General features: G+C 62.1%; 197 protein-coding genes, 11 tRNA genes and 7 pseudogenes (2 of these 215 cut by a window edge). 107 read left to right on the top strand and 108 right to left on the bottom strand.

What is annotated here, in order from left to right:
* From AC1Z3V_RS26170 to AC1Z3V_RS26160, 3 genes are all read right to left on the bottom strand, one after another.
* Positions 1–21, bottom strand: a tRNA-Cys gene (locus AC1Z3V_RS26170); it reaches 53 nt to the left of the window's first position.
* A 153-nt stretch (positions 22–174) separates the two neighbouring features.
* On the bottom strand, positions 175–831 hold the full coding sequence (locus AC1Z3V_RS26165) for a thermonuclease family protein (RefSeq protein ID WP_483502548.1): 657 nt from the start codon (positions 829–831) through the stop codon (positions 175–177).
* Positions 832–1,094: 263 nt separating this feature from the next.
* The gene (locus tag AC1Z3V_RS26160) at positions 1,095–1,388 is read right to left on the bottom strand and encodes a hypothetical protein (RefSeq protein ID WP_429820254.1); all 294 of its coding nucleotides are present in this window, start codon (positions 1,386–1,388) and stop codon (positions 1,095–1,097) included.
* Between the two features lie 159 nt (positions 1,389–1,547).
* Between AC1Z3V_RS26160 and AC1Z3V_RS26155 the strand changes: the two genes are divergently transcribed.
* The 5 genes from AC1Z3V_RS26155 to AC1Z3V_RS26135 all read left to right on the top strand — a co-directional run bounded on the left by AC1Z3V_RS26155 (position 1,548) and on the right by AC1Z3V_RS26135 (position 5,277).
* Positions 1,548–1,622 (top strand) — tRNA-Asn (locus AC1Z3V_RS26155).
* 94 nt (positions 1,623–1,716) lie between these two features.
* Complete coding sequence (locus AC1Z3V_RS26150) at positions 1,717–3,165, top strand: cryptochrome/photolyase family protein (protein ID WP_483502546.1); 1,449 nt, start codon at positions 1,717–1,719, stop codon at positions 3,163–3,165.
* Between the two features lie 93 nt (positions 3,166–3,258).
* Positions 3,259–4,512: a class I SAM-dependent methyltransferase gene (locus AC1Z3V_RS26145; RefSeq protein WP_483502544.1), complete on the top strand. Its 1,254-nt coding sequence runs from the start codon at positions 3,259–3,261 to the stop codon at positions 4,510–4,512.
* An 80-nt stretch (positions 4,513–4,592) separates the two neighbouring features.
* Positions 4,593–4,964, top strand: coding sequence for an SMR family transporter (locus AC1Z3V_RS26140; protein WP_483502543.1), 372 nt, complete (start codon positions 4,593–4,595; stop codon positions 4,962–4,964).
* Positions 4,965–4,983: 19 nt separating this feature from the next.
* Positions 4,984–5,277: an SMR family transporter gene (locus tag AC1Z3V_RS26135; RefSeq protein WP_483504154.1), complete on the top strand. Its 294-nt coding sequence runs from the start codon at positions 4,984–4,986 to the stop codon at positions 5,275–5,277.
* Here the strand turns inward: AC1Z3V_RS26135 and AC1Z3V_RS26130 are convergent.
* On the bottom strand, positions 5,265–6,104 hold the full coding sequence (locus AC1Z3V_RS26130) for an SDR family NAD(P)-dependent oxidoreductase (protein WP_483502541.1): 840 nt from the start codon (positions 6,102–6,104) through the stop codon (positions 5,265–5,267). The two genes, AC1Z3V_RS26135 and AC1Z3V_RS26130, sit on opposite strands and share 13 nt — an antisense overlap.
* A 303-nt stretch (positions 6,105–6,407) precedes the next feature.
* Here AC1Z3V_RS26130 and AC1Z3V_RS26125 point away from each other — a divergent pair, with 303 nt between their 5' ends.
* The 5 genes from AC1Z3V_RS26125 to AC1Z3V_RS26105 all read left to right on the top strand — a co-directional run bounded on the left by AC1Z3V_RS26125 (position 6,408) and on the right by AC1Z3V_RS26105 (position 10,205).
* Positions 6,408–7,448 carry a cysteine synthase A gene (locus AC1Z3V_RS26125; RefSeq protein ID WP_483502540.1) on the top strand — a complete coding sequence of 347 codons (1,041 nt, stop codon included), beginning with the start codon at positions 6,408–6,410 and terminating at the stop codon, positions 7,446–7,448.
* A 7-nt stretch (positions 7,449–7,455) separates the two neighbouring features.
* Positions 7,456–8,205 carry an alanyl-tRNA editing protein gene (locus AC1Z3V_RS26120; RefSeq protein WP_483502539.1) on the top strand — a complete coding sequence of 250 codons (750 nt, stop codon included), beginning with the start codon at positions 7,456–7,458 and terminating at the stop codon, positions 8,203–8,205.
* 16 nt (positions 8,206–8,221) lie between these two features.
* Positions 8,222–9,076 carry a 3-mercaptopyruvate sulfurtransferase gene (gene sseA / locus AC1Z3V_RS26115; protein ID WP_483502537.1) on the top strand — a complete coding sequence of 285 codons (855 nt, stop codon included), beginning with the start codon at positions 8,222–8,224 and terminating at the stop codon, positions 9,074–9,076.
* 4 nt (positions 9,077–9,080) lie between these two features.
* Positions 9,081–9,644: a GNAT family N-acetyltransferase gene (locus AC1Z3V_RS26110; protein ID WP_429820238.1), complete on the top strand. Its 564-nt coding sequence runs from the start codon at positions 9,081–9,083 to the stop codon at positions 9,642–9,644.
* Between the two features lie 93 nt (positions 9,645–9,737).
* Entirely contained in the window at positions 9,738–10,205 is a 468-nt protein-coding gene (locus AC1Z3V_RS26105) for a DUF1203 domain-containing protein (protein ID WP_483502536.1), read from the top strand.
* A gap of 47 nt (positions 10,206–10,252) precedes the next feature.
* Here the strand turns inward: AC1Z3V_RS26105 and ald are convergent, their stop codons facing one another.
* Positions 10,253–11,371: an alanine dehydrogenase gene (ald, locus tag AC1Z3V_RS26100; protein ID WP_483502535.1), complete on the bottom strand. Its 1,119-nt coding sequence runs from the start codon at positions 11,369–11,371 to the stop codon at positions 10,253–10,255.
* A gap of 157 nt (positions 11,372–11,528) precedes the next feature.
* On the opposite strand from ald, the gene AC1Z3V_RS26095 reads away from it, so the two are divergent.
* Positions 11,529–11,990 carry an Lrp/AsnC family transcriptional regulator gene (locus AC1Z3V_RS26095; RefSeq protein ID WP_057255972.1) on the top strand — a complete coding sequence of 154 codons (462 nt, stop codon included), beginning with the start codon at positions 11,529–11,531 and terminating at the stop codon, positions 11,988–11,990.
* Positions 11,991–11,999: 9 nt separating this feature from the next.
* On the opposite strand, the gene AC1Z3V_RS26090 is transcribed toward AC1Z3V_RS26095, so the two are convergent.
* Positions 12,000–13,247, bottom strand: a complete 1,248-nt coding sequence (locus AC1Z3V_RS26090) for a GGDEF domain-containing protein (RefSeq protein WP_483504153.1) — start codon at positions 13,245–13,247, stop codon at positions 12,000–12,002.
* Between the two features lie 230 nt (positions 13,248–13,477).
* Here AC1Z3V_RS26090 and AC1Z3V_RS26085 point away from each other — a divergent pair.
* Positions 13,478–15,461 (top strand): annotated as a pseudogene (locus AC1Z3V_RS26085) (bifunctional 2',3'-cyclic-nucleotide 2'-phosphodiesterase/3'-nucleotidase).
* Positions 15,462–15,635: 174 nt separating this feature from the next.
* Here the strand turns inward: AC1Z3V_RS26085 and AC1Z3V_RS26080 are convergent.
* Together AC1Z3V_RS26080 and ilvA are read right to left on the bottom strand one after the other, a co-directional pair.
* Positions 15,636–15,956 carry an HlyU family transcriptional regulator gene (locus AC1Z3V_RS26080; RefSeq protein ID WP_429820231.1) on the bottom strand — a complete coding sequence of 107 codons (321 nt, stop codon included), beginning with the start codon at positions 15,954–15,956 and terminating at the stop codon, positions 15,636–15,638.
* A 77-nt stretch (positions 15,957–16,033) separates the two neighbouring features.
* Positions 16,034–17,281 (bottom strand): threonine ammonia-lyase, encoded by a 1,248-nt coding sequence (gene ilvA, locus AC1Z3V_RS26075; RefSeq protein ID WP_429820229.1) that lies wholly within the window; start codon positions 17,279–17,281, stop codon positions 16,034–16,036.
* 156 nt (positions 17,282–17,437) lie between these two features.
* On the opposite strand from ilvA, the gene AC1Z3V_RS26070 reads away from it, so the two are divergent.
* From AC1Z3V_RS26070 to AC1Z3V_RS26055, 4 genes are all read left to right on the top strand, one after another.
* On the top strand, positions 17,438–18,892 hold the full coding sequence (locus AC1Z3V_RS26070; RefSeq protein WP_483502532.1) for a TrkH family potassium uptake protein: 1,455 nt from the start codon (positions 17,438–17,440) through the stop codon (positions 18,890–18,892).
* A gap of 82 nt (positions 18,893–18,974) precedes the next feature.
* Entirely contained in the window at positions 18,975–19,565 is a 591-nt protein-coding gene (locus tag AC1Z3V_RS26065; RefSeq protein WP_483502530.1) for a hypothetical protein, read from the top strand.
* A 4-nt stretch (positions 19,566–19,569) separates the two neighbouring features.
* Positions 19,570–20,274: an HAD family hydrolase gene (locus tag AC1Z3V_RS26060; RefSeq protein ID WP_483502528.1), complete on the top strand. Its 705-nt coding sequence runs from the start codon at positions 19,570–19,572 to the stop codon at positions 20,272–20,274.
* Between the two features lie 257 nt (positions 20,275–20,531).
* Positions 20,532–20,616, top strand: a tRNA-Leu gene (locus tag AC1Z3V_RS26055).
* 84 nt (positions 20,617–20,700) lie between these two features.
* Here AC1Z3V_RS26055 and AC1Z3V_RS26050 read toward each other — a convergent pair.
* From AC1Z3V_RS26050 to wrbA, 3 genes are all read right to left on the bottom strand, one after another.
* The gene (locus AC1Z3V_RS26050) at positions 20,701–20,919 is read right to left on the bottom strand and encodes a hypothetical protein (RefSeq protein ID WP_429820221.1); all 219 of its coding nucleotides are present in this window, start codon (positions 20,917–20,919) and stop codon (positions 20,701–20,703) included.
* A gap of 184 nt (positions 20,920–21,103) precedes the next feature.
* A complete protein-coding gene (locus AC1Z3V_RS26045; RefSeq protein WP_429820218.1) occupies positions 21,104–21,346 on the bottom strand; it encodes a DUF2188 domain-containing protein in 243 nt (80 codons plus the stop codon).
* Positions 21,347–21,575: 229 nt separating this feature from the next.
* Positions 21,576–22,175 carry an NAD(P)H:quinone oxidoreductase gene (wrbA, locus tag AC1Z3V_RS26040; RefSeq protein ID WP_483502526.1) on the bottom strand — a complete coding sequence of 200 codons (600 nt, stop codon included), beginning with the start codon at positions 22,173–22,175 and terminating at the stop codon, positions 21,576–21,578.
* Positions 22,176–22,341: 166 nt separating this feature from the next.
* Between wrbA and AC1Z3V_RS26035 the strand changes: the two genes are divergently transcribed.
* Positions 22,342–23,094, top strand: a complete 753-nt coding sequence (locus tag AC1Z3V_RS26035) for a competence/damage-inducible protein A (protein ID WP_483502524.1) — start codon at positions 22,342–22,344, stop codon at positions 23,092–23,094.
* A 232-nt stretch (positions 23,095–23,326) separates the two neighbouring features.
* The gene (gene gpt / locus AC1Z3V_RS26030) at positions 23,327–23,824 is read left to right on the top strand and encodes a xanthine phosphoribosyltransferase (RefSeq protein WP_057255950.1); all 498 of its coding nucleotides are present in this window, start codon (positions 23,327–23,329) and stop codon (positions 23,822–23,824) included.
* A gap of 78 nt (positions 23,825–23,902) precedes the next feature.
* Here gpt and AC1Z3V_RS26025 read toward each other — a convergent pair whose 3' ends face one another.
* Entirely contained in the window at positions 23,903–25,378 is a 1,476-nt protein-coding gene (locus AC1Z3V_RS26025) for an NAD(P)H-hydrate dehydratase (protein ID WP_483502522.1), read from the bottom strand.
* Between the two features lie 344 nt (positions 25,379–25,722).
* Between AC1Z3V_RS26025 and AC1Z3V_RS26020 the strand changes: the two genes are divergently transcribed.
* The 3 genes from AC1Z3V_RS26020 (at position 25,723) to hspQ (ending at position 28,160) form a co-directional block, all read left to right on the top strand.
* Complete coding sequence (locus AC1Z3V_RS26020) at positions 25,723–26,061, top strand: P-II family nitrogen regulator (protein WP_003528058.1); 339 nt, start codon at positions 25,723–25,725, stop codon at positions 26,059–26,061.
* Positions 26,062–26,127: 66 nt separating this feature from the next.
* Positions 26,128–27,537, top strand: coding sequence for a type I glutamate--ammonia ligase (glnA, locus tag AC1Z3V_RS26015; protein ID WP_429820209.1), 1,410 nt, complete (start codon positions 26,128–26,130; stop codon positions 27,535–27,537).
* A 293-nt stretch (positions 27,538–27,830) separates the two neighbouring features.
* Positions 27,831–28,160 (top strand): heat shock protein HspQ, encoded by a 330-nt coding sequence (hspQ, locus tag AC1Z3V_RS26010; protein WP_429820207.1) that lies wholly within the window; start codon positions 27,831–27,833, stop codon positions 28,158–28,160.
* Between the two features lie 169 nt (positions 28,161–28,329).
* Here the strand turns inward: hspQ and AC1Z3V_RS26005 are convergent, their stop codons facing one another.
* On the bottom strand, positions 28,330–28,959 hold the full coding sequence (locus AC1Z3V_RS26005) for an invasion associated locus B family protein (RefSeq protein WP_483502517.1): 630 nt from the start codon (positions 28,957–28,959) through the stop codon (positions 28,330–28,332).
* Positions 28,960–29,266: 307 nt separating this feature from the next.
* On the opposite strand from AC1Z3V_RS26005, the gene AC1Z3V_RS26000 reads away from it, so the two are divergent.
* Positions 29,267–31,048, top strand: coding sequence for an extracellular solute-binding protein (locus tag AC1Z3V_RS26000; RefSeq protein WP_483504152.1), 1,782 nt, complete (start codon positions 29,267–29,269; stop codon positions 31,046–31,048).
* Between the two features lie 89 nt (positions 31,049–31,137).
* Positions 31,138–31,800 (top strand): DsbA family oxidoreductase, encoded by a 663-nt coding sequence (locus AC1Z3V_RS25995; protein WP_483502515.1) that lies wholly within the window; start codon positions 31,138–31,140, stop codon positions 31,798–31,800.
* A 150-nt stretch (positions 31,801–31,950) separates the two neighbouring features.
* Here AC1Z3V_RS25995 and mfd read toward each other — a convergent pair whose 3' ends face one another.
* Both mfd and AC1Z3V_RS25985 read right to left on the bottom strand, forming a co-directional pair.
* The gene (gene mfd / locus AC1Z3V_RS25990) at positions 31,951–35,454 is read right to left on the bottom strand and encodes a transcription-repair coupling factor (protein ID WP_483504151.1); all 3,504 of its coding nucleotides are present in this window, start codon (positions 35,452–35,454) and stop codon (positions 31,951–31,953) included.
* 7 nt (positions 35,455–35,461) lie between these two features.
* Positions 35,462–35,767, bottom strand: coding sequence for an FAD assembly factor SdhE (locus AC1Z3V_RS25985; RefSeq protein ID WP_173516491.1), 306 nt, complete (start codon positions 35,765–35,767; stop codon positions 35,462–35,464).
* A 329-nt stretch (positions 35,768–36,096) separates the two neighbouring features.
* Between AC1Z3V_RS25985 and recG the strand changes: the two genes are divergently transcribed.
* A complete protein-coding gene (gene recG / locus AC1Z3V_RS25980) occupies positions 36,097–38,202 on the top strand; it encodes an ATP-dependent DNA helicase RecG (RefSeq protein WP_483502514.1) in 2,106 nt (701 codons plus the stop codon).
* Between the two features lie 48 nt (positions 38,203–38,250).
* On the opposite strand, the gene AC1Z3V_RS25975 is transcribed toward recG, so the two are convergent.
* The 4 genes from AC1Z3V_RS25975 to glmU all read right to left on the bottom strand — a co-directional run bounded on the left by AC1Z3V_RS25975 (position 38,251) and on the right by glmU (position 42,969).
* A complete protein-coding gene (locus tag AC1Z3V_RS25975) occupies positions 38,251–38,934 on the bottom strand; it encodes a DUF502 domain-containing protein (RefSeq protein WP_483502512.1) in 684 nt (227 codons plus the stop codon).
* Between the two features lie 113 nt (positions 38,935–39,047).
* Positions 39,048–39,545: a GNAT family N-acetyltransferase gene (locus tag AC1Z3V_RS25970; protein ID WP_483504150.1), complete on the bottom strand. Its 498-nt coding sequence runs from the start codon at positions 39,543–39,545 to the stop codon at positions 39,048–39,050.
* Positions 39,545–41,371: a glutamine--fructose-6-phosphate transaminase (isomerizing) gene (glmS, locus tag AC1Z3V_RS25965; protein ID WP_483502511.1), complete on the bottom strand. Its 1,827-nt coding sequence runs from the start codon at positions 41,369–41,371 to the stop codon at positions 39,545–39,547. The genes AC1Z3V_RS25970 and glmS overlap by 1 nt, the downstream gene beginning before the upstream one ends.
* 227 nt (positions 41,372–41,598) lie before the next feature.
* Positions 41,599–42,969 carry a bifunctional UDP-N-acetylglucosamine diphosphorylase/glucosamine-1-phosphate N-acetyltransferase GlmU gene (glmU, locus tag AC1Z3V_RS25960; protein ID WP_483502509.1) on the bottom strand — a complete coding sequence of 457 codons (1,371 nt, stop codon included), beginning with the start codon at positions 42,967–42,969 and terminating at the stop codon, positions 41,599–41,601.
* Between the two features lie 245 nt (positions 42,970–43,214).
* Between glmU and AC1Z3V_RS25955 the strand changes: the two genes are divergently transcribed.
* Positions 43,215–44,981: a hypothetical protein gene (locus AC1Z3V_RS25955; protein ID WP_483502508.1), complete on the top strand. Its 1,767-nt coding sequence runs from the start codon at positions 43,215–43,217 to the stop codon at positions 44,979–44,981.
* A 210-nt stretch (positions 44,982–45,191) separates the two neighbouring features.
* Here the strand turns inward: AC1Z3V_RS25955 and AC1Z3V_RS25950 are convergent, their stop codons facing one another.
* Both AC1Z3V_RS25950 and AC1Z3V_RS25945 read right to left on the bottom strand, forming a co-directional pair.
* Positions 45,192–45,506 carry an EthD family reductase gene (locus AC1Z3V_RS25950; RefSeq protein WP_483502506.1) on the bottom strand — a complete coding sequence of 105 codons (315 nt, stop codon included), beginning with the start codon at positions 45,504–45,506 and terminating at the stop codon, positions 45,192–45,194.
* Positions 45,507–45,634: 128 nt separating this feature from the next.
* Positions 45,635–47,281 carry a Na/Pi cotransporter family protein gene (locus AC1Z3V_RS25945; protein WP_483502504.1) on the bottom strand — a complete coding sequence of 549 codons (1,647 nt, stop codon included), beginning with the start codon at positions 47,279–47,281 and terminating at the stop codon, positions 45,635–45,637.
* A gap of 351 nt (positions 47,282–47,632) precedes the next feature.
* Here AC1Z3V_RS25945 and AC1Z3V_RS25940 point away from each other — a divergent pair, with 351 nt between their 5' ends.
* The 5 genes from AC1Z3V_RS25940 to AC1Z3V_RS25920 are packed head-to-tail and all read left to right on the top strand — an operon-like array spanning position 47,633 to position 53,093.
* On the top strand, positions 47,633–49,525 hold the full coding sequence (locus AC1Z3V_RS25940) for a peptidylprolyl isomerase (protein ID WP_483502503.1): 1,893 nt from the start codon (positions 47,633–47,635) through the stop codon (positions 49,523–49,525).
* A gap of 18 nt (positions 49,526–49,543) precedes the next feature.
* The gene (gene trpD, locus AC1Z3V_RS25935; protein WP_429820805.1) at positions 49,544–50,557 is read left to right on the top strand and encodes an anthranilate phosphoribosyltransferase; all 1,014 of its coding nucleotides are present in this window, start codon (positions 49,544–49,546) and stop codon (positions 50,555–50,557) included.
* Positions 50,558–50,573: 16 nt separating this feature from the next.
* Positions 50,574–51,389, top strand: coding sequence for an indole-3-glycerol phosphate synthase TrpC (trpC, locus tag AC1Z3V_RS25930; protein ID WP_483502501.1), 816 nt, complete (start codon positions 50,574–50,576; stop codon positions 51,387–51,389).
* Positions 51,389–51,877: a cyclic pyranopterin monophosphate synthase MoaC gene (moaC, locus tag AC1Z3V_RS25925; protein ID WP_429820801.1), complete on the top strand. Its 489-nt coding sequence runs from the start codon at positions 51,389–51,391 to the stop codon at positions 51,875–51,877. Before trpC ends, moaC begins: the two co-directional genes overlap by 1 nt.
* A 4-nt stretch (positions 51,878–51,881) precedes the next feature.
* The gene (locus AC1Z3V_RS25920; protein WP_429820799.1) at positions 51,882–53,093 is read left to right on the top strand and encodes a molybdopterin molybdotransferase MoeA; all 1,212 of its coding nucleotides are present in this window, start codon (positions 51,882–51,884) and stop codon (positions 53,091–53,093) included.
* Between the two features lie 316 nt (positions 53,094–53,409).
* On the opposite strand, the gene AC1Z3V_RS25915 is transcribed toward AC1Z3V_RS25920, so the two are convergent.
* The 8 genes from AC1Z3V_RS25915 to pcsA all read right to left on the bottom strand — a co-directional run bounded on the left by AC1Z3V_RS25915 (position 53,410) and on the right by pcsA (position 62,328).
* Positions 53,410–54,702 (bottom strand): hemolysin family protein, encoded by a 1,293-nt coding sequence (locus AC1Z3V_RS25915; RefSeq protein WP_483502499.1) that lies wholly within the window; start codon positions 54,700–54,702, stop codon positions 53,410–53,412.
* Between the two features lie 166 nt (positions 54,703–54,868).
* The gene (locus AC1Z3V_RS25910; protein ID WP_429817185.1) at positions 54,869–55,612 is read right to left on the bottom strand and encodes a FadR/GntR family transcriptional regulator; all 744 of its coding nucleotides are present in this window, start codon (positions 55,610–55,612) and stop codon (positions 54,869–54,871) included.
* Between the two features lie 256 nt (positions 55,613–55,868).
* The gene (locus AC1Z3V_RS25905; protein WP_429817182.1) at positions 55,869–56,939 is read right to left on the bottom strand and encodes a BMP family ABC transporter substrate-binding protein; all 1,071 of its coding nucleotides are present in this window, start codon (positions 56,937–56,939) and stop codon (positions 55,869–55,871) included.
* A 49-nt stretch (positions 56,940–56,988) separates the two neighbouring features.
* Positions 56,989–57,909, bottom strand: a complete 921-nt coding sequence (locus AC1Z3V_RS25900) for an ABC transporter permease (protein WP_429817179.1) — start codon at positions 57,907–57,909, stop codon at positions 56,989–56,991.
* Positions 57,909–59,003: an ABC transporter permease gene (locus AC1Z3V_RS25895; protein ID WP_429817176.1), complete on the bottom strand. Its 1,095-nt coding sequence runs from the start codon at positions 59,001–59,003 to the stop codon at positions 57,909–57,911. Before AC1Z3V_RS25895 ends, AC1Z3V_RS25900 begins: the two co-directional genes overlap by 1 nt.
* Positions 58,993–60,567: an ABC transporter ATP-binding protein gene (locus AC1Z3V_RS25890; RefSeq protein ID WP_483502497.1), complete on the bottom strand. Its 1,575-nt coding sequence runs from the start codon at positions 60,565–60,567 to the stop codon at positions 58,993–58,995. Before AC1Z3V_RS25890 ends, AC1Z3V_RS25895 begins: the two co-directional genes overlap by 11 nt.
* Positions 60,568–60,615: 48 nt before the next feature.
* Positions 60,616–61,593, bottom strand: coding sequence for a quinone oxidoreductase family protein (locus tag AC1Z3V_RS25885; RefSeq protein WP_429817172.1), 978 nt, complete (start codon positions 61,591–61,593; stop codon positions 60,616–60,618).
* A gap of 9 nt (positions 61,594–61,602) precedes the next feature.
* Positions 61,603–62,328, bottom strand: a complete 726-nt coding sequence (gene pcsA / locus AC1Z3V_RS25880) for a phosphatidylcholine synthase (RefSeq protein WP_429817169.1) — start codon at positions 62,326–62,328, stop codon at positions 61,603–61,605.
* A gap of 276 nt (positions 62,329–62,604) precedes the next feature.
* On the opposite strand from pcsA, the gene AC1Z3V_RS25875 reads away from it, so the two are divergent.
* Positions 62,605–63,816 carry a UbiH/UbiF family hydroxylase gene (locus AC1Z3V_RS25875; RefSeq protein WP_483502495.1) on the top strand — a complete coding sequence of 404 codons (1,212 nt, stop codon included), beginning with the start codon at positions 62,605–62,607 and terminating at the stop codon, positions 63,814–63,816.
* Here the strand turns inward: AC1Z3V_RS25875 and AC1Z3V_RS25870 are convergent.
* Both AC1Z3V_RS25870 and AC1Z3V_RS25865 read right to left on the bottom strand, forming a co-directional pair.
* Positions 63,784–64,746, bottom strand: coding sequence for an AEC family transporter (locus AC1Z3V_RS25870; RefSeq protein WP_483502494.1), 963 nt, complete (start codon positions 64,744–64,746; stop codon positions 63,784–63,786). The genes AC1Z3V_RS25875 and AC1Z3V_RS25870 overlap by 33 nt on opposite strands.
* A 214-nt stretch (positions 64,747–64,960) precedes the next feature.
* Entirely contained in the window at positions 64,961–65,707 is a 747-nt protein-coding gene (locus tag AC1Z3V_RS25865) for a cytochrome c biogenesis CcdA family protein (RefSeq protein WP_483504149.1), read from the bottom strand.
* Between the two features lie 191 nt (positions 65,708–65,898).
* On the opposite strand from AC1Z3V_RS25865, the gene AC1Z3V_RS25860 reads away from it, so the two are divergent.
* A tRNA-Lys gene (locus AC1Z3V_RS25860) sits at positions 65,899–65,974 on the top strand.
* A gap of 43 nt (positions 65,975–66,017) precedes the next feature.
* Here AC1Z3V_RS25860 and AC1Z3V_RS25855 read toward each other — a convergent pair.
* Together AC1Z3V_RS25855 and AC1Z3V_RS25850 are read right to left on the bottom strand one after the other, a co-directional pair.
* Positions 66,018–67,203: pseudogene (locus tag AC1Z3V_RS25855) on the bottom strand (helix-turn-helix domain-containing protein).
* Positions 67,204–67,470: 267 nt separating this feature from the next.
* A complete protein-coding gene (locus AC1Z3V_RS25850) occupies positions 67,471–67,806 on the bottom strand; it encodes a hypothetical protein (RefSeq protein WP_483502493.1) in 336 nt (111 codons plus the stop codon).
* Positions 67,807–68,420: 614 nt separating this feature from the next.
* On the opposite strand from AC1Z3V_RS25850, the gene AC1Z3V_RS25845 reads away from it, so the two are divergent.
* Complete coding sequence (locus AC1Z3V_RS25845) at positions 68,421–68,675, top strand: YMGG-like glycine zipper-containing protein (RefSeq protein WP_429817154.1); 255 nt, start codon at positions 68,421–68,423, stop codon at positions 68,673–68,675.
* Positions 68,676–69,089: 414 nt separating this feature from the next.
* Positions 69,090–69,353 (top strand): hypothetical protein, encoded by a 264-nt coding sequence (locus tag AC1Z3V_RS25840; protein WP_483502491.1) that lies wholly within the window; start codon positions 69,090–69,092, stop codon positions 69,351–69,353.
* A 140-nt stretch (positions 69,354–69,493) separates the two neighbouring features.
* Here the strand turns inward: AC1Z3V_RS25840 and AC1Z3V_RS25835 are convergent, their stop codons facing one another.
* On the bottom strand, positions 69,494–70,474 hold the full coding sequence (locus AC1Z3V_RS25835) for a GlxA family transcriptional regulator (RefSeq protein ID WP_483502489.1): 981 nt from the start codon (positions 70,472–70,474) through the stop codon (positions 69,494–69,496).
* Between the two features lie 418 nt (positions 70,475–70,892).
* Here AC1Z3V_RS25835 and AC1Z3V_RS25830 point away from each other — a divergent pair, with 418 nt between their 5' ends.
* On the top strand, positions 70,893–71,705 hold the full coding sequence (locus AC1Z3V_RS25830) for an alpha/beta hydrolase (protein ID WP_483502487.1): 813 nt from the start codon (positions 70,893–70,895) through the stop codon (positions 71,703–71,705).
* 66 nt (positions 71,706–71,771) lie between these two features.
* Here AC1Z3V_RS25830 and AC1Z3V_RS25825 read toward each other — a convergent pair.
* From AC1Z3V_RS25825 to AC1Z3V_RS25810, 4 genes are all read right to left on the bottom strand, one after another.
* Positions 71,772–71,848: transfer RNA gene (locus tag AC1Z3V_RS25825), tRNA-Arg, on the bottom strand.
* A 36-nt stretch (positions 71,849–71,884) separates the two neighbouring features.
* Complete coding sequence (locus AC1Z3V_RS25820) at positions 71,885–72,190, bottom strand: ETC complex I subunit (protein ID WP_429817215.1); 306 nt, start codon at positions 72,188–72,190, stop codon at positions 71,885–71,887.
* A gap of 397 nt (positions 72,191–72,587) precedes the next feature.
* Positions 72,588–72,869, bottom strand: coding sequence for a hypothetical protein (locus AC1Z3V_RS25815; RefSeq protein WP_429817138.1), 282 nt, complete (start codon positions 72,867–72,869; stop codon positions 72,588–72,590).
* A gap of 354 nt (positions 72,870–73,223) precedes the next feature.
* Positions 73,224–73,300, bottom strand: a tRNA-Pro gene (locus AC1Z3V_RS25810).
* Positions 73,301–73,546: 246 nt separating this feature from the next.
* On the opposite strand from AC1Z3V_RS25810, the gene AC1Z3V_RS25805 reads away from it, so the two are divergent.
* Together AC1Z3V_RS25805 and AC1Z3V_RS25800 are read left to right on the top strand one after the other, a co-directional pair.
* Positions 73,547–74,734 (top strand): GGDEF domain-containing protein, encoded by a 1,188-nt coding sequence (locus tag AC1Z3V_RS25805; RefSeq protein ID WP_483502486.1) that lies wholly within the window; start codon positions 73,547–73,549, stop codon positions 74,732–74,734.
* A 496-nt stretch (positions 74,735–75,230) separates the two neighbouring features.
* Complete coding sequence (locus AC1Z3V_RS25800) at positions 75,231–75,872, top strand: DUF1062 domain-containing protein (RefSeq protein ID WP_483502485.1); 642 nt, start codon at positions 75,231–75,233, stop codon at positions 75,870–75,872.
* A 46-nt stretch (positions 75,873–75,918) separates the two neighbouring features.
* Here the strand turns inward: AC1Z3V_RS25800 and AC1Z3V_RS25795 are convergent, their stop codons facing one another.
* From AC1Z3V_RS25795 to AC1Z3V_RS25785, 3 genes are all read right to left on the bottom strand, one after another.
* Complete coding sequence (locus AC1Z3V_RS25795) at positions 75,919–76,566, bottom strand: outer membrane protein (protein ID WP_429817129.1); 648 nt, start codon at positions 76,564–76,566, stop codon at positions 75,919–75,921.
* Between the two features lie 289 nt (positions 76,567–76,855).
* Entirely contained in the window at positions 76,856–77,335 is a 480-nt protein-coding gene (locus tag AC1Z3V_RS25790) for a DUF192 domain-containing protein (RefSeq protein WP_483502484.1), read from the bottom strand.
* Positions 77,335–77,913: a cold-shock protein gene (locus AC1Z3V_RS25785; protein WP_043623636.1), complete on the bottom strand. Its 579-nt coding sequence runs from the start codon at positions 77,911–77,913 to the stop codon at positions 77,335–77,337. The genes AC1Z3V_RS25790 and AC1Z3V_RS25785 overlap by 1 nt, the downstream gene beginning before the upstream one ends.
* 196 nt (positions 77,914–78,109) lie before the next feature.
* On the opposite strand from AC1Z3V_RS25785, the gene AC1Z3V_RS25780 reads away from it, so the two are divergent.
* The 6 genes from AC1Z3V_RS25780 (at position 78,110) to AC1Z3V_RS25755 (ending at position 81,318) form a co-directional block, all read left to right on the top strand.
* Positions 78,110–78,550: a VOC family protein gene (locus AC1Z3V_RS25780; RefSeq protein ID WP_483502482.1), complete on the top strand. Its 441-nt coding sequence runs from the start codon at positions 78,110–78,112 to the stop codon at positions 78,548–78,550.
* Positions 78,551–78,946: 396 nt separating this feature from the next.
* A complete protein-coding gene (locus AC1Z3V_RS25775; protein WP_483502480.1) occupies positions 78,947–80,281 on the top strand; it encodes a D-Ala-D-Ala carboxypeptidase family metallohydrolase in 1,335 nt (444 codons plus the stop codon).
* Between the two features lie 136 nt (positions 80,282–80,417).
* Positions 80,418–80,492: transfer RNA gene (locus AC1Z3V_RS25770), tRNA-Glu, on the top strand.
* A gap of 200 nt (positions 80,493–80,692) precedes the next feature.
* Positions 80,693–80,767, top strand: a tRNA-Glu gene (locus tag AC1Z3V_RS25765).
* 199 nt (positions 80,768–80,966) lie between these two features.
* Positions 80,967–81,041 (top strand) — tRNA-Glu (locus AC1Z3V_RS25760).
* Positions 81,042–81,243: 202 nt separating this feature from the next.
* A tRNA-Glu gene (locus tag AC1Z3V_RS25755) sits at positions 81,244–81,318 on the top strand.
* Between the two features lie 74 nt (positions 81,319–81,392).
* Here AC1Z3V_RS25755 and recJ read toward each other — a convergent pair.
* The 4 genes from recJ to AC1Z3V_RS25735 all read right to left on the bottom strand — a co-directional run bounded on the left by recJ (position 81,393) and on the right by AC1Z3V_RS25735 (position 86,497).
* A complete protein-coding gene (gene recJ / locus AC1Z3V_RS25750) occupies positions 81,393–83,195 on the bottom strand; it encodes a single-stranded-DNA-specific exonuclease RecJ (protein ID WP_483502479.1) in 1,803 nt (600 codons plus the stop codon).
* Between the two features lie 236 nt (positions 83,196–83,431).
* Positions 83,432–84,754 (bottom strand): homoserine dehydrogenase, encoded by a 1,323-nt coding sequence (locus AC1Z3V_RS25745; protein WP_483502477.1) that lies wholly within the window; start codon positions 84,752–84,754, stop codon positions 83,432–83,434.
* A 90-nt stretch (positions 84,755–84,844) separates the two neighbouring features.
* Positions 84,845–86,062 carry an LL-diaminopimelate aminotransferase gene (locus tag AC1Z3V_RS25740; RefSeq protein WP_429817114.1) on the bottom strand — a complete coding sequence of 406 codons (1,218 nt, stop codon included), beginning with the start codon at positions 86,060–86,062 and terminating at the stop codon, positions 84,845–84,847.
* Between the two features lie 126 nt (positions 86,063–86,188).
* The gene (locus tag AC1Z3V_RS25735; RefSeq protein WP_429817111.1) at positions 86,189–86,497 is read right to left on the bottom strand and encodes an SHOCT domain-containing protein; all 309 of its coding nucleotides are present in this window, start codon (positions 86,495–86,497) and stop codon (positions 86,189–86,191) included.
* Positions 86,498–86,607: 110 nt separating this feature from the next.
* Between AC1Z3V_RS25735 and phaC the strand changes: the two genes are divergently transcribed.
* From phaC to AC1Z3V_RS25710, 5 genes and pseudogenes are all read left to right on the top strand, one after another.
* Positions 86,608–88,458 (top strand): poly(3-hydroxyalkanoate) polymerase subunit PhaC, encoded by a 1,851-nt coding sequence (phaC, locus tag AC1Z3V_RS25730; RefSeq protein WP_483502476.1) that lies wholly within the window; start codon positions 86,608–86,610, stop codon positions 88,456–88,458.
* A gap of 19 nt (positions 88,459–88,477) precedes the next feature.
* On the top strand, positions 88,478–89,197 hold the full coding sequence (gene sfsA / locus AC1Z3V_RS25725) for a DNA/RNA nuclease SfsA (protein ID WP_483502474.1): 720 nt from the start codon (positions 88,478–88,480) through the stop codon (positions 89,195–89,197).
* A 31-nt stretch (positions 89,198–89,228) separates the two neighbouring features.
* Positions 89,229–90,068 (top strand): type I methionyl aminopeptidase, encoded by an 840-nt coding sequence (gene map / locus AC1Z3V_RS25720; protein WP_483502473.1) that lies wholly within the window; start codon positions 89,229–89,231, stop codon positions 90,066–90,068.
* A pseudogene (locus AC1Z3V_RS25715) lies at positions 90,065–90,733 on the top strand (JAB domain-containing protein); the annotation flags it as partial. The gene map and the pseudogene AC1Z3V_RS25715, both read left to right, overlap by 4 nt.
* A gap of 165 nt (positions 90,734–90,898) precedes the next feature.
* Positions 90,899–92,152 carry a tyrosine-type recombinase/integrase gene (locus AC1Z3V_RS25710; protein WP_483502471.1) on the top strand — a complete coding sequence of 418 codons (1,254 nt, stop codon included), beginning with the start codon at positions 90,899–90,901 and terminating at the stop codon, positions 92,150–92,152.
* Between the two features lie 339 nt (positions 92,153–92,491).
* Here the strand turns inward: AC1Z3V_RS25710 and tnpC are convergent, their stop codons facing one another.
* From tnpC to tnpA, 3 genes are read right to left on the bottom strand one after another with little or no spacing between them, the layout of a single operon-like run.
* Entirely contained in the window at positions 92,492–94,054 is a 1,563-nt protein-coding gene (tnpC, locus tag AC1Z3V_RS25705) for an IS66 family transposase (RefSeq protein ID WP_483502470.1), read from the bottom strand.
* A gap of 51 nt (positions 94,055–94,105) precedes the next feature.
* Positions 94,106–94,453, bottom strand: coding sequence for an IS66 family insertion sequence element accessory protein TnpB (gene tnpB, locus AC1Z3V_RS25700; RefSeq protein ID WP_006957496.1), 348 nt, complete (start codon positions 94,451–94,453; stop codon positions 94,106–94,108).
* A complete protein-coding gene (gene tnpA, locus AC1Z3V_RS25695) occupies positions 94,450–94,893 on the bottom strand; it encodes an IS66-like element accessory protein TnpA (RefSeq protein ID WP_483502469.1) in 444 nt (147 codons plus the stop codon). Before tnpA ends, tnpB begins: the two co-directional genes overlap by 4 nt.
* 245 nt (positions 94,894–95,138) lie before the next feature.
* Between tnpA and istA (AC1Z3V_RS25690) the strand changes: the two genes are divergently transcribed.
* On the top strand, positions 95,139–96,692 hold the full coding sequence (gene istA / locus AC1Z3V_RS25690) for an IS21 family transposase (RefSeq protein WP_483497769.1): 1,554 nt from the start codon (positions 95,139–95,141) through the stop codon (positions 96,690–96,692).
* Positions 96,693–96,709: 17 nt separating this feature from the next.
* Positions 96,710–97,486 carry an IS21-like element helper ATPase IstB gene (istB, locus tag AC1Z3V_RS25685; RefSeq protein WP_483497768.1) on the top strand — a complete coding sequence of 259 codons (777 nt, stop codon included), beginning with the start codon at positions 96,710–96,712 and terminating at the stop codon, positions 97,484–97,486.
* A 392-nt stretch (positions 97,487–97,878) separates the two neighbouring features.
* Here the strand turns inward: istB (AC1Z3V_RS25685) and AC1Z3V_RS25680 are convergent, their stop codons facing one another.
* The 5 genes from AC1Z3V_RS25680 to AC1Z3V_RS25660 are packed head-to-tail and all read right to left on the bottom strand — an operon-like array spanning position 97,879 to position 110,056.
* A complete protein-coding gene (locus tag AC1Z3V_RS25680; RefSeq protein ID WP_483502468.1) occupies positions 97,879–101,175 on the bottom strand; it encodes a DUF499 domain-containing protein in 3,297 nt (1,098 codons plus the stop codon).
* Positions 101,176–101,188: 13 nt separating this feature from the next.
* The gene (locus AC1Z3V_RS25675; protein ID WP_483502467.1) at positions 101,189–103,984 is read right to left on the bottom strand and encodes a DUF1156 domain-containing protein; all 2,796 of its coding nucleotides are present in this window, start codon (positions 103,982–103,984) and stop codon (positions 101,189–101,191) included.
* Between the two features lie 7 nt (positions 103,985–103,991).
* The gene (locus AC1Z3V_RS25670) at positions 103,992–105,623 is read right to left on the bottom strand and encodes a hypothetical protein (protein ID WP_483502466.1); all 1,632 of its coding nucleotides are present in this window, start codon (positions 105,621–105,623) and stop codon (positions 103,992–103,994) included.
* Positions 105,624–105,633: 10 nt separating this feature from the next.
* Entirely contained in the window at positions 105,634–109,149 is a 3,516-nt protein-coding gene (locus AC1Z3V_RS25665) for a protein NO VEIN domain-containing protein (protein WP_483502465.1), read from the bottom strand.
* Positions 109,150–109,171: 22 nt separating this feature from the next.
* On the bottom strand, positions 109,172–110,056 hold the full coding sequence (locus tag AC1Z3V_RS25660; protein WP_483502463.1) for a BrxR family helix-turn-helix transcriptional regulator: 885 nt from the start codon (positions 110,054–110,056) through the stop codon (positions 109,172–109,174).
* Positions 110,057–110,185: 129 nt separating this feature from the next.
* Here AC1Z3V_RS25660 and AC1Z3V_RS25655 point away from each other — a divergent pair, with 129 nt between their 5' ends.
* Genes AC1Z3V_RS25655 through AC1Z3V_RS25640 form a run of 4 tightly spaced genes read left to right on the top strand, consistent with a single transcriptional unit; the run spans position 110,186 to position 119,756 of the window.
* Complete coding sequence (locus AC1Z3V_RS25655; protein WP_004434301.1) at positions 110,186–110,329, top strand: hypothetical protein; 144 nt, start codon at positions 110,186–110,188, stop codon at positions 110,327–110,329.
* A gap of 21 nt (positions 110,330–110,350) precedes the next feature.
* Entirely contained in the window at positions 110,351–113,005 is a 2,655-nt protein-coding gene (locus AC1Z3V_RS25650) for a PD-(D/E)XK nuclease family protein (RefSeq protein WP_483504148.1), read from the top strand.
* Complete coding sequence (locus tag AC1Z3V_RS25645) at positions 113,005–116,400, top strand: UvrD-helicase domain-containing protein (protein WP_483504147.1); 3,396 nt, start codon at positions 113,005–113,007, stop codon at positions 116,398–116,400. The genes AC1Z3V_RS25650 and AC1Z3V_RS25645 overlap by 1 nt, the downstream gene beginning before the upstream one ends.
* A gap of 14 nt (positions 116,401–116,414) precedes the next feature.
* The gene (locus tag AC1Z3V_RS25640; protein WP_483502462.1) at positions 116,415–119,756 is read left to right on the top strand and encodes a DEAD/DEAH box helicase; all 3,342 of its coding nucleotides are present in this window, start codon (positions 116,415–116,417) and stop codon (positions 119,754–119,756) included.
* Positions 119,757–119,825: 69 nt separating this feature from the next.
* Here the strand turns inward: AC1Z3V_RS25640 and AC1Z3V_RS25635 are convergent, their stop codons facing one another.
* The 5 genes from AC1Z3V_RS25635 to AC1Z3V_RS25615 form a co-directional block, all read right to left on the bottom strand.
* Positions 119,826–123,011 (bottom strand): helicase-related protein, encoded by a 3,186-nt coding sequence (locus AC1Z3V_RS25635; RefSeq protein WP_483502461.1) that lies wholly within the window; start codon positions 123,009–123,011, stop codon positions 119,826–119,828.
* Positions 123,008–124,861 (bottom strand): hypothetical protein, encoded by a 1,854-nt coding sequence (locus AC1Z3V_RS25630; protein WP_483502460.1) that lies wholly within the window; start codon positions 124,859–124,861, stop codon positions 123,008–123,010. The genes AC1Z3V_RS25635 and AC1Z3V_RS25630 overlap by 4 nt, the downstream gene beginning before the upstream one ends.
* Positions 124,858–126,087 carry a DUF6361 family protein gene (locus AC1Z3V_RS25625; RefSeq protein WP_483502459.1) on the bottom strand — a complete coding sequence of 410 codons (1,230 nt, stop codon included), beginning with the start codon at positions 126,085–126,087 and terminating at the stop codon, positions 124,858–124,860. The genes AC1Z3V_RS25630 and AC1Z3V_RS25625 overlap by 4 nt, the downstream gene beginning before the upstream one ends.
* 5 nt (positions 126,088–126,092) lie before the next feature.
* Positions 126,093–127,313 carry an ATP-binding protein gene (locus AC1Z3V_RS25620; protein ID WP_483502458.1) on the bottom strand — a complete coding sequence of 407 codons (1,221 nt, stop codon included), beginning with the start codon at positions 127,311–127,313 and terminating at the stop codon, positions 126,093–126,095.
* 286 nt (positions 127,314–127,599) lie between these two features.
* On the bottom strand, positions 127,600–128,586 hold the full coding sequence (locus AC1Z3V_RS25615) for a transposase (protein ID WP_483497889.1): 987 nt from the start codon (positions 128,584–128,586) through the stop codon (positions 127,600–127,602).
* A gap of 386 nt (positions 128,587–128,972) precedes the next feature.
* On the opposite strand from AC1Z3V_RS25615, the gene AC1Z3V_RS25610 reads away from it, so the two are divergent.
* From AC1Z3V_RS25610 to AC1Z3V_RS25580, 7 genes and pseudogenes are all read left to right on the top strand, one after another.
* The gene (locus AC1Z3V_RS25610) at positions 128,973–130,166 is read left to right on the top strand and encodes a DUF932 domain-containing protein (protein WP_483502456.1); all 1,194 of its coding nucleotides are present in this window, start codon (positions 128,973–128,975) and stop codon (positions 130,164–130,166) included.
* 173 nt (positions 130,167–130,339) lie between these two features.
* Positions 130,340–132,448 (top strand): ParB/RepB/Spo0J family partition protein, encoded by a 2,109-nt coding sequence (locus tag AC1Z3V_RS25605; protein WP_483502454.1) that lies wholly within the window; start codon positions 130,340–130,342, stop codon positions 132,446–132,448.
* 112 nt (positions 132,449–132,560) lie between these two features.
* Positions 132,561–132,671, top strand: a pseudogene (locus AC1Z3V_RS25600) (DUF6117 family protein); the annotation flags it as partial.
* Entirely contained in the window at positions 132,671–132,967 is a 297-nt protein-coding gene (locus AC1Z3V_RS25595) for a hypothetical protein (protein ID WP_483502453.1), read from the top strand. The pseudogene AC1Z3V_RS25600 and the gene AC1Z3V_RS25595, both read left to right, overlap by 1 nt.
* 154 nt (positions 132,968–133,121) lie before the next feature.
* Positions 133,122–137,420 (top strand): strawberry notch-like NTP hydrolase domain-containing protein, encoded by a 4,299-nt coding sequence (locus AC1Z3V_RS25590; protein WP_483502452.1) that lies wholly within the window; start codon positions 133,122–133,124, stop codon positions 137,418–137,420.
* Positions 137,420–138,460, top strand: a complete 1,041-nt coding sequence (locus AC1Z3V_RS25585; RefSeq protein ID WP_483502451.1) for a DUF7146 domain-containing protein — start codon at positions 137,420–137,422, stop codon at positions 138,458–138,460. Before AC1Z3V_RS25590 ends, AC1Z3V_RS25585 begins: the two co-directional genes overlap by 1 nt.
* Before the next feature lie 317 nt (positions 138,461–138,777).
* Positions 138,778–139,704, top strand: a complete 927-nt coding sequence (locus tag AC1Z3V_RS25580; protein WP_483502449.1) for a DUF2493 domain-containing protein — start codon at positions 138,778–138,780, stop codon at positions 139,702–139,704.
* 37 nt (positions 139,705–139,741) lie between these two features.
* On the opposite strand, the gene AC1Z3V_RS25575 is transcribed toward AC1Z3V_RS25580, so the two are convergent.
* On the bottom strand, positions 139,742–140,203 hold the full coding sequence (locus AC1Z3V_RS25575; protein ID WP_483502448.1) for a HEPN domain-containing protein: 462 nt from the start codon (positions 140,201–140,203) through the stop codon (positions 139,742–139,744).
* A gap of 368 nt (positions 140,204–140,571) precedes the next feature.
* On the opposite strand from AC1Z3V_RS25575, the gene AC1Z3V_RS25570 reads away from it, so the two are divergent.
* From AC1Z3V_RS25570 to AC1Z3V_RS25485, 18 genes are all read left to right on the top strand, one after another.
* Positions 140,572–140,739: a hypothetical protein gene (locus AC1Z3V_RS25570; protein ID WP_483502446.1), complete on the top strand. Its 168-nt coding sequence runs from the start codon at positions 140,572–140,574 to the stop codon at positions 140,737–140,739.
* A 141-nt stretch (positions 140,740–140,880) separates the two neighbouring features.
* Positions 140,881–141,321, top strand: a complete 441-nt coding sequence (locus tag AC1Z3V_RS25565; RefSeq protein ID WP_483502445.1) for a hypothetical protein — start codon at positions 140,881–140,883, stop codon at positions 141,319–141,321.
* 589 nt (positions 141,322–141,910) lie between these two features.
* Positions 141,911–142,237 (top strand): DUF736 domain-containing protein, encoded by a 327-nt coding sequence (locus AC1Z3V_RS25560; RefSeq protein WP_483502443.1) that lies wholly within the window; start codon positions 141,911–141,913, stop codon positions 142,235–142,237.
* Positions 142,238–142,426: 189 nt separating this feature from the next.
* Positions 142,427–142,681 carry a helix-turn-helix domain-containing protein gene (locus AC1Z3V_RS25555; protein ID WP_483502442.1) on the top strand — a complete coding sequence of 85 codons (255 nt, stop codon included), beginning with the start codon at positions 142,427–142,429 and terminating at the stop codon, positions 142,679–142,681.
* Positions 142,682–142,813: 132 nt separating this feature from the next.
* Entirely contained in the window at positions 142,814–143,080 is a 267-nt protein-coding gene (locus tag AC1Z3V_RS25550; protein ID WP_483502440.1) for a DNA -binding domain-containing protein, read from the top strand.
* 119 nt (positions 143,081–143,199) lie between these two features.
* On the top strand, positions 143,200–143,448 hold the full coding sequence (locus AC1Z3V_RS25545) for a transcriptional regulator domain-containing protein (protein ID WP_483502439.1): 249 nt from the start codon (positions 143,200–143,202) through the stop codon (positions 143,446–143,448).
* A gap of 79 nt (positions 143,449–143,527) precedes the next feature.
* Positions 143,528–143,974 carry a DUF2285 domain-containing protein gene (locus AC1Z3V_RS25540; protein ID WP_483502437.1) on the top strand — a complete coding sequence of 149 codons (447 nt, stop codon included), beginning with the start codon at positions 143,528–143,530 and terminating at the stop codon, positions 143,972–143,974.
* 140 nt (positions 143,975–144,114) lie between these two features.
* Positions 144,115–144,396 (top strand): helix-turn-helix transcriptional regulator, encoded by a 282-nt coding sequence (locus AC1Z3V_RS25535; protein WP_483502436.1) that lies wholly within the window; start codon positions 144,115–144,117, stop codon positions 144,394–144,396.
* Between the two features lie 10 nt (positions 144,397–144,406).
* Positions 144,407–145,294, top strand: coding sequence for a replication initiator protein A (locus tag AC1Z3V_RS25530; RefSeq protein ID WP_483502434.1), 888 nt, complete (start codon positions 144,407–144,409; stop codon positions 145,292–145,294).
* 211 nt (positions 145,295–145,505) lie between these two features.
* Positions 145,506–146,159 carry a ParA family partition ATPase gene (gene parA, locus AC1Z3V_RS25525; protein ID WP_483502432.1) on the top strand — a complete coding sequence of 218 codons (654 nt, stop codon included), beginning with the start codon at positions 145,506–145,508 and terminating at the stop codon, positions 146,157–146,159.
* Positions 146,156–146,407, top strand: coding sequence for a ribbon-helix-helix protein (locus AC1Z3V_RS25520; protein ID WP_483502431.1), 252 nt, complete (start codon positions 146,156–146,158; stop codon positions 146,405–146,407). The genes parA and AC1Z3V_RS25520 overlap by 4 nt, the downstream gene beginning before the upstream one ends.
* Positions 146,404–146,925 carry a DUF2840 domain-containing protein gene (locus AC1Z3V_RS25515; protein WP_483502429.1) on the top strand — a complete coding sequence of 174 codons (522 nt, stop codon included), beginning with the start codon at positions 146,404–146,406 and terminating at the stop codon, positions 146,923–146,925. Before AC1Z3V_RS25520 ends, AC1Z3V_RS25515 begins: the two co-directional genes overlap by 4 nt.
* Positions 146,922–147,467, top strand: a complete 546-nt coding sequence (locus AC1Z3V_RS25510; protein WP_483502427.1) for a S26 family signal peptidase — start codon at positions 146,922–146,924, stop codon at positions 147,465–147,467. The genes AC1Z3V_RS25515 and AC1Z3V_RS25510 overlap by 4 nt, the downstream gene beginning before the upstream one ends.
* Before the next feature lie 68 nt (positions 147,468–147,535).
* Positions 147,536–147,883 (top strand): DUF736 domain-containing protein, encoded by a 348-nt coding sequence (locus AC1Z3V_RS25505; RefSeq protein WP_483504146.1) that lies wholly within the window; start codon positions 147,536–147,538, stop codon positions 147,881–147,883.
* A 4-nt stretch (positions 147,884–147,887) separates the two neighbouring features.
* A complete protein-coding gene (locus AC1Z3V_RS25500) occupies positions 147,888–148,604 on the top strand; it encodes a lytic transglycosylase domain-containing protein (RefSeq protein ID WP_483502426.1) in 717 nt (238 codons plus the stop codon).
* A gap of 244 nt (positions 148,605–148,848) precedes the next feature.
* Positions 148,849–150,588, top strand: coding sequence for a relaxase/mobilization nuclease domain-containing protein (locus tag AC1Z3V_RS25495; protein WP_483502424.1), 1,740 nt, complete (start codon positions 148,849–148,851; stop codon positions 150,586–150,588).
* A gap of 28 nt (positions 150,589–150,616) precedes the next feature.
* The gene (locus AC1Z3V_RS25490) at positions 150,617–152,605 is read left to right on the top strand and encodes a conjugal transfer protein TraG (protein WP_483502423.1); all 1,989 of its coding nucleotides are present in this window, start codon (positions 150,617–150,619) and stop codon (positions 152,603–152,605) included.
* Positions 152,606–152,612: 7 nt separating this feature from the next.
* On the top strand, positions 152,613–153,047 hold the full coding sequence (locus AC1Z3V_RS25485; RefSeq protein WP_483502422.1) for a ribbon-helix-helix protein, CopG family: 435 nt from the start codon (positions 152,613–152,615) through the stop codon (positions 153,045–153,047).
* Here the strand turns inward: AC1Z3V_RS25485 and AC1Z3V_RS25480 are convergent.
* Positions 153,044–154,306 (bottom strand): DUF6035 family protein, encoded by a 1,263-nt coding sequence (locus AC1Z3V_RS25480; RefSeq protein ID WP_483502421.1) that lies wholly within the window; start codon positions 154,304–154,306, stop codon positions 153,044–153,046. The genes AC1Z3V_RS25485 and AC1Z3V_RS25480 overlap by 4 nt on opposite strands.
* Before the next feature lie 203 nt (positions 154,307–154,509).
* On the opposite strand from AC1Z3V_RS25480, the gene trbB reads away from it, so the two are divergent.
* Genes trbB through AC1Z3V_RS25425 form a run of 11 tightly spaced genes read left to right on the top strand, consistent with a single transcriptional unit; the run spans position 154,510 to position 164,386 of the window.
* Complete coding sequence (trbB, locus tag AC1Z3V_RS25475; protein ID WP_483502419.1) at positions 154,510–155,526, top strand: P-type conjugative transfer ATPase TrbB; 1,017 nt, start codon at positions 154,510–154,512, stop codon at positions 155,524–155,526.
* The gene (locus tag AC1Z3V_RS25470; protein ID WP_483502418.1) at positions 155,523–155,855 is read left to right on the top strand and encodes a TrbC/VirB2 family type IV secretion system protein; all 333 of its coding nucleotides are present in this window, start codon (positions 155,523–155,525) and stop codon (positions 155,853–155,855) included. The genes trbB and AC1Z3V_RS25470 overlap by 4 nt, the downstream gene beginning before the upstream one ends.
* Positions 155,855–156,136 (top strand): VirB3 family type IV secretion system protein, encoded by a 282-nt coding sequence (locus tag AC1Z3V_RS25465; protein ID WP_483502416.1) that lies wholly within the window; start codon positions 155,855–155,857, stop codon positions 156,134–156,136. The genes AC1Z3V_RS25470 and AC1Z3V_RS25465 overlap by 1 nt, the downstream gene beginning before the upstream one ends.
* Before the next feature lie 11 nt (positions 156,137–156,147).
* On the top strand, positions 156,148–158,586 hold the full coding sequence (trbE, locus tag AC1Z3V_RS25460; RefSeq protein WP_483502414.1) for a conjugal transfer protein TrbE: 2,439 nt from the start codon (positions 156,148–156,150) through the stop codon (positions 158,584–158,586).
* Positions 158,583–159,350, top strand: a complete 768-nt coding sequence (gene trbJ / locus AC1Z3V_RS25455) for a P-type conjugative transfer protein TrbJ (RefSeq protein WP_483502412.1) — start codon at positions 158,583–158,585, stop codon at positions 159,348–159,350. Before trbE ends, trbJ begins: the two co-directional genes overlap by 4 nt.
* Before the next feature lie 12 nt (positions 159,351–159,362).
* A complete protein-coding gene (gene trbK-alt / locus AC1Z3V_RS25450; protein ID WP_483502410.1) occupies positions 159,363–159,785 on the top strand; it encodes a putative entry exclusion protein TrbK-alt in 423 nt (140 codons plus the stop codon).
* 1 nt (position 159,786) lies between these two features.
* Entirely contained in the window at positions 159,787–161,157 is a 1,371-nt protein-coding gene (gene trbL / locus AC1Z3V_RS25445; RefSeq protein ID WP_483502408.1) for a P-type conjugative transfer protein TrbL, read from the top strand.
* Positions 161,158–161,159: 2 nt separating this feature from the next.
* The gene (gene trbF / locus AC1Z3V_RS25440) at positions 161,160–161,843 is read left to right on the top strand and encodes a conjugal transfer protein TrbF (RefSeq protein ID WP_483502406.1); all 684 of its coding nucleotides are present in this window, start codon (positions 161,160–161,162) and stop codon (positions 161,841–161,843) included.
* On the top strand, positions 161,840–162,907 hold the full coding sequence (gene trbG, locus AC1Z3V_RS25435) for a P-type conjugative transfer protein TrbG (protein WP_483502404.1): 1,068 nt from the start codon (positions 161,840–161,842) through the stop codon (positions 162,905–162,907). Before trbF ends, trbG begins: the two co-directional genes overlap by 4 nt.
* The gene (locus AC1Z3V_RS25430) at positions 162,904–164,166 is read left to right on the top strand and encodes a TraB/TrbI/VirB10 family type IV secretion system protein (protein ID WP_483502402.1); all 1,263 of its coding nucleotides are present in this window, start codon (positions 162,904–162,906) and stop codon (positions 164,164–164,166) included. The genes trbG and AC1Z3V_RS25430 overlap by 4 nt, the downstream gene beginning before the upstream one ends.
* 1 nt (position 164,167) lies before the next feature.
* The gene (locus AC1Z3V_RS25425) at positions 164,168–164,386 is read left to right on the top strand and encodes a DUF2274 domain-containing protein (RefSeq protein WP_097543861.1); all 219 of its coding nucleotides are present in this window, start codon (positions 164,168–164,170) and stop codon (positions 164,384–164,386) included.
* Here AC1Z3V_RS25425 and AC1Z3V_RS25420 read toward each other — a convergent pair.
* From AC1Z3V_RS25420 to AC1Z3V_RS25410, 3 genes are all read right to left on the bottom strand, one after another.
* Complete coding sequence (locus tag AC1Z3V_RS25420; protein WP_483504145.1) at positions 164,383–165,273, bottom strand: LysR family transcriptional regulator; 891 nt, start codon at positions 165,271–165,273, stop codon at positions 164,383–164,385. The genes AC1Z3V_RS25425 and AC1Z3V_RS25420 overlap by 4 nt on opposite strands.
* Positions 165,274–165,558: 285 nt before the next feature.
* Positions 165,559–166,221 carry an FMN-dependent NADH-azoreductase gene (locus AC1Z3V_RS25415; RefSeq protein ID WP_483502400.1) on the bottom strand — a complete coding sequence of 221 codons (663 nt, stop codon included), beginning with the start codon at positions 166,219–166,221 and terminating at the stop codon, positions 165,559–165,561.
* A 41-nt stretch (positions 166,222–166,262) separates the two neighbouring features.
* Positions 166,263–166,745 (bottom strand): DMT family transporter, encoded by a 483-nt coding sequence (locus AC1Z3V_RS25410; RefSeq protein WP_483502399.1) that lies wholly within the window; start codon positions 166,743–166,745, stop codon positions 166,263–166,265.
* 68 nt (positions 166,746–166,813) lie between these two features.
* On the opposite strand from AC1Z3V_RS25410, the gene AC1Z3V_RS25405 reads away from it, so the two are divergent.
* Positions 166,814–167,707 (top strand): LysR family transcriptional regulator, encoded by an 894-nt coding sequence (locus tag AC1Z3V_RS25405; protein WP_483502398.1) that lies wholly within the window; start codon positions 166,814–166,816, stop codon positions 167,705–167,707.
* A gap of 89 nt (positions 167,708–167,796) precedes the next feature.
* On the opposite strand, the gene istB (AC1Z3V_RS25400) is transcribed toward AC1Z3V_RS25405, so the two are convergent.
* From istB (AC1Z3V_RS25400) to AC1Z3V_RS25365, 8 genes and pseudogenes are all read right to left on the bottom strand, one after another.
* Complete coding sequence (istB, locus tag AC1Z3V_RS25400; RefSeq protein WP_483497768.1) at positions 167,797–168,573, bottom strand: IS21-like element helper ATPase IstB; 777 nt, start codon at positions 168,571–168,573, stop codon at positions 167,797–167,799.
* Between the two features lie 17 nt (positions 168,574–168,590).
* Positions 168,591–170,144, bottom strand: coding sequence for an IS21 family transposase (gene istA / locus AC1Z3V_RS25395; protein WP_483497769.1), 1,554 nt, complete (start codon positions 170,142–170,144; stop codon positions 168,591–168,593).
* A gap of 481 nt (positions 170,145–170,625) precedes the next feature.
* Positions 170,626–171,288, bottom strand: coding sequence for a LysE family translocator (locus AC1Z3V_RS25390; protein ID WP_483502397.1), 663 nt, complete (start codon positions 171,286–171,288; stop codon positions 170,626–170,628).
* Positions 171,289–171,398: 110 nt separating this feature from the next.
* The gene (locus AC1Z3V_RS25385; protein ID WP_483502396.1) at positions 171,399–172,229 is read right to left on the bottom strand and encodes an AraC family transcriptional regulator; all 831 of its coding nucleotides are present in this window, start codon (positions 172,227–172,229) and stop codon (positions 171,399–171,401) included.
* A 524-nt stretch (positions 172,230–172,753) separates the two neighbouring features.
* Positions 172,754–173,260, bottom strand: a complete 507-nt coding sequence (locus tag AC1Z3V_RS25380; protein ID WP_483502395.1) for a GNAT family N-acetyltransferase — start codon at positions 173,258–173,260, stop codon at positions 172,754–172,756.
* Positions 173,261–173,268: 8 nt separating this feature from the next.
* Positions 173,269–173,526, bottom strand: a pseudogene (locus tag AC1Z3V_RS25375) (YjhX family toxin).
* A gap of 556 nt (positions 173,527–174,082) precedes the next feature.
* Positions 174,083–174,559 (bottom strand): MarR family winged helix-turn-helix transcriptional regulator, encoded by a 477-nt coding sequence (locus AC1Z3V_RS25370; protein ID WP_483502394.1) that lies wholly within the window; start codon positions 174,557–174,559, stop codon positions 174,083–174,085.
* Positions 174,556–175,749: an FAD-dependent monooxygenase gene (locus tag AC1Z3V_RS25365; protein WP_483502392.1), complete on the bottom strand. Its 1,194-nt coding sequence runs from the start codon at positions 175,747–175,749 to the stop codon at positions 174,556–174,558. The genes AC1Z3V_RS25370 and AC1Z3V_RS25365 overlap by 4 nt, the downstream gene beginning before the upstream one ends.
* A gap of 381 nt (positions 175,750–176,130) precedes the next feature.
* Here AC1Z3V_RS25365 and AC1Z3V_RS25360 point away from each other — a divergent pair.
* From AC1Z3V_RS25360 to AC1Z3V_RS25350, 3 genes and pseudogenes are all read left to right on the top strand, one after another.
* Positions 176,131–176,295, top strand: a pseudogene (locus tag AC1Z3V_RS25360) (helix-turn-helix transcriptional regulator); the annotation flags it as partial.
* Complete coding sequence (locus AC1Z3V_RS25355) at positions 176,244–176,510, top strand: DUF4189 domain-containing protein (protein WP_483502391.1); 267 nt, start codon at positions 176,244–176,246, stop codon at positions 176,508–176,510. The pseudogene AC1Z3V_RS25360 and the gene AC1Z3V_RS25355, both read left to right, overlap by 52 nt.
* A gap of 256 nt (positions 176,511–176,766) precedes the next feature.
* Entirely contained in the window at positions 176,767–176,997 is a 231-nt protein-coding gene (locus AC1Z3V_RS25350; protein ID WP_483502390.1) for a helix-turn-helix transcriptional regulator, read from the top strand.
* Positions 176,998–177,542: 545 nt separating this feature from the next.
* On the opposite strand, the gene AC1Z3V_RS25345 is transcribed toward AC1Z3V_RS25350, so the two are convergent.
* From AC1Z3V_RS25345 to AC1Z3V_RS25315, 7 genes are all read right to left on the bottom strand, one after another.
* Complete coding sequence (locus AC1Z3V_RS25345) at positions 177,543–178,907, bottom strand: hypothetical protein (RefSeq protein WP_483502389.1); 1,365 nt, start codon at positions 178,905–178,907, stop codon at positions 177,543–177,545.
* Between the two features lie 9 nt (positions 178,908–178,916).
* On the bottom strand, positions 178,917–179,435 hold the full coding sequence (locus AC1Z3V_RS25340; RefSeq protein ID WP_483502388.1) for a hypothetical protein: 519 nt from the start codon (positions 179,433–179,435) through the stop codon (positions 178,917–178,919).
* Positions 179,383–179,856: a DUF7665 family protein gene (locus tag AC1Z3V_RS25335; protein ID WP_483502387.1), complete on the bottom strand. Its 474-nt coding sequence runs from the start codon at positions 179,854–179,856 to the stop codon at positions 179,383–179,385. Before AC1Z3V_RS25335 ends, AC1Z3V_RS25340 begins: the two co-directional genes overlap by 53 nt.
* Complete coding sequence (locus tag AC1Z3V_RS25330; RefSeq protein WP_483502386.1) at positions 179,853–180,362, bottom strand: hypothetical protein; 510 nt, start codon at positions 180,360–180,362, stop codon at positions 179,853–179,855. Before AC1Z3V_RS25330 ends, AC1Z3V_RS25335 begins: the two co-directional genes overlap by 4 nt.
* A 107-nt stretch (positions 180,363–180,469) precedes the next feature.
* Positions 180,470–183,898, bottom strand: a complete 3,429-nt coding sequence (locus AC1Z3V_RS25325; RefSeq protein WP_483502385.1) for a UvrD-helicase domain-containing protein — start codon at positions 183,896–183,898, stop codon at positions 180,470–180,472.
* A 3-nt stretch (positions 183,899–183,901) separates the two neighbouring features.
* Positions 183,902–184,477, bottom strand: a complete 576-nt coding sequence (locus AC1Z3V_RS25320; RefSeq protein ID WP_483502384.1) for a hypothetical protein — start codon at positions 184,475–184,477, stop codon at positions 183,902–183,904.
* A gap of 83 nt (positions 184,478–184,560) precedes the next feature.
* Positions 184,561–185,340, bottom strand: a complete 780-nt coding sequence (locus AC1Z3V_RS25315; RefSeq protein ID WP_483502383.1) for an RNA polymerase sigma factor — start codon at positions 185,338–185,340, stop codon at positions 184,561–184,563.
* 367 nt (positions 185,341–185,707) lie between these two features.
* On the opposite strand from AC1Z3V_RS25315, the gene AC1Z3V_RS25310 reads away from it, so the two are divergent.
* Together AC1Z3V_RS25310 and AC1Z3V_RS25305 are read left to right on the top strand one after the other, a co-directional pair.
* A complete protein-coding gene (locus AC1Z3V_RS25310) occupies positions 185,708–186,070 on the top strand; it encodes a helix-turn-helix domain-containing protein (protein ID WP_483502381.1) in 363 nt (120 codons plus the stop codon).
* Positions 186,067–187,377: a type II toxin-antitoxin system HipA family toxin gene (locus AC1Z3V_RS25305; RefSeq protein ID WP_483502380.1), complete on the top strand. Its 1,311-nt coding sequence runs from the start codon at positions 186,067–186,069 to the stop codon at positions 187,375–187,377. Before AC1Z3V_RS25310 ends, AC1Z3V_RS25305 begins: the two co-directional genes overlap by 4 nt.
* 283 nt (positions 187,378–187,660) lie before the next feature.
* Here AC1Z3V_RS25305 and AC1Z3V_RS25300 read toward each other — a convergent pair whose 3' ends face one another.
* From AC1Z3V_RS25300 to AC1Z3V_RS25290, 3 genes are read right to left on the bottom strand one after another with little or no spacing between them, the layout of a single operon-like run.
* Positions 187,661–188,596 carry a plasmid partitioning protein RepB C-terminal domain-containing protein gene (locus AC1Z3V_RS25300; protein WP_483502378.1) on the bottom strand — a complete coding sequence of 312 codons (936 nt, stop codon included), beginning with the start codon at positions 188,594–188,596 and terminating at the stop codon, positions 187,661–187,663.
* Positions 188,589–189,491 carry a plasmid partitioning protein RepB C-terminal domain-containing protein gene (locus AC1Z3V_RS25295; protein ID WP_483502377.1) on the bottom strand — a complete coding sequence of 301 codons (903 nt, stop codon included), beginning with the start codon at positions 189,489–189,491 and terminating at the stop codon, positions 188,589–188,591. The genes AC1Z3V_RS25300 and AC1Z3V_RS25295 overlap by 8 nt, the downstream gene beginning before the upstream one ends.
* Positions 189,491–191,137 (bottom strand): recombinase family protein, encoded by a 1,647-nt coding sequence (locus AC1Z3V_RS25290; protein WP_483502376.1) that lies wholly within the window; start codon positions 191,135–191,137, stop codon positions 189,491–189,493. The genes AC1Z3V_RS25295 and AC1Z3V_RS25290 overlap by 1 nt, the downstream gene beginning before the upstream one ends.
* Before the next feature lie 42 nt (positions 191,138–191,179).
* Here AC1Z3V_RS25290 and AC1Z3V_RS25285 point away from each other — a divergent pair, with 42 nt between their 5' ends.
* The 3 genes and pseudogenes from AC1Z3V_RS25285 to AC1Z3V_RS25275 form a co-directional block, all read left to right on the top strand.
* Positions 191,180–191,809 (top strand): hypothetical protein, encoded by a 630-nt coding sequence (locus AC1Z3V_RS25285; protein ID WP_483502375.1) that lies wholly within the window; start codon positions 191,180–191,182, stop codon positions 191,807–191,809.
* 162 nt (positions 191,810–191,971) lie between these two features.
* A complete protein-coding gene (locus AC1Z3V_RS25280; protein ID WP_483502374.1) occupies positions 191,972–192,226 on the top strand; it encodes a helix-turn-helix domain-containing protein in 255 nt (84 codons plus the stop codon).
* A gap of 280 nt (positions 192,227–192,506) precedes the next feature.
* Positions 192,507–192,668: pseudogene (locus AC1Z3V_RS25275) on the top strand (JAB domain-containing protein); the annotation flags it as partial.
* Between the two features lie 50 nt (positions 192,669–192,718).
* Here AC1Z3V_RS25275 and AC1Z3V_RS25270 read toward each other — a convergent pair.
* The gene (locus AC1Z3V_RS25270) at positions 192,719–193,762 is read right to left on the bottom strand and encodes a magnesium and cobalt transport protein CorA (RefSeq protein WP_483502373.1); all 1,044 of its coding nucleotides are present in this window, start codon (positions 193,760–193,762) and stop codon (positions 192,719–192,721) included.
* Between the two features lie 203 nt (positions 193,763–193,965).
* Between AC1Z3V_RS25270 and sthA the strand changes: the two genes are divergently transcribed.
* On the top strand, positions 193,966–195,381 hold the full coding sequence (sthA, locus tag AC1Z3V_RS25265; RefSeq protein WP_483502372.1) for a Si-specific NAD(P)(+) transhydrogenase: 1,416 nt from the start codon (positions 193,966–193,968) through the stop codon (positions 195,379–195,381).
* A gap of 170 nt (positions 195,382–195,551) precedes the next feature.
* The gene (locus AC1Z3V_RS25260) at positions 195,552–196,355 is read left to right on the top strand and encodes an endonuclease/exonuclease/phosphatase family protein (protein WP_483504144.1); all 804 of its coding nucleotides are present in this window, start codon (positions 195,552–195,554) and stop codon (positions 196,353–196,355) included.
* A 101-nt stretch (positions 196,356–196,456) separates the two neighbouring features.
* On the opposite strand, the gene tig is transcribed toward AC1Z3V_RS25260, so the two are convergent.
* The 4 genes from tig to AC1Z3V_RS25240 all read right to left on the bottom strand — a co-directional run bounded on the left by tig (position 196,457) and on the right by AC1Z3V_RS25240 (position 200,071).
* Positions 196,457–197,935: a trigger factor gene (tig, locus tag AC1Z3V_RS25255; protein ID WP_483502370.1), complete on the bottom strand. Its 1,479-nt coding sequence runs from the start codon at positions 197,933–197,935 to the stop codon at positions 196,457–196,459.
* Between the two features lie 178 nt (positions 197,936–198,113).
* Positions 198,114–198,198: transfer RNA gene (locus tag AC1Z3V_RS25250), tRNA-Leu, on the bottom strand.
* Between the two features lie 182 nt (positions 198,199–198,380).
* Entirely contained in the window at positions 198,381–198,965 is a 585-nt protein-coding gene (locus AC1Z3V_RS25245; protein WP_483502369.1) for a GDYXXLXY domain-containing protein, read from the bottom strand.
* On the bottom strand, positions 198,962–200,071 hold the full coding sequence (locus AC1Z3V_RS25240; RefSeq protein ID WP_483502367.1) for a DUF2157 domain-containing protein: 1,110 nt from the start codon (positions 200,069–200,071) through the stop codon (positions 198,962–198,964). The genes AC1Z3V_RS25245 and AC1Z3V_RS25240 overlap by 4 nt, the downstream gene beginning before the upstream one ends.
* A 938-nt stretch (positions 200,072–201,009) precedes the next feature.
* Here AC1Z3V_RS25240 and AC1Z3V_RS25235 point away from each other — a divergent pair.
* The 3 genes from AC1Z3V_RS25235 to trmFO all read left to right on the top strand — a co-directional run bounded on the left by AC1Z3V_RS25235 (position 201,010) and on the right by trmFO (position 203,249).
* Complete coding sequence (locus tag AC1Z3V_RS25235; RefSeq protein WP_064816990.1) at positions 201,010–201,153, top strand: DUF1127 domain-containing protein; 144 nt, start codon at positions 201,010–201,012, stop codon at positions 201,151–201,153.
* A gap of 432 nt (positions 201,154–201,585) precedes the next feature.
* A complete protein-coding gene (locus AC1Z3V_RS25230) occupies positions 201,586–201,729 on the top strand; it encodes a DUF1127 domain-containing protein (protein ID WP_429817085.1) in 144 nt (47 codons plus the stop codon).
* 101 nt (positions 201,730–201,830) lie between these two features.
* Positions 201,831–203,249, top strand: a complete 1,419-nt coding sequence (gene trmFO, locus AC1Z3V_RS25225; RefSeq protein WP_483502365.1) for a methylenetetrahydrofolate--tRNA-(uracil(54)-C(5))-methyltransferase (FADH(2)-oxidizing) TrmFO — start codon at positions 201,831–201,833, stop codon at positions 203,247–203,249.
* An 84-nt stretch (positions 203,250–203,333) separates the two neighbouring features.
* Here trmFO and AC1Z3V_RS25220 read toward each other — a convergent pair whose 3' ends face one another.
* From AC1Z3V_RS25220 to yajC, 5 genes are all read right to left on the bottom strand, one after another.
* A complete protein-coding gene (locus AC1Z3V_RS25220) occupies positions 203,334–203,801 on the bottom strand; it encodes a hypothetical protein (protein WP_483502364.1) in 468 nt (155 codons plus the stop codon).
* A 154-nt stretch (positions 203,802–203,955) separates the two neighbouring features.
* Positions 203,956–204,798, bottom strand: coding sequence for a phytoene/squalene synthase family protein (locus AC1Z3V_RS25215; RefSeq protein ID WP_483502363.1), 843 nt, complete (start codon positions 204,796–204,798; stop codon positions 203,956–203,958).
* Positions 204,799–204,819: 21 nt separating this feature from the next.
* Positions 204,820–205,206 (bottom strand): Mth938-like domain-containing protein, encoded by a 387-nt coding sequence (locus tag AC1Z3V_RS25210; protein ID WP_483502362.1) that lies wholly within the window; start codon positions 205,204–205,206, stop codon positions 204,820–204,822.
* A gap of 1 nt (position 205,207) precedes the next feature.
* Positions 205,208–207,778, bottom strand: a complete 2,571-nt coding sequence (gene secDF, locus AC1Z3V_RS25205; protein WP_483502360.1) for a protein translocase subunit SecDF — start codon at positions 207,776–207,778, stop codon at positions 205,208–205,210.
* A gap of 47 nt (positions 207,779–207,825) precedes the next feature.
* On the bottom strand, positions 207,826–208,161 hold the full coding sequence (yajC, locus tag AC1Z3V_RS25200; protein ID WP_057255835.1) for a preprotein translocase subunit YajC: 336 nt from the start codon (positions 208,159–208,161) through the stop codon (positions 207,826–207,828).
* A 291-nt stretch (positions 208,162–208,452) separates the two neighbouring features.
* Here yajC and AC1Z3V_RS25195 point away from each other — a divergent pair, with 291 nt between their 5' ends.
* Entirely contained in the window at positions 208,453–209,322 is an 870-nt protein-coding gene (locus AC1Z3V_RS25195; protein WP_483502359.1) for an ATP-binding protein, read from the top strand.
* A 122-nt stretch (positions 209,323–209,444) separates the two neighbouring features.
* Here the strand turns inward: AC1Z3V_RS25195 and AC1Z3V_RS25190 are convergent, their stop codons facing one another.
* The 15 genes from AC1Z3V_RS25190 to AC1Z3V_RS25120 form a co-directional block, all read right to left on the bottom strand.
* On the bottom strand, positions 209,445–210,998 hold the full coding sequence (locus AC1Z3V_RS25190) for a peptidoglycan DD-metalloendopeptidase family protein (RefSeq protein ID WP_483502357.1): 1,554 nt from the start codon (positions 210,996–210,998) through the stop codon (positions 209,445–209,447).
* 321 nt (positions 210,999–211,319) lie between these two features.
* Positions 211,320–211,964 (bottom strand): biotin biosynthesis protein BioC, encoded by a 645-nt coding sequence (locus tag AC1Z3V_RS25185; RefSeq protein WP_483502356.1) that lies wholly within the window; start codon positions 211,962–211,964, stop codon positions 211,320–211,322.
* 173 nt (positions 211,965–212,137) lie between these two features.
* The gene (locus AC1Z3V_RS25180) at positions 212,138–212,791 is read right to left on the bottom strand and encodes a protein-L-isoaspartate(D-aspartate) O-methyltransferase (RefSeq protein WP_483502355.1); all 654 of its coding nucleotides are present in this window, start codon (positions 212,789–212,791) and stop codon (positions 212,138–212,140) included.
* The gene (surE, locus tag AC1Z3V_RS25175; protein ID WP_483502353.1) at positions 212,792–213,559 is read right to left on the bottom strand and encodes a 5'/3'-nucleotidase SurE; all 768 of its coding nucleotides are present in this window, start codon (positions 213,557–213,559) and stop codon (positions 212,792–212,794) included.
* Between the two features lie 27 nt (positions 213,560–213,586).
* The gene (gene serS, locus AC1Z3V_RS25170) at positions 213,587–214,870 is read right to left on the bottom strand and encodes a serine--tRNA ligase (protein ID WP_429817057.1); all 1,284 of its coding nucleotides are present in this window, start codon (positions 214,868–214,870) and stop codon (positions 213,587–213,589) included.
* Positions 214,871–214,916: 46 nt separating this feature from the next.
* Positions 214,917–215,759, bottom strand: a complete 843-nt coding sequence (tatC, locus tag AC1Z3V_RS25165; RefSeq protein WP_483502351.1) for a twin-arginine translocase subunit TatC — start codon at positions 215,757–215,759, stop codon at positions 214,917–214,919.
* Entirely contained in the window at positions 215,756–216,433 is a 678-nt protein-coding gene (gene tatB, locus AC1Z3V_RS25160; protein ID WP_483502349.1) for a Sec-independent protein translocase protein TatB, read from the bottom strand. The genes tatC and tatB overlap by 4 nt, the downstream gene beginning before the upstream one ends.
* A 75-nt stretch (positions 216,434–216,508) precedes the next feature.
* On the bottom strand, positions 216,509–216,715 hold the full coding sequence (locus AC1Z3V_RS25155) for a twin-arginine translocase TatA/TatE family subunit (RefSeq protein WP_113537623.1): 207 nt from the start codon (positions 216,713–216,715) through the stop codon (positions 216,509–216,511).
* Between the two features lie 91 nt (positions 216,716–216,806).
* Positions 216,807–217,916 (bottom strand): ABC transporter ATP-binding protein, encoded by a 1,110-nt coding sequence (locus AC1Z3V_RS25150; protein ID WP_483502348.1) that lies wholly within the window; start codon positions 217,914–217,916, stop codon positions 216,807–216,809.
* A 76-nt stretch (positions 217,917–217,992) separates the two neighbouring features.
* Complete coding sequence (gene scpB, locus AC1Z3V_RS25145; RefSeq protein WP_429817047.1) at positions 217,993–218,724, bottom strand: SMC-Scp complex subunit ScpB; 732 nt, start codon at positions 218,722–218,724, stop codon at positions 217,993–217,995.
* Positions 218,717–219,583 (bottom strand): segregation and condensation protein A, encoded by an 867-nt coding sequence (locus AC1Z3V_RS25140; protein WP_483502346.1) that lies wholly within the window; start codon positions 219,581–219,583, stop codon positions 218,717–218,719. The genes scpB and AC1Z3V_RS25140 overlap by 8 nt, the downstream gene beginning before the upstream one ends.
* Positions 219,584–219,619: 36 nt before the next feature.
* Positions 219,620–220,636: a beta-N-acetylhexosaminidase gene (nagZ, locus tag AC1Z3V_RS25135; protein WP_483502345.1), complete on the bottom strand. Its 1,017-nt coding sequence runs from the start codon at positions 220,634–220,636 to the stop codon at positions 219,620–219,622.
* Between the two features lie 153 nt (positions 220,637–220,789).
* Positions 220,790–223,696: an SPOR domain-containing protein gene (locus tag AC1Z3V_RS25130; protein ID WP_483502343.1), complete on the bottom strand. Its 2,907-nt coding sequence runs from the start codon at positions 223,694–223,696 to the stop codon at positions 220,790–220,792.
* A 63-nt stretch (positions 223,697–223,759) separates the two neighbouring features.
* Positions 223,760–225,520, bottom strand: coding sequence for an arginine--tRNA ligase (gene argS / locus AC1Z3V_RS25125; RefSeq protein WP_429817037.1), 1,761 nt, complete (start codon positions 225,518–225,520; stop codon positions 223,760–223,762).
* Positions 225,521–225,616: 96 nt separating this feature from the next.
* Positions 225,617–226,834, bottom strand: coding sequence for a deoxyguanosinetriphosphate triphosphohydrolase (locus AC1Z3V_RS25120; RefSeq protein WP_429817035.1), 1,218 nt, complete (start codon positions 226,832–226,834; stop codon positions 225,617–225,619).
* 212 nt (positions 226,835–227,046) lie between these two features.
* On the opposite strand from AC1Z3V_RS25120, the gene erpA reads away from it, so the two are divergent.
* Complete coding sequence (gene erpA, locus AC1Z3V_RS25115) at positions 227,047–227,379, top strand: iron-sulfur cluster insertion protein ErpA (protein WP_057255803.1); 333 nt, start codon at positions 227,047–227,049, stop codon at positions 227,377–227,379.
* A gap of 30 nt (positions 227,380–227,409) precedes the next feature.
* Here the strand turns inward: erpA and AC1Z3V_RS25110 are convergent, their stop codons facing one another.
* Positions 227,410–228,873 (bottom strand): phospholipase D-like domain-containing protein, encoded by a 1,464-nt coding sequence (locus AC1Z3V_RS25110; protein ID WP_483502341.1) that lies wholly within the window; start codon positions 228,871–228,873, stop codon positions 227,410–227,412.
* 206 nt (positions 228,874–229,079) lie between these two features.
* Here AC1Z3V_RS25110 and xth point away from each other — a divergent pair, with 206 nt between their 5' ends.
* Positions 229,080–229,871 carry an exodeoxyribonuclease III gene (gene xth / locus AC1Z3V_RS25105; RefSeq protein WP_483502340.1) on the top strand — a complete coding sequence of 264 codons (792 nt, stop codon included), beginning with the start codon at positions 229,080–229,082 and terminating at the stop codon, positions 229,869–229,871.
* A gap of 67 nt (positions 229,872–229,938) precedes the next feature.
* Here xth and exoR read toward each other — a convergent pair whose 3' ends face one another.
* Positions 229,939–230,686, bottom strand: the 3' portion of a protein-coding gene (gene exoR, locus AC1Z3V_RS25100) for an exopolysaccharide production regulator ExoR (protein ID WP_429817027.1). Its footprint extends 59 nt past the window's final position; the window shows 748 of its 807 coding nt (coding positions 60–807); its start codon lies off the right edge, out of view — the gene reads right to left on this strand; its stop codon occupies positions 229,939–229,941.

Here is a 230,686-nt window from a genome sequence, read left to right as displayed (position 1 = left end):
TCACCACTCCGCCACGAGGCCTCACAGCTCGGATAACCGAGCGTTGGCGCGGATTTAGAATGATTGCAGAAAAACCGCAAGAGGCATTTTCCGAAAAACGCGCCGTCGATTTGCAAGATAGATACTTTCCACAGAGCGATCGCGAAGCTCCGCCGATCGCATCCCGGATTGGCTTCAGCACCAGGGCGTCGCGTGCCCCGTCCATGGCCGCACCAGCCCTTCGTTGACGAGCACGCGCCCGATGGACTGGTCGCCGCGGGTGATCAGCCGCAGCTTTTCACCGGACTTGGCATCCGGACGGCCGCTCGCCGCTTCCAGCTTGAAGTCACCCGCATTCAGCAGTTCGCGCAGGCGCTGCTTGGCGTAAAAGCCGCGCGAACGCTCCTTGTCGCAGCTCGCCTGGCGGATGCGCGGTGCGTCGACGTCTGCCACGCGGATCGTTTCGCCACGGTACAGGAAGGTGGCACCGTCGATCACGCAATTGTCGTTGCGAATCCCGCAGAAATAAAACTGATCCGTGCGGATTGATGCCGTCTTCACTTCCTCGTTCGGCCGCATTTCAGGTGTCGGCGCCTTTGCACCGACGTCAACGGACGGCACCGGCGTGGCAAGCGCGACTCTCGTCACCGGATTCGGTTTCTGCCTCTCGACTTGCTGGGCGGGACGCTCGTCCGTTTTCTGAGCGGCGCGAACGGGCTTCGGCTTCGATTCGTGGCGCGATGTGAAGGCCAGCACGTCCGATGCCACCGGCCAGTGTTTCAATTCGGCGCGGTGATCATAGGCGACCACGCCGCCAATGGTCAGCGCCGCAGCCAGATACCACGGTGCCATTCCACCTTGTTTACCCCTGCTCCGACCGGAATTCCGGCTTCGACGTTTCGTAGTGGCTTTGGCCATGCGTCCCCATCCTGATTCGCGACCGCATTATGCGTTTGATGGGTTGCCGAAAAGTTTTCGGCGCCCTCCCTCAACAAGGGGCTCGCTGGTTCGGTGGGAATCAAATGGTGGAGAAGCGGGAAGCGCTCAGGCTGGTTGCGATCCAGATCGATCAAATGTTTCGCGATCTATCGAAAAAGTGGGCGGCAGCTCTTGGGTCACGAGCCGTTGGAGGAATTCGCGCGTCCGCGCCAGCGTGCCCACCAGACAGCCAAGCGACGGCGGCGGCGGCGAACGGACGGGATATCGTGCGAAAGAACGATGAGGCCCAGCGGTATCATCCAGAAGCCGAGCACCGGCAGAAAGCCGAGAAAGCCGCAGAACACCAGCAGCGAGCCCAGCAGGATACGCAGCAGCGGCGATTGCGGCAGCGTGATGCGCCATTTGCCGAGCACGATCTGGCGCGTCTGCGGATCAATCCCGAAGTGCGTCTGCTTCCTGTTTTTATTCATCATTCGCTATCCGGCGTCTTTTCCCACAATTGGGGGCTTCTCCACAGCCTCGCAACCGAACTTGTCATTTTTTTTGAAAAAACCGCTTGGCAAATCAGAAAAGCATGCGTATTAGCAGCCTCACTTCTGAAGCGCACAGCGAAACAGCGGCGCGGATGATCCCTGGTAGCTCAGCGGTAGAGCACTCGACTGTTAATCGATAGGTCGCCGGTTCGAATCCGGCCCGGGGAGCCAGTTTCAAAGAGAGCCATTTGCAGAAATGCGAATGGCTCTTTTTCATTTTGCACCTATGTTCCCCGGGTGATCAATCCCATTCTAGACGGTACCTATGACAAAGGCGGCGCCGATCATCGTGTGGTTCCGCAAGGATCCGCGCCTTGCCGATAACAGGGCCCTTGCGGCCGCGGCGGCTGAGGCCCCCGTCATTCCGCTCTATATCCGGGAGCCGGATGAAAGCGGCAACGGCCCACTGGGTGCGGCGCAGCGATGGTGGCTGCACCATTCGCTGGAGGCCTTAGCTGCCCGCCTCGGCCGCCACGGCTCGCAACTCATCTTCCGCTCCGGCGCCCCGCTGGATGTCATCAGCGATGTGGCGCAGACCACGGGCGCCAGTCGCGTCAATTGGAACCGGCGCTATGATCCGAATGGCATCACGGTCGATACGTCCCTGAAAAAAGCACTCGCCGCCAGGGGAATCATCGCGGAGAGCTTTCCCGGGCAACTGCTGCACGAGCCTATGCGCCTGCTGACGACGACAGGCGGCCCTTACCGCGTCTTCACGCCATTTTGGCGTGCGCTCGAATCCAAAATCGTCCCCTCGCCGCCCGTCGATGAACCACGACATGTCGCGAAACCGGGGATCTGGCCGGAATCGGAAACACTCAGTGACTGGGCGCTGCTACCGAAGAAGCCCAACTGGGCAGCCACATTCAGCGAGATATGGACGCCGGGCGAGCAGGGTGCCGTTGCGCGCCTCCACGAATTTATCGACGAGAAGCTGGCAGACTATAAGGTTCGCCGCGACTTCCCGGGCACCGACGGCACATCCCTGCTCTCGCCTCACCTCGCTTTCGGAGAGATCTCGCCGGCGCAGGTCTGGCACGCGACGCAGGGAATGCAGATCGCGGACGGTGAAGGCGTTGCCACGTTTCGTAAGGAAATCGGCTGGCGCGAGTTCTCCTACCATCTGTTGTTTCACTATCCGGAACTCCCGCACCGCAACCTCGATCGCCGGTTCGACCATTTCCGCTGGCTCGACCGTGAGGACGATTTCACCCGCTGGACGAAGGGTTTGACCGGCTTCCCGATCGTCGATGCCGGCATGCGCCAGCTCTGGCAACATGGCTACATGCACAATCGCGTGCGCATGATCGCCGCCTCGTTCCTGATCAAGGACCTGCTGATCGACTGGCGGAAAGGCGAGCAATGGTTTCGCGACACACTGGTCGATGCCGATCCGGCCAACAACGCGGCAAGCTGGCAATGGGTCGCGGGATCGGGCGCCGACGCGGCGCCGTTCTTCCGGATCTTCAATCCTGTTCTCCAAGGCGAAAAGTTCGACCCGGACGGAGCCTATGTGAGGCGCTTCGTGCCGGAACTCGGGCGGCTCGATCGGCGCTATCTCCATCGCCCCTTTTCCGCTCCTGCCGCCGTCCTGGCAGCGGCTGGCATCGAACTCGGCACGACCTATCCAAATCCGATCGTCGACCACGCCAGTGCGCGGGAACGGGCGCTCGCAGCCTTCGGCGAGATCGCAAGCGCGCCGAGAGAACCGTGACGGATACAAGCCCCCGGTAGAATTCCACAGTTGGCGTCTCGGCCGATTGCCGCTAGGCTCTCCTTACGGATGCAACCGCTGAGGGGATGGTGTATGCGTGGTCCGGAAGCCGACTTTGCCGCATTCGACGGCGCGGAAGAGCTTTCCTCCGGCAATCTGGCAACGGTGTTGCGTGATTTTCCGCTGAAGGCACGGATGGTGTTGAACGCACTGGTGCATCTTCGGATCGGGACGCTGATGCTCTCCGCCCCCGATGGCCGCAAGCTGGTGATCAGAGGCAAGAGAGCGGGCCCAAGCGCGATCCTCACCTTGAACAACTGGAACCTGCCGAAACGGGCAGTAACAGGCGGCACGATCGGCGCGGCGGAAAGCTACATCGACGGCGATTGGGACAGCCCCGATGTAGGAGCCTTTCTCGAGCTCTTCCTCGTAAACGCCGAGATCGGAGCGCATTTCCCGAACCGGGCGCGCGGCCTGCTACAGCTTGTCGAAAACTTCCTGCATTGGCGCAATGCGAATACGAAGTCCGGCGCGCGCCGCAACATTTCCGCTCACTACGACCTCGGCAATGCCTTCTACAGCGAATGGCTGGATCCGAGCATGACCTATTCGTCGGCGCTCTATGCCGCCGGTGCCAACGATCTCCGCTCCGCGCAGGCCGCCAAGTATCGCGCCCTTGCCGAAGCGACCAATCTTCGGGCGGGTGATCATGTGCTGGAGATCGGCTGTGGCTGGGGTGGCTTTGCAGAATTCGCGGCAACCGAGATCGGTTGCAAGGTGACGGGGCTGACGATCAGCCGCGAGCAACTGGCCTTCGCCCGCGAACGCATCCACCGGGCCGGGCTTGCCGATCGGGTCGAACTGAAATTCCAGGACTACCGCGAGGAAAAAGGCATCTATGACCGCATCGTCTCGATCGAGATGTTCGAGGCGGTCGGCGAAAAATTCTGGGCGACCTATTTCTCGCAGCTCAAGAGATGCCTGAAGCCCGGCGGCAGGGCCGGTCTGCAGATCATCACCATCAAGTCCGAAGCCTACGAGGAATACCGATCCAATCCGGATTTCATTCAGAAATACGTCTTCCCGGGTGGCATGCTGCCGACGCGCGAACATCTCATCGACCTTGGCCGCCATGTCGGCCTACGCATGATCAACGACTTCGGCTTCGGTATCGATTACGCCCGGACACTCGGCGAATGGCGCGAGCGTTTCTGGTCGGTCTGGAACCGGATCGAACCGTTGGGCTTCGACTTGCGTTTCAAGCGGCTATGGGAGTTCTATTTCTACTATTGCGAAGCCGGCTTCCGCGCCCGCAACATCGATGTTCGGCAGATCGTCTTCGAATAGGAACGCATATGGCGCATCTTTACCGCGTCACACGTAGCGCTTAAGAGGCGGTCGATCCAATTCTCTATTGAAGGTTCCGCATGCGTCTTGCATGGTTTTTCCTCGCGCTCGCCATCGCGACCGAAGTGGTGGGCCTGACGGTGATGAAGGCCGCCTCATCGAACGGCTCTTATCTCGGCCACATCGTCATGTATGTCTCGATCGCGCTCTCCTACGTCTTCCTGGCCAAGGCAGTGAAGACGATCTCCGTCGGCGTCGCCTACGCGATCTGGGAAGGTTCGGGTGTCGCGATCATCACGCTGGTGTCCGTATTCGTCTTCGGCCATGTGCTGACCGGCCGCGAGATGCTGGGGCTTTCGATGGCGATCGTCGGCATACTGCTCGTCAATGCCGGCGAGCGTCACGACGAGGACGAAGCCACGACGGAAGGAGCAGCCAGTGAGCGCGCCTAGCATCTACTTCGCGCTGGCGATGATGGCAGGCATTCTCGATGTCGCCGCCAACCTCGCCTCGACCAAATCGGAAGGCTTTGCCCGCCGCGGATGGGGTGCCCTCTCCATTCTGCTGGTGCTTGCCGCCTTCGCGCTCCTTGCCGAAGCGGTCAAAGGCATGGAGCTTGCGATCGCCTACGCCGTCCTCGGCGCGACCGGAATCTTCGGCACGGCCATCTGCGGAAGGCTGCTCTTCGGACAGAAGTTGAAGCCGATCGGCTGGGTCGGGCTTGCGCTTATCTTTGGCGCCGTGCTGGTGCTTCACACGGCCTGACGCCGGCTCTCGCCAGAGCCGGCATGTTTTTTCGCCTCTCTTGCCTCGGCAACGACACCCGTCAGCCGCCTGATAAGAGCGAAATAGAGACTATAGGGCAGCAGACGCATGAGCTTCACCGCGTAGGTGAAATGCCGCGGGAAGGTGATTTCGAAGCGTCGGGACTTCAGGCCCGCAACGATGCGATCCGCCGCCTGCTCGGCACTGACGAGGCCCGGACGCGGGAAGCGTATCCTCGCGGTACCCGGCGTATCGACAAAGCCGGGGCAGATGATCTGCAGACGGATGCCGATCCGGTCGAGATCAAACTTCAGGCTCTCGGCCATGTTGATCAGCGCGGCCTTGGACGCGCCGTAGGCGGCGCTGGTGGGTAACCCGCCGTAGCCGGCCACGGAAGACACGATGGCGATGTGGCCATGTCCCTGCGCCTTCATATGCTCGACGGCCGGCAGCAGGCAGTTGACCACGCCATTGAGATTGACCGCAAAACTCTTCTCGAAGGCTTCGCGGTGGAGGTCGTCTCCCCGCACGGGGACCGCAACCCCCGCATTGAGGATCACCAGCGACAGGTGGCCATGATCGTACTCGATCGCCGCCAGCACGCGCTCCATGTCCTTAGGGTCGGTGACGTCGCCGTCGAGAACGGTGATCCTTCCGTCACCCGCCGCCTCGTGCTGCAGGTCCACCAGTTTCTCGTGGCTTCTGGCGGTGACGACCACCGAATAGCCTTCACGCACCAGCTTGAGCGCCAGCGCCCGCCCGATACCCGCGCTCGCGCCGGTGACCCAAGCCAGTTTATGTTCGGATTTCACAGACTGAATACTCATCACTCACTCCTCGGCACGCGCCGGGAAAAACGCACGCATCTCCTTCTGGTGAAAAAGACGAGCCCGGCCCTTCATCGCGGCAGCGATCCTTGCCGCGGAGCCCCAGATGCCTTGGAGACGATTTTTGTTCGGGACAGAGCGGCGGCGAAACGCTATTTCTTGCCTGAAGTGCAGGCTGAGCCGAAAACACGCCAACATTTCGGCGGTCCGCGATCGTTGTCGATTTTCGTCAGCCGCCGTTCGTATTTCCCTGGCACGTGTCGCCCTGCTCCGGCGCCTGTCCTCAAACACGAGGTTCTGAAAATGGCCATTCTACCGTCCGTCCTCGAAGCGATCGGCAACACACCCTTGATTCGGTTGAAGGGCGTGTCGGAAGCGACGGGCTGCGACATCCTCGGCAAGGCCGAGTTCCTCAATCCGGGACAATCGGTCAAGGACCGTGCCGCGCTCTCGATCATCCGTCAGGCGGAGCGGAGCGGGCAGCTTCGCCCCGGCGGCGTCATCGTCGAGGGCACGGCCGGCAACACGGGCATCGGGCTTGCGCTCGTCGGCCAGGCGCTTGGTTATCGCACCGTGATCGTCATTCCCGAAACCCAGAGCCAGGAGAAAAAGGACGCCTTGCGGCTGCTCGGCGCCCAACTCGTCGAAGTGCCGACGGTTCCCTACAAGAATCCCAACAACTACGTGAAGATCTCCGGCCGGCTCGCCGAGCAACTGGCGAAAAGCGAACCGAACGGCGCCATCTGGGCGAATCAGTTCGACAACGTCGCCAACCGCGACGCGCATGTGGAAACCACGGCGCCCGAGATCTGGCGCGACACGGACGGCAAGGTCGATGGCTTCATCTGCGCTGTCGGCTCCGGCGGAACGCTGGCGGGCGTCGCTCAGGGGCTGAAGGCGAAGAACCCGGCAATCAAGATCGGCCTTGCGGATCCGCAGGGCGCAGCACTTTACAGCTACTACACCAACGGCGAACTGAAGGCCGAGGGCAGCTCGATCACCGAGGGCATCGGCCAGGGCCGCATCACCGCCAATCTCGAGGGTTTCACACCGGACTTCTCCTACCAGATTCCGGATTCGGAAGCCGTTCCCTACGTCTTCGACCTGATCGAGCGGGAAGGCATCTGCGTCGGCGGCTCGACCGGCATCAACATTGCCGGTGCCGTGCGGCTCGCCAAGGAGCTCGGTCCAGGACATACGATCGTGACGATCCTCTGCGACTATGGTAACCGCTATCAGTCGAAGCTCTTCAATCCGGACTTCCTGGCCTCCAAGGGACTGCCGGTGCCGGCCTGGTTGAAGACGTCGTCCCACATTGCGGTGCCATACGAATCAGTTGGATAGGAATGCCATGACCAGGACCGTGACCGCCCTTTTCCGAGACGATTTCTACCTCTCGACCTGCGAAGCAAGCGTCACCGGAATTCTGGAAGATGGCGGGATCGAACTGGATCAGACCTGCTTCTACGCGACATCGGGCGGACAGCCCGGCGACACCGGCTTTCTGGAGCGCGCGGACGGCAGCCGGATCGACATTGCGGTCGCGCGTCACGGCGATACCAAGGACATCATCATCCATGTGCCGGCTGAGGGACAGCCGGCACCGAATGTCGGTGAAAAGCTCGTCCTGCATATCGACTGGCCGCGTCGCTACCGGCTGATGCGCATGCACACCGCCTGCCACCTGCTCTCGGTCGTCTGCCCCTTCCCGATCACCGGAGCCTCGGTCGGCGAAGACGAGAGCCGTGTCGATTTCGACATGAGCGAGACGATCGACAGGGACAAAGTCACGACGGCTCTGATGAAGCTCGTCGAGGAAAATCACCCGGTTTACGTCCGGTGGATCACCGACGAGGAACTGGCCGCCAATCCCGGCATCGTCAAATCGAAGAACGTGCGCCCGCCGATCGGCCTTGGGCGCGTCAGCCTTGTCTGCATCGGCGAAAATTCGGCCATCGACAGCCAACCCTGCGGCGGCACGCATGTGTCGGAAACGCAGGAAGTCGGCGCCATCCACATCGCCAAGATCGAGAAAAAGGGCAAGGAAAACCGTAGGTTCCGCATCCGCTTCGGTACGCCCGAAGATCGCGCATCAGTTTGAGTAGGGAGTTGCGACCGTGACCAACAACAAGAGCGCCTTTGTCGTTTCCGCCGATTGGCTGCAGGAGCGCCTCGGCGACCCGACGATCCGGATCCTCGACGCCGCCTGGTACCTGCCCGCACAGAACCGCAACCCGAAGGCGGAATACGACGCCGGACACATCCCCGGTGCCGTATTCTTCGACCAGGATGCCATTGCCGACCACACGAGCGGCCTGCCCCACACCTTGCCCTCACCGGAAGTCTTCGCCTCGTCGGTCGGCGCGCTCGGTGTCAGCGAGAAGGACACGATCGTCGTCTACGACGGCCCCGGCATCATGACCGCGCCGCGCGTCTGGTGGATGTTGCGCATCATGGGCGCCAAGAACGTTTACGTGCTCGATGGCGGCATGGACGGCTGGAACAGGGAAGGACGCCCTGTCACCACCGAAGTGCCCTCGCCCAGGCCGGCGACGTTCAATGCGAGCTTCACGCCTTCGGCAGTCACCTCCTTCGAGCGGATGAAAGAGATCGTCGCCGACGGCAGTATCCAGATCGCCGATGCCCGCGGGGCCGGACGTTTCTATGGCGAAGAACCGGAGCCGCGCGCTGGCATGCGTTCGGGCCATATGCCTGGCGCGCACAGCCTTCCCTCCGGTATTTTCTCGGAAAACGGAAAGTTTAAGGATCTCGCGACGTTGCGCCAAACCTTCGCCGACGCTGGCGTCGATCTCTCCAAACCCGTGGTCACGACCTGCGGGTCGGGCGTCACCGCCGCCATCATCACCCTGGCGCTGCAATCGCTCGGCCACACGGATAATACCCTTTATGATGGCTCCTGGTCGGAATGGGGCGGCCGCGCTGACACGACGATCGTCACCGGTCGAGAGTGATATCATGCGATCGCCGAAGCTCGCCTCCCTGACAGCGCACGTAACCGAACTCGAGATGACGGCGCCGCCGAAGCAAAGCCTGCCGATGCCGGTCAACATCCAGACCGCCATCCTGCGCGTCTCCGACATCCCGCTCAGCTATTACCGCTTTTTGTACCTGCGTGTCGGTCGCCGCTGGCACTGGACCGAGCGGCTGCGGATGAGCGACGAGGAACTTTCAGCGGTGCTCGGCGACAAACGGACGAGCGTCACGGTCCTCTATGTCAATGGCGCGCCGGCCGGCTTTTTCGAGTTGCACCAGGGCGACGACGACGTCGTCGAACTCGTCCATTTCGGCCTGATGGAACATGCGCTTGGCCTCGGCCTCGGCAAGTGGTTCCTGCTCCAGACGCTCTTTGCCGCCTGGGCGCTCAATCCGAGCAAGCTGACGGTAACGACCAACAATCTGGATCACCCCCGAGCGCTCCAGCTTTACCAGCAGTTCGGCTTCTCGCCGGTCGCCACCCGCGAGGCAACGGTCGAGCCTCTGACCGACGCAGAACTGCTGACCCTGGCGAAAAATCTCTGAGGCATGTCGCCCCGGCAAGTTCCGGGTGTCGAAAGGGTCGCGCCAGGCGCATCCTCCTGATCGAACATATCGAACCGATCAAGGAGATGCGCCATGACTTTGCGCTACATTCCGATGTCCGACGACGAAGCGCGGCGGATCCGAGAGGGCGGGCCGGACGCCTATGGCAATCCGCCGGAGCGAGAGATTTCCGATGGTGACGGCGTGCCCTGCCGGCACTGCCTGCGCAATGTCGGCGCCGGAGAGCCCTACCTGATCTTTGCGCTGCGGCCGTTTTCCTCGTTGCAGCCCTATGCGGAGACCGGCCCGGTGTTCATGCATGCCGAGGAATGTCCGGCGCATAGCGGCAACGCGCTTCCGCCGATCCTGGCTTCGAGCGTGAGCTATCTGTTGCGCGGCTATGGCGAGAACGAACGGATTGTCTATGGGACCGGCGGTGTCGTTTCGTCGGAACAACTGCAGGCGCGGGCGGAAGATTTGCTGGCACGACCGGACGTTTCGTCCGTGCACGTGCGTTCAGCCAGGAACAATTGCTACCAGTGCCGGATAGAACTGGCCTGAACACGAATTCGGCCCGGCATCACTGCCGGGCCGAAAGGATCTATCCCTCAGGCGACGTTCAGGACGGCCTCCGGCGCATAGGCATCGTAGCCCAGCGCTTCGGCGACCGGCGCGTTGGTGACGCGGCCGCGATGGACGTTGAGGCCGGCACGCAGATGCCGATCCTCGGCAATTGCCTTCAGGCCCCTGTCCGCGAGCTGCAGGCCGTAGTGGAGCGTCGCGTTGTTCAGCGCATGCGCCGAAGTCACCGGCACCGCACCCGGCATGTTCGCCACGCAGTAGTGCACGATGCCGTCGACCTCGTAGGTCGGGTCGGAATGGGTGGTGGCATGCGAGGTCTCGAAGCAGCCGCCCTGGTCGATGGCGACGTCGACGATGACAGCCCCCTTCTTCATGCCGGTCAGCATTTCGCGGGTCACGAGCTTCGGCGCCGCAGCGCCCGGAATGAGAACCGCTCCGATCACCAGATCGGCGGAGAACACTTCCTCCTCGAGCGCGTCGATGGTCGAATAGCGCGTGTGGACGCGGCCGGCGAAGAGATCGTCGAGCTGGCGCAGACGTGGTATCGAGCGATCGATAATGGAGACATCGGCACCGAGACCCGCCGCCATCCGTGCCGCATGCAGGCCGACGACGCCGCCGCCGATGACGGTGACCTTCGCCGGTAACACGCCCGGCACGCCGCCGAGCAGGATGCCGCGGCCGCCATTGGCCTTCTGCAGCGAGGTCGCACCCGCCTGGATCGCCAGCCGCCCGGCAACTTCGGACATCGGCGCAAGCAACGGCAGGCCACCGCGATCGTCGGTGACGGTTTCATAGGCGATCGCCGTGACGCCGGAATTGAGGAGACCCTTGGTCTGTTCCGGATCGGGCGCAAGATGGAGATAGGTGTAGAGAATTTGGCCTTCGCGGAGCTGCGCCCATTCTGAGGGTTGTGGCTCCTTGACCTTGACGATCATGTCCGACTTTTCGAACACTTCCTTTGCCGTCGCGACAATCTTCGCGCCAGCGGCACGGTAAGCATCGTCATCCGCGCCGATCCCTGCCCCGGCCTTGGTTTCCACGATCACCTCATGTCCATGGGCAACATATTCACGCACCGAGCCGGGCGTCAGGCCGACTCGATATTCATGGTTTTTGATTTCCTTCGGGCAACCGACACGCATCCTCGCGTTCCTCTCCTGTTATGGGCTTTTCGCCGCTTTTGACGAGGCATTCAGCAAAACACGGGCTAAATCGAATGTCCTTGCAAAGACGGAATCCCGGGCGCATTGATTTCGAATAATATTGCGTGAACTGAAGCATTATTGAGGAAAATCACGAATGAGTGAACTCGATGCCATTGATCATGCGATTCTGCGCATCCTCCAGCAGAATGGCCGGATTTCGAATGCAGACCTCGCGGCGAAGGTTGGGCTCTCTCCGTCCGCCTGCTCCCGCCGGGTCGACATCCTCGAAAAGTCAGGAACGATCGCCGGCTATCATGCACGCATCGCGCACAAGGCGCTCGACTACCAAATCATGGTGATCGTGCATATTTCGCTGTCGGGTCAGTTCGCCAAGACGCTCGCCGAGTTCGAGGCGGCAGTGAAGCTCTGTCCAAACGTGCTCGTCTGCTACCTGATGTCGGGAGAATACGACTATATTCTGAGGGTCGCGGCCAAGGACCTGCAGGACTACGAGCGCATCCACCGCGATTGGCTCTCGGCCCTGCCCCATGTGGTCAAGATCAATTCGAGCTTCTCGCTGCGGGAAGTGATCGACCGGCCGAATGTCGGCATCTGAGCGAGCAGCCTATCGGCCGACGACACAATTGCGGCCACGCCCCTTGGCGGCGTAGAGACGAAGGTCGGCCTCAGACAGCAGGTTCTCGATCGCCGCCCCATCGTCCGGCGTCGACGACAGACCGATGCTTGCGGTTACCGGCCGCCCGTCCGGCGTTGCGACGAGGTCCGACACGGCTACCCTAATCTCGTCCGCCCGGCGCAAGGCATCCCCATGGGTCATTGCCGGGCACAGGATCACGAACTCCTCGCCGCCATAACGAAACAGCCGATCGACCGGGCGCAGTTTCGATTTTACCGTCTCGACCAGCCGCTGCAGGACACGGTCGCCTTCCTGGTGGCCGAAGCGGTCGTTGACGCCCTTGAAATGGTCGACGTCGATAATCATCAGCGTGACCGCGGCGTTGTCGGCGCTCGTCGCGCGGAGCATTTCCGGCCCTTCGATTTCAAACCGGCTGCGGTCGAGCGAACCGGTCAGGGTGTCCTGCCCCGACCGCGAAAGCAGGTCTTCGTAGCGTTCTCGGAACGTCAAGGTGTTGAAGATATCGCCAAGCGGCCGATCCGACATAGCCAGGAACGGATGGCGCGAGGCATTGAGATACATGCCTGTCGCAATCGCAAAAAAAGGCGCTGCCAGCATCTTCGCCATCCAGCCGCCCCAGAAAACCTCGAGGGGCGCACCGTTCCACCAGCGCAGTGCCGCATAGAAAGCAGCCTGGTCGAATGTCAGCACGACGACGCCGCAGATCAGGAATCGGACAGTCACGAAACGCCGGAACCACCTACCCAGCCGCTCGTAAAGCAGGATGATCATCAGCGAATCGAAATAGAGGATAGTCGTCCCCCAGACCATCAGCCAACCCATCTCGTCGATGAAAGCGAGGTCGGCGGATCGCTGCGCCACGATGGAGACGGTATCATGCTGGCGCAGCAAGAGGCTCAGCGCCACCGTCAGGAAATTGCCGGCGAGCAGGCCGTAGATCGGCTGGCGTACGGTTGCCGCGTCCTCCTTCACGTAGAGCAGCAGGATCATCATCAGCTTGCCGGAGAAAAGCACGGCCGAGCCGGGCGAGATCACGCCGAACGGCAATTGCACGTAAAAGACGGCAGCGAGATAGGTCTCGATGAAATGCATCACGCCGAGCGCGGCGACGAAGACGCCAAGTCCCAGCCGGGCCCGTAGATGCAGCAGCCCGATCATCGCCGTGACGTAGACCAGTGCCTCGCCGACGAAGAGAAGAAGGTTGGCGTTTGGCATGCGCTTCAAAAAGATCCGTTTCCTGAAAACCGGTTAACCGGGAAGTTTGAAGAAAACTTTAGCGGGATTCGCGGTTGCCCGGCCTCAGAATGCAAAAATCTGCCGCTTTCGGAAATGTCGCCTTTCCGGCATAGTCACCGCCAACCCACCGTGGTTCGCGTGTCTGCGAACAAAACTCCGGATTGCACTCGTCTCGGAAAGACCGGGATTCTTGATAAATGGAGGACCGCATGCCAACGACGACATCCCCGCTCCACCTCACGCGCCGCTCGCTTCTCGCCGGGGCCGCGGCTTCCTCGGCGCTCGTCATGCTGCATCCGTTTTCCGTCCGCGCCGCCGCCAACCAGGCGCACCTCAGAATCATGGAAACGACGGACCTGCACGTCCACGTCTTTCCCTACGACTATTATGGCGACAAGCCCAACGATACGGTCGGACTTGCGCGCACCGCCTCGATCATCGACGCCATTCGAGCGGAAGCGACAAATTCCATCCTCGTCGACAATGGCGACTTCCTCCAGGGCAACCCGATGGGCGACTACATCGCCTATCAGCGCGGCATGAAGGATGGCGATCTCCACCCTGTCATCGCCGCCATGAACGTGCTCGGCTATGATTGCGGCACGCTTGGCAACCACGAATTCAACTATGGCCTGGACTTCATGTTCAAGGTCCTGAACGGGGCGAACTTCCCGCTCGTCTGCGCCAACCTGACGAAGGGCGCGCTTGCCGCCAACGGGCGTCAGGACGAGCTTTTTCTCAAGCCTTACGTCATTCTCGACCGAAAGGTGAAGGACGGCTCCGGCACGGAGCATCAGGTCCGCATCGGTCTCATCGGCTTCGTTCCGCCGCAGATCATGACCTGGGATGCCAAGAACCTCGAAGGCAAGGCCAATGCCCGCGATATCGTCAAGGCGGCCGAAGCCTGGGTGCCGCAGATGCGCGAGGAAGGCGCCGATATCGTCGTCGCGCTCTCGCATTCGGGCATCGGCCAGCAGTCCTATGCGGAGAACCTCGAAGAACGCCTCCGTGCCGCTCGCCGCGATCGCAGGCATCGATGCGATCGTCACCGGCCATAGCCACCTGGATTTCCCCGGCCCGAAATTCGACGGCATCGCGGGAGTCGACAACACGAAGGGCCTGATCTCCGGCAAACCCGGCGTCATGGGCGGCTTCTGGGGCTCGCATCTCGGCCTCATCGACCTGCTGATCGAACGCGAGGGCGGTGCCTGGCGTGTCGTCAGTTCGACGAGCGAGGCACGGCCGATCTACCGTCGTGAAGGGAAGAAGGTGATCGCCGAAGTCGCCGACAAGCCGGAGGTGCTGGCCGCCGCAAAGAAGGACCACGAGGCGACGCTCACCTATGTGCGCACGCCCGTCGGTAAGACCAGCGCACCGCTCTATTCCTACTTCGCTCTGGTCGCGGACGACCCGTCCGTGCAGATCGTCAGCCAGGCGCAGACCTGGTACATCAAGGACATGCTGAAGGAGACCGAGTACCGCGACCTGCCGGTCCTTTCGGCTGCTGCCCCCTTCAAGGCCGGCGGCCGCGGCGGCGCGGACTACTATACCGACGTCCCGGCCGGCGACATCGCGATCAAAAACGTCGCCGACCTCTATCTCTACCCGAACACGGTGCAGGCCGTTGTCATCACCGGCGACCAGGTGCGCAACTGGCTGGAAATGTCCGCCGGCATCTTCAACGAGGTCAAGCCGGGCGCAACCGATGCACCGCTGATCAACGGCAGTTTCCCGTCCTACAATTTCGACGTCATCGACGGGGTCACCTACCAGATCGACCTTTCCGAACCGCCGAAGTTCGACAAGGACGGAAACGTCATCAACCCTTCCTCGAATCGCATCAAGAATCTGCAGTTCAACGGGAAAGCGATTGATCCGACACAGAGATTCGTGGTCGCCACCAACAATTACCGGGCTGGCGGCGGCGGCAATTTCCCCGACATCGCCGCCGACAAGGTGGTGTTCGCAGCCCCCGACACGAACCGCGATGTCGTTGTGCGCTACATCATCGATCAGGGCACCATCAACCCGTCGGCCGACGGCAACTGGACCTTCGTGCCGCTCGCCAATACGAGCGTGACCTTCGACAGCGGGCCGAAAGCCCGGCAGTTCCTGGCGCAGGTGAAGGGTGCAACGATCGAGGATGCCGGTGATGCCGCCGAAGGCTTTGCCCGCTTCCGGATCAAGCTCTGAGCTTCCGTCAAACGAGGATCGGGCCGCACCCGTGGCGGCCCACCACATGTGGCGGGTGACGAAGGTTCAGCCAAACCAGCGATGCCTCTGCAGGCTGCCGAAAGCCAATGCGAGACATTAAAAACGTCCGCTAACTATCTGAGAAAATTTTGATATGCCGCAGGCGGCGACCGATCAAACCTGGCGCGACTGGGCGTCGTCGGAAAACAGCGACGGGCCGGTCTGGTCGATGATCTGGCGTCCCTTGCGCAGCGCGGCGTCAATAGCGTCCTGCTCGGAAGCGAAGAGATCGGCACGAATGAAGCTGCGGATCTTGGCACTGCCATCGGCCGAGGGCTTCTCGATACTGCCTGCCAGGCGAAACTGCGAGCCCTCGCGCATGGGCGTCGCGCGGATGGTGCATTCGGCATAGGCCTCGGTCTTGCCGGGGGCAGCCTGCGCCTGGTTTTCAGAGGAGCCCGAACGGCCGAACAATTTCGAGAAAAACGATGCCATGACCAAGACTTAGACGCCGCGACCGACACTGTCAAAGCTTAAGTGCCGATTTTCGACCGCGGCGCCGTCATCCCGGCCTAGATGATGAGATTGGAGAGGATCTCGTTTTCCGTGATGTCCTGGTAACGCAATCCCGCGGCGTCGAAGCGGGCCTTCAACACCGGGAAATTCTCGGCGTGCTTGGTCTCGATGCCGATCAGGATGGAGCCGAAATTGCGCGCAGACTTCTTCAGATATTCGAAGCGCGAAATATCGTCCTCGTCGCCGAGCAGATTGAGGAAATCGCGAAGCGCGCCCGGCCGCTGCGCCATGCGCAGGATGAAATATTTCTTGAGCCCCGCATGGCGCATCGCCCGCTCCTTGACATCAGGCAGGCGCTCGAAGTCGAAATTGCCGCCGGAGACGACGGCAACCACCGTCTTGCCGGCAAGCGCTTCAGGGCCGAGCGCTTCAAGGGCCGCAACCGAAAGGGCGCCTGCCGGCTCCAGCACAACGCCTTCGACGTTCAGCATATCGACGATCGTCAGGCAGATCGCATTCTCCGCCAGGAGCATCACCTGATCGGCGGAAAAGCGGCGGAGGGCCGCAAAATTGAGGTCGCCAATGCGTCCGACTGCGGCACCGTCGACGAAATTGTCGACCTGATCGAGGGTGACGACGCTGCCGGTTTCGAGGCTCTCGCGCAGGCTGGGCGCGCCGGCGGGTTCGCAAAAGATGAAGTGATCCGCGGCGATCACGTCCTTGAGATACCCCGTCACGCCGGCAGCAAGGCCACCACCGCCGACAGGCAGGACGACGAGATCGGGTGTCACGCCGTCAGGCAGTTGCCAGGCAATTTCAGCAGCGACGCTTGCCTGGCCTTCGATGATATCGGCATGATCGAAAGGCGGCACCATGACGCCGCCGATCGCTTCGACGTGATCGCGCGCCGCCTTGTAGCACTGGTCGAAGATATCGCCGACGAGGCGGATGGTGATGAATTCGCCGCCGAACATGCGGGTCTTGTCGATCTTTTGCTGCGGCGTCGTCACCGGCATGAAAACGACGCCCGGCACGCCGAAATGGCGGCAGACAAAGGCAAAGCCCTGGGCGTGGTTGCCGGCCGAGGCGCAGACGAAGGTCTTGCCGGATGCGTCGGCGCCGAGTGCCTTGCGGAAGAAATTGAACGCGCCGCGGATCTTGTAGGAGCGCACGGGCGACAGGTCTTCGCGCTTGAGGTAGATGTTGGCACCGTAGCGTGCGCTCAAGTGCTCGTTGAGCTGCAGCGGCGTCGGCGGGAAGATCTCCCGCAAGGCTTCGGTTGCGGCTTCGACATCCTGCTTCATCGCGTGCGGTCTTCCGTTGAGTTGGTCGCTGGCTGTGGCTATTGCACATTGCAACGCCCGAAGCCATCGCTTTGACTCGAATCGGACCGCCGTGAACAATGCAGCCGCATCCCCTTCGGCCGGGACCTCCGCAACACTTTCCGGGAAATTGAACGCTTGAACGCAACGTTGATCCGGCATGCTGTGCACATCGCGGCAATCCTCGGCATATACCTCGCGGGCGCCATGCTCGTGCCGGCGATGGTCGATCTCTATTACGGCCACCCGGACTGGCAGATCTTCGCCGCTTCGGCCTTCATGGTCGGCGGCCTGTCGCTTGCGACCTTCATGGCAACCCGCATGGGACCGCCGCCGTTTTCCAAGAAATTCGGCTTCGTCCTGGTCAATCTTTTGTGGGCGGTCTTTTCCGTGGTCGGAGCGATCCCGCTCTGGCTGTCGTCGCTGGATCTTGATTTTGCCCAGGCGCTTTTCGAGTCCGTCTCGGCAATTACCACGACCGGCGGCACCGTCATCGTCGGTCTTGACGACGCGCCGCCCGGGCTTCTGGTCTGGCGTTCGCTACTCTGCTGGCTCGGCGGCATCGGCATCGTCGTGCTCGGCCTGTTCATCATCCCCTATCTCAGGGTCGGCGGCATGTCCTTCTTCAAGATGGAATCCTCCGACACCAGCGACAAACCGTTCGCGCGCCTCGCGAGCTTCAGCCGGGCCTTCCTGATCGTCTATGTCGTCATCACGCTTCTCTGCACGATCGGCTACTTCCTGGCCGGCATGAACCGCTTCGACGCCATCAACCATGCGATGTCGACGGTCGCGACCGGCGGCTTTTCCACCCATGATGCGTCCTTCGCCTATTTCGGCAGCATCCCGCTGCTCTGGACGGCGACCTTCTTCATGGCGCTTTGCAGCCTGCCCTTCTCGATCCTGATCGTGCTGGTGGCGCGCGGCCGGCTCGATGCGCTGCGCGATCCACAGATCATCGTCTTTCTCGGCTATCTCTCTGCCTTCTCAATCGCGGTCGCTGTCTATCACCGCCTGGTCAATGGCGTCGAAGTTCACCTGGCGCTGGCGCATTCCTTCTTCAACATCACCTCGATCCTTTCGACCAGCGGCTATGCCAGCCAGGACTACAGTCTCTGGGGGCCCTTCGTCGTCATGGCCGCCTTCATCGCCACCTTCATGGGCGGTTGTTCCGGATCGACGGCAGGCGGCATCAAGGCCTATCGCTTCATCGTACTCTTCAACGCGATCCGGTCGGGGCTCAACAAACTCGTCTACCCCAACGCGATCTACGCCGTACGCTACGGCAAAAATGCCGTCGATGCCGACACGCAACGCGCGATCTTCCTGTTCTTCATCACCTATATCCTGCTCTGGGTCTTCGGAAGCCTCGCCATGGGTGCGCTCGGCTACGATCTGATCACTGCGACATCGGCGGTCATCACCTGCCTTTCAAATGTCGGCCCCGGGCTTGGCCCCATCATCGGACCAGCAGGCAACTTCTCGACGCTTGGCGATCCCGAACTCTATCTGCTGTCGCTAATGATGCTGCTCGGCCGTCTGGAGGTCCTGACCGTGCTCGTGATCCTGACGCCGGTGTTCTGGAAGCATTGACCATCGGCCCGCCGGCCCTATCGTCTTGACTCAATGCGGCAGATGCCGAAAGTCGGTGTCATCCGGCGATGGGGAAAACGTCATGGTGAAACATATGCTTCTTCTGGCGACGCTGACCGCCGCCACGACACTATCCGGAAATCTGATCGCACATGCCGGACCACTCGCCGATGCAGCGGCGCAGGCGGAGAAGCTTGCCGCTTCGGGTGATGCGGCAAAAGCCCGCGACCTCCTTCGCCAGGCGATCAGCGATTTTTCGCAAAAGCTACCCTTCGCGATCGGCAAGGCGATCTTCGTTTCCAAGCAGCCGACTGGCTATGCGATGTACCAGCCGAGGGACGGCTCGGTCTTCAAGGAGGGCGAGTCGCTGATCTCCTATATCGAGCCGATCGGCCTCTCCTGGAAGGATGCCGCAGAGAAAGGCAAGCTCGAGAGCCATTTCACCGTCGATTTCGACATCCTCAACCCGAAAGGCGACGTGCTCGCCGGGCAGAAGGCCTTCGGCGATTTCACCTTCACCGGTTACCTCAGAAACCAGGAAATCTATGCGACGCTGACCATCGATGTTTCCGGCGCGCCGGCGGGAGACTATGTGCTGCGCTTCCACTTCAACGACGTCAACAGCGGCAAGAGCGCCAGCGTCGACCAGCCCTTCAAGATTGCCGGACCGTAAGACCATGCCTGATGCCATAACGACCGTTGGTTTCGATGCCGACGATACCCTCTGGCAGAACGAACAGTTTTTTCGCCTGACCGAGGCTCGCTTCGCCGAACTTCTCAGTCCCCACACCGACACCGAGCATCTGTCCGAACGGCTGCTTGCCGCAGAAAAACGCAATCTCCGTCTCTACGGTTTCGGCATAAAGGGCTTTGTCCTCTCGATGGTCGAAACCGCGGTGGACGTGACGGAGGGGAAAGTGCCCTCTTCCGTCATCGCCGAAATCCTGGCAGCCGGCCGCGACATGCTCGTGCACCCGGTCGAGCCGCTCCCGCATGCCAAGGAAACACTTGACGCCCTTCATGGCCGGGTCCGGCTCGTCCTGATCACCAAGGGAGATCTCTTCGACCAGGAGCGCAAGCTTGCCGCCTCCGGCCTTGGCGACTATTTCGACGCGGTCGAAATCGTCAGCGACAAGAATGCCGGCACCTACGAGCGCATCTTCAAGCGCCATGGCGACGGCCCGCTGAAGAGCCTGATGGTCGGCAATTCGCTGAAGTCCGATATCGTCCCCGCGCTCGATGCGGGAAGCTGGGGCGTCTATGTCCCGCACGCGCTCACCTGGTCATTCGAGCACCATGACAAGCCGGAGCACCATCCGCGTTTCCGCGAGATCGAGCATCTCGGCGGACTGGCCGCGCTCGTTCGCGGTTTGGGCGACTGACCTGCCCCTTCTCATCCGCACGACTGATCTTGCGGAGAGGGACGACGACGGGGGACGACCCCGTACGGTTTCCCGAGGGATTTTAAGTCCCTTGCGCACATCCAGTCTTTCGCCAGATCGGCGCTCCGAGCCCCGCCAAATCGATGCAGGACGAAGCGGCAGACAGCGGCGTGCGGACGATTTCCAGGGAACGCGCGGGAAAAGCGAAAGCGCATCCCCTTGACGCAGCGGCGCAAGTGCTTGATCTAGGAGGTCATGCGGGCGTGGCGAAACTGGTAGACGCAAGGGACTTAAAATCCCTCGGCCTTGGCTGTACGGGTTCGACCCCCGTCGCCCGCACCAGACAGACGGCTTTCAGGATCATTGGGCGGCCGGCGTCCAACTCTCGCTCGGCAGCGACAGGTTTGCGCCGGAAAAGGTGACCGCTCAGTTGTTGTAGTAGTAGCAATCGCATTCCGCCTGGTAGGCATCGTCGTGCCATACCCGGACGGCGAGTTTCGAAGCGCATCCCTCGTCTTCCAGCCTGAGGCCGAGAAGCGAGACCGCTGCCGCCTTGGAATTGGGGGCGTCCACCTCGATTGCCGATCCGACCTGGTGGACTCCCTGCCGCGGGGTCCAGGTGAAGATCTGAACGCTGTAGTGCATCGAATATCCTCCGTGGAGAGATGGTGTGCACGCAATACTGTTGCAGAACGCTGGAGCGGAATAAGGAAGCGTGGACGTTTCCGCCCGCATCTTACTCTGATTTATTGTAATCGATCACGTTTGCGATTTTATCTCGAATCATCGTGATCCGGTGTTCGGATTGAGCCGGTTGCCTTGAAGCGAACTAACCGTCGTCTACGGTCGCCTCCGGTCGATCGCCGCCGTCAGTATGTTCGAAGTGCCAGTGACCCTGCTCGTCCTGGAAACTGATATCTTCGTCCTCGCCGCCAACCTGCTGTTCAGCGGCGGCAGCCTTGGCGGCGGCAAGCGCCATTTCGCGGCTGGGGAAGGGTTCCGAAAATGCGTCGGCAGCCTTGTAGGCCCAGCCTCCGTCATGAGGAACGATGGTGTAAGTTATCCGCGCCATACTTCCCTCCAACAGTCCGAAAGACGCTTCGGTCCTCGGGCGGGCCGTTGCCGCACGGCCCTTCTTTCCTCCTCGTCAAAGGCATGCTCATGCCGAACGCCGCGGATATTACCACAGGTACGGTGCGAATTGCCACCTTCGCGAATCACCCGTGAACGGCGCGCGGCGAATCAAAAGAGCGGCCCCTGTCGGAGCCGCCCTTGATCAAGAAATCCAATATCTTGAGCGATCAGGCCGCAAGCTTCGCGGCGATCTTGGCGACATGTGCGCCCTGGAACCGAGCGGCCTCGAGTTCGACCTCGGAAGGCTGACGCGAACCGTCGCCACCGGTGATCGTCGAGGCGCCGTAGGGCGAGCCGCCCTTGATCTCGTCGAGGCCCATCTGCCCCTGGAAGGCATAGGGAAGGCCGACGACGACCATGCCGTGGTGCATCAGGGTCGGAATGAAGCCAAGGATCGTCGACTCCTGGCCGCCGTGCTGCGTCGCCGAGGATGTGAAGACAGAGCCGACCTTGCCGACCAGCTTGCCCTTGGCCCACAGGCTGCCGGTCTGGTCGATAAAGTTGCGCATCTGCGAGGCAACCGTGCCGTAGCGCGTGCCCGCGCCGAAGACGATCGCGTCATACTGCGCAAGCTCCTCGACATTGGCGATCGGCGCTGCCTGGTCCAGCTTGTAGTACGAAGCCTTGGCAACTTCCTCCGACACGAGCTCGGGAACGCGCTTCACGTCGACCTCGGCGCCCGCCGATTTCGCGCCTTCGGCCACCGCATAGGCCATCGTTTCGACGTGTCCGTATGCGGAATAATAGAGAACAAGAACCTTGGCCATAAAATGCTCCTTTGGATTCAAGCGATCCCACTTGATCACCGCTGCCGGGAAGATTTATCAAAATGCGGCCGCTTGCCAGGAGTTGTCCGGGAAACAGACTGTTCTTGTTCGTCGAACAATGAACAGTCACTGTTAAACGATTGTCTTATATAAATAGGAATTACCGATGAGCCCAAAAATCGTCACTGCCGCGATGGTCGCCATCGGCGACGAACTTCTGTCGGGTCGCACCAAGGACAAGAACATCGGCCATCTCGCCGACATGATGACCATGGTTGGCATCGATTTGCGCGAAGTGCGTATCGTCGCCGATGACGAGGCTGCGATCGTCGAGGCCATCAACACCGTGCGCGGCCGGTACGACTACGTCTTTACGTCAGGCGGCATCGGCCCGACGCACGACGACATTACCGCCGACGCGGTGTCGCGCGCCTTCGGCGTCGAATGCGTCTACGACCCGGAGGCGATGGCCCTGCTCGCTGCAATGTACGAGCGCCGCGGCATGGAATTCACCGACGCGCGCAAGCGCATGGCACGCATGCCGCTAGGTGCACGCCATATTCCAAACCCCGTCTCCACTGCACCGGGATTCGCCATCGGCAACGTGCATGTCATGGCCGGCGTGCCGCAGGTATTCCAGGCCATGCTCGACGCCTTGTTGCCCGGCCTTCAGGTCGGTTCGCCGCTGCTCTCCCGGACCGTGCGCTCGCCTTTCGGGGAGGGCGATATCGGCAGCCCGCTGACGGAGGTGCAGAAGAACCATCCGGAGACGAGCATCGGCTCCTATCCCAAATTCGACGGCAAGAACTTCTCGACCGATATTGTCGTGCGTGCCCGCGATCCACAGGCGCTGGCTGCAGCCGAAGCCGACGTGCAGGCAATGATCCAGGCAATCACCGAAGCGCGCGCGAAGACCTGATTGCGACTGCATAATTCCTGGGATTGGATCGATCGAAGGACGAATTGTGCGGCAGCCCTGATGCGTTGCAGCGGGCTTGGCGCGTCTTAAAGGATGCGCGGCGCTGTAGAGCCTTGCGCTTTGACCGCCATTGCCGTTATTGCATGTCGGCAAATCAGGATGACGCGTTCCCGCCTGCCCGATCTGCCGGACGCTTCGCCTTTACTTCGTACAGACAAGCCGGAGCCCACCCATGTCGCTGCCCGATAAAGCCTTTCCCGTCTCCTGGGACCAGTTCCACCGCGATGCCCGCGCCCTCGCATGGCGCCTTGCCGACAACGGCCAGGAATGGCGCGCCATGGTCTGCATCACGCGCGGCGGTCTGGTTCCTGCGGCGATCATCTGCCGCGAGCTCAATATCCGCATGATCGAGACCGTCTGCATCGCGTCCTACCACGACTATGACACGCAGGGTCAGATGAAGGTGCTGAAGGGCATCGCGCCTGAAATCGCCGAAAATGGCGGCGAAGGCGTGTTGATCGTCGACGATCTGACCGACACCGGCAAGACCGCCGCGGAAGTGCGCGCCATGCTGCCGAAGGCGCATTTCGCCGCCGTCTACGCCAAGCCGAAGGGCCGGCCGATGGTTGACACCTTCGTTACCGAAGTGAGCCAGGACACCTGGATCTACTTCCCCTGGGACATGGGCTTCACCTATCAGGAGCCGATCGCCAAGGGTACGCGCGGCTAACAGCCGGGCATTCGACCCACGCGCCTCAAGCGATCCCTTCGTCGGGGGCCAGTTGCTTGAGGCGCTGCTTTGCCGGCCTCACGCCATTGGCGGTATGGTGCCAATCAATGTCTCGGCAGTCAGTCCCCGCCCGGCTTGACCACCGGCCGCACCATGTCGCCAGACGGCGGCGGCCGCTGCCTCGAAGGCCGGCATCCCCCGAGCAAGATGTGCGCCGGTGATGCCGGCGAGAACGTCTCCCGAACCGGCGGTTGCCAGCCACGGCGGCGCATTGTTGTTGATCACGGCCCGGCCGTCGGGTGCGGCGATCACCGTATCCGCTCCCTTATAGACGATGACAGCGTGGCTGACGCGCGCCGCCGCCTGCGCCTTCTCGACCTTGGAGAGGGTGTCGTCGCCGGCAATATCGGGAAATAGGCGGGCGAATTCCCCTTCATGCGGCGTCATGACCATCTGGCCGCCGGCTCTTACGAGCGCGGAGAAGAGCTCTTCGCGGTTCGCCTGGAACGATGTGATGCCGTCGGCGTCGAGCACGAACGACCGGTCGCAGAGTGCCAACACAAAGTCCCTCGCCTTCTTGCCGACGCCGAAACCGGGCCCTAGGACGAAGCTGCCCAGGCGGCGATCCTGCAGCCATTTCGTCAGGTCTCGCTTACCCTCCACTTCCCTCACCATGATGGCGGTCAACTGCGAGGCGTTGATGCCGAGCGCGGCCTTTCCGGTGGCCACCGTGACCAATCCGGCGCCGGCCGCAAGGCCGGCCGTTGCCGCCAACCGCGCGGCGCCCGTCGCTTGCCGATCCCCGGAGAAGACGACGAGATGACCACGCTTGAACTTGTGCGTCGATGGGGCGAGATCGCCATCCCAGTCTGACCAGACCACCGGCGAATTCAGACGCAACGGCCCGGCTCCGGCCAGCACGATGCGCGGCGGGATCCCAATATCGAAGACCTCGAGCGTTCCGCACAGGGATCGGCCAGGCAAAAGCCAGTGGCCCGGTTTCGGCGCCATGAAGGTTACCGTGTGGCGGGCTGCGAAAGCTGCGCCACGGATTTCACCGGTTCGTCCATCAATGCCGCTTGGCAGATCGATGGCAAGGACCGGGAGCTTGCTCGCGTTGACACGCTCGATCAGTTGAACGATCTCATCCGAAAGATCGCGCGAGAGCCCTGCCCCGAACAGCGCATCGATGATGACATCGCCGACCCGCGGTTCGAACTCCGTAAGCGACGCCACCGCTCCGTGCCATTCCGACCGCGCCCGTGCGGCATCGCCTTGAAGGGCTCCGGGGTTGCCGAGCGCAAAGACTGCGACGTCCGCGCCACTCTCCGCGAGACCGCAGGCGGCGACGTAACCATCGCCGCCGTTATTGCCCGGCCCGCAGAGCACGACGAAACGGAGAGCGTCCGGGCAGCATCGCAGCGCCGCAGCGGTCACGGCCAACCCGGCGTTGCGCATCAATGTGAAGCTGTCGATGCCGGATTGGGCGGCCGCCTGATCGATTGCCGTCATTTCCGAGGGCGTGATCAACAAGTGCTGAAGTTCGGAGCGCATGGCCCAGACTTATCCATGCCCGGCGGCGCGAAGCAAGGCCTAGCGTCGCGGCACACGATATGCCCTCTATTTATGCATCTGCACATATTTGTTGCTCAAATAACGTGCTCCACCATGTCAATGACCAAAAGCAGCGGCCAAGACCGGGCAACTTTCGATCGAAAATCATAAAAATTAGGCAGATCACCGCCTGGAATGGCATGGAAACCCAACGATCCGGGTCTCGGCAGCAGATTTTTTGTCATTCCGACAGATTTTCGCAGAAAAACTGGCATGCAACGTGCATATTCAGGGCGAGCGGGCATGATCCTGCTTTAAAGGGAGAAGCGGAGAGACATTTTCTCATGAAAAAGATCGAAGCGATCATTAAGCCCTTCAAGCTCGACGAAGTGAAGGAAGCCCTTCAGGAAGTCGGCCTGCAGGGCATTACCGTCACGGAAGCCAAGGGCTTCGGGCGACAGAAGGGCCACACGGAGCTTTATCGCGGTGCCGAATACGTGGTGGACTTCCTGCCGAAGGTAAAGGTCGAAGTCGTGCTGGCGGATGAAAACGCGGAGGCCGTCATCGAGGCGATCCGCAATGCCGCGCAGACCGGCCGCATTGGTGACGGAAAGATTTTCGTTTCCAATGTGGAAGAAGTCATCCGAATTCGCACGGGCGAAACCGGCCTCGACGCCATCTGATATCTCACGGGCCGTCCGGCCCGTTCCTTTTCAAACCTCGTCATCTCACACAGGGAATTACGGCAAATGACGACTGCAAGCGATATTCTGAAGCAAATCAAGGACAACGACGTCAAGTTCGTCGACCTGCGCTTTACCGACCCCAAGGGCAAGCTGCAGCACGTGACGATGGACGTCGTCTGCGTCGATGAAGACATGTTCGCCGACGGCGTCATGTTCGACGGCTCCTCGATTGGCGGCTGGAAGGCGATCAACGAGTCCGACATGGTGCTGATGCCCGATCCGGAAACAGCGCACATGGACCCGTTCTTCGCGCAGTCGACGATGGTCATCATCTGCGACATTCTGGATCCGGTTTCCGGCGAAGCCTACAACCGTGACCCGCGCGGCACGGCGAAGAAGGCGGAAGCCTACCTCAAGGCCTCCGGCATCGGCGACACTGTCTTCGTCGGCCCGGAAGCCGAGTTCTTCGTTTTCGACGACGTCAAGTACAAGGCGGATCCGTACAACACCGGCTTCAAGCTCGACTCCTCGGAACTGCCGTCGAACGACGACACCGACTACGAGACCGGCAACCTCGGCCACCGTCCGCGCGTCAAGGGCGGCTATTTCCCGGTTCCGCCGATCGACAGCTGCCAGGACATGCGTTCGGAAATGCTGACGGTTCTCGCCGAGATGGGCGTGACGGTCGAAAAGCATCACCACGAAGTGGCTGCCGCCCAGCATGAGCTCGGCGTCAAGTTCGACGCGCTGGTTCGCAACGCCGACAAGATGCAGATCTACAAGTACGTCGTGCACCAGGTTGCCAATGCCTACGGCAAGACCGCAACCTTCATGCCGAAGCCGATCTTCGGCGACAACGGCTCGGGCATGCACGTGCATCTGTCGATCTGGAAGGACGGCAAGCCGACCTTCGCCGGCGACGAATATGCCGGCCTGTCGGAAACCTGCCTCTATTTCATCGGCGGCATCATCAAGCATGCCAAGTCGCTGAATGCCTTCACCAACCCCTCGACGAACTCCTACAAGCGTCTCGTCCCGGGCTATGAAGCGCCGGTTCTGCTCGCCTATTCGGCCCGTAACCGTTCGGCCTCCTGCCGCATTCCGTTCGGCACCAACCCGAAGGCCAAGCGCGTCGAAGTCCGCTTCCCGGATCCGACCGCCAACCCCTACCTCGCCTTCGCAGCCATGCTGATGGCCGGCCTCGACGGCATCAAGAACAAGCTGCACCCGGGCAAGGCCATGGACAAGGACCTCTATGACCTGCCGCCGAAGGAACTGAAGAAGATCCCGACCGTCTGCGGCTCGCTGCGCGAAGCACTCGAAAGCCTCGACAAGGACCGCAAATACCTGACCGCCGGCGGCGTGTTCGACGACGACCAGATCGATTCCTTCATCGAACTGAAGATGCAGGAAGTGATGCGCTTCGAAATGACCCCGCATCCGGTCGAGTACGACATGTACTACTCGGTCTAAGACCATGCCCACCGGCGGCATCGACTTTGCTGCCGGCACGGTAAGAGCATGAAGAGCCGGTGGTTCCTAAAGCGGGGCCGCCGGCTTTTCTTTCGGCTTTCGCTTTCGTCCGTGGAGGCGCCCCTTGCGCAGGCGGCACGGTTTGCGGAATTGTGTGATATTATGGTGGCGGCAACCTTTGCGCGTCCAGCCGGGTGCACGACGCCGAAGGTCAACGCAGGGCGGAAAGGAGATCCCTATTGATGTTTTGGGTTCGCCAACCCAGATAATCTCCTGAAAGGATGTGTTGCGTCATGAAACAAAGAAACGCCAAATTCGAGATCGGACAGGTGGTTCGCCATCGGATTTTCCCGTTCCGCGGCGTCATTTTCGACGTCGATCCGGAATACGCCAACACCGAAGAGTGGTGGAACGCTATTCCGCAGGAGATCCGCCCGAGCAAGGATCAACCCTTCTACCATCTGTTCGCCGAAAACGATGACAGCGAATATGTCGCCTACGTATCCGAGCAGAACCTGGAGTTCGACGACAGCGACCGGCCGATGCGCCACGCCCAAGTCGATGCCCTGTTCGATAAGGATGGCGTCGGCCACTACAGGCCCAAGGCGACTTTCCGTCACTGAAGCATGCCACAAAGCTGCGTAGCAGTTTTGTGATGAAATACCGAAAGCTCAAAGCGCAAGGAGCGAACCGGAAAGATCGCGACACGCTTCAGGGCCTTTGCCCCGGATAAAATGAAAACGCCCGGACGCTAGGTCCGGGCGTTTCTTTTTGGGGATCGCGAGGGATCGCTCAGTTCTGCTTGGCAGCCTTCTGGGCTTCCTCGAGCTTCTTGCGGGCGTCCTCGGCCTTCTTCTGCATTTCTTCCTGCAGGAGGCGTTGACGCTCCTCGAGCTGCGACTGTTCGATCGGCTCGCCGTCGAACACACCGGTGAAGCCCGTGAGGGCCATCTTGATCGGATTCGGCGCACGCTGGAAGTTGACCGACGTGAAGACGACTTCGTTGCCCTTCTTCAGGCTTGCGATCAGCTGGTCGGAGAGCGGCGCTTCGGCAACGCACTTGTCCGGCATGCAGATGGCGTAGTCGAGCTTCACCGGCTTGCCGCCGTCGATCTGCATCTGGACACCGGTCGGGATGAGGCGTGCGGACGGTACGGAAACCTGCAGGACCTTGCGATTGACCTTGCCGCTTACGGTGATGAGGCCGACAGCGGTCACGAGCTGGCCGTTGTTGGCGGTCAGCAAGTTCTGAACGATGCAGACGTCATTGTCTTCCTGCTTGGTGCAGACCTTGAACCAGCCCTGCGGCGGCTTGCCACCCGCCTGCTGGGCGGATGCAACACCCGGTACGCCCGCAGCAGCTACAGAGAGCGCCAGCGCTGCCATACCCGAGCGTTTGGTAAATTTCGACTTGAAGATCATTGTGATTCCGTCTCCTGAAATCCGGTAACGGAACAATTCGTTCCGCAGGTGAGTATCGTCAGCCGCCGTTGTCCTGTTGGCCAAATAAGGCAAATGCATGACCCCGTTTCCGGAAACACCTGTTACATTGGCTCGCTTCGATTATCCAGTGTTTCCTGTCATTTTTTGACTTGCGACTGGGTGGAATTTGGGTGGCGGATCGGTTGGATTCATCGGTCACCGTTGGTAACGTTTAGGGAATCGGCCTGTTGATACCCCTTCACGGGAGGTGACTTTGCGTTCAATTCTTTCCGGTCTGGCACTGCTCATGACCGTCACTTCGTTCGTCAACGGCGCGGCAGCCGCTCCTGTCCATGCCATTGCCATGCACGGCGAGCCGGCGCTGCCAGCCGATTTCAAGAACTTTCCCTACGTCAATCCGAACGTGAAGAAGGGCGGGAAGATCTCTTACGGCGTCGTCGGCAGCTTCGACAGCCTCAATCCCTTCATCCTGAAAAGCATGCGCACGACGGCGCGCGGCATGTGGGACCCGGAATACGGCAACCTCGTCTACGAATCGCTGATGCAGCGCTCGCGCGACGAGGCCTTCACCATGTACGGCCTGCTCGCCGAATCGGTCGAATGGGATGACGACCGGACCTTCATCCAGTTCAATCTCAACCCCAATGCCCGCTGGGCCGACGGGCAGCCGGTCACCGCTGAAGACGTCATCTTCAGCTTCGAACTGCTGCGCGACAAGGGACGGGTTCCCTTCAGCAACCGCCTGGCCAAGGTGGCAAAGATGGAGAAGGTGGGCGATCGCAGCGTCCGCTTCACCTTCACCGAAGAAGCCGACCGCGAACTTCCACTGCTGCTCGGGCTCTCGCCGGTGCTGCCGAAGCATGCGATCGACGTTGCGACCTTCGATCAGACGAGCTTGAAACCGCCGCTCGGCTCCGGTCCCTATCGCGTCGCCGAAGTGAAGCCCGGCGAGCGCATCGTCTACAAGAGAAACCCGGACTATTGGGCGAAGGACCTGCCGTCGAAAGTCGGCCAGGACAATTACGACGAAATCTCCGTCGAGTATTTCCTCCAGGAAAATTCGCTGTTTGAGGCGTTCAAGAAGGGCGAAATCGACATCTATCCGGAAGGCAGCGCCACCAAGTGGGCACGCGGCTATGATTTCCCGGCTGTCCGTACCGGCGAGGTCGTCAAGGAAACCTTCAAGCCGAAGACGCCCTCGGGCATGCTCGGCATCGTATTCAACACCCGCAGGCCGATGTTCGACAACCTCAAGCTTCGGCAGGGCCTAGCGCTGGTGTTCGACTTCGAGTGGGTCAATAAGAACCTCTTCGACGGCGCCTATACGCGCACCCAGAGCTACTGGCAGAATTCGACGTTGAGCTTCCTCGGCGCGCCGGCCGACGACCGTGAACTCGGCCTCATCGGCGATGCGCGCGACCGGATCAATCCGGCGATTCTCGATGGCACATACCGGCTGCCGGTGACCGACGCCTCCGGTCGCGATCGCAACGTGCTGCGCGTCGCCGTTTCGCTGATGCGGGAGGCCGGCTTCCAGATAAAGGACGGCAAGATGGTGGACGCCAACGGCGTGCCGCTCGCCTTCGAGATCATGAGCCAGAATGCGGGCCAGGAAAAGATTGCGCTTGCCTACCAGCGCTTTCTCGCCCCGCTCGGTATTCAGGCTTCCGTACGCACCGTCGACGATTCGCAGTACCAGCAGCGCAGCCAATCCTTCGACTACGACGTGATCATCAAGTCCTTCCCGTCGACTTTGTCACCCGGGATCGAACAGGTCGGGCGCTGGTCCTCCCAGTCGCGGGACCGGCAGGGAAGCGACAACTTTGCCGGCGTTGCCGACAAGGATGTGGACCGTATGATCAACAATATTCTCCAGGCCCGAACGACCGAGGATTTCACGGCCGCCGTGCGTGCGCATGACCGGTTGCTGATCAACAATTTCTACCTGGTTCCGCTCTATCACCTCGACGCGCAGTGGGTGGCCAGGCACAAGCATATCGGCCGCCCCGATGTGTTGCCGCTTTACGGCTATCAACTTCCGACCTGGTGGGATCAAAACGCGCAGTAGAAGGTTGGTTCCCTTTTGGTAACGCATTGAAAGCCGGGTGAAACCGGCTTATCTCGGCGACATACCAAACAAGGAAAGGCACCCGCACCATGGAAACCGTCAGCATCGATATCGTCTCGGACGTCGTCTGCCCCTGGTGCTATCTCGGCAAGGCAAGACTCGATCAGGCGATTGCCAATGTCCCGGACGTGCTCGTCACGGTCAATTGGCGTCCCTATCAGCTCAATCCCGACCTGCCGCCCGAAGGCGTCGACCACAAGCAGCACCTGGCCGCAAAGCTCGGCGGTCAGGCAGCCGTCGATCGCGCGCATGACATGCTGCGCGAACTCGGTAACGCCGACGGCATTGCCTTCGACTTCGATGCCGTGACGATCAGCCCGAACACGCTCGATGCCCATCGGCTCGTGCGCTGGGCTGCAACCAACGGCGAACCGGCGCAATCGGCCGTCGTCGGCATGCTCTTCAAGGCCAATTTCGAAGAAGGTCGCAACGTCGGCGATCACGCCGTGCTGCTGGATATCGCCGAGAAGGCCGGTCTCGATCGGCCCGTCATCGCCGCATTGCTGAGCTCCGACGCCGACAAGGACGCCGTCAAGGAAGAGGTCGGCATGGCGCGCGAGATGGGCGTGACCGGTGTGCCCTGCTTCATTCTCGACGGACAATATGCCGTGATGGGAGCGCAAACCGTCGACGTATTGACGAACGCGCTGCGCGAAATCGCGCAAATGAAGGCGAGCGGCAAGCCCAACTGAGCAGCCCCTACTGCACGTCTCAAGTCGAGCTAGACTTAAGGAGACATCCAGCAAATCTAAAGTGCTACAGCGACCTCTGCGCGCCTGACAAGACGCGCGGCGCTGTAGTCTGACGCTGCCGCAGCTCGCGGCTGCGCGCATCCAACGTGGCTATTTCGCCAGCCCCGCGAGCTGCGTCATCACCATCGCAGCGCCTGAAAGGCGCTTCTCCGGCGTTGCCAGCTCCCTCTGGAAGAAGATGCTGTGATCCGGCCGGATCTTCGCCAGCGTGCCCTGCTTGGCGATGTGACCGACGAGTGCGGCCGGGTTCGGGAATTCCCTATTGCGGAACTGGACGACGACCCCCTTCGGCCCGGCATCGAGCTTCTCGACATTCGCTATGCGGCAGAGCGACTTGATGTAGACGATCTTCAGGAGGTGCTGGACCTCGATCGGCAGCGGCCCGAAGCGGTCGATCATCTCGGCGCCGAAGCCGTCGATTTCCTTGAGATCCGTCAGTTCGCCGAGGCGGCGATAGAGTCCAAGCCTCAGATGCAGGTCCGGCACGTAGTGTTCGGGGATCATGACCGGAGTTCCGACCGAGATCTGCGGCGACCAGCCGGTATCGTGGATTTCCTCCTCGCCCTTCAGCTCGGCGACTGCCTCCTCGAGCATCTGCTGGTAGAGTTCGAAACCGACCTCCTTGATATGGCCCGACTGCTCCTCGCCGAGCAGGTTGCCGGCGCCGCGGATATCGAGGTCGTGGCTGGCAAGCTGGAAGCCGGCCCCGAGCGTGTCGAGCGACTGCAGCACCTTCAGCCGGCGCTCGGCCGTTCCCGTCAGCGTCTTGTTGACCGGCAGGGTGAAGAGCGCGAAGGCACGCACCTTCGAGCGGCCGACGCGGCCGCGAAGCTGGTAGAGCTGGGCGAGGCCGAACATGTCGGCACGGTGCACGATCAGCGTATTGGCCGTCGGGACATCGAGACCGGATTCGACGATCGTCGTCGACAGCAGCACATCGTAACGCCCGTCGTAGAAGGCGTTCATGATGTCTTCGAGCTCGGTCGCCGGCATCTGGCCGTGGGCGACCGCCACCTTCAACTCCGGAACGTCGGATTTCAGGAAGTCATGGATCTCCGAGAGATCGCTCAAGCGCGGGCAGACATAGAAACTCTGGCCGCCGCGATAGTGCTCGCGCATCAGCGTTTCGCGGATCACCAGCGCATCGAAGGGCGAGATGAAGGTACGCACCGCCATGCGGTCGACCGGCGGCGTGGTGATCAGCGACAGTTCGCGAACACCGGTCAGGGCGAGCTGCAGCGTGCGCGGGATCGGGGTTGCCGACAGCGTCAGCACGTGCACGTCGGACTTCAGTTCCTTCAGCCGCTCCTTGTGCTTGACGCCGAAGTGCTGCTCCTCGTCGATGATCAGCAGGCCGAGATTGGCGAAATTGACCGAAGTGCCGAGCAGCGCATGGGTGCCGACGACGACGTCGGTCTTGCCATCGGCCACCTCCTTCTTCGTCAGCGCCAGTTCCTTCGATCCGACGAGACGGGATGCCTGCTGGATGCGGATCGGCAGACCGCGGAACCGTTCGGAAAAGGTCTTGAAATGCTGGCGCGCGAGCAGCGTCGTCGGCACGACGACGGCAACCTGCACGCCGTTCATCGCTGCGATGTAGGCGGCACGCAGTGCCACTTCCGTCTTGCCGAAGCCGACATCGCCGCAGACGAGACGGTCCATCGGGCGGCCGCTGCCGAGATCGTCGCGCACCGCCTCGATCGAGTTTAGCTGATCCTCGGTCTCGTCATAGGGGAAGCGGGCGGCGAACTCGTCATAGACGCCATCCTGAGCGACGAGAACCGGGGCCCGGCGCGTGTGGCGTTCGGCGGCGATGCGGATGAGACCGCCCGCCATGTCGAGCAGCCGCTTCTTGAGCTTGGCCTTGCGCGCCTGCCAGGCGACGCCACCGAGCTTGTCGAGGATTGCATCGGTCCCCTCCGCACCATAGCGCGACAGAAGCTCGATGTTTTCGACCGGTAGGAACAGCTTGGCATTGTCGGCATAGACAAGCTCGAGGCAATCGTGCGGCGCACCGACGGCCTCGATGGTGCGCAGCCCGACGAAACGGCCGATGCCGTGCTCGGCGTGCACCACATAACTGCCCTCGTCGAGGCCTGCGACTTCGGCGATGAAGTCGGCCCCGCGCTTGCGACGCTTTGAGCGCCGCACCATGCGGTCGCCCAGGATATCCTGTTCGCCGATGATCACGAGATCGCCGGTCTCGAAGCCGGCCTCGATGCTGAGCACGGTCGATCCCGCCTCACCCGGCTTCAGGCTCTTGACCTCGGCCAGCGCCTTGATCGGCTTGATGTTGCCGAGCCCATGTTCGACGAGCACCTGCAACAGGCGGTCGAGCGATCCCTCGCTCCAGCCCGAGATGACCACCTTGGCGCCCTTCGAACGGCGCTCGGCAATGTACTTGACCGCCTGGTCGAAGACGTTGACGCGCTCGCCATCGGTCTCGCCCTCGCCCGCCGACTTCGCCCAGCGCATGCCTTGCCGCGCGTCGACCGATATCACCTGTCGGGCTTCGCCTTCATGCTCGTTGAACGGCGACAGACGAATGGCGTCGCGCGAGGCGAGCGCAGCGTTGAAGCCCTGCGAATTCAGATAGAGCAGTTCCGGCGGAACCGGCTTATAGGGCGTGCCCTGGGTGGCTTGTGCCTTGCCCGGAGAGGCCGATGCCAGACGGGCATCGTAATAATCGAGAATGAGCTTCGAGCGTTCGGCGGCGGCTTCGCGCGCCAGATGATCGGTGACGATGCGGAAACCGTCGAGATATTCGAAGACCGTCTCCAGCCTGTCGTAGAAAAGCGGCAGCCAGTGCTCCATGCCGGCGTAGCGCCGCCCTTCGGAGACCGCCTGATAGAGTGCATCGTCGCGGGTCGTCGCACCGAAGAGCGAAAGATACTGCTTGCGGAAGTGGCTGATCGTCTCCGGCGTCAGCGACACCTCGCTCATCGGGTTGAGATCGAGGGAGCGGACCTGGCCGATCGTGCGCTGGCTTGCGGGATCGAAGGAGCGGATGGTCTCGAGCGTGTCGCCGAAGAAATCGAGACGCAGCGGCTCGCCGCTGCCGGGCACGAAAACATCGAGAATGCCGCCGCGCACCGCGTATTCGCCGACTTCGCGCACCGTCGCGACCCGCTCGAAACCGTTGCGCTCGAGGCGAGTGGCGATGTCATCCATGCGCACCTGATTGCCCGGGCGGGCCGAAAACGCCAGGCTCTCGATCACATCCTGCGGCGAGATCTTCTGCAGGGCGGCATTGACCGTCACCAGCACGATCGCCGCATGCGGCTTCTTCTTGTGCGCAATCAGGGCGCTGAGTGCCGCCAGACGCCGTGCCGACGTGTCGGCACTCGGCGACACGCGGTCATAGGGAAGGCAGTCCCAGCCCGGCAGCGTCAAGACCGGAATATCGGGCGCCACGAAGCCGAGAACCTGCTCGAGATCCGCGATCCGCTGGCCGTCAGACATAATATAGGCGACCGGCTGGCCTGCCCGCGCAAGTTCGGCCAGAACCAGTGCCTCGGCACCGGCGGGAACCGGGCCGATCGTGATCTCCCGCTGCGCTTCGACGATCTTCTTCGGATCAAGGCCAACCAGCATCATCGGTCTATTTCATTCCTTCGGGAAGCTTATCGAAATCGGGACGATAGGCGGCAATGCGTTCGAACATCGGCGTCTGATAGCGAACGGGCACAGGCTGTTCACCGGTGATCCACCTGACGAGATCATTGTCCTCTTCGCGCATGATCGTCTCGAGTTCATCGAGCTCCACCTCGGAAAGCGCCGAAAGCTCAGCCTCTGCAAACTGCCCAAGGATCAGATCCATCTCGCGAATGCCGCGATGCCAGGCGCGGAACAGGATCCGCCGTCGCCGCGGATCGAGATCGGCGCTGGTGCGTGAGATGCCAGTCATGGAAATTCCTTCCTGCCGCCCGCTACCGCGCCGCGCGCCTTCCAGGGCGCACGAAAGTCGCTGTAGCGCTTGAGATTGCTGCATGTTCTTGCCCCTGATCCCGGCTGGGTTCAGCGAGAAAGAAGACATGCAGGAGAACGCCGCGCATTCGGACGAACACGCGAAACACGCTCCAGCGCTTTGATTCCAGAGCACCTTGTCGCCTTCAGTGATACCACTTGAAAGCGGGACGCTCCAGGCTACGGTTTGTCGTCACTGGGCTCTATAAACTCTGAATAGGTGATTGTCAGCCTTGCCAAAGCCCGATTTATCATCGCAATTTCATCGCCATGCGCCCCGCCCTGCTCGATCCGCTCTTCTCACCGCTCGACACGCTTCCAGGCATCGGCCCGAAGATCGGCGAGCTCTATGCCAAGCTGCTCGGTCGTGAAACGATCGAGGATTGCCGTGTCGTCGATCTTGTCTTCCACGCGCCGCATTCGCTGATCGACCGCCGGCAGCAGCCGGGCATTGCCCATGCGCCGCAAGGGGTCATCGTCACCATTACCGGCCGGGTCGACCGCCATCAGCCGCCGCCGCGCGGCAAACCCAACCTACCCTATCGCGTCTTCCTGCATGACGAGACCGGCGAACTGGCGCTCACCTATTTTCGGGTCAAGGGCAATTGGCTGGAAAAATCGCTGCCGGTGGATGAGACGGTTATCGTCAGCGGCAAGGTCGACTGGTTCAACGGACGGCCTTCCATGGTGCATCCGGACTACGCGGTTCGGGCAAGCGAGGCGGAAAACCTGCCGCTGGTGGAGCCGGTATATGGCCTGACCGCCGGGCTTTCGCCGCGGATATTGCGCAAGTCGATCGAGGCGGCCGTTGCCCGCGTGCCGGAAATGCCGGAATGGGTGGATGATGCGCTGCTCACCAGGCAGGGTTTCGCCAGTGCGGCCGAGAGTTTCCGGGCGCTGCATGATCCACGGGATGCAACGGATATCGATCCACAGGCACGCGCGCGCCGCCGGCTTGCCTATGACGAATTTCTCGCTGGACAGTTGTCGCTCGCGCTCGTCCGCCAGCGCCTTCGCAAGATCGCGGGTACGCCGGTCCACGCCACCGGCGCGCTCTCCCGGCCCGTCATTAATTCGCTTCCGTTTTCGCTGACGGCGAGCCAATCCACGGCCATTGCCGACATCCTCAAGGACATGGCCGGGACCGAGCGCATGCTGCGGCTGCTGCAGGGCGACGTCGGCTCCGGCAAGACGATGGTGGCGTTGATGGCGATGCTGGCCGCGGTCGAATCCGGCGGCCAGGCCGTGCTGATGGCGCCGACCGAAATTCTGGCGCGGCAGCATCATGCGACCCTTGCGCGGATGGCCGCGCCGGCCGGCATCACCATTGACGTCCTGACCGGCCGCACCAAGGGCAAGGAACGCGATGCCATCTTGAACCGTATCGCGTCCGGCGAGACGCGGATGGTGATCGGCACGCACACGCTCTTCCAGGATACGGTGAACTACAAGGAACTGACGCTGGCGGTGGTGGACGAGCAGCACCGCTTCGGCGTTCATCAGCGCCTGCGCCTGACTGCCAAGGGGATCTCTCCGCATATGCTCGTGATGACGGCGACGCCGATCCCGCGGACGCTGGTGCTCGCAGCCTTCGGCGACATGGATGTCTCGAAGCTGACGGAGAAGCCTGCCGGGCGTAAGCCGATCCAGACCGTGACGATCCCGACCGAGCGTACCGGCGATATCGTCGATCGTCTGGACGCAGCCCTTCGCGAGGGCAAGAAGGCCTACTGGATCTGTCCGCTCGTCGAGGAGTCGGAAGCCGTCGACGTCATGTCTGCCGAAGAACGATATGAAGGCCTCGCGAAGCGCTTTGGCAACAATGTCGGTCTCGTACATGGCCGCATGAATGGCGCCGAGAAGGACGCCGTCATGCTCGCCTTCAAGAATGGCGAGATCCGGTTGCTGGTCGCCACCACCGTCGTCGAGGTCGGCGTCGACGTGCCCGATGCGACGATCATGGTGATCGAACATGCGGAACGTTTCGGCCTTGCCCAGCTTCATCAGTTGCGCGGCCGCGTCGGGCGCGGCGACGAGGCTTCGACCTGCATCCTGCTCTACAAGGGTCCGCTCAGTGAGAATGGCCGATCACGGCTCTCGATCCTGCGTGACAGCGAAGACGGCTTCCTGATTGCGGAGGAGGACCTGAAGCTGCGTGGTGAAGGCGAGTTGCTCGGCACGCGCCAGTCGGGCACGCCGGGCTTCCGCATCGCCAGCCTGGAAGCCCATGGCGATCTCCTGGAAATCGCCCGCAAGGACGCCGCCTATGTGATCGAGCGCGATCCGGACCTTACGTCGGAACGCGGCGAAGCGCTGCGGACACTGCTCTATCTCTACCGGCGCGACGAGGCGATCCGCTTCCTGCGCGCCGGCTAGATGCTAACCGGGGTGTGACCCGGTTTCGACCGGATGGACACCTGGTCGTCAGGCAGTCTTCTGCTGGCCGATCTTCAACGGCGCATTGGTAAGCGGCTTGTGGTCAGGCACCACAAGGCCACCGGAGATCAACAGCTTGGCGGCATCCTCCGCACTCATGTCGAGCGGAATGATCTTGTCGCGCGGTACGAACAGCAGGAAGCCAGCCGTTGGGATGGGAGTCGGCGGCAGAAACACCGTAACCATGTCCATGCCGCGGTCGTCGAACTTGGCGGCGATTTCCCCTTTGACATCCGTTGCGATGAAGACAAGCGCCCAGAGGCCCGGGCTCGGATATTCGATGAGCCCTGCCTTTTTGAAGGAGGACGACTGCTCCTGAAGCACCGTCTGGAAGATCTGCTTGGTCGACTTGTAGATCGTGCGCACCAGGGGCGTGCGGTTGACCAGGGACTCGCCGAAATTCACGATCGACCGGCCAACGAGGTTTGCGGTCAGGAAGCCGACGAGCGTGATCACAACGATGGCAACGAGCAGTCCGAAGCCGGGGATGGCAACGGGAGAATAGGTGTCCGGATTATAGAAATTCGGCAGATACGGTTTCACCCACCCATCCGCCCATTCGATGAAGGAGCGGACGAGCCAGGCCGTGATCGCTATCGGTGCACAAATGATCAGACCAGTCAGGAAATAGTTTCGTAACCGGGTTGCGATGAAGCTCTTCTTCGTCGTCATGCGTCTTTCGCCTTAGATCACGCTTATGATTTCGGGTCGGATCGACCGAAAATCATAAACCTGATCGCTTCTCCAGTTAGCGCGGGATTCGGGCGGAAGACCCCGCTCCAGCCTCACGCGACCCCGAAGGCCGGATGATAGGCGACAGTGCCCGCCGCCATCGCGCCGGAGAGTGCCACCGCCATGAAATATTGCGGCGCACAACCGGGGAATACAAGAGCCGATTCGTTGCGGAAACCGAACTTTTGATAATAGGCGGGATCGCCGACGACGACGCAGCCGGCAGCCCCTTCCGCCCGCAGCCATTCAAGACCCTCGAGGATTAACTGCCGACCGATACCCTGCGCCTGAATCTCCGGCTTGACCGAGACCGGCCCAAGCCCGAACCAGCCGGATTCTGCCGGCGTCAGAGTGACGGGCGAAAAAGCGATGTGCCCGACAACCTCATCGTTCATCTCGGCAACCAGCGAGACGCTGAGCGCACCGGCTTCGCGCAGGCGTTCGATGATGAGGGGCTCGCTCTGATCACTGTGCGGATGCCCTTCGAACGCGGCGACGGTCACGTCGCGGATCGCCTTCTCATCTCCTTGACGCTCATGCCGGACATAGATCATTCGACGGTCACCGATTTGGCGAGGTTGCGGGGCTGGTCGACGTCGGTGCCCATGAACACCGCCGTGTGATAGGCAAGAAGCTGGATCGGCAGCGAGAAGATCATCGGTGCGATGACCTCATCGACGTCAGGCAGCACAAGCGTCGCCATGGTTTCGAGCTTCGAGGCGGCAGCCCCCTTCTCGTCGGTGATCAGGATGATCCGGCCGCCGCGGGCGGCCACTTCCTGCATGTTGGAAACCGTCTTCTCATAGAAGCGGTCATGCGGCGCGATGACGATAACCGGCATGTTCTCGTCGATCAGCGCGATCGGCCCATGCTTCAGCTCGCCGGCGGCATAGCCTTCGGCGTGAATATAGGAGATTTCCTTGAGCTTCAGCGCACCTTCCATCGCCAGCGGGAAGCTGGTGCCGCGGCCGAGATAGAGCACGTCGTCGTACTTGGCGAGCTGGTGCGACAGTTGCTCGATCTTCGGCTGGATGGCGTTCAGCACCTGGCCCATGATGCGCGGCATCTCGGCGAGGCAGCGAACCAGCGTCTGCTCCTCCTCTGTGCTGACCATGCCGCGGGCGCGGCCGGCGCCGATCGCCAGCGACGCCAGCACCGCGAGTTGGCAGGTGAAGGCCTTGGTCGAGGCGACGCCGATCTCCGGACCGGCAAGGATCGGGAACACCGCATCGGATTCGCGCGCAATGGTCGATTCGCGCGCATTGACGACGGCGCCGATCTTCAGGCCGAGCTCCTTGCAGTAGCGCAACGAGGCGAGCGTGTCGGCGGTTTCGCCCGACTGCGAGATGAACAGTGCCGCCGACTGCGCCGACAGCGGGATTTCGCGATAGCGGAACTCGGAAGCGACGTCGATTTCCACCGGCAGGCGGGCATAGCGCTCGAACCAGTATTTGCCGACCAAACCAGCGAGATAGGCCGTGCCGCAGGCGGAGATCGCCAGACTCGGAACCTTGGCAAAATCGATCGTGCCGGCGAGCGGCTTGATGCGGTTGCCGGCGAAGTCGATGTAGTGGCTCAGCGCGTGCGCGATCACCTCCGGCTGCTCATAGATCTCCTTCTCCATGAAGTGCCGGTGGTTGCCCTTGTCGATCATATAGGCGGCAGCCGACGAGACTTGGCGCGGTCGATCGACGGCATTGCCGGCGAGATCGAAGATGTGCACGCCGTTCGCACCGATCACCGCCCAGTCGCCGTCGATCAGATAGGTGATCTCATTGGTGAAGGGCGCAAGCGCGATCGCGTCGGAGCCGAGGAACGTTTCGCCCCTGCCGTGGCCGATCGCCAGCGGCGGGCCATTGCGCGCCGCCATGATCGTCGACGGGTCGTCTTGATAGAGCACGGCGAGCGCATAGGCGCCGGTGACCCGCTTCAGCATCGCATGCATCGCCTCGCGCCGGCCAAGGCCTTCGCGGCGGAACTTGGAGAGCAGATGCGCCACGACCTCGGTGTCGGTGTCGGTCTCGAACCTGGCGCCATCGGCGATCAGTTCGTCCTTCAATTCGGCAAAGTTCTCGATGATGCCGTTATGGACGACGGCGACGCCGTCGGTGAAGTGCGGATGGGCATTGCGCTCGGTCGGCGCACCATGGGTCGCCCAGCGCGTGTGCGCAATGCCGATCGTGCCGGCGAGCGGCTGTTCGCGAAGCCGGATCTCGAGATTGACGAGCTTGCCCTCGGCGCGCCGGCGCTCCAGCGTTCCGCCATTGATGGTCGCCACACCGGCGGAATCATAGCCGCGGTATTCGAGGCGCTTCAGCGCATCGACCAGTCGCTCCGATACCGGCTGGTTGCCAACGATGCCCACAATACCGCACATAGTCGTCTCCGATTTGTCCCCGCGCCCGTCGCGGCGCCTCAGTCAATGAGGGCAGATGTCCCGCCCGACGCGCTGCCTTGGTAAAGCATTTGCCGGGTGAGGCAATCCGCCCCGATTTCACTTTCGGTTTCAGTATTTAACGCTCCGCATGTTTCCCTGAATCACAGCCGATTCAAGCAAGCTGCAGCGGACCTTTACGCGTCTGATGGGGCCACGGCGTCGTCGGCTTAGCCGGCGGCTTTTGCGGCCTTCTTGGCTGCCTTCACCGCCTGGTAGCGCTCGCGCAGCAGTCGCGCCCGACCCGGCTTGATCTCCTGGCGCGCGCGGCCGAAGGCGACGGCGTCGGCCGGCACGTCCTCGGTAATCACGCTGCCCGAGGCAACCAACGCTCCCTCTCCGATCGTCACCGGCGCGACCAGCGACGAATTCGACCCGATGAAGGCATTTTCGCCGATTCGGGTCTCGTGTTTGTTCACGCCATCATAGTTGCAGGTGATCGTACCGGCACCGATGTTCGAACCGGCGCCGACGAAGGCGTCGCCGATATAGGTCAGGTGGTTGACCTTGGCGCCTGCGCCGATCTCCGCCTTCTTGACCTCGCAGAAGTTGCCGACCTTCGACTTTTCGCCGAGATCGGCGCCCGGGCGCAGCCGGGCAAAGGGACCGACCGTCGCCCCGGCCCGGACCGTTGCGCCCTCGACATGCGAGAAAGCGTGGATGACGGCACCGCTCTCGACGCGCACGCCGGGGCCGAAGACGACGTTCGGCTCGATCAGCACATCCTGCTCGAGCACCGTATCCCAGGCGAGAAACACCGTTTCCGGCGCGATCATCGACACGCCCGACAACATGAGTTCGTGGCGGCGGCGCTGCTGCCAGAGCCGTTCGATAAAGGCGAGCTCGGCGCGCGTGTTGCAGCCGGTCAACTCCTCTTCCGGCGCCTCGACGGCAATCGCCCGTCCACCGATCTCGCGGACGATCTCCACGAGGTCCGTCAGGTAATATTCGCCCTTGACGTTGGCGTTGCCGATGCGGCCGAGAAGATCGAGCGCCTTGCGACCGTCGATCGCCATCAGTCCGCCGTTGCAATAGGTGATGCGGCGCTCTTCTTCGGTCGCATCCTTGTGCTCGCGGATGGCAAGCAACACACCGTCCTTGACGATCAGGCGTCCATAACCACTCGGATCGGCGGCCTCGAAGCCGATAACCACCACGTCGTTGCCGGCGGCAAGACCGTCGCGCGCGGCCTTCAGCGGTTCCGGCGTGATCAGCGGCGTATCGCCGAAGACGACGAGAACGTCGTCATAACCTTTTGCCAGCGCTTCACGGGCAGCCAGCACCGCGTGGCCGGTCCCCAGCCGCTCCATCTGCAGATAGGAAGAGACCGATACGCCGCCGATATCGGCAGCCGCCGAAACCGAATCTGCGTCGCGGCCGACCACCAGGGCGATATCGGAGATCGAGGCACTCGCCAGCGCCTGAACGACATGGGCGATCATCGGCCGGCCAGCGACGGGATGCAGCACCTTCGACATGGACGATTTCATCCGCGTGCTTTCACCCGCAGCCAGAATGATGGCCAGGCACGTCCGTTCCATACAATGCTCTCCTTGGTCTTTCCGAGGCTGATGCCTCCCGCACAATTTCTTAAATCGAAACCGGCTCAAGTACAAAATCACGCACGATTCGGCGCTGTGGTACCGTCAAGATATTGCGAGAAGCATAATTCTCGCAATCACGTCGCATTAACCGGCTTAAAACCGGATGATGGCATAAGAAGGCGCGGAGCGTGTACCAGCATGCAGCGCGTGTGCATCGCTCCCCAGGGGGAGACGAGACCGCAATGCATAGCCGCACCGAACTCGATCTAGAGGCGCAACAGCCAAGTGCGGCACTCACCTTCGTCCGCTCACCGCTTTTCCCGCTCGCCCTCACCTTTGGCGTGCTCGCGCTGCTGCTTTGTGTGACGATCCCGCAGCCGATCGGCCCGATGTTCTGGGACCATTATCTCTATCTCGATGCTGCAAACCGAATTCGTGACGGACAAATCCCTTCGGTCGATTTCTTCACCCCCGTCGGCGCACTCGGCTATTACCTTTTCGCTGGCCTGCAGGCCATCTTCCCCAACGGCCATCCATTGCTGCTCGCGAGCTGGTGTCTGCTACTCGTCACCGGACCGGTGATGGCGCTCGTCGTCTTCGACGTGCAAAAGCGCTCGGCGCTGCTTGCCTATGCGATCCTGCTGCCGTTCCTGTGGTTCTCGGTATTGCCGTTCAACACCGGGGATTTCTACCCCTATCCCGGCTCGGACGGCTTCGGAATCTACAATCGCCAGGCCTGCCAGCTTCTTTATGTGCTCGCTGCAGCGTTGGTTCATGTTCGCGACCGTCGTATCCTTGCATTCGTCGTTGCCGCGGCGATGGTCGCTCTCTTCTTCGTGAAGATCACCGGCGCTGTCGCCGGCACTGTTCTTTGCCTGATGGCTTTTGCCGCAGGCCGCATCCCCTTCAAGTCGGCGCTGGCCGCAGCATCGCTGTTCTTCGCCGTGCTCGCCGTGGCCGAGATTTCCGTGAGCGCCGTATCGGCCTATCTCAACGACATCCTTGCACTGCTGGCCGTCAATGACGACAGCTTATTGCCACGCCTTCTGCAGGCGGCGTCGCTCAATGCCGGTCTGCTGATTCCGGCCGGGTTGCTCGGCCTGGCGCTTTTCGCGGCGCACCTTTCATCCTTTGCACAATCCCTGCGACAGCTTGGCGGGCACCCCTCCCTATCGGCACTCGCGAAGGTCTTCGACCAACCGTTCGTCTGGCTGGCCGCCTTCGTCCTTGCCGGCATTCTCTTCGAGAGCCAGAACACCGGCAGCCAGGCCTTCATCTTTCTGCTGCCTTTGCTGCTGAAGATCGTTGCCGACGAGGTCACCGGTGCCGTGCCTCAGCCGCGTGCGATCGCAATAGCGATACTCGCCCTGGCGGCCACCCTCCCACCAGCCACGGCCGTCCTGCAAAAAAGCGCTCGCGCGTGGATCGGGGCCATCAACAATGTGCCGCTCGAAAGCCGGAACCTCAAAACAATGGGCGCCGTCAATCTCCGGCCCATTCTGGCGCTGCGCGCCGAACGCCTGCGCGATATCTATGCGGCCCATCGCCCCGCCTTCGATGCCTTTGCAAATGCCGGCGAGCTACCGTCGTTCCTGCTCTATAGCGATTTCGACTTCCAGGCCGGCTGGCTGACAAATGTCGATGAAGCCATCGATGCAATGCGCGCCTATGAGGCGGCAAATGGCGTGCGCTTCGAAACGATCCTCAACATCGATTTCACCAATCCGTTCCCGTGGCTGATGGATCGCAGCGCCCCGAAACACGTCGCGACCGGTGCAGATCCGTTCCGCGCCGTCCCTCCGCCGGATGAGAATGTCCGCGCCGCCCTCCGTTCGGTCGACGTCGCGCTCGTACCGACCTGTCCGGTCACCAACGTCAATCGGATGCTGCTTTCGCTCTATCAGCCGAGCCTCGAGCTCGGCCATGAGCGCGTGACGCTGACAAGATGCTTTGACGCCTTTATCCGCAAAGAGCTAAAGGCCACAGCATCAGCCGCGAGCAGCTCTTGATAACCGACGACTAGGTCACAAACTCACAAAGCGCATCCAGATTTTGGCTGAAGCGAGTTTGACGAGAGCAAGGTAGTTTTCGCTTCAACGGCAACCACATGTTCCCGATCGTCGACCGGTTCGGCACCGGTTACGTCACCATGGATCAGGTGCGCCAGCGCGACGCCGATCCTGGAAAGTTCAACGGCTACGCCTGACGCGTCGAAGCCCCTACCCTCCAACGATTTCGCTGAACTGCACGACAGGCGCGATGTCCGTATAGTTGGCGACGTCCGCGACGATCTCCGCGCGGTGGGGACCGAACGCCTCCTGGAATGTCCCCAGGGAGGGCGAGTAGATGTGGCACGCCGCGACGAACTCCGGCGCGCTTCCAGGTTCACGACCCGCAAGGCCCTTATCGATCTCGTAGCGCAGGCAGGCATCGCCGAGCCGTTCCTGGATCAGTGGCATGTGGCGGGTGCGGTAGTAGTCGTGATCGAACTTCGAACCGCCCTCGGCGGGATAGTAGACGCTCATCTTGATCATGGTCGGGCTCCTGCCTGAACGCCTCTCCGTGCGTCCGAGGGGCCTTTATAGCTCACCGACTGGTAAAGCACATCCAGACCTTAGCTGAAGCGAGCGACGCTAGTGCGTTCAGATGAACGCGCAGCGCTCTAGGCCTCGGGACGCAGCCGGCTCTCGGTCAGAAGCCCGCTCTCCTCCAGGATCGGATAGGCGACGGACGCAATATGCGCGTTGACGCGCTTGAGATCGCGCAGCATGTCGAGATGCAGCGAGCTCGTCTGAAGGCTCTGGACCAGCCCGTCTCGCAAACGCTCGATATGCCGCTCGGCCGAACGCTTCTCCATGTGGCGAACGCTCACCTTCACCTCGATGAGCTGCCGGGCGAGATCGGCATTGCGGCTGACGAAGATGGATTGGGCAACGCGAAGATTGTCGATCGTAAGATTGAACAGGCTTTTCAGCTCCTGGTAGCCCTCCTCCGAGAACTTCAGACCGTTGTCGACCTTTTTGACGATCTCCTCGCAAAGCCCCTTCTCGATGATGTCGCCCATATGCTCGAGGTTGATGGCGTAGTCGATGATGACGATCGAGCGCCGACCGTCCTCCTGGCTCAAGCCATCACGTCCCAAGCGTGACAGAAAGATCTTCACTTCCTGTTGCAGCTGGTCCACCTGCTTCTCGAACTTCCCGATGTCGCGAATTTCGGAGAGATCGTTGTTTTCGAAGGCGGTGGCTGCACGCATCAACATTATCTCGACCAGATCGCCCACGCGCAGAACCTCGCGGGTCGCTCCGGAGAGCGCCATGACCGGCGTATGCAAGGCACTTTCATCGAGATAGCGCGGTCCGCTCTCTTCCGTTTCCGCATCGGGAATGAAACGGACCATCAGTTGCGACAGCAGGCCGGAAAAAGGCCAGGCGAGGATCGCGACAGCGAGATTGAAGGCAAGGTGGATATCGACAGGCAGGTTCTGTCGCGGCAGCGGCAGGCTCTGCAGGAATTCTACACTCAAGCTCGTCAGCGGCAGTGCGATCAAACAGCCGGCTGCGCGAATGACGAGATTGCCGAGGGTGACTCGGCGCGCCGATGGCGCGGAGGCCAAGGTCGCCATGACCGGCGGGATCGCGCCCCCGAGATTCGCGCCAAGCACGAGCGCCACCGTCAATCCCACGGTCAGAATGCCCGCGGACGAGAGCGACAGGACCAGCATGACGACCGCCAGACTGGAGGACGAAGCGAAAGCCAGCCCGGCGGATATGAGGAGGGCGACAGGCCAGGCGCTGTCGAGCATGCCAAGGAACGCCGCCAGCGCCGGAGAATCGCGCATTGGCTCGGTCGCGGAGCCCAGCAGGTGCAACGACAGGAGCATGAGGCCGATGCCGACGAACGCGGCCCCGAGACCCTGGCGGGCGTTCGAGCGGCTGGCACGGTGCAGAACGACACCCAAGAGGATCACGAGGGGCGACAGCCACTCGATGCCGGTCGCGACGATCCAGGCGGTCATGGCCGTGCCGACATTGGCGCCGAGGAGCACGATCTGGGCCATGCGCGAGCGCACCAATCCCTTCTCCACGAAGGAAGCGGTCATCAAGGCAGTGGCCGTCGAACTCTGCAAGGCAAGCGTCGCGACCAGTCCCGTCGCGAAAGAGCGGACGGACCCATTGGTCCCCTGCGCGAGACCGGCGCGCAATCGCGCACCGAAGGCGCGCGTCACGCCATCCTTGACGAGCGACAGGCCGAAGAGGAGCAGTGCGACCGCCCCGAAAAGATTGACCATCACGATTGTCGACTGCATTGCATGCCTTCCCGCGGGGACTTCAGAATCGCCCCTTACCCTTGCAACAGAACCACAGTTCCACTGCGTATTCGACTCAATCTGACATATAATTTTCGATTGCCGGCTAATGAATCCGACATGGGTTGTGCCGCGCGCGCCCGATAGGTTTGCAGGTCCTTCGCGGGACCTTCCGCGCCCGCGACAACGCGGCGGTGGCAAGCATTGAAACTCGGGCGATCGCGATTGGCCAACGATCCCGTGAGTGCGCGCAATTTGCGGTAAACGACCCTTCATTTCCTGTTTCGTTTGTTTTAAGGAACGAATTCGTTTGGCCCATGGCCGCCGCATTGCAACGAGGTTTCTGCCCCCATGCTCGAATCCCTGAGAACTGCCGCCCAGACCTGGGTAGTCAAAGGCCTGCTAGTCATTCTCGTTCTGTCGTTCATGGTGTGGGGCGGCTCATCTCTGACGATGACGAGCCAGTCGGACGCGGTGGTGGTTGTCGGCGACGTCAAGGTCAAGGCGCCGGAGTTCCGGCTCGCCTATGAGACCATGCTGGCTCAGGCCTCCCGCCAGCTCGGCACCCGCTTGACGCCGCAACAGGCACGCGCCTTCGGCATCGAACAGCGGGTCTATTCGCAAGTCGTTGCCGGTGCGGCTCTCGACCAGCTTGCAGACGACATGAACCTCGGCCTGTCGCAGGACCGGCTGGCAAAGCTGATCGCCGACGATCCGGCGTTCCACAGCGTCAATGGCCAGTTCGACCGGCTGACGTTCTCGAGCGTCCTGCGCAATGCGGGCCTGCGCGAACAGGATTACATCAACAGCCAGAGCCAGACCGCGATCCGTTCGCAGATCGTCGATGCGCTCTCGGACGGTTATGCCGCTCCCAAGGTTCTCACGGATGCGATCGGCGCCTACCGCCACGAAAAGCGGACCGTCGACTATCTGCTGCTCTCGAACGCCAATATCGACCCGGTGAAGGTGCCGGGCGACGACGTGCTGGCGCCCTGGTACGATACCCGCAAGGCAAACTACCGCGCCCCCGAATACCGCAAGTTCAGCTATGTAAAGCTCGAGCCGGTCGACGTCGCAGACACGGCAGCCGTGACGGATGAAGAGATGCGAACCGAATATGACCGGCGCAAGGAGAGCTTCCGCACCGCTGCGACGCGGACCATCGAGCAGCTCACCTTCCCGTCACGTGAAGCAGCTGACGCTGCAGCGGCCAAGCTCTCCTCCGGCACGAGCTTCGATGATCTGGTGAAGGCTGAAGGCAAGACCTCGGCGGACGTGCTTCTCGGCGAATTCACCAAAGATCGCGTGCCTGACGCCAAGATCGCCGAAGCGGCCTTCGCGGTTGCTGCCGACGGTGGCGTATCTCCGGTTGTCGACGGCGCCTTCGGCCCGGTCATTCTGCGCGTGACGAATATCCGTCCGGAAGCGGTACGCAGCTTCGACGACGTCAAGGAAGAACTGCGCAAGGACATCGCCCTTTCGGCAGCGAGCGAAGAGGTCATGCGCCTCCACGACAAGATCGAGGACGAGCGCGCTTCCGGCGCTCCGATCAAGGAGGTCGCCGACCAGCTCAAGCTGAAACTGGTGACCGTCGATGCCATCGATGCAACCGGCAAGGACAAGAACGGCGACGCCGTTGCCGGCCTACCGGAGCAGGCTGCCCTTCTTCAGGAAGTCTTCAAGGCGGATGTCGGAGGGGAAACTCTGCCGGTCAATGTCGGCCGCGACGGCTATGTCTGGTTCGATCTCGATGAAGTTACCCCCGCGCGCGATCGCACGCTGGACGAGGCTCGCGATGAGATCGGCGCCGATTGGATGGCGGAACAGCAGCGTGCGGCCCTTGCCAAGAAGGCTGGTGAGTTGAAGCAGCGTGTCGAGCAGGGTGCAAAGCTCGCCGACATCGCCAATGAACTCGGTCTCGCCGTCGAAACGAAGTCCGGGCTGACGCGCGCCACTTCGGACGCGGCCCTGAGCCCGGCGGCTGTCGCAGCCGCGTTCTCGGGTCCGAACGGCTTTGTAACCAACGCTGCCGGCATCGGTGGCGAGGGACAGGTGCTCATGCAGGTGACGGCAGTCGAGAACGGTGGCCCCACCGACGCTCTGCAGGACGATAGCCGCCAGATCGAGGCCATGGCCCGCGTCAGCGGCGAAGATATTCTGGATCAGATGGTCGCCACGCTGCAGGCCGCCTACGGCGTTTCGATCAACCAGACGCTCGGCGAAACCGCAGTTACTCAACGATAGGCTTCGAGGAAACAACCGATGAGTGATCTCAAGCCATTCGTCGCCAAGGTCGCCGCCCGCGAGGCGCTGAACCGTGAAGACGCCCGTGCCGCCTTCGAAATCATCATGTCGGGGGCCGCAACGCCATCGCAGATCGGTGGCTTCCTGATGGCGCTGCGTGTGCGGGGCGAAACGGTCGATGAGATCGTCGGCGCGGTCGGCGCCATGCGGGCCCGCATGCTGCCGGTCGATGCCCCGGCCAATGCCGTCGATATCGTCGGAACCGGCGGTGACGGCGCCGGCACCTACAATATCTCGACGCTCGCTTCGCTCATCGTGGCAGGCGCAGGCGTCCCGGTCGCCAAGCACGGCAACCGCGCACTGAGCTCGAAGTCGGGCACAGCGGATGCGCTCTCGTGCCTCGGCGTCAAGCTCGACATCGGCCCCGCAGCCATCTCGCAATGCATCCGGGAGGCGGGCGTCGGCTTCATGTTCGCGCAGCAACATCATTCGGCGATGCGTCATGTCGGCCCGACGCGGGTGGAGCTCGGAACGCGGACGATCTTCAACCTGCTCGGTCCGCTCTCCAATCCGGCCGGCGTCAAGCGGCAGCTCGTCGGCGTCTACGCGCCGCAGTGGGTGCAGCCGCTTGCTGAGGTGCTGCGCGATCTCGGCTCAGAAAATGTCTGGGTCGTTCATGGGGAAGGCCTCGACGAGATCACCACGACCGGCACGACTGAGGTCGCGGCTCTCGAGAACGGCAAGATTTCGACCTTTACGCTGACGCCGGCCGATTTCGGCCTTCAGACGGTGACGCTCGATGCGTTGAAGGGCGGCGACGGAGCGTATAATGCGGTGGCACTCCAGGCGGTGCTCGATGGTGCCGAGAACCCCTACCGGGACATTTCCCTTGCCAATGCGGCAGCATCGCTGATGATAGCCGGACGAGCGAAGGACCTCGGCGAAGGCATGGCGCTCGCCCGCCAGTCGCTTTCGAGCGGCGGTGCCAAGATGGCGCTGCAGCGCCTGATCAGCGTTTCGAACGCGGCCTGAGAAAGGATCGGCAACGATGACGGATATCCTGCGCAAGATCGAAGCCTACAAGCGCGACGAGATCGCGGCCGCGAAATCGCAGACGCCGCTTTCCGAGCTCAAGGCGCGTATCACCGAGCAGTCCGCGCCGCGCGGCTTTCGAGCCGCGCTCGCCGCGCGCAAGGCCGCCGGCACATTCGGGCTGATCGCGGAGATCAAGAAGGCAAGCCCGTCGAAGGGGCTCATTCGCCCGGACTTCGACCCGCCAGCCCTTGCCAGGGCTTACGAAGCTGGCGGTGCCGCCTGCCTCTCGGTACTCACGGATGCACCGAGCTTTCAAGGCGCGCCCGCTTTCCTTGAAGCGGCACGCGCGGCCTGCGCCCTGCCCGCACTGCGCAAGGACTTCATGTTCGACACCTACCAGGTGTTCGAGGCGCGGGCTTGGGGCGCCGACTGCATCCTGCTGATCATGGCTTCGCTCAGCGACGACGACGCTCGCCGCCTCGAAGAAGCGGCGTTCGAACTCGGCATGGACGTGCTCATCGAGGTGCATGACGCCGAAGAAATGGAACGTGCTCTCAAGCTCGCCTCCCCGCTCGTCGGCATCAACAACCGCAATTTGAGGACGTTCGAAGTCGATCTCGCCGTTTCAGAGCAGCTTGCAGGCATGGTGCCTTCCGACCGTCTGCTGGTCGGCGAAAGCGGCATCTTCACCCACGAGGATTGCCAGCGGCTGGAAAAAAGCGGCATCACCACCTTCCTCGTCGGCGAAAGCCTGATGCGCAAGAGTGACGTCGAAGCGGCGACACGCAGCCTGCTGACCGGTACCGCAAACACACTGGCGGCCGAGTAATGGGTAAGCCGACGCTCACGCATCTTAGTGGCAGCGGCGAAGCGAACATGGTGGATGTCGGCGACAAGGCCGAGACGGTGCGCGTTGCGGTCGCCGAAGGCCACGTCCGGATGAAGCCGGAAACGCTGACGCTCATCCTCGAAGGAGACGCCAAGAAGGGCGACGTCATCGGCACGGCGCGGCTTGCGGGCATCATGGCCGCCAAGCAGACCGCTACTCTCATCCCGCTATGCCATCCGTTGATGCTGACGAAGGTAGCCGTCGACATCACACCCGACCCAGCGCTTCCCGGCCTGCGGGTCGAGGCGCTTGCCAAGCTCACCGGCCGCACGGGCGTCGAGATGGAGGCACTGACGGCCGTGAGCGTTGCGTGCCTCACCATCTACGACATGGCGAAGGCCGCCGACCGCGAGATGGAAATCGGCGGGATCCAGGTCGTCAGCAAATCTGGCGGCCGGTCCGGCGACTTTCGACGCGAAGGGAAATGAGATCATGTCGCTGCTATCCGTCGAAGATGCGCTCGACCGTATTCTGGGCAGCGCCACCCTGAGACCACGGACCGAACATGTCGGTCTTCACGACGCTGTCGGCCGCGTCCTTGCCGAGGATGTCCCGGCGCTCGTCACGCATCCGGCCTTCGACAATTCGGCGATGGACGGCTATGCCGTCCGCCACCAGGACATCGAGACCGTTGGCGCCGAGCTTGCCGTGATCGGCCAATCGGCTGCCGGCCATGGCTTCAAGGGAGAGGTGGGGCCTGGACAGGCCGTGCGCATCTTCACCGGAGCGCCCCTGCCCGCCGGCGCGGATACGGTGATCATCCAGGAGGATACCGAGCGGCTGCCGGAAGACCGGATCCGAACCAAGTTCGTTCCCGGTAAAGGGCGCCATATCCGCTTGTCCGGGCAGGATTTCGCCTTTGGCGAAGCCGCGCTCTCAGCGGGCGAATTGCTCGATGCCGGACGATTGACGCTCGCCGCCGGCATGAATCACGCGCGACTGCCCGTTTTCAAGCGCCCGAAAATCGCGATCCTCGCCACCGGCGACGAACTGCTGCCTCCCAGCAGCAAGCCGGGCGCCGACCAGATCATCGCCTCCAACAGCTTCGGTGTCGGCGCCATCGCGCGCGACAACGGCGCGGAGGTCATCGATCTCGGTATCGTCGCCGACGACCAAAAGGCGATCGCGGACCAGGTCGCGCGGGCCCAGGCGGCCGATGTCGATGTGCTTGTCACGCTTGGCGGCGCCTCGGTCGGCGACCATGACCTGGTTCAGGCAACTTTGCTTTCCTGCGGCATGACGCTCGACTTCTGGCGCATAGCCATGCGCCCGGGAAAGCCGCTGATGGTGGGCAAGCTCGGCGATACGACCGTGCTCGGCCTCCCCGGCAACCCGGTCTCGAGCCTCGTTTGCGCGCTGCTGTTCCTGGAGCCGCTGACACGCAAGCTCGCGCGACTGCCCGCCCGCGAGCGTATGACGACCGCACGACTCGCGAGCCCGCTGCCAGCCAACGACGTCAGACAGGACTACGTGCGTGCGCGTCTTACCAGAGACGCAGACGGGAGCCTCGTCGCGCATCCGTTCTCGCGGCAGGACTCGTCGATGATGAAGGTCTTCGCGCAGTCCGACTGCCTGATCGTGCGCCGGCCGCACGCTGCGGAAGCGCCGCTCGGCGCATCCTGCGACATTCTCAGGCTGCGCTGAAACACTCGCGTCAATTCTGCTGGTATTCCCGGATTGGCGAGCGAACATCGCTGGCCCGGGAAGGTCTCATTTCTGCTTTCAAGCCCGGATCATGTCATGGCGCCGACATGATAGCGCTGTACAAAGGGAGCTACTTGATCGCCGCCGAGGACGTCCGACTACGGATGTACTAGCGGATCCGCGGTGATCTGGAAAAAGGTCGGGTTCAGCCCGGCCTTTTGCTTTTGCGCGGCAGGTCCGGGTCGTCCAGACAACGCTGCCGCCTCGAGCCGAAGCAGACGTGTCTCCGGCTCCCTCGACAACGTCATGGCATGGCTCAGCTGGCCGCCTCGTCGCTGCGGCTGACGAGGATCTTGTCGATCCGCCGTGCGTCCATGTCGACCACTTCGAAACGGTAACCGTGGGCGATGGCAATGTCGCCCTCCTCCGGCGTCTTGCGCAGTTGCTGCACCAGGAAGCCGGCGATCGTCTCGAAGTTGCCGTCGGCGTCGATACCTTCGATTCCGATCGTCAGATGGATTTCGTCGATCGGTGTCCGGCCATCGACGAGATAGCTGCCATCTTCACGCTGGCGGATCAGCGCGTGTTCGATGTCGTCGTAGTTCGACGGCAGAACGCCGACGATTGCCTCCAGAATATCGGCAATGGTGATGATGCCTTCGGTGCTTCCGTACTCGTCGACGATCATCGCCATGTTGATGCTCGACGACTTGAAGGCGTCGAGCGCCTTGAGGCAGGACGCGGTTTCCGGCAGCGTGTGGATCTCCCGGATGTATTTGCGCACGTCGAACGGTGCGGAGGCCGGGGCGTTCAGGACTTCCTTCGCCAGGACCGCGCCGAGCACGTCACCGCTCGGTCCATCGACCACTGGATAGCGGGAATGGCCAAACTGGTCGATCTTGCGGCCGACGGTCTCCAGGCTGTCGTTGACGTCGATGAAGCTCACCTCCGTCCGGTGCGTCATGATCGACTTCACGTTGCGGTCACCGAGCCGGATGATTCGTCTGAGCATCTCATGTTCCGACTTCTCGATGGCGCCGCTTTCGACGCCCTCGGCCATGATCGCCTGGACCTCTTCTTCCGTCACATGGTCCGGGTCGTCCGCGCGCATGCCGAGCAGACGCATGGCGACCGATGCGGCCGTTTCGAAGAGATAGACGATCGGTGCGGCGATCCGCGACAGGAGCAGCATCGGCCTTGCAACGAACATCGCCAGCGCTTCGGAATTCTTCAGCGCCAGTTGCTTCGGGATCAGCTCACCGATGACAACGGACAGGAAGGTGATCAGGGTGACGACGAGCGCGACGGCGACCGTGTTGCCGTAGGGATGGATCCAGGCGATCTCATCGAGGATCGGCGCGATCCTGGCAGCGATGGTCGCGCCGCCATAGGCGCCGGCGAGCGTACCGACCAGCGTGATGCCGACCTGAACCGTGGACAGGAATTTGCCCGGATCTTCCGCCAGCCTCAGCGCAACCTCGGCGCGGCGATTTCCCTGTTTTGCCATCTGGCGAAGCATGGGCTTGCTTGCCGAGACGATTGCCATTTCCGAGAGAGCAAAAAATGCGTTGATCAAAAGCAGGACGAAAATGACAAAAAACTCGGACATGGTCTCCAGGTCACCGTTGACGAAAGCCGCTCCGCTGGGGAACGACCAATCACCAGATAAGGCCAGCGGACGATCTGAGCAAGCGCAAGCATTGAAATCGATGCGATCTAGCGAACATTGAAGCTGGCCGACGACGGAATTTTGAACAATCCCGGAGAGGCCGAGGTCAGGCGCTGTTATGCAAGGCGCTGCGCACCCGCTCGCGACCGATCTTGATGACATTCTCCATGGCGAGCCGGGCGCCGACCTCATCACGCCGGCCGATCTCCTCAACGATGCGGATATGGTTGCGGGCGACCTCGTCTATGCCGCCCCTTTCAGCGGTCGGCGAACTCAGCTTGAAGACGCCAACCAGCGCCGCCTCGATCAGCCCGCCGACCGTTCGCATGAACGGGTTTCCGGAGGCCTCGGCGACCGCGAGGTGAAACTTCAGATCCGCGACGGCAAGGCTCTCTGCCGTATGCCCTTCCTCGCCCATGGCAACGGCGAGACGCATCATGCGGCTGATTTCCGCTTCCGAAGCGTTTCGCGCGGCGAGTGCTGCCGCGTGCGGCTCGAATGCGAGACGCACTTCGCTAAGGTGATAGAGGAAATCCTCGTCGACCCCGCACTCGAAATGCCAGGTCAGGATATCGCTGTCGAACAGGTTCCAGTCGTTGCGCGGCGTCACACGCGTGCCGATGCGGGCGCGGGGCACGACCAGTCCCTTGGCGGCCAGCGTCTTCATCGCCTCGCGAAGAACCGTCCGCGACACCTTGAAGCGCGCCGCGAGCTCCGGATCTCCTGGAAGAATCGAGCCCACGGGGAACTCGCCGGATATGATCGCCTTTCCAAGTTGATCGACGACATGCGCGTGGCTCGTGCGTTTGCGCGAGCCGGACACAACAGTTTCCAGCAAACTCCTGTTCAACCCATCTCCTCCAGGCACTCCCCTGCCTGATTCCTGCCGACACGCGGATATCGGTGTGCCAAAGCACCGCCGGCCGCTTGCCTCAAACTTGCGCAAACGAGTGTAGTTTGATCCACCGATTCCGGAAAGCCCCCGGAAAGACAGGCAGAATCAGCGTTTGCGACATTCTCCAATCGTCGCTACGCCTGCTTGCCCATCCTCAAAAGACAAACCCCGCCAGAGGGCGGGGTTTGCTTAACGTCACTGGTGTGAGCCCTTACTTCGGCAATTGGTCGTCGACGCCTTCGACGTAGAAGTTCATGCCGAGCAGCGTGCCGTCGTCAGACGTTGCACCGGCTGCGAGCCATTCGCTGCCGTCCTGCTTCTTCAGCGGGCCGGTGAAGGGTTTCAGCTCGCCCGACTTGATCTTGGCTTCGGTTTCCTCGGCCATCTTCTTCACGTCGTCAGGCATGTTGGTATAGGGCGCCATCGTCAGGATGCCGTCCTTCAGGCCGTCCCAGCTCGAGGTCGATTCCCACTTGCCGTCGAGGAAGGCCTGCGTGCGCTTGATGTAGTAGGCGCCCCAGGTGTCGACGATTGCCGTCAGCTGCGTGTTCGGGCCGGCGGCGATCATGTCGGAGGCCTGGCCGAAAGCCTTGATGCCACGTTCGGCAGCAACCTGCATCGGAGCCGTCGTATCGGTGTGCTGCGTCAGGATATCGACGCCCTGGTCAACCAGTGCCTTGGCGGCGTCAGCTTCCTTGCCAGGGTCGAACCAGGTGTTTGCCCAGACGACCTTAATCTTGAAGTCCGGATTGACCGAGCGCGCACCGATGATGAAAGAGTTGATGCCCATCACCACTTCCGGGATCGGGAAGGAGGCGATGTAACCGGCGACGCCCTTCTGCGACATCTTCGCGGCGATTTGGCCCTGGATGTAGCGGCCTTCATAGAAGCGGCTGTTGTACGTCGCGACGTTCGGCGCGGTCTTGTAGCCGGTGGCGTGCTCGAACTTCACGTCCGGGAACTTCTGCGCAATCTTGATCGTCGCATCCATGAAGCCGAAGGACGTCGTGAAGATCAGGCCGCAGCCCGAGCGCGCCAGACGCTCGATCGCACGTTCCGCATCCGGACCTTCCGGCACGCTTTCGAGATACTGGGTCTCGATCTTGTCGCCGAGCTGCTTTTCCAGCGCCTGGCGGCCGAGATCGTGCGCCTGGGTCCAGCCGCCATCGGTCTTGGAGCCGACGTAAACGAAGCAGATCTTGGCCTTCTCCTGGGCGCTCGCAGCCGGGGCGAAGCCGATAACGGCCGCGGTGCTTGCGAGGACGAGCAGTAGTTTTTTCATTTTCTTGACCTCTGTCGGTTTGAGAAACGTCCGTCTGAAAGGCTTGAAATCACCGGTCCGGCACAAACGGTTTGCCGAGCGATGCCGGCGTATTGATCAAGGTCATGCGCCGGTTGTGCGAGATGAGGATGAGCACGACGATCGTCGCGAGATAGGGAAGCGACGACAGGAACTGCGAGGGAATGCCGATGCCGAAGGCCTGCGCATGCAACTGGCTGATCGAAACGGCACCGAAAAGGTAGCCGCCCGCCACCAGCCGCCAGGGTCGCCACGAGGAAAAAACCACCAGCGCCAGCGCGATCCACCCGCGCCCGGCCGACATGTTCTCCACCCATTGCGGCGTGTAGACGAGCGACAACTGCGCACCGGCGAGGCCGGCACAGGCGCCACCAAACATCACCGCAAGATAGCGTGTGCGGATAACGTTGACGCCGAGTGCATGCGCGGAGGCGTGGCTGTCACCGACGGCGCGCAGCTTCAGGCCGGCGCGGCTGCTGAACAGGAACCAGTTTACGGCCGCGACAATCGCAATCGATAGGTAGAAGATGATGTCCTGCCGGAACAGCAGCGGACCAATCACCGGAATATCCGCCAGAAGCGGTATCGTAATCGGCTGCAGCTTGATGCCCTGCATGCCGAGGAAGGTCTCGCCCATCATGCCGGAGACGCCGATCCCGAGCAGGGTCAACGCCAGGCCCGTTGCCACCTGGTTGGCGACGAGCGTCAAGGTCAGGAAGGCAAAAAGCTGCGAGAACAGCGCGCCGCAGGCGACGCCCGCGAGCATGCCGAGATAGGGCGAACCGGTGATCTGGGTGATCGCGAAGGCGGAGACCGCCCCCATGATCATCATGCCCTCGACGCCGAGATTGAGCACGCCGGACCGTTCCGTCACCAGTTCGCCGATTGCGGCCAGCACCAGCGGGGTCGCGGCGGTGATGACACTCAGCAGGATCGCTTCGACGATACCCATCAGCGGCTCCCCTCGGTGGTTGTCGCGGTCAGCCGGTCGAAGACCAGCTTGATGCGATAGTGGATCAGCGTGTCGCAGGAGAGCACGAAGAAAAGCAACAGGCCCTGGAAGACGCGCGTGACCTTCTCGGAAACGCCGATCGAAAGCTGCGCCGCCTCGCCGCCGAGATAGGTCAAGGCGAGCACGAGACCGGCGGCGACGATGCCAAGCGGATTGAGGCGACCGAGAAAGGCGACGATGATGGCGGTGAAACCGTAACCGGGCGAGATGACCGGGCGCAATTGCTGGATCGCGCCGCTGACTTCCGAAATGCCGGCGAGCCCGGCAAAGGCGCCCGACAGCAGCATCGAGAACCAGATCATGCGGCGCGACGAGAAACCGGCAAAGCGTCCTGCCCGCTCCGACTGGCCGAGAACCGAAATCTCGAAGCCCTTCAGCGTATAGCGCATCATGAACCAGACGAGGACAGCCGCGATGATGGCAAAAGCGAAGCCCCAGTGCGTGCGTCCAGAAGCGATCATTTCCGGCAGGATCGCATCGACGGCGAAAGTACGCGTCTCCGGAAAGTTCATGCCGCCGGGGTTGCGCCAGGGACCGCGCACCAGCCAGTCGAGAAAGAGCTGAGCGACATAGACCAGCATCAGGCTCGTCAGGATCTCGTTGGTGTTCATATGCGCCTTGAGGAAGGCGGGGATCGCGGCAAAGAGCGCACCGCCGAGCATGCCCATGAGCATCATCAGCGGCAGCACCAGCGGTGACTGCCAATCGTAGAAGACCACCGGCAGGATCGAGCCGGCGATGGCGCCCATGATGAACTGGCCCTCGGCGCCGATATTCCAGTTGTTGGAGCGGAAGCAGACCGAAAGCCCGACGCCGATCAGGATCAAGGGCGCGGCCTTGATCGCCAGTTCGTGCAGCGACCAGACCTCACTCAGGGGTTCGACGAAGAAGCTGTAGAGCGCCATCACCGGGTTCTTGCCGAGCAGCGCGAACATGATGCCGCCGAAGACGATCGTCAGCAGGAAGGCGATGAACGGCGACAGGATCGAAAAAAGCGTCGAGACCTTGGCGCGCTTTTCCAGTTCAATGCGCATGTGCGGCCTCCGTGCCTTCCGTCTTGCCGTACATCCCCCCCATCAGAAGGCCGATCTTTTCACGCGAGAGCTCTTTCGCCGGATAGGGATCGGAGAGCCTGCCGTCGCTGATGACGGCGATCTCCGTCGCGACTTCAAAGATCTCATCGAGATCCTGGCTGATGACGAGGACCGCGGATCCCGCCTTGGCAAGGTCGACGAGTGCCTGGCGGATGCGGCTTGCAGCCCCGGCATCGACCCCCCAGGTCGGCTGATTGACGACCAATACGCTCGGCTGGCGGTCGAGCTCACGGCCGACGATGAACTTCTGCAGGTTGCCGCCCGACAGCGACCCCGCCGGCGGGTCTTCGCCACTCTTGCGCACGTCCATCGCCTCGGAAATGCGCTTCGTGGCGCTCGCCACCGCATCCCGCCGGATGATGTTGAGGAAACCTCCGCCGAGAAAGGCCTTGGCGTCCGAGCGGCTGCGGGCAAGCACGAGATTGTCCGAGAGCGGCAGCGCCGACACGGCGGCATGGCCGTGCCGCTCTTCCGGAACAAACCCTGCGCCCATCAGGCGGCGGGCATTGATGTTTCTGCTGCCGACGGGTCGTTGGCGGATCTGCACGGCATTTTGATCAGCGACGGGATACTCGCCCGACAGCGCATCGAAGAGTTCGCCTTGGCCGTTGCCGGCTACACCGGCAATCGCCAGCACCTCGCCGGCATGAACCTTGAGACAGATGTTCTTCAGCGATACCGCGAAGGGTGTGCGCGCGGGAACCGTCAGGTGACGCGCCTCCAGTTGCACCTGGCCCTTGGCGCTCGTGCCTTCGGCCGTCACGACGGCGACATCGCTTCCGACCATCATGCGCGCCAGCGATGACGGCGTCTCCGTCTTCGGATCGCAGGCGCCGGTGACCTTGCCGTGACGCAGCACCGTCGCGCGGTCGCAGATGCGCTGAACCTCTTCGAGCCGGTGGCTGATGTAGAGGACCGAGCGTCCCTCCGCCTTCAGCTTGTAGAGCGTTTCGAACAGACGATCGGCCTCCTGCGGGGTCAAGACCGAGGTCGGCTCGTCCAGAATGATGAGGCGCGGGTTCTGCAGCAGCGCGCGCACGATCTCGATGCGCTGGCGCTCACCCACGGAAAGGTCGGCCACATGCGCCTTCGGATCGAGCGGCAGGCCGTAGGCATGCGACAGGCGTGAAGCTTCCTCCGCCACCTTCGCCAGCGAGATGTTCGCGTCCATCGAAAGTGCAATGTTCTCGGCGACGGTCAGCGCCTCGAACAGCGAAAAATGCTGGAAAACCATGCCGATGCCGAGCTTGCGCGCGGCGGCGGGATTGGCGATGCGCACGCTCTGGCCCTGCCAGAGGATCTCGCCGGCCGTCGGCGCCAATACGCCGAACAGCATCTTCACCAGGGTCGATTTTCCGGCACCGTTTTCGCCGAGAAGGGCGTGGATCTCGCCCTGTTCGATCTGCAGATCGATCCCATTGCAGGCCGCGAAGCTGCCAAACAATTTCGTCAAGTTGCTCACAGCCAAGAGATGACCGTTCGCCGCTACTCCCTCAACAGGCACGCTGCCCTCTTTCCCCTCTGCTGATCCGCGTCCGCCTTAAGGCTTCGATCACGGAATCAGCAGTGTTGTTCCACTTGTTTTTCTTGTCTCGAGATCCGTATGCGCCCGCCCTGCATCAGCGAGCGGATAAGTCTGATTTATATTGATACGCACTTTGTTGCTTTGCACAATATCAAACAGGGAATTTGCACACGCTTCCAGCGCAGGCCGCGTGGCAACGTAACCGAAGAGTGTCGGACGCGTCGCAAAGAGAGAGCCCTTCTGCGCCAGGATACCGATGCTGAAAGCCTCCACCGGGCCGGACGAATTGCCGAAGCTCACCCACAAGCCGCGCGGCTTCAGGCAATCCAGCGACGCCGGATAGGTGTCGCGCCCGACGGAATCGTAGACGACGTCGACGCCCCGGCCATCGGTCAGCTCCTTCACCCGCGCGACGAAGTTGTCCGTGCGGTAGTTGATCACGTGGTCGTAGCCATGCGCGAGGGCCAGATCGATCTTGTCCTGCGAACCCGCGGTGCCGATCACGGTGGCGCCAAGCGCCTTTGCCCATTGGCCGGCGATCAAACCGACGCCGCCGGCGGCGGCATGGAAGAGGATCGTCGTGCCGGGGCCAACCTGATAGGTCTGGTTGAGCAGGTATTGCGCCGTCATGCCTTTCAGCATCATCGCCGCCGCGGTCTCAAGCGTGATGCCGTCCGGCACCTTCACCAGTTGCGAGGCATCGACATTGCGTTCGCTGGCATAGGCTCCGTCGGCCGAGGCATAGGCGACACGATCACCGATGGAGAAGAGATGGACGCCGTCGCCGACCGCCGTGACGATGCCAGCCCCTTCCTTGCCCGGCACGAAAGGCAGACCCGAGGCGGACTTGTAGAGGCCGGTGCGGAAATAGACGTCGATGAAGTTCAGGCCAACGGCCACCTGGCGGATCTGCACCTCGCCCGGGCCTGGCGGCGAGAGCGTGACGCCTTCGAGTTTCAGGACCTCCGGTCCACCGAGTTCGCGTACCACAATCGCCTGTGCCATTGCCTGCTCCTATTTCCGGCCGAGACTTGGAAAAATCTGCAGCACGAAGCCAATCACGTAGAGATAGATGCCTGCCACGACGAAGCCGGTCACGACCCAGGCCGGCGTCGCAAAGTGCAAGAGCAATGCGTAAACGCCGAGTGCCGACCAGATCAAGAAGACGCCGAGGTTCAGCGGCCGCAAACGCTGCACGCGAACCGGGTGGAGGAAATTGATCGGCAGGAAAGTCAGGACCACCGAGACGAAGACCACGATCGACGCCGTCACTTCGCTTGCCTGAATGACGAACAGCGTGAACACGATCATGTTCCAGACGACGGGGAAGCCCGAAAAGAAATATTCGTCCGTCTTCATGCCCATGTCGGCATAGTAGATCGCGCTCGAAACGACGATCGCGCCTGCCGCGACGAAGGACCAGGGTTCGCCGATCATGCCGCTCTGATAGAGCGCAAAGGCCGGCAGCAGCACATAGGTCACGTAGTCGATGACGTTGTCGAGCGTGTCGCCCGACCAGTTGGGCAGCACTTCCTTGACGCGAACCTTGCGGGCGATCGGGCCATCGATGCCATCGACGAGCAGCGCGAGACCCAGCCACCAGAACATGTCGACGAAGCGATGCTCGGCGGCGGCGACGACGCCGAGGAAGGCGAGAAACGACCCCGAGGCAGTCAAGATATGCACGGAAAAGGCGCGGATCTCGGCGTAGGGAACTCGTCTGTAGTTAAAAAACTTCATCTGCGGACGCCGCCCACCCCTACTGTTTTCCCCGTGCGGGCCTCACACCCGCCTCAACCGCTTTGCGGCGCATTGCCGGTAATATGCACCCTTTGCAACGCATCGCCACTAAAATTCAAGGTTCTCAGCTTCCGCTTGCCACATTGTTCTGTGGACACTTGCAAATTGCTTCTGCGCTGATTCTACCCATTTATTTCGCGCTCGCCCGCGACTAGAGGTATGATTGAGGCTGGACCAGGACGCCTCACAGCGTGTGCGAAAGGGTTTGGTTGCATCATGGATCACTATGACATCGCCATCATCGGTGCAGGCCTCGCGGGATCCCTCGCGGCCATCGCACTCTCCGACGCCGGTTACCGCGTCGCCCTGGTCGGCCCCGAGCCGGCGGTCGCCGACGGTCGCACCACCGCGCTGATGGACCAATCGATCGAGTATCTCAAGAAGCTCAGCCTATGGGAAAAGGTCGAGCCGCTGACCGCGCCGCTCGCGACCATGCGCATTCTCGACGGAACCAACCGGCTGCTGCGGGCGCCGCCGGTCAATTTCCGCGCCTCGGAAGTCGGGCTCGACGCCTTCGGCTACAACATCCCGAACGCGCCGTTCATCGACATTCTCCGCCAGCGGGCCGAAGAGAGCCCGACGCTGACGCGCATCACCGCCTCCGCAATCGGCTTCGACCTTTCGGACACCGTCGCGACCATCGACCTGGCGAACGGCAGCCAATGCAGCGCCCATCTCCTCGTCGGTGCCGATGGTCGTCGCTCACCGGTGCGCGAAGCGGCGAAGATCTCCGTCAGCACCTGGTCCTATCCGCAGACAGCGGTCGTTTTGAACTTCGCGCACGAACTGCCACACCAGAACATCTCGACCGAGTTCCACACCGAAAGCGGCCCCTTCACCCAGGTTCCCCTGCCCGGCAATCGCTCCAGCCTCGTGTGGGTGCGCAAGCCCGACGATGCTGCGCAGACGCTGACGCTCGACCTTCCCGCACTCTCCCGCGCGGTCGAGGACCGGATGCAATCGATTCTCGGCAAGGTAACGGTGGAGGGCGCGCCACAATCCTTCCCCCTTTCCGGCATGACGGCACAACGCTTCGGCAAAGGCCGCGTCGTCCTTCTCGGCGAAGCGGCGCACGCCTTTCCGCCGATCGGGGCCCAGGGGCTCAATCTCAGCCTGCGGGACGTGATGACGCTCGTCGATCTCATCGGTGCATCGAAGGGAGAGACGCTTGCCGACGATATCGGCGACCGCTTCGACAGTCGCCGCCGTCTGGATATTGTCAGCCGCACTGCGAGCGTCGATCTTCTCAATCGCTCGCTGCTTTCCGGCTTCCTGCCGGTGCAGGCGCTGCGCGCGCTCGGACTGCATGTGCTTTCCGCCGTCGGGCCGCTTCGCAGCCTCCTGATGCGCGAAGGCGTTCACCCCGGCAGCGCGCTTCACGCCTTCAAGGATAGCTTACGGGAAAAGATCGGGCGGAAGAGCGCCTGAGCGGATGAGATAAAGCAGGCCGGTGACGGTCGCGACCGAAAGCGTCGTGGTGATGAGGATCGTCGCCGAGGCCCGCTCCTGCCACACACCGTACTGGTGGCCGATGACGAAGACGTTCGTTGCCGTCGGCAGCGCGGCAAGCAACACTGCCGTCTGCACCCAGATCGGGTCGTAGTTCCCCGTCAGGCTCATGGCCGTGAACATGACCAGCGGGTGCAACAGCAGCTTCGCCGGAACGATGTAGCCGATCTCGACGGGAATGCGCTTGATCGGGCGCAGCGCCAGCGTCACGCCCATGGCAAAGAGCGCGCACGGTGCCGCGCACTGGGCGAGATAATCGATGAGCCGCTGAACCGGCACCGGCGGCTGCACCGCGAAGAAGGCGGCGACGACGCCTGCGAGCGTCGCAAGGATGAACGGATGCAGGATGATCTTGCGTGCGACGCTTGCGGCGAGCGCCAGCGGCTTTTCCTGCCGGCCTCCTGATATCGCCATCATCGCCGGCGCGACGGCAAAATGCGCCGCATTCTCGAAACTGAAGATCAGCGCCACCGGCACCGCGGCCGCATCACCGAGAGCAAGAAGCGCCAGTCCAGGCCCCATATAGCCGATATTGCCGTAGGCCGCGCCAAAGCCCTGGATCGTCGCCTCGGCAATAGAGTTGCGCCGCACGTGGACGCCGATGAGGAAAATCAGCGAAAAGACGATGTAGGTCGCGCCGACGGTCGTCAGGATGAAATCGGCGCGGGCCAACTGTTCGATCGGCGTGCGCGACACCAGCTTGAAGAACAGCGCCGGCAGAGCGAGGTAAATGATGAAGGTGTTGAGCCAACCCATCGCTTCGCCCGGATGATGGACGAAGCATGCCGTCAGATAGCCGAGAAAGATCAGGCCGAAGAACGGCAGCACCAGCCCCGCGATTTCCGTCATCTTTCCCCCCGCATCTTTCACTTCCGCGCGCCGGCGCCAGGCCTTCGCGCGCCTTCATTCAAATGGACGCGCAAGGTCGCTCTAGCACTTTGTTTCCAGAGCATCTTTCCGCTGCAAGTGGTTCCACTTGAAAACGGGATGCTCTAGCCCGGAAATTGACCTGGCGATTAGGCCGGCCCCAGCGAAAAGTGATTCCGAAATACGAGGGAATGCCCTAGCCGATTTTCATCAGGATCGGGAAGGTCTGCTGGAACCAGATGGCCATCGAACTGATGAATCCGAAGAGAAATGCAAGGCCGGCAAGCACGAGGAGCCCGCCCATCAACTTCTCGACCAGGCCGAGATGGCGGCGGAAGCGGAACAGGAAGCGCATGAAGGCGCCGGAGAACCCGGCTGCGATCCAGAACGGAACGGCAAGCCCGAGCGAATAGACGGCAAGCAGCATGGCGCCGTCGGACACGGTGTCGCGTGCAGCGGCGACGCCGAGGATCGTGCCGAGCACAGGACCAATGCACGGCGTCCAGCCGAAGGCGAAGGCAAGCCCCATGATATAGGCGCCAGAAAGTGTCGCTGGCTTGCCGCCACCCTGGAAGCGCGCCTCGCGCGCAAGCAAACCGATCTTGAACACGCCGAGGAAATGCAAGCCCATAATGATGATGATCACGCCGCCGATGCGCGACAGCAGATCCATGTGCTGCCGGAGCAGCATGCCGATCGACGAGGCCCCTGCCCCGAGCGCGACGAAGACTGTTGCGAAGCCGAGCGTGAACAAGAGCGCCGCCGGCAGGACCGCGCGCCGGGTGCTGCCGATCGTTGCCGCATCACCGCCTCGGAATTGATCTACCGAGACACCGGCCATGTAACAAAGATAGGGCGGCACCAGTGGCAGAACGCAGGGGGAAAGGAACGACAGGGCGCCGGCAAGAATGGCGGTCCAGATGGAAATATCGGCGATCGACAACGGCAAGAACTCCGGCATGCGGCATTTGGGCCATTCCTTAGCCGCAGGATTACCATGATACCAATCACCTTTTGGCGATCATTGCGCCATGCACGGTTTCTTCGCAAAACCCGCAATTTTTAGGTTGACCGACAGGAGACACGCGTGCATATGTCCGCCCACTTCCGCCGGGCTTCACGGCCGCGGCCAGGGAGCGCGTAGCTCAGCCGGTAGAGCAACTGACTTTTAATCAGTAGGTCCAGGGTTCGAATCCCTGCGCGCTCACCACGGATTTTCTTGTCCGACCGGAGACATAGGTGACAGTTTGTCCCTAAGAGATGGGTGACAATCTCGTGCCGAACGGATTGTCGATGGTTTGCAATGTCCTCTGCTCCAAGTCGATATATCCCAGATCATAGTGCATGAAGCTGACGAGCCAAATGCCGTCGTCGACTTCCTTGATTCCGAGTTTCTGTCCTGCCAGCACGGTCGAGATGTTGATCTTCTTGCGATAGATGCAGATGCGGCCGCAATTGGTGACGAGCGCGTCTCGATCGTGGAAGGGATGGTCGATCTCCGGCAGGCCCCGGTAGGGTCTTGCGGATGCGACATAGAGACTGGCGGGCAGCTTCATTTCCAGCGCTTCGTGCGGCCGCTCCTGATTGAATTCGTTGACGAAAGCATCGAAGCGGGCCTGCTGCTGGAGGATGTTTTGGCCGGGTGGTCGGGTGGCCTCTTTCTTCAACGTCAGGTGCATGCGCATGCCGGCCGTTCTGTTGGGGACGGCCGGGCCTGATGCGCTCGAGCGCGATGCCGAGCCTGAGCCACCAGACCGACAGCTTCGAGAGATTGTAGAGCCCGTTCGGCGAGGCAAAGGGCAAGCCGTTGTCGCTTCTGATCGCGAGCGGAAGGCCGCATTCGGCAAACAGCCGCTGGAAAGCGTCGAAGACGCCCTGTTCGCGGGTCAATTCGAAGGCTTCGCAGCAAAGAAGGTAGCGCGATGCCTGGTCGGTGATTGTGAGCGGGTAACAGTATCGGCCATTGCCGAGCTTGAACTCGCCCTTGAAGTCGGCACACCACAGATCGTTTGGCATGAATGCCTGCGACAGCGGCGTTCCTTCGGCGCGAAAGCGCTGTCGCTTGCGGGCATGGGTGACGAGCCCGTGCCGGTCGAGCACGGCATGCACGGTGCTCTTGGACGGCACGCGCGCATCGCCGGCGAGCCGCTTCACCAGCAGTTCGCGGATCTTCCTGGCCCCCCAGTGCGGCTTCTCCTTCTTGCAGGAGGCGATCATCGCCTCGACCGCCCCGGGCAACTGGTTGGCGTAGCGCACCGGCCGGCGCGACCGATCCGTCAGCGCCTCCAGACCGTCGTCCTTATAGCGATTGAAGATCTTGTAGCCGGTCTTGCGCGAGATGCCGAAGGCCCGGCACACATCGCTCATGCCTTCGCCCTCAAGCAGCCGGGCGACAAATCGCAGACGTTCCTCCATCACCGAAGTCTCACTCCACGGCATCAACACCTCCCGCAAAAAGCGAAAAGTGTTACCCATGTCTCCGGTACGAAACGTCACCTATCTCTCAGGTCGGGCATTCAATAGCCAGCAATAAACCAAGCGTCTGTCCTAGTTTGGCGGGTCGCCACGGTCGGCATCCGCCAAAGACAAAGCGGTGCTTCCCGATCTGCAAAAATCGAGCGGTTGGACATTACCGCTAACGCTCGAGCAAGCCGGAGAAGTCTGCCGGGGACTCAAGCAGCCCGCTGATTCAGGCGCCAATCGCCGCTAAAAATCGAAATAGACGGAGACGCCAGATCGACGGTAGCGGTACGGATCATAGTAGCCATAGTACCCGCGGTCACGATAGCCGTTGTAGTACCCGTAATGCCGCGGATAGCACCTGCCGTAATAGTGACAAGAACGCCAAGCGTATCGCCTATCCCAACGATGATGCCACCGGTGTTCCGCGCGCCAATGATGGTGACTCCGGTGACTGACCTGTTCGACAGTCCCAGCCTGTACTTGCGCGGGTTTTGGCACGAAAATCGGAGCGGCGCTCAGCGGCACGGCGAAAGACGCAGCCAAACCAATCGCTGCGAAGGCGGATAAGAGCTTTTTCATCGTAATTCCTCCTATCTTGTAATTATTTTGGGCTACTCAGCCTGAACCTCCGATGAATACGGGAGCCGCACGGCCGGTAGCCTGGCACCGCTGGCGCCGCCCCTATGGGCGGTGCCGTGCGATGCCGGCTTACTCTTCCGGAACGTTCCCATCGGGCCGACGGTTCCCTTCTTGGCCCCCCTAGGGACGATGACGTGGGAAAAGATCTGAAGCGGGCCTTGCCGGAAAATCGACCGAACCGGCTCGGGTGCCGTGGGCGGTAAGGCAGGCGCTGGCCGCGCTCGGCGCCGCCGATCACCCACGCACCGCAACCGGGCTAACGCTCACTGTCAGCTTCCGCGCGCTTATGATCGGCTATGTTATCGGCCGTTCGTCGGCCGTCACCGGGCAAAGCTGCTGGCTATGACCGCCCCCCGCGCCGCAAGGTCTGCAGCCAGTTGACGAGATCGACGGCCGGAGGCTGCGGTTGCCCGATTGCGTGAATGCCGGCGATCCCCTTGCGCCCCTGGCATCACCCCTATCGACAATTGCGTGCGTTGCGTAGATGCTGCACCTCACGCTAGGGGTGCAGAGCGGTGAACTCCCGGGTTGATTTGTAGCAAAGGGTGAAAAGCATGAAAAAGCTTATCATTGCGATTGGAATGGTTGGTACGCTTGCTTCCTGCACGCAGACCGAAAAAGGAACCGCCATCGGCGCCGGCACGGGCGCCATCATCGGAGGCGTCGTGAGTGACAGTTGGGGCGGCGCGGCGATCGGCGCCGTGGCCGGTGGCATCATGGGCAACCTCATCGGTCGTTCCCGCGAGCGCGAAGGCTATTGCATCTATCGCGATCGCTACGGCCGCCGATACGAAGCGCGCTGCCGATAACAGCCGCCTTCCCGAAGCGAACGGCGTCTTTCCTGCAAGGCGCGTGACTTCGAACCTGCAAGAAATCCTTGCGATGGCAAACAACCTGGCCGCCACGCGTCGCTCGCCTGGCGGTCGGCGTCCGGTTTATGGACGGTGGTGCCCAGCCATTCCGACACCAGCATCTCGGCAGCCTTTCGTCGTCGACAAGCCGTTATCCAGGCGGAACATGCCGCTACTGCATGTTTCCTTTAATCGTAGCCGATTAAAGGATCCAAAGTGCTACAGCGACCTTTGCGCGGCTGATCACACGCGCGGCGTCGTAGAAGGACGAGAGCAAGAGTGCCAGCAACGGAGCGCATCGTTGCACGCCGGTACAGCGATAACGGCCGAACAGCATGAGACGTCCTCTATCAAGCGTGTTACACTGCTGACATGACTGACGAAGAGCAGACGTACGAATACTCGGATTTTTCCGGCCAATTCAGTGACGATGGCATCATCGTCGAATTGCGGATTTATCGGCCGGCGGGCACGAATCTCGATTGGGTACTCGAGGTGATCGATGAGGAAGGTTTCTCCACCACGTGGGAGGAGCCCTTCCCCACCGATCGAGAAGCCTTTGAGGAATTCATTGCGACCGTCCAGCGAGATGGTATCCAGGCATTTACCGACGAGCCGCCACAGACCGTTCACTAGCTCCAATCCTGACCTGTAGATTGATTGCCGCGGCCGCATCTCTCCTCTGATCGCAGCCGGCTAAAGGGAATGCTCCAGCGACCTTTGCACGCCTGAAACGCACAGCGCTGCAGGCGGCATTCACCCGCTCAGCAAATCCGCTACGCCGCAGCCGCCCTCCGCGCCGCACGCATCTTCAGTGGGCTCATGCCATATTCGCGGCTGTAGGCGCGGGAAAAGGCGGACAGGCTATCGAAGCCGCAACGAATCGCGATCTCGCGGATAGGGCTGCCGGAATCGCGCACCAGACGGTGCGCGACCTGGAGGCGGAGCCGAAGATAGTAGGCGCCGGGGCTGGTCGACAGCCCGCGCGCAAAAAGCAACTCCAGCTTGCGCTGCGAAATCGACAGCCGCTTCGTCAAAGCTGCGATCGTCAACGGGCGCTCGAGCGTGCGCTCCATCAGCCGAATCGCGTCTGCGAGTTCCGGATCGCGCGTTTCGATCCGCCCGAGCGAAACGAATGGCTGGACATCGGTGGCGCTGTGCGTCTGGTCATAGACGAAAATGCTGGCGACATCGAGGGCCAGCGCCGAACCCAGCCTTTGCGTGATCCAGTGCAGCATCATGTCGAAGGTCGGCGAGGCACCGCCCGACGTCCAGAACTTTCCATCGGCGACGAAGCGATCACCAAGCACGGTCAAGGCCGGAAAGGCCTGGCTGAAATCCTCGAGTTCTTCCCAATGGGCGGTCGCCCTGCGGCCATTGAGCAGGCCGGTTCGCCCAAGTAGCCAGCAGCCTGATTCGATGCCGGCGATGATATCGAAATGCCGGGAGGACTCCTGCAGGATTCCGATGAATTTCTTGCCGACATGCCGATCGAGGTTGAAGCCCCCGATCACCAGCAGTGCATCGCCGGCAAGTGGCTGGGCGAACTTGCCGTTGACCACGATCGGCACCCCGCAGGTCAATGTCACCGGTTTCCCGTCAGCCGAAAGCAGCCGCCAGCGAAACACGTCGCGTCCAGAGATGCGGTTGGCGGCCCGCATCGGATCCAGCACCGAGGCAAGCGACATGATCGACGACTCCGGCAGGATGACGACGGAAACTTCGATCACAGATTGTGGACGTCCATCGGATGGCATGCGAGAAATGTCAAATTTTGAGCGATAAATGTCAATTCTGGAAATGACGTTCGGGCATTATCAGACCGTATCGATCTCCCTACGCGCGGCGCTGCAGCCCCGCGCAGAGACGTTCCCCTTTCCGCCTTTGCCGGAACGGGCCGGTCGGAGCCATCCACCGGCCCGTTTTTTTATGCGGAAGAGCAAACGCTGTAGGTGAACGCCGAGTCCGTCCTGGCCGCATTCAACATCGGAGACCTCGATCCAGCTTGTTTGAGATCGACGATCGGTAAGTCATCGGACAAGGCGTCGGTCCCTTACAATTTCGGCCGGACTTTAGTGAGAATTTCCGCACGTTTTTCCAGTCGGTTCGCAATCCCGCTGAAATCGCAGTACATTTGCCGTCGCCCTTCCTCTCTCTACGGCCGGACACGACGTCATGAACATCCCAAGACTTCTGCTGATCTTGCCGCTGTCTGCGGTCCTGATCTATCTTCTTCTTCTGGGCTTCATTTATCTATCTCAACGCACGCTTCTCTATCCCGGGGCCGAAGACATTGCCGCGCCGGAGCAAGCGAGTTGGGGCGAGAATGTCTCCGTCAAAACGCCGGATGGCGAGACGCTGCACGGGCTTTACAGCCAAGGCAAACCCGACAAGCCCGGTGTGCTGCTCTTTTTCGGGAATGGCGATCGGGTCGACAACTACGGCTTTCTCGCACAAGCCTTGGCCGCGCGTGGCATCGGACTGCTCGCGATATCCTATCGCGGCTATCCGGGATCGACCGGTTCACCAAGCGAGGACGGGCTGCTGACGGACGGCATCGCGGCTTTCGACTGGCTGGCGCCCCGCATTAAAGGGGGCATCGTCGTACTCGGCCGCTCGCTTGGCTCCGGCGTCGCCGTGAACACGGCGACACAAAGACCAGCAACCGGCATGATCCTTGTCTCTCCATATCTGTCGGTTCAGTCGGTCGCCCAGGCGCGCTACTCATTCCTTCCTGTCTCGCTTCTCATCAAGGATTCCTTCCGCTCCGACCTCAAAATAGCGGCGGTGAAACAGCCAAAGCTTTTCATTCACGGACGGTTGGACGACAGCATTCCCCTGTCCTCGGGCGAGGCGCTCTATCGGATCGCTGCTGAACCCAAGCAGATGCTGGTCGACGAGCGCTCGGGTCACAATGACATCTGGAACGACAAGACGGTGAGCGAGGTGATCCGCTTCGTGGAGGCGCTGAAACCGGATGCGACCTAGGCTATCTCCGCTCAACCAGAAGGCTGGACTCTCGGATTTGCATTGAAGAAACGGACGATTAGGAGATGGCGACCCCTGCAGGATTCGAACCTGCGACAACCTGCTTAGAAGGCAGGTGCTCTATCCAACTGAGCTAAGGGGCCGTCCCGGGCCAGGCCCGCCGAATGCGGCCGGAGGACTTAGTGGGTCCAGGGCTGCATCCGGTTGAAACGGAAGTTGTCCGGATAGGACACGTTCTTGCGCGTTGATTCCTTCGGTGCGATCACGCGGTATTCGATGCCGTTGCGCTCCGCATAGGCGATGGCTTGCTCGGCATTTTCGAAGGTCAGTCGCAGCTGCTGCTTCATGTCGCCGGAGCTGGTGTAACCCATGATCGGGTCGATGGTGCGCGGCTTTTCCTGATCAAACTCCAGCACCCACAGATTCGTCTTGGCCTTGCCAGACTGCATGGCGGTCTTTGCTGGACGATAGATCTTTGCGGACATGGTTTCGAACGGCTCCATACTTTCGCCGGCAACATTCACGGCCGCCAGCATTCCGTCTTCCCATAACGCAGAATGATTTAAAACGGAATGACTTTCAGCCGGATAAATTTGGCTTTTCAGCGGGAGATCCGGCCTGGCCAAACGTTCGGCGGGCAGACCGGGCGATCAGGTACCGCGGTGATCGCGCAACGCAGCCGGCGGGAAACGGCAAGTGACGGATATCGCGCTGAACGATGGGTGGCCTCAGAGAATCGACCGTGCGCCTCCGGCCCCAAAAGCCGGAAATGTTGAAACAGGCGAGCACCCTATGTCCTCGCCTGCTCATCTTCACTTTGCGAAACGGTCTAAAACTGGCCCGTCCCGGCACTGACCAATGGGTCTCACGCCCCCTTCTGGTTTACGGAACGCGTATCTTTACGTTGGCGTGCTCATTGGCGGACTCGGTATCGGTGGCCGGCGTCTGGGTGTCATGGCCGGTGAAGGGACTTCCCTGCCCAGGAGCCAGGGTGCCACTGTGACCGGCTTTGTTGGTCGTAAAGGCGTGCGTCATAGAAGACGCCCTACTGCCGGGCGCCAGTCCATTCTGCTGCGCTTGGAAAAGATGATCGTCCGCGTGTGCAACGACGCCGGAAACGATCAGCAAGGCCGCAACTGCGGCAACTCGGGTGTGCATCATCATGGTAAGCTCCACTTTTGCTGCCCCCGATCGAGCGACACGCCGCCCAACGTTTCTATTCCGCAGTTCATGATCACGACTACGTGAACCGCCCTCTTCGAGATCGGCAATCCGTCTATCGCGCTTGATCCTGGCCGCCCCTACCTAGGCATGAGGCCTTCCTCCCTGCCCGGGAACGGAGCACGCCGAATACGGCCGGTGAGTGCGCCGGTTTGAGCAAAAGCGTCGTGCGCCGGACGGGCCACGTGGAGAGGTAAGATCAGTTACGGGACGAGAGCGCACAGCCCTCTTCCGCCCACAATGCATTGCGTGCGTTGTGAAACGACCGATAAATATGAGTGATTTCAAATAGTTATATGGTCGGAGTGGAGAGATTCGAACTCCCGACCCTCTGGTCCCAAACCAGATGCGCTACCAGACTGCGCTACACTCCGTACCAACGGCGCCGGAGATACACGGTTCGCCCTTGGGCTGCAACATGAAATTTCGTTGATGCCTGCACTAAAGGAAAACCGGATTTCGGCCCAGCGACGGTCCGCGGCCGACAGAAATGTCCCGAATCGGGACAAAAATGCGGGTTTGTCATTCGAACTTAGTAATCACTAAATCCATTGCAGCTAGAGCCAGGCAGTGCACTACCGCGCCGTGCCAGCGTTCCAAGCCCGCCCGAGCATCATCCCATGAACACCCAACTCGATCTCGCCACCGTCCTGCTGCTTCACAAATCATCGTTCCTTGTCGGTGCGTTCTGCTTCCTCTACGCCCGTTGGCAATCACCGCGCGATGAAGGTCTTGGAATTCTTGCGAGCGGTTTCCTCTTCCTGGCTCTCGCTTCGACGCTTGCCGGCTACGGCGAACAGAAGCTGCTGCCGGGCTATCTGTGGACGCTTTCAAGCTTCACGCTCGGGATTGGCGGTTATGCGTTGTTCTGGATCGGCGTGCGCCGCCTGAGCGCCGGCCGTCGACGCAAGACGGACTGGCTGGCGCTTTCAATACCGATCGCGGGCGCAGCAATCGGCCTTGCCACGCATTTCCATGTGGTCAACTACATCCGCGCCAGCGTGTTCAACGCCACCGCCTTTGTCTTCCTGGCCGCCTCCGCCCTTGCCGTCATATCTGATCGCCACAGGGAACCGCTGCCGGTACGCGCCCTGTTTGCGGCGGCCATGGCCGTTGGCGCCAACCTTTGCCTTGGGGTGGTCATCGGGCTCATGAAGCCCGGCATCATACCGATTACCACCACCTACGCCTTTTTCCTCTCGATCATCTGCCACTTCGCTATCGCCCTTTTCGCTCTGGTCCTCGTCAAGGAGAGAGCTGAAGCCGAGCTCCGGTATTCGGCCGATACCGACGCCCTGACCGGCGCCTGCAACCGACGCTGGTTTCTCGCGCAACTGCCCAGATCGAACTGGCACGGCGACTGCCTCGTCGTCATGGATCTGGATTTCTTCAAGCGCATCAACGATCGCTACGGCCACCAGGCCGGCGATCAGGCTTTGATCGCCTTTGCCGATCTCATCAAGAAGAATCTCAGAAAGGGTGATTGCTTTGCCCGGCTCGGCGGAGAGGAGTTCGGCCTCTACCTCCCGCAGACGAGCGAAGCACAGGCGCTGGCGATCGCCGAGCGGCTCCGTCGTGCGGTCGAAGAGCTCGTGGTGACAAGGAACGACCAGTGCATATCGCTCAGTGTCAGCATGGGACTGGCCTTTGCCGGCGGTGACGAGGGTACGTGGGAAGATTTGTTCAACAGGGCGGATGCAGCGCTCTACGAAGCCAAGCGCAGCGGCCGCAACCGCGTCACGTCATTTTCTTCAGCGGCCGCAAGCGGCTCGAAGCCAATGAAACGTAGCCTCAGTCGCACCGGGTGAGGCAGAGGCGGACGGGCGAGCCCCAAAAAGGAAGCGGCCATCCTATACGGAGGGAGGCCGCCCAGGCTGGAGGTGTAGTAATGCCTCATTTTACTCCTATTGAGAGAAATTGCCTGTGGCCAATTTTCACCTATGCCGAGCAAAATCCACCATCGCGCGAGCGCATGGCGACGCCACACTTTGCGCTGCAAGCACGGTCGTATAGAACGGATACGCAGCTGCCATCGTGCTGTCTCTCCTGGAGTTTGGCTTTGCCTTTGTAAAATCCGGTCTCGCTAGTTTCACCCCGCACGCCCGATAGCGCCCGCCGCTATCGGCTTGATTTTTATGCGTTCGTTGAGGTGACGGTTCGAGACCGGAATGGCATGGCCGATCTCGAGCCAGGCGAAAACATCGCCAGGCGGAACCGTCACTTAAAACGCTGCCAGACCGTGTCCCCGGAACGGGTAATCAAACCGTCGTCTCGATGGACTTCCATTTGGAAGAACCAGACGACATGTCTCACACACTGACGGTCCTGTGGACCATTGAACCACAAACCCCTCCGCGCCCTTGGCTCGCTTGCAGCCGCTGCCGCGGCGCACGCCCCTTCGAATGCAGCGGCAAGACACGGCTGAACGCCAACGGGCGACGGCTGGATGCCTGGCTGATCTATCGCTGCGCCGACTGCGACGACACCTGGAATCGCCCGATCTTCGAGCGTCAGTCTGTCCGTGACATTGCGCCCGAAACGCTCGACGCACTTCAGAACGACGACTCGAACTGGATCCGCCAGGTCTCGTTCGATGTCGAGGGGCTTCGCCGAAACACGGATAGGATCGAAGAGTTCGCCGAATGCCGCGTGACCAGGCGCGTCATCGCCCACCCGCTTGAGGTCTGCATCCAGCTTGAGATCGTCCTCGCGGTGCCGCTGCCGAGCAGCATGCGCGCCGATCGCCTGCTGTCGGCGGAACTCGGACTGTCGCGCAGCCACCTCGTGCGGCTTGCGGAAGCCGGTCGGATCAAGCTTCTAGCCGGAGCACGCAAGGCGCTGCAACGGCCCATCAGGGACGGGATGCGTGTGGTTCTCGATCTCTCGGAGGCACGCGATCAAGGCGCGATCGCCGATCGCGCACGCGGCTTGTTCCAACCTGCATGAACGGCTCAAGGAGGCGTCGGCCATGCCGGCGCTTCCTGCTTATAGGTCAGAATTTCACGCCGACGCCGACGGTGAACTGGTGCTGATCGAGATCGACATTGATACCGCCGATGTCCTTGTCGCCATAGTCGTTGTAGCGATACTCGGCGCGTCCGAAGATGTTGTCGGTGAACGAGTAGTCGACGCCGGCGCCGATCGTCCAACCGTTGAAGGTCTCTTTTTCCTTCGACGCGCCGGGAACGTCGACAAAGCCCCGGGTCACCGTCCAGCCACCTGCCCCGTAGAGCAACGCCTTGTCGTTCAGCACATAACCGACCCGCCCGCGTATCGCGCCGGAGACATCGGTGCCGACTTCGGCCGAGGTTCCACCGATATCGACGGTCTTGTCGTTCCAGTTGTAGTTGACGTCACCCTCGATGCCGTAGACCCAATCACCCTGCTGATAGTTGAAACCGGCAAAGGCACCGAGAAGGCCGCCGTTGAAATCTTCAGAGGCACTGCCGCCGGGGGCGCTGAAATCACCGTTCAGCCAGCCGCCGCCCCCCTGGAGACCGACATATCCGCCGGTCCATACGAAAACGGGCGGTGTTTCGACCACTGGCGGCGGCTCAGCCGGCTGCGTAAGGTCTGCCGCCATTGCGGTTTGGGTAAATGCCGAGGCCGCCACGATGGCAACAAGTACATTCCGGATTATCACAGATGCCTCCCGTCGTCTTCGGCAGAACATTAGCAACTTATTAAGCTGAAGTCTGCCCAAAAGGCTTTGCAGTCGTCATCGATAGGATCGATTCGTCTCGATACGGGTGATTTAGGGGCTGATCCTCAAACTACAAGGCGGCGACGGAAGCCATCTGACGATTTGCGGTCACTACAGCGCCGCGCGCCTTATCAGACGCGCAAAGGTCGCTGTAGCACTTTGAATTGCTGCATGCCTTTGTCCTTTAACCGGCTACGATTAAGGAACCATGCAGTGGGCGCCCGGGTCAGCGGTGCGGGATTCGAGCGCCTTCGAGGCGATCTCCGGCCCGAATGGCAAGCCGTTTGACGGCGCCGGCATTGAGTTCGAGAACGAAGGCGACAGGTTCGCCGGAATCGATGATCGCCTCGGATAATGGTACGGCATCTTCGCGGATCGCGCGCACCGTGCCCTTGTTGTCGATGAACAGCATGTCGAGCGGAAGGTATGTGTTCTTCATCCACATCATCACGCGACGGGTTTCGCCGAAATCGAACAACATGCCATGATCAGGCGCCATCGACCGGCGGAACATCAGCCCCTGCTCGCGCTGATCGGGATCGACGGCCAGTTCGACGGTCAGTTCATGGACTTTCCCGTTCGCAGTCACAAGGCGCATCTTGTCCTTCGTGAAGGCGACATCGGCGAGCGCCGCAGCAGCCAAGGCGAACAACAAAAAAAGCGCCGACAGGGCGCTTTTTCCGGCAAGGTTTCGGACCGTGAGCATCAGTGCGACCGGCTGGTCGGCGACGGGCCGTCCGGATGAATCTCCGCGGCCATCAGGCCCTTTTCACCATCGCCGAAGCGCACCAGGACAACCTGTCCAGGACGAAGCTCGGTGAGGCCGAAGCGCCGCAGGGTCTCCATGTGAACGAAAATGTCCTCGGTGCCCTCGCCACGCGTCAGGAAACCGAAGCCCTTAGTGCGGTTGAACCACTTGACGAGCACCCGTTCGAGGCCGCTGGTCGGCGTCACCTGGACATGCGTGCGCACTGGTGGAAGCTGAGACGGATGCACCGCCGTCGACTGATCCATGGACAGGATACGGAACGCCTGGTAGCCGCGATCGCGCTTCTGGATGAGAGCCACGACCCGCGCGCCCTCGAGAACCGTCTGATAGCCGTCGCGCCTCAGGCAGGTCACGTGGACCAGTACGTCCTGCATGCCGTTATCAGGCACGATGAACCCGAAGCCCTTGGCAACATCGAACCATTTGATCACGCCCGTGATTTCGATGAGGTCGAGAGCGTCACTGCCAAAGTCGTCACCATGCATGACGTCTTTTGAAGATGTCCTATCCGCCATTCTCTCCCAGCCCCTCGTTTACGCGCGACTACCGATACGGTTAACTGATTCTTATTGACCAGAATAACATCGTCCTGCCGCGGATACGCAAGACCCTCGGCATATTTTGGCCGAGATCTAATATGCGGACGCAGCCTTGCCTCTGGCTTGCTGGCAGCTCAGTATACGCCATCTTCTGCAAAACAGGGACATTGCAATGCGCTATCTGCACACGATGGTTCGCGTCAAGAATCTGGACGAGGCCTTGAACTTCTACTGCACCCTTTTCGGCCTGACCGAGATCCGCCGGTACGAGAACGAGAAGGGCCGCTTCACGCTGGTTTTCCTCGCCGCCCCCGGGGACATCGACCGCGCACGCGGCGAGCTCTCCCCGTGCCTCGAACTCACCTACAACTGGGATCCGGAAGACTACACCGGCGGGCGCAACTTCGGCCACCTCGCCTATGAGGTCGACGATATCTACGGCTTCTGCCAGCACCTGATGGACAATGGCGTGACCATCAACCGTCCGCCGCGCGATGGTCACATGGCCTTCGTGCGCTCGCCGGACGGTATTTCGATCGAGATCCTGCAGAAGGGTGAAAACCGTCCGCCGCAAGAGCCCTGGGTTTCGATGGGCAATACCGGCGCATGGTAAGCCCCGCGCAATTCTGACCGGCAAAGATGACCCTATGCGGCCGGTAATTCCGGTCGGCATGGCCGAGTCGCCGATCAGCAGCAGCTATGAATGATCTGAGGCCCGGTCGATCCGGGCCTTTGCATGTTTGAAACATGCGGGCTCAAGGTTAGCGCCGGTTTACAAATCACGTGTCGTTGAGTATTTTTTCGCGCGGGACGTTGATGCCGGGTCTTTCCGCGATGTCTCGTGGCGGCGACCCCCTTTGTACTTGGCCTGATCTTTTCCCGTGGCGTTCTTTTGGACCGCCGCGAGAAGCTTGAGTTTGTTTGTTCTGAGCGATGTTTCGGAACTGAGACTTAATGCACGACAAGGCGAAGATTTCGCCGGTCATGCACGGAGAGCGGGGATAGGACGTTGCAACATCCGGACACCAAAGGCGCAGTGCTCGCGGCCATCGCGCGGGCGGCAGCTTTATCCGTTTCGCTGCTGGCGCTCAGCGGCTGCGTGTCGGCCGTCGCCGACGGTGACGTCACCGCCGGACTGACCCCCGAAGAGCAGACGGCGTCGCAACAAGCGGCCGAACCGGCCGGGCAAGGCACGGTCCGGGATGCGCAGGTGGCCGCGCTCGGCAGCGATCCGCAAGCGCAACAGGCCGCCACTGCGCAGGATTCCGGGCAAGCGCAATCCCTGACCATGCAAAACACGGGCCTGCGCGCCGCTTCTTCCAGCATCTACGGGCAGGCTGCGGCGCCTCAAGGCATGCCGACCACTCAGCCGCAGGCCAATGGAACCGTGCCGCTACCGGCCGGCCAACCCGCCATGAACGCGACCACGAACAGCCTGTTCAGCGGCACCCAGCGACAGCCTCAAGCCATCATGACGCCCCAACAAGGTGCCGCGAACGAGGCCAGCGCCGCGGCGGCAGACACGGCGGTCGCCGCTTACGCTCCGACGGCGCAGGACGCTCTTCCCGCAGCGGTTCCCGTGCCGCTCACCGCCGAGGCTGCCGCCGGCGGCGAGAAATCGGCTGCACTTCAGGCCGTGGCCAATGCGGAGGTTGCGCCGGCCGCGACCGACATCGCGATGGCAGAGCCAACGCAGGTGTCCGCCGAGGCCAAGGACAGCGACGGCGACAAGCAAGCGCCGAAGGCCTGGACGCTCGCAGCGCTCTTTGCCGGAAAGCGCAAGGAAAAGCAGCAGGAAGCAGAGCGCGCCGCCCAGCCGGCGGAAAAGAAGACGATTACCACCAGTAATGCGAGCCAGCCGCAGACGGCCTCCCTCGCCTACACGCTTCCGGGTGTCAAACTGAATTCGCTCTACAATTTCGAGCACGAAGAGCATCTCGGCGACGATGACGACGGCGCGCCGGTTCAGGTCGCCTCCCTTTCGGGCCTGGCGCGACTGGCGCCAAGCGGGCTGATTCTACAGACGGAAAAGGTCGAGGCCGGCTGCTTCAAGCCCGAACTCATGCAGATGCTGAAGAAGGTGGAAGCGCACTATGGCAAGCAGGTCATGGTGACTTCAGGCCTCAGGCCGATCAAGGTCAACCGCGCGAAGCAGTCGCTGCATACGCGCTGCGAGGCAGCGGACATCCAGGTCCAGGGCGTCAGCAAGTGGGATCTGGCTGAGTTTCTGCGCAGCATTCCTGGCCGCGGCGGCGTCGGTACCTATTGCCATACGGAGTCGGTCCATATCGATATCGGCGCACAACGAGACTGGAACTGGCGCTGCCAGCGCGGCAAGGGCTGAAGCCAACCGCTTGTTTCCATGGGCTATTCCGCAGATTCAGCCCGCCGACTCCCGCCTGTGGAATTTTTACAGAAATATGAAGTTTGCCGCTTGCGGTTCTCAAATCCTCTGGCTATAAGGCGCCCACACAGCGAGTGCGCCCTTCGTCTATCGGTTAGGACACCAGATTTTCATTCTGGGAAGAGGGGTTCGACTCCCCTAGGGCGTGCCACTGTGTTGATCTCCTCCCCATACACAAATCGCGATTTTCCTCGCCTGAAGCAGTGACTTTCTGGCTTCGCGGCGCATCCGATTCCGCCCGCTGGACCGTCGGATTTTTCTCGCTGTTTTTAACAGGAAAAGCACAAAAATCCTGCGATTGGCGCTTGCGGTCTCCAGAGTCGCTGGATATAAGGCGCCCACACAGCGAGTGCGCCCTTCGTCTATCGGTTAGGACACCAGATTTTCATTCTGGGAAGAGGGGTTCGACTCCCCTAGGGCGTGCCACTGTGTTGATCTCCTTTCCATGAAATTCGACATTTTTCTCATCTGAAACAGCAACTTGCTGTGTCGGACGCGTCTCTGATTCCAGCTCTTCAGGCGCTGAATTTTTTCCTGCTGTTTTTAACAGGAAAAGCACAAAAATCCTGCGATTGGCGCTTGCGGTCTCCAGAGTCGCTGGATATAAGGCGCCCACACAGCGAGTGCGCCCTTCGTCTATCGGTTAGGACACCAGATTTTCATTCTGGGAAGAGGGGTTCGACTCCCCTAGGGCGTGCCACTGTGTTGACCTTTTCCCCCACATTTCCAATATTAGGGCCGCAGTATCCGCGCGATTGCAACTCATGCTCGATCGCGTCTCGGCACCCTGGAAGCGATGCCTCTGAATTGATGTCGAGGTTTGAGCTGAAAGAGGATAATATGCGCCGGTGAATTGCTCACGGTCGCCAGACTGCGTTGCAAGTCATCAGCGAGAAGCATGGGCGCCCATCGTCTAGCGGTCAGGACGCCGCCCTCTCACGGCGGTAACACGGGTTCGAGTCCCGTTGGGCGTGCCAATCCCTGCTCGTAAGAGCACCAGCCGGTACTCAATCATCGATGGGTGAACCCGAGCGGTTCTCGGGCAGCGATTTTACAGCGCCTTCGCGGCATCCGTGACGCGCAATTGCACACGACGCTGGCCTTGCCACAGATCCGCCGACACCGAGCCGGCGACATGAATCGACGCGCCGCGGCTTGCGAGCAGGAAATCGCCGAGCGGCGTCTCCGTTGCCCGGAACGCAATCCCGTCGAGCCGGCTGCCGTCCTGGCCTTCCAACGTCACCTTGATGTGGTTGGCACCCACCTGTCGGCTGTCGCGCAGCCGGTGCTGCGGAAAGGCGAAGACCGGTTGCGGATGCGCCGAGCCATAGGGGCCTGCCTGTTCCAGGAGATCTATGAGCTCCAATGTCGCGCCGGAGGCAGCGAGCGCACCGTCGACCTTGAGTGTCTGGATGGCGACGAGGTCGCGTACTGCCGCCTCCGCCCGCTCCTCGAAGAACTGCCTGAGCTTGCCGAGCTTCGCGCGCTCCACCGTAAGGCCGGCAGCCATCGCATGGCCGCCGCCTTTGATCAGCAGGCCGCCGTCAACCGCCGCCCGGACCATCTTGCCCATGTCGAACCCGTTGATCGAGCGGCCGGAGCCGGTGCCGCGGCCGTTCGGGTCGAAGGCGATGGCAAAGGTCGGCCGGCGGAATTTTTCCTTGATGCGGGCGGCGAGCAGTCCGACGATGCCAGGGTGCCAGTTTTCCCGCGCCGTGACGATCACCGACGCGCCCTCGCCCGTGCCGTACTCCGCGAGAACCTCGGCCTCGGCTTCGGCCAGCATGACGGCTTCCATGGCCTGCCGCTCGCGGTTGAGTTCATCAAGCTGCGCGGCGATCTTTTCCGCCGCACCGGCATCGTCCATCGCCAGCAGACGGCTACCGAGCGCCGCATCGCCGATGCGGCCGCCGGCATTGATTCGCGGTCCCACGAGAAAGCCCAAGTGATAGGGCGTAACCGGGCCACCGATCGCCGCCTTGCGCAGCAGCGCCGCAAGCCCGACATTGCCCATATGCCGCGCCGCGATCAGTCCCTTGACGACATAGGCGCGGTTGAGCCCCTTGAGCGGCACGACGTCACAGACGGTCGCGAGCGCCACCAGGTCGAGCTGCGCGAGCAGATCGAAGGATGCGGTGCGGCCATCGCCGGCACTGCGCAACACGCGCAAGGTGTTGACGAGAACCAGATAGACGACGCCGGCGGCACAGAGATGCCCCTGCCCGGAAAGATCGTCTTCCCGATTGGGATTGACCAGCGCGTGACAGGCTGGCAGGGCCGACCCCACTTGGTGGTGGTCGATGACGACGACGTCGACGCCACGCCTCTCCGCAACGGCAAGTGCTTCATGGCTTGTCGAGCCGCAGTCAACAGTGACGATAAGTTCGGCGCCTTTGTCGATCAGTTGTTCGATCGCTGCCGGGTTCGGCCCGTAGCCCTCAAAAATCCGATCGGGAATGTAAATCTCCGCATCGATGCCAAAGTGACGGAGGAATCGGGTCATGAGCGCCGACGAAGCGGCACCGTCGACGTCGTAGTCGCCGAATACCACGACCTTCTCACGCCGCTTGATGGCCATCGCGAGGCGATCGGCCGCCTTGCGGCAATCGGTGAGCGTATCCGGATCCGGCATCAGCGATCGAAGCGTCGGATCGAGGAAGCTCGCGGCATCGTCGAGCACGACGCCACGGCCGGCAAGCACGCGACCAAGGAGATCGGAATAGCCGTGGACCTGGCTGATGGCGAGCGCCCGGTTCTGACCCGCCTGATCAAGCCGTGACACCCAGCGCTGACCGCTGACCGACTGCTCGACGCCGAGAAAGGCCCGCTGTACCGGATCCACCAATTCTTCCATGTTCGTCCACCCGCCTGCGCTTAACTTTTCTTAGCGCATAACCCCGACAATCGTGACCGTTTTTGGAACGGCATACACAGAGATCCACGGTCCGAGCTCCGTTTTCGGCGCCGCTCGGCTGACATGCCCATACGAGAAAGCCTCGCCGGCTTACTTGCGCGGCGAGGCTTCCAATTTATCGGCGGCAAGCCGGCGCCATGCGCCGCCATGCCTTGCGGTTGAGGTCTGTGCCGCCCTCAGTTCGCCTTCGGACGCTCGATGCGGATGACCTGCGGCTCGCCGACGAGATAGCCCTCGCTCTTGATCGCCTTGATGGCATCGCGAACGGAGTGCTCCGACGTCGCATGTGTAACCAGGATGATCGTCTGCGGTTCGCCGCTCTCCATCACGTGCTTGGAGTGCTGCATGATCGATTCCAGCGAGATGCCGTTATCCGCCATGCGCGTGGCGATGCTGGCGAAAACGCCGGTGCGGTCGACGACCTTCAGGCGGATGAAATAGCCGCCCTCATGGCTCTGGATCTGCGCGCGCTTGTAGGGAAGCAGCGCATTGGTCGGGCGGCCGAAGGCCGGAACGTGCTGAGCACCGGGACGGCTCTTGGCAATATCGGCGATATCGCCGAGAACGGCCGAGGCGGTCGCGTTGCCGCCGGCACCGGGGCCGACCATCAGCAATTCGCCGAGAATGTCGGATTCGATCGCGACCGCATTGGTCACGCCGTCGACCTGGGCGATGACGGAATCATAGGGCACCATCGTCGGGTGGACGCGCTGCTCGATGCCGCTGTCGGTACGCTGCGCGACCCCCAGGAGCTTGATCCGGTAACCGAGATCGGCCGCCGCATGGATGTCGTCGATCGAGATGTTGGTGATGCCTTCGAGATAGATGTCGTCGGCAGCGATCGCCGTACCGAAGGCGAGGCTCGTCAGGATCGACAGCTTGTGCGCCGTGTCGTTGCCTTCGATGTCGAAGGCCGGATCGGCTTCCGCGTAACCGAGACGCTGCGCATCCTTGAGGCAGGCTTCGAAGGAAAGCTCTTCCTTCTCCATCTTCGTCAGGATGTAGTTGCAGGTGCCGTTCATGATCCCGTAGACGCGCGAGATCGTATTGCCGGTCATGGACTCGCGCAGAGCCTTGATCACCGGGATACCGCCGGCGACGGCCGCCTCGTAGTTCAGAAGTGCGCCCTTTTCCTCGGCGATCTTGGCGAGCTCGATGCCATGGGCCGCGAGCAGCGCCTTGTTGGCGGTGACCACATGAACGCCACGCTGCAAGGCAGCCTTGACGGCGGAATAGGCTGGATCGCCCGAGCCGCCCATCAATTCGACGAAGACGTCGATATCGGCGTCACGCGCAAGCGAGACGGCATCGTCGAACCATTTGATTTGCGAAAGGTCAACGCCGCGATCCCTGTTGCGGTCGCGCGCCGTTACGGCCGTGGTCTCGATTGCCCGCCCGCACGTTGTCGCAAGCATCTCGTGACGATCCTGGAGGATTCGCACGAGCGAGGCACCGACGGTACCCAAGCCCGCAATGCCGATTTTGAGGGCATCTGCCATAGCCATTTCCTAACATGTAAGGGGCGAGCCGCGAGAACCGCGGGGCCGGTGTGGAAGGAGGCGCACCCAAAAGCGCGCCTCCCGTCTTATTTACCTGTGCGCGTTGAGCGAGATGACGTTGTGCATCGTCTCGTCGGCAGTCGACAGGAATTTCTTGATATTGCGCGCCGCCTGGCGAATGCGGTGCTCGTTTTCGACGAGGGCCAGACGCACGTAGTCGTCGCCCTGCTCGCCGAAGCCGATGCCCGGAGCAACCGCGACATCAGCCTTCTCGACCAGGAGCTTCGAGAACTCGAGCGAACCGAGATGGCGGAACTTCTCCGGGATCTTCGCCCAGGCAAACATCGTCGCCGCCGGCGGCGGCACGTCGAAGCCCGCCTTGCCGAAGCTCTCGACCATCACGTCGCGGCGGCGCTTGTAGACGTTGCGGACTTCGGCGATGTCGCTGCCATCACCGTTCAGCGCCTGGGTTGCCGCCACCTGGATCGGCGTGAAGGCGCCGTAGTCGAGGTACGACTTCACGCGGGTCAGCGCCGCGATCAGCCGCTCATTGCCGACGGCAAAGCCCATGCGCCAGCCCGGCATCGAGAAGGTCTTCGACATCGAGGTGAACTCGACCGTGCAGTCGATCGCGCCCGGAACCTCCAGCACGGACGGCGGCGGTGCGTCGTTGAAGTAGATTTCCGAATAGGCGAGATCCGAAAGCACGATGATGTCGTGCTTCTTCGCAAAGGCGATTACGTCCTTGTAGAAGTCGAGGGTCGCGACCTGCGCCGTCGGGTTCGACGGATAGTTGAGGATCAGCGCCAGCGGCTTCGGGATCGAGTGGCGCACGGCGCGCTCGAGCGGCGGGAAAAAGGTCTCATCAGGCTCGACCGAGATCGAGCGGATGACCCCACCGGCCATCAGGAAGCCAAAGGCGTGGATCGGATAGGTCGGGTTCGGGCACAGGACCACATCGCCCGGCGCGGTGATCGCCTGGGCCATGTTGGCGAAGCCTTCCTTGGATCCAAGGGTGGCGACGACCTGCGTTTCCGGATTGAGTTTGACGCCGAAGCGACGGGCGTAGTAGGCGGCCTGGGCACGACGCAGCCCGGGAATGCCCTTCGACGACGAATAACGATGCGTGCGCGGGTCCTGAACGACCTCGCAGAGCTTGTCGACAATCGACTGTGGTGTGGGAAGATCCGGATTGCCCATGCCGAGGTCGATGATGTCAGCACCGGCCGCTCGCGCGCTTGCTTTCAAACGGTTGACCTGTTCGAAAACATAGGGCGGCAAACGCCGGACTTTGTGAAACTCTTCCATCTCCAAACCTCGTTTGGCGCACGCTCCCGCCAGCGGCTCAAGCCTTCGCGAAACCGTGCGCTGTGGTGAACGGCCGTCCTTGCGGCCATTGAACGCTTTGCGTCCAAATCACCGGAAAGGCAAGCGCTAATTCTGGATCTCTTTCAGGGTGTCGGCACCGTGCTGTTCGGCGAGCGCACGCATTTCCTTCAGACGACGCTGATATTCCGCTTCCGAGATCGCGCCGGACTTGCGCGCAGCGCCAAGCGATGTCAGGCGCGCCTGCATGTCGGCCGCCTCCTCGTTCGTCATCTGCGTCGTCGCGGCCGGCTTTTGGCCGTAGACCGAGGGATAGTTCTCGAAGTTCGTCGTCTGGCTGTTGCAGCCTGCAAGCGTACCTAGCAGAACGATCCCGGCAAGCCAGGTGATGGAACGCTGTTTTCCGACGGCAAGCATACTGAAGAGAACCTCTGATCTGACGGCGCGACGATGCGCCTAGCCCTTGTAATCATTTTCGGGCAGAATGTAAAAATACAAAACAAACAAGATGCTGTGGAGGAAGCCGAGTGACAGCAGAGAGGAAAACGGAAGGCACCAATGGCAAGGACGGCTTCACGGGTTTCGACCCAAAATCCGTCGAGCCCTACATCGTCAAAGACCCGGAAAGCCTCGCCGTCAACCTCGCCCGCGCCATGGAGCAACTCGGCAAGGCGGCCTCCGCCTGGCTGGCGCCGCGTGAATCGGGGCAGAAATCGGACGTCTTCGCCGAGCCGGTCACCGACATGGTGAAAACGCTGTCCAAGGTCTCCGAATACTGGCTTTCCGATCCGCGCCGCACGCTTGAAGCACAGACGCATCTGATGGGGAGCTTCTTCGAGATCTGGTCGCGGACGCTCCATCGCATGTCCGGCGACGTCGGGACGGCGCAGCCGGTCGCGCTCCCGCGTAACGACAAACGCTTCACCGACGAGGATTGGGTGAAGAACCCGTTCTTCGATTTCATCCGGCAGGCCTATTTCGTCACATCGGATTGGGCCGAGCGCATGGTCGAGGATGCCGAAGGGCTCGACGATCACACCAAGCACAAGGCGGCCTTCTACGTCCGGCAGGTTTCGAGCGCGCTCTCCCCCACGAATTTCGTCACCACCAATCCGCAACTCTATCGCGAAACCGTCGCGTCGAACGGCGCCAATCTCGTCAAAGGCATGCAGATGTTCGCCGAGGACGTCGCCGCCGGCCGTGGCGACCTCAAGCTGCGGCAGACGGACACCAGCAAGTTCGCGATCGGCGAGAATATCGCGATCACGCCCGGCAAGGTCATCGCCCAGAGCGACGTCTGCCAGGTCCTGCAGTATGAAGCAACGACGGAGACGGTGCTGAAGCGACCGTTGCTGATCTGCCCGCCGTGGATCAACAAATTCTACGTCCTCGACCTCAACCCGCAGAAATCCTTCATCAAATGGGCCGTTGACCAGGGGCATACGGTGTTCGTGATCTCCTGGGTGAACCCGGACGAACGGCATGCGACCAAGGACTGGGAAGCTTATGCCCGCGAAGGCATCGGCTTTGCCCTCGACACCGTCGAGCAGGCGACCGGCGAGCGCGAAGTCAACGCCATCGGCTATTGCGTCGGCGGCACCTTGCTGGCGGCGACCCTTGCGCTGCACGCTGCCGAAGGCGACGACCGCATCCGCTCGGCGACCCTCTTCACGACCCAGGTCGATTTCACCCATGCGGGCGACCTCAAGGTCTTCGTCGACGAAGACCAGATTCGCCAGATCGAACAGAACATGAGCGTGACCGGCTATCTCGACGGCTCGAAGATGGCGACCGCCTTCAACATGCTGCGCGCCTCTGAGCTCATCTGGCCCTACTTCGTCAACAACTACCTCAAGGGGCAGGATCCCCTGCCCTTCGACCTGCTCTACTGGAATTCCGATTCGACGCGGATGCCGGCAGCCAACCACTCCTTCTATCTGCGCAATTGCTACCTCGAGAACAAACTGTCGAAGGGTGAGATGGTGCTTGCGGGCCGGCAGGTGTCGCTCGGCGACGTGAAGATCCCGATCTACAATCTCGCCACCAAGGAAGATCACATCGCTCCGCCGCGCTCGGTTTTCCTCGGCAGCTCTTCCTTCGGCGGCAAGGTTACCTACGTGCTCTCCGGCTCGGGCCACATCGCCGGCGTCGTCAATCCGCCGGACAAGGGAAAATACCAGTTCTGGACCGGAGGCGCGCCCAAGGGCGAGTTCGACGACTGGTTCAAGGCCGCGAAGGAAACGCCGGGATCCTGGTGGCCGCATTGGCACCAATGGATCGAGAAGCTCGACAAGAGACGTGTTCCGGCCCGCAAGCCCGGTGGTCCACTGAATTCGCTCGAAGAAGCCCCGGGCTCCTACGTTCGCGCCCGGGCATGATACAGTTGCAGGAAATGTCTTGATCTTCGATCCGCCGCTCGCACAGGCAACCCTCGTACAGCGCTACAAGCGCTTTCTCTTCGATGCGGTCCAGCCGGACGGCACAGCCTTGACCGGATCCTGCCCGAACACCGGCTCGATGCGCGGTCTGACGACGCCGGGCTCACGCATATGGATGTCGGAACACGACAGCCCGACGCGGAAATACCGTCACATGCTCGAAATCGTCGAAGCCGACGGCACGCTCGTCGGGATCAATACCGGCTTGCCGAACCGGCTCGCCGAAGAAGCCATTCGGCTGGGCCTCGTTTCCGACCTGCACCTGTACCAAGACTTAGCGCGGGAACAGAAATACGGCCGCAATTCGCGGATCGATATCTTGCTCACCGACCCCGTTCGCGGCCTTGCCTATGTCGAGGTGAAGAACGTGCATTTCAGCCGCAGGCCCGGTCTCGCCGAGTTTCCGGATAGCCCGACGGCACGCGGCGCCAAGCATCTCGACGAGCTCGGCGACATGGTCGAAGGCGGCCATCGCGCCGTCATGATCTATCTCGTGCAGCGCGGCGACTGCGACCGCTTGCGAATCTGCCGCGACTTCGACCCGGCCTATGCGCAAGCCTTTGACCGCGCCATGGCACGCGGGGTCGAGGCCTATGCGATCAAATGTCAGGTTTCGCCGACCCAAATCCGTCCGACCGGGTTGATGACAGTGGACGAAGCGGCCCTCGCTGCTCTATGAAATCCGACTTGGAACAAACGAAAGCTTTGGAATGGTGACGTACATCGAGGCAGGGTCTGCCCCCTATAAAAACACCGGCGTTATCCGGCTCTACGGACCGGAAGGTTTCGAGGGCATGCGCACGGCCTGCCAGCTAACGGCACGCTGCCTCGACGAACTCGTCTCGCGCGTTCAACCGGGTGTCACGACCGATGAGATCGACCGCTTCGTCTTCGAGTTCGGCATGGACAATGGCGCCCTGCCCGCGACGCTGAACTACCGTGGCTACACGAAGTCCTCCTGCACCTCGATCAATCACGTCGTCTGTCACGGGATTCCCAACGACAAGCCGCTGCGCGAAGGCGACATCGTCAATATCGACGTCACCTATGTCGTCGATGGCTGGCATGGCGACTCGAGCCGCATGTATCCGGTCGGCGAGATCAAGCGCGCGGCCGAGCGGCTGCTCGACGTCACCCATGAAAGCCTGATGCGCGGCATTGCCGCCGTACGCCCGGGCGCACGCACCGGCGCCATCGGCGAGGCGATCCAGACCTATGCCGAAGCGGAGCGCTGCTCGGTGGTGCGCGATTTCTGCGGCCACGGTGTTGGCAAGCTCTTTCACGATGCGCCGAACATCCTGCACTACGGCCGCGCCAATGAAGGCCCTGAATTGCGTGAGGGCATGATCTTCACCATCGAGCCGATGATCAATCTCGGCCGTCCGCATGTGAAAGTGCTTTCGGATGGCTGGACCGCCGTTACCCGCGACCGGTCGCTTTCGGCGCAATACGAGCACACGGTCGGCGTGACCGCCGAGGGATGCGAAATCTTCACGCTGTCGCCCGCCGGCCTGTTCAAGCCGGGCCTCAACAACGTCGGCGCCGCATGACGAAGCGTCCGATCTCCCCTGAGGGCGATGAAGCGCTGTCGGCGGACGAAAGGACGTTTTTTCCGCAATTGCAATTGGACAGAGAATCTGCGCCCAAGAAGGCGCCGGCACCCGAAGCGCATTATCACGGCCATCGCGATCGGTTGCGGGCGCGCTATCGCCAGCACGGCGACGCGGCGCTTGCCGACTACGAAATCCTGGAAATGCTGTTGTTTCGGCTGATCCCGCGCAAGGATACCAAACCGATCGCCAAGGCCCTCATCAGCCGTTTCGGAACGCTTGCCGGCGTCTTCGGCGCACCGATCGGGCTGTTGCAGGAGGTGGACGGTATCGGCGAGACCGTTGCTCTCGATCTCAAGCTGATCTCCACCATCGGTCACCGCACCCTGAAGAGCGAGCTTCGGCAAAAGCACCTTCTCTCCTCCTGGAGCGCCGTCATTGATTATTGCCATGCGGCAATGGCCTACGAGACCAAGGAACAGTTCCGCATCCTCTTTCTCGACAAGCGCAACGCGTTGATCGCCGACGAGGTGCAGCAGACGGGCACGATCGACCATACGCCGGTCTATCCGCGTGAAGTGGTCAAGCGCGCACTCGAACTCTCCGCGACCGCGATTATTCTCGTCCATAACCATCCCACTACCCCCATTTCGATCACGCTGGATCACGCTCAACACCATTGAAACACAATGATTTTCTGTCTTGTCGTGCCCCCGGATATCATGGCATATTGGGGTCGGTTTTAAGGGGATCGAAGCCCTTTTTGACCCCAGTCGCCGACCCCACAAAACCGTCTGGCGACCCCACTTGGAAGCCGACGGGAGACCCCAGTGCCAAGCCTTACAGATGGAGAAATTCGCCGCGCCCTTAAACAGGTAGAGCAGACTGGCAAACAACTTAGCCTCGTCGATGGCGAGGGACACGGAACCGGTCGCCTGGTTCTGGTCATGAAGCCGATGCCAACCCGCGTGACGGCGGACTGGATGGCTCAGCAGTGGCGTGACCAAAAGCGGATCAAGAAGAAGCTTGGGTCATATCCCGCGATGCCCCTCTCGAAGGCGCGAGAGGTATTTCAGCGCGATTTTGCCGACGTGATCCAGAAAGGTCGCAGTATCAAGATCGCCGGAGACACGCGGCCAGGCACAGTCGCAGACCTTTTCGAAGCCTATGTCGCCCATCTCAAGGAAGCGGGAAAGCCTTCCTGGAAGGAAGCCGAAAAAGGGTTGAACAAAGTCGCGGATATACTCGGACGCAACCGTCCCGCGCGCGATATCGATCCTGAGGAAATTACCGACGTAATCCGCCCCATTTACGAACGTGGAAAGCGATCGATGGCTGATCACGTCCGTAGTTATATCCGATCCGCCTATAGCTGGGGCCTGAAATCAGAGCACGACTATCGATCGTCCTCTTCTCGACGCTTTCGCCTCGTCTACAACCCTGCGGCGGGCATCCCGACGGAGCCTAAGAAGGTCGGGACGCGCTGGTTGGATGAGGAGGAATTCCTGCGTCTCTATCGGTGGCTCGAGTGCCCCGACACTCCTGTCCATCCGCCCTACACCAGAGCTGTCCGCATTCTCATGTTGACCGGCCAGCGCGTGGAGGAGATTGCTCGGCTGCATATCGATCAGTGGGATGCCAAAGAACGTATAATCGACTGGTCCAAGACAAAGAATGGTAAGCCCCATGCCATCCCTGTGCCCAGCGCCGCTGCCGACCTAATCGAGTCCATCACACCCAACGCTCACGGCTGGTTCTTCCCTTCGGCGAAGGATCCATCGAAGCCCGTCAGCCATGGCACGCTCTATTCCTTCATGTGGCGTCAGCGTGACCGTGAGGTGATCCCATATGTCACCAACCGGGACTTACGTAGAACCTGGAAGACGCTGGCTGGCAAAGCGGGACTTTCTAAGGAAATCCGTGATCGCCTCCAAAATCACACTCTTCAGGACGTCAGCTCAAAGAGCTACGACCGCTGGAACTATATGCCCGAGAAGCGAGCCGCCATGGTCAAGTGGGATAAATTCGTCCGCGCACTTTTGGCCCAAAAGCGGGGTAGCCGCGCCCTAAGGAAGGCAGCATGAACAAGTGCTTACTCCTTGCCGCCGCGATTTTCGCGTCACTTGGTTTCGCCACCTCAGCCGCGGCCGATCCCTGTGAAGGCCCTCTCCCGAAGCAACCCGACGCGACCTTCACCGGCACGATACGGTACGTGGGGGATGGCGATAGCCTGTGCGTTGGGCAAACCAATAGGCCTGGAGAGTGGGTCGAGGTTCGTCTCGCTGACTTCAACGCACCGGAATTGCACGATCCCGCGGGTGAAGCGGCGAAACAAGCGCTCATCCGAATCGCTTTCGGTCGATCCGTACTGTGCAGAACCGAGCGCGGACGCAGCGGGGTAAGCGGGGCCTGGAGACCGCAGATCAGGCGGCTGCGGCGATCGGTTGCTGATCGGTCCGCCAGTTCCACGGCATGAGCTCATCCCAGCGGGTAGCAGGCCAGTTGCCAGCGATCCTGGCGATGACGTCGGCGATATAGGCCTGTGGTTCGAGGCCATTGAGTTTGGCGCTCTCGATGACGGAATAGATGGCAGCTGCGCGATCACCGCCTGCTTTTGAACCTGCAAACAACCAGTTTTTGCGACCCAGGGCCACGCAGCGCATGGCGCGCTCGGCTATGTTGTTATCGATTTCCAGACGTCCATCATCGAGAAAGCGCGTCAGAGCGACCCAGCGCTTGCGACCATAGGCAATGGCCTTGGCCATCTCGGATTTGGGCGAAAGGCGGCGCAGGGCATCGTCGAGCGCCTGGCGCAGTTCGTCGATCAGCGGCTTGGTGCGGTCCTGTCGGCTTCGTCGTCGGATATCGGGCTGGTGGCCGCGAACCTCCGCCTCGATCTCATAGAGCTGACCGATGCGTTCAAGCAGATCAGTGGTGAGCGGTGTCGGCTTGGTCGCATGAATGTCGAATATCTTGCGCCGGAAATGCGCCCAGCAGGCGACCTCGGTGACGCGGTTGGTGTCGTAGAGCTTGTCGTATCCGGCATAGCCGTCCGCCTGAAGATAGCCGGTGAAACTGGCCAGCTGCCGTTGGGGATGTGCGCCTGTCCGGTCGGTGGTGAACTCATACCAGACCAGCGGCGGGGTCATGGCACCGCAGCCCCGATCGTCGACGGCATAGGCCCAGAGCCTGCCGGTTGCCGTCTTGCCACGTCCCGGATCGAGCATGGGGACCGGTGTATCGTCGGTGTGGATCTTTGAAGCGGTCAGTCCGACCTCGCGGATGCGGTTGATGATCGGATCGAGCAGGACAGATGCCTGGCCGACCCAGCCTGCCAGCGTCGAGCGGTCGATCTCGATGCCCTGCGCGGCCATGATTTCGGCCTGGCGGTATAACGGAAGGTGATGGTCGAACTTGGAGACGACGACATGGGCCAGGGTGCCGAAGGTCGCCTTGCCCCGCGCTATCGCCTTCACCGGCGCGGGCGCCTGCACGATCTTCTCGCACGCCCGGCAGCTATATTTGGGGCGGATGGTCCGAACGACGCGCCACTGCACCGGCACGGCATCGAGCATCTCGTCGCTATCCTGCCCCAGCGGCCGCAGCGCGCCGCCGCAGTCGGGACAGGTGCAGTTACCCTGCTCGGGCTCGATCCGCTGCTCCTCGCGCGGCAGATGAGCTGGCAGCGTCCGAACCGGTGATGGCCGATCGACGGCTACTGGATCGCCTCGACGCGCGGCGGCGACGATGGCCTCGCCTTCGAGTTCTTCGAGCGCCAGCTCAAGCTGAGCGATCTGGGTATCGAGCTTCTCGGACGACTTGCCGAACTGCATCCGCTTGAGGCGCGCAATCTGCACGCGCAGCGTATCGATCAGGATGTCGCGGGCGGAAATATCGGCGTGGGCAGCTGCCAATGCAGCTTCAAGCTCGGCGATCCGAGCGTCTTTATCAGGGGTGGAAAGGCCTGCGTCCGACACCACGATCATATAGCAGATCGATGGTCGAAACGCTAATAAAAGCACCAGAAAATGGGCGTTTTACCCCGCCAATGAAGGAGTGAAAGTGCGTTCAGGTCGCCGCCAGTCGATGCCTTCCAAGAGCATCGAAAGCTGCGCCGCCGTCATCACCACCGACCCCGTCTTGGTCGACGGCCACACGAAGCGCCCCCGGTCCATCCGCTTGGAAAACAGACACATGCCCTGGCCGTCGTACCAAAGCAGCTTCACCAGATCGCCGCGCTTGCCCCGGAAAGCGAACAGCGCACCGGAATGGGGGCTCTGCTCCAGAACCTGCTGCGTCATCACCGCCAGGCCGTCGAAACCCTTACGCATGTCGGTCGCACCGCAGGCCAGGAAGATCCGCGTCGATGGCGGCAGCGGGATCATCGCGTCAGGATACCGATCACCCGTGACAGGGCATCGGCATCGACCGTGGCATCCACGCTCACCCTGATACCAGACGGCAGTTCGATGCCAATCACGCCGCCGCTGCTCGCTGCAACTGTCGGGGCAGGCAAGGCTGGCTGCTCGCTGATCTGCACCTCCGCAAATGCCGGCTCGGCCAACTTGCGAACCCCGGCAAGCTCACCGGACATCGCCTGGCGCCGCCAAGTGTAGATCGAGCCGCTGCCGACATCATGGCGTTCACAGGCCGTACGCACGCAGCCCTCCGGGCCGAATGCATCCCGCAGCACGGATAGCTTCTGCTTTACCGTCCACCGCCGCCGACCCGACACCCGGCTAACGACCTCCATCCGACTACTCATACGATTACTCATATGACTACTCGCCCGTTCGCTTGCTGAAACCTCGATCTCGTCCGACACCCGCCACCTCCCTAAAAGAGCGGCAATCATCCCGGCGAATGGGCACCGTGCGGGTTTCGGTAATTCGCGGACAGCGATTCCATTAAATCGCGGACAGCGTTTTCGCTAAATCCGGGACAGGGATTTCGCTAATTCCCGGACAGCGATTTCGGTAAATCCCGGACAGTTTTCTCGGCGACAAAAGATCGACTTTCGCCCGCGCCGTCTTTGTCATTCTGCACCTCGATTTGAGCGAGGTGGGGTGAATGGCGAGACGGAAGCAGGCGAGACTTACGAGTGTGAAGGACATTCGATCGATTTTGAGACTGGCGCACGAACAAGGGCTTTCTGTTCGGGCGATATCGGAACGGCTGAAGATCAGCAAAACGACCGTGTCGACCTACCTTCTGCGGGCTCGGGAAGAGGGTCTGTCATGCTGGCCCCTGCCGCCCGGCCTTGATGACGACGCCGTTTTGCAGCGTCGCCTGTTCCACCGCCGCGGGCGGCCGCCGCAGGATCTGGACGAGCCCAGTTGGGCGAACATCGCCAGCGAGCTGAAGCGCAAAGGGGTGACGCTGACACTGCTATGGCAGGAATATCGCGAGCGGCACCCGAATGGCTATGGATACACATGGTTCTGCGAGCGGTTTGCCGCTTTCGAACAGCGAGCCAATGCGACTTTCCGCAATCGCCACACCGCCGGCGCGGCGATACAGACGGATTATGCCGGACAGACCGTGGCCATCATCGATCCTCTAAGCGGCGAGATCCGGCCGGCGCAGATCTTCGTCGCGGTGCTGCCGGCGTCGCTCTTGACCTTTGCCTATGCGAGCTTCAGCCAGAGGCTGCCGGACTGGATCGAGGGCCAGCAACGGGCGCTGAGCTTCTTCGGCGGCGTGCCGAAAGCCATCGTCTGCGACAATCTGAAGGCGGGCGTTGCCAAGCCCTTGTGGTTCGAGCCGACGATCAACGCGACGTTTGCGGCCTTCGCCGAGCATTACGACACGACGGTCCTGCCTGCTCGTCCAAAACGGCCAAAGGACAAGGCGAAGGTGGAAGGCAGCGTCCTCATCGTCGAGCGCTGGATCCTGGCGCGGCTGCGCAACGAGCACTTCTTCAGCCTTGCCGACCTCAACATCCGGATCAGCCAGCTTCTCGACGATCTCAACAATCGGCCGATGCGCCGCATCGGCAAGTCCCGGCGTCGGCTCTTCGAGGAGATCGAACGCGCGGCACTTGCGCCGCTTCCGGCAACCGCCTTCGAATATGCCGAATGGAAATCGGCGAAGGTCCATCCCGACTACCATGTCGAGGTCGATAAGGCCTTCTACTCTGTGCCGCATCGCCTGATCGGCCGGCAGGTCGAGGTTCGCTTGACCTCCCGGATCGTCGAAGTCTTCCACGATCACAAGCGTGTCGCCAGCCACCGCCGCACCTCGCAGCGCGCCGGGCACGTCACCGTCAGCGAGCACATGCCGAAGACGCATCAGCACTACGCCAACACCACGCCGGCGAGCCTGATCAAGCAGGCCGCGAAGGTCGGCGGCAATACGGCGATTCTGGTCGAGCGGCTGATGCGCGACAGGCCGCATCCGCAGCAGGGATACCGCGCCGCGCAGGGCGTTCTGTCACTCTCGCGTCGCTACGGCCCCGAGCGTCTCGAGGCGGCATGCGAACGGGCGCTGACGATCAATGCGCTCAGCTATTCGTCCGTCAGCACCATCCTCAAATCCGGTCTCGATCAGGCTCCGCCCGCCGCCGAGCCGGTTAAGCCCGCTCCTCCACACAACAACATCCGCGGCAGCTCCTATTACCAGTGAAGAAAGGAAGCCTCTCAATGCTCACTCATCCAACCCTCGACCAGATGATCGCGCTCGGCCTGTCCGGCATGGCGACAGCTTATCGCGAACTGAGCGACCAGCCGCAGGGCAACGATCTCAGCCGCGATGAATGGCTCGGCCTGATGCTCGACCGGGAGATCGCCGTTCGTGCCGACAAGCGCCTGACCAATCGGCTGGTAACCGCCAAACTGCGCTTCCCCGACGCCTGTATCGAGAACATCGACTTCGCCGCAACACGGGGGCTCGACCGTCGGCAAATCCTCTCGCTCGCGCAAGGAGCCTGGCTCAAAGCCCATGAACATCTGATCCTCACCGGACAAACGGGAACAGGCAAAACCTGGCTCGCCTGCGCCATCGGACGACAGGCCGCGCGGCTCGACTATTCCGTTCTCTATGTCCGCATGCCCAGGCTCTTCGAAGATCTGGCGCTCGCCCGTCTCGACGGCCGCTTCCCACGACTGGTCGACAAGCTCGCCCGCGTCCAACTGCTGATCCTCGACGATTGGGGCACGCATGCCCTCACCGATCAGCAGAGGCGCGATCTCCTGGAAATCTTCGAAGAGCGCTATCGCAGGAAATCGACCCTCATCACCGCGCAACTGCCGGTCGCCCAATGGCATGAGATGATCGGCGAGCCGACGATCGCCGACGCTATTCTCGATCGTATCGTTCACAACGCCCATCGAATTGCCCTCGAAGGCGACAGCATGCGAAAACCAAAATCACGGCTGCTCTTGACCACAACGCAAAACGACGAAATCAATAGCCGCTGACATCAACCAGGCGGACGAAAGTCGATCCCGTGAAACTGTCCGGGAATTAATGAAACGACTGTCCGCGATTTACCGGAATCGGTGTCCCGTTAATCCGAAATCCGCAGGCACCGCGCAAGGCGGCCCTCAGGCCCCGCTTACGCAGCGGGCGTGTCACATCCTTTGATCGCGTGATCGCCCGCTGCCAGATCGACGGTCATTCCTTGGGTGATGCCATGCGGGCCGCCGGCGTTGCCGAAGGAGGTCATTGATACGTTCTCACCAACAACTCCAAAAGGAAACGACTATCAGGCCACCGACAGCCATCAAGCCGCTCGAAATGCCCGAGCAGCTTGCAATCTTGGAGCGACGATAGTGAATTGCCTCAGATCTCAGAGAACGTCGTTCGCTTCTTATTCCACAGACTTTTCCGTAAATCCGAGGGTGTTTGCGTTCTCGATAAGGGTGCGCACCTTCGCACGATCGAGACCCGAGGGGACCTCCGCATCGATTTCCAGTCGAAGTTTCACCTCGCTGCCGGGTAGCGTTGTCAACTGTTCGACGATGGCTTCAACAATCTGATGGATGTCCCTCGCAGGTCTTTCCGGCGAGATCATCACCGCACCGGTGAACCGCGTTGGCTTTCTTTCTACCGGCGGCGCAGCCGGTCCATCGCTCTCTGGCGAACTGCCGATGGGTTGCGCGCCGCCACCAGGCCCCGTGGGCGTGTCGCCCGAAACGAACGGGGTGGGCACAGGACGATGGGCCTCCGCCACAGCGGGTTTCACAATGACGCTGTCGCTGTCGATCACGACTACAGCGTTTACCACGCGTTCGATCGCCAGTCCCAGATAGGTGTCCGACTTCTCGTCCCATCGCTCAGCATAAGCGAACGGACCGGGCAACATGCCGCTGACAGCCGACTGGACCGCCTTGACGAGGACATCCTGGCCCCGCAGGCGAGGCAGATAGATGTACCGATTGAGATATTCCCGCAGATCCTTCAGCGACAGGTGAGGCTTGTCGTTCCAGATGTATTTCTGCAGATCGCGATCGAGGCGCGACGGCCCCAGTTCGCCGAGTAAACCTTCTTCAGCCGCCAGCTTCTTGCTCGCCCGCGCCAGCAGCCCGTCTTGAGCGGGGATCTTGCCAGACTGCCACTCCCAATCGGCCTGGGCGCTCTCCTGAACCGGATAGTGCAGATAGCACCACGCCTCTTTCAAGCGCGTCTTCATTGTTTCGTTCGCCTCGGCAAGCTTGGCTTTGGCAAGCGCGCTGTCGCTCTGGGTGAGGTTGAGCCGCTCCGTATCGCGGACGATCTCGCCCCAAGCCAGAGAAGCGCGAACGGCGTCTTTCAGATGATCTAGCTGGCGGGTTTCCGCGGCGATGAACACCAGCATGTTACGATAGACACGTGGCGTGCTTCCGCGTTGCATGAGGATGTCTTTCGCCTCGACCAGCGCATCCGAGCCATCGCGCCCGTTATGCGAATGCTTGACGCCCAGCACGACGGCGCGCACACCGCCCGCCTCATCGGGGACTTCGGCCGATGAGGCCGGCGCCACCTGCACGGCATCGAAATGCCCGCGATCCGCAAGACCGTTCACATATTTTCCGAGTTCGGCGTCAATCGTCACGTCGACCAAGGCCGCCTCGATCTGCGCAGCCTTGTCCGCCGCGATGCGATTGAGGCTCGCCGACATCGAATACCAGTACCGGCCAAGATCGGCATGCATGAACTTGGCCTGGTTGGTCAGCCGGCGCAGCGCATCTCCGAAGATCGCCGGGCGCTCGCCGGGCTGCACGACACCGAGGTTGATCTGCTTGTCGTCGAGGCCAGTGTTCTGCTGCTGCGCAGTGGGCGCGGTTCCCATGAAGATCGCGCGGGCGACCCGACGAGTCGCCGAATAGCGGTTCAGGTTCGGCGCCGACTGATCGACCTTGTAAGGCGTGGACGCAGTGCCATCGACGTCACCGGCGATGATCGACTGCCAGCTCACGTCGAGATAGTGGAGCAATTCCGGCTCCACGCGCGGTGAACTCACGGCCACGCTTCCCGGCATGATCATCACCGACGGGTCGGCGTTCATCCAAAGCTCGTGAATGGCCTGCGCCATCAAGCGCAGTACGCCGCGCGTGCGCTGGAATTTTTCGAGCGACCCCCAGCTCGTATAGAGCTGGTCGAACAGTTCGGGATGGATCGGATAGGCTTTTTCCAGCTTGCGGCGATAGTCCTCATCCGCACAGCCCTGTGGGAAATCGTTGGCGTTCTCCCGATAGAGCTTGGCGAACTGCTTCAGCGTGTTGTCACGGTGATGGAATTTGTCGCCGGGGATGTCCTTGAACAGCCGCCGCCGGACGATCTCATAGCTCTCTTCCTGGCTCGCCGGCCTCCACGATGATTCCACGCGGCTGAACGTCTGCTTGAGACGAGCCAGCGCCTCCTGACCACCTTCGCCGCCCACCTCGATCTGCGAGGCTGGCAGGGAGGCGACCAGCAGCGTGCCGGGACTGGCCTTGACCGCCTCGGTCAGCGACTGGACAAAGGACAGGTTCGCGTCGAACGATCCCGAAGGCAGCCCCTCGACCTTGTAGATCTGCCGCAGGTACGCGACCCATTCGTCGATCAGGATCAGGCACGGCGCGTACTTCTTGAACAGCGCCTCCAGCAGGTTCGAGCCTGGCGCAATGCCGCTGGCGTCATTCTCGGCCACCATGGCGAAGGCGTCGGCGCCACCGAGCTGCCAGGCCAGTTCGCCCCAGGTCGTGCGGACTTTCTGGCCTCCGTCGGCGTTCAACACGTCCTGTGGCCCCCGCGACGTGCCAACGAGCACCGCTCGATTGATGCTCTTCGGCACGCTTAGGCCGAGCTTGTCGAGCAACTGATCCAGGCCTGACAGGTCCTGCACCGGCGTCGGCCCCGCCATGTGGTACAGGGCGAGCATCGAGTGCGTCTTGCCGCCACCGAAATTGGTTTGCAGTTCGACGACGGGATCTCCGCCGCTGCCGGACAGCCGCTTCGCGGCGCCGATCAGCAGCGCGCTCAAGCCCTCGGTCAGATAGGTGCGGCTGAAAAACTGGCGCGGATCACGATATTCCGGCGGCGCGCTGCCGGAATGAACCTTGGCGAGGTCGGCCGCGAACTCCGCCTGCTGGAACTCGCCGGTGGCGACATCCTGGTGGGGCTCGACCACCTCCCGCCACGGCAACAGGCCGGCCACGGTCTCGACCGAGATTTCGAGTCGCTGGGTTTTCCGTCGCTCTTCATTACGCGCCAACTCGGTGAACTTCGTGCGCAGGATGGTGTCGCGCATCTTGCCGAGTTGCTCGGCCGTCTCGCCGGCGCTGATCGCCTCCATCAACCGACGCATGGAATCGAGCGCCCGCTCGGCGTCGTCATAGGTGAACGTCTCGTTGTGTGAGAGCTTGTTGCGGACGTCTCCCAACTCGTTGACCAGCGACCGCTCGGCACGGCCGAGAACGGCCTTGAACGCTTCGGTCCAGAAGCGATCCATCGCGTTGAACAGCGCGGCCTGATCCCAACCAACTTCGCCATTGCTGTTGGGGCGTAGGCTCGGCAGCTTCTCCAGAACCTGGACTTGCCAGTGTCCCTTGAGGGAGGTTTCCAGTCTCTTTTCTACGAAGGGGATCAGCGCCGACGGCAGCAGTTCCATACCCTCAAACACATATTGGCGCGTACTTTTGGCCACGTCCCGTTCCCCCTCAAATATCCATGCGGGTTTGACGATTCCCGCGCGTGTCGTGGATAGCTGCCGCAGCCTTCGTCAGCTCCGTCCAGTCGGCGATCAGGGCATTGTAAGCCGTGGCCTCCTTCGCATCCTTCCGCTTGTTGGCGCTGATGTCGTAGAGGCAGTAGGCAAGATCTTTCACTGCCTCGGCCTGGGTGTTGATCTTCTTCAGCAGGACGGCGGTGTCATGGGAAATGCCTTCCTTCTCGTGCTGCCGGACTAGGTGCTGGAGGCACTCCCACACTGTCAGGTGGCGGTCCTCTTCCGGGTCCCAATCGTGATCGAGTTCATCACGTGCGAGGATGCGGACCTTGCCGGCAGCGCTGTCTACGATCCCGGCATGTTTGACGCTATCGACCGAGATGCCGCGCGCACGGGCGAGATTGTCAGCAACGCCGTAGTCGCCCTTGCCGATGCCGTTCTGCTCGAACCAGGTGATAGCGAACCGCGTGTCCGCGTCAAACTCGCCCTGAATGCCACCCAGATATTCGTCGAGTTCCCGATTGATGAGCTGAAGCGCAGTCTTCACGCTCATCGGGCTATCGTCGGATTCGAGAACAGCTTTGTACCGCGAGAACACGCCCATGCCGGGGCCGATGGCCGATTGCGGCATGTCGGCGGGAGCAATATTTGCTGCCTGAAGCTCGGAGATTGCGGGTGGCAATTCACGCTTCAGTGAGCGAACGAACTCGGCGCGGGTGATTACCTCGGCGGTAGCTTCCTTCTTACGGCAAGAGAGAACGACAGAATTTGCTAGTGCGTTCGTTCCCACTGAGATCATTCGGCCCGGCTTCTCGGTTCGCATTGGCCATGTCGCATTGATCTCAAAACCGGAATCGATAACCGCCTGAATGAAGGTTGCCCAACCTGTTGAAACAACGCCCTGGTCTTCGACCTCACTTTGCTTGAAGGCGTAGTAGATGGCGGTTGGGAAATATACTGAGCTTTGCTCTGCCATATTACTTACGGCCAGCTTCATACCTTCTAGAAAGAATTGCTCAGCGCTCTCTCGCCCACCATGGCGATACGGGGTCGCTACAAGTTCTTCGGATTTCGGAACAGCAATCGTGGCCATCAACTCCGGATAAACGTCCCTAAGATGACGGCGCAACCACGCAAAGAAATAGTCAGATAAATCAGCATAGCCAATGTTGTCATAATATGGTGGATCTGTCGAAATAACCGATGGCCCAGGATAGCGAACAGTTTGAGCATCTCCCTGAGACAGGAATCCAAAAGATGCGGGCGAGAATGCACTCAGCGCTTTGTAAACCCACTCTACAGAAGCATCTATCCAGTTTCCGTTACTCGAACTGAAGGGATTCAGCTCCACGTAGTCCCAAACCATCGGCAAGGATTGGCGGGCAAAGGTGCTGCGCGATGCCTCAACGGAATTCCTCCAGCTTACCTGCGCGCTCCACGCATCAGCAGCACGGTCTGCCGCAAATGCCAGATAAACACTCACGGCTTCAGCATAAGCCTTAGCGCCCTGACCACCATTGCGAAGCGGCGTGTCATCCGACGACAAGCCAAGAGCCAAGGCATCAGCGGCGATTTGCAATCTTGCTTGGTGAACCAAGTCGCTAAATGTATTTAGGGCCAGCAATTGCCGGCTGGTGAACAAATCTCCAAACGTCGTCAGCCCATAATCTACAGTCCAAAAATTACGAGGATCATTCGGCAGGCTGGTTTCTGGCTTCCAATCGAACTTCGCTGACAAGGCGAGTTTCTCGTGCGCTTCTGTCGGCGAAGCATATGCTCTGCCGCGATTGCCTTCTGCAACAATAGCAATCAGCGTTTGGCCCATTTTGCCAGCGCGTCCGTTGCTCTTCACATAGTCAGGGGTAATTGCCGTATCAGACATAAGGCAACGGAAATTCGCGCCACGGCCTGCCTTGGTCCCTTCCTTGGCTACCGCGATTTCGACCTTGGTGCCGCCATGCCTAATACGGTAGGATATGGTCTTGGCCTGTTTATCAACGATAGGCTCGACCCAAGCCTCCTTTCCCGTCTTCGTGCTCAGCAGGAAGCTTGATGCGATCGGCACCTGGACGTTGGCAAACGCGGGATCGGGGCTGGGCACCGTTCGCGCCCAGATCCAAGCGATCACTGTCGCGTTGCCACCGCCATACACCTTCGGCAGTTCCACTTGCGGATAGAGGTGCCCAATGCGCTCCCACGCCTTTTCGCGCATCCATTCACCATAGTATTTGACGTCCTCGGCAAGACCCTCGGCATTGCGGTAGAAATGCCGGTCCTTCGCGCCGGGGTGGATGGGTTCCTTGTCTTTGAACTTGGGCGGGATCTCGATCATCGCCTTGCCGATCATCACCGCGACCGGGTTCAGGTCTGAGCCATAGGCGGGCAGTCCGAGGCGCTGCGCCTCCAGCGGGATCGACCCGCCGCCCGAGAATGGATCATAGACCGGCGGCAGCTCGCCGCCGCAGCTCTTGCGAATTTCAGCGCGGGCGCGTTCCAGTACCTCCTCATTGGTCGAGTTCTCCCACTGAACCAGATCTTCAATGATACCGAACAGCCGCTTGCGCTCGGCCTCCTGCGCTTCATGCGTAGGGAATTTTTTGAGGTCGCTCGACGGATCATCAACAAGCTGGGCGAACAGCACCGCGCGGCAAGCAGCCAACGGCCGCCGCGCCCACCACAGATGCAACGTGGACGGATGTCCATGCCGGATCGACTTTTCCCGTGCAGAGGCTGCATTGATCGCCTCAAGCGGGATCGCGACTTCGATGAGTTTCTTTTTATAAGTCATGTTGCCTCTACGTAATGTCGTTGCTCAGGTGCCCAGGCAGATACCCGACGACAACACGGGCAGTCTCAGCATCCCAAAAATAATAAAGCCGAAAGCCCAGCCTTCCGTCGCGACTATCGCTTCCCTTCAAATGCCAATCCAGCTCCCTCTTGGATTCTTGGTATCGGACAAAATACTCGCCACCGAACTGCTTAGCCTTATTCTGCTGCGAAAAGCATGGAGTATTTTCCAATCCTAACTCGGCCAACTTCTGATCGAAGGTGTTTTTGTATTCGATTCCTCCTATGCGCCGCATTGGAACGTAATAGTCGCGCATCATAAGAAGCACTTTGTAGACAAACGCTGCATCTTTGAAATTCGATTCGCGTAGGGCCTTCATTGCTCGTGGATGCAATTCTATTTGGCCGCTCAGATGGGTTCGCGACCAGTTTTCGACTACGTCAAGGGTATCTGGGATCTCGAAGACATTGTTCGCTTTACCCTCAGCAAGAAGAGCATCCAGACGCTGCTGCAGCGCCATGTAGCTTGCTTTGATCTGTCGAAGCTCCGAGGTCGCCTGCTGGCGCTCGGCGTCGGCATTGAGAGCCAATTCGAGACTGGCTTCCACTTCCTGCTTTGCGGCCTTCAGTTCCTCATCGACCAACCGCAGAATTTCCGCTTCACTTTGTCCCGCTGCCGATGCGCTCTCGCGCGCCTGCTGTGCAGCAATCCGTTTGATGTGCTGGAACGACGGCTGCTCGCGTTCCAACACATCTCGTGGCCGCGTGATGCGGAGCGTCTGCTCGACCAGAAAATCTGTGAAAGTGAAGTCGTCGCTTTCGCCCCAATCGGCTATGCGCGACGCTGAGGCAAGCGGATGATCGCTTGGGAGATCAGATGAGGGATCGAAGCCGGGATTATAGGTTCTAACTGCCTGACGATACACGGAAAACTCACGCCCAAGGCGGTCCGTAAGGGCAAATGCCGCGTCAGAGGTAAGAATCACTGCATGTGCAAAACCAACCACCTTACGAATGAAAGGACGGACTGGGATTGCAGTTTCATCCGGGTTTTCGCCACCCTCGGGCGTAGCGAAGACGACAACCGGATGATGTCGGTTAGGCGCTTCCAAGAATGCGATCAACTCGTCGACGCCCTGATCTGTGTCCACGACCCAAGGGTCAGCGGATGTGTGACGCCCATCAAGGAAGGCATTTTGCGTGAAGGCTATACCACGTACAAAACTAGGTATTGACCTTGGAATAGGTTCCGCGTTTCCGCGCTGGGCACAGATAAGTCGCACACCAATCACTGCCTCGGTCGGGCCACGTTCAGCGATACCAACTTCGGTCGTCCAGATACGTGATGTATCCTTCAAACGTTCTCGCAGTCGAAAAGCCCAATACCGAGGCTGGTCCAGCTTGACAGCCTCAGCTTGTTCGGAATTGTCCTGATCGATTTCGAACGTCTCGCCTTCCCAAGCGCCCGCGGGAATGTTCCTGAGGTTCCTACCGGGGTCAAACCCCCACTTCAGGACCCTCTCTTGTAGCGTTCGAAAAACATTATTGCCCCTAACAACAAGTCCGACCTGAGAAGATATCTGAACGAAAATACGTCGTTCAGCATCCTCGCCGGAAATATGCTCTACAGCCTGCTTCATCGTGTCCCCTTCATGTCGGCTCAGAGGTCCGCTCCAGCAAGCGGCGCAAATCGAATTGTATTGCGGTTTCCAAGAATGACGGTTCACGCTCAACAAGCGGGCCGCGTACATAACGCGGCGCATGGGCGAGACCGCCGGTGACCGAAACGATGGCGAGAATGAACTTCTCCGGCTCATGCAGGGAGGTGATGACCTCCTGCCGCGTGACCATCACGCTGTCTGCGCCGTCGATGCGCCCCTTGACCTCTATGAAGCGCAGATGCCCCGATTTCCGATCGTGGGAAGCGATGTCGTAACCGATTTTCTGGGCAGAGACGTCGGCCGGCTCATTCCCGAGCGCCCGCTCGGCCGCCATGACGGCTTCCATCGCCGCAAGCTCGATCCGACGGCGTGCTTCTGGATCTTCGGAGAAGTGGCTCGGAACCCCCACCGCCGTGTCCGGTACTTGGCGTGCCTCGAGCAGGCCCCGCGGGATGACGACCATACCGCCCCGCACTCGCGGCGGCTGCGATGAGATGAACCGCTCTCGCTCGAGTTGGTCCATGCGGCGCTTCTGCCGGTCCGCCAAGTCTTCTGCCCGGCGCTGGGCGTTCTGCCAGTTCACCCGCGTCTTCTTGCCGGCCCGCTCCTCTTCCTTCAGCTCGAAGGCGCGCGAGTCCCAGTAGTTGATCTCCTTTTTGAGCCGCGCGCGAACCTCCTGCTCGACCTTCTCGATCTCGGGCAGGCGCCGCGCCTTGACCTCGGCGACATGGCCCTGGGCCAACTCGACCGTCGCAAAACGGATCGCGGCCTTCTCCAGATCTGTGGTCAGCCAGCTCTCGTCCAGCAGGTCACGCACGCTGGCGACCTCCTCCGGCTTAGCGGGTCGCAGATTCAAATGCGGCGCGATGCCGGCGTTGACGGTGTTCCCGGCCTTATCGATTGCGGCGAACTGGAGCCGTTGCGAAATCACATGCGGCTTGCCCACGCTGGTGACGCGGCCGTCTTGGACGGTGTGCTCCAGCAGAAAGATCGCCGACAGCGCGTCGCCGGCGTCGGTATCGTCCACCAGGATCGCGCCCTGCCGCATGATCTGCTCATACTGCTCGCGGATCAGGCTGATCACAGCTTCGAGCAGCGGATGGCCGGGGCAGACGAAGGCCGCGACCGGCTGCTGGTTGATCTTGTCCTTCTCGAAGCAGATGCGCTCATATTGCGTCTGGAGCGGCGCGCCGGTCCCGATCTGACGATCCCGCTCGCGAATACGCGCGGGCACATGGGTGACCTCCCAGCGCCCTTCCTCGCGGCGCTTGATCCGGCCGCCCAGATGCAGGAACGCCTCGACGAAGAAGCTCTGGATGTGGTGCGGCTGAAGACGCAGCGCCTCGGCGCGCTCCATTTCAAGCCGCAGTTCCTCGACCCTGGCTTCCGGCATGGTGTCATTGGTCAGTGCACGGCGGCGCAGCAACTCAAGCAGGTTCGCCTGATCGACGGCGCCATCGACCTGTTGGAACAAGCGCGCTTTGACCTCTTCCTTCTCGCCATACTGGATCGCTTCGAACAGCAAATCCTTGAGCGCCACACCGTCGAACAACTCGCCGAGCACGTCATAGACCCGGCCGCCCAACGCCTCGCGCGCCGCTTCCAGCTTTTCGAGAAGCCGGGCATAAACCTCGCCCTCGCGCGTATCGGCCGCGACGAGATTCCAGAGATGGCAAACCTCGGTCTGGCCGATACGGTGGATGCGGCCGAATCGCTGCTCAATCTTGTTCGGGTTCCATGGCAGATCGTAATTGACCATGAGGTGGCCACGCTGAAGGTTCACGCCTTCGCCGGCCGCGTCGTTGGCAATCAGGACCAGCATGTCCTTGTCCTGCATGAAGCGTTCAACGACCTTGCGACGCTCTTCGCGCGACACGCCGCCGTGGATCACTTCAACGGCTTCGGGATTGCCGAGCCGCGCCCGCACCTTGTCGAGGAGGTAGTGGAGCGTATCCTTGGGCTCCGTGAAGATGATCAGCTTGCGGCGATTGCCAGCGGCATCGATCATGAGATCGTCGTCGAGGATGCGATTGAGCTGGCTCCACTTCGTATCCACGCCCGAGCGCAGCACACCGAGCGCCATCGTTTCCAGGCCCTTCAGCGTCTCCACCTCCAGGGCCAGTTGCTCAACGGTCTCGGCCGTCGTCGCGCCTGTCGAGATCAGATCCTCAAGTTCGTCGATCTCCTCCTGACCATATTCCTCGATGTTGCGCAGCATGTCGGCGTTGACCGCCGGTTCACCCATGCCGGCCCTGCGACCTTTGGCGGCAAGGCGCGCCTCGCCCAGTTCGCCCTCCAGCCGCTCGCGGCGACGCTTGAGGGACTGGTAGATGGCGGCCGGCGAAGACGCGAGACGTCGCTGGAGTATCTGCAAGGCGAAGCCGACATTGTTGCGCTTCTTCCCATCACCCTCCGCGAACCGCTGCACGCGGTTCATTTCGGTGCGCACATACTCGGTGACGGCGGTGTAGAGCGCAGCCTCCCCTTCCGAGAGCTGATATTTGACGGTGCGTGCCCGCCGTTCGGGGAAGAGCGGCCGGCCATCGAACTTCAGCAATTCCTCCTTGGTCAGCCGCCGCATCATATCTTCGGTGTCTGCATAGTGGACGCCATCTCGGAAGCGACCTTCGAACCGATCGCCATCGAGCAGCGCCATGAAAAGCTGGAAATCCTCCTCCTTGCCGTTGTGTGGCGTCGCCGACATGAGCAGCAGGTGTCGGCAGACCTGGCCGAGCTTCTGACCGACCTGATAGCGGCGGGTATATTTGACCTCGCCGCCGAAATAGGTGGCCGACATGCGATGCGCTTCGTCGCAGATGATCAGATCCCACTCGCGCGCGCTCATGAGCTTCTCCTGAAGCTCCTCGTTGCGCGCAAGCACATCAAGACGGACGATCAACCGATCCCGATCGCTGAACGGGTTGCCCGAACGCGAATTCTCAATCATGTCGCGGGAGAGGATGTCGAATTCGAGATTGAACTTCTGGCCGAGTTCGTCCTGCCATTGTTCGACCAGGCTGCCCGGAGCGACGACGAGGCAGCGTTCAAGATCGCTGCGAGCGATCAGTTCCTTCATCAGCAGCCCGGCCATGATCGTCTTGCCGGCGCCGGGATCGTCGGCAAGGAGGAAGCGAAGCGGCTGACGCGGCAGCATTTCGCCATAGACGGCCGAAATCTGGTGCGGCAGCGGATCGACCAAGCTCGTATGGATCGCCAGATACGGGTCGAAATAATGCGCCAGCTTGATGCGGTTGGCCTCCGTCACCAGGCGCAACAGCGCGCCATCGGCGTCAAACGACCAGGGCCGTCCGTTCTGCTCGACTTCAAGACGATGTTCGTCGTCCCGGTAAAGAATAGCCTCGGCTATTGCGCCATTGTGATCGCGGTAAACGACGCTGATCGCTTGATCGCCGATCCAGTCGACCGAAACGACATGCACGGCCTGCGCCGAGGCCACGCCCCGCACGGATGCGCCGTTCTTTACCTCCTCAAGCCGTGCCGCCATCAGTCGGCGCTCCCCCGTTCATTCATAGCTGAAACTCCGCCTTCTCAAGCGCGGCTTCAGTCTCTTTGCGGTTTATTGTCACGATATGCTGAGTATGGGCACTCTGTTTTGCCGCGTCACCAAGCAACCCCAGACGCTTCAGAACATAGAAGAGCATCGCGTACCGGACTGTGAGTACGCCATTGCCGTGATCGAGCCCGTAATCCTTGGCCACGACCTTCTTCTGACTAGCCGTGAGCGCGGGATGCGGCCCGATAATGACATCGAAATAGTTGTTCCAGAGCCAGTCCTGCTCACCAGCCACGCCCGACTCGCCCTTCGCACCAGCCTCCAGAACACGCGGCAACAGGAAATCCTTGAACTTGTGCTCAAGGTGGCAATAGGCCCGGGCGTGCCAGCGGAAGCCATCATAGCCGAAAGCGTGAGGCGTGATCCGGCGCCAGATCGGGTCCGGCCGCGCCTGGTTCATCGACTGATAGAAAATGTCTAGGGAGACGCCCTCGCGGCTGGCATCGAGGATCTTGCGCAGAACCTTGATGTCAATGTCCCGCCGAGGGGTCAGTGCGACATCTGCCCTCGGAAGCTCCGAAATCCACGAATCGTGCGCGGGCACAGCGCCTTCGGCAACCGAGCGAAGTTGCGAGAGATAGACGTAGGGGTCTGGCTCCACAAAACGCAGAACGAACTGCTCGGCGGCGACATAGCGCTTGGCGCGAGTGTCATATTCCATGTTTCCAGGCGCCCGCTCCTGATAGAGCGTCAAGTCCTTCGATGCCTGCGGAACCGACACACCGAATACCTCTACGAGGTCGGCACGATTGATCGAGCCCTCCCAGAACAGCCGGAACTCGATGAATTCGAGCCGGCGCTCCACACCCCATTTCAACGCCGTGGCGCCTTCGACCATTACACTTCGCCTCCAAATCGCACATGCGGATAAAAAGTATATGGACAAGCCGCCGCGATCCGTATAACTATTATTCGCATCAGGCCCGCTCGTCAATGGTGGCGAGCGCGAAATTCGTGAGGAACGGCAATGCCCAAGCGTAGTCCAAACCGCGAAGTGACCAGCAAGAAAGCGGCAAGCGCCGCATCGAAGGTTCTGCGGGATCCCAAGAGCAGCAAGGCGGCCAAAAGCGCGGCAGCCTCGGCGCTGACGCAGCGCCCGAACAAGAAGTAGTCCGGAAAGGGGGGAATGGCGATGACAGCCGCGAGTCGATCCACTCTTGTCATTCATGGTCGCCTCGCGATGCGGGAGGCCCGTCTCGCGGCCGCCCGCAGCGGTCGCCACGGCCTCCAAATCATGTCCTTCGAGCAAGCCGCCGTGCGACTCGCGGGTGGATTCGCCCGACCGATCGATGAGGAAAGCCTGCGCGCGGCGATCCAGGCGGTCCTTCCCGCCACGCCGATGGGTGAGCTGGAAAGCATCAAGATGCTGCCGGGCATGATCGGCGCGGCCGCAGACACGCTGCATAAGGCCTGGCGCTCCGGCATTGATTTGGCTGCGCGGTCGACCGGTCACCCGCGTCTCGACGCCATCGCCCGCCTGGAGGCATCCGTTCTCGTTCAGCTTCCCGACGGCATGATGCGTCCGGTCGATATTGTCGCCGCAGCCAGCAGCCGTATCGCCCATGCGCCGGCTATTATCGGCTCGATGGAAATCGTCGGGCTGACCGAGCTGTCTCCGTGCTGGCGTCCCCTGGTGAAGGAACTCGCTGCGCTGATTCCGGTGCAATGGACGGCAGGTCCACGTTCCGTCCCGGACTGGCTCGGCGATAGCGGCGTCATTGTCGTGCAGACCAAGGCCAAAGGGCCGACGGTGAGTTCCGTCAGCGCCGCGACCGCCTATCATGAAGCCATTGAGGCCATGCGCTGGGCGCGCGCGTTGCTTACGTCGGGCGTCTCGCCTTCCGACATCGCGATCGCCACGGCGTCGCCAGCCGACTATGACGACCATTTCCTGGCGCTGCGCGCCGACGCCAATATCGACCTGCATTTCGTTCACGGCGTCCGGACCGCCACGACCCGCGAAGGACAAGCAGCCGCAGCGCTTGCCGACATCGTCGTGCGCGGTCTCTCGCAATCGCGCCTGCGCCGCCTTGCGGCCCTGTGCCGGGATTCGGCGCCATTGGCCTCGCTTCCTGATGGTTGGTTGCGCGTCCTCCCGAGCGATGCGCCGTTGTCCACGTCTACGGCCTGGAACCGCCTGCTGACTCGCCTCAAGCCGGACAATTGGCCCGATAGCGTGAACCATGTCCCCGAGTTGCGCACGGCGGTCGACCTGCTGGCGAAGGGACCGGACGCGGCGCAGGAGATCGGTGAAGCCTTCCTCAAGGGCCGAGCCCTGTCGATCTGGCGCAAGGCGCTGCTCGCCGGGCCGGCCGCCTCGATCGATGTCACGCTCGAAACGCTGAAACAGGATGACGGGCTGGAAGCATGTGTCTCGGTCGCCTGGATGCCGGCCAGTGCGCTCGCGGCATCGCCTCGCCGTTTCGTCCGCCTGATCGGCCTCAACTCCTCGCGCTGGCCACGCGGGATTTCCGAGGACCGGCTGATCCCGGACCACATTATCCCGACCATCGAGCTCGACCCGCTTCCCGTCAGCCTGGCCGACCGTCGCGACTTCGAGACGATCCTCGCGACCACCTCCGGCGAGGTGCTCCTGTCACGCGCGCGGCGCGATAGCGACGGCCGGTTGCTCGGCCGGAGCCCGTTGCTCGCCGGCCATGGCAACGAAACTTATCTGCGCCGCAACGCGATCCCCACGCGTGCCTTCAGCGAAACCGATCGGCTTATGGCCCGGCCGCGGGAGTTCGCCGCTGATCCCCAGGCGGCCAGCGCACGCACTTGCTGGAGCGACTGGCGCCGAGCCGACGTCACGCCCCACGATGGCCTCGTGCGGCCCGATCATCCGCTTATTCTCGCGATCCTCGCGCGGACCCAGTCGGCCAGCTCGCTCAAGACATTGCTCCGCAGCCCGCTCGGCTTCCTCTGGCGCTACGCTTTCGGTTGGAAGACCCCGCAAAGCAGCGCCGAGCCCCTTGTGCTCGACGCACTTGCGGCAGGTGATCTCATCCATCTGGTGCTTGATCGCGCCTTGCGGAATCTGGAATCGACCGGAGGACTCGCTTCCGCCAATGCGGCGGCCATCGACGCAGCCGTGGCCGAAGCTGCGGACGCAGTAGCTGCCGAATGGGAAAGCGAGCGGCCAGTTCCGCCCAATGTCATTTGGGGCCGGACGCTTGGCGACGCACGCCTTCTCTCCAGTCAGGCTCTCACCTCCGGCGACGACCATCTGCCCGGCAGCCGCTCCTATGGCGAAGTACCCTTCGGCGGGTCCGAACCCAAGTCGCACGCGGAACTTCCCTGGGATGCGAGCCTGCCCGTGACGATCCCGGACACGGGCTTCCAGATTGCGGGCTACATCGACCGGCTCGACATTGCCGGTGACGGTAGCCGGGCACTCGTTCGCGACTACAAGACCGGCCGGCCGCCAAAGAGCGACATCCGCCTGAACGGCGGGCGCGAACTTCAGCGCTGTCTTTATGCCTTCGCTGTCAAGGCACTCTTGGGCGATCACGTCGCGATCAGCGCCTCGCTGCTCTACCCGCGCGAACCACTGGACCTTCAGCTCGATGATCCCGCAGCCGTGCTGGCCGAGATCACGGGTTATCTGAAGGCGGCGCGAATTGCATTGTCGAGCGGCGCCGCGCTGCCGGGTCCGGATACGGGCGGCGACTATGACGATCTCGCCTTTGCCCTGCCGGCGAATGCCAGCGCCACATATTGCAAACGTAAACAAACCGCCGCGACCGAGCGGCTCGGCGATGTCGCTCAGGTCTGGGAGGCGGAATGATGAACATGATGTCGATGACTCTCAAGGATGATGGCGCCCGCCGCGACGCAATCAGCCATCACCATCGTTCCATCCTCGTCGAGGCCGGTGCAGGGTCCGGCAAGACCGCTGTCATGGCCGGGCGCATAGCCGTCATGCTGGCGCAGGGCGTTGCACCACGCGCAATCGCCGCAGTCACCTTCACCGAACTGGCGGCGAGTGAGCTCCTCGCGCGCGTCCGGGATTTCGTCGCCGACCTCGCCGCGGGCCACATCGCGCCCGAGCTTGCAGTGGGTCTGCCCGACGGGCTTTCGCAGGCGCAGCGCGATAATCTGATCGCGGCGACCGCCGCGCTTGACGAGATCACCTGTTCAACCATCCACGGTTTCTGTCAGCGCCTGATCAAGCCCTATCCCGCCGAGGCCGATATCGATCCGGGTGCGGCCGTCATGGACCGCAACCAAGCCGATCTCGCCTTTCTCGAAATCGTCGATGGTTGGCTACGCGAGCGCCTGTCCGGTGGGCATGGCGGCATCCTGGCCGAGATGGTGCTGCACAGCCCCGGCGAGACTGTGGCGCTGATGCACAAGATCGCAGAAGCGCTCCGCCGCCGCAGGGGCCTCGCGGCGCCAGCAGTGACACCGCTGGCCGATCATCTGCAGGCATTCCGGCAGGTGGCAGACGACCTTGCCGCCTTCATGCGTGCCGCAGGTGCCAGCGAACCGGAAACGGAAGTCTTCGCGGTACGGTTCTCCGAAATGGCAACGGCGCTGCCGACCGCCGCAGAAGCCGCCACACCCGCAGGCCTGGTTGGATTGCTGGTCTCGCGTCCCCATCCTGATCTCTGCACCAAGGCCGGAACCTTTTCCTCCTACCGGAAGAAGGGCAAGTGGGCGACTGCCGCCAAGCAGGCGGGTCTGTCCAAAGCTGACGGCGAGCGACTGAACGATACCGCTCAAGCTCTTTTCGAAGCGTGCTGCTCGGCCTGGGACGCCCTCCTTCAGGCAGCTTCCGGTCGGGTTCTCGCGGCGCTGATCGATGAGGCTCGGCCGATCCTGGACCGCTATCACGAGCACAAGCGCGCCAGCGCCCAGCTTGACTTCGACGACCTCATCTATGCCGCTCGCGATCTGCTGCGCGATCATGAGGCTGTGCGGCAGGCTCTTGGCCAGCGGTACGCGAAGGTGCTCGTCGACGAGTTTCAGGACACCGATCCGCTGCAGGCTGAGATCTTCTGGCGCCTGTGCGGCGAACCCGGAGACGATCCGCAGGATTGGACCAGCTTCCGGATTCGACCGGGCGCGCTCTTCCTCGTGGGCGACCCCAAGCAAGCCGTGTACCGATTCCGCGGCGCCGATGTCGGCGCCTATGTCCAGGCTCGCACTGCCTTCGAGGCGCAGGATGCCGATGGCTTCATGTCGATCTCGACCAATTTCCGCTCCTGCGCCTCGATCCTCACCTTCGTCAACGAGCGTTTCGAGGCGATCCTGTCGGCGGATGGCCAGCCCGGATTCACGGCGCTCGATCCCTTCCACGACGATCGCGGTGAAGGCGTCTGCGTAGCCGCGATCGACATCGCCGTCGCCGATGAGAACGGCAAGGCCAGCGCCGAGCGGCAGCGTGACGCCGAAGCCGATGCCGTGGCTGACCTGTGCGCCCGGCTGATCGGCAGCCATCCGGTTCTGGATCGCAAAGCCGGTGCGGAACGCCCCTGCCAGCCGGGCGACATTGCCCTCCTTGCGCCCACCGGCGCGGACCTGTGGCGCTATGAGGAAGCCCTTGAACGGCGCGGCATTCCGGTGGCGACACAGGCCGGCAAGGGCCTGTTCCGCCGGCAGGAGGTTCAAGACCTTATTGCGCTGACCCGGGTGCTGGCCGACCGCCGTGACACCCTGGCGCTCGGCGCGCTTCTTCGCGGCCCACTGGTTGGGCTCAGCGAGGAGGAACTGCTGGACATCGTCTGGGCGCTTCCCCGGTCCGAGGACGAGCCCGACCGAATTCCTCGCCTCGACCTTGGCGTCGACCTGGCGGCAATCGGCCATCCGCTTGCGCGCGATGTCGTCGAGAAGCTGCAGGCGCTCTATCGACGCGGCAACAGCACGACTCCGCACGAACTGCTTTCGCAAGCCGTGGATGTCCTGCGGTTGCGTCCCATTCTGCTCGACCGCCATCGCGGTCAGTCCGAGCGCGCGCTCGCCAATGTCGATCTCTATCTCAGCCTCTCGACCAGCTATTCGGTGCGTGGCCTGCGGGCCTTCTCGGAGGCGATGACGGCGGCCTGGACCGATGAGGCGCGCGCAGTTGAGGGCCGGCCGGACGCGCAGGAAGAAGCCGTCGCGCTCTTCACAATGCACGCCGCCAAAGGTCTCGAATGGCCGGTGGTCATTCCCATTAACACCATGACCGGCGTGATGGCGCCCGACAACGCGGTGATCGATCGCCAGACCGACACCTTCTATTGCCCGGTCCTCGGCGTCGTGCCGTCCGGCTATGACGTTGTGCGTGAGGCCGAAAAGGATGAACTGGACCGCGAACGCGTCCGCCTCTGGTATGTCGCGGCGACACGCGCCCGGGAACTGCTGATTCTGCCGCGGCTCGATGTTGCGCCCTCCAAGTCGGCCTGGATCGGTCTTGTCGATCTCTCCCTCACCGAGCTTCCCGCTTTCGATGCGTCGCACTTGCCACTCGATCCGATCGTCGCGGCCGGGAGCGCCAGCAACGATCAGACACGGGACAGTTTCGCCGCCGAGGCCAGCGCAATCGCCGATCGGCAGGTGCATTTGACCTGGCTGGCCCCTAGCCGCGACGAGAATGCGACCGGTACGGTGTTGATGGAGGAGGAAGCCGGCATCTGGGCCAGCTCGGACGACGAACCGCCCGCCGAGATCGAAACTCCCACCCCCGTGCAAGGGGGCCGCGAACGCGGACTCATCCTGCACAAGCTGATGGAAGAGGTCCTGACCGGCGAGACCGGTGACGACCTTACCGCGCTCGTTAGGCGCGCCGAGACTCTGATCCGCGCGCTCGGCAAAATCTCCGTCGCCGATCCGGCGGCAGGGCTCGCCCCGGAAGAACTCGCCGGCTGCGTCACGCGGACGCTGGCGCTACCGGAGATCGCGGCCCTGCGGCCCGCGCTGCTCGCCGAATTTCCGGTCTACGCTCTTCGCGGCGAAGACACCGAACTTGTCGCGACGGCGGGCATCGCCGATGCGCTGACGGTCAACCCCGATGGCCAGCCGGTCGTGGTCATCGACTGGAAGAGCGACGTGAACCCAGATCCGCGAACGCTCGATCACTATCGGGCGCAGGTGCGCGCCTATCTCGACATGACCGGCGCCGAACAGGGCCTGATCGTCCTGATGACGAGCGCAACGGTAATCATCGTCGCGCCCTCGCCGCAGACGATGGCCGCCTGACAGAGGACGCCCCGATGGCCACCCGCAAGCGCACCGCCAGTTCCAGCCAGGACGATCTCTTCAATCCCGAGGTCGAGCTCCTGCTGCCCCCTCGCCTTGCCATAGACGGCAAGGTGCTGGGGAGCCCCGTGCGCCAGTTGGCGGTTCCGGCGCTGCGCGTGCGCTGCAAACTGCGCCCTTTCGCGATCCGCCGCGTCACTGGCCATGAGGCCACCCTCAAATCGGGCGAAACGCTGAAGATTATCAGTACGAAAACGGCAACGCCGCTGGACGCCGATCTCATTCTCCTTGTGCCTGGCGCAACCGACGCTGCACGAATCGCAGAGGCGCTCGAACTGGGCGAAGGCCGCTGGATGAACGTGCAGCCGGCCAACATCGCCACGCTCGACAACGCCGCGCGGGCCGATCGGCTGGCCGCTGTCTCCGCCTCCTGGCGGGATGCGGTTTACTTGCGCGAAGGACGAGTCGCTGAGGCCGGCCAGCCGGCACGGCTCGGGCTGCGGCGTCCTCAGGTCGGGGCGCTTCACGCGGCACTCGCTCATGCGACGCGATCGACCGATCCGGCCACCATTGTCATGCCGACCGGCACTGGCAAGACCGAAACCATGCTCGCACTCAATGCCCACCAGAACTTCGAACGGCTGCTGGTGGTGGTGCCCACCGACGCCTTGCGCGAGCAGATCGCCGGCAAATTTGAGACCTTCGGCGTTCTCAGGCAACAGCAATGTCTCGCCGACGCAGCAGCCTTTCCGCTTGTCATGCGGCTGTCCCATATTCCGACGAGCCCGGCGGAGGTCGATGAAATCTTCGACAGCGCCAATGTCGTCGTCACCACCATGCAGATCGCCGGGCGCGCCGACGCACCCGTTCAGGAGCAGATGGCAGCACGCGCTTCGGCGCTCTTCATCGATGAGGCGCATCATATCGGCGCCCCAACCTGGGCTCGCTTCCGAGGCCTCTTTGTCGATCGGGAACCGCCCCTGCCCATCGTTCAGTTCACGGCCACCCCCTTCCGTGAGGACGGCAGGCGCGTCGACGGTGAGTTCATCTACACATATCCGCTCAAGAAGGCGCAGACCGAGGGCTATTTTAAGCCGATCCGTTTCGAGGCGGTGTTCGGGCTGGACCAGGCCGATGCCGATCTTGCGATTGCCGAGAAGCTCGGCGAAGTCCTGCAGGGCGATCTGGATGCGGATCTCAATCACCTTGCCATGGCACGCTGCCAGACGATCGACCGCGCCAAAGATCTCCACCAGCTCTATAGCGCGATGTTCCCCGAGTTCCGGCCGGTCATCGTTCACAGCCAGCAGTCGATCCGCGAGCGCCGCGCGAACCTCGCGGCGCTCAAGCGCTTCGACAGCCGGGTCATCATCTGCGTCGACATGCTGGGCGAAGGCTTCGATCTCCCGGAGCTGAAGATCGCTGCGCTGCACGATCCACACAAGAGCATCGCTGTCACCATCCAGTTCGTCGGCCGGTTCACCCGCCAGGACCCGCGCCTGGGCGATGCTACTGTCATCGCCAATACTGGCGTGGACGATATCGACCGGTCGCTCGCCAAGCTCTACGCGGAGGACGCCGATTGGAACGCGCTGGTCGAAGCGCTCAGCACCGCAAAAATCGATCGGCAGGTTCGGCGCGCCGAGATGTTCAAGGGCTTCGTCGGCGACCTCAGCGATATTCCGCTCCAGACGCTCGAACCGAAAATGAACGCGGTCGTCTACCGGACGTCTTGCGACGCCTGGGAACCGCTGCGCGCCGAAGACCTGTATAATCCCGGCGTCTATCTCGGCATGAAGGTCAATCCGCACCAGCGCGTCGCTATCTTCGTCACCCGCTCGGAGGAGCAGGCGGGCTGGACGACCACTCAGCACGCCATCAACGTCATCTGGGATCTGCACATGATACACTGGGATCCCGACCGGCAGCTCCTCTATATCAGCAGTTCTGCCAAAGGCCCCTATGACCGGCTGGCCAAAGCTATATGTGGTGACACGGCGCGCCGCGTCGAGGGCGAGGAAGTCTTCCGCAGCCTGCACGGGTTCAACCGCCTCATCCTGCGCAATCTTGGTCTGACCCATCATCAGGGCCGCGGCGTTCGCTACTCCATGTACATGGGCGTTGATGTCGCCGATGGTCTCGATACCGCCAAGTCGCAGTCCCGCATCAAGAATAATGTCTTTGCGACCGGTTTTCTTGATGGCGTGCCCGCCTCGCGCGGCTGCTCGGCCAAGGGCAAATTCTGGTCGATCTCTCCGGTGCGCGATCTCACCGACTGGGTCGAATGGTGTGCGGATATCGGCAAGGCTGTGAACGATCCAGGGATCACCACCGATGGTGTTTTCAAGAGCGCCATGCGTCCCCGACAGATCAGCGATCGGCCCGCCGTGCCGCCGGTCGCGATCCATTGGCCGGAGTCGCTGCTGACGCAGATCGAGGACCGTGTAGAGATCAGCTTCGGCGACCGGGCTGTGCCATTCGCCGAATGCGATATCGAACTGCTCGATCATGAACGCACTGGACCGCTGCGTTTCTCGGTGCGGAGCGATGTTGATGTCGCCGAGTTCGAGATTGTTTTCGCGGAGGGCGGCGCCCGCTACCCGCAGCGCTCGGGACCAAAAGCGACTATCAAGGTCGGCGGCAAGGTGAAGACCCTGTCGGAATCCTTCGGCGACGATTCACCGCAGATCGATTTCGGGGACGGATCGCTTCTGATCTACAGCCACCTCTACGCCTTGCCCGATGGTGTTGCCATCGAACCCTACCCCTCGGATCAGATCGAGGTCTGGGACTGGTCCAAGACAAACATCCGTGCCGAGGCGCAAGGAACTGAAAAGCGCGCCGACTCGGTGCAGCGGCGTGTGATCGACGCGTTGTTGGCCGATGATCAAGCCTATGATCTCGTCTTCGACGACGACGGCGCCGGCGAAATCGCCGACGTGGTCACCCTTCGCGTGATGGAAGGCCTTGTGCAGGTGACCCTGCATCACTGCAAATATTCCAGCGCGGACACACCGGGAGCCCGCGTGAAGGATCTCTATGAGGTTTGCGGTCAGGCACAGAAATCCGCCCGATGGCGTGATCGCCCCCATCGCATGTTCACGCACATGCTGAAGCGGGAAAAGCTGCGTCTCGACAAGGGTCAGAGCTCGCGTTTCGAGCAAGGAACAGCCGCCTTTCTCAAGAAGCTGAAGGCAAGCTGGCAGGACTATCGCTACGAGTTCGACGTCAGGATCGTGCAGCCGGGCCTCTCCCGCACAGCCATCACCGAAGAAGGTCTGCACCTCTTGGCCGGTGTCGAAACCTATTTGATGGAGACACGCGCGATGAAGCTGCGGATCATCGGCAGCGCGTGATTGTCCATACGCGCCCTTGAGTCCAAGGCCTCCCCGTCAGGAGAGGCACACCCCTCACATTACTCCTGATCATCCCGGATCAGCGCTTGGAAGGATCGGCTCGGATGGTCTCGGATTAATCGCCATCGCTTCGGTCTCTGCCGCGAACACGTCCCCGCCGTTTAGAATTGATGCGTCAACGGTCGACCTCAGTCCGTTGCCGTTAGCCGGTACTGCGGCGGCCGCCCTCATCTGCTGACGCAAGCCCATCGCGGAAAGATCGAGGACAAGCGGTTGCAGCAGCTCGCGGGTCGCCTCGCCGCCCCGCGACAACACGTCAATGAAATCCTCCTGATTGGGCTGTCCAAGAGCGAGGCGATAGATCATACGCTGCTCTCGAAGCTGGGCGAAACGCACGACATCGCGTCCAAAGGGGCGCTCGAAGACATGGCGGCTGATTTCGGCGCCATCAAGCACCCACCAGGGACGAAGGCCGCTTGCATCGACGGAGCTCTCCGCATGCCCCTGTAAACACAGCCAGGGTGAACCGTCGCCCAGTGCGGAATCTCTCAGCACCTCGTCACGCAATGTTGCTGCGAGCCGCCGTCTGACCGCCAAGCCCGCATAACGCTGTATGCGCCCTTCCCGTTGCTCGAGATCAAGCGGGTTAGACGAAAGATCCCAGTGAACCACATGCGAACACCAGGGGTGAAAATCCAGTCCCTCCTGCCCCACGGACGTCGTCGCCAGAACGTGCGGCCAGAATGGCGTGTTGAAACTCCGGCGAACTTCATCGGGTCGGGCTGGAGCAGCTTGCGCCACGCCGCCCTCCACCTTGACGACGGGCTCGGTCTCAGCGTCACCGAACGGCACCGCGACGTGACAGCGCACCGGAATCTTTTGCGGCGGCCCGCCAATGCCATGAAAGCTGAAGCTGCCTGCCCGTAGGCCGAGCGACGATTGCAGATCCTTGACGAGGCCAGCAGCGCCTTCATGGAGATTTTGGGCGCGCAGCCAGCAATGCTCATCGAGAACACTCTCGAAGCCGCCATCCACCACCGCGCCCATGACTTGCTCAACCGCGCTTTTCCCCGCCAACGATGACAGGATCACTGGATTGTCGAGGTAGGCGCGCAGTCCCTGCCAACTGAGTTGAACCAGCTCCGGATAGCGTGTTGGGTCAAGAACTGTCGGGTCATGCCGCAACAACGCCCGACCGAGCGCGACGCCTGGCGCCCCGATCGCATAGTCCACGAGGTCCGAAAGCTCGATGGGAGAGAGCCGGTCGATCGGCTGCGCCTGGCGCCACTTTTGAACAGCCGACTGCGCGGCACGATCGTCACCGATCGCGCTGCGCCAGCCTGCGGCGGACAGTTCGGCGACACCGGCCATCCGTTCGATCGCCGCCAGCGTCATCGCAATCGATCTGTGCCGGCGTCTGGCCTTCACAGTATCCCGCTCAATGATGCCTCTGGGCAAGGCGGCGAGAATCTGCCGCCGGACCTCCTTGCGAACGACGCCGAGCGCCGCGCCGGCTTTCGCCAGCGGGTCCGTATTCCGGATCAGCCATGGCGATGGATGGAACGCCGCCATCACGGGTCCGGGAACGGCCGCCAACTTGAAGCGCCGCCGCCTATAGGCCTTCTCATAGCCGCCATGTTTCTTGGGGAGGCAGTGCGCTTCCACACCAAAGCTCAGAAGTGCAGCCACGCTGGGCGGAGTCGCTCGAAAGCGGCTGAACATCAGCAGCTTGGGGTCGGCCGCCGTGCTCTTCCAACCTCCGCCGAGTGGCCACCAAGGAAGCGACGGGGCGACCCAGGGGAGCGACAGCAGCTTCGGCGGGGCAACATTGCTAAGCGCGCGGAGCTTCGCGTCGGGCCATGCGGTTGGAGCATCGAGTTTGTTACGGCGATCGCGCGTCATCCGCGTGAGCTTCGGCGCTGCCTTGATCTTGGCGCGCTTCCAGGCCGCATAGCGAGGGCCAAGGGCCTGAGCCGGCAACGGAACCGAGGACCAATATGGCAACGCCTCATAGCGCATCGGCTCGGCGAAACTCTCCACGAGATGCCGGTAGACCTGAAAATCCTCGGGCGATGGGTCGGCATCAAGGAATTGCGTTGCGGCGAGCGGGTCGGCCGACGCCACACTATCCCGCTCCGTCCGCGACATCACGGGCGTCAGCAGTCCGCGAAGCTCATCCCTCAGCCTAGACGCTTCAGCAACCTCGCGCCCCAACTCTGGATGGTTCACATCGGAATGCGCCGCAATGTCACGCAACTTGTCGCCGAAATCGGCAAACAGCGTCTTGGCGCGCTCTCGAACATCGAGGCCGGCCAGGAACTCGATCAGGTCCAGAAGTTCCGTATGGGCGAGCGCACCGCGCGCCTCCTCCCATCTTGTGCTTAGGAGCCGATACGGCGTCGCACTGAGCAACAGGATCGCAGGTGGAACAAGCGAGCCCTCGGGTTCCAAAAGCGCTTGCAGAAGCGGATCGGCGTCCTTCTCGTCGAGAATTTGCCGGTAACGCTGAAACTCGTCGAGAACGACCAGATCAGGAGGCTGATGGCGCAGCGTTGCCAGCGCCAGAGCGCGTCGGAGGCGGCCAACAAAGGTGGTCGGTTTGAGCGCATTGACCTTTCTCTTCGTATCGCCCCGAACCGCCAGATCGAGCATCGCGCGTACCGGCTCACCGAATTCGGCCGCCAGGGCTTCGCGAAACCGTTGGCGAAGATGGGGCGGCGAAGCCGCGAATTTGCTCTCCGCATCCCTGACGGCCCAGTCCCACGAACCTCGCGCGCTGAGCCGCAATATGTCCGGGTCAAGATCGCGGGCAAACGCAGGATAGGTCTGCTCAAGCAACACCTTGAGGAACGCTCGCTCTTCCTTGCGTCCTCCCGTGAGACGCGCGCGCGCTCCCGGAAAGGACGTCGCGGGGGTCAAGGCGTAGATGAGAACGGGATTGTCCGGCTGCTTGGCGATCGCAATCAGCGAAAGTCGATCCGGAGTTGCAATTGCGGCCTTACGTTGGGAATCGCTCAGGAAGCCAACAACCCGGCCCTTGTTCTGATGCGAGACCGCGTGCCCATTGGCGATGTAGTAGATCACCAAAGGTCGATGGCCGTCCTCGGACATGCGGCGAGCCAGTTCCTTCGCCACGACCGTCTTTCCAAGGCCGACCTCATCGGCCACCAGAAAACGGCGGCGCCCGGTCAGATCCTCGAAGGCTGCGAGCGCCGCATTGACAGCAGCTTCCTGGAATGGCTTGGGCGCGCTCATCGGCGTCTGCCCTTGATCTCGGAAGCGCCAAGCCCACTTCGAACCTTGCCCCACAACGCTTCAAAGCGTCTCAACATCTCCGCGGTTTGCGGGTCTTCCTGTCCGGCCTGCTCAAGCACGGCAGGCAGATATTGAGAGACTCGCCGCTCGATCTCGCGGAACTTGTCTGGATCGCGCGCCCATGCAGCCAACATCTCTTCCAAGGTCGGCAGCGATGCGTCCAGCGCCGGGTTCGCTAGCAAACCGGCGCGTTCCTGCGGCTCGTCATTCGTCCAGTCACCCTCGCCCTGCCGATCGTCCTCGGCAAGCAATCCGGCCACCCAGAGAAGAAACCCTCTGGCTCCGAGAAAACGCACGAATGCGGCGCGGTCGCGATCCTCCCCGAAAGGCGGCTCGGCCGGCGCGCGTTGCAGCCACGAAAGCCCCTTGTCACCACGGCTGACCCGCAACCGCACGAACTCGCTTCGTTCCGCGGGAGCGACAGGCCCCAGAAGCATGTCAGGTTGCTGTGCCGGCCAGACCAGAAGATCGCCGTGAAGCGCGCCGACTTCCAGCAGGATGTCAGCGTCATTGGGATGCGGTCCACCAGGATGAAGATCGGAACGATGAGTGAGGCGCATCCCTTCGTTGTCGATGCTGAGTTCTGCCGCCCAGCGCGCCGCCACTTGGGCGCGCGCGCGTTCGAGCGCCTCCTCTTCCAGCGTCGCCGCATCGGGCGAATGCTCCACGCCAGGTGCTTCAACAGGACGCGCTGAGCCGAGAAGCGCCTTCAGACCTTTCTCGACGGACTCGGAAACCTCCAGCTCGGCCGTCACCTCGGCGTTGCGTCCGGTCCAGGCGCGCAGCGTCGCGTTCGCGCTTCCGAGCCATAGTGTCCGCTTGCGCCCAGAACGCATGAACAACAGCTTGGCATGAAGGCCGCGGCCGACTTCCTCTTCCTCATCGCCGGCCGCGCCGGCATCAACCGGCAACGCGGCGAGCTGTGATGCGGGTTCGGGATCGCCAATGGGATAGTCGGGCGCATCGAGCGCGCGCAGATCGTCAAACGCCGCCAGCGAGGGGCCGATCCGCTCGATCTCCCGCATTGTCGTCAGCAGCACGCTTCGCGCCGGCCTCGCTCCCTTCGGTATCTGCCGGGCGAGGAAATTCTTGTCGATGAAGGGGCTCACCACCACGACCTCGTCCGTCCCCGCCGGCGGAACAGGAACCGCCTGGTCTCCCGTTCCGGCCGACCAGCGAATCCGTTCGACGCGCACGCCTGCTGGCGCCCGCCAGGCCACCTTCGCAATCGTCGCTGCAAGGGAAGCGGAACGCACCCCTTTGAGCGTGGCCCTGTCAGCCAGCCCGCGCGCCAGCTCTTCCGCGCCGGGAATCGGGGCGCCACCCCTGGCAGCGGAAACAAGCAGCAGCCCGATGTCGCGGTTCACGCATTCGGTGAGATTTCGGCTCCCGATCCAGAGCCGCCAGCCGATCTCGCCGTCCATGCTGCGCGTTTGCACCAGGGCGGCCTTGGGGTGCCAGCTATGGGTCGCCTCATCGAAATCGACTTCGCGCACGAACTGATCCAGCACGGCCGCGATGCGCGGGGTCCGGCGCATTTTCGCAAGCCGTCCGCGCTGAATGACAATGCGCACTTTGCCGCGCAGCCGCTCGACCGCATCGGCGAAATCAGACGGGCTGCCTCGGCCCGCATCTGTGTCCTTGCCTGCCAGAGCGAGCAAGGTCGCACCGATCGATCCGAGATCCGCCGAATAGGACGCCAGCAGGGCCAGCTCGACGCTCTCATCCGGACCGGGACGCAACCCCTCAAGGAACGAGAGCGCCGGCCAGCTATCGACCGCCCCGCTCATTCGGCGTCCGCCAGATCGTCAAGGAGCGTGCTGACTTGCCCCCATCTATAGTGGAGCGGCCCGGCGAGACCATGTTCGTCTGTCAACCATTCGAAGCGTCGATCCCGTCCATTGACAGTCAAAGCAAGCCGCGCGCGCGGCCCCTTGCGGGCTTCAGCAGCCGCATAGACGTCGAAAAGCGGAGCGGGATTCTGCGATTTCGACGCTATCCAGTCCTTCGTGGCTCTCAGTACGGCACGCAATTTGGACGGCAGCGCACCGATGTCCGTCTCAAGCGCATCGACATCGAGCTTGGCCGCGATGGAACCGTGCTCTTCGATGATCGCGGCGAGATGGTCACGATGCCGGGTCGATATCTCCCGCTTGTCTTCTGTCTCGACGACACGTTCCAGAAGCCCGTCATAGATGGCACGCCCTACGCCCGCGAGACTTGCAGCCTGCCGTGCCCTTGCAAGCGCGGCCTGATCGGGACCAGCGACCGCGCGAACCTCGTCACCCCACATCTCTGATGGCGCCGCAGCCTCGGTCCGGACCAGTCTCGCAAGTAGGGACAGCTCATGGCTACCATTGTGGCGCAACTGAATGAGCCGCTCACGCAGGAATGCCGCTTCCGCGGCCGCCATCCGAAGCGTGATGTGGCCGCCACTCCAATTGTCCGGTCGATCGGGAAGCGGCACGAACGGCGGGTCGAAACTGACAAGCGGATGACCATCGTCGTCGCTAGCCGAACCCGCGCTCTTCAGCAGCCTGTGTGCCTGCGCACGCGAGATGGTCCGTCCATCCAGGCGTGGTCGCAATATTCCCCAAACGGCGAGTGCATTCCAATACACGGTCGATGGTGGCTGGCTCGACGGCTTGGGAAACACGCGCCCCCCGATCACCTGGGATTCGCCCGCGTCCCTGAGCCGGCCGGCAAGCTCTCTTTGGCGTTCGCGCAAAGCGCGCTCGGCAGCCGGTCCGGTCAGGCCCGCCAGATCCTCGAACAGCCAGGGCACGAAGAGCGCGTAGCGGGCGCGTGTGTGCAGCACCGATGTGCCCGGAAAGAAGCGGTCGGCATAACGCTGGTGGATCGTCAGAAAGCCGATCTCGTCGCGCACGCCCATGGACTCTTCGTCCATCTGCGCCTTGGCTCGCGCCAGCGCCTCGCGCGACAGATAGGTCCATCCCAAAGCCGGCTCGATCGGCGGGCTGCGCCTTGTACGGAGCGATTTTGCCGATTGATGCACCGCCCTCACCCCCACAAAGCGGACAATGGCGCTGCGGCCAACCTGTCGCCGAAGGGCACGAGATCGGTGCTGTCGTAGAGCACGACGCCGTAGGCGAACCGGTCCTTGCATGCTTCGGCCAATGTCCGCAGTCCGGCAAAATCGCTGGACTTCACCGTCGCTGACGCCTTGACCTCGATCCCCACGATCATGCCGTCGTCGCGTTCCAGGACGATATCCACCTCATGCATCTGCTGGTCGCGAAAATGATATGGCGTCAGTCGCAGGTCGGACGCGCTCATGAGCTTCAGGACTTCGGCGAACACGAAGCTTTCAAGAAGCGCGCCAAATACACCACGATCCGTCTTCACCCGATCGAAGGTCAACCCGCGCGCCGTGGCGAGGAGGCCGGAGTCGAGGAAATGCAGCTTTGGCGTCTTGGCGATCCGCTTCAGTGCGTTCGTGTACCAAGGCTGCAATGTCGAGACGAGAAAAACCTGCTCCAGCAGCGCGACATAGCGCTGTCCTGTCTTGTGGCTGACATTGATGCTGGACCCGAACTGCGAGTAGTTGACCAACTGCCCTGAATGCTCCGCGAGCAGTCGAACGAATTTCGGCAGCTCGGTCAGCTTCTCGATCTCGGCAATGTCCCTAAGGTCGCGTGTGAGAACCGAGGTTAGATAGGATCTCGCCCAATCCTGCCGCCGCCGTTCGCTCTCACGACCGATCGCCTCGGGAAAGCCTCCGAACAGGGCGAGCTGGATGAGGTCGTCACCAACAATCGCCTCACGGTCCCCCTGGAGTTTCCCCGCGAACAGACGCTCCAGAAAGGTCGGCGTCTGGCCTGTTATTTCCGCCCGAGCCAGCGGGAGCATTCGAATGGTTTCCATCCGGCCCGCCAGGCTGTCGGCAACCCGCGGCAAGGTCAGCACATTGGCCGAGCCGGTCAGGAGGAAGCGGCCGGGGCGATAGTCCTCGTCCACTGTCTTTTTGATCGCCAGCAGCAGATCGGGCGCGCGCTGGATCTCGTCGATGATCGCGAGATCCAGACCGCGAATGAAGCCGGCCGGATCGGACTGCGCAGCGTCGAGCACCGTCTGGTCGTCGAGCGTGATATAGCTCCGGCCCGTTTCACCCATCTTCCGGACAAGCGTGGTCTTGCCCGCCCGGCGTGGTCCCACGATCAGGACCACCGGAGTGTCTGAAAGGGCTTCAACCACCCGATGCTCGACGAGCCGTTCGTACATGCCTGTTTCCGATTCTCTGACGACTGGAACTATGAGGCATGATAATTGGAAGTCAATGACCCGTAGATTGGAAATGGCAGAGCCGTGATCCGGGAATGGGTGAAGGGGAAGGCCTTCCCATATGCGCTAACTTAAGGGTTGTCTGACTGGGATGGCCGCAGCGAACTGGCTTTTTCGCTTTCGTGGCGGATCGCAAAGATGACGAATTATATCAGGCAAGAGCACGGAGATTTTCCTGCGCCGCAAGGGGCGTAAAATGGCTGCGAGGATTGTGCACTTCAGCAGCTTAAACAATCTCCAGAGCGAAGGTACTCTGGTTTTTTCCTGTGTCTTCCTCACAGGGGGGAGAGTCGAGAACCTCGTTCATGGTCTCGTCAATCATCAGCGCCAGGATCAGGTGAGCCATCAGCCAACTTCGGCCGAGGCGTTGATCGCGGGCTGGAAGCCTGTGTATGCCCAATCCGCTCTTGAGCCGCTTGAATGCAAGCTCGACCTGCCATCGGATCCGATAGGTTTGAAGGATATGTTCAGCACCCATTTCCTTCACAGGGATAGACGTCAGCAACATGACGAAGCCGGCCGCTGTCATGGTCATCGGTTGCATTTCTCCGTTGTTTCGGCGTCGCTGAAACCCCTTTCTGGCGACCCTCTGGGCCTTCTCGGTCGCCCCCGCGTTCTTACGCATGACAATGAGCCGAGCTTGGAAGATCGGCTTACCCCAACCTTTGCTTTTGCGCCCTGCATGCTCGACGAGAACGTCGATGTCGCAAGCCTCTCCGGGCTGCATCGGCTTGTAAATAGCGTCCCAATCCACCAGTTGACCATCCAGTGTTGTCAACCGTACGTTCGCCCAACCCGTGCGGACGATGAAGTCGCCTCCAGCCGAAACCACCTTTTCCAGCGATGGGGCGCGGGCATAGCCCCTGTCCCCGATAATGATGTCGCCTTGATGGATTGGAACGCGAGAGAAACCTTCGCCGCCATGAGCATCGGTGAGCTCCAGATGCGTGAAACGCGCAAGTGCAGGCTCGTATGTGGCATGAAGCCGAAAGTCCGTGCCAGCGCTACCGGGGCACGAGATCGAACTGCCGTCCGTGATACGTAAGCGGCGACCCGTCATCGAAGGGCTTGTTCTGGAAACGTTTGCGAGAAGAGCCCCCGCAATGCTTCCCAGCCACTCGGCTGACCCCCGAAGGCGTTTTAAAAGAGCGACATCGGAAAGCTTCGCCACATCGTTCAACCCCGCCCATGCGGCCGCCGAACGCAGGCTCATCCCGCCAGGACCATAGGCTAACGCCAGTCGCAGCAAAGTCGACGAATTACCGATGCAGCGACGCCGCACAAGTGCGCCCGACGCACGTGCTGTCGCCTCGAGGTCAATAACATTCGACAGTCTCGAGACCAGAGACTGCCAGTCCGTTTCGATGGAATCAGTTGCTCGCATCTCACTGAGGAATCACACAACGATTCCTCGTGTCGAGCCTTAAGTTAGCGCATATGGGAAGGCCTTCCCCTGCGGCCGAGCCATGGTCTCGTCCGACCCCTTCTGCGGGGAGATCCCCGCAACGCCCCCTATAGAGTGAGAGAGTGGCCGGGTTTTCCGTGACGGGTTAAAGGCCGGGAGAGAGGCTTCCGGCGCCCGTCATGGAGTTTCGTCCCATGAATATGCAGGTTCTGGAAGCCCGTCGTGACGTGAGCGGCGGCTACAAGGTCGATGTCACTCGTGGCCAGCGCGTCGGGCGCGTCTCGTCCGAATGGTTTTCGCGCCCCGACGACGAACGCTATCTGTCCCTGTCGGACCTGGCGCGCACCGTTCGCGGACGCTCCGAACGCAGCCGCACGCGCGTCTTGGAGAGCGAACTGATCCATGTCGAGGCGAGCCGCTCCGACCCCGAGCGCCTGGCGCTGATCCTGCCGGGCGCCGATGCTCCCATTGCGCCGACGCACTGGAGCTTTGGCCAACTCGCCAGTCTGGTCGGCGCGCCGGCCGCCTATCTGCGCCAGCTTCCCGCCGCGCTCGCCGGAATCAACCTGCAATATGGTCTGTCATCACACAGGGCCGAGCAGATCAAAACCTTCGAGATCGAGGACGGGCGGGTCGAGCTGCGCGCCGTGACCGGACCCGATTACGGCAGGATTTATGACTACGAACTCGTGGAGGCCGTACAGCGTATCGCGGGCAACGGCACGGGTGATACGCGCTGGAAAGTCCCCGGCGTGCTCGACTGGTCAAGCGGGATCTACAATCCCCACGTCGATATTTCGAAGGATACCACCACGCTCTACGCCTCCGATCGCGACGTCTTCCTCTTTCTCGTCGACGATCTGAACCCGATCGAAGCCGGCCGCTTGCCGGACGGATCGCCCGATCTCTACTTCCGGGGATTTTATGCTTGGAACAGCGAGGTGGGCGCGAAAACTCTTGGGATTGCGTCCTTTTATCTCCGGGCGGTGTGCCAAAATCGAAATTTGTGGGGCGTCGAGGATTTCGAGGAAATCACCATTCGCCACAGCAAATACGCCGCCTCGCGCTTCGCCCATGAGGCGGCGCCGGCACTGCTGAACTTCGCGAACTCGTCGCCCATGCCCTTCGTCAACGGCATCAAAGCGGCCCGCGAACGGATCGTGGCCAAGACCGACGAAGATCGCACGGACTTCCTGCGCCGCCGCGGCTTCTCGAAGGCCGAGACCGGCAAGATTATCGACACGGTGTTGGCCGAAGAAGGTCGGCCGCCCGAGTCGATCTTCGATTTCGTCCAGGGCATCACCGCGCTCGCGCGCACCAAGCCCCATCAGGACGCCCGCCTCGATATGGAGGCCAAGGCGAAAAAGCTCCTGGACCGGGCCTCCTGATTCCCCCGAAGCCGGAAATCCGCTTCTCCGTATCTCCGGCTTCGTATTTCTCTGCCTCCACGTTTTTCCGGTACGGCGGCGCTGCTCCCTTCAGAGGAAGAGGGCGGCGCTTCGCTTCGTGACGGGTTCGGATCGAGAGAGAGGCTCTCGGCGCCCGTCGCGGAGTAAAGACCATGGCAACTGCCGTTCAGAAGATCGTCCTGTCGTCGGCGCGCGACATTCCCTTCAACAAGCTGGTACTCAGCCAGTCCAACGTCCGGCGTGTGAAGGCCGGTGTATCGATCGAGGAGATGGCCGAATCCATCGCCCGACGCGGCCTTATCCAGAGCCTCCACGTCCGTCCCGTCCTCGACGCCGATGGCACCGAGACCGGCATGTTCGAAGTGCCCGCTGGCGGACGCCGCTATCGCGCCCTCGAACTTCTCGTGAAGCAGAAGCGCCTGTCCAAGACCGCAGCGGTGCCCTGCGTCGTCGGCGACGCCAACAGCGACATTCTGATCGATGAGGTGTCCCTGGTTGAAAACCTCGAACGCGCCCCGCTTCACCCCCTCGACCAGTACCGTGCTTTCCGGGCAATGCGCGAGAAGGGCATGACCGAAGAGGCCATCGCGGCCGCCTTTCTTATCGCCCCGCAGATCGTGAAGCAGCGCCTAAAACTCGCTTCGGTCGCCCCAGTCCTGCTCGATCTCTACGCCGAGGACGCCATGTCGCTCGAACAGCTCATGGCGTTCACCATCAGCGACGACCACTCTCGCCAGGAACAAGTCTGGGAGATCATCCGCGCCAGTTGGCAGAACCAACCTTTCCACATCCGCAGGATGCTGACCGAGGATACGGTAGCTGCATCCGACAAGCGTGTACGCTTCGTCGGCGTTGCCGCCTATGAGGATGCCGGCGGTTGCGTGCTGCGTGACCTGTTCGAGGCCGACGATGGCGGCTGGTTGCAGGACCCGGTGCTGCTGAACCGCCTTGTTGACGAAAAGCTGAAGGCCGAGGCGGAGACCGTCGCCGCCGAGGGATGGAAATGGGTCGAGATCGCGCTCAGCCTGCCGTTCGGCTTCAGCCACGGCCTGCGCAAGATCAACGGCGCCAAGCCCGACCTCACTGAGGAGGAACTGGCGACGATCGACGCGCTCGAAGAGGAATATGCCCGTATCGAGGTCGAATATCAGGACGCAGACGAACTGCCCGACGAGATCGACGTGCGCATGGGCGAGATCGAGACCGCGCTGGCGGCCTTCGACAACCGTCCGACCCTCTTTGACTCCGCCGAGATCCCGATCGCCGGCGTATTCATCAGTATCGCGTCGAACGGCACCCTCACCATCGATCGCGGCTATGTCCGGCCCGAGGACGAAGCTCTCATGGAAATCGACCCGGCCGGCGATACGGATAGCTGCGATGGCACGGAGCCGGTCGTGCAACGCGCCGTCATTACGCTCGGCGGTCAGCCCGTCGAGACCGAGACTGAGGACGAGGAGGAAGGACTGAAGCCTTTACCCGAACGCCTCGTCATCGAGTTGACCGCGCATCGCACGCTGGCCTTGCGCGATGCTGTCGCCAACAATCCGCACATCGCCATGACCATGCTGCTGCACAAGCTGGTCTCGGATGCCTTCCGTCACACCGCGCCGACTGGCTGCCTGGAGGCCAGCGTCCGCCATCTCTATTTCTCGATCCAGTCCGACGAAATGAAGGAAAGCCTTGCCGCTCGTTCCCAAAATGACCGGCACGAGCGTTGGGGCGATCATGTTCCCGCCGACGATCAGGCGCTGTGGGACTGGCTGGAAGCGCTCGACGACGGCACCCGGCTCGATCTCCTCGCCCACTGTGTCAGCTTCGGCGTTAACGCGCTCTATGAACGGCCCAATCCTTACAGCGGATCTGGTGTCAGCCAGCATGGGCTGGATGTGCGGCTTGCCCAGGCAGACCGGCTCGCACACGCTACCGGGCTCGACATGGTGACGGCAGGATGGAGGCCGACCGTCGGCAACTATCTCGGTCGCGTGACCAAGCCCCGTATCCTTGAGGCTGTGCGTGAAGGCGCGGGCGAACGAGCTGCTCAGCTTATCGAGCACCTGAAGAAAGGAGACATGGCGAAGGAGGCCGAGCGCCTGTTGGCCGACACCGGCTGGCTCCCCGAGCCGCTGCGCCTCGCCAACCATGACGAGCGCACAACCGATGGCGAATGCGACGAGGCGCTCCCGGCCTTCCTTACCGATGAGGAAGACGAACCCTCTGAGGAAGAGGACGAAGCTCTGCACGCCGTCGCAGCCGAATAGCGCACCGACGCGGGGCGACTTCGGTCGCCCCGCCCCTTCCCTCTCGATCTTCCGTCAGCCCGGCCACTTGTGCCGGGCGTTTTCTTTTCAGGAGCCACACATGGCTGACTATTTCACGCCTTTCGGTCATCTCGCCGACGGGAACCCCTACGACGCCTACCTACCGCCAGACGCCAACGATCCCCAGGCCTTCCTGCGCCCTGATGCACAAGGAGAGGCGTGATGACCGATGTCGAAACAATCTTCGCGGACGATCGCACACGCCCGCCGCCGGAACGGTCGCTGCCTTGGCCGGAAACTTCTGGCGGTGTCACCGTCATCGTCGAGCCAAAGCCTCATTGGGCGAGCGACCTTCGCGCATTCCGGCTCGATGCCAAGGAATACTGCACCTATTCCGATTGGACCGAAAACGGCGCCCGAGCCCGGTTCTTCGGGCATGTCGATACGAGCGGCGACACAGTGATGCGCAAGGCGCGTGCTTTGATCGCCCGCGAGATTGCCGACGGGCTCTGGAACTGAGCCTTCACAGCGCCTCGCCTTGCGGCCGGGCGCTGTTTTCATGTCGCGGTCGCGACGTCGAGAGGAAGAGGCCCGCCGGAACGAGATGAGTCCGGGCGGTCGAGAGAGAGCGTCATCCGGGCTCCTCCGTTCCCGCTCTCCCGAGGATCTCCCAATGACCATTCTGCTACCCGTGACGGCGGCGCCCCTCGCGCCGGCAACCGCCATTCTTACCGCCGCCCACGTTCTGCTCGCCCAGCTCGAACGCGGCGCCCGCGTCGATGCCACCATTCTTCGCGGCGCGATGGAGGACGCCTTTGGCGCGTCCGACGCTTCCGGCGCCTGGGACTGGAAAACGGCCTATGAGGCTTGCGAGGTCGCCACCGTCCTGTTCATTCGCAAATACGGAAAGGCGCTGTTCCGTAAAGCCGTCTCTCCGGCCGAACGCATGGTCGTGCTCGGAAAGATCGCAGGGCTGCTTCCGACCCACACCCGTCGGTCGGAGGAAAGCCAAGCGCTCCAGCAATTCTCGACGCCGCTGCCGCTCGGCCTGGCTGCGCTGACGGCCGCCGCCATCACGCCCACCGATCGCGTGCTCGAGCCGTCTGCCGGAACCGGCATGCTCGCCATTCTCGCGTCGACGGCCGCCAGCTCGCTCATTCTGAACGAACTGGCCGACCTCCGCGCCGATCTGCTCAGCTCCCTATTTCCGGCCCTGACCGTCACGCGCTTCGACGCGGCGCAGATCGACGATCATCTCGATCGCGCCACCGTTCCGAGCGTGGTGATGATGAACCCGCCATTCTCGGCTATGGCCAACGTCTCGGGCCGCGTCGCCGATGCCGGCTTCCGGCATTTGGCATCGGCCCTCAACCGGCTTGCGCATGGTGGCCGTCTGGTCGCGATCACGGGCGCCAATGTCGGCCCGGACATGCCCGAATGGCGCGATGCCTTCACCACGCTGCAGACAAGCGGAACAATCGTCTTCTCCGCTGCCATCACCGGGACCGTGTATGCCAAGCATGGGACGACCTTCCCGACACGGCTCATCGTCGTCGACAAGCTCCCCGCCAACGACCCTTCCGTTTTCCCGGAATCGCCGGGTCTCGCTCCCGATGTCGCGACCCTGCTCGGCTGGATCGATGCGCATCTTCCTTCCCGACAGCCGGTCTCGCTTCCGGCTGCACCGGCTGTTGCGGGCGCGGCTCCAAAGACCGTGCGGGGTTATCTCGCCCGCGCTGCGGTCACGCGCACGGCGCCGATCGTGGGCATCGAGCCCGATGCCCACGATCTGGCCTATGATGTCGTGGATTGGGCTGCACCGGACGCCGGCCGGCTCACCGACGTGATCTATGAAGAATACAGATTGCAGTCGATCCGCATTCCCGGTTCTCAGGCGCATCCGACCAAGCTTGTCCAGTCGGCCGCCATGGCGAGCGTCGCCCCGCCCAAGCCGAGCTATCGGCCGAAACTGCCGGCCAACATCTGTAGCCTCCTGTCGGATGCGCAGCTCGAAACGGTAATCTATGCCGGCGAGGCACATGGCGACTTTCTCGTCGGCTCGTGGACGGTTGATGAGACCTTCGACCTCGTAAAGGCCGCGCCCGCCGATGCCGCGAACACCGTGCGCTTTCGCCGGGGCTATATGTTGGGCGATGGCACAGGCGCCGGCAAAGGCCGCCAGTCGGCTGGCATCATCCTCGACAACTGGCTCCAGGGCCGTCGCAAGGCGGTGTGGATCTCCAAATCCGACAAGCTGATCGAAGACGCGCAGCGCGATTGGTCGGCGCTCGACATGGAGCGCCTGCTGGTCACACCGCTGTCGCGCTTTGCACAGGGCAAACCGATCTCGCTCACGGAAGGCGTCCTATTTGCAACCTACGCCACGCTGCGCTCCGACGACCGCGGCGAGAAGGTTTCGCGCGTCCGTCAGATCGTTGATTGGTTGGGGTCCGACTTCGACGGAGTGATCATTTTCGACGAAAGCCATGCCATGGCCAATGCCGCAGGCGGCAAGGGAGAACGCGGCGATGTTGCCGCCTCGCAGCAGGGACGCGCCGGCCTTCGGCTCCAGCACGCCCTGCCGAACGCCCGCGTCGTCTATGTCTCCGCCACCGGTGCTACCACCGTCCACAATCTCGCCTATGCCCAGCGGCTCGGCCTCTGGGGTGGCGAGGATTTCCCCTTCGCCACTCGCGCGGAGTTCGTCGAGGCGATCGAGGATGGCGGCGTTGCGGCGATGGAGGTGCTCGCGCGTGATCTGCGCTCGCTCGGCCTCTACACCGCGCGTTCGCTTTCCTACGACGGTGTGGAATACGAGCTGGTCGAGCACGCGCTGACCGACGAGCAGCGCCGCATCTACGACGCCTATGCCGGCGCCTTCGCCATCATCCACAATCATCTCGACGCCGCGATGGAGGCCGCCAACATCACCGGCAGTGACGGCACGCTGAACCGGCAGGCCAAATCCGCCGCCCGCTCCGCGTTTGAAGGCGCGAAGCAGCGCTTCTTCGGCCATCTTCTGACCAGCATGAAGACGCCGACCCTGATCCGCTCGATCGAACTGGATCTTGAAGCCGGCCATGCCGCCGTCATCCAGATAGTCTCGACCGGCGAAGCTTTGATGGAGCGCCGCCTGACCGAGATTTCGACCGAGGAATGGAACGACGTTCGCGTTGACATCACGCCGCGCGAATATGTGCTCGACTATCTCGCTCATTCGTTCCCGGTCCAGCTCTACGAGCCATTCAGCGATGGCGAAGGCAATCTGTCGTCGCGTCCGGTCTATCGAGATGGCCAGCCCGTCGAGAGCCGCGAAGCAGTCGCGCGCCGTGATGAGTTGATCGAACGCCTCGCATCGATGCCGCCCGTGCCCGGCGCGCTCGACCAGATCGTGCAGCGCTTCGGCACCGACGTGGTGGCCGAGGTGACAGGCCGCTCGCGCCGCATCGTCCGCAAGGGCGAACGCCTCGCCGTGGAGAACCGTGCGCCGTCCGCCAACCTCGCCGAGACGGCTGCCTTCATGGATGACAGCAAGCGCATCCTCGTGTTCAGCGATGCGGGCGGGACTGGCCGCAGCTACCACGCCGAGCTGTCGGCCAGGAACCAGCGCCTCCGTGTCCACTACCTCCTCGAGCCGGGCTGGAAGGCCGATGCCGCCATCCAGGGCCTTGGCCGCACCAACCGCACGAACCAGGCGCAACCGCCGCTGTTCCGCCCGATCGCGACCGACGTGAAGGCGGAGAAGCGCTTCCTCAGCACGATCGCGCGGCGTCTCGACACGCTCGGCGCGATCACCCGCGGGCAGCGCCAGACCGGTGGCCAGGGTCTGTTCCGGCCCGAGGACAATCTGGAATCCTGCTACGCCCGCGATGCTCTGCGCCAGCTCTATCTCCTGATCGTGCGCGGCAAGATCGAGGGTTGTTCCCTCCATCGCTTCGAGTCCGCAACCGGCCTGAAGCTGATGGACGACAATGGCATCAAGGACGAACTGCCGCCGATCACCACCTTCCTGAACAGGTTGCTGGCGCTCACGATCGAACTGCAGGGCATCCTCTTCACCGCGTTCGAGCAACTGCTCGACGCCAAGGTGGCCGGCGCGATCGCCAGCGGCGTCTATGATGTCGGCCTGGAAACGCTGACGGCGGAGAGTTTCGTCGTTACCGACCGCGCCGTCATCTACACCCATCCGGCGTCGGGCGCGGAAACGCGGCTGCTCACGATCATCCAGCGCGAGCGCAATCGTCCGCTCTCGCTCGACGATGCTCTTGGCTGGCTCGATGATCACGGTGCGAAGATGCTCGTCAATGAGCGCTCGGGCCGTGCCGCCGTGCAGGTTCCGGCGCCATCGCTGATGCTCGATGATGGCGAAATCGAACGCCGTGTCAGGCTGATCCGGCCGATGGAACATCACCCCGCCTCGTTGAAGTCGATGGCGGAAAGCCATTGGCAGGAAGCCGACAGGAAGACCTTCTCGGCGGCCTGGTCTCACGAACTCGTCGACGTGCCCGCCTTCAGCGACAGCACGATCCACATCGTCGCCGGACTGCTGCTGCCGGTGTGGAAGCGTCTGCCGAACGAGTCGACCCGCGTCTACCGGCTTCAGACCGACGATGGCGAGCGCATCATCGGCCGCCGTGTCTCGCCGGCCTGGGCCGCGAACGCCGCATCCGGCGGTGCCCCCGATCTGTCGGGTGATGCTGCCTATGCGGCACTCATCAACGGCCGGACGATCCTCGACCTGGCTGAAGGGCTCCAGCTTCGCCGCGTGCGTGTCATGGGCGCGCATCGTATCGAGCTTTCCGGCTTCACCGAGGCCATGCGCGACCGCCTTCGCACCTATGGCCTGTTCACCGAGATCATCTCGTGGAAGCTGCGCTTCTTCGTGCCGATCGACACCTCGGGACCGGCAGTGCTCAGCAAGCTGCTTGAGACCTATCCCGTGGCCAGCGTCGGCGAGCGGGAGGCTGCGTGATGGCCCGCCGCGACGCTTCCGATCTCGCATCCCGTCTCGGCCGGCAGGCCGAGGCGGTGTGCAAACGCTATCTCGGCGCCGGACACCGACAGGGCAGTTATTGGCAGGTTGGCGATGTTCGCAACACGCCCGGCCGGTCGATGTTCGTGCGCCTCAAGGACACCGCCAAAGGCCCCGCCGGTAAGTGGACGGACGCCGCGACGGGCGAGCACGGCGACCTTCTCGATGTCATCCGTGAATCGCTGGGCCTCATCGACTTCGCCGACGTCGCCGAAGAGGCCCGACTGTTCCTCAGTCTGCCGCAGCACGATCCAGAACCGCGGCCGAAACAGCGCGCGCACACGCCTGCACCATCGGGGTCGGCCGAGGCCGCACGGCGGCTGGTCGCCATGTGTCAGCCGATCGGCGGCACGCTCGTAGAAGCGTATTTGCGTGGTCGCGGGATTACGGCTTTGCACGGAACCGGAAGCCTGCGTTTCCATCCCCGCTGCTACTATCGACCTGATGAGCACAGCCCGACCGAGACCTGGCCAGCGATGATCGGCGTCGTCACCGATCTCTCCGACAGGATCACCGGCGCGCATCGGACATGGCTCGCTCCCGATGGCTCCGGCAAAGCGCCGATCGACACGCAGCGCAAGGCGATGGGCGATCTGCTCGGGCACGCGGTTCGCTTCGGCGTGCCCGGCGATGTCATGGCGGCAGGCGAAGGCATCGAAAGCGTCCTGTCGGTTCGTGAAGCCATGCCCCGCATGGCGAGCGCGGCCGCACTGTCCGCGGCCCATCTCGCCGCCATCCTGTTCCCCGACTGCCTGCGCCGACTCTATATCGTCCGCGACAATGATCCGGCCGGAAACGGAGCGCGGGACAGCCTGATCGAACGGGCAAACTCCGTCGGCATCGAGGCTATCGTGCTCTCGCCCCGGCTCGGGGATTTCAACGAGGATCTCCGACACTTCGGCATCGACACGCTCCAGGCCGATGTCCGGGTGCAGCTTGCCCCGCAGGACGTAGCCCGCTTCATGGCGCTGGCAGCATAGCCGGGAACAGGGAATCGATGACGGCGTGCTGTCATCGTGCCCATCCGGATGCGTTCATCCATCGGAAGAGGACCGCGCCTCGGCCTTCGAGAGGGCGATCGGCCCACAGCCGGGCCGGCCCGGCAATGGCGACGGCCGACTATTTTCCGGCGGCGCGTCCCGCGCCTTTCCATCGCGAGGCAAAATAGCCGGCCTCTGCCATCCTCCGCTGACGCTCCGGCCCCGACGCTTTGCGTCAGGGTGCAAGGCCGTCCCGCCCATGGGCTTCGTCGCCATGAAGGCCGCGACGGTCGCGGTCCACACCGACGGAGCATCCCATGAACGGGCACGACGATAACGAACCCCATCACAGCGAATCCCCGACCGCCCACCTCCTGCATGAGCTTCAGCTCTACGGCTATCGCCCCTTCGAGGATGAACCCGACCCTCGGCCGCTCCCCGAAGGCGATCGCGTCGCCGGTGCCATCGCCGACATCTTCGACGCCCTGATCTCCACGCTGGAAGACACCCGCCTCGAGCCCGATCTCGACGATCTCCTCTGGTCGACCGTCAATCTCTTCCACCGCGCCAGCGACCGAATTGAACGCGAACTGGACGACAATGAGCAGGCGCAACGCCGCAGCCAACGCGAACAGGACGGCAGCGAGGTGAAATCGGTCGAGCTGGAACGCCTCACCGCCGAAGGTCAGACGCTTCTTGAACGCCGTGACGCCTTCGAGCTGATGCGCGATCAGGCCGCCGACCATTTCGAACGGCAGACTGGATCAAGCTGGCGTCCGCGCACCGGCTCCATGGTCAACCATCGCAACCTCACAGCCGCGATGATCGACAGCCGCGATTTCATCGCCGCAAAACGCCGCGCCGAGGCAGAAGTCCTATTGCCCGCCGGGCCGAAGATCGCCTTCTCCGGCGGCGACAGCACCGATCACAAGCTGATCTGGGCCAAGCTCGATCAGGTTCACGCCAAGCATCCCGACATGGTGCTGATGCATGGCGGTTCGCCCAAGGGTGCCGAGAAGATCGCCGCCCGCTGGGCCGACACGCGCAAGGTGCCGCAGGTCGCCTTCAAGCCCGACTGGACGAAGCACGCCAAGGCCGCACCCTTCAAGCGCAACGACCAGATGCTGGCCGTTATGCCGATCGGCGTCATCGTCTTCCCCGGCACGGGCATCCAGGACAACCTCGCAGATAAGGCCCGCAAGCTCGGCATCCCGGTCTATCGGTTCGGTTCAGGTGGCGCGTGAGCGCCACCTGCCTCTTGCGACCATCCCATGACTGGCATCAGACGCGAGCTCTATTCGCTGCGGCCATCATCGCAGAGACCTTGTTGGCGACCTCATCCAGAGTCGCCGTGAGCCGATTGATCTGCGAGATTGTCGCCGTCATTTCCGGTCCATATCGCGTCACGAGATACTCTCTGTTCCCGGCCATGGCCGACAGATGCGCCGCAGTTCGCTTTCGCAATTGGAGGCCATTCGCGATCGCCATTTCGGATCGCGCGGCAAGGTTATGTTGCAGTCCCCTTATCCGGGTTGTTTCCTGCCCCATGAAAAGAAGCAGCGCATTCAGATAGAGTTCGATCGCGTGAATGGCCGACAACCGGCAAGGAGCGCGTGATAGCGGATCTCCGCGCCGTCCGAGTTGCAGCAGCAGATGGGCCGCTTTTCTGTATTCTTCCGCCAACCGAAGTATTTGCTCAGGCGTGGCGGATTCCCCAGGGTATGTTTTCGGTGTGTCGGACAATCAGTTCGCTTTCCCCATTCCCGCTCAATTCTGAAATAATACGGCGAATTGCATCAAGAGAATCTGAACGCCGTCCGGCAACTGCGCTGGAAGAACTCTTCCGACACTTATCCATTGCAGAATCCACACCGCAAAGCGTCTTCTGGGGCCATCATTCGGCAACTCCTGCCTATCTGAAACCACCCCCGCTTATCTGCGCTGATCCGTGGTCCAGCCGATGGCCTGTCGCCATCAACCCGCAAGGGGTCGGACTACGCATAGCGTGCCGCCGCTGCGGTTTCACCTTCGCGGTGATTGCGGCCATCGGCCGGACACATCGGGCGCCTGTCAGCGGGGGATGGTCCTCCGCTCAAGCAGGAGCCGGATCGATGTCCTTCCCCGACGCACACGCCTTCGCCTTCAGCCTCGCCGCCACCCTGATGGTCGCCATCGTCATCTTCCGCGCCGGCGACGGTACTCTCTCGGTCACACCCGCAGCCGAATATGACGGTGATGCCGCCGAAATCGTCAGCGAGATCGATCCTTTCGCCCCATGACGGGGCGAAGATCATCATGGCCGAGGCGGAGACCTTGCCGGTTTCCGCTCCCGCAGACGCTTATCTTTTGCTATTCTCTGCTTCGCGCCGTGGTGGTGGTGGAGGCGCGACCCTCAGAGCTTTCCTCACGGAGACACCACCATGATCTTTCTCGGCATTCTTCTTTCCATAGCAGCCATCGGCTTCTTCTGCTGGCTTCTGTTCACGCTCGCCGTCTTCGCGCTCCCATTCTTCGCAGGGCTGAGCGCCGGAACCTGGGCCTGGCACACCGGCGCGGGCTGGCTCGGAGCGATCATCGTCGGCATCGCCGCCGCTGGGTTCACGTTCGGCATCGGCCAAACCCTGTTCGTGATCGTCCGTCCCATGTGGGCGCGATTGCTGATCGCGCTCGTCTTTGTCGCGCCTGCGGTGATGGCCGGCTATCACGCCACGCACGGCATCGTGAAACACACCATGCCGTCAGAAGCCTGGCAGATTGTCTTTTCTGTCATCGGCGCGATCGCTGTCGGCATCACGGCGCTCATGCGGGTTACAGGCATGGCGGCCACCGCCCAAGCCGGTCAGGGCACAATGCGGGCCTGATCGCTTCCCATATGGCGTCTCGCCGAACCAAATGGTTGATCTGTAGGCCGGCCTAATCGTCGAAGAGGTTGGCAAAACGGCGATAGCAGCGTTTCGGGCAAGCAGTCCCAAAGGCTGCAATCCTGCTGATGCGCCGGAGGCAGCGGCACCAACGGCCCGACACGGCCGACCATCGCGTGATGGCGGGCGTTCCCGACGCGGAAGAACGTGGCGGCGGAGAAGCACTTTGCGGGCCTGCCGACAGGAAGAGATGACCCGGTGAGAGATCGGACAGTCTCCCATACCGGCTGCGTCAGGTCGCCATCATCTCCGCCAGCATCCGTCCGCCGATCGCTCCAAACGGCCTCTTCAATGGGCTGATCTGACCGAAGAACGGCTTCGCCTCGACCGCCTATGCCGCAACGGCGCGTCCCGACTTTCTTCCCCTGCCGGCCAAGGCCGTCATTCCTCGCGAAGCAAGAAACTCGTTCCTGCGCCATCCTCCGCTTCGCTCCGGTCGCAAGCGATGCGTCGTCGGTCGTCTCCGGCCAACCGATCGCCATCGAGGCCGCATGGTGCGGGCTCGAAAACGGAAAACGGAGATTTGAAAATGGCGACCATCGGCACCTTCAAGAAGACCGGCTCGAACGAGTTCACCGGCGAAATCGTCACCCTCAGCGTCCAGGCCAAGGGCGTGCGCATCGTCCCCGACCTGCGCTCCACCGGCGAAAACGCCCCCAGCCACCGCGTCATGGTCGGCCGGGCCGAGATCGGCGCCGCCTGGTCCAAGCGCTCCAACGAGGGCCGCGATTATCTGGGCCTCAAGCTCGACGATCCGAGCTTCAACGCCCCGATCTTCGCCAACCTCTTCGACGACGAGGACGGCGAAACCCACTCGCTGATCTGGTCCCGCCCCAACCGCCGCAACGGCGACTAAGGACCGCAGCCGCCCCGCCCGGACACTCCGGGCGGGGCCGAAGCGCTGTCGCCGCAACCGAATCAGTTAAACCAGAAGAACGGCTGAAGCTGGCCAATCAGCAGAAATAGCTTGGCTTTCGGGCCATAGAGCGACTATTATAGTCGTAGTTCTGGCGTGCGCGCTGGCGTGAGTGGGAGGTGATCATGCATGATCACCGCCCGACAATCACGGGCCGCGCGCGCTTTGCTGGGTTGGACGCAGGAGACGCTCGCTGACAAGGCCCAGGTATCGCTGACCGCATTGAAACGCCTCGAATCCGAAAGCGGGCTCGAAGTGTATGAGACAACGCGCGATCAGGTACGCCGAGCCTTTGAAGGCAATGGCATCGTTCTTCTGACATCCGACCAGGGTGAAGGGGTGATGCTCGTCCGTGCCAAGGCCGATAGCCGAAAATCTTCGTGACCGATGCTCTCGCATAGGCCCGCGTGACGCATTGGGCGCATCGCCCGATGCGTCTGCGGTGCCGTTCGCCCCCAACATCCCATAGTTAACAACGCGATTTAGAACAGCTATAAATGGGCACTGGGGCTCAAAGTGACAGACATCCATTTTCTTGACGAACCGCCGGAGAGTGCGGTGCTCACGGCGTATGACCGCGAGCACATGATCCTCTATCTGCGCCTGCTCGACGCAGCGACGGACGGTGCCGACTGGCGCGAAGCCGTCACGATCCTGTTCGGCCTCGACCCGGAGCGCGAACCGGAACGCGCTCGCCGGGTTCATGACACCCACCTCGCGCGGGCGCGCTGGATGACCGAACACGGCTACCGCCTGCTGGCCCGGGAAGGCCGCCTCCACTGATCGAATGGCGATGCGGCGGAAGCATCGCTCCTTGCAACCATCGGGACTTCCGGGCGCTCACACAACCGGGAATCGTTCCCTGGCAATAGATGCGCGATTGATGCGAGCCAGGAGGAACCATGACTCCCGATATATCGAGTTGGAGAGCGTCGCCGAATTACAGTTACGTCAATCGCCTCACGGCGCCCGATCTCGCCTGGGAATGGCTGAGACGCAACAGCGACTACCAGCACGATTATTCAGAAGTCGAGCAGCTCGCCACAGAACCCGAACACCTGACGAACGCCCTTCGCCGCCGCTGGGGCCTGCAATTTCCTTGTCCACCCTACTTTCAATGCGGTGGAAATCCCCGTCTTCTGGTCTCCTGAAGAAGACAGCAGCGCTGTCGTCCTGACGGACGTTCCACCGCTCCTTCCCACGAACACAAATCTCTCGTCGGCCCTCGATGTGGCTTCGTCCCGCCGAGACGAAACGGGCGAATATTTCCAATATGATCTCGGAAACGACCAGTCGCTGCATCTGGTGCGACTGGCGGGCGTTGACGGGACGCGCCCCCTGGCGGCCGTTATTCCCATCGACGCGGATGGCCTCGACCGCGCAGAGGCGGTTCTTCGGCTTATCAAGGCACTGAACAACCGCGCGGTTCCACCGGATACGCGCCTGACTGCTCAACAACTGCGCCGCGCGCGCCACATGCTGCAAGCCGTCGATGGCCGCACCAGCGGCGCAAGCTATCGCGAGATCGCCGAAGCCATCTTCGGCGTCATGCGCGTCGCCGAGCAGCCCTGGAAGACATCGGCGCTGCGAGACACCGTCAAGGATCTCGTGCGGGATGGCCTGGCCATGATCCAGGGTGGTTATCGGCAGCTTCTGCGTCATCGTCGCCGATCCTGACAGAATATCGCCCTCCTGAACGGGGGGAGAATTCAGCCTCCCAATCTTCCCCCTCCCTCCCGCCGGGGCTTCTTCGCCACCGTGGCCTTCGTCATCCGCTGATGCGCAGCGGCCCCAACGAACCCACGGAGGCCACATCCATGCGACCCGATCTCGCCGTTCTCCCGCCACGCTTCCTGCGAACCAAGGAAGCCGCCGAATTTCTCAGCCTTTCGGCTCGCACCCTGGAGAAGCACCGGACCTACGGAACCGGGCCGGCCTATCGCAAGCTCGGCGGCCGGGTCGTCTATGCCGTCGACGACCTTCAGGCCTGGGCCGAACGCGGCGCAGTCACCTCGACCTCCGATCCACGCGGCGCGGTGCTGCCCGCCAAGCGGCAGGAAACGACCCCGCCGGTCCACGCCGGCCGCTACGCTCGCTGAGCGCCCGGCCATGACGTTTCATCGTCACGATAGCGAGCGCGCCCAGCTCGATCTGTTCCGGACGCTGCCGGGCGATCTCGCGCCGCGCGACGCCCAGGACCTGATGGCCTATCCGTTCTTCTCGCTCGCAAAGTCGAAGCGCCTGGCGCCGATCGACTTCAAGGCTGGATCGATCGTGATCCGCGTCGAGGCGGTGCCCGAGCACGGCATGGCGACCATCTGGGACGCCGACGTGCTGATCTGGGCGGCCTCGCAGATCGTCGAGGCGCGCGACATCGGCCTGCGGCCCTCCCGCCTGATGGCGACGACGCCCTACGAGATCCTCACCTTCATCGGCCGCGGCGTCAGCATGCGCGACTATGACCGCCTGAAGGCCGCGCTCGACCGCTTGCAGTCAACCACCGTGGCGACGTCGATCCGCCAGCCGACCGAACGGCGCATGCACCGCTTCTCCTGGATCAACGAGTGGAAGGAAAAGGCCGATCATCGCGGCCGGCCGCTCGGGCTCGAACTGATCCTGCCCGACTGGTTCTACGCCGCAGTCCTCGACGACGCGCTCGTGTTGACCATCGATCAGGCCTATTTCGACCTGACCGGCGGGCTCGAACGCTGGCTCTACCGGCTCGTGCGCAAGCATGGCGGCCACCAGGAATTTGGCTGGAGCTTCGATCTCCTCCACCTGCACGCCAAGTCAGGCTCGCTCTCTCCCCTCAAGCATTTCGCCTACGACCTGCGGGAAATCGTCAGGCGCCAGCCGCTGCCCGGCTACCGGCTCGTGATCGAGCAACCGTCTGGCCTTCCCGAACGCCTCTCCTTCGCTCCGACCGACCCGGCGCCCCTCGGCGTGCCGCGGCTTCGCCGTCGCCGTGCAACCTCTCGCCCTGGGGATAAGCTGTGAATAGTCTCGTGCTATCAGGGACCGCATCTATCGTGCCATCGGGGACGCGATCCTCGTGCTATCGGGGACCGGAATCGTCGATTCCTCGCTTTGAATCAAAAGCTTGTGGCGCCCGTAACTTATCTAACCAGAATTCCTATGGAATTCTTCTAACGCACCCCGCCGTTTCTACGACTGCGGATAACCGCTCGCGGTCGGCCGGGAGCGCGTCATGATCGTCGCGCTCCTCGACCAGAAGGGTGGCGTCGGCAAGACGACGCTGGCGCTGAACCTTGCAGGCGTTTGGGCTGGCCGAGGAAAGCGCGTCATCCTGATCGACGCCGACCCGCAGGGCTCGGCGCTGGACTGGTCGCAGCAGCGTGAGCACGAAGGTCTGCCGCGCCTGTTCGGCGTCGTTGGCCTGGCGCGTGACACGCTGCACCGGGAAGCGCCCGAGCTGGCGCGCGGTGCCGACATGATCGTGATCGACGGCCCGCCGCGTGTCGCCGCCCTCATGCGCTCGGCGTTGCTGGCTTCCGACGTGGTGCTGATCCCCGTGCAGCCATCGCCGCTCGACGGCTGGGCCTCGGCCGAGATGCTGGCGCTCGTTACCGAAGCGCGCATCTATCGGCCGGAGCTGACCGCGCGTTTCGTGCTGAACCGTTGCGGCGCGCGCACCGTGCTTGCCCGCGAAACCGCCGCGACGCTCGCCGATCATGATCCGCCGGTGCTCACCAGCACCATCGGCCAGCGCATTGCTTTCGCGGCCGCAGCGCAATCGGGCCGGTTGGTGTCCGAGTTGGACGACGACACACCCGCCGCTCGTGAAATTGCAGCGCTGGCCGACGAGATCGACCGCCTCGGCATCGGGGGGACGATGCCATGAGCGATCGTCCGACCCGTCGCGGCTTTGCATCCCGCCCTGCTGATCCCGAACACTGGATCAAGACAGCGGATGCCCAGCCGCGTGACCGCGAGACCGCCGGTTTCACCGCGCGGCTCACCATCGACGTGACACCCGAGCTGCGCGGCCGGATCAAAATCGCTGCCTTTCGGCGCGGGCAGACCGTCGCCGACATGCTGCGCGACCTGCTCGCGCGCGAATTCCCCCAAACCGAAGGAGATCTCTCATGACCGGCACCGCGGCTTCCCGCGTGCGCGGCGGCCCGGTGCCGCTCGCGCGTCCATCCGACAACCTTACGCATGTCGAACTGACGCATATCGAAAAGCGGATCGAGAACTGGATCAGGTTCGGCCGCGAAGCGCACGAACAGGTGCTCGACCGCAAGCGGCGCATCTTCTCCTACCGGCCCGGCAGCATCTTTGCCTTCGTGCGTTGGGCGGCCAACGACTTCGGCACGATCATCTCGCGCATCGACATCGTGCGCGCTGTCAAGCCGGGCGAAGCCTATCAGACGCTGCCCTTCGTGCGGCCCGGTGGCGAGATTCTCCTGAAGATCGAGAGCTGGCCGAAAGTCGAACAGGTGCTCCGCCACATCGACGCGGTGGAGGCTGCCGGCATCGACGCCTGCGACGTCGCTCCCGATCACTGGCGGCATGTCGCCAACCGGATAAGCGCCGGTCAGGAGCCTCGCCCGTACACGATGGAACGCCATCAGGCGTGGCTCAAGCGGCGGGAGATCGAACAATGATCCGCTTCGGTTACGTCATGGCGACGTATTTTTTCGTGATGGGCGTCGCCATCGCCGCGTTCATCCCGACGCCGCTCCGCCTCGTCTGGAACGCCTCGGCCAGTGTGCCGATCGGCCTCTACGACCTCGATCCGCCGCGCCATCTGGAGATCGACGATCTGGTCGCCGTGATGCCGGACAAACCGCTCGCCGACTTCATGGTGGAGCGCGGTTACATCGGCCGCGGTGTGCCGCTGATGAAGCGCGTCATGGGGCTTCCCGGCCAACAGGTCTGCCGCGCCGGCAACACCGTGACCGTCGATGCCGTGCCGTTCGGCGAGGCCCTCGAGCGCGACCGGCTGGGCCGTGATCTGCCCGTCTGGCAGGGCTGCCGCCGCATCGCGGACGGGGACATCTTCCTGATGAACCCTGACGTGCGCGACAGCCTGGACGGGCGCTACTTCGGCCCGATCCCCGCGCGCACCGTCATCGGCAAGGCGACGCCGATCTACACCGACGAGGCCGGTGACGGTCGCTACGTCTGGCGGGCCGCCACGCGCTGATCGCTTCCCCATCGGCGGGAGCGGTGCCCGCCGGTGGTTCCTTCAACGTCACCGCCAAGGAAACCACCATGCCACAGATCGGCACATTCACCCGCGACGAAGCGGGTTTCATTGGACATCTGACGACACTGACGCTGGCCCAGGACGTGCTCATCGTCGCAGCCGAGCCGTCGGAGACCGAGAACGCCCCGCAGTATCGCGTCCACATCGTCGACGGCGAGACCGGCGCGCCGGGCGCGGAGATCGGCGCCGGCTGGAAACGCACCGGCGAAAAGGCCGGCGACTATATCGCGATCCAGTTCGACGATCCGACCTTCGCGCAGCCGATCCGCGCCAATCTGTTCCGCGACGATGACACCGGTAAGAACTGGTCGCTGCACTGGAACCGTCCGGCCAAGCACGACGGGAGGGACTGACGCCATGCGCAGCACCGTCCTCCTTCTCCTTTCCGGCCTGGCCTTCGTTGTTGTCGCGCCTGTCGTCGTCCATGCACAGACGGCGCCGATCGCCCGGCCTTCGCCGCGCGATCCCTATGCCGATCATATCGCCGAGGCGGCGCAACGCTTCGAGCTTCCCGCCGCATGGATCAGGGCGGTGCTGCGCACCGAGAGCGCTGGTGATCCACGCGCGCTCTCGCCCAAAGGCGCGATCGGGCTGATGCAGATCATGCCCGACACCTGGGCCTATCTGCGCTCTCGTCACCGTCTTGGCGGCGATCCCTACGATCCGCACGACAACATCATCGCGGGCAGCGCCTATATCCGCGAACTGTTCGACCGCTACGGTTCGCCGGGCTGGATCGCAGCCTATAATGCCGGTCCCGGACGCTACGAGGCATCGCTCCGAGGCCGCCCGCTGCCGGCGGAAACGCGCGCCTATGTCGCCACCGTCGCGCCGAACCTTGACGGTAGCAGCGACGTCGCCCCTGTCCTGATCGCAGCCGCCGATCCGCAGTCCTGGACCCACGCGCCGCTCTTCATCGTGCAGCCGAGCCGCACAGCCGCTGCCGATCCCGTGCCGGGAGAACGCTCCCCGCTTGATGGGCAATCGGCAGCCGCCGTGCGCGATGTTTCCGCCATCGCGCCGCAGTCCGTTGGCCTGTTCGTCGCGCGGGCGGCGGAAAGGACCGCCCCATGACCGCAATGAGGTCCATTCGCATCCTTTCGGGCTCTGGCGCAGCATGGAGGGCGCTGGGGGTGGAGGCAGGCAACACAACCGAAGGAGGGCAGGATAAAAGGCCGCGATGTGCGGCGTCTGGCGGTTGTGGTTTTTCAATGGGTTATGAGGATATTTCGCGAGGTGCGCGCCAATTGCGCACCTCGCGGCCTCACCAATCTTCTCATGATTTCCGCGACCTGGCGCGATGTGCGGGCACTCGGCCATGAGCGGCGAGAACGATTTCCGCATCCGGCCTGGCCGTATCCGCTCGACCCGCGCGCAGGCGGCTCGCCCCTTCATCGCGCAGGCTCTGGCCGCCGCGAAGAAGGCCGGTGGCGGCGTGTCGCGCTCCGGCCGCATCGTGCCCGGCAACCGCTCGCGTTTCGGTCATGGTCAGCGCGCCAGCATCCAGGCGAACCGCCTCATCACCGCCCGCTCACGCGGCGCCGTGGTGAAAGCCCGTGTGGTTCGCCATACGGCGCGCACCGCACCGCTCGGCACGCACCTCAACTATCTGCGCCGAGAGGGCGTGACCCGGGACGGAGAGAAGGCTCGTCTGTTCGGGCCGGAAACCGAGAATGCGGAGGCCGGCGCCTTCGCGGAGCGGTGCCAGGACGACCGGCATCATTTCCGCTTCATCGTCTCGCCTGACGATGCGTTGGAGATGGCCGATCTCAAATCCTTCACCCGCGACCTCGTCGGGCAGATGGAGAAGGATTTCGGCACCCGTCTCGACTGGGTGGCCGTCGACCACTGGAACACCGAGCATCCCCATGTCCACCTGATCGTGCGGGGTGTGCGCGACGATGGCCAGGATCTCGTGATCTCCCGAGATTACATCAAGGAAGGGATGCGCGATCGGGCGCGCGATCTCATCACCCAGGAACTGGGGCCGCGCACCGATCTCGACATCCGCCGCACGCTGGAACGCCAGATCCACTCCGAACGTTGGACCCAGCTCGACCGCCAGCTCGTTCGTGATGGTCGCGAGACCGGCGTCGTCGATCTGGCTCCCCATGCCGATCGCCAGCCCGACGAATTCCACGCGCTGAAGGTCGGGCGGCTGCGCAAACTCGAAACCCTCGGCCTCGCCGACCAGGTCGGTCCTGGCCAATGGGTGATCGACGGCAAGGCCGAGGCGACGCTGCGGGAACTCGGCGAGCGCGGCGATATCATCAAGCGCATGCACCGCGCGTTGACCGAGCGTGGCATCGAGCGCGGCGCGGCGAACTATGTTCTGGCGGCCGAGAGTCTTGATACGCCGATCATCGGCCGGCTGGTCGACCGCGGTCTGGACGACGAACTGAACGGCACTGCCTATGCCGTGGTCGATGGCACGGATGGGCGCACCCATCACATCAAGCTGCCCGACCTCGACGCCGCCGGGGACAGCGCGCCGGGCTCGATCGTCGAGCTGCGCAAGTTCGACGATGCGAACGGTCAGCGCCGCGTGGCGATTGCGGTTCGCTCCGATCTCGACCTCAACACCCAAATCACCGCGTCGGGCGCCACCTGGCTCGACCGCCAGAACATCGCCCGTGAACCCGCCGCGCTGTCGGAAGGCGGCTTCGGCGCCGAGGTGCGGCAGGCTCTCGACCGCCGTGCCGAGCATCTGATCGAACAGGGTCTCGCCGAGCGGCAGGGCCAGCGCGTCACCTTCAATCGCAACCTGATCGATACGCTGCGCCGCCGGGAACTGGAGACGCTGGGTGAAAAGCTGGCTTCCGAGATGGGCCGTCCCTTCAACCGCGCGAATGGCGGCGAATATGTCGCCGGCACCTACCGGCAGCGGATCACGCTCGCCTCCGGCCGCTTCGCCATGCTCGATGACGGCCTCGGCTTCCAGCTCGTGCCCTGGACACCCTCCCTCGGAAAGCAGCTCGGCAAACACGTCTCCGGCGTCGCCCGTGACGACGGCGGCATCGACTGGAGCTTTGGCCGCAAGCGCGGCCTCGGCCTTTAACCCTCAACTCGCCAGAAAGGACTGAACTATGTCGGCCACCAAAATCCTCTGGGGCCAGATCCTCACCGTCTTCCTGATCGTGCTCGCCACCACCTGGGGGGCGACGGAATATGTCGCTTGGAAACTCGGCTTCCAGGCGCAGCTTGGGCCGCCCTGGTTCACCGTTCTCGGCTGGCCGTTCTACCTGCCGCCCGCCTTCTTCTGGTGGTGGTATTTCTACGACGCCTATGCACCGGAGATCTTCACCCAGGGCGCCTTCATCGCCGCCTCGGGTGGGTTCATAGCCGTGGCCGTCGCCATCGGCATGTCGGTCTGGCGGGCACGCGAAGCGAAAAAGGTCGAGACCTATGGCTCCGCCCGCTGGGCCGAAATGGAGGAAGTGCAATCCGCCGGGCTCCTTGGACCGGACGGTGTGGTACTCGGTCGATATGCCCAGGATTATCTCCGTCACGACGGGCCGGAGCACGTGCTGTGTTTCGCGCCAACCCGTTCGGGCAAGGGCGTCGGCCTGGTCGTGCCCTCGCTGCTGACCTGGCCGGGCTCGGCGATCGTCCATGACATCAAGGGCGAGAACTGGCAGCTCACCGCCGGCTTCCGCGCCAAACATGGCCGCGTGCTGCTGTTCGATCCCACCAACGCGAATTCCTCCGCCTACAATCCGCTGCTCGAGGTGCGCCGCGGCGAATGGGAGGTGCGCGACGTCCAGAATATCGCCGACATCCTGGTCGATCCCGAAGGCAGCCTTGAGAAGCGAAACCACTGGGAGAAGACCAGTCACGCACTTCTGGTCGGCGCGATCCTCCATGTCCTCTATGCCGAAAAGGACAAGACGCTGGCGGGCGTCGCTGCCTTCCTATCCGATCCCAAGCGTCCGATCGAGACCACGCTTGCCGCGATGATGACGACGGCGCATCTAGGTGAGGCCGGGCCGCATCCGGTCATCGCCAGCGCTGCGCGCGAGCTGCTCAACAAATCCGACAACGAACGCTCGGGCGTGCTCTCGACCGCAATGTCTTTTCTCGGACTTTACCGCGATCCCGTTGTCGCGGAGGTGACGCGGCGCTGCGACTGGCGGATCACCGATATCGTGACGGCCAGGCAGCCGACGACGCTTTACCTTGTCGTCCCACCCTCCGACATCAATCGCACCAAGCCGCTGATCCGTCTGATCCTCAATCAGGTCGGCCGGCGCCTCACCGAAGATCTGCAGGCGAAGGCCGGCCGCCACCGGCTGCTTTTGATGCTCGACGAGTTTCCGGCGCTGGGGCGTCTGGATTTCTTCGAGAGCGCCTTGGCCTTCATGGCGGGCTATGGCCTCAAAAGCTTCCTGATCGCGCAATCGCTGAACCAGATCGAGAAAGCCTACGGCGCCAACAATTCGATCCTCGACAACTGCCATGTCCGTGTGAGCTTCGCGACCAACGACGAGCGCACCGCCAAGCGCGTATCCGATGCGCTGGGCACCGCCACCGAAATGAAGGCGATGAAGAACTATGCCGGGCATCGCCTGTCGCCCTGGCTCGGGCACCTGATGGTGTCGCGCTCGGAAACCGCCCGGCCGCTGCTGACTCCTGGTGAGGTGATGCAACTTCCGCCCACCGACGAAATCGTCATGGTCGCGGGCACGCCGCCGATCCGGGCGAAGAAGGCGCGCTATTACGAGGACATCAGGTTCAAGGAACGCATCCTGCCGCCCCCGACGCTAACCGCACCGAAGCAGGCCCGGCCCGACGATTGGACGGCGCTGCCCCTGCCAGCACGGCCGCCGATCGCCGAGGCAAACCCGGCGACACAAGCCGGTGATGAAGATCCGACGGAATCCGAACGGCGCCAGCAGCCTGAACTCAACCGTGTGAAGCCGGTCGAGAAGAAGGCGCCGATCGAGAATGAATTCGAGATCGATGTCGATAGCGATGGCGACGAGGATGATGCCGCCCGCAGCAGCCGCATGAACCGTCTCATGCAGGGGGTGGCGCGGCAGGTCTCGCTCGATCCCGACGACGGCATGGACTTGTGAGGCGCTTATGGCCAAGCCCGCTCGCAAACAGCGCCTTTCCGTCTATCTCGATCCCGCCGTGATGAACAGGCTCGCCGAACATGCTGCACGGCGCGACCAGTCACGTTCGATGATCGCCGAAGCCGCCATCGAATCCTTCCTGTCGCCCGACGCCGCCGAGCGGCAGGAAGCTGTCACGGCCAAGCGGCTCGACCAACTCGATCGCCGGATGACGCGGCTCGAGCGCGACATCGGCATCTCGGTCGAGAGCCTAGCCGTGTTCATCCGCTTCTGGCTTTCGACCACGCCAGCCTTGCCCGAACCAGCGGCCCAGGCGGTTCGGGCCAAGACTGGCGAACGCTATGACCAGTTCGTCATCGCGCTCGGTCGCCGGCTCGCGAAAGGACCGAAACTGCGGCAGGAAATTAGCGAGGATATTGGTGCCGCTGGTGGTGATGACTAGGCAACGGCTCTGCGCTTCTGAAACAGCTCCGGAAAGAGCAGCAGCGCGACGTTGCCTGTGACACTCTCCGGCTCGTCCTGCGCACTTTGCTGAGCAAGGGTAAACTTGGCCGAAACGCTGGGCTTTTCCAGGAGGTCTGCTCCCACCGTCACGGAAATAATTTTCCGCATGACGCGCGCGAACCTATGACGCCGCTCACTAGACAAGAACGTGTTGATGAGTTCTGTCAGGTTCCGTTGTGCTGAGCCGACAGGTTGCCCTGAGACGAACGACAAAATCGCATTCAAAAGCGCACCGATATCCAGCTCTTCCAGAGATGTTGCATCAATTTCATCATCTTGAAGTTCTTCGGCCAACTCGACGAACAAATCCCTCCTGATCGGCCAAGGCGTCCCACCCGGCGTCGTTGCCGCGAGCCAGCGTGTCCGAAAACCCAGATGCCATGGCGGTGGAGGCGCAACGGCAAAAGGCAAACCGGATGAAGGCCACTCCAATTCTGGGAGTGCTGCGATTTTCGAGTCCCAGCCGGAACCATGTTCCCAGAATGCCCGGACCAGAAACGATCCCCTTGCTCGGCTCTCGGCCACAACTCCGTCGTCGAGCGAAAACAGGTTCTTGTTGTGTGAGTAGAAGATATCTTCAAACGCCGTCAGCAAGTGCGCCCGCTCTACAGGCACGAAATTCCATGTCAGCCAAATGAGGTGCCGCCCCTCGCGTCGATAGAAGTCCTCTCGCGCGACGATGATGGGAATCTGTGTCGTAGCAAGCTGGATTTCGATGGCGATCGGCTTGCCGTCGTATGTCGCGCGCACATCGGGCCGGCGCCGGCTTTCTCCACAAACAACATATTCGTCGACGACAACCGATCCTGGCTCGGTCAGCGGATCAGCATTGAGCAGCTCGGCAACGATGTTCTTGACGCGCAAATGCAGGGGGCTCTCCTGCGCGCCCTGAAATTGCGATGCGCTGACCTCATCCGTTGAACCGGGCTCCCCGGTCCACCAAGGGCAACTGCGGGGAGCCCCCTTGTGGTGACGCCAGAATGGCAGCCTCGTATTCGGCTCGCGCGGTGCATAGACGGGAAAGCCGCAATGATCGCAGACGAAGGCGGCCAGTCCGTCATTGCGCGCCCGCGTAGCGGACCGCCTGATCTCCTGATAGCCGTCCGCATCGATCTGAAGCAGGTTATCGCTCGTAATCACGGCCATGTCCTGGAGCCGGACGGCGCGTTTCAATGTTCGTTGTAATCGCCCCTTCATTCAGCTCCCCCGTGACAGCGAATCGGCACGTCTCCTCTTGTGATTTTCAGATCATAGCAACTCCGCCATCTACGCTTTCTCCTGTATTTATACGCCACGCTACTACGCCTCTGTTTTCTTGTTGAAGCGGCCCAAAATCGGGCTCTTTTAATCATCCCCGTCCGGGGACCGTCTGATGTCTCCCCGGCGGACACGGGGATCAGATGGCGGCTTCACATCACAATTTGGAAGGTCTGGCGCGCGGCGCGCGGATGCTGCGCACCGCGCTCGGCCCCGCCATCGCGCGATTTCTGGAAGACGCTTCCGTGGTCGAAGTGATGCTGAACCCGGACGGGCGCATCTGGATCGACCGGCTGTCCGAGGGGCTGTCCGACACGGGTGAACGCCTATCGCCCGCCGATGGCGAGCGCATCGTGCGCCTGGTCGCGCACCATGTCGGCGCGGAAGTCCATGCCGGCGCCCCGCGCGTCTCGGCCGAACTGCCGGAAACCGGCGAGCGCTTCGAGGGGCTGTTGCCGCCAGTGGTCGCGGCTCCCGCTTTCGCCATCCGCAAGCCCGCCGTCGCCGTGTTCACGCTCGACGATTATGTCGCAGCCGGGATCATGTTGGCGGAGCAAGCCGAGGCGCTCCGCCAAGGCGTCGCCTCCCGCGCCAACATCCTCGTGGCAGGTGGCACATCCACCGGCAAGACCACGCTGACCAACGCGCTTCTGGCCGAGGTGGCGAAGACCTCTGACCGCGTCGTCATCATCGAAGACACGCGCGAGCTGCAATGCGCTGCGCCCAACCTCGTTGCCATGCGGACCAAGGATGGCGTCGCCTCGCTCTCCGATCTCGTTCGATCCTCGCTCCGCCTGCGCCCCGATCGCATCCCCGTCGGTGAGGTGCGCGGCGCGGAAGCGCTTGATCTCCTGAAAGCCTGGGGCACCGGCCATCCCGGCGGCGTCGGCACCATCCATGCCGGCAGCGCCATCGGTGCGCTGCGGCGGATGGAACAGCTCATCCAGGAGGCCGTCGTCACGGTGCCTCGCGCGCTGATCGCCGAGACCATCGATCTGGTTGCCGTCCTGTCCGGCCGCGGCTCCGCTCGGCGGCTTTCCGAACTCGCCCGCGTCGAGGGCATTGGTCCTGACGGCGATTACCGCGTCGCGCCCGCCATCATCGAGGGCGACAGCGATCCAACCTCAATTACCCCCAGCCCCGAAGGAGAACACCGATGATCCAACGCCTGCGCCTCTCGCGCCAACGCTTCGCGACGATCGCTTCCATTGCCACGCTCAACGTGGTGATGGCCGCGCCCGCCCATGCCTCCGGCTCCTCCATGCCGTGGGAAGCGCCGCTGCAATCCATCCTCCAGTCGATCGAAGGCCCGGTCGCCAAGATCATCGCCGTGATCGTCATCATCTCGACGGGTCTGGCACTGGCCTTCGGCGACACGTCCGGCGGCTTCCGGCGCCTGATCCAGATCGTCTTCGGCCTCAGCATCGCGTTTGCGGCCAGCTCGTTCTTCCTGTCGTTCTTCTCGTTTGGCGGCGGGGCGCTCGTCTGATGGCGGGCACCGTCGAACAGGTCGGTGACGTGCCCGGCTTCACCGTGCCGGTCCACCGGGCGCTGACCGAACCGATCCTGCTCGGCGGCGCTCCCCGCGCCATCGCGATCCTGAACGGCACGCTGGCCGGGGCGGTTGGCCTGGGCCTCCGCCTCTGGCTGGTCGGCCTCGCCATATGGGCCATCGGCCACTTCGCGGCGGTCTGGGCCGCCAAGCGCGATCCGCTCTTCGTCGATGTCGTGCGCCGCCATCTGCGCATCCCCGCGCATCTCACCGTCTGAGGAGCGCGCCCATGATGAACCTCGCCGAATATCGCAACCGCAACAGCCGGCTCGCCGACTTCCTGCCCTGGGCCGCCTTGGTCGAACAGGGCATCGTGCTCAACAAGGACGGCAGCTTCCAGAGCACCGCGCAATTCCGCGGTCCCGATCTGGATTCGGCGGTGCCTGCCGAGCTGGTCGCAGTCGCCGGCCGCCTCAACAATGCCTTCCGCCGTCTCGGTTCGGGCTGGGCGATCTTCGTCGATGCCGTCAGGCATGCGGCGCAAAGTTACCCCGCAAGCCTGTTCCCCGATGCAGCCTCCGCTCTGGTCGATGCCGAGCGCAAGGCCGATTTCGAGGAAGCCGGGGCGCATTTCGAATCCAGCTATTTCTTGACCTTCACCTTCCTGCCGCCGGCCGAGGACGCCGCCCGCGCCGAGACCTGGCTCTACGAGGGCCGCGAGCGGTCGGGCGTCGATCCCCATGAGGCGCTGACCGGCTTTGCCGATCGCACCGACCGCATCCTGCGGCTCGTCGAAGCCTTCATGCCGGAATGCCGCTGGCTCGATGATGCCGAGACGCTGACCTATCTGCATGGCTGCGTTTCGACCAACCGCCACCGCGTCCGCGTGCCCGAGACGCCGATGTATCTCGACGCGCTGCTGGCCGATCAGCCGCTGACCGGCGGTCTCGAACCCCGCCTCGGCAGCCAGCATCTCCGCGTTCTCACCATCACCGGCTTTCCCACGGCAACGACGCCCGGCCTGCTCGATGAGCTGAACCGTCTGGCCTTCCCCTATCGCTGGTCGACGCGCGCGATCCTGCTCGACAAGACCGATGCGACCAAGCTGCTGACCAAGATCCGCCGCCAGTGGTTCGCCAAGCGCAAGTCGATCGCCGCGATCCTCAAGGAGGTGATGACCAACGAGGCGTCGGTGCTGGTCGATACCGATGCGTCGAACAAGGCGGCCGACGCCGACCTCGCGCTTCAGGAACTGGGCGCCGACTATGCCGGGATCGCCTATGTCACCGCGACCGTGACGGTCTGGGATGCCGATCCCCGCGGCGCCGATGAGAAACTGCGGCTGGTCGAGAAGGTCATCCAGGGCCGCGATTTCACGGCAATGGCCGAAACCATCAACGCAGTGGACGCCTGGCTCGGCTCGCTGCCGGGGCATGTCTACGCCAATGTACGGCAGCCACCGATTTCCACCCTCAATCTCGCCCACATGATCCCGCTATCGGCGGTGTGGGCGGGGCCGGAACGGGACGAGCATTTTGCAGCGCCCCCACTGCTCTTCGGCAAGACCGAAGGCTCGACCCCGTTCCGGTTTTCCCTTCACGTCGGCGATGTCGGGCACACGCTGATCGTCGGCCCGACCGGCGCGGGCAAATCCGTTCTGCTCGCGCTGATGGCGCTCCAGTTCCGCCGCTATGCCGGATCACAGGTCTTCGCCTTCGACTTCGGTGGCTCGATCCGTGCCGCCGCGCTGGCCATGGGCGGCGATTGGCACGATCTCGGCGGCGGCCTCACCGAAGGCAGCGCCGACAGCGTTTCGCTTCAGCCGCTCGCGCGCGTCCACGACGTTCCCGAACGCGCCTGGGCCGCCGACTGGATCGTCGCGATCCTCATGCGCGAAGGCGTCGCCATCACCCCGGAGGTGAAGGAGCACATCTGGACGGCGCTGACTTCATTGGCTTCCGCGCCGGTCGAGGAACGCACGATCACGGGGCTTTGCGTCCTGCTCCAGTCCAATGACCTGAAGCAGGCGCTACGTCCCTATTGCATTGGCGGCGCCTGGGGCCGGCTGCTCGATGCCGAGACCGAACACCTCGGCACGGCCACCGTCCAGGCCTTCGAGACCGAGGGGCTGATCGGCAGCGATGCCGCTCCCGCGGTACTCGCCTATCTCTTCCACCGGATCGAAGACCGGCTCGACGGATCGCCGACCCTCGTCATCATCGATGAAGGCTGGCTGGCGCTGGACGACGAAGGTTTTGCGGGGCAGCTCCGCGAATGGCTGAAGACGCTACGCAAGAAGAACGCCTCCGTCATTTTCGCCACCCAATCGCTCTCCGACATCGACGGCTCGGCCATCGCGCCCGCCATCATCGAGAGCTGCCAGACCCGGCTCCTGCTCCCGAACGAACGGGCGATCGAGCCGCAGATCACTGCCATCTACCGTCGCTTTGGCCTCAATGACCGCCAGATCGAGATCATCGCGCGGGCCATGCCCAAGCGCGATTACTACTGCCAGTCGCGGCGCGGCAACCGCCTCTTCGAGCTGGGCCTCAGCGAGGTCGCGCTCGCCCTCTGCGCCGCGTCTTCCAAGACCGACCAGACCGCCATCGCGCACATCGTCGCTGAACACGGTCTCGGCGGCTTCCTTGGGGCCTGGCTGCGCCATCGCGGCGTGGGCTGGGCGGCCGATCTCATTCCCAACCTCACCAGCCTGGAGAAACTGCCATGAACCTGCACCGATCCCGTTCGCTTGGCCGCCGCGTTGCCATCGCATTGCTTGCCGCGCCCGTCGCGCTTGCCCCCATGCTGGCGACGCCGGCGCACGCCATCATCGTCTACGACCCGACCAACTATGCGCAGAACGTGCTTCAGGCCGCCCGCGCGCTCCAGCAGATCACCAACCAGATCACCTCGCTTCAGAACGAAGCGCAGATGCTCATCAACCAGGCCCGCAATCTGGCAAGCCTGCCTTACTCCTCGCTGCAACAGCTTCAGCAGTCGGTGCAGCGCACCCAGCAGCTTCTCGCCCAGGCGCAGAACATCGCCTACGACGTCCAGCAGATCGACCAGGCGTTCCAGAGCAAATACGCCAACGTCTCGATGTCGGCGTCGGATACACAGCTCGTCACCGACGCCAAAACCCGCTGGCAGAATACGGTCGGCGGCCTGCAGGACGCAATGCGGGTGCAGGCCACCGTCGTCGGCAATATCGACACCAACCGCACGCAGATGTCGGCGCTGGTCGGCGCCAGCCAGTCAGCAACCGGTGCCCTGCAGGCAACGCAGGCCGGCAACCAGCTTCTCGCCCTCCAGGCGCAGCAGCTCGCCGACCTCACTGCCGTCGTCACAGCCAACGGCCGGGCGCAGGCGCTGCAATCGGCCGAACAGGCCGCCGCCGCCGAACAGGGCCGCGAACAGCGCCGCCGCTTCCTGACGCCGGGCACCGGCTATCAGCCGGGCAATGCCCGGATGTTCCCGAACAGCGGCAACTGAGGGAGCACAGCCATGGACGGCAAGATGCTCGCCCGGCTCGGCGCCGTCGTCTTCGTCGGCGTCGCCATCACCGCCACGGTGATCGAACTGACCCGCAAGGAGAAGGAGCCGGAGGTTCAGACCCTCCGGCCCGTCCTGTCCGGCGAGGACGCGGCGCTCCGCCGGATACTGCGCCATTGCCGCGACATCGGCGAAGCGGCCACGCGAGATCCCGCCTGCCTCGATGCCTGGGCCGAGAACCGTGACCGCTTTCTGGGGCAAGGCCCGGCAAAGCAGCCAGGCACGGTGAAAACCCCGGCTCCCGAAGGGCCGGCCACGCTGTTTCCAGGCAGGCCATCGCCGTCCGACAATTCACCCATCAAGGAAAGCGCACCGGCGGGAGAAGACGCCGCGCCGGTTGCGCAGCCCGAACCCGTCCGGCCGGGAGCGCACTGACATGGGCGGCACCGGCGTCATCGACCATTTTCTCGAAGTCTTCACCCGCTACATTGACGGTGGCTTCGGCCTGCTCGGCGGCGAGGTCGGCTTCATCGCCACGACGCTGATCATCATCGACGTCACGCTGGCGGCCCTGTTCTGGTCCTGGGGCGCCGATGACGACATCATGGCGCGGCTGGTCAAGAAGACGCTGTTCGTCGGCATCTTCGCCTATCTGATTTCCAACTGGAACAACCTCGCCCGCATCGTCTTTGAGAGTTTTGCCGGGCTCGGACTGAAGGCCTCGGGCACGGGATTTTCCGTTACCGATCTGCTTCGGCCCGGCAAGGTGGCGCAGACCGGCCTTGATGCGGGCCGGCCGCTGCTCGACTCGATCTCGAACCTGATGGGCTACTGGTCCTTCTTCGAGAACTTCATCCAGATCGCCTGCATGCTGTTCGCCTGGATGCTGGTGCTGCTCGCCTTCTTCGTCCTCGCCATCCAGCTCTTCGTCACCCTGATCGAGTTCAAGCTGACGACGCTCGCCGGCTTCGTGCTCATCCCCTTCGGCCTGTTCGGCAAGTCCGCCTTCATGGCCGAACGGGTGCTCGGCAACGTCATTTCCTCCGGCATTAAGGTGCTGGTCCTCGCCGTCATCATCGGCATCGGCTCGACGCTGTTTTCCGAGTTCACCCAAGGATTCAACGGGGCCACGCCCTCAATCGACGACGCCATGGCAATCGTGCTCGCGGCGCTCTCGCTGCTCGGCCTCGGCATCTTCGGACCCGGCATCGCCAATGGCCTCGTCTCAGGTGGTCCGCAGCTTGGCGCGGGTGCTGCGATCGGCACCGGTCTTGCCGCCGGCGGCATGGTGGCGGCAGGCGCTGCCACAGTCGGCGCTGTCGCGTCCGGAGGGGTTGCCCTTGCTGGCGGAGCTGCCGCTGCTGCCCGAGGCGGAGCGGCGCTCGCCGGTGGGGCATCGACCGCCTACAGCCTCGGCGCTGCCGGGCAGACTGGCGTATCCGGCATAACATCTGGTCTCGGCAGCGTTGCCAACGCCGGAGCTCAGGCCGCCGCTTCGCCGCTGAAACGTGCGGCAGGCCGCGCAGCCGACAGCCTCAAGTCCAGCTACCAGTCCGGCGCGCGCACAGCCTTCGAGATGACCGGCGGATCATCCACCGCCGGCACGATCGGTGGCGATGCTGCTGATGCCGATGCCGCTTCCACCGCATCCACATCGACCGCCGCCGCGGACGGCCCGCCGGCCTGGGCAAAGCGCATGAAGCGCTCACAGCAAATGTCCCACGGCGTCCAGGCCGCCGCCCATGCCGTCAAATCCGGCGACAGCCATGGCGGCGGCTCTTCCGTCAACCTCTCCGAAAGCGACTGACCATGTTCAAACGACCATCCACCCATTACGGCAAATCCCCCCAACCCGATACGCCGTACCAGCGCGCCGCGCAGGTGTGGGACGACCGCATCGGCTCCGCCCGCGTGCAGGCCCGCAACTGGCGCATCATGGCCTTCGGTTCGCTTGCGCTCTCCGCAGGTCTCTCCGCCGCGCTCGTCTGGCAATCCATGAGCGGTTCGATCGTGCCGTGGGTGGTGCAGGTCGATCGGTTGGGTCAGGCGCAGGCCGTCGCACCGGCGACCGCTGACTATCAGCCGGGCGATCCGCAGATCGCCTTCTACCTCGCCCGCTTCATCGAGCAGGTCCGCTCGATCCCGGCCGATGCGATCATCGTCCGGCAGAACTGGCTCCGCGCCTATGACTTCACCACGCAGGCCGGCGCGCTCGCACTGAGCGACTATGCCCGCGCCAACGATCCCTTCACCAAGGTCGGCAAGCAGCAGATCGCAATAGAGGTGTCGTCGGTCATTCGGGCCTCGCCGACGAGCTTCCGCGTCGCCTGGATCGAGCGCCGCTATCAGGATGGCTCGCTCGCCTCGACCGAACGCTGGTCCGCCATCCTCACCGTCGCCGTGCAGACGCCGCGCGACGCCGAAAAACTCCGGGCCAATCCGCTCGGAATCTACGTCAACGCCATCAATTGGTCGAAGGAGCTTGGACAATGACACCGAACTTCCGCGCCGCCGCCCCCGGAAACGCGGGAAGTCCGGCTTTCCCCATTCCCGCCGTTCCGGCTTTCCGTAAATCCGCCTTCGCGGTTTTTCTGCTTTCCGCCACCACACTCGGCGGCTGCGCCACGACGACCCCGCCGCCCGACATCGCCTATGACGACGCCGCGCCCGCCGTGCAGGCCGTCGATCCGCCGGCGCCCGTGACGGTGGTCGAACTGCCGAAGCCTTTGCCGCTGCCTGGCCAGTTGAAGCCGGTCGGCAAGGACGGCAAGCCCGCGCCGGAAGCGGCCGACCCGACCGCGCGCGTCAATCTCGCCAACGCACAGGCGCGCGTGCAGCCCGTCCGCGACGGGTTCATCAACTCCATGCAGGTCTATCCCTTCACGGCGGGCGCCCTCTATCAGGTCTACACCGCCGTCGGGCAGATCACCGACATTGCGCTGCAGCCCGGCGAAACGCTGGTTGGCTCCGGCCCCGTCGCTGCCGGCGACACAGTGCGCTGGATCATCGGCGATACCGAAAGCGGCACCGGTGCGGGCAAGCAGATCCATATCCTCGTGAAGCCGACCCGGGCCGAGCTGATGACCAATCTCGTCATCAACACCGACCGCCGCACCTATCACATGGAGCTACGCTCAACGCCCTCGACCTATATGGCTTCGGTCTCCTGGCAGTATCCGCAGGACCAGCTCATCGCGCTTCGCCGCCAGAATATCGAGGCGCAGGCAGCTCAGCCTGTCGCCAGCGGCATCGATCTATCGAAAGTGAATTTCCGCTACGACGTGACAGGCGACCGCGCACCGTGGCGACCGCTACGTGCCTTCGACGACGGCCGCCAGGTGTTCATCGAATTCCCGCGCGGCATCGGTCAGGGCGAAATGCCGCCGCTCTTCGTCGTCGGCCCGGAGGGCGACACTTCCGAACTCGTGAACTACCGGGTGCGCGGCAATTACATTATCGTCGATAGGCTCTTCGCCGCCGCCGAGCTGCGCTTCGGTTCCGACAAGCATCAGAAGCGTATCCGCATATCTCGTACCGACGGGAGGCCGGCATCGTGACCAGCGAACTCGATCCCGAGAAGGAAGAAGGGCGTAAGCCCGAACCCGCCCTCCCGCCGGAGGTTGCGGACGATGATGCCCGGCCGCTGACCGGCGAGCCGGTCGCGCCCATGCGGCTGCGTCCCGAACCGCCGCGCGTCACCCGTCTGTCGCGCAAGGTGCTGGCCGGTCTCGGCCTTGCCGCAGGTGTCGGCATCGGCGGCGCGCTCATCTATGCCCTTCAGACCCAGCACGGCGGCAAGCAGAATGAAGAGCTTTACGCCACCGACAACCGCACGACGCCGGACGGTCTCAACAGCCTGCCTAAGGACTATACCGGCCCGAAGCTCGGCCCGCCTTTGCCCGGCGACCTCGGCAGACCGATCCTGAACGCACAAAACAACGGTCAGTCCGTGCCGTCCCCAACCATTGCGACGCCCGGTGCGGTGCCGTCCGGGCCGAGTCCCGAAGAGCAGCGCCGCCTTCAGGAGCTGGAGGCCGCGCGCACCGCACGACTGTTCGCCTCGACCGAGACCCGGCCTGCCAACAACAACGCGGCGCAGCCGACAACCGTAACCACGCCACAAACCGACCTCGCCAGCCTCGGCCTGGCGCCGCAACCGTCCACGCCTTCAGCACAGGACAGGCAGCTCGCCTTCCTCAACCAGACGCCCGACAAGCGTACCGTCTCGTCCGATCGTGTGGCGGCGCCGGCCTCGGCCAACATCCTTCAGGCGGGCGCAGTGATCTCCGCGGCGCTGATCACCGGCATCCGCTCGGATCTGCCCGGCCAGATCACCGCCCAGGTGACGGAGAATGTCTATGACAGCCCGACAGGCAAAATCCTGCTCGTGCCCCAGGGTACGCGCGTCATCGGCCAGTACGACAGCGGCGTCGGCTTCGGCCAGCGCCGTATCCTGCTCGTCTGGAACCGGCTGATCTTCCCGAACGGCCGTTCCATCGTGCTGGAGCGCCAGCCCGGCACGGATGCGGAAGGCTATGCCGGCCTGGAGGATGGCGTGGATTATCACTGGGGCGAGTTGTTCAAAGCGGCAGCGCTCTCGACGCTGCTCAGCATTGGTGCGCAAACCGGATCATCGGGTGACGAGAGCGACATCGTGCGCGCGCTACGCCAAGGCGCTGGCGACAGCATCAGCCAAACCGGCCAGCAGATCGTCAGCCGCCAGCTCAACATCGTGCCAACTCTGACGGTCCGGCCCGGCTTCCCGGTCCGCGTCATCGTCACGCGAGATCTCGTGCTCGAACCCTATGGGGGCTAAAATGGCAAAGTTGAAACTCGGTCCGATCGCTGATGACAAGCCGGTCAAGGTCACGCTTGAGCTGCCTGCCAGCCTGCATCGCGACCTGACCGCCTATGCCGAAATCCTCGGCCGCGAGAGCAGCCATCCGCCGGGCGACCCCGTCCGGCTGATCGTGCCGATGCTCGAACGATTTATGGCAACGGATCGTGGGTTCGCAAAAGCAAGGCGAGGCCCTTAATCGCCAAGGGACACAGAGGGGTGGCGCTCTTTGAGGAGCGATATGAAACCCGCCAAGGCCGGGTTGCTATTGTCGCTCCTCCAATATGCTGTGTAGCTGATCCGGCTAGGCCCATTGCCGTCCCGTGCCTCGCGATAGACGACGCCTGGATAGTTCGCACCAACGCACGCCTCGCACATGGGGCTGACACCGAAACCAGCTCCAACCAGGCTCTTGATGTTCTCTTTGGTGATGTCGTGGCTGATCACCCTGGGCCGCTCGCCGGGCGCAGCGAGCTTCGACAGCAGAATGTCCTGGATCTCCGGCCCCGGGTCGCGCTGGCTGAGCAGGAAGGTCTCGTCTTTCAGGTCGGTCCAGTAGACAATGTTGTTTCCAGCCAGCCGATGGCCTTCCGGTAGCGCGACCATGATGCGCTCGCTCCAGAGGGCCATGACATTGCCGTCCCGAGCGATCGGATCTCCCGTTGTGATGGCGATATCGATCCTGCCTGAATCGACACCGGCAAACAGGCATGCACACGCACCTTCATGAGTCCGGATATCGACCTTCGGAAAGCGCGCGGCATATTCCACAAGGCTCGCGCGCAGGTTTCCGGCCGACAGCGACGTGTAGAACCCGACGGTCATGTGACCGGCATCGCCGTTGCCGATATTCCGGGCCGTGGAGATCATCTGATCCAGTGTTTCGAGCAGGTGCGTCGAGGTGCGCAAAATCTCGTCGCCCGCCATTGTCAACCTAACACCGCCGCTGGTGCGCTCGAATAGGATTACCCCGAGGCGAGCCTCCAGATGGGCAATGCCCCGGCTGAGCGTCGACTGCTTGACCCCGAGGGCATCGGCCGCTTTCCGAAAGCTCCTGTAGCGCGTGGCGGCGACGGCATAGCGCAGATGTTTGAGTTCGAACTGCGCTGTCAGGACCCGGGCCTCTTCAAGCGAGTTCCGAGGCCTCCGGTCCTGCGGGGAACGGAACGAGCCCTGACAAGTTGCGAAAGTAAATCGGATGCTGTCGGTGCGAAGAGAACAAAAGCGCTCTCACCACGGCCGCAAACGTAGATGTCGTTCAATGGTTTGTCGATCGGTTTACATACAACGCGCGCGCTGAGGCTCTCGCTGTCCGTAGCTGCGCGAGACGGCGGCCCTTTCGGGCACGGACGTTGAGCAGGATAATGACAGTCAGGCATGGTGCGTCACTTCTTGTCTTGCTGCCCGAGGCAACCCTTCGCGCTGTCCGGTCGCGCACAAATCGCAAACAGGATCGAGGGCCGATATGGCCTCGAATGCAGCCTGCTTGCCTCTTTCAGTGTGCTCTTCGCTGATGGCGAGTCCTTCCGCCACGACGACATCCAGCCTTGTCACGCCGATGAACGCGAACATCGAACGCAGATAAGCTTCGGCATGCTCGGACGAATTAAGCCCAGCACCTTGTCGAAATTCGCCGCCCCTTGCGACGGTCAGGATCACCCGTTTGTCATACGCCAGACCCTCGGAACCGCTCTCCGTGTAGCGGAACGTCTTCCCCGCTACCACAATACGGTCGATCCACGCCTTGAGTTGGCTCGAGATGGTCAGGTTATAGAAGGCGACGCCGATGACGACGACATCGGCGCTGATGAACTCCTCCAGAAGCTCTTCGCCCAAGGCGATCTCTTCCTTCACGGACAGGGATCCTGCGAGATGTTCGCCTGTGAGATGCGGAACGGGAGTAGCGACCAAATCGCGATAGATGACGTCAACTGCCGGATCATGCTCCTGCATCCGCTGGACAGTAGCTCTCGACAGCAAGCGGCTCACAGATTGCTCGCCGCGGATGCTGGTATCGATATGGAGCAGGTTCATGGGTGATTTCTCCTGAGTGATTGGAGTGAATATTCGCGCTGTCACGAGCTTGCGGGCGGCTTCAGGCCGAGCGCCTGCAACTGCATCACGACCAGCCCGAGAAAGATCAGGCAGAGACCGGCAAGGCGGAGCAATGAGACGGGTTTTTGAGGGAAACCGATCAGGCCCCATTGATCGATAATGATCGAGGCCAGCATTTGCCCGGCAATGGCCGCTGTAATGAAACCGGCGGCGCCGAGCTTTGGTGCGAGCATGAGCGTGCTCGTCACATAAATGGCGCCGACGATACCGCCGATCCAAATCCAACGAGGGGCCTGCGCCAGATTCGATAGGTTTGGTGCCCCTACCCTTGCCAGCACCATGACCGGCAGGATGCAGGCGAGGCTAACGCATAGGGAAATGAGCGTACCCCATAGGGGATGGCCAAGCGTCCGACCCAGGATTGCGTTGGGTCCAGCCTGAAACGGAACGACCGCACCGGAGACGATAGCGGCGAGAATGAGAAACAGCGAGTTGGTTTGCATGGAACCTCCATGCGCAACCAATTGCATTATCTGTTTTATAAATGGAAATTCTGATATAATATCTTTACATGCACAGTATGAATAATCTTCGCGGCGTCGATCTCAATCTCTTGGTGGTGCTGGATGCGCTGCTGGCCGAGCGGCATGTGTCACGAACAGCCTCGCGGCTGAACATGAGCCAGCCGGCTGTCAGTCACGCGCTAGCGCGGCTGCGCCAGCTTTTCGATGATCCATTGCTGATCCGCCGTGATGGGCAACTCGTACCGAGCGTAAGAGCGCATGACATCGCTCCAGCGCTGGCCGAGGCCTTGCGGCAGATGCGTGAGGTTCTGGGACCCGGAGGATTCGATGCGGCAACGGAGAAGCGGACGTTCCGTATAATGATGTCGGATTATGCCTCCGCCGTGATCCTTCCCGACCTCCTGAAAAAGCTACGCCTTGAAGCTCCGGGCATCGACCTGGCAGTCACCCAATCAAGCCGGGAGGGGATGCTTCGCCAGGTGCTGGATGGAGACTGCGATCTGGCGCTCGGCGTATTTCCTGATCGACCCGAACGGATCGAGCTGGAGCAGCTTTTCGTCGAGGACTACGCGTGCATTGCGGATCGGAATAGTCTGGGGAGCGATGGCTGCCTAGACATGGAGAGCTATCTTGCCCGGCCGCATATGCTTGTTGCGATGAGCGTCGAGGTCAACACCGAGATTGAGATGGCCCTTCATGCCATCGGCCACACTCGTCGCATCGCCGTCACCCTGCCGCATTGGGGTAATGCGCCGCGGCTAATCCAAGGGACGGATCTTGTACTCACCATCGCCCGCAAAGCCCTCACCTTCCAAGAGCATAATCCGGTGCTAGCTGTGTTCGAGCCGCCGTTTTCGATACCGCCATTTTCCTACGTTCAGGCCTGGCATGAACGACGCGGTAGCGATCCCGCGCATCTGTGGTTGCGGATTTCGGATTAACGGGACACCGATTCCGGTAAATCGCGGACAGTCGTTTCATTAATTCCCGGACAGTTTCACGGGATCGACTTTCGTCCGCCTGGTTGATGTCAGCGGCTATTGATTTCGTCGTTTTGCGTTGTGGTCAAGAGCAGCCGTGATTTTGGTTTTCGCATGCTGTCGCCTTCGAGGGCAATTCGATGGGCGTTGTGAACGATACGATCGAGAATAGCGTCGGCGATCGTCGGCTCGCCGATCATCTCATGCCATTGGGCGACCGGCAGTTGCGCGGTGATGAGGGTCGATTTCCTGCGATAGCGCTCTTCGAAGATTTCCAGGAGATCGCGCCTCTGCTGATCGGTGAGGGCATGCGTGCCCCAATCGTCGAGGATCAGCAGTTGGACGCGGGCGAGCTTGTCGACCAGTCGTGGGAAGCGGCCGTCGAGACGGGCGAGCGCCAGATCTTCGAAGAGCCTGGGCATGCGGACATAGAGAACGGAATAGTCGAGCCGCGCGGCCTGTCGTCCGATGGCGCAGGCGAGCCAGGTTTTGCCTGTTCCCGTTTGTCCGGTGAGGATCAGATGTTCATGGGCTTTGAGCCAGGCTCCTTGCGCGAGCGAGAGGATTTGCCGACGGTCGAGCCCCCGTGTTGCGGCGAAGTCGATGTTCTCGATACAGGCGTCGGGGAAGCGCAGTTTGGCGGTTACCAGCCGATTGGTCAGGCGCTTGTCGGCACGAACGGCGATCTCCCGGTCGAGCATCAGGCCGAGCCATTCATCGCGGCTGAGATCGTTGCCCTGCGGCTGGTCGCTCAGTTCGCGATAAGCTGTCGCCATGCCGGACAGGCCGAGCGCGATCATCTGGTCGAGGGTTGGATGAGTGAGCATTGAGAGGCTTCCTTTCTTCACTGGTAATAGGAGCTGCCGCGGATGTTGTTGTGTGGAGGAGCGGGCTTAACCGGCTCGGCGGCGGGCGGAGCCTGATCGAGACCGGATTTGAGGATGGTGCTGACGGACGAATAGCTGAGCGCATTGATCGTCAGCGCCCGTTCGCATGCCGCCTCGAGACGCTCGGGGCCGTAGCGACGCGAGAGTGACAGAACGCCCTGCGCGGCGCGGTATCCCTGCTGCGGATGCGGCCTGTCGCGCATCAGCCGCTCGACCAGAATCGCCGTATTGCCGCCGACCTTCGCGGCCTGCTTGATCAGGCTCGCCGGCGTGGTGTTGGCGTAGTGCTGATGCGTCTTCGGCATGTGCTCGCTGACGGTGACGTGCCCGGCGCGCTGCGAGGTGCGGCGGTGGCTGGCGACACGCTTGTGATCGTGGAAGACTTCGACGATCCGGGAGGTCAAGCGAACCTCGACCTGCCGGCCGATCAGGCGATGCGGCACAGAGTAGAAGGCCTTATCGACCTCGACATGGTAGTCGGGATGGACCTTCGCCGATTTCCATTCGGCATATTCGAAGGCGGTTGCCGGAAGCGGCGCAAGTGCCGCGCGTTCGATCTCCTCGAAGAGCCGACGCCGGGACTTGCCGATGCGGCGCATCGGCCGATTGTTGAGATCGTCGAGAAGCTGGCTGATCCGGATGTTGAGGTCGGCAAGGCTGAAGAAGTGCTCGTTGCGCAGCCGCGCCAGGATCCAGCGCTCGACGATGAGGACGCTGCCTTCCACCTTCGCCTTGTCCTTTGGCCGTTTTGGACGAGCAGGCAGGACCGTCGTGTCGTAATGCTCGGCGAAGGCCGCAAACGTCGCGTTGATCGTCGGCTCGAACCACAAGGGCTTGGCAACGCCCGCCTTCAGATTGTCGCAGACGATGGCTTTCGGCACGCCGCCGAAGAAGCTCAGCGCCCGTTGCTGGCCCTCGATCCAGTCCGGCAGCCTCTGGCTGAAGCTCGCATAGGCAAAGGTCAAGAGCGACGCCGGCAGCACCGCGACGAAGATCTGCGCCGGCCGGATCTCGCCGCTTAGAGGATCGATGATGGCCACGGTCTGTCCGGCATAATCCGTCTGTATCGCCGCGCCGGCGGTGTGGCGATTGCGGAAAGTCGCATTGGCTCGCTGTTCGAAAGCGGCAAACCGCTCGCAGAACCATGTGTATCCATAGCCATTCGGGTGCCGCTCGCGATATTCCTGCCATAGCAGTGTCAGCGTCACCCCTTTGCGCTTCAGCTCGCTGGCGATGTTCGCCCAACTGGGCTCGTCCAGATCCTGCGGCGGCCGCCCGCGGCGGTGGAACAGGCGACGCTGCAAAACGGCGTCGTCATCAAGGCCGGGCGGCAGGGGCCAGCATGACAGACCCTCTTCCCGAGCCCGCAGAAGGTAGGTCGACACGGTCGTTTTGCTGATCTTCAGCCGTTCCGATATCGCCCGAACAGAAAGCCCTTGTTCGTGCGCCAGTCTCAAAATCGATCGAATGTCCTTCACACTCGTAAGTCTCGCCTGCTTCCGTCTCGCCATTCACCCCACCTCGCTCAAATCGAGGTGCAGAATGACAAAGACGGCGCGGGCGAAAGTCGATCTTTTGTCGCCGAGAAAACTGTCCGGGATTTACCGAAATCGCTGTCCGGGAATTAGCGAAATCCCTGTCCCGGATTTAGCGAAAACGCTGTCCGCGATTTAATGGAATCGCTGTCCGCGAATTACCGAAACCCGCATCTGTGGTTGCGAACGACCGTCGCGGAGGTTTCGATGTCCGTCTAGCGGACGGCAGATATGACAGACAATAGAAAGGAGCTCAAACGGGCCGGCGGGCGTTCCCCGCCGGCTCATTGCGGCGCACGGTGCGATAACTATAGGGCCGCTATGTCTGGAGCGGTAGACCTACCTGCCGTCTGCTTTGGTACGGAAATGTCCGCTTTCCGCATCAAGCCATAGCCCCCCCAAAAAACAAAATCATGCAACCAAATGATTGCGCGAAATGCTAAGGCCCTACGCTCGGCTAGGATTTGGTGACTCGGTTTCCCGCAAAGGCAGCCGTTATCCCAAGACCGATCAAGAGAACCCCGCTGACATAACGCTCGGCCGTAAGAAATCCGCGGTTGCGCTTCAGGTAGTTGCCCGCAAAGCCAGCAGCAAGCGCGTAGCTGCCGTCGGTTATAATACCGAGTAACGTATAGACCAGACCGAGAAAAGCGATTTGCATCGCTACCTGGCCTCGGCCTACGTCAACAAATTGAGGCAGGAAGGCCAGGAAGAAGAGGGCTGTCTTGGGATTAAGTAGATTGACGACAAATCCGTCACGGAGCAGGCGACCGTAGCCATGCGCCTTCAAAGTGACATTGTCGTCAGGAGTGTAGCTTTGGCCCAACAACCTTTTCAGCCCAAGCCACGTCAAGTAAGCTGCGCCGGCGTATTGGATTGCGCCGAATGCAAGAGCCGACGAAGCCAATATCGCCGACAGCCCCAGAGCCGCGATAACGACATGTACAACTGTCGCAGCGTGAATGCCGAGAATCGAAACAAAGCCAGCCAGCCGGCCTTGCTCAAGCGATCGGGCAAAAATGTATAGAACCGCCGGCCCCGGAATCAGGAGTAAAGCCAAGGCGGAACCGACGAACAACCCGACATTTTCTATAGCTGGCACAATAATCCTCCTCTTCATTCTGCGCATTGCCTGACGTAGACTTCGTCAAAAACTGCGGTGGCGTGCTCGAGATAGCGCGCCGCAAGAGTAGGAAAAATTCGCACAAGGACGCCTTACCGTCTTGAAGGCTATAAACCTCGCGCATAGGAAGTGGGCGTGACTCCCGTCGTTTGCTTAAAGAGGCGCGAGAGGTGACTCTGATCCGCGAAGCCAACGATGTTGGCCACTTCGGCTGGTGGAGTGCCCGACCGAAGTAGTTGTCGAGCCTTGCTCAACCGCAATTGCCGTTGATAGGCGTGGGGGGGCAATCCAACCGACGATCGGAAGGACCGCACAAGGTACACCGGATTCAAATCGACCAGCCGCGCGAGTTCAGCGAGGGCAATGCGCTTGTCATAGTTGGCGTCAAGAAATTCACGAATGGTCGTGACTTGCCGCGGCTCTTTCCCTGCTTCGCTCGTAGCGTACTGCTTCCCCGTTGAGTAAGCGGTAAGTGCCGCGAGACCACCAATGAGCAACGTCTCCGCTTCAAACGCGTTATCGTCAGTTTCGAGAGATCGATGAGCATTGCAGAGGTTCAGGAAGAGCTGGCTATCACCAAGACATAGCAGACGCTCAAGCGACGGAAGGCGAGTTTCCCCAGGGTCGAGCACTGCATACTGCAGAAACGTAGGGGATACGAACAGGCAGCGGTAGTTCAACATCTCCTCGTCGCCCGGCAAGCACATGTGAACTACACCAGGCTCAAAGACATTAATATTTCCTGGCCTTAGGGCAGCATAGGGTCCATCACAGAGGAACTTCATCGTTCCGCGTTCGTGCATATGGATAGCGTAGGTGTCATGAAAATGCTTCGGAAAGTGATGCTGTGTTCCTGAAGCACTTAGTAATTCAACCCCAGCTACCTCTTGATTACGCCATATCCGAATTCTGCCCGTATCTTTCTTCACGTGCACCATACGATAGCCTTTTTAACGAATACGCCGCTTGACAATCTCTATATCATATCCAAAATTTTCTAGTTCAGTCGACTAATGACGCGACGAGGCAATCCAGCATGGTTCTGCCGCAAATTTTCCGCCGATGATGGTATGAAGACTTTCTATTGAAAGATATTTCGATCTCAAAGGCCGCTTTAACAGCGGTAAGCTGTCTTTCATAGAAACCTTCCTCGATGAAGACCGTACTCACGTTTCTTTGCAGGCTGCTAACTTTCCCGCGTGAAACGAGCATCATATCGAGCGAATACTCCGGCGGCCTCGCCAGCAGACCGCCCACTCGCAGCGGCGGCCCACCACGACCATCACAGGCACCCTTCAAAAGGCGCCTCTTGCGTTCCGGCATCGGCTACGGGCTACGCCCTTCGCCAATCCCGGAACGCAGGATTCTCATCTTGTTTGTCGCGCTTTCTCATCCTGATTGTCGCGCGACAGCAAATAGGATTACCGAACGGACTACCTAGGTATGCATAATGGGACGCGGCTCACTGCCCACTGTCACCCCCGAATGCAGGATGATATCGCACCCTACCTGCTGGCACTTTATCGACGAAACTCAAGCGCATGAAGAACTGCGACGGCGCATCAACATAATGCAGTGCTTCGTCGTTCTCAAAGCCGAACCGTTGATAGTAGGCCGGATCACCCAAGACGACGCACCCGCCCGCGCCTCTCGCACGCAATTCACTCAGTCCCCGCCGGATGAGCAGGCCGCCGATACCTTGGCGCTGCCGATCAGGCCGGACCGACACTGGACCCAGCCCAAACCATCCTTGGTCTGTCTCGTCGATTGTAACCGACGAGAAAGCGGCGTGCCCGACGACATCGCCTCTATCGATGCCGACCAGAGATAGTGACAGCGCTCCGGCCTCCCGCAACCGCGCAATGATCGCGGGCTCAGTCTGGTCACTATGCTCCATATTGGCGAAGGCTTTAGCCGTCATATCGGCGATGGCGGCGTGCTCTTGCAGTAGTTCTTCTCGTATCAACATGATCTTTTCTACCTGTTGTCTAATTGTGAACGCACTGACCGGCGCCCGGCGTGCGAGATGCGATAGGGGCTGGAGGCTTTCAACTCGATCAGCCGCTTGCGCCGCAACTTGTTGAAGACGGCAAGGTCGCAGTCAGAGAGGACATGGCCATCACGCGTGAAGCACAGCACCTCAGCGATCCGGCCTCAGCCGTCGTACAGACGACTAATACAGCCGCCCTGAGCGAGCGCGTGAAGGACGCGTTGCTCGGCTCTGGAAATGTTCATAGATAAGCTCGTGGATAAAAAAACGCACACATAACGAACCTCACCCCGATAAAATCGGGGTGGTCGTCAGCGAGCCCGATCAAGCCGGGGCATCAGGCGGTTTTCACAATCTCCAACATAGAAGATGAGCTACTGGATTCGCGAGCGATGGTCAATTACATGCGGCACCACGGCGCTCGCAAGCTATTCAGAAAACTTTAAACACGGCAACGTCGGACCAGGGAGGCGGCGAGATGCTGCGGTGTGTTGCGACGCTCGCGATATTGATATTCCAACCCCGCCGATTTCTATCCTGCGATAGCCGTGTTCCCTACCCCCGCCGAACAGGGCTTCCCTTCTCCCCAATCATATTGCATCGATTTCCGTGCAGCAGCGTGAGCCAGCGAGATTTCGGAAGGTCCGATAGCGCGCTCCTTTTTGGCGGCCGAAGCAGCTTAGCGGGAAGCGCTGGCGCGCGTGACCATCACCGAGATGAATGCGGCTGCGGCAACGGAAGCATTTGACGAGGCGCGGCTTGGGCAGTTTCGGGTGTGGATGACCGACGCCGCGCGATGACCTATTCGTCTGAAGAAGGCGCCCGCAAATCGTCAATCGCCCTGATGGCGGCCGAAGCGGCGAGCTTCGCATAGCGGCTAATGATTGCAAGCTCGTCGTCGCTGAATTGCTCTTCCACCTTCGCCATATGTGTCGCGATATGACGAAAAAGGGGACCGATCTCCTGCGCAGCCCTGGCCGCGATGTGAACGGTCACCACGCGGCGGTCCTCGCCGGATCTGTCCCTGTGAACGAAACCCGCCTTTTCGAGGCGATCCAGGATCGAGGTCATCGTCGCGGTCCGCAAACCCGCTTTCGCCGCCAGTTGCCCCGTCGGCAGCGGTCCGTGAATTTGCAAAAGGTCGAGGCACTCGAGGTCGATGGCATTGATCCCGAGGCTCGCCGCGATGTGGCTCGCATGCACAGCCGAGTATGCGCCTTGCAGCCGTTGCGCCTCGTGAAGCTCCTGCTGGATTTGGGAGCGATCTTGTTGGGTCATTGAAGCTGCTCTCGCGCCATATTCGCGTTCCAGTCGATCTGATAGGAATATTGTTCTTTGGTCGCCGAGCGCCCCATGCGCAAGAAGAAGGCCAAGGTGAGGTCACGGAACCAGCTTCCCATCATCGATGCGACCTTCCGGTCGCCGATCTGTCGCCCAAATTCCACGATGCTTTCGGCCCGCGCTTTTCGCACGTCGACATATCGCTCGAACGCCGTCTGTGGCGCCGCGTTATCGCGCAGGCACATGGCGAGTACCACCGCATCTTCAATCGCGAGGCTCGCGCCCTGTCCGGTGGAGGGGCTGACGGCGTGGGCTGCGTCGCCGATCAGGCAGACGCGCCGGGTGTGCCAAGTCGGCAGGGGCGGCATGTTGTAAAGCGGCCATGCGCCTATAGCGGAATCCGCCATTGCGAGAATATGCCGGACCGGCTCGACTGTTTCCCAATTAAGTTGGCGCACCTTGGTCAGCCAGACCTCTGGCGCGATATTTTCCAATTCGCCCCGTTCCGGCGCAATCGCTTCGGGTATGTTGGTGAACCAATATGCGGTCTTGTCCTTCACAGTATAGCCAAAGAAGGCCCTTCGCCCGAAATGCATCTGCTGGCGCGTGGTGTCGGGCAGATCGACCTCGGCCCATCCCCCGCAATCGACAATGCCGGTATAGAGAGGATTGAGCGCCTGAGGCCAGGTCGCGCGCCGCACCCGCGACCAGATACCATCCGCACCGATGACGATATCCACCTGTTCGCTCGATCCATCGTCGAAAGCGACCTTCACGCCATCGCCGGTTTCACTGACCGACTTGACCTGCCGACCATACTCAATCGGAATTCCGGCCTCCAGTGCCGCCTTTTCAAGCACCTCCTGCAAGCGGGCGCGTCGCATCACCACACCTCGCGCGCCGTAAACGTCAAGATCATTCTCACCCTCGATGACGGCTATTTTCCGACCATTGGCGTTGAAGAATTCGAGACCGAACTGCTCGAAGCCGCCTGCGCCCTCGAGCATGCTTTCGAGGCCCAGTGAGCGGAGCGCCTTGATGCCGTTCGGCGCAAGGGTGAGAAACGCACCGCCCGCCGTGGTTGGCGCGGGCTTCAGATCCACAAGCTTGCAGGCAATCCCTGCCTTCGACAGTGCAAGCCCCAAGGCACAGCCAGCAATGCCCGCCCCAATCACCAGAATTTTCATATCGCGCCCCCACATTACCACGACACTCATATATTACGATATTCGTGATAAATCAATCCGGTGATTTCGAACATGTCGAAACGTGGTTCGACCGGATAGCGGACGCGGGGAAGATGCTCAGTGTAGAGTGACAGTGGAGCGAGACGGACCGATCTAGGTGCCTTGAAACACGCAAGTTGTCCATCGCTACTTCACGGTCGCAGAGCCATCCGATTTGCACACTATGATGCGATATTGCCGCAAGAGCGCCGGCAAGGTCTTTTCACAGTCCGCTTCTATCCCCTTCTTTCACGCCAAAGAGCATTCGGAGGCAATAGAATGAAGTTCGAAACGCCCGGACCAACTTTCCGTCGGACAATCCGACGCCAGCAACTGCGGGAGATGGTCCCGCTGGCTGATAGCACCATCTACGAAATGTAGCAGCGCGGGAAGTTTCCACTACGCTTTGCACTATCGCCTCGCTGCATCGCCTGGAACCTCGCTGAAGTTGAGGCATGGCTGCTCGCGCGCCGCGCGGCGCCGATACGCCGCGCTCAACACCCCGACTCGGCCGATGCCGGGGCGAGGGTAACAGCGACTGTCGCCTCGCACTGGATTTTTCCAACGCCTACTATACGGTGGCCGTCGCCGGGAAGAACGAGGGGTCAGCGGACTCTGGTCCGTCGGAGCGAGCCGCCAGGCAGAAGGCCCAGGCTGCTTGCCAAAGAATCTATAAACGCAGTTCCGGGATCGTCGAGACCGGCGAGAGCCTTCCCCGTTAGGAAGGCGGAGACCGGTGCTGAAAACCCGCCGATTTCTATCCTCCGATAGCCGAGTTCCCTACGCCCGCCGAACAAGGCTTCCCTCTCCCCCAATCGTGCTGCATCGATCTCCGTGCAGCAGCGTGAGCCGCCGGAAACCGGCAAGCCCAGCGGTGATGCTGAGTGACAGTGCCACTCAGAGGAGAACCTCACGCTCATCTATCACCCCATGATCGGCTACGCTACGCCGAAGCGCGGCCGGGTGCAGGAGGCAGCATTGTCAGAGACAAAATTTCTCACTCCGGAAGAAGTCACAGACCGCTATCGCGGGGGTGTGTCTGTGGGCACTCTTCGTAATTGGCGCGCCATGAAAATTGGACCGTCGTTCGTCAAGATCGGCAAGGCCGTCCTATATCCGATTGATGAGCTTGAAGCATGGGACGAAAGGAATAGAGTGCAGTGCCGTGCTTCAAAGCGACTCGATGAGCCGGTCGGTGATCAGGCGTGACGATCACGAGCGATCATTGTGAACCTGCCCCACTCCCCGGCACCAGCTCCCGATGAAATCTCATAAAACCAAGCGATTTCATGCCGTTATGAGACATGTCAGAGTCGTCCACAACTATCCCGCTCAATACCCCTCGGGCATTCGCGGTCACGCATGGTCCCGGAAAATCACGGAAAATACTTGGTTTCAATAACTTAAGAGGAGTCCGTTAGGGCCAAAGTGGGGTGATAAATTACCAATTTTCCCCGAAGTAGCATCATCGGAATTTCTTATTATTAATCAATATCTTATAACCTATCCGCGCGATGGCCGCAACTGCTGTAAACCTCGGCTTGTTGGCTCCATCTAACGGCCGATCACGATCGCTGAAGGGCACTCCGCCTCGCCTTCGCTCTCAGAAGCGGGCCGGCGGAAACGTCCCAACGCCAGTTGTTCTCCCGGCCAGTTTCGAACCTTGAACTCGGCAGCTTCAAGAGAACGCATCATCATCGATGTACTGCAAGAGCTAGGCTGCTCCGCCGGCGCAGTACGTCGACAGGCGCACGCTAAGCCGAACCGACGCTCGTGAAGCCGGGGTTGAGGCTATCGAAGCCGTCCCCATGCAGCACTGTCGAGCGGTGATCGACGCCGAGCAAATCGAGATCGATCAGGCGGTGAACGGGACCGCCATGCAGCAGGCGCAGGATCTCCGAAAGCGCCAAGGCTGCGGCGACGGCTCCCACAAACGGTGCGCCCACGCCTTTGCCGGCGAGTAGTGTCATGCCGCAGCGATCTAGGAAGCCATCATTGATCAGGTTGGCATAGGCCGGTCGGTCCTCGACCTTTTCTCCGGCCGCCGCAGCCTTCCACATCTCGGCGGTCGGACGAGCCCCGGGAAGAGTGTGCAGGCGCATGGTTCGAAAATCACGATGGCCTCGGCCAAGGCCCGCTTCCACGATCATGTCGAAGCCGACCTGATCGAGCGCCCTGCGCCCTGCCGCGTTGTCGAGGCCGCACAGGGCGACCGCCGGCTCGTCCGGGCGGCGCCTGAAATCGGCGGCGAATAGCCGTTCCTGGATCGAGGTCTGAAACCCGCGGCGTTCCGCCCAGGCCGCCATCGCGCGGGTCTTCTTCACCCCGATCAGGGTTGCGTCGGTCAGAATGGAGGTGCTCTCGGTCGAAGCCGTGATCGCGTCGACATCCTGCAGCACCAGCATGACGTCGGCAGGCGCCGCGAAGGGTAAGAGGCCGAGCGCCCAGAGATAGGCCTGGCCCAGGTGCCCCAGGCCGATCAGCCAGAGCTGCGACGGCAGATAGGTCAGCGCTGGTTCGGACGGATCGGCCGCGAGCCAGTCGACATCGCGAGATGGCCGCCACAAGGACAGCCCGACCGCGCTGCGTCCAGCCGCCTTGGCGCCATTGACGTGCAGGAAGGCTTCGTTGATCGCCAGCGCCGCCGCCAGCATCCCGGCCAAAGGGTTGGCGGGTCCAGCCTCGGGCGTGAGGTCGGCATGGGCCGGAACGATGCCGCCGCGCCAGCCTGCCGCCGCGGTGCGGATGGCGAAGCCGTCTCGACGCCCCAGCCTCGACCCGATGACCACCATCGGCGCGCCCGAGCCGCCGCCAATCTCGCCCCCGAGCGCCTTGACGGCGTCGCCGAGCGTCGGCCCCAGTGGCAGAAGGGTGCTGACCGGAGTTTCGAGAGCCCCGACGACGGTGACGCCGCCTAGAAACACCCGCCGCCCAAGTGCCACGGCTGTCAGCAGCGTCGCCTGTTCGACCGGATCGGCTGGATCGTCGGGCATGAAGGTGATGGCGAGGCGAAAGCCCTGGAACAAGGCCTCGGCCTCGGCGACGGTCGCGGCGGCGCCGCTGTCGATCGCCTGCTTGACCAGGCGGTGCAGTGAGTCTGCGGAGACGATGGCAGTCATGGCGTTTCCTTAGAAACCGATGTGGAAGAATGCGGCGCGGTCGGCGCGGCCCACGGCCGCCCAGCGCTTGCCGCCCAGGTAGCGGTAGATGCCGATTGAGGCGCGGGGCTGAGGCGGGGCGGCGAAGTTCGGAAGGATCAGCGCTAGGTGGCCGGCGCGCGAGATCATCGGATGGTCGCGATCGGATTCGCTCTGACCGGCTCCGGCCGGATGGACGTGGATGTCGGCGACCACGCTCAGCGCGCGTTCCTTGCACATCGCCCAGAGCGCGCCGAAGTGACGCCCATCGAAACGCACGATCCCGGTGTCGAGGCAGTGCGGATCGAGATCGTCATAGAGGACGAAGTCGACGATCCGGCGCCGGCCATCTTCCTGCCGCCCAAGCAGGAAGGCGCCGCTCTCGCGGCTGGCGCCGCGGCCACGTTGGCGGAGCGCGCGACGCAGGCGCCACCAAGTCCACCAGGAACAGGACAGTTCATGCCGCGGCGCGAAGCGGCGGCGAATAATCGCGGCAATTGAGAAGTTCATGGACCAGCTCCAGATATTGGACGACGCCGTCGGCGGGACGCCAAATTTTCGAGGGCATCTCGTGACGCCAGTTCTCGTGACCGGCGAAGGACTCGCGGTCGCACGGCAGATACAGCGCGCTGCCGTTTTTCCAGTCGGTGCGGAAAACCGCCGAGACACGGCCACCGTGACCCCGCGGCCAGAGGTCGAACGGCAGGATCCGGTCGGCCGCCATGTCCCAGGGACCGCCGGTCGGCAGCGCCTGCGGAAAGCCGGCGCAGTTCAGGCGCAGCACGAACTCGCGGCCGTCCTTGGCGGTGACACCGATGAAGGCGTGGGGCCAGCGGGTCTCGACCAGCCGCCAGCGGCCTTCGGCTTGGCCGAGGCGGAACGTGGCGCGGGCCACGTCCGCCTCGAAGGCGCGCTGATCGGGCCCGATCACCGCCGATCCTCGCTTGCGCCGTTGACGCGCTCGTCAGCGACCAGGTCGAAGGCGAGCCCGCAGGTCTTGCGGTTCGCCAGCACGCCGATGTGGGTGCCGGGCGCCGGCCGCTCGTGGGTGCCGGCGATCTGGAGGACGTGCTCGCCGGCCTCCTCGTCGGTCATCCCGAACTTGCGCTCGGCCGCCCATCGCTTGACGCGCGCGACGGTCGCGCTGGGCGCGAACTTCCGGTCGATCGTCTCGCCGTTGTAGGTGACCGCCACCGTGATGTGGCGGCAGCGGTGGAGGTGCAGCTTCAGGCCCTTGCCGCCGGCGCGGTCCTTCACCGTCTGGGCGTCGTCGAGCGGGTCGTCCTCGTCCTCGGCGAACAGCAGCGCGTCGACCGCGCCGCCGTGCTTTTCGATGAGGCGGGCCTTGAGGTCGGCGAAGGTGGTGTCGGGCTCGATTTCGAGGTGCTCGATCTCGGCAACGCCTTCGCCCTGGTAGAACAGGTCGATGGTCTTCATGGGTTCACACTCCAGGATCGAGGTGTGAGGCCCAATTGCCCCTCTTTCGTCCCTTACCTCCCTGATCGGAAGGCGAGCGCAAAACCGGAAAGCCGGATCGCCGTTTGTCAGGTCAGATCGAGATCGCCCCCAGGCGTCGCCGCGCAGATGAAGAAATGCGGGCAGCGCGGACAGGTGACCGCGTCGATCTCGACCGGGAAATCGCCGGCGGCGATGCCCGCCAGCATGGTTTCGCTCTTGGCCCGGCGATTGCCGAGCTTTGTCGCCGAGAGCGTGACGGGCTCGGCCGAGCCGTCGGTCAGATGCAGTGCCTGCACCACCACGCCCGCGCCGAACTGGGCTTGGGCCGCCAGCTGGTAAAGCGTGTACTCCAGCCGGTCATATTCGTCGCTGCGCTTGTAACCCGTGCGCACCCGCCGGACGACGACCGTGCCGTCAGGAAGCTCGGCCAGTTCATTCGGCTCGACCAGAACCCGCCCGTTGGCAAAGTCGATGGCGAGCGGCTGCGCCTCGCGGAATCGGCGACCCGCGCCCGCATCTATTAGCGCCGCCACGAGATGATCCGCCAGCCGTCGATAGTCGGCGGCGAAGGCGTGGTCGGCCGGTCCGCGCTGCGCCCAGATCGCCTCGAAGGTGGCCTCCACCTCGGCAAGCGTCGGCGTCGACGTCCGGCGGGCATCGGCGAGCCAGCAGATCAGGTCGTAAAGGCAGTCGTGCGTGCGCGAGAAGGCGGTCGGCTTTCGAGCGCCGCCCAAGCCAAGCACGTGGGTATAGAAGAAGCGGCGCGGGCATTTCTCGTAGGCGCCGAGCCGACTATCGGTCAGCGCCCAATCCTCGGGCCAGACGATCGCGATCGGTCCCAGCGAAATGGCATCTTCCGGAGGCGGTATAATCGCCGGACGGGCGATCTCGCTCACACGGCCACCGGTCAGCCAATCGAGATAGGGCGACGGCGAGCGGTTGTTGCCGTTGGGCTGTTTGCGTGCAAGCGAGAGCGTTAGGTGCGTGCGCGCCCGCGACAGCGCCACGAAGAAAAGACATTCCTCTTCGTGCTCGTGCGCCCGTTTGGCCTCGTCCGAGACGGACAGCGCTTCCGCGCCCTCGATCATCCCGGTTGGCGGCGGGCAGCGCTGGCCGCGATTCGAGGCCGGGAAGCTCGATTTGGTGAGACCGGGCACATGCACGGCCTCGAACTCGAGGCCCTTGCTGCCATGCACCGTCATGAGGCGGACCGCGTCCAGATGGAGCGCCGCCGCCGGCACTTGGCGCAGGTCGCGCTCCTCGGCTAGCAGCACCAACTGTCGCACCCGATCGAGCGTTCGCTGGATCGGCGCGCCTGCCCCCACCGGGCTCTGCTCGCGCGCGAAGTTCAGGAACTGCCAGATGGCGACCGCACGCATTCGCGCCGTCACCGAGCCAGCCGCCCCATAACGACGCGCAAGGTCGGTCCGATCCAGCAGATAGGTCGACAAGAAGTCCCAAGCCGAACTGCGCGGCGACAGCCCGGCTAGATCCGCCGCGAGCCGCGCCACCCCTTCCCGGCCGCCCGGTGAGAGTCCGGGCGCGCTCGCGGCCTCGGTGAGCCCAGTCAGCGCCGGCCGCTTTTCCGCGCGCAGGTGGCGCGAGACCGCTCGGACGTCCTGCAGGCTGAGCCCGTATCGCGGCATTGCGCCGACGCGCACCAGGGCGTCGCCGAACGGATCGACCGTCAGGCTGAGCAGCGCCAGCAGGTCGCGGACCTCTTCGCGTTCGAAGAGGCTACCCAGATGCAGAACCGGAATATCGCGCGCCTCCAGCGCCGCGGCGATCTCGTTCAAGCGGTTGTTGGACCGGCAGAGCACCGCCTGGTCGCGCAGCCGAACGCCGCCGGTTTCGACCTCACGGATTCGCGCGGCGACGCCGGCGGCTTCGTCCGACAGGGTTTCGAAGCGGCGAATCTCGGGCTTACCCGGCCCCGCGCCCCGATCCGCCTCGAGCGCGAGCGGAAGCATGTCGTGCGACGCGCCCATATGCGGAGCGACCGCCGCGAAAGCATGAACCACTTGTTCGGTCGAGCGGTAATTGACACCGAGCTGGTCGACGACGGCGCCCGGATAGTCCGTAGAGAACCGCGCCATGTTGGCCGAGGATGCGCCGCGAAATCGGTAGATCGACTGCCGCGAGTCCCCGACCACCCAGAGCCGCTCACCATCGCCAACGACCGCCTTGAGCAGGCGCGCGCTGGCCCGGTTCACATCCTGATACTCGTCGACCAGAACATGCCGATGGCGCAGTTGCACCGCCGTTCGGATCGCTGCATCCATTTCCAGGAGCTTCACCGGCAGCATGATCAGGTCGCCGAAATCGACACCGCCATGGCGGGTCTTGGCGTCCTCGTAGAGATCGTAGATGTCCGCTATCTCCAGGCATTTGGCGGCCGCGATCTGCCTGTCTTCGTCAGCGCCAGCCGCATCCCGCATGGCCAAGGCCAGCGCGCGGTAGCGCGCCGGATCTGCCATCTCGTCCTTGGCGCGCGAGATCGCCGCGACTATGTCGCGGAGCACCATCGCCGGATCCCACAGATTCCGATAATGGATGAGCGGAAGCGTTGGCAGGATCTCCTCAAGCAGCTCGATCGCATCGCTGCGGTCGAACAGGGCGGGGTTCGACGACAGGCCGAGCCGATCATGGTGACGACGCACCAGATCGAGCCCGAAGGCATGAAATGTCCCGACCCAGAGTTTGGGCGCGGCCTCCGGCAGCGCGCTCGACAGGCGCTCCGAAAGCTCACCAGCGGCCCGGTTCGAGAAGGTGAGGATGAGCATCGCCGCCGGATCGATCCCCTCCGAAGCCAGCGAGGTCACGCGCTTGACGAGGGTGCGCGTCTTGCCGGTGCCAGGCCCAGCTTGGAGCTGGTACGGCGAGCCGCGATGCGCGGCCGCCCGGTCTTGCGACGGGTCCGGTCGCGGCACATAAGCGGGTGAAGACTCCGCCGCCGCGAGCTCGGCCTCGGGCAAAAGCAAGGCATCGAAAAGCTGTTGACGGACGAGCGCGATCGGCAGCCCGGTCCGGGCGGTGATCGCCGCGGCGCCAAGCCCTTGGTCGACATGAAGGCGTCGTACGAGAGCCCGCGGAAGCACAAACTCGCGTCCGAAGACGTTCGCCTGAAGTTCGCGGCGCTCGCGCGCGCCATAATCCTCGACGCGCTGCAGCCCGACGGGCGCGGCTTCGGTAGAGCGCGAAGCGTCAATGTCCGCCGCCGCACAGGTAGCCGAGCCGGCATGAAGCCGGGCGTGCCCGATCTCGTGCGCAACCAGCAACGCCCGCGCAGGCCCATTGCCGCCGGATTCGCAGCAGATGCTACCGCTCTGATCATCGTAGAGTGCGCGCGCGCCCTTCAGCGCCGGATCGCCAGCAGGCAGCCAGACAAGCTCGAGGTCGAGATCCGCCGCAGCCGCCTCGACCAGCGCCAAGGGATTGAACGGGTCCGCACCCTTGGCCACCAGCGCCTGATGGAGGGCTGCGGCGGCGGACCGGATCGGCTCGAACGCATCCATCGACTAGAGCGCCAGCAACGCGCGTTGTTGAGCCTCGCTCAAGCCAGAACTCCGCACGGCCTCCTCGAAGGTCTGGCGGCCGCCGTTGTTGGGCTTGCCGTCCGCCTTGTAGAATTGTGGGCTCGCCGCACCGGCCTGGGCGGCCGCAAAGTGAGCAACGACCACATCGAGCGGCGCGTGCAGATCATCGGCGACCCGCTTTCGAAATCCAGGCGTCAGCGTGTCGGGCTCGATTTGCCGATCTCTCAGTTTGGCTACAAAGACGCTGCTAGCGTCCAGCCGCCTCGCGAACCCGCGAAAGTCCTCGCGCGAGAGCGATGCGAACGGATTTATTGCGTCCGCCGAGACCGATCGATCGGTCGCAGCCGGCAGGCGCGACGGCTCCGAGACCGCATGCAGCCGGTTCTGGAATCGGCTCATGGCGCGAGAAACGGCCGGGCTCAAGACATTCGGATCAAGCGCAGCCTCGGCCGCCTCGACGACCGCATCACCGTGCAGCGCGTCGATGGCGATCGCGATCGCGAAGTTGGTCAGTTCGCCGCCAAACTGCGGGAAACGACGTACGACATCGTCGAGCAAGGCCGCGTCGGGGACGTCCTTTGCGATCGACAAGGCATAAAGCGCCTCCCTTAGCTCGGGCGGGCTGGCGGTGAGTGTCGGGGTCATAGATCCTCCTTGAAACGGGCCAGCTTCGTCGCCGCCCGTGTCAGTCGGTTGCGAATTGTGCGTCCGGTGCAGTCGCAGCGTGTCGCCGCGGTCTCCTCCCCCGGATCGTCGGACTCTTCCTGATAGCCGAGCGCGTGAACGAGGATTACCGCGTCACGTTCATCGGGCGGCAGTTCTAGAATCGCATCGTGAAGCTCGGACCGGAAAACGTCGCCGTCCTGCATCGCCGGCGAGCGGAACGCCTCAGACACCCGGGCGAATACCTCGTCATGGGGTTCGGGCTCACCGTCCTCGTCGGGCTCGGGCATCTGCGCCACGTGCTTGAGCCGCCCCGTCTCGCGGCGGACGACGTCGATCCGGAAGAAGCGGAAGGCGCGATTGAATTTGCACTCATAGAAGTCCAGCTCGTCGGGATCCTTGCCTGTGCCGTCGCTGGCGAACAGTTCGCTGAACTCGCCCAATATGTCCTCCCGAACGGTGGCGGCTTCCGGAAGTTGGCCGTCCGGCACCTTAACGATCAGATTTGCCTCACAGCGGGCGAGCAGAACCGGCAGGACCAGGCTGATCAGCCCTTGATCGCCGGTCCGGCGCCCATGCCGGACCAAGTGGACGAGCGTCTCGGAGCGTAGATGGTCGGCGTCTCGTGGGTCGGTAATGGCAAGCCGGGCGCGAAGCGGCTGGGGAGTCAGCGTGAGAGCCGCGTCGATTTGCGCTTCAACGGCATCCGGGCGAACGAGGGGGCCGTCGTCGCCGATTTTCTGTAATGTTCGAGCCATTATGCCCCCTTGCCTTATGCAACAGCGGTTCTGCGAGCGTCCCAAATGCCCACTCGTCTCCGCTGATCGCGGCGGGGCCGGAAATCCGGAAAGCCGTTTTTGCTTTTTTCGACGATTTCTACGCCTTGGCACATAGCCGTCTACGATGCGTGACGAACCCCGCCTGATTAAACTGTTACGCGACTACCAAGTCAGCCTTTGCAACGAAATTATGGTGTTGAACCGCATAACGGATCATAAATGATCCGTTATGCGGTTTTATTGATATTAGGTATCACATAAGATCCTATATCCACTCTCACATCATCTTGAAACAACGGATCATATGTGATACCCTCCGCAGGTAAATGACGACAAGAGATCATATATGACTCCTAACATGGTGCCAAGGACAGGAAACGTCGAAATCACCATGCGTGATTTAGGGATGCGTTTGGCCAAGCTTCGCCTCAGTCGCAACCTGACTCAAGCACGATTAGCACAGGAAGCCGGAGCTTCGCTTCCGAGCATCAAACGGCTGGAGGCCGGCCGGAACAGCTCGCTCGACACCCTTCTCCGGGTACTAAGAGCGCTCAACCTTGGTGATCGCATCCTCGACATTCTCCCCAATCCAGATGTTCGTCCGGTCGAGCGGGTTCAACATGAAGGCCACGAACGACGCCGTGCACGAACCCAGACCGAAGCTCCAAAGGCGAGCGACTGGGCGTGGGGCGAGGAGAATGATCAATGACCGATGCCACCGTCCGTTTGTGGGGCAGAGACATCGGTGCCGTCAGTTGGCTGGACGACAGGGCGATAGGTGTATTCCAATACATGCCCGACTTCGTCCAGAGCAGCTTCGAACTGGCACCGATTATAATGCCGCGGCGTCCCGACCCATACGAATTCCCTGGTCTGCCGCGTGACGCCTTCAAGGGTCTGCCCGGTATGCTCGCAGACTCCCTCCCTGACAAATTCGGCAACGCCCTGATCGATACGTGGCTCGCTACGCAAGGGCGATCGGCCGGCAGCTTCAATCCGGTCGAGCGCCTTTGCTATATCGGTACGCGCGGTATGGGCGCTCTCGAGTTTCATCCCACGATCCTGAAAGGGCCGCGAAAATCCAAGCGCCTCGAAATCGACGCGCTCACCAAGCTGGCCAACGACGTCCTCAACAATCGCGCCAACCTCGGCGGTGTCCTCAACGGCGACGACGACCATGAGACCTTGCAGGAGATCCTGCGCGTCGGGACATCCGCAGGCGGTGCGCGCGCCAAGGCCATTCTTGCTTGGAATGAAAAAACTGGGGAATTTCGTTCCGGTCAAGTCAAAGCCGATGAAGGCTTCACCTACTGGCTCATGAAATTCGACGGCATCTCTAACAATCGCGACAAGGAGCTAGCCGATCCGCAGGGCTTTGGCCTTATCGAATACGGTTTCTTTCTCCTCGCCCGCGCCGCCGGCATCGACATGACTGAATGCCGTGTCCACCACGAAGGGGGCCGATCGCATTTCATGACACAGCGCTTCGACCGCACCGCCAGCGGCCAGAAACTCCACATGCAGTCGCTTGCGGCCCTGCGTCACTATGATTTCAACGCCGCGGGAGCCTATTCCTACGAGCAGGCGGTCGAGACAATCCGGCTCCTCGGGTTACCCGCATACGACATCGAGCAACAGTTTCGTCGCGCGGTCTTCAACATTCTCGTCCGGAACCAGGACGATCACGTCAAGAACATCGCCTTCCTCATGAATCGAAAGGGTGAGTGGCGTCTGTCACCAGCATTCGATGTGAGCTACGCCTACAATCCGGATGGAAGCTGGACGCACCAGCACCAGATGAGCCTGAGCGGCAAGCGGGATCGTTTCGTTCTCGCCGATCTCGTCGAGTTTGGCGTTTTCTGCGACCTCAAGCCGAAAAAGGCCGAGGAGATCATCCGCGAGATGCATACGCAGATCGAAAACTGGCCGACCTTCGCGGAACAGGCCGGCGTAGCCGAGAAGACTACTCAAGCTATTCACCGAGCCATGCGGCGGGAAATCATGATCCCAGCCTAAGACACAAGACCTGATTGACCACACCCCAAGGAAATTTCAGCTATCTCAACCTGCAAAGCACCAACAGGCCCATCCCAAAATGGGCGTGTCGGCCAGCGATCCCGACACGCCCATCGATTCTCATGCGGGTAAGCATGCCCACATGCGGCTGGTCCATATGACGGCCAGCCTGGCGGGCTTCATGCGGGTTCGCCGCCATTCCCACCACCATGCTTGATCCGCCCCACAGTGCGGCTTCTCCCATGGTCCCCGCGCTTATCGGGTCCGGGTCCCCATTCCGCGTTCAGGCGTCTGGCGCTTCGGCGATCGGACCCAGCGTGTCGATTTCTGCGATCTTCTGAAACTCGCCCAGATAATCCTGCTGATGGGTCGCCAGCCAGCGGACAATGCGGTTGTTCGCGAGAAGCTTGGCAATGTACCCGCGCGCCACCGTCAGATGCAGGTTGTCGACACCATAGGTCTCTTCAACCGACTCTACCTGGGTCTGGAGCGCCGCTAACTCCCGCTCCATGCGCGCCATCTGCTGACCGGACGGAGTTGGAACGGCTGCTCCTTTTCCCTTTTTGGCGGCAACGAGTTGATTATCGGGCGTGGCCGCGCGGATCGCACGCGCGAACATGATCGAGAAATTGTTCTGACCGATCATCAGATCGGCGGCCTCGATCTGCCTGACTGCGGACATCTGGCGCAGAATATCGAACACTTTCATCGAGCAAGGCGTATCTTTCAGCATCTCGGCCGCTTCGGGACTGATCCCCTCCAGCAATTTGAAGCGCCGCAGAACGGACTCGACCTGAAGATTCAAGGCATCTGCAATATCATCAGCCGAGACGCCGCGCTCCATGGCGCGCACGATCATTCGATGCTCCTGGATTGGCGGAATGCGATTGACGCGCTTGTTGTAAGTATAGGTATCATCGTCGGTGGCGAGCAGGCACTCGACTTCTGTGATGCCAAGTTCCTTGAGCGCCTCTAACCGCAAATGGCCGTCGAGGAGGAACCATGACCCTTCATTCTTGGGGTCCGCCAAGACGACAGGCGCTTCGATCAGACCGATGGCCTTAATGGAACTCAGAACCTGCAAATAGGATCTACTCTCTCTGGCACCGTCCGGCAGGCTCTTGAGCGGCATGATCGAAGCAACCGGGATCGTCAGGAAGTCCTGATTGAAAGCCAGATGGATATGGCCATCATCCCGATTTTTCGGTCCGTCAGCCATGATCGCCTCCTGATACCCGAACGGAGAGTGCTCGAGGCATGGTTGCCAGCCCTTCCGCCCGCAGCAAGTTGACGAAGCCGTCGTCGGCAAGCAGGTCCTTCAGCGCCTCAACGATGAACAGCAGCCGGGTCTGGGTAAAATCAGATTTCTTGACCAGGAGACGCTGCTTCTCGGCCTCGCGCTGATAAATCTCCATGAGATCGGCGGCCGTCAGTCGCCGACTGCTGGCTTTCCTGCCCAGACGGCCGCTCGGTAACAGTCCCTTGCGCTGGCTCCGCATGCGCATGTCGAGCATGCGCCGGACAGCGGCCAGCTTCTTGCCCCTCAGCTTGCCGGTTTCATAGGCATCAAGGAGAAGATTTTGCGCCTCCTCCGTCTCCGCCTTGGAAATTTCCATCGCCAGAGTGATCGGAATGAGCCCGGTTTCGACCGCAGCCACCAGACGCTCTTCGCCGCGTTCGAGAAGAGACGCGATCATGTTGACCCAGGATGCACCGACGCCGATCTTTTCGCCGATAGCGCCATCGCTATATCCGCGTGATCGCAGCGCGCCGATTTCCCGCATGATGTCGATGGGACGAGGTGTGCGACGGGCGATATTCTCGACCAAACTCATCACGAGACATTCATTCTCGCTGGCTTCAATCACCACAGCGGGGATCTCGGTCTGGCCGAGCATCTGGAAAGCTTCCAGCCGCCCTTCCCCGCAGACAAGATCATATCTCGGACCACCTGCTCCTTCACGGCGGCTCACCGTGATCGGCCGCTTCAAGCCAATGGCTTCGATGTTGTTCACGATCTCCCGATGCTGACGCTTGTTGCGCGCGCGTGGGTTCAAGACCGTGATCCGGGAGATCGGAATCATTTCAATTCGATTTGGGCGAACGGCAGGCATTAAGCGGCCTCCGAAAAGGGAACGGGTGTTGCGATGTCGTAGAGAAAATCGAGGTTGTCGAACCGATAGGCGTCGAGACCGAGGGCATTGTCCTCCATCAGCCGGAGCTTCTCTGAGAGCATGTCGATGCGCGGAAACAGGTAGTAGTCGAGCGGCGCGCGGTTGGCGCGGTCCATACGCACAACGATGGTAATATCGGGCGCGAGCGACGTGTCGAAACGCAGTTTCCAGCGCAAAAGCCCGGTCGGGGTCTCGAAGCATCGGGCCACCACCACCGAGAGGTTGAACTCGCCATTGACGATTACCCGATCGGTTTGGAGATCCTGCCAGGCATCGCTACCTGTCGCACGCAAACCATCGAGCACATCCCGGAGAATTTCAGGGTGGAGCTTGCGCAGGTCGCGGTTGATTTCGACATAGCGATAGTCCCGATCTGGTGTAAAACCGACCAGGCTGTAGGCCCTGAGCAGGCTGCCGAAACGAGAGCTATAGGCACTGCTCGATGGCAACTCGTCGCATTCGTCGATGACGATACCCGACAGCAATCCCTGCTTCCGGTACAATTCCCGCAGAGCCTGCAACATTTCTTCGTCGCTCAGGCGAAACGACCGCGCATTGATGATGGTTCTGGCAGCTTCAAACAGTTCGCGCTCGACGATGGCGTCGAATGCATCCTTGGCCCTGATCCATTTTTCCGGAGTGTTGCGAACCCGCTTTTTCTTCAGCTTGAACGAGCGACGGTTCCAGACATTGTCGCCGGCATATTTCTCGTTGATCAGAAGCTGATGGATCGTTCCCCTGGTCCAGGGGCGGCCAAGATCGGTCGCGAAACCACGCGCATTGAGGTCGGCGGCAATCTGGTTCTCGCTACGTCCGTTGTAGACGAACGCCTGATAGATCTCTCGAACCAGATTGACCTCATCGTCAGGCCCGAACGTCAGGATCACGCGGTCGGTCTGGATGCTCTTTTGCTCACCGCGCTCAAGGCATCCCTTGATCGTGCCGTGTTCGTCGATGAGCGTTCTCCGCAGGCCGAAGCCCGCTGGACCGCCCTGACGATAACCTTTTTCGATCAGACGTCCCTGACCGGCGAACACCTTGACTGAGAGTTCGCGGCTGTATTCCCCGGCCATCGCGCTCTTCACGCCCTTGATGATGGCCGCGATCGGGCTGCCGTCATTCTCAAACTGCTCGGCACAGTATTGAACACGCACGCCTGCGCGCTTGCAGATATATTCGTAATAGGCGCTCTCATCCGTATCCTGAAAGCGGCCCCAGCGGCTCACGTCATAGACGAGGATCATCTCGAAGTCGGCCCGATCTTCCGTGACGTCGGCGATCAGGCGCTTGAATGCATCACGGCCATCAACGCTCAGCCCGCTTTTTCCTTCATCGGCATAGGTCCTGACGATTTCGATCCCACGCGCTTCAGCATAATGCCGGATCGCATCGGCTTGGTTTTCCGTCGAGTATTTCTGATGGTCTGTCGACATGCGGACGTATTCGGCAGCCCGAACAGGACGTTCCGGCTGCTGTGATCGATCATCATCGTTGAGTTTCCGGCTCGTCAAAATTCGCCCTCTCCAATCCCCGACTGCGGTGGTCCGGGCGACCAACCGCCGCAGCGCATGACGAGGTTCTGCCACCACTCCGCACTGAAACCAGTCTAACTGCGGAGGAAACGGAAGATGTTGCCGAAAAAGGGCAGGAAATTACCGAAATGGGAGGGCGTCCTTGGTCGACGCGAAACCTTTGCCAAAACCATTGCCGAGTTGCTGCGCAAGGAGCACGGAGACAGCCATCGCGCGATCAAGGAGCTCATGCACCAGACCACCGCCAGCGAAAGGACCGTCAAGCATTGGCTCTTGGCACAACACGGCCCGGATACGATATATTTCCTGCGTCTTGTGGTCTCGTCACCCGTAATCCGGGCCTTCGTTCTCGGCCTGATCGAAGGCCCCGCAGCGAATGCTCAGGCTTATCATCAGATCGACCGCTCTTTGCTCGCTGCAACCAGAGAAGCCTACGCTGCCGGCGAGGCTGTTGCCGGTGGACCGGCAACGAATGGTCGGAAAAATGACCCCGAACGTGTCCCTAAACGTGACCCTATAAATGTCCCTGATCCGATAGAACTCAACGAGCGGCAGCGCTGGTTTCTGGACCGAGTCGCCGAACGCCGCTGCACTGCTAACGAGATCGCGGCGGTATGGGAGGTCAGTCTGAAAACCGCGCGCCGGGATATCGGTGCTCTCCAGAAGGCGCGCCTCCTCGAATATGTCGGGTCGCGCAGGAAGGGACGATATCGGCGAATACCCTGATAAGCACACCGATTCGCAGAGCGGAGCCTCCACACTGTTGGCGACAGGAGGCGCATCCGCCTTGAGCAGAGGGGCACCCGCGCGCTCTTCATCGACAGCGAGTGGTCCCTGGTCGTGAATTTGTGCAACGGCCTGCTGCACAATTTGTATTTAGGAGAATCTGTGGCAGTTCCTTTCTATCTCACCCTCGAGGAGGTCGTCGATCGCTATCGCAGCCAGATCAGCCCTGGTACGCTTCGCAACTGGCGATCCAAACGGATTGGCCCGTCATTCATCAAAATCGGCAAAACCGTCTTGTACCCACGCGACGAGCTGGACCGTTGGGATCGCTCAAACCTGATTCTGTGCCACCGTATTAGGAATCACCTCCTTGATGACGGCAACCCCGAAAGCGATCAGAGACGCGCATCTGGGTAAGCCCTCTACCCGTCAACGACAGAGAACCCTGCGTCGGCAACAGCGTCTCGAATCGCTGCCCCGACCGAGAACGTGTATCGATCTGAGTTCTCTCATGGTAACATCCACCTTTGGAAATTCGTGCCTGTACATGCACGTCCGGAAGCGGAGAGGATCGAGCGGAATAGACCGGGATTGCTACAAAATTCTATTCCTTACAGCCACCAATTCCCTACCCCAGAATGCTAGGAAACATAATTATCATATTGAAAATAAACGTTTTTACTCCATGAGTGGAAAGTTCCACAATCATCCGTCCGGCGACCCTACGCCGTCACGTGCCGATATCGACATGACCAAGCTGATCGTCGAAACCGCGAAGCCGCTCGGCATCGCCGTCCACGATCACATCATCATCGGCAAGGATGGGCATGTCAGCCTGAAGGGCCTGCGGCTGTTCTGAGAAGCGGTTCCAGATGAAAACCGTTTCACGCTGTTCCGGAAGTGCTTGGCCTACAGCCATTTCGCGCGTCGGAAGAAGCGATAGAGCGTCGCGCACAGTCCGATGATCACCGCCAGCACGACGAAATAGCCGTAGCGGAACTTCAGCTCCGGCATGTCGTCGAAATTCATGCCGTAGATGCCGGCAATCGCTGTCGGCACGGCGAGGATCGCCGCCCACGACGCGAGTTTTCGGGAAATCTCCGTCTGTTCGGATTGTCCGATCATCAGGCTCGCCTCGAAGGTGAAGGCGAGAACCTCGCGCAACGCGTCGATGTCCTCCTGGACACGGCGCACATGGTCGGTCACATCGCGAAAGAGCGGCTGCAGCGCGGCATCCATCCCGGGAAGATCGATGTGTTCGTGCCGGCGACAGACATCGACAAGCGGCAAGACGGCGTTGCGCAGTCTCAGGAGGTTGCGGCGAAGCAGATAAAGACGCTCGACATCACGCTTGACCAATCGCTCGCGCAACAGCCGATCTTCCAGTTCCTCCACTTCCTCATGGATCGCCTCGATCACCGGCATGTAGTTGTCGACGATGAAATCAAGGATCGAATAGAGGATGTAGTTTTCGCCATGGGCGAGCGCAGACGGCGAAGATTCGCAACGCTGACGCACTGCCATGTAGGACGTGGACGCGCCGTGCCTGACGGAGACGACATAGCCTCGGCCGACGAAGAGATGGGTCTCGCCGAAAGCGATCTCATCGCCCACCATGTGGGCGGTGCGGGCCACGACGAAGATCGAGTCGCCATAGATCTCCAGTTTCGGCCGTTGGTGCGCCTTGCCGGCATCCTCGATGGCCAGATCGTGGAGGTCAAACTCTCGTTGCAACTGGTGAAGCAGATCCGCATCAGGCTCGTGCAGGCCAATCCAGATCACCGCGCCTGGCCGCGACCGCCACTTGCCCGCATCTTCGATCCGGATATCGCGTAGCCTTACGCCGTTCTCATAGACTGCCGCCGCGACGACCCCCGGTCGATGCGTGGGCTGTGCAGTTGCGCCCTCCTCGTCGAGTGGCGGCACCGCCCTGTTCGTAAGCTCCAATCCCATCGTCAGCCTCCCAGGCAAATACGACACCGATGGGGCTCGGCATGTCGTAACGAAGCCAAGCATACGCACATTCCCTTATATTCTCATCCGGCTGTTTCGGCTATGAAAACCACTTCATCAAACCGTGCCATTGACGGTATAGACGCTTGCAAGCGAGAATTTTTGCGATGCACAACGATTCCTCCCTTCAAACGGAAATGCCCATGAACCAGTTCGATCTCATCGTCGTCGGAAGCGGGCCCGCCGGCCGCCGCGGCGCCATCCAGGCTGCCAAGCTCGGCAAGAAGGTTCTCGTCATCGAACAGGGAAAGCGCGTCGGCGGCGTTTCGGTACATACGGGTACGATCCCCTCCAAGACCCTACGGGAGACGGCACTCAATCTTTCCGGTTGGCGCGAGCGCGGCTTCTACGGGCGTGCCTATCGCGTGAAGCAGGAGATCAGCGCCGACGATCTCAGGCAGCGGCTGATCATCACCCTCAATCACGAGGTCGAGGTTCTCGAGCACCAGTTTGCCCGCAACCGCGTGCAGCAGATGCGCGGCAAGGCAAGCTTCGTCAATCCGACCACGCTCGAGGTCGTGAAAGACGACGGCGAGACCCTGCTCGTTTCAGCGACCAGCATCATGCTTGCCGTCGGCACGAAGCCCTTCCGTCCAGACTACATGCCTTTCGACGGCAAGACCGTCCTCGACAGTGACGAACTGCTCGACATCGCGGAACTGCCGCGCTCACTCGTGGTCATCGGCGCCGGCGTCGTCGGTATCGAATACGCGACGATCTTCAGCGCGTTGGACACGAATGTCACGGTGATCGACCCCAAGACAACGATGCTCGACTTCATCGACAAGGAGATCGTCGAGGATTTCACCTACCAACTGCGCGACCGCAACATGAAGCTGCATCTCGGACAGAAGGCCGACAAGGTCGAGCGACTCGATGACGGTAAGGTTCTGCTGACGCTCGACAACGGCCGTAAGATCGTCACCGACATGGTCCTCTTCGCTGCCGGACGCATGGGCGCGACCGACACGCTGAACCTGCCTGCAGCCGGGCTCGAGGCCGACAACCGCGGACGGCTCAAGGTCAATCCGGAGACGTTCCAGACCTCGGTGCCGAACATCTATGCCGCCGGCGATGTCGTCGGCTTTCCGAGCCTCGCCTCGACCTCCATGGAACAGGGCCGGATCGCGGCGCGCGTTGCCGTCGGCGCAATCGCGATGGAGCCGCAGAAGTATTTCCCCTACGGCATCTACGCGGTACCGGAAATCTCCACCTGCGGCCTTTCGGAAGAAGAGGTCAAGGAACGCGGCATCCCCTATGAATGCGGGATTGCCCGCTTCCGCGAGACCTCGCGCGGTCACATCATGGGGCTCGATTCCGGCTTGCTGAAGATGATCTTCTCGATGAAGACTCGCCGTCTGCTCGGCGTGCACATCATCGGCGAAGGCGCGACCGAGCTGGTTCACATCGGCCAGGCCGTGTTGAACCTCAAGGGCACGGTCGAGTATTTCGTCGAGAACACCTTCAACTACCCGACACTTGCCGAGGCCTACAAGATTGCCGGCCTGGATGCATGGAACCGCATGGGCGAGATCAAGCAGGAGCTGCCGAAAGCGTAAGCCGCAGCCGACAGATCTGAGCGCATCAAAGCCATACGGCGGGCCATGGCGTCCGATTTGATAAGTGACGAACGCAGTTCCGCTGTCACTGATCGCGTATGTCGCGCGCATGCCCACCATGCTCACGAATCAGGTAGCCTTGTCGCTCCTGATAAAGAGACATGAACGTCATGCGCATCCTTTCGCTCAATGCCTGGGGCGGCAAGCTCCATTCCCCGTTGATGAATTATCTCTCGCAGGTCGATGCCGATGTCCTGTGCCTGCAGGAGATCGCGCGTTCGCCGACCACGGAAGCCGAGTGGCTGACTTATCGCGATGCGGATGTCGTACTGCCGCAGCGCGCAAACCTCTTCGACGAGATCGCGGCAGCGCTTCCGGGGCATGATGGCTTCTTCTGCCCGACCGCGCGCGGCACGCTTTTCGACGGCGACAGGTCCGTGACCTCGGAATTTGGCCTCGCAACCTTCGTCCGACGGACGCATTCCGTCATCGGCCAGGCGCTCGGCTTCGTGCATGGCGGCTTTTCATCCGGCGGGTGGGGGCCACATCCACGAGCACGGAATGCGCATTGCATCCGCCTGTTCGATCACGACATCGGCGCTGCGATCACCATTGCACAGATGCATGGGCTGAGAGAAATCGATGGCAAGAACGACACGGCGGCGCGGCACGCGCAAGCGGATGCGCTTGTGGCGCTCATCCGTCAGGTCTGGCCGGGAGACGAGCGGCTCGTCGTGTGCGGCGACTTCAACGTGCTTCCCGACAGCGTTACCTTCCAGGCACTCGGGCGGCTTGGGCTTATCGACCTTGTGGTCTCCCAAGGCCACACGGACACTCGAACGTCGCACTATCTGAAAAACGGCCGCTTTGCCGACTACATGCTCGTGAATGGTGACGTCGATGCCGCCCGGTTCGAGGTCGTCGCGCAGCCGGAAGTGTCCGACCACCGCGCCCTGCTGCTCGACATCGGCTAGGTCACGCCGCTGAGACCGGAATAGATCCGCCTCCCCGGCGTCCAACGAAAAAGCCCTGCCGCGAGCGGCAGGGCTTTTCGATTCCTGAGGCTTCGGTCCGATTACTCGGCGCTGTCGTCAGCGGCCTTCTTCTTGGCCGGAGCCTTCTTCTTCGGGGCCGCGGCTTCTTCGCCTTCAGCGGCTTCAGCCTTGGCAGCAGCCTTCTTCTTGGCCGGAGCCTTCTTGGCAGCCTTGCCTTCGCCTTCTTCGTCGTCAGCCGTCAGCTCTTCCTTGGAAACCGTCTTGTCGGTTACCGAGATTTCGCCGAGCAGGTGGTCGACGACCTTCTCTTCGAACAGCGGCGCGCGGAGCGATGCAGCGGCGCCGGGGGTGTTCTTGAAGTAGTCGAGGATCTGCTTTTCCTGGCCCGGGAACTGGCGAAGCTGCTCGAACAGCGAACGCTGCAGTTCGTCGTCGCTGACCTGGACGCCGGCCTTTTCGCCGATTTCCGAGAGAACGAGGCCGAGGCGGACGCGGCGCTCAGCGAGCTTGCGGTATTCGGCGCGGGCTTCTTCTTCGGTGGTTTCTTCGTCAGCGAAGGTCTTGCCGGCCTGCTGCAGGTCGGTGTTGATCTGGCGCCAGATGTTTTCGAATTCGGCTTCGACGAGGCGCTCCGGCGTTTCGAACTTGTAGAGTTCGTCGAGCTGGTCGAGGATCTGACGCTTGACCTTCTGGCGGGTCAGGTTGCCGTACTGGCTTTCGATCTGGCCGCGGACGATTTCCTTCAGCTTGTCAGCCGATTCGAGGCCGAGCTTGGTGGCCAGTTCGTCGTTGATTTCGATGTCCTGGGCAGCAGCGACGTCCTTGACGGTGATGTCGAAGGTCGCTTCCTTGCCGGCGAGGTTTGCAGCCGGGTAGTCAGCCGGGAAGGTGACGGTGATCGTCTTCTCGTCGCCAGCCTTGACGCCGACGAGCTGCTCTTCGAAGCCCGGGATGAAGCGGTTGGAGCCGAGAACCAGCTCAGCGTCTTCGTCCTTGCCGCCGTCGAAGGCAACGCCGTCGACCTTGCCGAGGTAATCGATGGTGACGCGGTCGCCGTTGGCAGCCTTGCCCTTCTTCGATTCGTAGCTGCGGGCGCTTTCGGCGATACGCAGGATCTGTTCGTTGACTTCTTCGTCAGCGATTTCGACGACTTCGCGGGTCACCTTGATGCCGCTGACGTCCTTGAGTTCGATCGCCGGGATGATTTCGTAGGCGACGGTGAACTCGAGGTCAGCTTCAGCGTTGAGGATCTTGTTGGCTTCGGCCTCGTCCTCGGTCATCGCGACTTCCGGCTGGGTCGCCGACTTTTCGCCGCGGCCGGACAGGATCTCGGTCGGCTTGTCGCGGACGATCTCGTTGACGAGATCAGCCATGATCGACTTGCCATAGACCTTCTTCAGGTGCGCAACCGGCACCTTGCCCGGACGGAAGCCGTTGATGCGAACGCGGTCCTTCACTTCGGCCAGGCGCTCGTTCATCCGAGCTTCCATGTCCTTGGCCGGGATAACGACCTTGAGTTCGCGCTTCAGCCCTTGAGCGAGCGTTTCGATAACCTGCATGTTCAAACCTTCATTTCACGTTGACTGTGCTCTTCCCCTTCATAAGGTCTGGCGAGCACGTGAGCCGATCCATTTGCCGGGAGTGGCTTTACGCAGTTCTGCAACCGTTTTGCAAGCAAAATGGCACTCCAGCCCCCTTCATCCCTGCAGAATCCGGACTTTAGGCGCGATCCCTGTCTGGTGCGGGTAGAGAGACTTGAACTCCCACGCCTTGCGGCACCAGAACCTAAATCTGGCGTGTCTACCAATTTCACCATACCCGCGTTCAGACAATCGCACCGCCTGATCGTATTCCCGCAAGTCCAACCAGCGGAATCCCGCGGATACAATGGGCATGCTGAAAGTTCACGGCTTTCCCGAGCGCGGCGTCTCTATATCACTCGTTTTCGCGGGATCAAAGGGAAAATGCGGAATTTCACGTTGGGACGGGCACGACGACCAAGCCTCAATAGAGCGGCTCTTCGTAGACCGGGCTTCCGTTGACCGCGATCTCGCGGATCTGCGCACTGCCCTTTCCATCAACGCGGATGTTGACGGAAAGCGCCTCGGCATTGCGCGCCTCCTCCAATGTGCGCCCTTCGCCCTCCGGCACGTAGAAGCGCTCTATGCCGTAGTCGACATTCACTACGGAAGGAGGCGACGACGGATAGTACGAAAATGGAAGCGAGCGGAGTACGACGCTGTCGCCAGCGGGCGGCAAGGGTTGGAACGACGCTTCCGTCGCCGTCCAGAAACCGTCGGGCTGCTTTTCCAGTCGGACATAAAGCACCACCTCACCCGATTGCGTCGGAAGCGCACCCTTGAACAACTCCGGCTGCAGCCTGGAAATATCGTAGCTCAGGATCACGTAGTCGCCCCTGAGCAGGTCGCGCGGATCAACGGGCACGGTTTTCAGAAGGACGTCCCGCCCGCTTCTGAGGATCGAGGCTCTGCTCTCGATCATGTAGCCGAGTGCGGCCGTCTGGGCGCCCGCGACAAGCAGGGCGGCAAGCAGCGGGTTCAGCCAACGCTTATTCGATGCGCCGCTCATTGCGAAACCTCCGCCTGGCGCGTCCGCGCCATGTGCCCTTCGATGCGAATGACCAGCCACGCGATGCACGCGACGACCAGCCCTGAAATCAGGAAGAAGCCCGATGTGCCGAGCATAGATCCCAAGGTTTCGAAGGCGAGGTAGAGAAGCTCTCCGGCAAAGGCGACATAGCCAAGATAGCGCACCGCCCCATTCTGCGCTCCAGCAAGCGCAATGCCGAGGAGCGCCACCAGCAATGTGCCTGCCCCGGTCGCGATCTCGGTCGTCACCCCGACGGCCTCATATTGAAGCCCGGTGAAACCAAGCAGGGTGAGCGCAAAGGAGTAGAAGGCGGGTGCCGAACCGGCATCGAGCGCAAGTTGGCGCAGGGGCGAACCCGGCAGGGTCGCGACCAGAAAAGCCGCAAGGCCGAGAGCAGCGAGGCCAGCGGCAAAAGCAAGCGATGGGCTATCCAGGTAGAGCCATGCCAGCCAGGAAAGAACGAGCAGATAGGCAAGATGGCGAGCCCTGCCCGCTTCCGTGAAACGAACCAAGAGAACGACGATCACGGCCAGGACCGGTACGGACCACAAGTGCCAGTCGGAGATCGTGGGGAACGCACCTTCCGTCAAGATCGTAGCGAAATAAAACCACGCGAGCCCGCCGGCGGCGGTTGCCATCGTCGCCGAGCGAAATGCGAATGCCGAGAGACCGGCGCCGACGAACCAAAGCAGCGCGGCATCAGCCGCGTCGCCCGATAGGTGATACATCTGCCCGATGAGGGCGATACCGGCGCCAAAGGCCGCCGCCCCCAAGACCAGCGCTGCGGCGGCAAAGGCCGCCCTGCCGGCGCGCAATAGCCAGCCAGCGGCAAAATGAAAGCCCCAGACCAGGGCGACGATGCCGGCAACCCGCGCCAGACGCGGCAGCGCCTCCCAATTGGCGGCGACAAGCAACAGGATCGACGCGGACAGCAGAAGGGCGGCGAGGATGAGCAGAACGCGCCCGGCTCGGAAGGTCGACTCCCGTCCGTCGTACTCGGCCAGCATGGCGCGTGCGGCATTGTCCTGCAGCAGGCCCTTGTCGATCCAGTGCTTGAAGTCTCGCTCGAGACGCGCGCGATACATGCTGCCCTCAGCCTTAAGCATCCGATGCTTGAAATGATCCCGTTTCATCACCAACTAACCACGTATCGGCGCGGAAATACAACCGCTCTGTCGCGAGCGCGACTGCTGCACCGATAGGGACTGCCAAACGGCTTGCGCGATGCGCATATCTTCCATGCAGATATTGCACTGCACAAATCGATTTAAAGTCCCTATATTCAAATCATCAAAGGCGAACGAAGGCAGCAAGCCAGACGATCGCCAGCGGAACTGGCCAACCGCCTCAGGATGCTGGGAAAGGCCCGGGCGAAACCCGACGGAATTCGGACGAGCGTACTCCTCCTCCCAACGCTCCTCCGATCAGATTGGCAACACTCCTCCTCCCGGTTGCCAATCACTTCAAATGACGCTCGCTGGACCTCCTCCCCCAGCGGGCGTTATTGTTTTCAGTCTCCCCCCACAAGAAAGCCAGCGCCTAGAGCAATTGCACAATATTCGTGCACATTACGGTCGCGTCCGCCCGAAGCTATGCATTGGTCGCATAGGTGCCATTCTGGAACAGCTCTACCCTCCCGCCCGGCTCCATACTATCTTCAATTCATCGATCGGGGCGGCGCACTCCTCCTCCCAGCGCACCTCGATTTGGATCGGCGACACTCCTCCTCCCGGTTGCCGATCAGAACAAAGCGACGCTCGCTGGACCTCCTCCCCCAGCGAGCGTTGTTTGTTTTTGCCCCTTGATTTCGTTCGAGACCTTCAATCACCACACTCCGATTGCGCGATGCGTATCGAGCGCCATTTGTGGCCCTGCGACCGCGCCGAGGCTTGCGCTTGATGCATGGGTGCGATGCAGCATTATCTCTGTAACTTCTGCTCAAAACGATTATATTTCACATCATCAGATGACGGCCAGCAAGAGAGATAGAGCGCTGGCAAACGACCCTAGAAAGGATAGGATCATGAACCTCGCACGTTCTTTCAACAATTGGCGCAAGTATCGTCAGACCTGCAACGAGCTCGGCCGCATGACCGACCGGGAGCTCAGCGACCTCGGCATCGGCCGCGGCGACATCCCGTATGTTGCTCGCCAGGCGATCAAGTAATTCAGGCTGCGCTTCAAGCGCAACCGACCTCCAGTAAAAGCGCCCTCCGGTTCATTCCGGGGGGCGTTTTTCGTTGTCCAAATTGCGGATATCCCAACGCGTCTTCGCACTTGCGAGAAGCACTTGAGATCCGGGTCGACAACGATCGGCGGAATAACACGTGCCACGCTCGTCAAAGATGCTGGAGCGCGCGCCCACGATTTCAAAAAAATATTTAAAACACAGACGCTTAGCGCAGAGAAAATAGCATTTTAATCAATCGTTAATTGATGCCGCCTTTTGAAGCGGTGCCCATCTATGCGGCGATGCACTGCACAAATGCATAGCAGCTGCATTTTCTTTGCACTCCACGTTCTAATTAGACAAGCGTATAAGCACCTCAACGACGCAGACAGATGGCTGTCGCGACAAACTGATTTTGAGGAAAAAACCATGAACCCGATTCGTATCGCAAAAAGCTGGATCAACTACCGCCGCACCGTCAGCGAGCTTGGCAACCTGTCGAACCACGCTCTCAATGACATCGGCATCACCCGTTACGACATCCACAACATTGCGGCTCGCTCCTTCCGTTAATCCGAACGGTTCGAACTGGCTTTCAAAACGGCGTCCTTCGGGGCGCCGTTTTCATTTATTGACATTGGAACGAAGGGCCGAGCCGTGATAGGAAGCCGGCCATGAGCAAAGACACCACTTCCAACTCTCCCATCCACGTCATCGGCGGCGGCCTTGCCGGTTCGGAAGCCGCCTGGCAGATCGCCGAAGCCGGCGTACCGGTCATCCTGCATGAGATGCGCGGCGTGCGCGGCACCGACGCGCACAAGACCGACGGCCTTGCCGAACTCGTCTGTTCCAACTCGTTCCGCTCGGATGACGCGACCAGCAATGCGGTGGGCGTCCTGCATGCGGAAATGCGCCTCGCCGGCTCGCTGATCATGAAATCCGCCGACGCCAACCAGGTTCCGGCCGGCGGCGCGCTTGCGGTGGATCGGGACGGCTTTTCCAACGCGGTCAGCGCGGCGATCGCTGCCCATCCGCTGATCACAGTCGTGCGAGAAGAAATCACCGGCCTGCCGCCGAAGGAGTGGGACCTTGCGGTCATCGCAACCGGCCCGCTGACGGCGCCCGATCTTGCCGAAGCAATCCGCAAGGAAACGGGCGCCGACGCGCTCGCCTTCTTCGACGCCATCGCACCGATCGTCTACACCGAGACGATCGACATGGATGTCTGCTGGTACCAATCGCGCTACGACAAGGTCGGCCCCGGCGGCACCGGCAAGGACTACATCAACTGCCCGATGACCGAGGAGCAGTACAACGCCTTCGTCGACGCGCTGATCGCCGGCGACAAGAGCGGCTTCAAGGAATGGGAAGGCACGCCCTATTTCGACGGCTGCCTGCCGATCGAGGTGATGGCCGAGCGCGGCCGCGAGACGCTGCGCCACGGGCCGATGAAGCCGATGGGCCTCACCAATGCCCACAACCCTACAGTCAAGCCCTATGCCGTCGTACAGCTACGCCAGGACAATGCGCTTGGCACGCTCTACAACATGGTCGGCTTCCAGACGAAGCTGAAGTACGGCGCTCAGGCGGAAGTCTTCCGCATGATCCCGGGCCTGGAGAATGCCGAGTTCGCCCGCCTCGGCGGCTTGCATCGCAACACCTACATCAATTCGCCGACGCTGCTCGACGGAACATTGACGCTGAAATCGCGGCCGGGCCTGCGCTTTGCCGGACAGATCACCGGCTGCGAAGGCTATGTCGAAAGCGCCAGCATCGGCCTCCTTGCCGGCCGCTTCGCCGCTGCCGAGCGCAAGGGCGAGGCATTGACTGCACCGCCGGCCACTACCGCCTTCGGCGCGCTGCTCAACCACATCACCGGCGGGCACATCGTCTCCGACGATGAGCCGGGCAAGCGTTCGTTCCAGCCGATGAACGTCAATTTCGGCCTGTTCCCGCCGCTCGAACCGGGCGCAATCACCAAGCCGGAGGGCGCCAAGCGCTTCCGTGGCAAGGAAAAAGCCGTTGCTAAGAAGCAGGCGACAGCGTCGCGCGCCCTCGCCGATTGCGCCGCATGGCTTGGCAAGCCCGCCTGACGGCGAACCAGGAAGCCAGACAACAAAACGGCCCGCTCGCGATGACGCCAGCGGGCCGCTTCTCTTGATGGATCTATGAAACCGCTACTCGCTCGCCTGCGCCGTCGGGGACGGTTCGGAATCGGCCTGCGTAAATTCCGATTTCGGGTTGAAGCTTCCGAGCAGCCACAAGGAAACTTCGGCCGCCTCGCTCGCGTTTTGAAACTCGAAGGCGTTGTCCAGATAGGCAAAGTCGGGGAAATGCACGATCAGCCCACGGCCGCTCTCGGAGCTGTTCACCCGCACCTTTCCAGGCTGGATCACATGGCAGACATAGTGCGTCCCGTGCGATTGGATGAAGCCCGCCTTGCCGTCGTGCAGCCTCAGGAATATCGCCTTCCGATCCGCGGTGGAATGCAGCGCACGGATCGCCTCGTCCGGAAAAGCACGGCCGAATTCAACCATCGCAGAGCCCGCATCGGGATTGTCCCAATCCCGCTCGGCGCGGGCGTTCATCCACATGTAGAATGCGCCGGCCAGTACGATGACGGCGATGAGCAATGACCAAAGCATCCGCGGGCGCTCCCCTTCGCTCGGCGTGACGCCGATAAACGCTTCTATACGCTGCGAGGCTTGTGCCAATGTGTCGTCCCGTCGGGGCGCTTAAACCGAACGCATCGGGCTTTTGACCGGTAGCCGCTCCGCCTCGACCGGCTGCCTTGACGCCCTAGAAGCGACGACGCCGGGCGGCGCGCCACATCCACCATTGCCGCCGCCATTGCGCCGGACGAATGGGCGTCTTCAAAAGTCCGGCGCCAGCCGCCTCAGCCCGATCGAGGACCGGCTCGGCCAACGCAAGCGGCAAGAAGGCGGGAAAGTTCGCCGGCGAGATCGTCGCCATTTGCGCTCGAGCCTTGGCAAGGTGGTCTCGTCCGAACCCGGCGAAGGCCCGAATGGCCCGGCTGATTCCGTCGGCGTCCTCCCCGGCGATGAGCCCTTCTCGATCGAGGCCGGTCGCGCGCAGCAGTTCTGCCGGCAAATAGACCTGACCGCGTCTCAGATGCAGCGGCAACAGCATCAGGAGGCCGGCGACAGTCTGCGCGACGCCGGCGTGGCCGGCGGCTTCCGCGGATTTTGCAGCATTCTGCGGGTCGAGCACCAGCGACGAGAGCTGGATCAGAGCCGAGGCGGTCTCGCCGGCGTAGCCCTCGAGCGCCGAGCGGTCTTCCATCGGATCGTCATAGAGATCAAAAATCCGAGCGTCGATCATGTTCTGCAGCACCGAAACCGGCAGCCGATACTCGCGAATGCATTGGAGAATGGCTTCGGCAAGCGGATGCCCCTCGCCGGAGCCTGCACTGTTGCCAATGAGATCGCGCCACCATTGCATGCGGATTTCGCCTGGAATCGGCTCATGCACGAGATCGCGAATTCGCGCGATCTCGGCGTTGAAGGCATAAAGCGCGGCGAGCGAGCGCTGCTTGTCGGCGGGCGCCAGCAGGCAGGCGAGATAACGATCGCGGTCCGTGTCCCTGAGGTCGGCCAGGATCTGAGCGGAAATGTCTTGCACGTCGTCTTCCTCGGATCCCGATCAAACGGCGATCAGCGCGACGGCGACTGCACGCGATTCGGCCAGCATCACATTGTAGGTGCGAACCGCAGCCCCGGTGCTCATCGGATCCGAGGATACGTTGACGGCACGCAACGCCGCCTTCAGGTCAGCGGGCAGCGGGCGGATGTCCTTGCCGGTGCCGACCAACAGCACTTCGATGTCTTTTGCCTCATCAATAACCTTACGGAACTTCTCGACCGCCAAGGGATCGCCTTCCCCCACGTCCCATGCATAGACGCCCGAGGGCAGCATCAGGATCGAGCCGCGATGCGACATGTCGGCAAAGCGAAACCCGCCGTTGCCATAAGCATCGATTGGCGCACGGCCCGGAAAATGCGCTTCGCGGATTTCAATACCCTTGGGCATTTCAAACTGTACCCTTTGCCGCGCCGGCGGCACCCGTATCCGCGCCGGACGCGTTTTCGTCCCCCGGAATGTGGTCGGCCCGCTTCCTGAAGAGGATGAGGACCGGGCCGGCAATGTAGATAGAGGAGAACGTCCCGACGGCGACACCAAACAGCATGGTGACGCTGAAGGAACGGATAAGGCCGCCACCGAAGAGATAGAGTGCAGCGAGCGCCAGGATGGTCGTCAGTGCCGTCAGGATCGTGCGCGAGAGCGTCTGGTTGATCGACGTATCGATCAGCACCGAAAGCGGCATGCGCGGATAGCGGCCGAGATTCTCGCGGATGCGGTCGTAGATCACCACCGTATCGTTCAGCGAATAGCCGACGATCGTGAGAACTGCGGCGATGCTGCCGAGATTGAACTCGATGCCAGTCAGCACCAGGAAGCCGATCGTCAGCAGCACGTCGTGCACGGTCGCGATGATCGCGCCGACGGCGAAGCGCCACTCGAAACGCAGCCAGACATAGAGCAGGATCGCCACGAAGGAAATCGCGAGCCCGATCGTTCCGGCGCGTGTCAGTTCGCCCGAGACAACGGGACCGACCACTTCGACACGGCGGAACTCGTATTCGTCGGCCAGTTCCGTCCTGATGACGCCGGCTGCGGTCTGCTCGGCATTGTCGCCCGCTTCTTGGGACGGCACCCGAACGAGCACATCCTCGCCCGAGCCCAGTTGCTGCACCTGCACTTCGCCGAAATTCAGCTCGTCGAGGCGGGTGCGGAGGTCGGCGACGTTGACCGCCCCGCCCTTGGAGTGCAGCTCGATGATCGAGCCGCCCTTGAAGTCCACCCCCAGATTGAGCCCTATGCCTGCAAGCAGGAGCACGGAGGCGGCCGACAAGGCGGCCATCAGGATGAAGGCCGGATTGCGTATCCGCATGAAGCGGATGTCCAGATTGCTGAAGCGACCGGTCCGAATGCCCTTCGGCAAACGTTCCGACTTCCACTGCCGAAGCCAGCGCTTCACGATCAGGCGGGTCACCGTATAGGCGGTGAAAAGCGTCGTGACACTGCCGATCGCCAGCGTTACGGCGAAACCGCGCACCGGCCCGGAACCGAGGTAGAACAGGATGGCGCTGGCGATCAGCATCGTCAGGTTGGCGTCGAAGATGCTGCTGAAGACGCGGGAGAAGGCATTGTTGATCGTGCGACGCAGGGGCTCGCCACCGCGAACCTCTTCACGCAGCCGCTCGTAAATCAGCACGTTCGAATCGACCGCGACGCCAATCGTCAGGATGATGCCGGCAATCCCCGGCAGGGTCAGCGTCGCGCCTGACGCAGAGAGGGCGGCAAGGATCAGCACGATGTTCAAGGCGAGCGCGATCACGGCAAAGACGCCGAAAACGCCGTAGAAGAAGATCATCGAGGCGGCCACGGCAATCGCCGCAACGAGACCAGCCTTGAGCCCATCGGCGATCGCATCGTTACCAACCCCGGGGCCGACCGTCCGTTCCTCGACGAAGGTCAGCGGGGTCGGGAGCGGTCCGGTCCTGATGAGGGCGGCGAGATCCGCGGCGGATTCGGCCGGCAGGTCGGCAGAAATGCGCGCCGTATCGCCCTTGACCGCGTCCGAAAGTTTGGGCGTTGCGGCTACCTGGCCATCAAGGACGATCGCGATCTTCGCCTCCGGCTGCTGCGCCGTGACAGCGGTAACGCGCTGCTGCGAGGCCGCATCGAGCTTGACCGCGACCGACGCCGTATCGGCTGCAGCATCCGCTTCCGGCTGCGCGGCGAGAAAACTGGCCCTCGCCAGCAGCGGTTCTTTCTGGACCAGATAGGGAACCGGCGGATCGTCGTAGGAATAGAGGACTTCTGCGCCCGCCGGCACTTGCCCCTCGACGGCCCGCTGCACCGGCACGGACGTGTCCAGCAATCTGAAGGTCAGACGAGCGCTTTGGCTGAGCAGGTCTTTCAGTCGTTGCGGGTCGTCGAGACCCGGCACCTGGACGATGAGACGATCCTTGCCGCGGCGCTGGATCAACGGCTCGAGCACGCCAACTTCGGCGACACGACGGCGCACCACGTCGATAGACTGATCAAGGGCCAGAGACAGCCGATAGTCGATGCCTTCGTCGGTCAGGCGCAGACGGACGAGCTCATCCTCGGCGGCGCTGTCAAACACGACTTCTGAAATTGCCCCTCCGCCGAAGCCACCGATTTCGACCGGCGCCGTCAGCGTCTTCAATTTGTCGCGAGCGGCCGAGAGTTGCGCACGGTCCCGAACCCGGAACGAAATCGACTGCCCTTCCCCCGAAAGACCGATATAGGCGATATCGGCGTCGCGCAGCGACTTGCCGACTTCGCTGGCGACCGCTTCAAGCCTCTCAGCGACGATATCGCTGCGCGCGGCCCGCAGCATGAAATGCGAGCCTCCCTGGAGATCGAGGCCGAGCGCCACCTGGCGATGAGGCATCCAGGACGGTAGTCCGGCTACCTCCTCACGCGTCAGGACATTCGGCAAGGCAAAGGCGATGCCGGCGAGAGCCACCAACCAGACGAGGATACGTTTCAATGGCGGAAATCTGCGCATGCCTCAAACGCTCCAGTTGTTCGTCGGATGGTGACTGTCCGCGTCCCTTATTCTTTCACAGGTTCGCCTTTGACGCGAACTTCAGAGACGCCGCTGCGAACGACGCGGATCTTCACGCCTTCGGCAATTTCGACCTCGAGCTCGTTGTCATCGACGACCTTCGTAACCTTGCCGACGATGCCGCCGCCGGTCACCACTTGATCTCCACGACGGATGTTCTTCAACAGCTCCTCGCGGCGCTTCATCTGGGCGCGCTGCGGACGGATGATCAGAAAATACATAACGACAAAAATCAGCAGGAACGGCAGGATGGACATGAGAATGTCCGCGCCGCCAGTGGAAGGGGCGCCGGCTGTCTGCGCAAAAGCTTCGGTAATGAACATCGATCACTCCTTGAGTTCAAATATCGGCGGTTCCTCCGCACCAAATCGGCCGGAATATAGGGGCGCGCGGCCGCTCTGCAAAGCAGCGGCACCCTTACCCGTTCCTGTGCCTCTGACACAATTTCGACAAGAGTAGAACCCCCCGCGCGAGGCTCTGCGGCCTTTTCCAGCGCAAACCTGCGTGCTACCGGGTGTCAGTTAACCGTACAGTCGCAATCGCGTGCCGATTCATGCGGCCCCTCGTCCTTGCGGCTCGACCAAATGATTGATTCAGTTGTTGGAGATAGACAGATGCCGGAAGCAAAGATCGACGTTCTCATCAGGGAAATGCAGAAGCTTTCCGCGGCGATCGAGCGTATGGCCGGTCCAGCCGCAGCAAGCAATGATTGGAACGCTGCCGAATGCTTCGTCTGGGCGCCGGCCACGCATCATCTGCAACCGGTCGCCAAGCCCAACCGTATCGAACTGTCGCTGATATCCGGTGTCGACCACGTCCGTGACATTCTGCTCGACAATACGCTGCGCTTCGCCGAGGGCTTTCCTGCCAACAACGTGCTCCTCTGGGGCGCACGCGGCATGGGCAAGTCATCGCTGGTGAAATCGGTGCATGCGCAGGTCGCCCGCGAGACCGGTGTTGCCGTCAAGCTCGTCGAAGTGCACCGCGAGGATATCGCCACCCTGCCCGCCCTCATGGACATCCTCAAGACTGCACCGGTGCCGGTGATCGTCTTCTGCGACGACCTGTCCTTCGATCATGACGATACGTCCTACAAATCGCTGAAGGCCGTGCTCGACGGTGGCGTCGAAGGTCGCCCGTCGAACGTGCTGCTCTATGCGACATCGAACCGTCGCCATCTGCTGCCGCGCCACATGATGGAAAACGAGCAGTCGACCGCCATCAACCCTTCCGAGGCCGTCGAGGAAAAGGTATCGCTGTCCGACCGCTTCGGACTGTGGCTCGGCTTTCACAAGTGCAGCCAGGAAGACTACCTTGTCATGATCGATGGCTATGCAAAGCACTACGGCTTCGCCGTCGAGGCCGAGACCTTGCACGCGGAAGCGCTCGAATGGGCAACGACACGCGGCGCAAGATCCGGCCGCGTCGCCTGGCAGTTCATTCAGGATCTTGCCGGACGCATGCGCCATCGCCTGGACGTATAGGCTGCGCGATCGCCTCGCTGGTCAAATCTGACCTACTATCAAACAAATACCGCCTGTCGGCCCCGACAGGCGGTATTTGGTTTTTCCGTCTCGATCGCGCCCGACCAGGAAATGGTTGCGGACTATTCGAGGAAGGTCGCCGGGTTTACTGCCGTGGCGTTCTTGCGCACCTCGAAGTGCACTTGCGGCTGGCTGGCGCGACCGGTCATGCCGGACGCTGCGAGCGTCTGGCCGCGCTGAACCTTCTGGCCGCGCTGAACCTTGAGCTCGGAAGCGTTGCCGTAGACCGTGACCGTGCCGTCGTCGTGGCGGACCAGGACAGCGTTGCCGAGTTCCTTCAGGCTGCTGCCCGAATAGATGACGACGCCGTTTTCGGCCGCCTTGATCGGCGTGCCCTCGGGCACCGAGATATTGATGCCGTCGTTGCGGTTGCCGTCGACGTTGGCGCCGTAACCGGCAACCACCGCCCCGCGCACCGGCCAGCGATACTTGCTGATGCCCGTCGACTTCGGCGAGTCCTCGTCGACATCCGTCTTGATAGCCGCAACGTCCGTAACGCTCTGCTTGGCAGCCGGCGGCTGGTATTCTGCCGGCTTGTTCTTTTCAAGCGAAGCAACCTGCGGCTGCTCGGCCTTCTTGCTCGGAACCGATGCGGTCTTGACCTGGTCCGGCGCGGCGCCGGCTGCGCCCGGCAGTTGCAGCGTCTGGCCGACGCGGATCGATTCCGCAGTCAGGCCGTTCGCCTGCTTGAGGGCAGAAACGGATACACCCGTCGTCTTGGCGATGCGGTTGAGCGAGTCGCCGGGCTTGACGGTATAGGTTCCGCCGCCGCTACCTTCGCCGTTCGTCGCCGGCTTGCCGGCAACGACATCGGTCTTGCCTGCGCCCTTTTCGCGGGACTGCGCAGAGCCCGGCAGGATCGCAGCGTCACGCTGATCGTTGGGCAAGGGCGAAGGCTGATGTTTGTTGCCATCGAGACCCGCAATCGAGTTGGTCGCAGCAGCCTTTGCCGGGCTACCCACGGAACCGAAGGTCGGGATCACCAGCCGCTGACCGGTTTCGACCTGAGCGGCGGACTGCAGACCGTTGGCCTTCAGAATTTCCTTCTCCGGAACACCGAAGCGCTTGGAGAGAACCGCAACGTTGTCGCCGGGGCGAACCATGATCGTCGGGGCGTTCTGCGTCGTCCAGCCGCTCTTGCTCGCGGTCTCCTTGACAGCCGCCGGAAGCGTCTGCTGCGTCGCGATTGCCGCCTGCTGACGTGCGGCGGGGAACGGCTGCGCTTCGGGACGTTGATGCGTCGTCGAGCTCGGGTCAGCGAGTGTCGTGCGCTGCACGGAGATCGGCGTCGAGGCTCCACGGGCGCTGGACATCGGCGTGGAAGCGGTATTCACCGGATCGTAGCCGCCCTGGGCGCTTGCAGTCGGATACGGCTGACCGAGAGCAGTGTTGCGCGAATCTGCAGGAGCGGCCATCTGGCCGACCGCCACATCGCCGCGCGGAACCGGCGTCGTGTCGCGTGGGATTGAATTTGTGGTGATGTTATCCGACCGGGAGAAGAGGCCGTCAAATCGGCTGGCGTCCGAACTGCAGCCCGTTGCGGCGCCTGCTAGCAGGACCGCCACGCACAGGCGGATCGTGGACTTTCCAACCCCGGGAGATACAAACTGACGCATGACGCTTACCCACTCCGAACGCAACTCGATGTGGGATGATTAAAGCGTATTAGAGTTACCGCCCGGTTAAGGTCGGCACCACCAATGGACTAATTTGACGAAACGCTAACCATAGACGCCGGCTCGCCGCATCCATAGCGCCGAACAAGCCTGGTGACACGACCGGCCTTCGCCCGCCAAGCGCATGCGCCCAAGCTTCGGTGCGCAACCGGGCCTAAGGCGCGTCGCGATCTTTCAGATTCGCTTCTTGCGCTTTAGGCACCTGATATTTCGCATGTCGTTAGCGCAAAACCGCCGCACACTTTTGCGCGACAGGATACTTTAGCTCAGTTCGGAATAGAGGCGCTCGATTTCGGAAACCGAACGCCGCTCCGTTGGTTCATCCTCATAGCTGATGCTCGTCAGATCCCAGGCGAAGACTGGACGTCCCTCCGGACGGACGGGGGTTTCGGACTGAGCGGTCTTGTCTTCTTCGAGTAGCACGCTCACCAGAGTCTGGAACGTGGTCTCGCCATCGGCTCCGCTCGCCTGCTCATACTCAAGCGAGCGCAGGCCTGCGACGGCGGCTTCGCGCGTCCCAAAATAGCGCAGGCTGTCCTGATCTTCGGGGCGGAGGCTGTCGTAATAGTCGATGAAGTTCTTGTAGTAGGCCTCATGATCCCCGGCATCCAGAAACCTGCCGAAGGCCTGATATTCACGCGACGCCAACTGCGGGGTCAGATGATTGTTCCACTCGTCGCGGCTGAGGGGCGGCTGCCCTTCCGATGCCTTCTTCGTCTGGCTGAGATAAAGCAGAGCGTCGGCGGAAAGGGAGATGCGCGGGGTGGGGTCGAAGAAGCTCGCCGCAAGAGCCTGCGCGGCCTGTTCGTCCTTGCCGCCGGAATTTGCCTGGCCGGAGCTGCGCCCGGCGAGATTATTCAGCCCGTCGCCGGATGCCGCCGCCGTCAGCCTGTTCGCGATCTGCATTTGCCGTCTCCGTCAATCTCACGATCCGGCAGCAACACCCTGGTCGAGCAAGAGCCACGACTCGCGAGAGGAACCCATCGTGCATTGGAGGCGTATGGCGCGAGGCTTGCGCGAGGCTGGATGCGGTTAAGAATCCCTTAACGCACCAGCCAAGACGTTCAGCAGCAGCCGTATCAGAGGAACGAAGCGAGCTGCGGGACGATCGGAAGGTAGGGCGCGTCGAACAGATCCTCGCGGTCGAAGCGACTTCCCGTTCGATTGACCCGGACGACCCGGCAATGGGTCTCGCTCATCATGATCGGCACCACCAGGGTTCCGCCCGAGACGAGATGATCGGAAAACATGCGCGGCAGGCTGTTGAAGGCGGCCGTGATCAGGATGCGATCGAAGGTACCCTCGCCCGGCACGCCGGCGCTGCCATCGGCATGGCGGACGATGACGTTTCGAACGCCTGATTTCTCGAGGTTCTTCTGCGCCGTACCGACAAGTGTCTGGTAGCGGTCGATGGTCAGGACACGCTCGGCCACCCGCCCCATCACCGCCGCGGTAAAGCCGCTGCCGGTTCCAACCTCGAGGATGCGCTGTCCTGTCTTCAGGTTCAGACAGTGCAGCAGCCGCACGGCAAAATCATAGCCTTCCATGAACGAGCCGCAGTCAAGCGGAATCGTCCGCTGCGAATAGGCCTCGGCCTGATATTGCGGCGGCGCGAACAGGCCGCGCGGAGTCTGTTCCACCGCCTTGAGGAGATCGTGATTGGTGATGCCTGCGGCGCGCAGCCGTAGCACCATCTTGGCAAAGCCTTCCTGTTCCGAAACGCGCACGCTCAATCAATGAGCCCCTTCGTTCAATGCCCGCATCAGACGGTCCTGGACGGTATAGTCCGTCAAGTCGAGCTTGAGCGGCGTTACGGAGATGTAATTCTCGCGCAGTGCATGAATGTCGGTTCCGGCGCGAAAATCGCCGAACCGCTCGCCGAAGCGCAGCCAGAAATAAGGAAAACCACGGCCGTCGGTACGCTCATCGATCGACAGGCCAAAGTCGAGTTTGCCTTGCGACGTTACCTCGACCCCTGCAACGGTGTCGGCTGGGCAGTTCGGGAAATTGACGTTGAGAAGCGTGCCATCCGGCAGATCCACGGCCATCAGCTTGCGGATCAGGCCAGGCGCATGCGTCTCCACCACATCCCAAGGTACGGTCTTGCCGACGGCGTGGTGATAGGCTTGGCTGAGCGCGATTGAGCGAATGCCCTGCAACGTCCCCTCGATGGCGCCCGCCACCGTGCCGGAATAGGTCACGTCATCGGCCATGTTGGCACCGATGTTGACGCCCGAGAGCACGAGATCGGGCTTGCGGTCCAGCACCTTGCGGACGGCCATGATGACGCAATCCGTCGGCGTCCCCCGCAGCGCAAAGCGCTTCTCCGTGATCTGGCGCAGCCGCAGCGGCTCCGACAGGGTCAGCGAATGCGCCAAGCCGCTCTGGTCCGCCTCGGGCGCCACGACCCAGACATCGTCCGAAATCGTCCGGGCCACTCTTTCGAGCACCGCGAGACCCTCAGCATGAATGCCGTCATCGTTTGTCAGCAGGATCCGCATGGATGCCGTCCTTCCCTTGACGTCCGTTCAGTCCGCCTTCTCGATGCGCTTCTGGCCGCCCATGTAGGGCACCAGCACATCCGGCACCGACACCGAACCGTCTTCGTTCAGATAGTTTTCGATGACGGCAATCAGCGCGCGCCCGACGGCGACACCGGAACCATTCAAGGAGTGAACGAAGCGCGTTCCCTTGTCTTCCTTGGTGCGGTAGCGCGCATTCATCCGACGCGCCTGGAAATCGCCGCAGACCGAGCAGGAAGATATCTCGCGATAGGTGTCCTGTCCCGGCAGCCATACTTCCAGATCATAGGTCTTGCGGGCACCGAAGCCCATGTCGCCGGTGCAGAGCGTCATCACGCGGTAGTGCAGACCGAGGCGCTTCAGCACCTCTTCCGCGCAGGCGGTCATGCGCTCGTGCTCGTCGATCGAGGTTTCGGCATCGGTGATCGAAACAAGTTCGACCTTGTTGAACTGGTGTTGGCGCAGCATGCCGCGGGTGTCGCGACCGGCCGAACCGGCTTCCGAGCGGAAGGATGGCGTCAGCGCGGTGAAGCGCAACGGCAGCTTTTCGCCTTCGAGGATCTGCTCACGAACGATGTTGGTGAGCGGCACTTCCGCAGTCGGGATCAGCCAGCGATCATCCGTGGTTCGGAACAGATCTTCGGCAAATTTCGGCAACTGTCCGGTACCGTACATGGCATCGTCGCGCACCAGAAGCGGCGGTTGCACTTCGGTGTAGCCGTGTTCCTGGGTATGCAGGTCGAGCATGAACTGGCCGAGCGCACGCTCTAGCCGGGCCAATTGTCCCTTGAGGATCGTGAAACGCGAACCGGAAATGCGGGCGGCCCCCTCGAAATCCATGAGGCCGAGGCCCTCGCCGATTTCGAAATGCTCGCGCGGCTGGTGATTCCAGGTGGGCTTGTTGCCGACCACGCGCTTGACGACATTACCGGTCTCATCCTCGCCGACCGGAACATCCTCGAGCGGGATGTTCGGAATGCGGGAAAGCGCATCGCTGAGCTCGGCTTCCACCTTGCGGCTGTCTTCCTCGAGCGCGGGCATGGCGCTCTTGAGTTCGGCGACCTCGGCCTTCAGCTTTTCGGCAAGCTCGGCATTCTTCTGCGCCATGGCCGCACCAATATCCTTCGAGGCGGCGTTGCGGCGCGACTGCATGTCCTGCAGCGATTGAAGGATCGAGCGGCGGCGTTCGTCGAGAGCGATCAGCGACGCCGACAACGGCTCCGCGCCCCGCTTCGCCAGGGCGGCGTCCAGCATCTCGGCATTTTCACGGATCCATTTGATATCAAGCATTGTCGTTCCACGCGTTGGTCAACTCACGGCGCGAAATCTCGAATGCTCAGCCCTTGGCGGGGCCGACCTCTCCGGAAGATCCTTCCTGCGACTCGGCAACTTCGCTCTTGAGCGCGTCCGCTGCCCGCTGTCTTTCGACGAGTCGCGCCGTATAGATCGAAATTTCGTAGAGAAGGATGGCTGGCAGTGCAAGGCCGATCTGGGAAACCGGGTCAGGCGGCGTGAGCACGGCCGCAACCACGAAGGCAATCACGATTGCGTACTTCCGCTTTTCGGCCAGGCCCTGCGACGTGACGAAGCCGACGCGTGCGAGAAGCGTCGTGATCACCGGGAGCTGAAAAACCAGGCCGAAGGCAAAGACCAGCGACATGATCAGGCTGAGATATTCCGAGACCTTCGGCAGAAGCTGGATGGCCACCTGCCCTTCGCCGCCGCCCTGCTCCATCGCCAGGAAGAACCACATCACCATCGGCGTGAAGAAGAAGTAGACCAGGGCGCCGCCAAGCAGAAAGAGGATCGGCGACGCGATCAGGAACGGCAGAAATGCGGCACGCTCGTTCTTGTAAAGGCCCGGAGCCACGAATTTGTAGATCTGCGCAGCAATCACCGGAAAGGCGATGACCAGGGCGCCGAACATCGCCACCTTGATCTGCGTAAAGAAGAACTCCTGCGGAGCCGTGTAGATCAGCTCGACATTGCGATGGTTCAGGCCGGCCCAGCCCACTGCCCATTTGAACGGCAGCACCAGGAGATTGAAGAGACCCTTGGCGAAGTAGAAGCAGACGAGGAACGCCACGAAGAACGCGCCGATGGCCCACATCAGGCGCCTGCGCAATTCGATCAGATGCTCGATCAGCGGCTGCGGCCGGTCCTCGATATCGCCGCTCATGCTTCACCTTTCTTGCGCGTGCTGGCGCGCGGCTTGGACGTCTTGGTAGCCGGCTCGGCTGAGGCGGGCTTCGACGACGTCTTCTCGGCCACCGCCTTTGCGGGTGCCTTTGCCGAAGTTCTGGGTGCCGCCGCCTTGGGCGTTGCGGCCTTCTTTGCCGCCGGCGCCGGATCGGCCTTCGCCCTTGGCACCCGCTTGGGCTTCTCGGCCGGGACGGCGGCCTCGGCGCGCTCCAACTGGCGGGTGGCTGAGCCCAAGGCGGCTGCGGCAACCGCATCCGCGGGCTTTGCTTCCGTCGCCGCCACGGGAGCGGCCGCTACCGGCTCCGCAATCGCGGGCTCGGCCGTAGCCGTTGTGACAGGCTTGTCGGGCGTCGCAGCCTTCTGCAGGTCCGATTTGATCTCGTTGCCGATCTGGCGAAGCGGATTCATCGCATCCCTGAGCGCATTGGCCGGGTTGAGGCTCTGCGCATCGCTGATCGTCTTGCGGACCTCGTCGAGGTCCGCTTCGCGCAGCGCTTCGTCGAATTGCTGGCGGAACTCCGAGGCCATGCCGCGCATCTTCGCCGTCATGCGGCCAAAAGCCCGCAGCATAGGCGGAAGATCTTTCGGTCCGACAACGACGATCAAAACGATGGCGATGACGACAAGCTCGGTCCAGCCGATATCAAGCATTCGAAATGTCCTGCAAACCCGTGATGGGAACTGGTCCGATACCGATACCGGACCGGCTCCACCGACGCCAGACCGTTAGCGAACTTCGTCGGACTTGTGGTCAACGGTCTTGCTGTCGAGCGTCTTGTCGGTCGCGCCCGCTTCCTCGTCGCTCATGCCCTTCTTGAAGTTCTTAATGCCCTTCGCAACATCGCCCATCAGTTCGGGAATCTTGCCACGACCGAACAAGAGCAGCACTACGACCAGAACGATCAGCCAGTGCCAAATGCTAAAGGAACCCATGCTCTTACTCCTCTGAGCCTTCCCCGATATAGGCTCTTTCACATGTCAATTTTCAGGCGCGCGCTAAACACACCCTTCTTTGCGACAGAACCTAAGATGCAGAACCATCTTTTTCAAACAGTAATATATCCCGCTCGTTAACTGAAAGCATTACATCGCGCAATCCTTGCGGCAATTGGTCCGCGCGGATGCGCGCACGCACCACATCCTCGCAACGCGGCACCGCCAGCTCCAGCAGCTCCACCACACCGATGAACCGACGAGAGAGGATACGCGCGGGAATATCGCCCTCCTTCTCGCCGACACGCACGCCGGAAAGCCTGACGGCGACCGAAACGCGCTCCCCTTCGTGGTGGCGCCCAGCCGCGACGGTGCCGACCGGCGTGTCGACGCGGCCATTGCGAACCTGTGCGTTGAACACGTTGATTTCCGAGAAGAAACCGGCTGCGAAGAGATTTCTCGGATGGCGATAGAGCTCATCTGCCGTGCCGACCTGCACCAATCGCCCACCCTGCAGAAGCGCAATTCGATCGGCCATGCGCATCGCTTCTTCCGCGTCGTGGGTGACGACGATCGCGGTTGCCCGGGTCTCTCTGAGGATGGCGAGCGTATCGGCGCGGATCGAATCCTTCAGGCGCGAGTCGAGACCGGAAAACGGTTCGTCCATCAGAAGCACGGCGGGGCGTGGTGCAAGCGCGCGGGCCAGCGCCACCCGCTGCTGCTCGCCGCCGGAAAGTACATGCGGGTACTGGTTGGCGTAATGGGAGAGCCCGACACGCTCGAGCGCCGCATCCGCCTGGTTCAGGGCTTCCTTCTTCGGAAGCGCCGTCAAGCCAAAGCGAACGTTGTCGCGAATGGACATATGCGGGAAGAGCGCGAAATCCTGGAACATCAGACCGACACCGCGTTTTTCGGGCGGCAGGAAAACCGAAGGGCCGGAAATCTCCTGGCCATTGAGCAGAAGGCGTCCTGCGCTCTGCTTCTCGATCCCTGCGGCGATACGTAGCAGGGTCGTCTTGCCGGACCCGGACGGGCCGAGCAGGCAAAGGACTTCGCCGGCCTTGGCCGCCAGGCTGACGCCCTTGATCGTTTCCTTGGCGTGATAGCTGTGATGAATGTCTTCAAAGGTCAGGCTTGCCGCGAAGGATACACCCGCCCGTCGTGTCGTGATGACGGGAGCGTCCTGCGGATCTGAAACCATGCTTGCATTCCTTGACACCAGTCGTGCTCGGCAAAAATGCCGGACACCGGGGAAAGCCGATATCCCCATTCAGGTTTTAATCGGCTTCTTCGCCCTTCGGTGTCAAGAGCCCCAGTTCTTCAAGGTCAAGCTGGGTGATGGGATCTTCGTTCTCGGCAAGCTCGTCTTCGCCCACCGGAACGGGAATATTGAGATTGGACGGCACGCGGCCGGAAAGCAGCCCTGCCCCCTTCAGTTCCTCGATACCCGGCAGGTCGCGCAGTTCCTCGAGGCCGAAGTGATCGAGAAAATCGCGGGTGGTGCCGAAGGTCACCGGCCGGCCCGGCGTACGCCGGCGTCCCCTGAAGCGGACCCAGCCTGCCTCCATCAGGACGTCGAGCGTGCCCTTCGATGTCTGGACGCCGCGGATATCCTCGATCTCGGCGCGGGTTACCGGCTGATGGTAGGCAATGATGGCGAGAACTTCGAGCGCAGCGCGCGAGAGCTTGCGAACCTCCTGCTCGTCGGTCTGCACGACGAACGAGAGGTCGGCAGCCGTGCGGAATGCCCAATGGTCGGCGACCTGGACAAGGTTGACGCCGCGTGTGGCATAAAGCGCCTTCAGGCGCTCCATGATCCGCCTGACATCCGCACCACGCGGCAGCCTGCTTTCGATATAGGCCTCCGACACCGGCTGCGCCGAGGCAAAGACCAGAGCCTCCGCGATTCGCTCGGCTTCTTGTTCAAGCCGAGGATCCAAGGACGGCGTCGTATCGATTTCGTCGTCCTCGTCAGGAGCGTCCGGTATGTATTTTTGGGCTTCAGCCACGGGCTGCCTCCATTTCGGCAAGCGTCTCCGCATCGATCGGATTCGGTCCGCGCCGAAGATAGATCGGCGCAAAGGCCTCTTCCTGACGGATCTCCAGCCGGCCCTCGCGGACCATTTCGAGGGAGGCGGCAAAGGAACTGGCGATCGCCGTTGCCCGCTCCTTCGGCGTCGTCATGTAGCGGATAAGAAAATGATCGAGCGCTGTCCAGTCATCGAGTTCGCCGATCGTGCGCGCCAGGATCAGGCGTGCGTCGGCGAGAGACCATACGTGGCGTTTCTCGATCGTCACCTGCGTGATCGCCTGGCGCTGCCGCAGGCTCGCATAGGCGCTCAGGAGATCATAGAGCGAGGCATCGAAACCGGACTTCTTTTCAGTGACGATATGTTCCGGCGCACCGCGAACGAAGACGTCCCGGCCAAGCCGGTTTCTGTTGACGAGCCGCGTTGCCGCCTCACGCATCGCCTCCAGCCGTTTCAGCCGGAAAGCCAGGGCCGAGGCCATTTCCTCGCCAGTCGGACCATCGTCCTTCACCTGCTGCGGAATCAGCAACCGCGACTTCAGATAGGCGAGCCATGCCGCCATGACGAGATAGTCGGCGGCGAGTTCGATGCGGATGCTGCGCGCCCGCTCGATGAAGGCGATATATTGCTCGGCGAGTGCCAGCACGGAGATGCGCGAAAGATCGACCCGCTGGCTGCGGGCGAGATGAAGCAGGAGATCGAGTGGGCCTTCGAAGCCGGCGAGATCAACCACCAGCGCTTCTTCATGCAGCCCGCGCTCGGCAGTCTCGTCCTGCCACAGGGGCTCCATCGGCGCCTTCGACGCAGGCTTGCCTTGTCTTTCGCCCGCATTGCTCACTGACAGTCCGATCCTTTCCCGCTGGCCGCGCCTGCCTTACCCTGTTGCGAACAAACCGTTGAACTCGGTCCGCAGATCGCTTTCGTTCGCATCGTCAGGCGTCCGGAAGGCCGCCTCGGCGATCCTTGCCCGACGCAGGCTCTCGCCAGCGAGAACCGGTACGACATCGGCGACGGCCTTCATTTCTTCCATTATGCCATGACAATGCAAGACGAGATCAAGCCCCGCGGCAATGATGTTGCGCGCGCGGGTGCTCATGTCGCCGGCAAGCGCATTCATTGACACGTCGTCCGACATCAAAAGACCGTAGAAGCCGATGTGGCCGCGAATGATCTCGCGCACGACCTTCGCCGAGGTTGTCGCCGGATTATCCGGATCGATCGTCGTGAACACCATGTGCGCCGACATCGCCATCACTTCGTCCTTCATCGCGACAAAGGGCAGGAAGTCGCTGGCGGCGAGTTCTTCGAAAGTCGCGCTGACCACGGGCAGGTTGTGGTGCGAGTCGACGAATGTGCGGCCGTGACCGGGCATGTGCTTCATGACAGGCAGCATGCCGCCGGCCTTCAACCCCTCGCCCATCGCCCGGCCGATCGCCGTCACGGTCTCAGGGTCATGACCATAGGCACGATTGCCGATGACATCATGGCTTCCAGGCACCGGCACATCCAGCACCGGCAGACAGTCGACGGTGATGCCGAAGCGCATCAGGTCGAAGGCATGCAGGCGCCCCATGAGCCAGGCCGCGCGCAGACCCAGTTCCGCGTCGCGGCGGTAGATTTCACCGATCGCGGCGCCGTTCGGATATTGCTGGACGAGCGGTGGCCGGATGCGCTGCACGCGTCCGCCTTCCTGGTCGATGAGCACCGGCGCGTTCGGATTGCCGATGCTGTCGCGAAGCGACGCCACCAGATCGGAGATCTGCTGCTCCTCGCCGATGTTGCGCCCGAACAGGATGAAGCCCCACGGCCGCTCACCGGCAAAGAACTGGCGTTCGTCGGTCGTGAGAGAAAGGCCCTTGCAGCCCGAGATAAATGCTTTTGATTCGCTCATTGAGAGAGCATAGAGCGGGCGCCGCCCGGCGCGAAGCCACAAAGACGAAGCCCCGTCGTTCATGCACAAGGCCACGGGGCGATCGAAACCCTGAAATGCGAAGGGCGCGGCCCCGAGCCGCGTCCCCCCTCAAACTCTACCGGTGTGCCAGGCTTACTTGGTCACCAGGCAGCTTCCGCCAGCGCCCTTGTACTTGGAGCACAGCGCGTTTGCCTCTTCCTTGGATCCGGCCGGGATACGGACGCGATAGTAGGTCCCCTTGCCGGCGATCTCCGCCTTGCGGATATCGACGCCGCGGCCGCCGATGACGCTTCCGAACTTGCTGGAGAGGCTGTTGTAGGATTTCTGTGCTTCGGCTTCCGACGGCAGGGACGCGACCTGGATGAAGTAACCACCGGTCGGGACCGACGCCGTTGCCACCTGCTGCGGCGGCTGCGCTTCCGGTGTGGCGGCGGCCTGCTCTTCAGTCAGGCGAACATTGCCACCGTCTGCGGCCGCAGCGGCCACTTTGGCCGGCTTCTCGGCCGGACGCGTCTGCGGCGTCGGTGCCTTCTCGGCCGTTGCCGTCGTCGTCACGCTGCGAACCGGAACCTCTTCGATATTGGCATTGCCCGTTGCGGCAAGCGCGACCTGGTCGTCATTCGCCGATGCCTGACCGGCAGCGCTGACCTCAGCCGAGGCGACCTCCTTCGAGGGCGTTTCCGGCAGCGGCTGCGTCGCCCCGGCAACATCGGTCGCAGGCGCGGCAACCGGCTCTTCACGAGCAACCAGCGTACCGTCCGGCTTGACGATCATTGTGCGCACCTTTCGCGGTGCGACGGCGGGCGCCTTGTCTTCTTCCTGAGCAGCCGTCTGTGCGCCGCCGTCGGGCAGCAGGCGAGCGCCATCCTCGTCGTCGGCAGGCAGGTTGGCCTGCGGGCCATCCGAGTCGTCATTGCCTTCGAGCGGCAGTGTTTCCGGCGTCAACGTCTTCTGAACGACATCCATCGGCTCTTCGGTCGAGGAAACCAGTGCTTCCTGCTGCGGCGCACCGGCCTGGGCTCCAGCGACACGATCGTAAACCGCCTTGTCCTGGTTCGGCACAGTCTTGCCGCCCTTTTCTTCCGGCACGACCTTAACCGGCCCCTTGTCGGCGAGAATGATCTTGGGGCCCTCGGCCGAAGTTGCGGCATCACTGCCGCCCATCCAGGCATAGACTGCCGCGCCGCCGAGAATGATGACGCCCGCAACGCTTGCGGCAAGCAGCATCGTGCGCTGCGACCGCCGGCCCGAGCCGTAATCGCGATAGTCGCCCGCATCATCCTGGCCCTGTGCCGCGGAAACCCGCTCGGCATCGCGCGCCGGGGACTGCCGTTCGGTCATGGAGCGGCGGAAGTCCTCTTCCATCGCCTTTTCGAATTCGTCGAAATCATCGAGCGCGCCGGCACCGAACGACGGATTTGCATTTGCGGCTGGGGCAGGACGAACCGCCTCGACCTTCTCAACCGCCGCCGGACGGGCATCCTTGGCGGCCGGAGCCGGCGTGCCGAACAGCTGTGCCATTTCTGCGTCGATATCGAGATCGTAATCCGCCGGATAGGCGACCGGCTTTTCCGTTTCGATGACCGGCAGCTGCGGCACCTCCATGTCGGCGATCGGGGCAACGCCATTCTCGGCTTCGGCAATCATCGAGGGATCGAAGGGCAGCGTGCTTTCGGGCTGCGCGTCCTGCTGCTCAACCGGGGCCGGAGCCGCGAAAGTCTCGACGGAGCGTTCCGGTTCGCGCTGCGGAACAACGGTCTCGACGACGGGCTGCACAGCAGCCTGCGGCACGGCCGCTGCAACCGGCTCGGTCGGGCCGAGATCGGCGAGATCGAGCTTCAACGCGGCATCGGAGAGCTCCATCTCGAAGTTCTCGATGTCGAAGCCCGGCTCGTTTTCCGGTTCCGCGACGGGCTGTGCTGGCTGAGCGGCCTCGACCACCGGTGTAACGGCAGGTGTGGCGACCGCGGCAGCGGCAACCGGAGCGGCCGGGGATACGACGAGCGGGCCGGCAAAGGCGCGCTGCTGGCTGGCACCGGTCGGCGAAGCGACAGGCGTCGCCCGGCTGAAGGTCGGCGTAAAGGGATAGGGGCTCTTCTTTGCCGGCGTCGCAGCGGTACTTACCGGGGCGACGGCAGGCGCAACGACCGGCTGTTCCGTCGCGTGAAGCGCCGGATGAGACTGAACGGCAGCGGCAACGACGGCAGCGACCGGCGGAACCGGGAAGCGCTCGACATCCGCGAGAAGCTCGTCGCGGACAGTTTCATGGCTCGCGGACTCTTCCGGGATCGTCTCGTTCGCGTATGCGACCTCATCCACGCGCTCCTCCGGAGCGGCGTCAGGGCCGGCAACGTCAAGGTCGGCAACCTCAAGGCTCGGCTCGCCGTAGGCCGGGAACGGTTCGGCGACAGGGGCTGGCTCGGCCCAAGCGGTAGACGGTTCCGCGGCCGGCGCCTGCCAGGCATCCGCAACCTGTTCTTTTGCCTCGGAAGTCGGCTCTTCTTCGAACGGCACCAGATCGGCTTCACCGAGCGACAATTCGAGCTCACGCTCCAGATCGAATGCCGGCTCATCGGCGGCGAATTCCGCGGCATCGCCTTCGGCAACAGGGGCGGCCGAGAACGACTGCACCTCGAAAGCCTGCTCCTGCTCGTCTTCGACGACAGAGGCTGGCGCTGTGACCGGCTCCGGCTGACGGAATATCGGCGCGTCGTACTCTTCAGCGAGATCGGCTGTCGGCTCGATTACCGGCTCGATCCGGGCGTCTTCGACCGGCTGCGGCGCCGAAACCGGCTCCCCAGCAGGCTGCTGCACAGCGCGGGGCGCATCATAGCTGTCGAAGGCGCGAAGAAGTTCGTCCTCGAGATCGAAGGCGGGATCCTGACGGACCGCCTCCTGATGTCGCTGCAACTCTTGCAATTGCTGTACGGCCGGCCGGGCATCGTAACCGACGATCCGGGCGAGTTCGGCCAACGGATCATCGTCTGCCAATACGTCGAATTCAGCCGGCCCGCTTCGTGCGAATTGTTTGTCTGCCATGCTCTCCACTCACAATTGCCTGTATTTATGTGCCAGTGCATTGTGGGAAAATGGTGACAATACTTATCGCATTTCCTCCGGTGCGGAGGTGCCTGTAATAGACAGGCCGGACTTCAATACCGAAGCGACAGCATGCACCAGCCCGAGTCTGGCAGTACTTAATTCTCTATTTTTATCGTTAACAAAACGTAATTCCGGATTCTCTTTACCTTTGTTCCAGTGTCCGTGGAAGGCAGCGGCAAGATCATACAGGTAAAACGCGATGCGATGCGGCTCCTGAGCCAGTGCCGCCGCCTCGATCACGCGCGGATATTCTGCGAGCTTGGCGACGAGCTGAAGCTCTGTCGGATCCTCGATCTGCCCCTGTACGGCACCGGCAAAGTCGAGCGATTCGATATCCAGATCCGGGAAAGCTTCCGCGGCCTGACGGAACACCGATCGGCAACGTGCGTGAGCATATTGCACGTAGAAGACCGGGTTATCCTTGGACTGTTCTGTAACCTTAGCAAAATCGAAGTCGAGTGGCTCGGAATTCTTCCGATAGATCATCATGAAACGAACCGGATCACGGCCGACTTCATCGACGACGTCGCGCAGTGTGACGAAATCGCCGGAGCGCTTCGACATCTTCACCGGTTCGCCGTCACGGAAGAGCTTGACCAGCTGGCACAGCAGAACCGTAAGTTTCGACGAACCGCCTGATACGGCGCGTGCCAGCGCTTCAAGCCGCTTGACGTAACCGCCATGGTCGGCGCCCAGCACGTAGATCATCTCGTCGAAGCCGCGATCGAACTTATCCTTGAAGTAGGCGACGTCGGCGGCGAAATAGGTGTAGCTGCCATCGGACTTGATCAGCGGCCGGTCGATGTCGTCACCAACCTCCGTCGAGCGGAACAGCGTCTGCTCGCGATCTTCCCAATCCTCCGGGAGCTGCCCCTTCGGCGGCGGCAGCGTGCCCTTGTAGACGTGCCCCTTGAAGGTCAGGTCATTGATCGCAGTGCGAATCGCAGCCGCTCCATTGGCGTGCAGCGTCCGTTCGGAGAAGAAGACGTCGTGATTGACGTTCAACGCCGCGAGATCTTCGCGGATCATCGCCATCATGGCATCGATCGTCCGGTCCTTGACGAGCGGCATCCACTTGTCTTCGGGCATCAGGCGCAGGCTCGTGCCGAATTCATCGGCGAGCGCTTCGCCGACCGGAACGAGATAGTCACCCGGATAAAGACCCGCCGGGATCTCCCCGATGTCCTCGCCAAGTGCCTGGCGATACCGCATGAAGGCTGAACGCGCGAGAACGTCGATCTGCGAGCCGGCATCGTTGATGTAGTATTCCTTGGTCACCGCATAGCCGGCAAAGGCCAGCAGGTTGGCAAGCGCGTCGCCGACGACGGCGCCGCGGCAGTGGCCGACATGCATCGGTCCCGTCGGGTTGGCCGAGACATATTCGACGTTGACCTTGCGACCCGAGCCGACGGTGCTGCGGCCATAGTCAAGGCCCGCCCGCACCACGTTCGACAACAGCTTCTGCCAATAGGATACCGAAAGCCGGACATTGATGAAGCCCGGGCCGGCAACGGTCACTTCGGTGACTTCCGGGTCCTGCTTGAGCTTTTCAACGATGAGTTCGGCAAGTGCCCGCGGGTTCAGGCCGAGCGGCTTGGCCAGCACCATGGCGGCATTGGTCGCCACGTCACCGTGGCTCGGATCGCGCGGCGGCTCGACATTGACACGGCCGAAATCAAGCTCGGATCGCTTTTCTCGAACGCTTTCAAGCGTTTCGAGAATGTCCTTAATTCTTGATTCGAAGTCCGTGAAGAGATTCATCTGATCCGTCCGCTTTTCCCGACCACATGTGGCCGGCGCAAAACTCAAAAAGGAGGCTCGGTTCGTTCGAACCGTAAGCCTCCGGGCGGGGCGTCCCTACCGCAAATCCGGCGTGTGGTCAAACAAGCGCTTGTGCACGCTGATTGCGAAAGTATCGGTCATGCCGGCAAGATAGTCGCCGACATGACGGGCCCGTGCCGGTTTGGCCATGCCGGCAATCTGATCGATCCAATAATGCTCCCGCATTAATTGCGGATCATCCATGAAGGCATTGTAGAGATCGCAGACGATCGACGCCGCTCCCTCCCGCACCCGCATCACTTCGGGGTGCCGGTAGATGCGGGTCATCAGCAAGCGCTTTATCTGCTTGTCGGTCTCGCTCATCTCGTCGGAGAAGGTCGCCATGACCGTACCCGCCTGACGCACCTCGGCCGCGCTCTCCGGGCGAATGTTCGCGATGCGTTTCTGGGCGACACCGATCACGTCCTCGACCATCGCCGTGATCTGGCGACGCATGATTTCGTGCGTGAAGCGGCTGCTTTCAAGGCCGGGATAGCGGTCATGGACCTCGCGCATCAGACGGGCAAGGAACGGCACGTCTTCCAGCATCTCGAAGGTCAGATAGCCGGCCCTCAGGCCGTCGTCGATGTCATGAGTGTTGTAGGCAATGTCGTCGGCGATGGCCGCGACCTGCGCTTCAAGGCTCGCATAGCTCGCCAGCTCCAGATCGTGCAGCGCGCAATAATCGAGGATCGGCTGCGGCACCGGCCCGCGCGTGCCCTGCCCGTCGAGCGTCAGCAGCGGCCCATTGTGCTTGACCAATCCCTCCAGGCTTTCCCAGGTCAGGTTCAGCCCGTCAAACTCGGCGTAGCGCCGTTCGAGTTTCGTGACGATGCGCAGCGACTGGGCATTGTGATCGAAACCGCCATAGGGCTTCAGCATCTCGTGCAAGGCGTCCTCGCCCGTATGCCCGAATGGCGTGTGACCGAAATCGTGAACGAGGGCGACCCCTTCGGCGAGATCCTCGTCAAGCTTGAGCGCGCGGGCGAGTGCGCGCGCGATCTGGGCCACTTCGATCGTGTGCGTCAGCCGCGTGCGGTAATGGTCGCCGTCGGCAGCGATGAAGACCTGCGTCTTGTGCTTCAGCCGGCGAAAAGCCGTCGTGTGCACGATTCGGTCGCGATCACGCTGGAAATCCGAACGTGTCGCGCTCGATGCTTCCGGATAGAGCCTGCCGCGCGTCGCCCAGGGATTCGACGCGAACGGCGCGTGTTCACCATAACCGAAGCCCAGCGCATTTTTGTCGAATGTCATTTTGCACCCAAATCGTCATCCCATTGACGGGACATTGAAGCCTTCATACCTATAGTGAAAGCCACGGAAACGCGTCGCGCAAGCATCGACCGATTCCGTAAGCGAAAGCAACGGCTTGGCCGCGGGAGTTGAAACCACCTCCAGAGGCGGCCGGGACATTGCTGGAACAACAATCAAATCTCTCCGGTTCTTGACCCCGGCAGGAGGCAGATATGACGCAAGAAACCGTGACCCTTTCGGACGCTGCTGCAAAGCGGATCGCCACGATCCTTCGTTCGGACAGTCACAACAATGCCATGCGGGTGTCCGTGGAAGGCGGCGGCTGCTCAGGCTTCTCCTACAAGTTCGACCTGGTCGACAGCGCAAACGACGACGACCTGGTGCTGGAGAAGAACGACGCCAAGGTTTTGATCGACAGCCTTTCGCTCGTCTATATGGGCGGCTCGGAAATCGACTTCGTCGACAACCTGCTCGGCCAGTCGTTTCAGATCAAGAATCCGAACGCGGTCGCAAGCTGCGGATGCGGAACGAGTTTTTCCATCTGACACGGCCAGATGGCCCGATCGAGGTCGCCGTCACAGATATGGCGACCCGAGCCAAAGCAAACGGTTCGCCAGCCGGTCGACGAGCGGCTTGGCGCGCAATGCCTCGAGCGTGACGGGCTCGGCCGAGGCCTGAACATCCGATATCATGCCGCTGATCGTATGGGCAAAACCGTCGTCCAGCACTTCGAGATCGAACTCGAAGTTGAGCCGCAGCGAGCGCGGGTCGAGATTGGTCGATCCGACATAGGCCCAGCACTCATCCACGATCAAGAGCTTCGAATGGTTGAAGGCGCCCGCGGCACGCCAAACGCGGCAGTGGCCTTTCAAGACCTGGTCGAATTGCGCGGTCATCGCGCGATCGACCAAGAGGAGGTTGTTGACCGCGGGAACGATGATATCGACGTCGACGCCCCGGCGGGCTGCAGTAACCAAAGCGCTGATCAGCTCGCGGTCCGGAAGGAAATAGGGCGACATCAAGCGGATGCTCTTCCGCGCCACCGAGAATGCCCCCATCAGTATCTTGTGGTTGGTTTCGTTCGTGGCGTCCGGCCCTGAAGGTACGGCGCGCATCAGCACGGAAGGTGCATCTTCCGGCGGGGGCATGGCTTCGAGCGTCCAGGCGCTGCCCGTCAGCATCTCGCCGCTGGAAAATTGCCAGTCCTCGGCGGCGACCTGAAAGATGTCGGCGACCACCGGGCCACTCACGCGAAAATGCGTATCGAGCGCCGGTATTTCGCCGGCGATCTCGTTGGTAAAGCCGGCGCGGATGTTCATGCCACCGGCAAAGGCAACCCGTCCGTCGACGACGAGGATCTTCCGGTGCGTGCGCAGATTGGCATAGGGCAGCCGCAGCCCCATGATGATATTGCCGTTGAAGACGGCCGTCGGAACGCCAGCGGCCTTCAAATGACCGACAATGCTGGGCACGGAGTAGCGCGCCCCGACTGCGTCGATCAGCACGCGCACCTCGACGCCGCGGGCGACCGCGGCGATCAAGGCGTCGGCGAAGCGAAGGCCGACCACGTCGCGATCGAAGATGTAGCTCTCGATCAGGATGCTGCGCTGTGCACCGGCAATGGCCGTCAGCATGGCTGCATAGGCAGCGTCTCCGCCGGCCAGCACCTCGATGCCGTTGCCGGAACACATGCGATGGCGGGAAACACGATCCCCGAGAATCTTCATCGCGGCAAAGCGGTTCCCGAAGCGTCCGGCAATGTCCGTTTCGGAGATATCGAACCTGCCGAACTGATCGGGGCCCTGCCCGCGCAACAGTGCGCGCTGCGAGCCGATCGAGGAGCGACGGATACGGTTGATACCGGCAACGGCATAAAGCAAGGCCCCAACGATCGGCGAGAGCAGAACGACACCGACCCAGCCGGCGGCGGCGCGAACATCGTCCTTGGTCATGGCGGCGTGAATGGCAGCCGGGATGCCAAGCGCGAAGGACAACAGCGCCAGGATATGCGGCCAGTAGTTCTGCACGAGATCGATCATGCGCCGGACTATAGCCGGCCATGAACCGGAATCAATTCGAGCACCCGCACCTATACCGTATAAACTGTGGTCGACGCCGCACGCCGTCGTTGCACCTTTCCCGCAGGACTGAAAGGCCGCAGGTCTCGGATTTGTCAAAAGAATCCGGAGCAGCTAGAAGATTCTCGGCGTCAAGGACTCACCGATATGGAAGGGCGTTTCGAGCCATGAAGATTGCGACCTGGAACATCAATGGCGTCAAGGCGCGAATCGACAGCCTCCTGGCGTGGCTCAAGGAAGCCAATCCGGACATCGTCTGCCTCCAGGAAATCAAATCTGTCGACGACGGCTTTCCTCGTCTGGAAATCGAGGCGCTCGGCTACCATGTCGAGACCCACGGCCAGAAGGGCTTCAACGGTGTCGCCCTCCTGTCCAAGCTGCGTCCGGACGAAGTCAACCGCGGTCTGCCCGGAGACGATTCGGACGAGCAGTCCCGATTCATCGAAGGCGTGTTTTCGGTCGCGGGCGGCGTGATCCGCGTCTGCTCGCTCTACCTGCCGAACGGCAATCCCGTCGATAGCGAGAAGTACCCCTACAAGCTTTCCTGGATGCGCCGGCTTGCCGCCTATGCCGAGCAGCGGCTTCTGCTCGAAGAGCCCTTCATCCTGGCCGGCGACTACAATGTCATCCCGGAGGAGCATGACTGCTGGGACATTAAGGTCTGGCAGAACGACGCTCTCTTCCTGCCTGAAACACGCGCGGCCTTTCGGCGCCTGCGCAATCTCGGCTTCACCGACGCCGTGCGGGCGACATCGGACGCGGTCCCGCTCTATACGTTCTGGGATTATCAGGCCGGCTGCTGGCCCAAGAATTTCGGCATTCGCATCGACCATCTGATGCTGTCGCCGGAGGCGGCCGATCGGTTGGTTTCAACATCGATCGACAAACATGTCCGTGCCTGGGAAAAGCCCTCGGACCACGTTCCCGTCATCGGCGAGTTTGCCTTCGCCGCCGCTTGAGGCGCGGAACGGCCGTTCGGCTATTCCGTCTCAGCTCTGCTGTTATTGGGATTGTCCCGCGGCGAGATCAGTCGTCGTCGCCTTGCATGTGCAGGTTTTGCGACAGTGCGATTGCCGTGCGGCGATCGTCCTCGCTCGCCAGCGAGAACGCTTGCTCCTGCATCGACTGCATCCAGGGCCGATCCTTCGGCGAACACTGGTCGAGTGCGGCGGTCATATAGGCGAGGCCACGAACGGTCTGGCCTTCCTGGAAAATCACGTTGCCGAAGACACCCATGGCGCCGGCATGGCCGCTCTTGCGGGCCCGATTGAGCCACTTCTTGGCTTGCTGAACGTTGACACTGCCGCCCTCGCCCGAGAGCAGCATGCGCGCGAGCTGGAACTGCGCCTCGGCGACCCCAAAGGTCGACGCCGCCTGGAAATAGAGTTGCCGCGCCTGGGCCATATCCGACTTGATCGGGCTGTCGGGAATGCCGCGTCGGTAGTAGCCGGCAAGAGAGATCAATGCGTTGACGAAGTAACCGGTATCCTCGGAGCCCGGTTCGACGCCCTGCTGGGCGATCTCGCTATAGATCTTGAAGGCTTCGAGGTCGTTCTCGGCGACACCGTCGCCATAGGCATACATATTGGCCAGAGCCCAGCGAGAGCCGGTATGCCCCTTCTCCGCTGCGTATTTGTAGGCTTCGATCGCCTCGTCCTTGCGACCGTTCTTGTAAGCGGAGAAACCGAACTTGAAGAGCGCGAATGGACCGGATTCCTTCGTAACGCCTGCCCCCGGATCAAAGGCAAGAGCCGGCATGGTGATGGTCCCGCAG

The sequence above is a fragment of the Ensifer sp. 38_S197 genome (assembly GCF_056924495.1).
The sequence above is the reverse complement of the archived record's forward strand: the minus strand, read 5'-3'. Positions and strand labels throughout refer to the sequence as shown.

Coding starts and splice junctions, on each gene's coding strand:
- AC1Z3V_RS26165 (WP_483502548.1), bottom strand. CDS start 831: ATGGCACCGTGGTATCTGGCTGCGGCGCTGACCATTGGCGGCGTGGTC.
- AC1Z3V_RS26160 (WP_429820254.1), bottom strand. CDS start 1,388: ATGAATAAAAACAGGAAGCAGACGCACTTCGGGATTGATCCGCAGACG.
- AC1Z3V_RS26150 (WP_483502546.1), top strand. CDS start 1,717: ATGACAAAGGCGGCGCCGATCATCGTGTGGTTCCGCAAGGATCCGCGC.
- AC1Z3V_RS26145 (WP_483502544.1), top strand. CDS start 3,259: ATGCGTGGTCCGGAAGCCGACTTTGCCGCATTCGACGGCGCGGAAGAG.
- AC1Z3V_RS26140 (WP_483502543.1), top strand. CDS start 4,593: ATGCGTCTTGCATGGTTTTTCCTCGCGCTCGCCATCGCGACCGAAGTG.
- AC1Z3V_RS26135 (WP_483504154.1), top strand. CDS start 4,984: ATGATGGCAGGCATTCTCGATGTCGCCGCCAACCTCGCCTCGACCAAA.
- AC1Z3V_RS26130 (WP_483502541.1), bottom strand. CDS start 6,104: ATGAGTATTCAGTCTGTGAAATCCGAACATAAACTGGCTTGGGTCACC.
- AC1Z3V_RS26125 (WP_483502540.1), top strand. CDS start 6,408: ATGGCCATTCTACCGTCCGTCCTCGAAGCGATCGGCAACACACCCTTG.
- AC1Z3V_RS26120 (WP_483502539.1), top strand. CDS start 7,456: ATGACCAGGACCGTGACCGCCCTTTTCCGAGACGATTTCTACCTCTCG.
- AC1Z3V_RS26110 (WP_429820238.1), top strand. CDS start 9,081: ATGCGATCGCCGAAGCTCGCCTCCCTGACAGCGCACGTAACCGAACTC.
- AC1Z3V_RS26105 (WP_483502536.1), top strand. CDS start 9,738: ATGACTTTGCGCTACATTCCGATGTCCGACGACGAAGCGCGGCGGATC.
- ald (WP_483502535.1), bottom strand. CDS start 11,371: ATGCGTGTCGGTTGCCCGAAGGAAATCAAAAACCATGAATATCGAGTC.
- AC1Z3V_RS26095 (WP_057255972.1), top strand. CDS start 11,529: ATGAGTGAACTCGATGCCATTGATCATGCGATTCTGCGCATCCTCCAG.
- AC1Z3V_RS26090 (WP_483504153.1), bottom strand. CDS start 13,247: ATGCCAAACGCCAACCTTCTTCTCTTCGTCGGCGAGGCACTGGTCTAC.
- AC1Z3V_RS26080 (WP_429820231.1), bottom strand. CDS start 15,956: ATGGCATCGTTTTTCTCGAAATTGTTCGGCCGTTCGGGCTCCTCTGAA.
- ilvA (WP_429820229.1), bottom strand. CDS start 17,281: ATGAAGCAGGATGTCGAAGCCGCAACCGAAGCCTTGCGGGAGATCTTC.
- AC1Z3V_RS26065 (WP_483502530.1), top strand. CDS start 18,975: ATGGTGAAACATATGCTTCTTCTGGCGACGCTGACCGCCGCCACGACA.
- AC1Z3V_RS26060 (WP_483502528.1), top strand. CDS start 19,570: ATGCCTGATGCCATAACGACCGTTGGTTTCGATGCCGACGATACCCTC.
- AC1Z3V_RS26050 (WP_429820221.1), bottom strand. CDS start 20,919: ATGCACTACAGCGTTCAGATCTTCACCTGGACCCCGCGGCAGGGAGTC.
- AC1Z3V_RS26045 (WP_429820218.1), bottom strand. CDS start 21,346: ATGGCGCGGATAACTTACACCATCGTTCCTCATGACGGAGGCTGGGCC.
- wrbA (WP_483502526.1), bottom strand. CDS start 22,175: ATGGCCAAGGTTCTTGTTCTCTATTATTCCGCATACGGACACGTCGAA.
- AC1Z3V_RS26035 (WP_483502524.1), top strand. CDS start 22,342: ATGAGCCCAAAAATCGTCACTGCCGCGATGGTCGCCATCGGCGACGAA.
- gpt (WP_057255950.1), top strand. CDS start 23,327: ATGTCGCTGCCCGATAAAGCCTTTCCCGTCTCCTGGGACCAGTTCCAC.
- AC1Z3V_RS26025 (WP_483502522.1), bottom strand. CDS start 25,378: ATGCGCTCCGAACTTCAGCACTTGTTGATCACGCCCTCGGAAATGACG.
- AC1Z3V_RS26020 (WP_003528058.1), top strand. CDS start 25,723: ATGAAAAAGATCGAAGCGATCATTAAGCCCTTCAAGCTCGACGAAGTG.
- glnA (WP_429820209.1), top strand. CDS start 26,128: ATGACGACTGCAAGCGATATTCTGAAGCAAATCAAGGACAACGACGTC.
- hspQ (WP_429820207.1), top strand. CDS start 27,831: ATGAAACAAAGAAACGCCAAATTCGAGATCGGACAGGTGGTTCGCCAT.
- AC1Z3V_RS26005 (WP_483502517.1), bottom strand. CDS start 28,959: ATGATCTTCAAGTCGAAATTTACCAAACGCTCGGGTATGGCAGCGCTG.
- AC1Z3V_RS26000 (WP_483504152.1), top strand. CDS start 29,267: ATGACCGTCACTTCGTTCGTCAACGGCGCGGCAGCCGCTCCTGTCCAT.
- AC1Z3V_RS25995 (WP_483502515.1), top strand. CDS start 31,138: ATGGAAACCGTCAGCATCGATATCGTCTCGGACGTCGTCTGCCCCTGG.
- mfd (WP_483504151.1), bottom strand. CDS start 35,454: ATGCTGGTTGGCCTTGATCCGAAGAAGATCGTCGAAGCGCAGCGGGAG.
- AC1Z3V_RS25985 (WP_173516491.1), bottom strand. CDS start 35,767: ATGACTGGCATCTCACGCACCAGCGCCGATCTCGATCCGCGGCGACGG.
- recG (WP_483502514.1), top strand. CDS start 36,097: ATGCGCCCCGCCCTGCTCGATCCGCTCTTCTCACCGCTCGACACGCTT.
- AC1Z3V_RS25975 (WP_483502512.1), bottom strand. CDS start 38,934: ATGACGACGAAGAAGAGCTTCATCGCAACCCGGTTACGAAACTATTTC.
- glmS (WP_483502511.1), bottom strand. CDS start 41,371: ATGTGCGGTATTGTGGGCATCGTTGGCAACCAGCCGGTATCGGAGCGA.
- glmU (WP_483502509.1), bottom strand. CDS start 42,969: ATGGAACGGACGTGCCTGGCCATCATTCTGGCTGCGGGTGAAAGCACG.
- AC1Z3V_RS25955 (WP_483502508.1), top strand. CDS start 43,215: ATGCATAGCCGCACCGAACTCGATCTAGAGGCGCAACAGCCAAGTGCG.
- AC1Z3V_RS25950 (WP_483502506.1), bottom strand. CDS start 45,506: ATGATCAAGATGAGCGTCTACTATCCCGCCGAGGGCGGTTCGAAGTTC.
- AC1Z3V_RS25945 (WP_483502504.1), bottom strand. CDS start 47,281: ATGCAGTCGACAATCGTGATGGTCAATCTTTTCGGGGCGGTCGCACTG.
- AC1Z3V_RS25940 (WP_483502503.1), top strand. CDS start 47,633: ATGCTCGAATCCCTGAGAACTGCCGCCCAGACCTGGGTAGTCAAAGGC.
- trpD (WP_429820805.1), top strand. CDS start 49,544: ATGAGTGATCTCAAGCCATTCGTCGCCAAGGTCGCCGCCCGCGAGGCG.
- trpC (WP_483502501.1), top strand. CDS start 50,574: ATGACGGATATCCTGCGCAAGATCGAAGCCTACAAGCGCGACGAGATC.
- moaC (WP_429820801.1), top strand. CDS start 51,389: ATGGGTAAGCCGACGCTCACGCATCTTAGTGGCAGCGGCGAAGCGAAC.
- AC1Z3V_RS25920 (WP_429820799.1), top strand. CDS start 51,882: ATGTCGCTGCTATCCGTCGAAGATGCGCTCGACCGTATTCTGGGCAGC.
- AC1Z3V_RS25915 (WP_483502499.1), bottom strand. CDS start 54,702: ATGTCCGAGTTTTTTGTCATTTTCGTCCTGCTTTTGATCAACGCATTT.
- AC1Z3V_RS25905 (WP_429817182.1), bottom strand. CDS start 56,939: ATGAAAAAACTACTGCTCGTCCTCGCAAGCACCGCGGCCGTTATCGGC.
- AC1Z3V_RS25900 (WP_429817179.1), bottom strand. CDS start 57,909: ATGGGTATCGTCGAAGCGATCCTGCTGAGTGTCATCACCGCCGCGACC.
- AC1Z3V_RS25895 (WP_429817176.1), bottom strand. CDS start 59,003: ATGCGCATTGAACTGGAAAAGCGCGCCAAGGTCTCGACGCTTTTTTCG.
- AC1Z3V_RS25885 (WP_429817172.1), bottom strand. CDS start 61,593: ATGGCACAGGCGATTGTGGTACGCGAACTCGGTGGACCGGAGGTCCTG.
- pcsA (WP_429817169.1), bottom strand. CDS start 62,328: ATGAAGTTTTTTAACTACAGACGAGTTCCCTACGCCGAGATCCGCGCC.
- AC1Z3V_RS25875 (WP_483502495.1), top strand. CDS start 62,605: ATGGATCACTATGACATCGCCATCATCGGTGCAGGCCTCGCGGGATCC.
- AC1Z3V_RS25870 (WP_483502494.1), bottom strand. CDS start 64,746: ATGACGGAAATCGCGGGGCTGGTGCTGCCGTTCTTCGGCCTGATCTTT.
- AC1Z3V_RS25850 (WP_483502493.1), bottom strand. CDS start 67,806: ATGAAAAAGCTCTTATCCGCCTTCGCAGCGATTGGTTTGGCTGCGTCT.
- AC1Z3V_RS25845 (WP_429817154.1), top strand. CDS start 68,421: ATGAAAAAGCTTATCATTGCGATTGGAATGGTTGGTACGCTTGCTTCC.
- AC1Z3V_RS25840 (WP_483502491.1), top strand. CDS start 69,090: ATGACTGACGAAGAGCAGACGTACGAATACTCGGATTTTTCCGGCCAA.
- AC1Z3V_RS25835 (WP_483502489.1), bottom strand. CDS start 70,474: ATGCCATCCGATGGACGTCCACAATCTGTGATCGAAGTTTCCGTCGTC.
- AC1Z3V_RS25830 (WP_483502487.1), top strand. CDS start 70,893: ATGAACATCCCAAGACTTCTGCTGATCTTGCCGCTGTCTGCGGTCCTG.
- AC1Z3V_RS25820 (WP_429817215.1), bottom strand. CDS start 72,190: ATGTCCGCAAAGATCTATCGTCCAGCAAAGACCGCCATGCAGTCTGGC.
- AC1Z3V_RS25815 (WP_429817138.1), bottom strand. CDS start 72,869: ATGATGATGCACACCCGAGTTGCCGCAGTTGCGGCCTTGCTGATCGTT.
- AC1Z3V_RS25805 (WP_483502486.1), top strand. CDS start 73,547: ATGAACACCCAACTCGATCTCGCCACCGTCCTGCTGCTTCACAAATCA.
- AC1Z3V_RS25800 (WP_483502485.1), top strand. CDS start 75,231: ATGTCTCACACACTGACGGTCCTGTGGACCATTGAACCACAAACCCCT.
- AC1Z3V_RS25790 (WP_483502484.1), bottom strand. CDS start 77,335: ATGCTCACGGTCCGAAACCTTGCCGGAAAAAGCGCCCTGTCGGCGCTT.
- AC1Z3V_RS25785 (WP_043623636.1), bottom strand. CDS start 77,913: ATGGCGGATAGGACATCTTCAAAAGACGTCATGCATGGTGACGACTTT.
- AC1Z3V_RS25780 (WP_483502482.1), top strand. CDS start 78,110: ATGCGCTATCTGCACACGATGGTTCGCGTCAAGAATCTGGACGAGGCC.
- recJ (WP_483502479.1), bottom strand. CDS start 83,195: ATGGAAGAATTGGTGGATCCGGTACAGCGGGCCTTTCTCGGCGTCGAG.
- AC1Z3V_RS25745 (WP_483502477.1), bottom strand. CDS start 84,754: ATGGCAGATGCCCTCAAAATCGGCATTGCGGGCTTGGGTACCGTCGGT.
- AC1Z3V_RS25740 (WP_429817114.1), bottom strand. CDS start 86,062: ATGGAAGAGTTTCACAAAGTCCGGCGTTTGCCGCCCTATGTTTTCGAA.
- AC1Z3V_RS25735 (WP_429817111.1), bottom strand. CDS start 86,497: ATGCTTGCCGTCGGAAAACAGCGTTCCATCACCTGGCTTGCCGGGATC.
- map (WP_483502473.1), top strand. CDS start 89,229: ATGGTGACGTACATCGAGGCAGGGTCTGCCCCCTATAAAAACACCGGC.
- tnpC (WP_483502470.1), bottom strand. CDS start 94,054: ATGATCGTGGTGTCGGACGCAGGCCTTTCCACCCCTGATAAAGACGCT.
- tnpB (WP_006957496.1), bottom strand. CDS start 94,453: ATGATCCCGCTGCCGCCATCGACGCGGATCTTCCTGGCCTGCGGTGCG.
- istA (WP_483497769.1), top strand. CDS start 95,139: ATGGCGAGACGGAAGCAGGCGAGACTTACGAGTGTGAAGGACATTCGA.
- istB (WP_483497768.1), top strand. CDS start 96,710: ATGCTCACTCATCCAACCCTCGACCAGATGATCGCGCTCGGCCTGTCC.
- AC1Z3V_RS25675 (WP_483502467.1), bottom strand. CDS start 103,984: ATGACTTATAAAAAGAAACTCATCGAAGTCGCGATCCCGCTTGAGGCG.
- AC1Z3V_RS25670 (WP_483502466.1), bottom strand. CDS start 105,623: ATGAAGCAGGCTGTAGAGCATATTTCCGGCGAGGATGCTGAACGACGT.
- AC1Z3V_RS25665 (WP_483502465.1), bottom strand. CDS start 109,149: ATGGCGGCACGGCTTGAGGAGGTAAAGAACGGCGCATCCGTGCGGGGC.
- AC1Z3V_RS25660 (WP_483502463.1), bottom strand. CDS start 110,056: ATGGTCGAAGGCGCCACGGCGTTGAAATGGGGTGTGGAGCGCCGGCTC.
- AC1Z3V_RS25655 (WP_004434301.1), top strand. CDS start 110,186: ATGCCCAAGCGTAGTCCAAACCGCGAAGTGACCAGCAAGAAAGCGGCA.
- AC1Z3V_RS25650 (WP_483504148.1), top strand. CDS start 110,351: ATGACAGCCGCGAGTCGATCCACTCTTGTCATTCATGGTCGCCTCGCG.
- AC1Z3V_RS25645 (WP_483504147.1), top strand. CDS start 113,005: ATGAACATGATGTCGATGACTCTCAAGGATGATGGCGCCCGCCGCGAC.
- AC1Z3V_RS25640 (WP_483502462.1), top strand. CDS start 116,415: ATGGCCACCCGCAAGCGCACCGCCAGTTCCAGCCAGGACGATCTCTTC.
- AC1Z3V_RS25635 (WP_483502461.1), bottom strand. CDS start 123,011: ATGAGCGCGCCCAAGCCATTCCAGGAAGCTGCTGTCAATGCGGCGCTC.
- AC1Z3V_RS25630 (WP_483502460.1), bottom strand. CDS start 124,861: ATGAGCGGGGCGGTCGATAGCTGGCCGGCGCTCTCGTTCCTTGAGGGG.
- AC1Z3V_RS25620 (WP_483502458.1), bottom strand. CDS start 127,313: ATGTACGAACGGCTCGTCGAGCATCGGGTGGTTGAAGCCCTTTCAGAC.
- AC1Z3V_RS25615 (WP_483497889.1), bottom strand. CDS start 128,586: ATGAGCCTGCGTTCGGCGGCCGCATGGGCGGGGTTGAACGATGTGGCG.
- AC1Z3V_RS25610 (WP_483502456.1), top strand. CDS start 128,973: ATGAATATGCAGGTTCTGGAAGCCCGTCGTGACGTGAGCGGCGGCTAC.
- AC1Z3V_RS25605 (WP_483502454.1), top strand. CDS start 130,340: ATGGCAACTGCCGTTCAGAAGATCGTCCTGTCGTCGGCGCGCGACATT.
- AC1Z3V_RS25595 (WP_483502453.1), top strand. CDS start 132,671: ATGACCGATGTCGAAACAATCTTCGCGGACGATCGCACACGCCCGCCG.
- AC1Z3V_RS25590 (WP_483502452.1), top strand. CDS start 133,122: ATGACCATTCTGCTACCCGTGACGGCGGCGCCCCTCGCGCCGGCAACC.
- AC1Z3V_RS25585 (WP_483502451.1), top strand. CDS start 137,420: ATGGCCCGCCGCGACGCTTCCGATCTCGCATCCCGTCTCGGCCGGCAG.
- AC1Z3V_RS25580 (WP_483502449.1), top strand. CDS start 138,778: ATGAACGGGCACGACGATAACGAACCCCATCACAGCGAATCCCCGACC.
- AC1Z3V_RS25570 (WP_483502446.1), top strand. CDS start 140,572: ATGTCCTTCCCCGACGCACACGCCTTCGCCTTCAGCCTCGCCGCCACC.
- AC1Z3V_RS25565 (WP_483502445.1), top strand. CDS start 140,881: ATGATCTTTCTCGGCATTCTTCTTTCCATAGCAGCCATCGGCTTCTTC.
- AC1Z3V_RS25560 (WP_483502443.1), top strand. CDS start 141,911: ATGGCGACCATCGGCACCTTCAAGAAGACCGGCTCGAACGAGTTCACC.
- AC1Z3V_RS25555 (WP_483502442.1), top strand. CDS start 142,427: ATGATCACCGCCCGACAATCACGGGCCGCGCGCGCTTTGCTGGGTTGG.
- AC1Z3V_RS25545 (WP_483502439.1), top strand. CDS start 143,200: ATGACTCCCGATATATCGAGTTGGAGAGCGTCGCCGAATTACAGTTAC.
- AC1Z3V_RS25535 (WP_483502436.1), top strand. CDS start 144,115: ATGCGACCCGATCTCGCCGTTCTCCCGCCACGCTTCCTGCGAACCAAG.
- AC1Z3V_RS25530 (WP_483502434.1), top strand. CDS start 144,407: ATGACGTTTCATCGTCACGATAGCGAGCGCGCCCAGCTCGATCTGTTC.
- parA (WP_483502432.1), top strand. CDS start 145,506: ATGATCGTCGCGCTCCTCGACCAGAAGGGTGGCGTCGGCAAGACGACG.
- AC1Z3V_RS25520 (WP_483502431.1), top strand. CDS start 146,156: ATGAGCGATCGTCCGACCCGTCGCGGCTTTGCATCCCGCCCTGCTGAT.
- AC1Z3V_RS25515 (WP_483502429.1), top strand. CDS start 146,404: ATGACCGGCACCGCGGCTTCCCGCGTGCGCGGCGGCCCGGTGCCGCTC.
- AC1Z3V_RS25510 (WP_483502427.1), top strand. CDS start 146,922: ATGATCCGCTTCGGTTACGTCATGGCGACGTATTTTTTCGTGATGGGC.
- AC1Z3V_RS25505 (WP_483504146.1), top strand. CDS start 147,536: ATGCCACAGATCGGCACATTCACCCGCGACGAAGCGGGTTTCATTGGA.
- AC1Z3V_RS25500 (WP_483502426.1), top strand. CDS start 147,888: ATGCGCAGCACCGTCCTCCTTCTCCTTTCCGGCCTGGCCTTCGTTGTT.
- AC1Z3V_RS25495 (WP_483502424.1), top strand. CDS start 148,849: ATGAGCGGCGAGAACGATTTCCGCATCCGGCCTGGCCGTATCCGCTCG.
- AC1Z3V_RS25490 (WP_483502423.1), top strand. CDS start 150,617: ATGTCGGCCACCAAAATCCTCTGGGGCCAGATCCTCACCGTCTTCCTG.
- AC1Z3V_RS25485 (WP_483502422.1), top strand. CDS start 152,613: ATGGCCAAGCCCGCTCGCAAACAGCGCCTTTCCGTCTATCTCGATCCC.
- AC1Z3V_RS25480 (WP_483502421.1), bottom strand. CDS start 154,306: ATGAAGGGGCGATTACAACGAACATTGAAACGCGCCGTCCGGCTCCAG.
- trbB (WP_483502419.1), top strand. CDS start 154,510: ATGGCGGCTTCACATCACAATTTGGAAGGTCTGGCGCGCGGCGCGCGG.
- AC1Z3V_RS25470 (WP_483502418.1), top strand. CDS start 155,523: ATGATCCAACGCCTGCGCCTCTCGCGCCAACGCTTCGCGACGATCGCT.
- AC1Z3V_RS25465 (WP_483502416.1), top strand. CDS start 155,855: ATGGCGGGCACCGTCGAACAGGTCGGTGACGTGCCCGGCTTCACCGTG.
- trbE (WP_483502414.1), top strand. CDS start 156,148: ATGATGAACCTCGCCGAATATCGCAACCGCAACAGCCGGCTCGCCGAC.
- trbJ (WP_483502412.1), top strand. CDS start 158,583: ATGAACCTGCACCGATCCCGTTCGCTTGGCCGCCGCGTTGCCATCGCA.
- trbK-alt (WP_483502410.1), top strand. CDS start 159,363: ATGGACGGCAAGATGCTCGCCCGGCTCGGCGCCGTCGTCTTCGTCGGC.
- trbL (WP_483502408.1), top strand. CDS start 159,787: ATGGGCGGCACCGGCGTCATCGACCATTTTCTCGAAGTCTTCACCCGC.
- trbF (WP_483502406.1), top strand. CDS start 161,160: ATGTTCAAACGACCATCCACCCATTACGGCAAATCCCCCCAACCCGAT.
- trbG (WP_483502404.1), top strand. CDS start 161,840: ATGACACCGAACTTCCGCGCCGCCGCCCCCGGAAACGCGGGAAGTCCG.
- AC1Z3V_RS25425 (WP_097543861.1), top strand. CDS start 164,168: ATGGCAAAGTTGAAACTCGGTCCGATCGCTGATGACAAGCCGGTCAAG.
- AC1Z3V_RS25415 (WP_483502400.1), bottom strand. CDS start 166,221: ATGAACCTGCTCCATATCGATACCAGCATCCGCGGCGAGCAATCTGTG.
- AC1Z3V_RS25410 (WP_483502399.1), bottom strand. CDS start 166,745: ATGCAAACCAACTCGCTGTTTCTCATTCTCGCCGCTATCGTCTCCGGT.
- AC1Z3V_RS25405 (WP_483502398.1), top strand. CDS start 166,814: ATGCACAGTATGAATAATCTTCGCGGCGTCGATCTCAATCTCTTGGTG.
- istB (WP_483497768.1), bottom strand. CDS start 168,573: ATGCTCACTCATCCAACCCTCGACCAGATGATCGCGCTCGGCCTGTCC.
- istA (WP_483497769.1), bottom strand. CDS start 170,144: ATGGCGAGACGGAAGCAGGCGAGACTTACGAGTGTGAAGGACATTCGA.
- AC1Z3V_RS25390 (WP_483502397.1), bottom strand. CDS start 171,288: ATGAAGAGGAGGATTATTGTGCCAGCTATAGAAAATGTCGGGTTGTTC.
- AC1Z3V_RS25385 (WP_483502396.1), bottom strand. CDS start 172,229: ATGGTGCACGTGAAGAAAGATACGGGCAGAATTCGGATATGGCGTAAT.
- AC1Z3V_RS25380 (WP_483502395.1), bottom strand. CDS start 173,260: ATGTTGATACGAGAAGAACTACTGCAAGAGCACGCCGCCATCGCCGAT.
- AC1Z3V_RS25370 (WP_483502394.1), bottom strand. CDS start 174,559: ATGACCCAACAAGATCGCTCCCAAATCCAGCAGGAGCTTCACGAGGCG.
- AC1Z3V_RS25365 (WP_483502392.1), bottom strand. CDS start 175,749: ATGAAAATTCTGGTGATTGGGGCGGGCATTGCTGGCTGTGCCTTGGGG.
- AC1Z3V_RS25355 (WP_483502391.1), top strand. CDS start 176,244: ATGGCTGCTCGCGCGCCGCGCGGCGCCGATACGCCGCGCTCAACACCC.
- AC1Z3V_RS25345 (WP_483502389.1), bottom strand. CDS start 178,907: ATGACTGCCATCGTCTCCGCAGACTCACTGCACCGCCTGGTCAAGCAG.
- AC1Z3V_RS25340 (WP_483502388.1), bottom strand. CDS start 179,435: ATGAACTTCTCAATTGCCGCGATTATTCGCCGCCGCTTCGCGCCGCGG.
- AC1Z3V_RS25330 (WP_483502386.1), bottom strand. CDS start 180,362: ATGAAGACCATCGACCTGTTCTACCAGGGCGAAGGCGTTGCCGAGATC.
- AC1Z3V_RS25325 (WP_483502385.1), bottom strand. CDS start 183,898: ATGGATGCGTTCGAGCCGATCCGGTCCGCCGCCGCAGCCCTCCATCAG.
- AC1Z3V_RS25315 (WP_483502383.1), bottom strand. CDS start 185,340: ATGGCTCGAACATTACAGAAAATCGGCGACGACGGCCCCCTCGTTCGC.
- AC1Z3V_RS25310 (WP_483502381.1), top strand. CDS start 185,708: ATGACTCCTAACATGGTGCCAAGGACAGGAAACGTCGAAATCACCATG.
- AC1Z3V_RS25305 (WP_483502380.1), top strand. CDS start 186,067: ATGACCGATGCCACCGTCCGTTTGTGGGGCAGAGACATCGGTGCCGTC.
- AC1Z3V_RS25300 (WP_483502378.1), bottom strand. CDS start 188,596: ATGGCTGACGGACCGAAAAATCGGGATGATGGCCATATCCATCTGGCT.
- AC1Z3V_RS25295 (WP_483502377.1), bottom strand. CDS start 189,491: ATGCCTGCCGTTCGCCCAAATCGAATTGAAATGATTCCGATCTCCCGG.
- AC1Z3V_RS25285 (WP_483502375.1), top strand. CDS start 191,180: ATGTTGCCGAAAAAGGGCAGGAAATTACCGAAATGGGAGGGCGTCCTT.
- AC1Z3V_RS25270 (WP_483502373.1), bottom strand. CDS start 193,762: ATGGGATTGGAGCTTACGAACAGGGCGGTGCCGCCACTCGACGAGGAG.
- sthA (WP_483502372.1), top strand. CDS start 193,966: ATGAACCAGTTCGATCTCATCGTCGTCGGAAGCGGGCCCGCCGGCCGC.
- AC1Z3V_RS25260 (WP_483504144.1), top strand. CDS start 195,552: ATGCGCATCCTTTCGCTCAATGCCTGGGGCGGCAAGCTCCATTCCCCG.
- tig (WP_483502370.1), bottom strand. CDS start 197,935: ATGCAGGTTATCGAAACGCTCGCTCAAGGGCTGAAGCGCGAACTCAAG.
- AC1Z3V_RS25245 (WP_483502369.1), bottom strand. CDS start 198,965: ATGAGCGGCGCATCGAATAAGCGTTGGCTGAACCCGCTGCTTGCCGCC.
- AC1Z3V_RS25240 (WP_483502367.1), bottom strand. CDS start 200,071: ATGTATCGCGCGCGTCTCGAGCGAGACTTCAAGCACTGGATCGACAAG.
- AC1Z3V_RS25235 (WP_064816990.1), top strand. CDS start 201,010: ATGAACCTCGCACGTTCTTTCAACAATTGGCGCAAGTATCGTCAGACC.
- AC1Z3V_RS25230 (WP_429817085.1), top strand. CDS start 201,586: ATGAACCCGATTCGTATCGCAAAAAGCTGGATCAACTACCGCCGCACC.
- trmFO (WP_483502365.1), top strand. CDS start 201,831: ATGAGCAAAGACACCACTTCCAACTCTCCCATCCACGTCATCGGCGGC.
- AC1Z3V_RS25220 (WP_483502364.1), bottom strand. CDS start 203,801: ATGCTTTGGTCATTGCTCATCGCCGTCATCGTACTGGCCGGCGCATTC.
- AC1Z3V_RS25210 (WP_483502362.1), bottom strand. CDS start 205,206: ATGCCCAAGGGTATTGAAATCCGCGAAGCGCATTTTCCGGGCCGTGCG.
- secDF (WP_483502360.1), bottom strand. CDS start 207,778: ATGCGCAGATTTCCGCCATTGAAACGTATCCTCGTCTGGTTGGTGGCT.
- yajC (WP_057255835.1), bottom strand. CDS start 208,161: ATGTTCATTACCGAAGCTTTTGCGCAGACAGCCGGCGCCCCTTCCACT.
- AC1Z3V_RS25195 (WP_483502359.1), top strand. CDS start 208,453: ATGCCGGAAGCAAAGATCGACGTTCTCATCAGGGAAATGCAGAAGCTT.
- AC1Z3V_RS25190 (WP_483502357.1), bottom strand. CDS start 210,998: ATGCGTCAGTTTGTATCTCCCGGGGTTGGAAAGTCCACGATCCGCCTG.
- AC1Z3V_RS25185 (WP_483502356.1), bottom strand. CDS start 211,964: ATGCAGATCGCGAACAGGCTGACGGCGGCGGCATCCGGCGACGGGCTG.
- surE (WP_483502353.1), bottom strand. CDS start 213,559: ATGCGGATCCTGCTGACAAACGATGACGGCATTCATGCTGAGGGTCTC.
- serS (WP_429817057.1), bottom strand. CDS start 214,870: ATGCTTGATATCAAATGGATCCGTGAAAATGCCGAGATGCTGGACGCC.
- tatC (WP_483502351.1), bottom strand. CDS start 215,759: ATGAGCGGCGATATCGAGGACCGGCCGCAGCCGCTGATCGAGCATCTG.
- tatB (WP_483502349.1), bottom strand. CDS start 216,433: ATGCTTGATATCGGCTGGACCGAGCTTGTCGTCATCGCCATCGTTTTG.
- AC1Z3V_RS25155 (WP_113537623.1), bottom strand. CDS start 216,715: ATGGGTTCCTTTAGCATTTGGCACTGGCTGATCGTTCTGGTCGTAGTG.
- AC1Z3V_RS25150 (WP_483502348.1), bottom strand. CDS start 217,916: ATGGTTTCAGATCCGCAGGACGCTCCCGTCATCACGACACGACGGGCG.
- nagZ (WP_483502345.1), bottom strand. CDS start 220,636: ATGAGCGAATCAAAAGCATTTATCTCGGGCTGCAAGGGCCTTTCTCTC.
- AC1Z3V_RS25130 (WP_483502343.1), bottom strand. CDS start 223,696: ATGGCAGACAAACAATTCGCACGAAGCGGGCCGGCTGAATTCGACGTA.
- argS (WP_429817037.1), bottom strand. CDS start 225,520: ATGAATCTCTTCACGGACTTCGAATCAAGAATTAAGGACATTCTCGAA.
- AC1Z3V_RS25120 (WP_429817035.1), bottom strand. CDS start 226,834: ATGACATTCGACAAAAATGCGCTGGGCTTCGGTTATGGTGAACACGCG.
- erpA (WP_057255803.1), top strand. CDS start 227,047: ATGACGCAAGAAACCGTGACCCTTTCGGACGCTGCTGCAAAGCGGATC.
- AC1Z3V_RS25110 (WP_483502341.1), bottom strand. CDS start 228,873: ATGATCGATCTCGTGCAGAACTACTGGCCGCATATCCTGGCGCTGTTG.
- xth (WP_483502340.1), top strand. CDS start 229,080: ATGAAGATTGCGACCTGGAACATCAATGGCGTCAAGGCGCGAATCGAC.